Annotated in this window: 203 protein-coding genes, 6 tRNA genes and 3 pseudogenes (2 of these 212 cut by a window edge); 70 read left to right on the top strand and 142 right to left on the bottom strand. The window is 70.6% G+C overall.

Annotated features, from left to right (window positions below; genetic code table 11):
- The 4 genes in view from BJP65_RS02170 to BJP65_RS02155 are tightly spaced (at most 41 nt apart) and all read right to left on the bottom strand, a layout consistent with a single transcriptional unit that may run on beyond the window.
- A protein-coding gene (locus BJP65_RS02170) for a polysaccharide deacetylase family protein (RefSeq protein WP_070408071.1) crosses the window boundary here: on the bottom strand, positions 1-1,356 show its 5' portion. 105 nt of this gene lie to the left of the window's left edge; the window shows 1,356 of its 1,461 coding nt (coding positions 1-1,356); its start codon is at positions 1,354-1,356; its stop codon lies beyond the left edge, outside the window.
- Between the two features lie 41 nt (positions 1,357-1,397).
- Positions 1,398-3,200 carry a glutamine--fructose-6-phosphate transaminase (isomerizing) gene (gene glmS / locus BJP65_RS02165; protein ID WP_070408070.1) on the bottom strand — a complete coding sequence of 601 codons (1,803 nt, stop codon included), beginning with the start codon at positions 3,198-3,200 and terminating at the stop codon, positions 1,398-1,400.
- On the bottom strand, positions 3,200-4,222 hold the full coding sequence (locus BJP65_RS02160; RefSeq protein WP_070408069.1) for an NAD(P)-dependent oxidoreductase: 1,023 nt from the start codon (positions 4,220-4,222) through the stop codon (positions 3,200-3,202). Before BJP65_RS02160 ends, glmS begins: the two co-directional genes overlap by 1 nt.
- A 38-nt stretch (positions 4,223-4,260) precedes the next feature.
- Complete coding sequence (locus tag BJP65_RS02155; protein ID WP_083285661.1) at positions 4,261-5,595, bottom strand: nucleotide sugar dehydrogenase; 1,335 nt, start codon at positions 5,593-5,595, stop codon at positions 4,261-4,263.
- 269 nt (positions 5,596-5,864) lie between these two features.
- Here BJP65_RS02155 and BJP65_RS02150 point away from each other — a divergent pair, with 269 nt between their 5' ends.
- Positions 5,865-7,184 carry a glycosyltransferase family 2 protein gene (locus tag BJP65_RS02150; protein WP_070408068.1) on the top strand — a complete coding sequence of 440 codons (1,320 nt, stop codon included), beginning with the start codon at positions 5,865-5,867 and terminating at the stop codon, positions 7,182-7,184.
- Here BJP65_RS02150 and BJP65_RS02145 read toward each other — a convergent pair.
- From BJP65_RS02145 to tkt, 7 genes are all read right to left on the bottom strand, one after another.
- Complete coding sequence (locus BJP65_RS02145) at positions 7,137-9,665, bottom strand: LuxR family transcriptional regulator (RefSeq protein ID WP_070408067.1); 2,529 nt, start codon at positions 9,663-9,665, stop codon at positions 7,137-7,139. The genes BJP65_RS02150 and BJP65_RS02145 overlap by 48 nt on opposite strands.
- A gap of 168 nt (positions 9,666-9,833) precedes the next feature.
- Positions 9,834-10,625: a 6-phosphogluconolactonase gene (pgl, locus tag BJP65_RS02140; RefSeq protein ID WP_055940072.1), complete on the bottom strand. Its 792-nt coding sequence runs from the start codon at positions 10,623-10,625 to the stop codon at positions 9,834-9,836.
- On the bottom strand, positions 10,622-11,569 hold the full coding sequence (locus tag BJP65_RS02135) for a glucose-6-phosphate dehydrogenase assembly protein OpcA (RefSeq protein WP_055837723.1): 948 nt from the start codon (positions 11,567-11,569) through the stop codon (positions 10,622-10,624). The genes pgl and BJP65_RS02135 overlap by 4 nt, the downstream gene beginning before the upstream one ends.
- A complete protein-coding gene (gene zwf, locus BJP65_RS02130; RefSeq protein WP_055837719.1) occupies positions 11,566-13,116 on the bottom strand; it encodes a glucose-6-phosphate dehydrogenase in 1,551 nt (516 codons plus the stop codon). The genes BJP65_RS02135 and zwf overlap by 4 nt, the downstream gene beginning before the upstream one ends.
- Positions 13,117-13,118: 2 nt before the next feature.
- Positions 13,119-14,744 carry a glucose-6-phosphate isomerase gene (locus tag BJP65_RS02125; protein WP_070408066.1) on the bottom strand — a complete coding sequence of 542 codons (1,626 nt, stop codon included), beginning with the start codon at positions 14,742-14,744 and terminating at the stop codon, positions 13,119-13,121.
- Entirely contained in the window at positions 14,741-15,862 is a 1,122-nt protein-coding gene (gene tal, locus BJP65_RS02120; protein ID WP_070408065.1) for a transaldolase, read from the bottom strand. Before tal ends, BJP65_RS02125 begins: the two co-directional genes overlap by 4 nt.
- 17 nt (positions 15,863-15,879) lie before the next feature.
- On the bottom strand, positions 15,880-17,979 hold the full coding sequence (tkt, locus tag BJP65_RS02115) for a transketolase (RefSeq protein ID WP_055940078.1): 2,100 nt from the start codon (positions 17,977-17,979) through the stop codon (positions 15,880-15,882).
- 229 nt (positions 17,980-18,208) lie between these two features.
- On the opposite strand from tkt, the gene BJP65_RS02110 reads away from it, so the two are divergent.
- Positions 18,209-19,135, top strand: a complete 927-nt coding sequence (locus BJP65_RS02110) for a heme o synthase (RefSeq protein ID WP_070408064.1) — start codon at positions 18,209-18,211, stop codon at positions 19,133-19,135.
- A 345-nt stretch (positions 19,136-19,480) separates the two neighbouring features.
- Here the strand turns inward: BJP65_RS02110 and BJP65_RS02105 are convergent, their stop codons facing one another.
- Positions 19,481-19,963, bottom strand: coding sequence for a hypothetical protein (locus tag BJP65_RS02105; RefSeq protein WP_055837703.1), 483 nt, complete (start codon positions 19,961-19,963; stop codon positions 19,481-19,483).
- 259 nt (positions 19,964-20,222) lie between these two features.
- Complete coding sequence (locus tag BJP65_RS02100; RefSeq protein ID WP_083285660.1) at positions 20,223-21,209, bottom strand: heme A synthase; 987 nt, start codon at positions 21,207-21,209, stop codon at positions 20,223-20,225.
- Positions 21,210-21,456: 247 nt separating this feature from the next.
- Between BJP65_RS02100 and sufB the strand changes: the two genes are divergently transcribed.
- The 6 genes from sufB to BJP65_RS02070 all read left to right on the top strand — a co-directional run bounded on the left by sufB (position 21,457) and on the right by BJP65_RS02070 (position 26,877).
- Entirely contained in the window at positions 21,457-22,875 is a 1,419-nt protein-coding gene (sufB, locus tag BJP65_RS02095) for a Fe-S cluster assembly protein SufB (RefSeq protein WP_055837990.1), read from the top strand.
- A gap of 64 nt (positions 22,876-22,939) precedes the next feature.
- Complete coding sequence (sufD, locus tag BJP65_RS02090; RefSeq protein WP_055837697.1) at positions 22,940-24,133, top strand: Fe-S cluster assembly protein SufD; 1,194 nt, start codon at positions 22,940-22,942, stop codon at positions 24,131-24,133.
- Positions 24,130-24,459 carry a non-heme iron oxygenase ferredoxin subunit gene (locus tag BJP65_RS02085; RefSeq protein ID WP_055837695.1) on the top strand — a complete coding sequence of 110 codons (330 nt, stop codon included), beginning with the start codon at positions 24,130-24,132 and terminating at the stop codon, positions 24,457-24,459. Before sufD ends, BJP65_RS02085 begins: the two co-directional genes overlap by 4 nt.
- A 37-nt stretch (positions 24,460-24,496) precedes the next feature.
- Positions 24,497-25,267, top strand: coding sequence for a Fe-S cluster assembly ATPase SufC (sufC, locus tag BJP65_RS02080; RefSeq protein ID WP_055837692.1), 771 nt, complete (start codon positions 24,497-24,499; stop codon positions 25,265-25,267).
- Between the two features lie 9 nt (positions 25,268-25,276).
- Positions 25,277-25,606 carry a metal-sulfur cluster assembly factor gene (locus BJP65_RS02075; RefSeq protein ID WP_055837689.1) on the top strand — a complete coding sequence of 110 codons (330 nt, stop codon included), beginning with the start codon at positions 25,277-25,279 and terminating at the stop codon, positions 25,604-25,606.
- A 107-nt stretch (positions 25,607-25,713) separates the two neighbouring features.
- Complete coding sequence (locus BJP65_RS02070; protein WP_070408063.1) at positions 25,714-26,877, top strand: MalY/PatB family protein; 1,164 nt, start codon at positions 25,714-25,716, stop codon at positions 26,875-26,877.
- Between the two features lie 97 nt (positions 26,878-26,974).
- Here BJP65_RS02070 and BJP65_RS02065 read toward each other — a convergent pair whose 3' ends face one another.
- The 5 genes from BJP65_RS02065 to BJP65_RS02045 are packed head-to-tail and all read right to left on the bottom strand — an operon-like array spanning position 26,975 to position 31,996.
- A complete protein-coding gene (locus BJP65_RS02065; protein WP_070408062.1) occupies positions 26,975-27,883 on the bottom strand; it encodes a siderophore-interacting protein in 909 nt (302 codons plus the stop codon).
- Complete coding sequence (locus tag BJP65_RS02060; protein WP_070408061.1) at positions 27,867-28,721, bottom strand: ABC transporter ATP-binding protein; 855 nt, start codon at positions 28,719-28,721, stop codon at positions 27,867-27,869. The genes BJP65_RS02065 and BJP65_RS02060 overlap by 17 nt, the downstream gene beginning before the upstream one ends.
- A gap of 52 nt (positions 28,722-28,773) precedes the next feature.
- Positions 28,774-29,898 (bottom strand): iron ABC transporter permease, encoded by a 1,125-nt coding sequence (locus BJP65_RS02055; protein ID WP_258027514.1) that lies wholly within the window; start codon positions 29,896-29,898, stop codon positions 28,774-28,776.
- On the bottom strand, positions 29,895-30,941 hold the full coding sequence (locus tag BJP65_RS02050) for an iron ABC transporter permease (RefSeq protein WP_235560613.1): 1,047 nt from the start codon (positions 30,939-30,941) through the stop codon (positions 29,895-29,897). Before BJP65_RS02050 ends, BJP65_RS02055 begins: the two co-directional genes overlap by 4 nt.
- Before the next feature lie 32 nt (positions 30,942-30,973).
- Complete coding sequence (locus BJP65_RS02045; RefSeq protein WP_070408060.1) at positions 30,974-31,996, bottom strand: iron-siderophore ABC transporter substrate-binding protein; 1,023 nt, start codon at positions 31,994-31,996, stop codon at positions 30,974-30,976.
- Between the two features lie 268 nt (positions 31,997-32,264).
- Here BJP65_RS02045 and BJP65_RS02040 point away from each other — a divergent pair, with 268 nt between their 5' ends.
- Positions 32,265-33,863: an ABC-F family ATP-binding cassette domain-containing protein gene (locus tag BJP65_RS02040; RefSeq protein ID WP_055837672.1), complete on the top strand. Its 1,599-nt coding sequence runs from the start codon at positions 32,265-32,267 to the stop codon at positions 33,861-33,863.
- Positions 33,864-33,991: 128 nt separating this feature from the next.
- On the opposite strand, the gene BJP65_RS02035 is transcribed toward BJP65_RS02040, so the two are convergent.
- The 4 genes from BJP65_RS02035 to BJP65_RS02020 form a co-directional block, all read right to left on the bottom strand.
- Positions 33,992-34,846 (bottom strand): SURF1 family protein, encoded by an 855-nt coding sequence (locus tag BJP65_RS02035; RefSeq protein ID WP_070409806.1) that lies wholly within the window; start codon positions 34,844-34,846, stop codon positions 33,992-33,994.
- Between the two features lie 132 nt (positions 34,847-34,978).
- On the bottom strand, positions 34,979-35,185 hold the full coding sequence (locus BJP65_RS02030; protein ID WP_070408059.1) for a hypothetical protein: 207 nt from the start codon (positions 35,183-35,185) through the stop codon (positions 34,979-34,981).
- Complete coding sequence (locus BJP65_RS02025) at positions 35,182-35,556, bottom strand: DUF3099 domain-containing protein (RefSeq protein WP_083285659.1); 375 nt, start codon at positions 35,554-35,556, stop codon at positions 35,182-35,184. The genes BJP65_RS02030 and BJP65_RS02025 overlap by 4 nt, the downstream gene beginning before the upstream one ends.
- Before the next feature lie 119 nt (positions 35,557-35,675).
- Positions 35,676-36,392 carry a DUF4190 domain-containing protein gene (locus tag BJP65_RS02020; RefSeq protein WP_258027513.1) on the bottom strand — a complete coding sequence of 239 codons (717 nt, stop codon included), beginning with the start codon at positions 36,390-36,392 and terminating at the stop codon, positions 35,676-35,678.
- Positions 36,393-36,802: 410 nt separating this feature from the next.
- Here BJP65_RS02020 and fabG point away from each other — a divergent pair, with 410 nt between their 5' ends.
- Positions 36,803-37,513 (top strand): 3-oxoacyl-ACP reductase FabG, encoded by a 711-nt coding sequence (gene fabG / locus BJP65_RS02015; protein ID WP_070408058.1) that lies wholly within the window; start codon positions 36,803-36,805, stop codon positions 37,511-37,513.
- A gap of 61 nt (positions 37,514-37,574) precedes the next feature.
- On the opposite strand, the gene BJP65_RS02010 is transcribed toward fabG, so the two are convergent.
- Positions 37,575-38,267: an alpha/beta fold hydrolase gene (locus tag BJP65_RS02010; RefSeq protein WP_070408057.1), complete on the bottom strand. Its 693-nt coding sequence runs from the start codon at positions 38,265-38,267 to the stop codon at positions 37,575-37,577.
- Positions 38,268-38,416: 149 nt separating this feature from the next.
- Complete coding sequence (gene serB, locus BJP65_RS02005) at positions 38,417-39,058, bottom strand: phosphoserine phosphatase SerB (RefSeq protein WP_070408056.1); 642 nt, start codon at positions 39,056-39,058, stop codon at positions 38,417-38,419.
- Between the two features lie 121 nt (positions 39,059-39,179).
- On the opposite strand from serB, the gene BJP65_RS02000 reads away from it, so the two are divergent.
- The gene (locus tag BJP65_RS02000; protein ID WP_070408055.1) at positions 39,180-39,653 is read left to right on the top strand and encodes an S-ribosylhomocysteine lyase; all 474 of its coding nucleotides are present in this window, start codon (positions 39,180-39,182) and stop codon (positions 39,651-39,653) included.
- Between the two features lie 154 nt (positions 39,654-39,807).
- Here the strand turns inward: BJP65_RS02000 and glgC are convergent, their stop codons facing one another.
- Positions 39,808-41,052: a glucose-1-phosphate adenylyltransferase gene (gene glgC, locus BJP65_RS01995; protein ID WP_055837638.1), complete on the bottom strand. Its 1,245-nt coding sequence runs from the start codon at positions 41,050-41,052 to the stop codon at positions 39,808-39,810.
- Between the two features lie 76 nt (positions 41,053-41,128).
- Here glgC and glgA point away from each other — a divergent pair, with 76 nt between their 5' ends.
- The 4 genes from glgA (at position 41,129) to BJP65_RS16435 (ending at position 44,159) form a co-directional block, all read left to right on the top strand.
- Entirely contained in the window at positions 41,129-42,319 is a 1,191-nt protein-coding gene (glgA, locus tag BJP65_RS01990) for a glycogen synthase (RefSeq protein WP_055837635.1), read from the top strand.
- A 122-nt stretch (positions 42,320-42,441) separates the two neighbouring features.
- Positions 42,442-43,224 carry an ABC transporter ATP-binding protein gene (locus BJP65_RS01985; protein ID WP_055940109.1) on the top strand — a complete coding sequence of 261 codons (783 nt, stop codon included), beginning with the start codon at positions 42,442-42,444 and terminating at the stop codon, positions 43,222-43,224.
- A 111-nt stretch (positions 43,225-43,335) separates the two neighbouring features.
- Positions 43,336-43,587, top strand: coding sequence for a type B 50S ribosomal protein L31 (locus tag BJP65_RS01980; RefSeq protein ID WP_055837630.1), 252 nt, complete (start codon positions 43,336-43,338; stop codon positions 43,585-43,587).
- 218 nt (positions 43,588-43,805) lie between these two features.
- The gene (locus BJP65_RS16435) at positions 43,806-44,159 is read left to right on the top strand and encodes a hypothetical protein (protein ID WP_156784786.1); all 354 of its coding nucleotides are present in this window, start codon (positions 43,806-43,808) and stop codon (positions 44,157-44,159) included.
- A 219-nt stretch (positions 44,160-44,378) separates the two neighbouring features.
- Here the strand turns inward: BJP65_RS16435 and BJP65_RS01975 are convergent, their stop codons facing one another.
- From BJP65_RS01975 to BJP65_RS01965, 3 genes are all read right to left on the bottom strand, one after another.
- Entirely contained in the window at positions 44,379-45,185 is an 807-nt protein-coding gene (locus BJP65_RS01975; protein WP_083285657.1) for a carbon-nitrogen hydrolase family protein, read from the bottom strand.
- Between the two features lie 283 nt (positions 45,186-45,468).
- Positions 45,469-47,019 (bottom strand): HNH endonuclease signature motif containing protein, encoded by a 1,551-nt coding sequence (locus tag BJP65_RS01970; RefSeq protein WP_083285656.1) that lies wholly within the window; start codon positions 47,017-47,019, stop codon positions 45,469-45,471.
- Positions 47,020-47,540: 521 nt separating this feature from the next.
- Positions 47,541-48,275 (bottom strand): exonuclease domain-containing protein, encoded by a 735-nt coding sequence (locus BJP65_RS01965; RefSeq protein ID WP_055940114.1) that lies wholly within the window; start codon positions 48,273-48,275, stop codon positions 47,541-47,543.
- A 141-nt stretch (positions 48,276-48,416) separates the two neighbouring features.
- On the opposite strand from BJP65_RS01965, the gene BJP65_RS01960 reads away from it, so the two are divergent.
- Positions 48,417-49,289, top strand: a complete 873-nt coding sequence (locus tag BJP65_RS01960; RefSeq protein ID WP_070408053.1) for an alpha/beta fold hydrolase — start codon at positions 48,417-48,419, stop codon at positions 49,287-49,289.
- Positions 49,290-49,405: 116 nt separating this feature from the next.
- Here the strand turns inward: BJP65_RS01960 and BJP65_RS01955 are convergent, their stop codons facing one another.
- Complete coding sequence (locus BJP65_RS01955) at positions 49,406-49,966, bottom strand: CGNR zinc finger domain-containing protein (protein WP_070408052.1); 561 nt, start codon at positions 49,964-49,966, stop codon at positions 49,406-49,408.
- A gap of 72 nt (positions 49,967-50,038) precedes the next feature.
- On the opposite strand from BJP65_RS01955, the gene BJP65_RS01950 reads away from it, so the two are divergent.
- Positions 50,039-51,031 (top strand): DMT family transporter, encoded by a 993-nt coding sequence (locus BJP65_RS01950; protein ID WP_070408051.1) that lies wholly within the window; start codon positions 50,039-50,041, stop codon positions 51,029-51,031.
- 58 nt (positions 51,032-51,089) lie between these two features.
- Here BJP65_RS01950 and BJP65_RS01945 read toward each other — a convergent pair whose 3' ends face one another.
- Positions 51,090-51,563 carry an Lrp/AsnC family transcriptional regulator gene (locus tag BJP65_RS01945; RefSeq protein ID WP_055837611.1) on the bottom strand — a complete coding sequence of 158 codons (474 nt, stop codon included), beginning with the start codon at positions 51,561-51,563 and terminating at the stop codon, positions 51,090-51,092.
- Positions 51,564-51,738: 175 nt separating this feature from the next.
- On the opposite strand from BJP65_RS01945, the gene pdhA reads away from it, so the two are divergent.
- The 3 genes from pdhA to BJP65_RS01930 are packed head-to-tail and all read left to right on the top strand — an operon-like array spanning position 51,739 to position 55,309.
- On the top strand, positions 51,739-52,866 hold the full coding sequence (gene pdhA / locus BJP65_RS01940; RefSeq protein WP_070409803.1) for a pyruvate dehydrogenase (acetyl-transferring) E1 component subunit alpha: 1,128 nt from the start codon (positions 51,739-51,741) through the stop codon (positions 52,864-52,866).
- Positions 52,863-53,909 (top strand): alpha-ketoacid dehydrogenase subunit beta, encoded by a 1,047-nt coding sequence (locus BJP65_RS01935; RefSeq protein WP_070408050.1) that lies wholly within the window; start codon positions 52,863-52,865, stop codon positions 53,907-53,909. Before pdhA ends, BJP65_RS01935 begins: the two co-directional genes overlap by 4 nt.
- Complete coding sequence (locus BJP65_RS01930; protein WP_070408049.1) at positions 53,906-55,309, top strand: dihydrolipoamide acetyltransferase family protein; 1,404 nt, start codon at positions 53,906-53,908, stop codon at positions 55,307-55,309. Before BJP65_RS01935 ends, BJP65_RS01930 begins: the two co-directional genes overlap by 4 nt.
- 487 nt (positions 55,310-55,796) lie before the next feature.
- Here BJP65_RS01930 and BJP65_RS16185 read toward each other — a convergent pair whose 3' ends face one another.
- Positions 55,797-56,624, bottom strand: coding sequence for a TetR/AcrR family transcriptional regulator (locus BJP65_RS16185; RefSeq protein ID WP_083285915.1), 828 nt, complete (start codon positions 56,622-56,624; stop codon positions 55,797-55,799).
- Positions 56,625-56,749: 125 nt separating this feature from the next.
- Between BJP65_RS16185 and BJP65_RS01920 the strand changes: the two genes are divergently transcribed.
- Genes BJP65_RS01920 through BJP65_RS01900 form a run of 5 tightly spaced genes read left to right on the top strand, consistent with a single transcriptional unit; the run spans position 56,750 to position 63,116 of the window.
- Positions 56,750-58,357: a carboxyl transferase domain-containing protein gene (locus tag BJP65_RS01920; protein ID WP_083285655.1), complete on the top strand. Its 1,608-nt coding sequence runs from the start codon at positions 56,750-56,752 to the stop codon at positions 58,355-58,357.
- A gap of 5 nt (positions 58,358-58,362) precedes the next feature.
- The gene (locus tag BJP65_RS01915; protein ID WP_258027512.1) at positions 58,363-60,624 is read left to right on the top strand and encodes a biotin carboxylase N-terminal domain-containing protein; all 2,262 of its coding nucleotides are present in this window, start codon (positions 58,363-58,365) and stop codon (positions 60,622-60,624) included.
- 50 nt (positions 60,625-60,674) lie between these two features.
- Positions 60,675-61,796 carry an acyl-CoA dehydrogenase family protein gene (locus tag BJP65_RS01910; protein ID WP_070409801.1) on the top strand — a complete coding sequence of 374 codons (1,122 nt, stop codon included), beginning with the start codon at positions 60,675-60,677 and terminating at the stop codon, positions 61,794-61,796.
- Positions 61,793-62,260 carry a MaoC family dehydratase gene (locus BJP65_RS01905; RefSeq protein WP_070408047.1) on the top strand — a complete coding sequence of 156 codons (468 nt, stop codon included), beginning with the start codon at positions 61,793-61,795 and terminating at the stop codon, positions 62,258-62,260. Before BJP65_RS01910 ends, BJP65_RS01905 begins: the two co-directional genes overlap by 4 nt.
- 43 nt (positions 62,261-62,303) lie before the next feature.
- Positions 62,304-63,116 (top strand): CoA ester lyase, encoded by an 813-nt coding sequence (locus BJP65_RS01900; RefSeq protein WP_070408046.1) that lies wholly within the window; start codon positions 62,304-62,306, stop codon positions 63,114-63,116.
- A 39-nt stretch (positions 63,117-63,155) separates the two neighbouring features.
- Here BJP65_RS01900 and BJP65_RS01895 read toward each other — a convergent pair whose 3' ends face one another.
- From BJP65_RS01895 to BJP65_RS16430, 3 genes are all read right to left on the bottom strand, one after another.
- On the bottom strand, positions 63,156-63,743 hold the full coding sequence (locus tag BJP65_RS01895) for a histidine phosphatase family protein (protein WP_070408045.1): 588 nt from the start codon (positions 63,741-63,743) through the stop codon (positions 63,156-63,158).
- Positions 63,744-64,025: 282 nt separating this feature from the next.
- Positions 64,026-64,874, bottom strand: a complete 849-nt coding sequence (locus BJP65_RS01890; RefSeq protein ID WP_055837586.1) for a Sir2 family NAD-dependent protein deacetylase — start codon at positions 64,872-64,874, stop codon at positions 64,026-64,028.
- Positions 64,875-64,960: 86 nt separating this feature from the next.
- Complete coding sequence (locus BJP65_RS16430) at positions 64,961-65,131, bottom strand: hypothetical protein (RefSeq protein WP_156458872.1); 171 nt, start codon at positions 65,129-65,131, stop codon at positions 64,961-64,963.
- 96 nt (positions 65,132-65,227) lie between these two features.
- Here BJP65_RS16430 and BJP65_RS01885 point away from each other — a divergent pair, with 96 nt between their 5' ends.
- The gene (locus BJP65_RS01885; protein WP_070408044.1) at positions 65,228-66,430 is read left to right on the top strand and encodes an amidohydrolase family protein; all 1,203 of its coding nucleotides are present in this window, start codon (positions 65,228-65,230) and stop codon (positions 66,428-66,430) included.
- A 707-nt stretch (positions 66,431-67,137) separates the two neighbouring features.
- Positions 67,138-67,944 (top strand): RNA methyltransferase, encoded by an 807-nt coding sequence (locus BJP65_RS01880; protein WP_070408043.1) that lies wholly within the window; start codon positions 67,138-67,140, stop codon positions 67,942-67,944.
- Here the strand turns inward: BJP65_RS01880 and BJP65_RS01875 are convergent.
- From BJP65_RS01875 to BJP65_RS01865, 3 genes are all read right to left on the bottom strand, one after another.
- Positions 67,941-68,243 (bottom strand): putative quinol monooxygenase, encoded by a 303-nt coding sequence (locus BJP65_RS01875; RefSeq protein ID WP_070408042.1) that lies wholly within the window; start codon positions 68,241-68,243, stop codon positions 67,941-67,943. The two genes, BJP65_RS01880 and BJP65_RS01875, sit on opposite strands and share 4 nt — an antisense overlap.
- Before the next feature lie 73 nt (positions 68,244-68,316).
- Positions 68,317-69,000: a hypothetical protein gene (locus BJP65_RS01870; protein ID WP_156784785.1), complete on the bottom strand. Its 684-nt coding sequence runs from the start codon at positions 68,998-69,000 to the stop codon at positions 68,317-68,319.
- Between the two features lie 5 nt (positions 69,001-69,005).
- The gene (locus tag BJP65_RS01865; protein WP_055837571.1) at positions 69,006-69,866 is read right to left on the bottom strand and encodes an SGNH/GDSL hydrolase family protein; all 861 of its coding nucleotides are present in this window, start codon (positions 69,864-69,866) and stop codon (positions 69,006-69,008) included.
- Between the two features lie 705 nt (positions 69,867-70,571).
- Here BJP65_RS01865 and BJP65_RS01860 point away from each other — a divergent pair.
- On the top strand, positions 70,572-72,443 hold the full coding sequence (locus BJP65_RS01860) for a DEAD/DEAH box helicase (RefSeq protein WP_070409800.1): 1,872 nt from the start codon (positions 70,572-70,574) through the stop codon (positions 72,441-72,443).
- Between the two features lie 234 nt (positions 72,444-72,677).
- Positions 72,678-73,799, top strand: coding sequence for a VIT1/CCC1 family protein (locus tag BJP65_RS01855; protein ID WP_194716881.1), 1,122 nt, complete (start codon positions 72,678-72,680; stop codon positions 73,797-73,799).
- A gap of 145 nt (positions 73,800-73,944) precedes the next feature.
- Here BJP65_RS01855 and BJP65_RS01850 read toward each other — a convergent pair whose 3' ends face one another.
- On the bottom strand, positions 73,945-74,988 hold the full coding sequence (locus tag BJP65_RS01850; protein ID WP_070408039.1) for an isopenicillin N synthase family oxygenase: 1,044 nt from the start codon (positions 74,986-74,988) through the stop codon (positions 73,945-73,947).
- A gap of 157 nt (positions 74,989-75,145) precedes the next feature.
- A tRNA-Leu gene (locus tag BJP65_RS01845) sits at positions 75,146-75,231 on the bottom strand.
- 140 nt (positions 75,232-75,371) lie between these two features.
- On the opposite strand from BJP65_RS01845, the gene BJP65_RS01840 reads away from it, so the two are divergent.
- Together BJP65_RS01840 and BJP65_RS01835 are read left to right on the top strand one after the other, a co-directional pair.
- Positions 75,372-76,673, top strand: a complete 1,302-nt coding sequence (locus BJP65_RS01840; protein ID WP_070408038.1) for a M20/M25/M40 family metallo-hydrolase — start codon at positions 75,372-75,374, stop codon at positions 76,671-76,673.
- 8 nt (positions 76,674-76,681) lie between these two features.
- Positions 76,682-77,527, top strand: coding sequence for an undecaprenyl-diphosphate phosphatase (locus BJP65_RS01835; RefSeq protein ID WP_055837560.1), 846 nt, complete (start codon positions 76,682-76,684; stop codon positions 77,525-77,527).
- 71 nt (positions 77,528-77,598) lie between these two features.
- Here the strand turns inward: BJP65_RS01835 and BJP65_RS01830 are convergent, their stop codons facing one another.
- Complete coding sequence (locus BJP65_RS01830) at positions 77,599-78,465, bottom strand: PAC2 family protein (RefSeq protein ID WP_055837557.1); 867 nt, start codon at positions 78,463-78,465, stop codon at positions 77,599-77,601.
- A 108-nt stretch (positions 78,466-78,573) separates the two neighbouring features.
- On the opposite strand from BJP65_RS01830, the gene BJP65_RS01825 reads away from it, so the two are divergent.
- The 9 genes from BJP65_RS01825 to lnt all read left to right on the top strand — a co-directional run bounded on the left by BJP65_RS01825 (position 78,574) and on the right by lnt (position 88,545).
- Positions 78,574-79,269 carry an HAD family phosphatase gene (locus tag BJP65_RS01825; RefSeq protein WP_070408037.1) on the top strand — a complete coding sequence of 232 codons (696 nt, stop codon included), beginning with the start codon at positions 78,574-78,576 and terminating at the stop codon, positions 79,267-79,269.
- On the top strand, positions 79,266-80,282 hold the full coding sequence (locus tag BJP65_RS01820) for a tRNA (adenine-N1)-methyltransferase (protein WP_070408036.1): 1,017 nt from the start codon (positions 79,266-79,268) through the stop codon (positions 80,280-80,282). The genes BJP65_RS01825 and BJP65_RS01820 overlap by 4 nt, the downstream gene beginning before the upstream one ends.
- 9 nt (positions 80,283-80,291) lie before the next feature.
- On the top strand, positions 80,292-81,239 hold the full coding sequence (locus tag BJP65_RS01815) for an FKBP-type peptidyl-prolyl cis-trans isomerase (RefSeq protein ID WP_055837548.1): 948 nt from the start codon (positions 80,292-80,294) through the stop codon (positions 81,237-81,239).
- Positions 81,240-81,265: 26 nt separating this feature from the next.
- Positions 81,266-82,258, top strand: a complete 993-nt coding sequence (locus BJP65_RS01810; protein ID WP_055837545.1) for a YafY family protein — start codon at positions 81,266-81,268, stop codon at positions 82,256-82,258.
- Positions 82,255-83,229, top strand: coding sequence for a YafY family protein (locus tag BJP65_RS01805; RefSeq protein ID WP_055837542.1), 975 nt, complete (start codon positions 82,255-82,257; stop codon positions 83,227-83,229). The genes BJP65_RS01810 and BJP65_RS01805 overlap by 4 nt, the downstream gene beginning before the upstream one ends.
- A gap of 164 nt (positions 83,230-83,393) precedes the next feature.
- Positions 83,394-83,648 carry a Sec-independent protein translocase subunit TatA gene (tatA, locus tag BJP65_RS01800; protein ID WP_070408035.1) on the top strand — a complete coding sequence of 85 codons (255 nt, stop codon included), beginning with the start codon at positions 83,394-83,396 and terminating at the stop codon, positions 83,646-83,648.
- Positions 83,649-83,711: 63 nt separating this feature from the next.
- Positions 83,712-84,473, top strand: coding sequence for a twin-arginine translocase subunit TatC (gene tatC, locus BJP65_RS01795; protein WP_055837953.1), 762 nt, complete (start codon positions 83,712-83,714; stop codon positions 84,471-84,473).
- Complete coding sequence (locus BJP65_RS01790) at positions 84,470-86,953, top strand: RNA helicase (RefSeq protein ID WP_055940146.1); 2,484 nt, start codon at positions 84,470-84,472, stop codon at positions 86,951-86,953. Before tatC ends, BJP65_RS01790 begins: the two co-directional genes overlap by 4 nt.
- Before the next feature lie 5 nt (positions 86,954-86,958).
- Positions 86,959-88,545 (top strand): apolipoprotein N-acyltransferase, encoded by a 1,587-nt coding sequence (gene lnt / locus BJP65_RS01785; protein WP_374754280.1) that lies wholly within the window; start codon positions 86,959-86,961, stop codon positions 88,543-88,545.
- 15 nt (positions 88,546-88,560) lie between these two features.
- Here the strand turns inward: lnt and BJP65_RS01780 are convergent, their stop codons facing one another.
- Positions 88,561-88,932, bottom strand: coding sequence for an RNA polymerase-binding protein RbpA (locus BJP65_RS01780; protein WP_055837532.1), 372 nt, complete (start codon positions 88,930-88,932; stop codon positions 88,561-88,563).
- Between the two features lie 108 nt (positions 88,933-89,040).
- Positions 89,041-89,838, bottom strand: coding sequence for a glycerophosphodiester phosphodiesterase family protein (locus BJP65_RS01775; protein WP_070408034.1), 798 nt, complete (start codon positions 89,836-89,838; stop codon positions 89,041-89,043).
- Between the two features lie 220 nt (positions 89,839-90,058).
- On the opposite strand from BJP65_RS01775, the gene BJP65_RS01770 reads away from it, so the two are divergent.
- Positions 90,059-90,823 carry an SDR family oxidoreductase gene (locus BJP65_RS01770; RefSeq protein WP_055837526.1) on the top strand — a complete coding sequence of 255 codons (765 nt, stop codon included), beginning with the start codon at positions 90,059-90,061 and terminating at the stop codon, positions 90,821-90,823.
- A gap of 2 nt (positions 90,824-90,825) precedes the next feature.
- On the top strand, positions 90,826-92,799 hold the full coding sequence (locus tag BJP65_RS01765; protein ID WP_070408033.1) for a S9 family peptidase: 1,974 nt from the start codon (positions 90,826-90,828) through the stop codon (positions 92,797-92,799).
- A 51-nt stretch (positions 92,800-92,850) separates the two neighbouring features.
- On the opposite strand, the gene BJP65_RS01760 is transcribed toward BJP65_RS01765, so the two are convergent.
- The 10 genes from BJP65_RS01760 to BJP65_RS16735 all read right to left on the bottom strand — a co-directional run bounded on the left by BJP65_RS01760 (position 92,851) and on the right by BJP65_RS16735 (position 100,352).
- The gene (locus tag BJP65_RS01760) at positions 92,851-93,402 is read right to left on the bottom strand and encodes an HdeD family acid-resistance protein (protein WP_055837520.1); all 552 of its coding nucleotides are present in this window, start codon (positions 93,400-93,402) and stop codon (positions 92,851-92,853) included.
- A 520-nt stretch (positions 93,403-93,922) separates the two neighbouring features.
- Complete coding sequence (locus BJP65_RS01755; RefSeq protein ID WP_070408032.1) at positions 93,923-94,210, bottom strand: WXG100 family type VII secretion target; 288 nt, start codon at positions 94,208-94,210, stop codon at positions 93,923-93,925.
- Positions 94,211-94,222: 12 nt separating this feature from the next.
- Entirely contained in the window at positions 94,223-94,726 is a 504-nt protein-coding gene (locus tag BJP65_RS01750; RefSeq protein ID WP_156459432.1) for a hypothetical protein, read from the bottom strand.
- Positions 94,723-96,480, bottom strand: a complete 1,758-nt coding sequence (locus tag BJP65_RS01745) for a putative T7SS-secreted protein (protein ID WP_070408030.1) — start codon at positions 96,478-96,480, stop codon at positions 94,723-94,725. The genes BJP65_RS01750 and BJP65_RS01745 overlap by 4 nt, the downstream gene beginning before the upstream one ends.
- On the bottom strand, positions 96,473-96,742 hold the full coding sequence (locus BJP65_RS01740) for a hypothetical protein (RefSeq protein WP_070408029.1): 270 nt from the start codon (positions 96,740-96,742) through the stop codon (positions 96,473-96,475). The genes BJP65_RS01745 and BJP65_RS01740 overlap by 8 nt, the downstream gene beginning before the upstream one ends.
- A 122-nt stretch (positions 96,743-96,864) precedes the next feature.
- Positions 96,865-97,782: an AEC family transporter gene (locus BJP65_RS01735; protein WP_070408028.1), complete on the bottom strand. Its 918-nt coding sequence runs from the start codon at positions 97,780-97,782 to the stop codon at positions 96,865-96,867.
- A 172-nt stretch (positions 97,783-97,954) separates the two neighbouring features.
- Positions 97,955-98,602 (bottom strand): thioredoxin domain-containing protein, encoded by a 648-nt coding sequence (locus tag BJP65_RS01730; protein ID WP_070408027.1) that lies wholly within the window; start codon positions 98,600-98,602, stop codon positions 97,955-97,957.
- Between the two features lie 3 nt (positions 98,603-98,605).
- On the bottom strand, positions 98,606-99,301 hold the full coding sequence (locus BJP65_RS01725; protein ID WP_070409798.1) for a cation diffusion facilitator family transporter: 696 nt from the start codon (positions 99,299-99,301) through the stop codon (positions 98,606-98,608).
- Complete coding sequence (locus BJP65_RS01720) at positions 99,298-99,642, bottom strand: helix-turn-helix transcriptional regulator (RefSeq protein WP_055837498.1); 345 nt, start codon at positions 99,640-99,642, stop codon at positions 99,298-99,300. The genes BJP65_RS01725 and BJP65_RS01720 overlap by 4 nt, the downstream gene beginning before the upstream one ends.
- A gap of 338 nt (positions 99,643-99,980) precedes the next feature.
- The gene (locus tag BJP65_RS16735; protein WP_181015964.1) at positions 99,981-100,352 is read right to left on the bottom strand and encodes a hypothetical protein; all 372 of its coding nucleotides are present in this window, start codon (positions 100,350-100,352) and stop codon (positions 99,981-99,983) included.
- A gap of 45 nt (positions 100,353-100,397) precedes the next feature.
- Here BJP65_RS16735 and BJP65_RS01710 point away from each other — a divergent pair, with 45 nt between their 5' ends.
- Positions 100,398-101,339 carry a linear amide C-N hydrolase gene (locus BJP65_RS01710; protein WP_070408025.1) on the top strand — a complete coding sequence of 314 codons (942 nt, stop codon included), beginning with the start codon at positions 100,398-100,400 and terminating at the stop codon, positions 101,337-101,339.
- 45 nt (positions 101,340-101,384) lie between these two features.
- Here the strand turns inward: BJP65_RS01710 and BJP65_RS01705 are convergent, their stop codons facing one another.
- The 7 genes from BJP65_RS01705 to polA all read right to left on the bottom strand — a co-directional run bounded on the left by BJP65_RS01705 (position 101,385) and on the right by polA (position 110,968).
- Positions 101,385-102,188: an SDR family NAD(P)-dependent oxidoreductase gene (locus tag BJP65_RS01705; RefSeq protein ID WP_070409797.1), complete on the bottom strand. Its 804-nt coding sequence runs from the start codon at positions 102,186-102,188 to the stop codon at positions 101,385-101,387.
- A gap of 175 nt (positions 102,189-102,363) precedes the next feature.
- A complete protein-coding gene (locus BJP65_RS01700; protein WP_070408024.1) occupies positions 102,364-102,873 on the bottom strand; it encodes a hypothetical protein in 510 nt (169 codons plus the stop codon).
- Positions 102,874-102,944: 71 nt separating this feature from the next.
- Positions 102,945-103,709 (bottom strand): SGNH/GDSL hydrolase family protein, encoded by a 765-nt coding sequence (locus BJP65_RS01695; RefSeq protein WP_070408023.1) that lies wholly within the window; start codon positions 103,707-103,709, stop codon positions 102,945-102,947.
- 227 nt (positions 103,710-103,936) lie between these two features.
- A complete protein-coding gene (locus tag BJP65_RS01690) occupies positions 103,937-105,271 on the bottom strand; it encodes an MFS transporter (protein ID WP_055837478.1) in 1,335 nt (444 codons plus the stop codon).
- A complete protein-coding gene (locus BJP65_RS01685; protein WP_070408022.1) occupies positions 105,268-106,344 on the bottom strand; it encodes an LLM class flavin-dependent oxidoreductase in 1,077 nt (358 codons plus the stop codon). Before BJP65_RS01685 ends, BJP65_RS01690 begins: the two co-directional genes overlap by 4 nt.
- Positions 106,345-106,442: 98 nt before the next feature.
- Positions 106,443-108,119: a DUF885 domain-containing protein gene (locus BJP65_RS01680; protein WP_070408021.1), complete on the bottom strand. Its 1,677-nt coding sequence runs from the start codon at positions 108,117-108,119 to the stop codon at positions 106,443-106,445.
- A 209-nt stretch (positions 108,120-108,328) separates the two neighbouring features.
- Positions 108,329-110,968, bottom strand: a complete 2,640-nt coding sequence (polA, locus tag BJP65_RS01675) for a DNA polymerase I (protein ID WP_070408020.1) — start codon at positions 110,966-110,968, stop codon at positions 108,329-108,331.
- A 59-nt stretch (positions 110,969-111,027) separates the two neighbouring features.
- On the opposite strand from polA, the gene BJP65_RS01670 reads away from it, so the two are divergent.
- Positions 111,028-111,459 (top strand): hotdog fold thioesterase, encoded by a 432-nt coding sequence (locus tag BJP65_RS01670; protein ID WP_055837944.1) that lies wholly within the window; start codon positions 111,028-111,030, stop codon positions 111,457-111,459.
- A 121-nt stretch (positions 111,460-111,580) separates the two neighbouring features.
- On the opposite strand, the gene BJP65_RS01665 is transcribed toward BJP65_RS01670, so the two are convergent.
- The 35 genes and pseudogenes from BJP65_RS01665 to BJP65_RS01495 all read right to left on the bottom strand — a co-directional run bounded on the left by BJP65_RS01665 (position 111,581) and on the right by BJP65_RS01495 (position 152,597).
- A complete protein-coding gene (locus BJP65_RS01665; protein ID WP_055940193.1) occupies positions 111,581-112,201 on the bottom strand; it encodes an ANTAR domain-containing response regulator in 621 nt (206 codons plus the stop codon).
- 73 nt (positions 112,202-112,274) lie between these two features.
- Positions 112,275-112,355, bottom strand: a tRNA-Leu gene (locus BJP65_RS01660).
- A gap of 77 nt (positions 112,356-112,432) precedes the next feature.
- On the bottom strand, positions 112,433-113,878 hold the full coding sequence (gene pyk / locus BJP65_RS01655) for a pyruvate kinase (protein WP_055837460.1): 1,446 nt from the start codon (positions 113,876-113,878) through the stop codon (positions 112,433-112,435).
- Positions 113,879-113,932: 54 nt separating this feature from the next.
- The gene (locus tag BJP65_RS01650; protein WP_055837457.1) at positions 113,933-115,399 is read right to left on the bottom strand and encodes a glutamate synthase subunit beta; all 1,467 of its coding nucleotides are present in this window, start codon (positions 115,397-115,399) and stop codon (positions 113,933-113,935) included.
- Positions 115,392-119,969 carry a glutamate synthase large subunit gene (gltB, locus tag BJP65_RS01645; RefSeq protein ID WP_070408019.1) on the bottom strand — a complete coding sequence of 1,526 codons (4,578 nt, stop codon included), beginning with the start codon at positions 119,967-119,969 and terminating at the stop codon, positions 115,392-115,394. Before gltB ends, BJP65_RS01650 begins: the two co-directional genes overlap by 8 nt.
- 52 nt (positions 119,970-120,021) lie before the next feature.
- Positions 120,022-121,026: a prolipoprotein diacylglyceryl transferase gene (lgt, locus tag BJP65_RS01640; protein ID WP_070408018.1), complete on the bottom strand. Its 1,005-nt coding sequence runs from the start codon at positions 121,024-121,026 to the stop codon at positions 120,022-120,024.
- A 10-nt stretch (positions 121,027-121,036) separates the two neighbouring features.
- On the bottom strand, positions 121,037-121,828 hold the full coding sequence (trpA, locus tag BJP65_RS01635) for a tryptophan synthase subunit alpha (protein ID WP_070408017.1): 792 nt from the start codon (positions 121,826-121,828) through the stop codon (positions 121,037-121,039).
- Positions 121,825-123,168: a tryptophan synthase subunit beta gene (gene trpB / locus BJP65_RS01630; RefSeq protein WP_070408016.1), complete on the bottom strand. Its 1,344-nt coding sequence runs from the start codon at positions 123,166-123,168 to the stop codon at positions 121,825-121,827. Before trpB ends, trpA begins: the two co-directional genes overlap by 4 nt.
- Complete coding sequence (trpC, locus tag BJP65_RS01625; protein ID WP_070408015.1) at positions 123,165-123,941, bottom strand: indole-3-glycerol phosphate synthase TrpC; 777 nt, start codon at positions 123,939-123,941, stop codon at positions 123,165-123,167. The genes trpB and trpC overlap by 4 nt, the downstream gene beginning before the upstream one ends.
- 2 nt (positions 123,942-123,943) lie before the next feature.
- Positions 123,944-124,174: a DUF6704 family protein gene (locus BJP65_RS01620; RefSeq protein WP_055837438.1), complete on the bottom strand. Its 231-nt coding sequence runs from the start codon at positions 124,172-124,174 to the stop codon at positions 123,944-123,946.
- 129 nt (positions 124,175-124,303) lie between these two features.
- The gene (locus BJP65_RS01615) at positions 124,304-124,891 is read right to left on the bottom strand and encodes a Trp biosynthesis-associated membrane protein (protein ID WP_070408014.1); all 588 of its coding nucleotides are present in this window, start codon (positions 124,889-124,891) and stop codon (positions 124,304-124,306) included.
- Positions 124,891-125,229 (bottom strand): phosphoribosyl-AMP cyclohydrolase, encoded by a 339-nt coding sequence (gene hisI / locus BJP65_RS01610; RefSeq protein WP_055837432.1) that lies wholly within the window; start codon positions 125,227-125,229, stop codon positions 124,891-124,893. The genes BJP65_RS01615 and hisI overlap by 1 nt, the downstream gene beginning before the upstream one ends.
- Complete coding sequence (gene hisF, locus BJP65_RS01605; protein WP_055940204.1) at positions 125,226-125,990, bottom strand: imidazole glycerol phosphate synthase subunit HisF; 765 nt, start codon at positions 125,988-125,990, stop codon at positions 125,226-125,228. The genes hisI and hisF overlap by 4 nt, the downstream gene beginning before the upstream one ends.
- The gene (hisG, locus tag BJP65_RS01600) at positions 125,990-126,832 is read right to left on the bottom strand and encodes an ATP phosphoribosyltransferase (RefSeq protein ID WP_070408013.1); all 843 of its coding nucleotides are present in this window, start codon (positions 126,830-126,832) and stop codon (positions 125,990-125,992) included. Before hisG ends, hisF begins: the two co-directional genes overlap by 1 nt.
- Positions 126,833-126,878: 46 nt before the next feature.
- The gene (locus BJP65_RS01595) at positions 126,879-127,142 is read right to left on the bottom strand and encodes a phosphoribosyl-ATP diphosphatase (RefSeq protein ID WP_055837422.1); all 264 of its coding nucleotides are present in this window, start codon (positions 127,140-127,142) and stop codon (positions 126,879-126,881) included.
- Between the two features lie 323 nt (positions 127,143-127,465).
- On the bottom strand, positions 127,466-128,080 hold the full coding sequence (rpe, locus tag BJP65_RS01590) for a ribulose-phosphate 3-epimerase (RefSeq protein ID WP_194716893.1): 615 nt from the start codon (positions 128,078-128,080) through the stop codon (positions 127,466-127,468).
- A 179-nt stretch (positions 128,081-128,259) separates the two neighbouring features.
- Positions 128,260-129,630 (bottom strand): RsmB/NOP family class I SAM-dependent RNA methyltransferase, encoded by a 1,371-nt coding sequence (locus BJP65_RS01585; protein ID WP_070408012.1) that lies wholly within the window; start codon positions 129,628-129,630, stop codon positions 128,260-128,262.
- Positions 129,627-130,544, bottom strand: a complete 918-nt coding sequence (gene fmt / locus BJP65_RS01580) for a methionyl-tRNA formyltransferase (RefSeq protein ID WP_070408011.1) — start codon at positions 130,542-130,544, stop codon at positions 129,627-129,629. Before fmt ends, BJP65_RS01585 begins: the two co-directional genes overlap by 4 nt.
- Positions 130,545-130,605: 61 nt before the next feature.
- Positions 130,606-132,588 carry a hypothetical protein gene (locus BJP65_RS01575; RefSeq protein ID WP_070408010.1) on the bottom strand — a complete coding sequence of 661 codons (1,983 nt, stop codon included), beginning with the start codon at positions 132,586-132,588 and terminating at the stop codon, positions 130,606-130,608.
- Positions 132,589-132,817: 229 nt separating this feature from the next.
- Positions 132,818-134,011, bottom strand: a complete 1,194-nt coding sequence (gene metK / locus BJP65_RS01570) for a methionine adenosyltransferase (RefSeq protein ID WP_070408009.1) — start codon at positions 134,009-134,011, stop codon at positions 132,818-132,820.
- 121 nt (positions 134,012-134,132) lie between these two features.
- The gene (gene rpoZ, locus BJP65_RS01565; RefSeq protein WP_055837405.1) at positions 134,133-134,387 is read right to left on the bottom strand and encodes a DNA-directed RNA polymerase subunit omega; all 255 of its coding nucleotides are present in this window, start codon (positions 134,385-134,387) and stop codon (positions 134,133-134,135) included.
- 416 nt (positions 134,388-134,803) lie between these two features.
- Positions 134,804-135,709 carry a guanylate kinase gene (gmk, locus tag BJP65_RS01560; RefSeq protein ID WP_055940218.1) on the bottom strand — a complete coding sequence of 302 codons (906 nt, stop codon included), beginning with the start codon at positions 135,707-135,709 and terminating at the stop codon, positions 134,804-134,806.
- The gene (pyrF, locus tag BJP65_RS01555; RefSeq protein ID WP_055940220.1) at positions 135,702-136,562 is read right to left on the bottom strand and encodes an orotidine-5'-phosphate decarboxylase; all 861 of its coding nucleotides are present in this window, start codon (positions 136,560-136,562) and stop codon (positions 135,702-135,704) included. The genes gmk and pyrF overlap by 8 nt, the downstream gene beginning before the upstream one ends.
- Entirely contained in the window at positions 136,559-139,846 is a 3,288-nt protein-coding gene (gene carB / locus BJP65_RS01550) for a carbamoyl-phosphate synthase large subunit (protein ID WP_070408008.1), read from the bottom strand. The genes pyrF and carB overlap by 4 nt, the downstream gene beginning before the upstream one ends.
- Positions 139,839-141,008, bottom strand: coding sequence for a glutamine-hydrolyzing carbamoyl-phosphate synthase small subunit (gene carA, locus BJP65_RS01545; RefSeq protein WP_055837389.1), 1,170 nt, complete (start codon positions 141,006-141,008; stop codon positions 139,839-139,841). Before carA ends, carB begins: the two co-directional genes overlap by 8 nt.
- Positions 141,005-141,508 (bottom strand): hypothetical protein, encoded by a 504-nt coding sequence (locus tag BJP65_RS01540; protein WP_070408007.1) that lies wholly within the window; start codon positions 141,506-141,508, stop codon positions 141,005-141,007. Before BJP65_RS01540 ends, carA begins: the two co-directional genes overlap by 4 nt.
- Entirely contained in the window at positions 141,505-142,827 is a 1,323-nt protein-coding gene (locus tag BJP65_RS01535; protein WP_055940223.1) for a dihydroorotase, read from the bottom strand. Before BJP65_RS01535 ends, BJP65_RS01540 begins: the two co-directional genes overlap by 4 nt.
- Positions 142,824-143,791 (bottom strand): annotated as a pseudogene (locus tag BJP65_RS01530) (aspartate carbamoyltransferase catalytic subunit). Before BJP65_RS01530 ends, BJP65_RS01535 begins: the two are co-directional and overlap by 4 nt.
- On the bottom strand, positions 143,788-144,318 hold the full coding sequence (pyrR, locus tag BJP65_RS01525; protein ID WP_055837376.1) for a bifunctional pyr operon transcriptional regulator/uracil phosphoribosyltransferase PyrR: 531 nt from the start codon (positions 144,316-144,318) through the stop codon (positions 143,788-143,790). Before pyrR ends, BJP65_RS01530 begins: the two are co-directional and overlap by 4 nt.
- A gap of 127 nt (positions 144,319-144,445) precedes the next feature.
- The gene (locus tag BJP65_RS01520) at positions 144,446-146,008 is read right to left on the bottom strand and encodes a Rieske 2Fe-2S domain-containing protein (RefSeq protein ID WP_070408006.1); all 1,563 of its coding nucleotides are present in this window, start codon (positions 146,006-146,008) and stop codon (positions 144,446-144,448) included.
- 120 nt (positions 146,009-146,128) lie between these two features.
- Positions 146,129-149,077 carry a DEAD/DEAH box helicase gene (locus BJP65_RS01515; RefSeq protein WP_070408005.1) on the bottom strand — a complete coding sequence of 983 codons (2,949 nt, stop codon included), beginning with the start codon at positions 149,075-149,077 and terminating at the stop codon, positions 146,129-146,131.
- Positions 149,078-149,219: 142 nt separating this feature from the next.
- Positions 149,220-149,630: a transcription antitermination factor NusB gene (gene nusB / locus BJP65_RS01510; protein WP_055837367.1), complete on the bottom strand. Its 411-nt coding sequence runs from the start codon at positions 149,628-149,630 to the stop codon at positions 149,220-149,222.
- 2 nt (positions 149,631-149,632) lie between these two features.
- Positions 149,633-150,193 (bottom strand): elongation factor P, encoded by a 561-nt coding sequence (efp, locus tag BJP65_RS01505; protein WP_055837365.1) that lies wholly within the window; start codon positions 150,191-150,193, stop codon positions 149,633-149,635.
- Positions 150,194-150,304: 111 nt separating this feature from the next.
- Positions 150,305-150,763: a type II 3-dehydroquinate dehydratase gene (locus BJP65_RS01500; RefSeq protein WP_070408004.1), complete on the bottom strand. Its 459-nt coding sequence runs from the start codon at positions 150,761-150,763 to the stop codon at positions 150,305-150,307.
- 13 nt (positions 150,764-150,776) lie between these two features.
- Positions 150,777-152,597, bottom strand: a complete 1,821-nt coding sequence (locus BJP65_RS01495) for a bifunctional sugar phosphate isomerase/epimerase/4-hydroxyphenylpyruvate dioxygenase family protein (RefSeq protein ID WP_070408003.1) — start codon at positions 152,595-152,597, stop codon at positions 150,777-150,779.
- Between the two features lie 50 nt (positions 152,598-152,647).
- Here BJP65_RS01495 and BJP65_RS01490 point away from each other — a divergent pair, with 50 nt between their 5' ends.
- The 3 genes from BJP65_RS01490 to BJP65_RS01480 all read left to right on the top strand — a co-directional run bounded on the left by BJP65_RS01490 (position 152,648) and on the right by BJP65_RS01480 (position 156,161).
- Positions 152,648-153,280, top strand: coding sequence for a TetR/AcrR family transcriptional regulator (locus BJP65_RS01490; protein WP_055837357.1), 633 nt, complete (start codon positions 152,648-152,650; stop codon positions 153,278-153,280).
- A gap of 642 nt (positions 153,281-153,922) precedes the next feature.
- Positions 153,923-154,828: a shikimate dehydrogenase gene (locus BJP65_RS01485; RefSeq protein ID WP_070408002.1), complete on the top strand. Its 906-nt coding sequence runs from the start codon at positions 153,923-153,925 to the stop codon at positions 154,826-154,828.
- Between the two features lie 13 nt (positions 154,829-154,841).
- On the top strand, positions 154,842-156,161 hold the full coding sequence (locus BJP65_RS01480; RefSeq protein ID WP_055837349.1) for an MFS transporter: 1,320 nt from the start codon (positions 154,842-154,844) through the stop codon (positions 156,159-156,161).
- Between the two features lie 106 nt (positions 156,162-156,267).
- Here the strand turns inward: BJP65_RS01480 and BJP65_RS01475 are convergent, their stop codons facing one another.
- The 11 genes from BJP65_RS01475 to BJP65_RS01425 form a co-directional block, all read right to left on the bottom strand.
- Positions 156,268-156,798: a GNAT family N-acetyltransferase gene (locus BJP65_RS01475; protein WP_070408001.1), complete on the bottom strand. Its 531-nt coding sequence runs from the start codon at positions 156,796-156,798 to the stop codon at positions 156,268-156,270.
- The gene (aroB, locus tag BJP65_RS01470) at positions 156,795-157,871 is read right to left on the bottom strand and encodes a 3-dehydroquinate synthase (RefSeq protein ID WP_070408000.1); all 1,077 of its coding nucleotides are present in this window, start codon (positions 157,869-157,871) and stop codon (positions 156,795-156,797) included. The genes BJP65_RS01475 and aroB overlap by 4 nt, the downstream gene beginning before the upstream one ends.
- Positions 157,868-158,356 carry a shikimate kinase gene (locus BJP65_RS01465; protein WP_055837939.1) on the bottom strand — a complete coding sequence of 163 codons (489 nt, stop codon included), beginning with the start codon at positions 158,354-158,356 and terminating at the stop codon, positions 157,868-157,870. The genes aroB and BJP65_RS01465 overlap by 4 nt, the downstream gene beginning before the upstream one ends.
- A 79-nt stretch (positions 158,357-158,435) precedes the next feature.
- The gene (gene aroC, locus BJP65_RS01460; RefSeq protein ID WP_070407999.1) at positions 158,436-159,662 is read right to left on the bottom strand and encodes a chorismate synthase; all 1,227 of its coding nucleotides are present in this window, start codon (positions 159,660-159,662) and stop codon (positions 158,436-158,438) included.
- A gap of 4 nt (positions 159,663-159,666) precedes the next feature.
- On the bottom strand, positions 159,667-160,509 hold the full coding sequence (locus BJP65_RS01455; RefSeq protein WP_070409794.1) for a shikimate dehydrogenase: 843 nt from the start codon (positions 160,507-160,509) through the stop codon (positions 159,667-159,669).
- Positions 160,503-162,353 (bottom strand): endolytic transglycosylase MltG, encoded by a 1,851-nt coding sequence (mltG, locus tag BJP65_RS16180; RefSeq protein ID WP_083285651.1) that lies wholly within the window; start codon positions 162,351-162,353, stop codon positions 160,503-160,505. The genes BJP65_RS01455 and mltG overlap by 7 nt, the downstream gene beginning before the upstream one ends.
- 1 nt (position 162,354) lies before the next feature.
- Positions 162,355-162,828, bottom strand: coding sequence for a Holliday junction resolvase RuvX (gene ruvX / locus BJP65_RS01445; RefSeq protein WP_070407998.1), 474 nt, complete (start codon positions 162,826-162,828; stop codon positions 162,355-162,357).
- Entirely contained in the window at positions 162,825-165,494 is a 2,670-nt protein-coding gene (gene alaS, locus BJP65_RS01440) for an alanine--tRNA ligase (protein WP_055837329.1), read from the bottom strand. Before alaS ends, ruvX begins: the two co-directional genes overlap by 4 nt.
- A gap of 62 nt (positions 165,495-165,556) precedes the next feature.
- Positions 165,557-165,838, bottom strand: a complete 282-nt coding sequence (locus BJP65_RS01435; protein WP_258027510.1) for an ATPase — start codon at positions 165,836-165,838, stop codon at positions 165,557-165,559.
- A gap of 189 nt (positions 165,839-166,027) precedes the next feature.
- Entirely contained in the window at positions 166,028-166,657 is a 630-nt protein-coding gene (gene rpsD, locus BJP65_RS01430; RefSeq protein WP_055837326.1) for a 30S ribosomal protein S4, read from the bottom strand.
- 187 nt (positions 166,658-166,844) lie between these two features.
- Positions 166,845-168,278: a replication-associated recombination protein A gene (locus BJP65_RS01425; protein ID WP_156784784.1), complete on the bottom strand. Its 1,434-nt coding sequence runs from the start codon at positions 168,276-168,278 to the stop codon at positions 166,845-166,847.
- Positions 168,279-168,421: 143 nt separating this feature from the next.
- Here BJP65_RS01425 and BJP65_RS01420 point away from each other — a divergent pair, with 143 nt between their 5' ends.
- The 3 genes from BJP65_RS01420 (at position 168,422) to BJP65_RS01410 (ending at position 171,239) form a co-directional block, all read left to right on the top strand.
- A complete protein-coding gene (locus BJP65_RS01420; protein ID WP_070409792.1) occupies positions 168,422-168,700 on the top strand; it encodes a dioxygenase in 279 nt (92 codons plus the stop codon).
- 504 nt (positions 168,701-169,204) lie between these two features.
- Positions 169,205-170,497: a DUF349 domain-containing protein gene (locus BJP65_RS01415; RefSeq protein WP_082516590.1), complete on the top strand. Its 1,293-nt coding sequence runs from the start codon at positions 169,205-169,207 to the stop codon at positions 170,495-170,497.
- Positions 170,498-170,561: 64 nt separating this feature from the next.
- Positions 170,562-171,239: a hypothetical protein gene (locus BJP65_RS01410; RefSeq protein ID WP_070407996.1), complete on the top strand. Its 678-nt coding sequence runs from the start codon at positions 170,562-170,564 to the stop codon at positions 171,237-171,239.
- Here the strand turns inward: BJP65_RS01410 and BJP65_RS01405 are convergent.
- From BJP65_RS01405 to pdxS, 11 genes are all read right to left on the bottom strand, one after another.
- The gene (locus BJP65_RS01405; RefSeq protein ID WP_070407995.1) at positions 171,218-173,467 is read right to left on the bottom strand and encodes a bifunctional (p)ppGpp synthetase/guanosine-3',5'-bis(diphosphate) 3'-pyrophosphohydrolase; all 2,250 of its coding nucleotides are present in this window, start codon (positions 173,465-173,467) and stop codon (positions 171,218-171,220) included. The genes BJP65_RS01410 and BJP65_RS01405 overlap by 22 nt on opposite strands.
- Positions 173,468-173,528: 61 nt before the next feature.
- The gene (gene secF, locus BJP65_RS01400) at positions 173,529-174,515 is read right to left on the bottom strand and encodes a protein translocase subunit SecF (RefSeq protein ID WP_070407994.1); all 987 of its coding nucleotides are present in this window, start codon (positions 174,513-174,515) and stop codon (positions 173,529-173,531) included.
- A complete protein-coding gene (gene secD, locus BJP65_RS01395) occupies positions 174,515-176,221 on the bottom strand; it encodes a protein translocase subunit SecD (RefSeq protein ID WP_070407993.1) in 1,707 nt (568 codons plus the stop codon). Before secD ends, secF begins: the two co-directional genes overlap by 1 nt.
- Positions 176,222-176,271: 50 nt before the next feature.
- Entirely contained in the window at positions 176,272-176,748 is a 477-nt protein-coding gene (yajC, locus tag BJP65_RS01390; protein WP_070407992.1) for a preprotein translocase subunit YajC, read from the bottom strand.
- Positions 176,749-176,828: 80 nt separating this feature from the next.
- Positions 176,829-177,875, bottom strand: a complete 1,047-nt coding sequence (gene ruvB / locus BJP65_RS01385) for a Holliday junction branch migration DNA helicase RuvB (protein ID WP_055837305.1) — start codon at positions 177,873-177,875, stop codon at positions 176,829-176,831.
- Entirely contained in the window at positions 177,868-178,488 is a 621-nt protein-coding gene (ruvA, locus tag BJP65_RS01380) for a Holliday junction branch migration protein RuvA (protein ID WP_055837302.1), read from the bottom strand. Before ruvA ends, ruvB begins: the two co-directional genes overlap by 8 nt.
- 9 nt (positions 178,489-178,497) lie before the next feature.
- Positions 178,498-179,100 (bottom strand): crossover junction endodeoxyribonuclease RuvC, encoded by a 603-nt coding sequence (gene ruvC, locus BJP65_RS01375; RefSeq protein ID WP_055940465.1) that lies wholly within the window; start codon positions 179,098-179,100, stop codon positions 178,498-178,500.
- Positions 179,101-179,148: 48 nt separating this feature from the next.
- Positions 179,149-179,907: a YebC/PmpR family DNA-binding transcriptional regulator gene (locus tag BJP65_RS01370; RefSeq protein WP_055837296.1), complete on the bottom strand. Its 759-nt coding sequence runs from the start codon at positions 179,905-179,907 to the stop codon at positions 179,149-179,151.
- Between the two features lie 222 nt (positions 179,908-180,129).
- Positions 180,130-180,543 (bottom strand): hypothetical protein, encoded by a 414-nt coding sequence (locus BJP65_RS16425; RefSeq protein ID WP_156784783.1) that lies wholly within the window; start codon positions 180,541-180,543, stop codon positions 180,130-180,132.
- A 109-nt stretch (positions 180,544-180,652) separates the two neighbouring features.
- Complete coding sequence (gene pdxT / locus BJP65_RS01360; protein WP_070407991.1) at positions 180,653-181,270, bottom strand: pyridoxal 5'-phosphate synthase glutaminase subunit PdxT; 618 nt, start codon at positions 181,268-181,270, stop codon at positions 180,653-180,655.
- The gene (pdxS, locus tag BJP65_RS01355; RefSeq protein ID WP_055837293.1) at positions 181,260-182,144 is read right to left on the bottom strand and encodes a pyridoxal 5'-phosphate synthase lyase subunit PdxS; all 885 of its coding nucleotides are present in this window, start codon (positions 182,142-182,144) and stop codon (positions 181,260-181,262) included. The genes pdxT and pdxS overlap by 11 nt, the downstream gene beginning before the upstream one ends.
- Before the next feature lie 96 nt (positions 182,145-182,240).
- Between pdxS and BJP65_RS01350 the strand changes: the two genes are divergently transcribed.
- Together BJP65_RS01350 and pdxY are read left to right on the top strand one after the other, a co-directional pair.
- Positions 182,241-183,596 (top strand): aminotransferase class I/II-fold pyridoxal phosphate-dependent enzyme, encoded by a 1,356-nt coding sequence (locus BJP65_RS01350; protein WP_070407990.1) that lies wholly within the window; start codon positions 182,241-182,243, stop codon positions 183,594-183,596.
- Positions 183,593-184,447 (top strand): pyridoxal kinase PdxY, encoded by an 855-nt coding sequence (pdxY, locus tag BJP65_RS01345; protein WP_055837287.1) that lies wholly within the window; start codon positions 183,593-183,595, stop codon positions 184,445-184,447. Before BJP65_RS01350 ends, pdxY begins: the two co-directional genes overlap by 4 nt.
- A 68-nt stretch (positions 184,448-184,515) precedes the next feature.
- Here pdxY and BJP65_RS01340 read toward each other — a convergent pair whose 3' ends face one another.
- From BJP65_RS01340 to thrS, 3 genes are read right to left on the bottom strand one after another with little or no spacing between them, the layout of a single operon-like run.
- Entirely contained in the window at positions 184,516-185,127 is a 612-nt protein-coding gene (locus tag BJP65_RS01340) for a hypothetical protein (protein ID WP_070407989.1), read from the bottom strand.
- Positions 185,128-185,183: 56 nt separating this feature from the next.
- A complete protein-coding gene (locus tag BJP65_RS01335; RefSeq protein ID WP_070407988.1) occupies positions 185,184-185,750 on the bottom strand; it encodes an HIT domain-containing protein in 567 nt (188 codons plus the stop codon).
- On the bottom strand, positions 185,747-187,732 hold the full coding sequence (thrS, locus tag BJP65_RS01330; protein ID WP_070407987.1) for a threonine--tRNA ligase: 1,986 nt from the start codon (positions 187,730-187,732) through the stop codon (positions 185,747-185,749). The genes BJP65_RS01335 and thrS overlap by 4 nt, the downstream gene beginning before the upstream one ends.
- Positions 187,733-187,814: 82 nt before the next feature.
- On the opposite strand from thrS, the gene BJP65_RS01325 reads away from it, so the two are divergent.
- The gene (locus BJP65_RS01325; protein ID WP_083285649.1) at positions 187,815-188,966 is read left to right on the top strand and encodes an SLC13 family permease; all 1,152 of its coding nucleotides are present in this window, start codon (positions 187,815-187,817) and stop codon (positions 188,964-188,966) included.
- A 3-nt stretch (positions 188,967-188,969) separates the two neighbouring features.
- On the opposite strand, the gene BJP65_RS01320 is transcribed toward BJP65_RS01325, so the two are convergent.
- The 3 genes from BJP65_RS01320 to BJP65_RS01310 form a co-directional block, all read right to left on the bottom strand.
- Entirely contained in the window at positions 188,970-189,362 is a 393-nt protein-coding gene (locus BJP65_RS01320; RefSeq protein WP_070407986.1) for a TIGR03618 family F420-dependent PPOX class oxidoreductase, read from the bottom strand.
- A gap of 39 nt (positions 189,363-189,401) precedes the next feature.
- A complete protein-coding gene (locus BJP65_RS01315; protein WP_055940258.1) occupies positions 189,402-189,785 on the bottom strand; it encodes a hypothetical protein in 384 nt (127 codons plus the stop codon).
- 198 nt (positions 189,786-189,983) lie between these two features.
- Entirely contained in the window at positions 189,984-190,391 is a 408-nt protein-coding gene (locus tag BJP65_RS01310) for a PPOX class F420-dependent oxidoreductase (RefSeq protein WP_070409789.1), read from the bottom strand.
- 150 nt (positions 190,392-190,541) lie between these two features.
- Between BJP65_RS01310 and BJP65_RS16420 the strand changes: the two genes are divergently transcribed.
- Positions 190,542-190,724, top strand: coding sequence for a hypothetical protein (locus BJP65_RS16420; RefSeq protein ID WP_156458880.1), 183 nt, complete (start codon positions 190,542-190,544; stop codon positions 190,722-190,724).
- A 448-nt stretch (positions 190,725-191,172) separates the two neighbouring features.
- Complete coding sequence (locus BJP65_RS01305) at positions 191,173-191,382, top strand: hypothetical protein (protein ID WP_055940262.1); 210 nt, start codon at positions 191,173-191,175, stop codon at positions 191,380-191,382.
- A gap of 150 nt (positions 191,383-191,532) precedes the next feature.
- Here BJP65_RS01305 and BJP65_RS01300 read toward each other — a convergent pair.
- From BJP65_RS01300 to BJP65_RS01290, 3 genes are all read right to left on the bottom strand, one after another.
- Positions 191,533-191,604: transfer RNA gene (locus BJP65_RS01300), tRNA-Val, on the bottom strand.
- Between the two features lie 26 nt (positions 191,605-191,630).
- Positions 191,631-191,701: transfer RNA gene (locus BJP65_RS01295), tRNA-Cys, on the bottom strand.
- Positions 191,702-191,766: 65 nt separating this feature from the next.
- Positions 191,767-191,838, bottom strand: a tRNA-Gly gene (locus BJP65_RS01290).
- Between the two features lie 163 nt (positions 191,839-192,001).
- Between BJP65_RS01290 and BJP65_RS01285 the strand changes: the two genes are divergently transcribed.
- Both BJP65_RS01285 and BJP65_RS01280 read left to right on the top strand, forming a co-directional pair.
- Positions 192,002-192,074 (top strand) — tRNA-Val (locus BJP65_RS01285).
- 266 nt (positions 192,075-192,340) lie between these two features.
- Complete coding sequence (locus BJP65_RS01280; RefSeq protein ID WP_181015962.1) at positions 192,341-194,422, top strand: acyltransferase family protein; 2,082 nt, start codon at positions 192,341-192,343, stop codon at positions 194,420-194,422.
- Between the two features lie 3 nt (positions 194,423-194,425).
- Here BJP65_RS01280 and BJP65_RS01275 read toward each other — a convergent pair whose 3' ends face one another.
- From BJP65_RS01275 to zapE, 3 genes are all read right to left on the bottom strand, one after another.
- Positions 194,426-194,944 (bottom strand): type II toxin-antitoxin system PemK/MazF family toxin, encoded by a 519-nt coding sequence (locus BJP65_RS01275; RefSeq protein ID WP_083285646.1) that lies wholly within the window; start codon positions 194,942-194,944, stop codon positions 194,426-194,428.
- Between the two features lie 72 nt (positions 194,945-195,016).
- Positions 195,017-196,291, bottom strand: a complete 1,275-nt coding sequence (locus tag BJP65_RS01270; protein WP_055837263.1) for an ammonium transporter — start codon at positions 196,289-196,291, stop codon at positions 195,017-195,019.
- 166 nt (positions 196,292-196,457) lie between these two features.
- Complete coding sequence (zapE, locus tag BJP65_RS01265) at positions 196,458-197,495, bottom strand: cell division protein ZapE (protein WP_055837261.1); 1,038 nt, start codon at positions 197,493-197,495, stop codon at positions 196,458-196,460.
- Between the two features lie 120 nt (positions 197,496-197,615).
- On the opposite strand from zapE, the gene BJP65_RS01260 reads away from it, so the two are divergent.
- Both BJP65_RS01260 and BJP65_RS01255 read left to right on the top strand, forming a co-directional pair.
- The gene (locus tag BJP65_RS01260; RefSeq protein ID WP_070407984.1) at positions 197,616-198,518 is read left to right on the top strand and encodes a sulfurtransferase; all 903 of its coding nucleotides are present in this window, start codon (positions 197,616-197,618) and stop codon (positions 198,516-198,518) included.
- Between the two features lie 34 nt (positions 198,519-198,552).
- Positions 198,553-198,993: a SufE family protein gene (locus tag BJP65_RS01255; RefSeq protein ID WP_181015961.1), complete on the top strand. Its 441-nt coding sequence runs from the start codon at positions 198,553-198,555 to the stop codon at positions 198,991-198,993.
- A 43-nt stretch (positions 198,994-199,036) separates the two neighbouring features.
- On the opposite strand, the gene BJP65_RS01250 is transcribed toward BJP65_RS01255, so the two are convergent.
- Positions 199,037-200,254 carry a S9 family peptidase gene (locus BJP65_RS01250; protein ID WP_055940271.1) on the bottom strand — a complete coding sequence of 406 codons (1,218 nt, stop codon included), beginning with the start codon at positions 200,252-200,254 and terminating at the stop codon, positions 199,037-199,039.
- Positions 200,255-200,279: 25 nt separating this feature from the next.
- Between BJP65_RS01250 and BJP65_RS01245 the strand changes: the two genes are divergently transcribed.
- The 4 genes from BJP65_RS01245 to BJP65_RS01230 all read left to right on the top strand — a co-directional run bounded on the left by BJP65_RS01245 (position 200,280) and on the right by BJP65_RS01230 (position 205,475).
- Complete coding sequence (locus BJP65_RS01245; protein WP_055837908.1) at positions 200,280-200,870, top strand: DUF3000 domain-containing protein; 591 nt, start codon at positions 200,280-200,282, stop codon at positions 200,868-200,870.
- Positions 200,863-202,059, top strand: coding sequence for an HRDC domain-containing protein (locus BJP65_RS01240; protein WP_070407983.1), 1,197 nt, complete (start codon positions 200,863-200,865; stop codon positions 202,057-202,059). Before BJP65_RS01245 ends, BJP65_RS01240 begins: the two co-directional genes overlap by 8 nt.
- 72 nt (positions 202,060-202,131) lie before the next feature.
- Positions 202,132-203,340, top strand: a complete 1,209-nt coding sequence (locus BJP65_RS01235; protein WP_070407982.1) for a thiolase family protein — start codon at positions 202,132-202,134, stop codon at positions 203,338-203,340.
- Positions 203,337-205,475 carry a 3-hydroxyacyl-CoA dehydrogenase NAD-binding domain-containing protein gene (locus BJP65_RS01230; protein WP_070407981.1) on the top strand — a complete coding sequence of 713 codons (2,139 nt, stop codon included), beginning with the start codon at positions 203,337-203,339 and terminating at the stop codon, positions 205,473-205,475. Before BJP65_RS01235 ends, BJP65_RS01230 begins: the two co-directional genes overlap by 4 nt.
- 162 nt (positions 205,476-205,637) lie before the next feature.
- Here the strand turns inward: BJP65_RS01230 and dxs are convergent, their stop codons facing one another.
- From dxs to dut, 5 genes are all read right to left on the bottom strand, one after another.
- Positions 205,638-207,584: a 1-deoxy-D-xylulose-5-phosphate synthase gene (gene dxs, locus BJP65_RS01225; protein ID WP_070407980.1), complete on the bottom strand. Its 1,947-nt coding sequence runs from the start codon at positions 207,582-207,584 to the stop codon at positions 205,638-205,640.
- Between the two features lie 166 nt (positions 207,585-207,750).
- On the bottom strand, positions 207,751-210,591 hold the full coding sequence (locus BJP65_RS01220) for an aconitate hydratase (protein WP_055837237.1): 2,841 nt from the start codon (positions 210,589-210,591) through the stop codon (positions 207,751-207,753).
- A gap of 133 nt (positions 210,592-210,724) precedes the next feature.
- On the bottom strand, positions 210,725-211,480 hold the full coding sequence (locus BJP65_RS01215) for a DUF3159 domain-containing protein (RefSeq protein WP_070407979.1): 756 nt from the start codon (positions 211,478-211,480) through the stop codon (positions 210,725-210,727).
- A complete protein-coding gene (locus BJP65_RS01210; protein ID WP_055940281.1) occupies positions 211,477-212,100 on the bottom strand; it encodes a DUF3710 domain-containing protein in 624 nt (207 codons plus the stop codon). Before BJP65_RS01210 ends, BJP65_RS01215 begins: the two co-directional genes overlap by 4 nt.
- A complete protein-coding gene (gene dut, locus BJP65_RS01205) occupies positions 212,097-212,552 on the bottom strand; it encodes a dUTP diphosphatase (RefSeq protein ID WP_055837227.1) in 456 nt (151 codons plus the stop codon). The genes BJP65_RS01210 and dut overlap by 4 nt, the downstream gene beginning before the upstream one ends.
- A gap of 12 nt (positions 212,553-212,564) precedes the next feature.
- On the opposite strand from dut, the gene BJP65_RS01200 reads away from it, so the two are divergent.
- Positions 212,565-213,056, top strand: coding sequence for a DUF3093 domain-containing protein (locus BJP65_RS01200; RefSeq protein WP_055837225.1), 492 nt, complete (start codon positions 212,565-212,567; stop codon positions 213,054-213,056).
- Here the strand turns inward: BJP65_RS01200 and BJP65_RS01195 are convergent.
- Complete coding sequence (locus BJP65_RS01195) at positions 213,031-213,324, bottom strand: DUF4193 domain-containing protein (RefSeq protein ID WP_055837222.1); 294 nt, start codon at positions 213,322-213,324, stop codon at positions 213,031-213,033. The genes BJP65_RS01200 and BJP65_RS01195 overlap by 26 nt on opposite strands.
- Positions 213,325-213,546: 222 nt before the next feature.
- On the opposite strand from BJP65_RS01195, the gene sepH reads away from it, so the two are divergent.
- Entirely contained in the window at positions 213,547-214,584 is a 1,038-nt protein-coding gene (sepH, locus tag BJP65_RS01190) for a septation protein SepH (protein ID WP_055837214.1), read from the top strand.
- Positions 214,585-214,654: 70 nt separating this feature from the next.
- Here the strand turns inward: sepH and BJP65_RS01185 are convergent, their stop codons facing one another.
- Positions 214,655-215,782 (bottom strand): alkaline phosphatase family protein, encoded by a 1,128-nt coding sequence (locus BJP65_RS01185; RefSeq protein ID WP_070407978.1) that lies wholly within the window; start codon positions 215,780-215,782, stop codon positions 214,655-214,657.
- A gap of 70 nt (positions 215,783-215,852) precedes the next feature.
- Between BJP65_RS01185 and BJP65_RS01180 the strand changes: the two are divergent.
- Positions 215,853-218,310 (top strand): annotated as a pseudogene (locus BJP65_RS01180) (DNA topoisomerase (ATP-hydrolyzing) subunit A).
- 75 nt (positions 218,311-218,385) lie between these two features.
- Here BJP65_RS01180 and BJP65_RS01175 read toward each other — a convergent pair.
- Positions 218,386-220,457: pseudogene (locus BJP65_RS01175) on the bottom strand (type IIA DNA topoisomerase subunit B).
- Between the two features lie 161 nt (positions 220,458-220,618).
- Between BJP65_RS01175 and BJP65_RS01170 the strand changes: the two are divergent.
- Positions 220,619-220,840 (top strand): hypothetical protein, encoded by a 222-nt coding sequence (locus BJP65_RS01170; RefSeq protein ID WP_055837203.1) that lies wholly within the window; start codon positions 220,619-220,621, stop codon positions 220,838-220,840.
- A 90-nt stretch (positions 220,841-220,930) separates the two neighbouring features.
- On the opposite strand, the gene BJP65_RS01165 is transcribed toward BJP65_RS01170, so the two are convergent.
- On the bottom strand, positions 220,931-221,974 hold the full coding sequence (locus BJP65_RS01165) for an alanine racemase (RefSeq protein WP_070407977.1): 1,044 nt from the start codon (positions 221,972-221,974) through the stop codon (positions 220,931-220,933).
- On the bottom strand, positions 221,971-222,621 hold the full coding sequence (locus BJP65_RS01160) for an alanine racemase C-terminal domain-containing protein (protein WP_070407976.1): 651 nt from the start codon (positions 222,619-222,621) through the stop codon (positions 221,971-221,973). Before BJP65_RS01160 ends, BJP65_RS01165 begins: the two co-directional genes overlap by 4 nt.
- Positions 222,622-222,666: 45 nt before the next feature.
- Here BJP65_RS01160 and BJP65_RS01155 point away from each other — a divergent pair, with 45 nt between their 5' ends.
- The gene (locus BJP65_RS01155; protein ID WP_055940292.1) at positions 222,667-223,689 is read left to right on the top strand and encodes a sugar-transfer associated ATP-grasp domain-containing protein; all 1,023 of its coding nucleotides are present in this window, start codon (positions 222,667-222,669) and stop codon (positions 223,687-223,689) included.
- A gap of 138 nt (positions 223,690-223,827) precedes the next feature.
- Here the strand turns inward: BJP65_RS01155 and BJP65_RS01150 are convergent, their stop codons facing one another.
- The 3 genes from BJP65_RS01150 to BJP65_RS01140 form a co-directional block, all read right to left on the bottom strand.
- The gene (locus tag BJP65_RS01150) at positions 223,828-224,526 is read right to left on the bottom strand and encodes a coenzyme F420-0:L-glutamate ligase (RefSeq protein ID WP_070407975.1); all 699 of its coding nucleotides are present in this window, start codon (positions 224,524-224,526) and stop codon (positions 223,828-223,830) included.
- Positions 224,523-225,851 (bottom strand): RNA polymerase sigma factor, encoded by a 1,329-nt coding sequence (locus BJP65_RS01145; RefSeq protein WP_070407974.1) that lies wholly within the window; start codon positions 225,849-225,851, stop codon positions 224,523-224,525. The genes BJP65_RS01150 and BJP65_RS01145 overlap by 4 nt, the downstream gene beginning before the upstream one ends.
- 319 nt (positions 225,852-226,170) lie before the next feature.
- Positions 226,171-227,097 carry a PAC2 family protein gene (locus BJP65_RS01140; RefSeq protein ID WP_070407973.1) on the bottom strand — a complete coding sequence of 309 codons (927 nt, stop codon included), beginning with the start codon at positions 227,095-227,097 and terminating at the stop codon, positions 226,171-226,173.
- Between the two features lie 86 nt (positions 227,098-227,183).
- Here BJP65_RS01140 and BJP65_RS01135 point away from each other — a divergent pair, with 86 nt between their 5' ends.
- Positions 227,184-228,650 (top strand): leucyl aminopeptidase, encoded by a 1,467-nt coding sequence (locus BJP65_RS01135; RefSeq protein WP_070407972.1) that lies wholly within the window; start codon positions 227,184-227,186, stop codon positions 228,648-228,650.
- Positions 228,647-229,332, top strand: the start of a protein-coding gene (gene lpdA, locus BJP65_RS01130) for a dihydrolipoyl dehydrogenase (RefSeq protein WP_070407971.1). The gene runs 688 nt beyond the window's last position; 686 of the gene's 1,374 nt are visible here — the first part of the coding sequence; its start codon is at positions 228,647-228,649; its stop codon lies beyond the right edge, outside the window. Before BJP65_RS01135 ends, lpdA begins: the two co-directional genes overlap by 4 nt.

Below are 229,332 nucleotides of genomic sequence, written 5' to 3'. Positions count from 1 at the left end.
GGCCGGCGGGGGCGCCCCGGCGCTGTCGTACAGAGACAGATCGTCGGTGCGGAGCAGGCCGTTGCCGAACACCGTCAGCGCGAAGCTGATGCCGGTGTATCCGGCCGGAATCGTCGGCGCGGTCCAGGTGGCCTCGGTCCAGGTCGAGGTCGCGGCGAACCACGGGCTGGACGTCCAGTAACTCCACGCCCCGGTACTGGAGCGCAGGTAGACGGCGAACTGCGTGACCACCGTGGCCCGGTACCAACTGCGGAGGGAGTAGGAGCGTCCGGGGGTGACCGTGGGAGAGCACTGACCGAGATCGAACTGGGGCAAGAGCTTGGCGTCGCCCGAGGAGTAGCCGGTCATCGAGATCGCACTGGCGACGGCACCCGCGTGAGCCGGGGTGCCCGACGTGAACGTCGGAGAGTTCGTGCCCCAGCCGCCGCGCATCCAACAGGCTGGCCCGCCTCCCGCGGCCGCCGTCTCCAGGCCGGCGTTGACCACCCCGTTGGTCGTCCCGGTGGGGGCGGGGACCACGGGACCGTTGACGACGGGACGAGCGGACCCCCCGACGACGTCACCGACTGTCTTGACGACCGTGCCTCGGGATTGGCGTGCCGCGAGCCACGTGAGGAACTGCGCGAAGGTGGAGGGCGAGACGGCGATCGTACTGCAGGCATTCGCGCAGACGTCATGGAAGGTGTATTGCACCCATCCGCCGCCCGCGTTCTCGGCATTGAGCACGCCCTGCTGCAAATCGGCGAGCGTCCATGTCGTCTCGACCTGATCCAGAGCGCGCAGAGCGAAGGGTGTCGCCGACGGGATCGACTCCGCGTAGGCGCAGGTCGGGCAGCCGAACCGGCTGCGGATGTCGCCGAGCGATCGCGCGCTCCGGTAGCCGCAGTCGGACGCGGCCTGTTCGACAGCGGATGTGCTCGAGGCGAACGGATAGGCGAAGCTCCGGACGGTGAAGCCCCAGGTGGTGAGCGTCTTGCGATCGGTGCAGATCTGCCGGCGCGCCTCGTCGATGCCGATGGCGGCCAGATCGGGATGGTTGACGGTGTGGCCGCCGATCTCGTGTCCCGCGGTCTTGAGCGTGTTCAGATTCGCCCTGGTCATGTATCCCGCTGCGCCCACGTAGCCCGACGGGACGTAGAAGGTGGCTTTCATCCCATTGGTCTTCAGCGCCGGGAGCGCGTCGAGCTGATTGGAGTTCGCGTCGTCGAACGTCAGGCTCACGATCGTGGAGGTGGCGGCGTGCACAGGAGTCGGAACGGCGACGAGTGCGCCGAGCACGAACGATACGACGGCCAGAGCGGCCAGGAGACGTGAACGGCGTGCGGGCGGAAGGAGCACCATCGACTGCGTGGGCATCGGCAGGACCTTTCGAGACGGGGTCGCACGGGGCGCGATCCTCATTGGACGGTCACGGACTTGGCGAGGTTGCGGGGCCGATCCACGTTGTGCCCGAGGTGGAGAGCAAGCGCTCGAGCGAACATCTGCAGGGGGACGACGGCATCCAGGGGACCCCACGCGGGAAGCAGGAGGGCGTCGGAAGTGCTCGGACGAGAGGGCGACGTCTGCGGCCCCGGCCCGGACACCCGCACGACATGGCCGCCGCGGGCCTCCACCTCCGCGATGCTGACATCGAGCCGAGGGTCCCCGTCATCGACGACGAACACCGGTGTGCCCTGGCCGACGAGCGCGAGCGGACCGTGCTTGAGCTCGCCGGCGGGCTGATGCTCGGCCCACCGATAGGTCAGCTCCTTGAGTTTCAGAGCGCCCTCGGCCGCATAGACGACGCCGCCCCCGCGTCCGAGGAAGAGGAAGCCCGGCGCCTCGGCGAACCGGTTCGTCAGGCCGGGGACGATGTCGCCCCAGACCCGCAGTGCCCGCTCGATGGCCGCGGGCGCATGATGCAGTGCGCGCTGCTGTGCGGCGAAGACGCGCGGGGCGAGCCGGGGCGAGGTCGAAAGGCCGGACAGCGCCACGCAGACGCCCGTCAGCACCTGGGCGAGGAAGGTCTTCGTCGCCGCCACGCCGATCTCCGGACCGGCGAGGCAGTCGATCACCGCATCGGCACGACGCGCGAGCGTAGACATCGGATTGTTGGTGAGCGCGAGCACCGTGATGCCGGTACGCGGCAGTGCCTCGAATGCGCGCAGCACATCTGCGGTCTCGCCCGATTGGCTGAGGGCGATCACGAGGGTGCGCGGTTCCCACACGGCATCCGCGCACTCGCTGGCCACGAGGGCTCGGCTCGGGAGGCGTCCGAGCTTCGAGAACACACCGCCCACCGCGCGTCCGGCGTGCAAAGACGTTCCACAACCGAGGATCACCACCCGCTCGAACGTCTCGATCGGAGGCAGCGCCAGGTCGTTCCACAGCGCTCCCTCGGCGATGCGCGGTGCCAGCGAGTTGACGATGGACCGGGCTACGGCGGGCTGCTCGTCGATCTCGTTGCCCATGTGATCGGAGTGACGCCCCGCGACGGGGGAGCGGTGCGAGCGTGGCACGGTACGCGCCGCCGGTGTCGGTGCGCTCTGCCCGGCGCCCCACCATCGGATGCCGGCGGAATCGAGCACCACGACATCGTCGTCGTCGATCACACGGAACTCGGTGACCCGGTCGGTCACTGCGCCCACATCGCTCGCGACGTACACGCCGTCGGCAGCTTCTGCGGCGATCAACGGCGAGCCGTGCGCCGTGGCGGCGATCTCTCCGGTGAGGGTGTCGAGTGCGACCACGGCCCAGCTGCCTCGAAGTCGTTCTGCCGCCGCGAAGAGAGCGGCAGCGAGGGAGACGGCAGTGATCAGCGCGTCTTCGAGCAGGTGCACGATGACCTCCGAGTCGACATCGCTGGTCAGCCGGTGCCCCGCAGCGACGAGCTCGGTTCGCAGAATGTCGGCGTTTTCGATGATGCCGTTGTGGGCGATGAACAGGCGACCGGTGCAGTCGCGCAGCGGGTGGGCGTTGCGCTCCGTCACACCGCCGTGGGTCGCCCATCTCGTGTGCCCGATGGCCGCGGTGGTCGGATCATCCGGGGCCGTGCCCAGGGATGCCACGCCCCCCACGGTCCGCGCGTAGGCGACGCCACCGTCAGCCGAGCGCGCGGCGATGCCGGCGGAATCGTAGCCGCGATACTCCAGACGCTCGAGGGCGGCCTTCACCCGAGAGGCCGCGCCGTGGCGACCGACCGAGGCGGCGATGCCGCACATCAGTTCACTCCGCGGACGGCGCCGGTGCGTGCCAGGGGCATGGCATCGGATCCGAGACGTTCACGCGCGAGCAGGTCGTCGGCGACGCGGACGATCGTCGTCGACAGCGATGTCCGGGGCTCGTACCCCACGAGATCGTGGGCTTTGGTGTTGTCGGGCACACGGCGCCGCATGTCCTCGAACCCGGCCGCGTACGCCTGCGCATACGGCACCATCTCGACGGCGCTGGGGCTGTTCAAGGTGGTGATGATCTCGCTTGCCAGCTCGAGGATCGAGATCTCGCGCGCTCCGCCGAGGTTGTACGCCTCGCCGAGGGCGCGCGGGTCGCGCTCGATGAGCTCGAGGGCCGGCACCACATCTTCGACAGCCGAGAAGCATCGGGTCTGGAGCCCGTCGCCGAACACCGTCAGCGGTTCGCCGCGCAGCGCCTGCCCGACGAGATTCGGCAGGACCATGCCGTAGCGTCCGGTCTGACGCGGACCGACCGTGTTGAACAATCGCACGATGGCGACGTCGAGTCCCTCCTCGTCGCAATAGGCTTTCGCGAACGCCTCGTCGATGCCTTTGGCCCCGGCGTAGGTCCAGCGCGACAGGAGCGGATCCCCCAGGATGCGGTCGGAATCCTCGCGGAGCTTGTCGGCCGTGTTCTTTCCGTACACCTCGCTGGTGGAGAGCATCAGCACCGAGGCCCGCGCCTCAATCGCCGCGGTCAGCACGTTCTCGGTGCCGTGGATGTTGATGCGTAGCCCTCGTAGCGGCTGCTCGACGATGAGTTTGACCCCCACCGCCGCGGCGAGGTGGAACACCCGGTCGCACGACTGCATCGCCGTACGCACGGTCTGTGTGTTCAGGATCGAGCCGTGGACCATCTCGAGACGAGGGTTCTCGGCGGCGGCGGCGAGGTTGCGGGCGGAGCCGGTCGACAGGTCGTCGAGGACCACGACCTCGTCGCCGAGCCGGAGGAGGTGGTCGACGAGGTGGCTGCCGACGAAGCCGGCCCCTCCGGTCACAAGGGTCTTCATGGGGATCTCCTGGATGCGCGCGGAATGGTCGGTGGATGTCACAGCAGCACGCGACCGGCGATGTCGTCGCTTCGGTACGTGCCGTCGAGGACGAGTGCATCGGGGGCGAGCCACTCGAGGTCGGTGTCGCGGTGACGCGTGTGCACGAGCACGAGGTCGGGAGCGAACGTCGCGGGATCGGCGAGCGACTCGCGCGTGCGTCCGGAGTGCAGGCGCACGCTCGGCGCGTGCGGGTCGATGTACTGCACCTCCGCGCCGAGGTCGAGGAGCCCGTCCATGATCTCCAGCGCCGGCGACTCGCGGAGGTCTGCCACGTCAGGCTTGTAGGCGACGCCGACCACGAGCACCCGCGCGTGGAGCGTTCCCTTCCCCGCGCGTCCGAGTTCGTCGCGCACACGCTGAACGACGCGGGCCGGACGTGCGGAGATCCGGGTCATGGCCTCTGTGATGATGCCCGCGTCGAAGCGGAGGGCCTTCAGCTGCCACAGCAGATAATGCGGGTCGCACGGGATGCAGTGCCCTCCGACGCCCGGACCCGGGTAGAACGCCATGAAACCGTAGGGTTTGGTGCTCGCCGCCTCGATCACCTCGGTGATCGGAACCTCCAGCGCACCGCAGATGTCGGCGAACTCGTTGGCGAGGGCGATGTTCACCGCGCGAAACGTGTTCTCGAGCAGCTTGGTCATCTCCGCCGTCGCCAGGCTGGAGACCCGATGCACGCGTGCGGCGTACCGGGCGAGCAGTCGGGCTCCCTCTTCTTCGCACTCCTGAGTGGCCCCGCCGATCACTCGGGGAACGACCTCCTGCGCGAAACCGACGTTGCCGGGGTCGATGCGTTCGGCGCTGAAAGCCACGAACGCATCGCGCCCGATCGAGAAGCCCCTGTCTCGCAACGGCTGCTCCACGAGATCGTGCGTGCATCCCACGTAGGTGGTCGACGTCAACATGACGAGCTGACCGGTACGGACGGCGGCGACGACGGTGGCGCACGCCGCCCGCAGCGGAGCGAGATCGGGCACCTGCTGGTGATCGACGGGCGTGGGGACGCAGACGACGATCGCCGCGGCGTTCGAGAGCTCTGCCGCGTCGCCGGTCAGGCGAAAGGCGGCGGAGTCGGGGAGGGCCGCGCTCAGCCGCTGGCGATCGGAGTCGATGAGATCTGCCTTGCCCGAGGCGATGGCTCGAAGGCGCGTCCGTGAGACATCGAGCGCCAGGACGCGGGAGCCGCTCGCGTGGTAGGCCAACGCGGTCGGAAGACCCACGTAGCCCAGACCCACGATGGCGACGTCGTAGGCGAAGGACGCGGAGGTCCGCTCGGTCGGCGGCGGCGTCGGCATCGCCGTCGTGGACGTGGGCACGTCGAGAGTCGTCATGGGGTCCTCCAAATGGGGGTCCGAGGGGATGGGGGCGTCCCCTCGGACGGTCCGGGTGATTCGGCCGGATCGAGTCGACTTCGGCGTCGATCCGCGGCCCACATTGGTCCCGCCGGCCGGTGGGGGTCAAGCAACGGGACGCCATCGTGCGGTGTACCGAAAACCGCAACGACGCGTGTGTAAGACCGCAATCCACCTTGCGGTGGCCGGCCCGCGCGGACCGCGTACGGTCGGGAGCACGCGGCCCTGTCCGCCGGGGAGAGGATGCCATGACCGTCGCACTGGCCGTGCTCGTCGCCGTCTGCACCGTGGGGGTCTCCACCGCGGTGTGGGGGGTGGTGGGAGCACTCCGCATCGCTCGCGCCCACCGTCGCGATCCCCGTCTGCTGGTGCCCTCGATGTACTTTCGATCCGACGACGTCGCTGTGCTGATCGCTGCTCACAATGAGGAACTCGTCATCGCCGACGCGGTGGCCGCCGCCCGGGCGCTCGTTCCAGGACGCAATGTCTTCGTGGTGTCGGATGGTTCCACCGATGCGACCGTCGCGCGTGCGAGGGAGGCCGGGGCGACGGCTCTCGAGGTGTCACCCAACCGCGGCAAGGCCGGGGCCATACGGGCCGGGCTCGGGCGGTTCCGGATCGCTGAGCGCTTTCCGCTGCTGCTGCTCCTCGACGCCGATTCCCGGCCGCGCACCGACTATCTGCGCACCGGGCTTCCTCTCTTCACCACCCCCGATGTCGTGGCGGTGGCGGGACGTGCGACGACCGCCCACGACACGCCGGACACCCGGATGGGTCGATTCCTGACCGCGTATCGCGAGCGCACGTACGTGTGTACGCAGTACCTGCACAAATTCGGCCAGGCTGCGCCCGCTGCCGACGCGGTGGCGATCGTGCCGGGTTTCGCCAGCCTCTACCGAACCGACGTGCTCGGTCGTATCGACATCGACGCCCCCGGCTTGTCGATCGAGGATTTCAACATGACATTCGAGGTGCACGCGAAGGCCCTCGGTCGCATCGCGTTCCATCCCGAGTGCGCCATCGCCGAGACGCAGGATCCGGCGCTCTTCGGCGACTACGTGCGGCAGGTCGGGCGGTGGAACCTCGGATTCTGGCAGACGGTCCGGCGTCACGGCATCCATCTCGGGGTGTTCTGGGCGGCACTGGCGGTCTTCATCGCGGAGACGATCCTGTCGAGTCTCGTCCTCGCGTTGACCCTGCCGGTGCTCCTGGTCGCCACGGCGGCGACGGTGGTCGCACTGGTCGTACCGGGCGGTGATGGCGAGCTGGCACGACAGGTGATGACGGTGCTGCCGGTCGTTCCGCTCCTGCTCGCCTTCGTGGCGGCGGATCTCGTTTCGACGCTGTTCGCCTGCGCGCTCTCGGGCACCCGGCCGCGATTGACGGTGCTGCTGTACCCCCTCATGCGTGTGCTCGATGCCCTGCTGTGCCTCCGAGCCCTCGCGACGGCCTTCGGTCGTGCTTCGGACGGTCGCTGGAAGAGTCCCGACCGTCGCGCGACCGGGCCCACGGATGCTTCCTCAGCCGGCGGAACCGCTGCGCGGCGGAGCGACGAGGTGCATGCGTGAACTGATGCCGAGTTTGCGGTAGACGTTGGTCAGCCGGAGCTCGACGGTTCTCAGCGAGACGAAGAGGGATGCCGCGATCTCCCGGTTCCGAAGCCCTTGCTGGACCAGGGCGACCACTTCCCGCTCGTGTTCCGTCAACCCCGTGCCGGGGACCGCGATGTCCCCGACGCGGGGTGCCCGAGTCTCGGGGACGCTGTGCGGCAGCGTGCGCCGCCGAGCCTCCCGCAGTCGATGATGTTCGTCGGGCGCGTCGTCGGGACGGTAGACGGCTTCGGCCTCGCGGAAGGCCGAAATGCCGAGATGCTCGGAGCGGCAGACGGCACGCGCCCGCGCGACGGCCAGGATCGACCATCGCCGTGCCCGTTTCGTCGCGGCACGCTCGAACTGATCGAGCACGGAGCGGGCCTCGGTGCGCCGACCGCTCAACCACAGTGCCTCGACGAGATCGGCGTGCGCACGCAGCACCGCGGGATCCGTCCCGATGCGTGTGTCGGTGGCCGACCGCAGCGACACGACCGCATCGTCGTAGCGTCCCTCGGCGAGGGCACGCCCCCCGTCGACGACGTCGAACCAGGGCAACAGCGCCGCGATTCCCTCTCGTCGGCACAGAACCCGACCACGTCGGAGGAGCTCATCGACGTCGTCGCCTGTGCCGAGAGCGGCGGCCGAGGCGAGGATCAGCACGCAGCCGGCATCCGGCGTACGGCCGGGGGGCCATTCGCGCCGCCAGGCCACCACCGCATCGTGGGTGGTCGACGCGTCGCCGCCGCGGACCTCTGCCGCCACGACGAGTCGCAGCACCCGTTCTCTCCAGAGGGGCTCGATGCGCGGCCTTCGATCGAGCAGCGAAGTACAGAGTCGTAGCGCCATGCGGTACTCCTCGCGCAGCACGTGGACGGCGATCGCCAGGGTCGACTCGTCGAGCGACAGGGCCGCCTCCGGACGGGCGAGATCGGTCGTGACAGGCGAATCCTCCCCGCTGCCGGCGTGGCCCGATTCGCGAACGATGCGGTCCAGGAGCTCGATTTCGACCGACGCGACGCCCAAGGACCGAGCCTCGGCGATGCGAACGGCGGCGTGCTCGATCTCACCCCGTGCGATCCGCAGACGGGCCACCTCTACGAGGAGGCGGACGGCGTCTTCCGGCGCACAACGGCGCACCGCCTCATCGACGAGAGCGTCGTCGATCGCGTGGTCGGCGACGTCAGTCGTGCGAACCTGTGCCCGGACGGCTCGCGCATTGGTTGCCGAGTCCAGGATGCCGTCGATGCGGTGGAGGTAATGCTGACCCAGCACGGCGTGTCCGTGCAGGATCAGCGCCTCCGCGAGCGAGACGAGGAGGGGGTTGCGCTCGCCATCGGCATCGGCTCCTCGCATCCCACGTTCGGCGAACTCCACCGCGGCGGTGTGGTCGCCCGCCGAAGCGAGGTGCACCGCCATCCGCAGGAGCTCCGTAGCGTCCGCGGCGGAGCCATCCGCGAAACTCGCGTGCCAACGATGCACGGCGGGGTGACTGTCGCGATGGGCCTGGGCAGCGTGGGCGTGCAGTCGACGACGCGCGTCGGCCGGGAGCGCGGCGTGAATGCTCAGACGCCGCGCGGGATCGGAGATGCGGGCGAAGCCGTCGTGCGTCGCAATGAGACCGGATTCCACCATCTCGTCGACGTCGCCCCCGAGCTCGACGGCCTCCGCCCGCAGAAGGTCGTGCGCGAAGAACGGTCCGACCGCGAGGAGATCCATGAGGTCACTGACGGCGGGGGTGCCGCGTCGAGGTGCGAGCCTGTGGAGACTGATCTCCTCGTCGGCGAGGCGTAGCGGCTGGGGGAGCGGGGCGTCGCCCGCGGCTTCCTCCGGCGTGAGTCGCACGCGCGAGATCACCGAGGGATTGCCGTTCGTGGACGACACCACGATGTGCAGGACGGCGAGGGCCGTCTCTGACCCCAGGAAGAGCTGCGAGAGATCGACGGCCTCACCGAACGAGAGGTCGTCGATCCTCGTTTGGGGCAGCCCGGCGAACGCGTGCTGTGGACCCATCGGACCCACGGTGGCGAGCACGCTCACGCCCGTCCCGCGAAGTCGTCCGCAGACGTACGCCCACACCGTCTTGCTCGAGGCGTCCATCAGGTCGAGGTCGTCGATCACGAGAACGACCGGTTCGTCCCGCACCAGGCGGAGTACACGGCTGAGCTCTTCGGCGAGCATCTGCTCGGGCCAGTCGCGACCGCGCGAGAGCACGCCGTCAACAGCTTCCGCGCGGAGCCCGCTCAAACCCGACGCGACGACCGAGAGACCCGAGTACGGCCACATGCGCTCGCTCTGGCGGACGACCGCGACGGCGGTTCCGTTGTGGCGGGCGAGCTCGGACGCGAGGGCCGACTTGCCGGTGCCACGGTCACCTACGAACAGGCCCGCCGACTCGACTCTCGAGTGGACGATTCTCTCTGCAAACCACTTCTCTCGTTCTCGACCGAAATAAGGCATCCGGACGCTCCCAACTGCGTCGGCCGCCACGCGAGATCAAGATCTCGATGTGACGGTGCCCCCAACCGCAACCTAGACCGCGCCCACAGACAACGCAAGGCCGTGACTTTCGGGATCCGACCTGGGAATATCGTTGGTCCTTCTTCGCAGGAGCGTGCGTCCTCGCGCTCAGTACTCGCGTTCGATGAGCTGCGGCGGCACCTGATCGGCTGCCGCCTCGTCGACGAAGAACGCGGTGCGACGACGGCCCTTCGCCCCGGCGGCGGGCACGCTCTGGTAGCTGGCTCCCGCGAGGGCGAGTCCGAGGGCTGCGGCCTTGTCGGCGCCGGCGATCACCATCCACACGCGCTTCGACGAGTTGATCACCGGGCGCGTCAGCGAAACGCGATCACTCGGCGGCTTCGGCGATTCGCGCACCGGAACCGTGGCACGGTCGGTCACCGAGATCTCGGGACGATCGGGGAAGAGCGACGCGATGTGCGCATCGGGACCGACGCCCAGGAAGCAGATGTCGAACGACGGCCACGGCCCCGTCTCACTGCGGTCCGACGGCGCGAACTGCGCGAGCTCGTCGGCGTAGGCGATCGCTGCGGCATCCAGATCGAGGCCCTCGTCGCTCGAGGCGACGGTGTGGATGTTCTCGGCCGGGATGTCGAGATGGTCGAGGAAGGCCTCGCGCGCCTGCTTCTCGTTGCGGTCGTCGGAATCACGGGGGACGAATCGCTCGTCGCCGAACCAGAAGTGCACGAGCGACCAGTCGACCCGCGCCGCACGCTCGTCGCGCGCCGCGGTCCGCAGGACCGCTCCGCCCATCGTGCCGCCGGTGAGGCAGATGTGCATGCGCTTGCCCTCGGCCACGCGCTTCACGATGCGGTTCATGAAGCGCGTCGCGACGTACTCGGCGAGCGTGTCGGTGTCGTGCTTGATGATGACGTTCTTGGTCGCTCCGGTGTCGGTCATGAGGCGTTCCGTTCGCTCGCGGCCAGCAGCATCTCCTGGCCCTCGGTGATGACGCGGCCGTATAGCACATCGGGGTCGAGGCGGCGCAGCTCTTCGGCCAGGCACTCGCGGAGCGTGCGCCGGGGGAAGGCCAGGTCGTGGGTCGGCTGACCCGGCTGCGTGAGCACCGCGACGCTCGCCTCGGGGCGCTCGAGCAGCGTGTCGCCGCTCGCGCGGGTGAGCCGCACCGACTTGATTCCGCTGGACCATTCGTCGGCGGGCAGGTAGGCGTAGTCGACGGGGGCGTCGAGCTTCATGCCCAACCACGCTGCCAGCAGCGCCGTGGAGGGGGAGTCGGCGGCGCCGCGCACCTCGATCGCGGTGACGGGCTCGTAGGGCGGCTGATCGAGCACGGCCGCGAGCTGTTCGCGCCAGCGGGTGACGCGCGTCCACGCGAAGTCGGTGTCGCCGGGGGAGTAGTGCTCACCGAGGTGGGCCACCCACGCGGCGGGGTCGGACTGCGACGAGGCGTCGGTGATGCGGCGCTGCGCGATGCGACCGATGGGGGAGTGCGCGGGGTCGGCGGGCGCCTCGGCCGGCCACCAGGCCACGACGGGGGCGTCGGGCAGCAGCAGGCCCGTGACCAGGCTCTCGGCGTTGGAGCCGGCGGCGCCGTGCGCGCGCAGCACGACGACCTCGCTCGCGCCGGCGTCGCCGCCCACGCGGATCTGGGCGTCGAGCCGCGGCTCTTCGTCCTCATCGCCGAACAGCACGGCGATGACCCGCATGGGGTGCTCTCGGGAGGCGTCGTTGGCGGCCTCGATGACCTTCTCTTCGGCCCCGTGGTGGGTCACGATGATGAGCGTGAGCACGCGGCCGAGGGCGACGGCGCCGCCCTCTTCGCGCACGCTGACGAGCTTCTTCGAGATCGCGCTGACGGTGGTGTCGGGCAGATCGATGATCACGGGCGTCTCCAGGTGCGGCCGTCACGGGCGAGGAGTTCGTCGGCGGATGCCGGTCCCCACGACCCGGGCGAATACTGTTCGAGCGGACCGCTCTGGGCGGCCCAGAACTCCTCGATCGGGTCGAGGATCTTCCAGCTGAGCTCCACCTCTTCGTGACGCGGGAACAGCGGCGGGTCGCCGAGCAGCACGTCGAGGATGAGGCGTTCGTAGGCCTCGGGGCTGGCTTCGGTGAACGCGTGGCCGTAGCCGAAGTCCATGGTGACGTCGCGCACCTGCGTGCCGTCGCCGGGGACCTTGGAGCCGAAGCGGATCGTCACGCCCTCGTCGGGCTGCACGCGGATGACCAGCGCGTTCTGACCGAGCTCCTGCGTCTGGCTGCGCGAGAAGAGCTGCTGCGGGGCGCGCTTGAACACGACGGCCACCTCGGTGACGCGACGGCCCAGCCGCTTTCCGCTGCGCACGTAGAACGGCACGCCCGACCAGCGGCGGGTGTTGATCTCGAGCTTGATGGCCGCGTAGGTCTCGGTGACGGACTCGGGGGCCATGCCGTCTTCTTCGAGGAAGCCGAGGACCTCCTCGCCGCCCTGCCATCCGCCGGCGTACTGGCCGCGGGCCGTCGCCTCGGCGAGGTTCTCGGGCAGGTGCACCGCCGCGAGGACCTTCTCTTTCTCGGCGCGCAGATCGGAGGCGTTGAAGCTGATGGGTTCTTCCATCGCGGTGAGCGCGAGCAGCTGCAACAGGTGGTTCTGGATGACGTCGCGCGCGGCGCCGATCCCGTCGTAGTAGCCGGCACGGCCGCCCACTCCGATGTCCTCGGCCATCGTGATCTGAACGTGGTCGACGTAGTTGCGGTTCCAGAGGGGCTCGTACAGCTCGTTGGCGAAGCGCAGCGCCAGGATGTTCTGCACCGTCTCTTTGCCGAGGTAGTGGTCGATGCGGAAGATCGAGTCGGCGGGGAAAGCGCTCTCGACGACCTCGTTCAGCTCTCGCGCCGAGGCGAGGTCGTGGCCGAAGGGCTTCTCGATGACGACGCGGCGCCACCCGGTGGTGTCGTCAGCGGATTCTCCGACCAGCCCCGACGCCTTGAGCTGCGTCGTCACCAGGGGGAACGCCTTGGGCGGGATCGACAGGTAGTACGCGTGGTTGCCCATGGTGCCGCGCTCGGTGTCGAGCTTGTCGACCGTGCTCTTCAGCCGCTGGAACGCCTCGGGGTCGTCGAACTCGCCCTGGACGAAACGGATGCCCTCGAGCAGTTCCTTCCACGTCTCTTCGCGGAACTCGGTGCGCGCGTACTTCTTGACGGACTCGTAGACGACCTCGGCGAAGTCCTGGTCTTCCCAGTCGCGTCGCGCGAAGCCGACCAGCGCGAAGCCGGGGGGCAGCAGCCCCCGGTTCGCCAGGTCGTAGACCGCGGGCATGAGCTTCTTGCGCGAGAGGTCGCCGGTGACGCCGAAGATGACGAGGGCGCTGGGCCCCGCGATCCGGCTCAGTCGGCGGTCCTCGGGGTCCCGGAGGGGGTTGTGACCCGGTGTGATCTCTACGACCATGCTTATTGTGCCGCCTCGAAGAGTGAGAGCACCTCGACCTGCGGGTCGGTCAGCGTCAGCGTGACGACGGGACGGCCGTGGCCCTCCGCCAACACGCTCGCGTCTCCCGCGGCCTGTGCCTGGATGAGTTGTCCGAAGGTGAACGGCCGACCGGGGATCTCGAGATCGAGGTCGGTGCGTTCGAGGATCTGCAGGAAGACGCCGTTGGCGGGTCCGCCCTTGTGGTACTGACCGGTCGAGTGCAGGAAACGCGGACCCCAGCCGAACGTCGTGGGGCGACCGGAGTCGGCCGCGACGAGCTCGCGGAGCCCGGCCAGCTGCGACAGGTCGAGACGGTTCACGTACGCCTGGATGCTGACGTAGCCGTCGGCGGGAACCGTCTGCCACAGCGCCGCCAGCACGCCGGCGACCGTGCCGCTGGAGGCCAGGGCCGGGTCGGAGACGCGCACCTCGACGCCGTCGACGACGAAGGCCGGCGCGGTCGGTTCGGGGCGGGCGTCGAGCAGGCCGCGGGTGGCGACCTTCGCCGACTCGACGTCGGGCTGGTCGAAGGGGTCGATGCCGATCATGCGGCCGGCGATCGCGGTGGCGTACTCCCACACGACGAACTGCGCCCCGAGCGAGCCGCTGACGAGCACCTCACCGGTGTGCCGCTCGAAGAGGTGGAAGGCGTGGGCGTCGTCGACGAAGCGCACGACCTGGAGGTCGGCGGGCTTCGCGTCGAGCTCGGGCGAGACGGGCAGCAGCACGACGGGCAGGATGCCGGTTCCCTGCTTGCCGGTCGACTCGGCGACGAGCTGCTCGACCCAGTCGGGCAGGCCGATGAGGTGGCTGCCGTCGGTGATCAGCCCGAGCTTGTCGCGCCGCGCGACGCCGCCACCGGCGATCGCCGCGGCGAGCACGAGGGCGGGGTTGTCGGGCGAGTCGATCGCGACCTCGAGCAGAGTGGCATCCGCCTCGTCGAGGAGGTCGCCGATGTCGACGCCGGCCAGTCCCGCGGGCACGAGGCCGAAGGCGGTGAGGGCGGAGTACCGGCCGCCGACGGTGGGGTCGGCCGTGAAGACGCGGTAGCCGTCGGCGCGGGCCGATTCCTCGAGCGGGGAGCCCGGGTCGGTGACGACGACGATGCGTCCGGCGGGGTCGATGCCCAGATCGCGGAAAGCGGCTTCGAACGCGCGCTTGGCCGAGTCGGTCTCGATGGTGGAGCCGGACTTGCTCGAGACGACGAGCACCGTCTGGGCGAGCCCGCCGGACTCGGCGTCGCCGTCGATGGCGGCGAGCACCTGTCCGGGCGAGGTCGAATCGAGGATGACCAGCGGAACGCCGGCCGACTGCGCGATGACCTCGGGGGCGAGCGAGGATCCGCCCATGCCCGCGAGCACGACGCGGGTCACGCCCTGCGCGACGAGTTCGTCGCGCAGGGCGGTGACCTCGGCCACGAGCGGGCGCGAGACGGAGACCGCTCGCACCCACCCGAGGCGACGTGAGGCCTCGTCTTCCGCGGCGGCGCCCCAGAGGCTGGCGTCGCCCGCGGTGATCCCCGACGCGATGAGTGAACCGGTCAGGCCCGGCAGCTCCGCGTCGACGACCGACTTGACGTGGCCCGTGACCTTGACCGCGAAGCTCACTGGGCGGCCTGGGCGCTTCCGGCGTCGAGAGCGGTCTTGACCGTGTCCTGCAGCTCGTGCCACGAGGCGATGAACTTCTCGACACCCTCGTCCTCGAGCGTCTGCGTCGCGTCGGTGACGTCGACGCCGGCGGCGGCGAGGCGGTCGAAGACGTCGTGCGCCTCGGCGTAGCCGCCGGTCACGGTGTCACCGGTGATGACGCCGTGGTCGAAGGTCGCCTCGAGCGTCTTCTCGGGCATCGTGTTGACGGTGCCGGGGGCGACGAGCTCGGTGACGTAGAGCGTGTCGGGCAGGGCGGGGTCCTTGACGCCGGTCGACGCCCACAGCGGACGCTGCACCGTGGCGCCGGCCTCGAGCAGCTTCTTCGCGCGGTCCTCGCCGAACTTCTGCTCGTAGAGTTCGTAGGCCAGGCGGGCGTTGGCGATGCCGGCCTTGCCCTTGAGGGCTGCGGCCTCGTCGGTGCCGATCGCGGCCAGACGCTTGTCGATCTCGGTGTCGACGCGCGACACGAAGAACGAGGCCACGGACTGCAGGTTCGCAATGTCGTGACCGGCGGCCTGCGCCTTCTCGACACCCGCGAGGTACGCGTCGATGACCTCGGCGTAACGCTCGAGGCTGAAGATCAGCGTGACGTTGACCGAGATGCCCGCGCCGATGACCTCGGTGATGGCCGGGAGGCCGGCCTTGGTCGCGGGGATCTTGATGAGGACGTTCTTGCGGTCCACGCGGGCCGAGAGGTCCTTGGCCTGGGCAATCGTGCCCTCGGTGTCGTGCGCCAGATCGGGGGAGACCTCGATCGACACGCGGCCGTCGACGCCGTTCGTGGCGTCGAAGACGGGGAGGAAGATGTCGCACGCGTCGCGCACGTCGTCGGTGGTGATAGAGAAGATCGCCTCGTCGACGCCGGCGTCGGCCGCGGCGAGCTCCTTCACCTGGCCCTCGTAGGCCTCGCCCTTGGACAGGGCGCCGGCGAAGATCGTCGGGTTGGTGGTGACGCCGACGACGTTGCGCTGCTCGATGAGCTCAGCGAGGTTGCCGGACTGGATGCGCTGGCGCGAGAGGTCGTCGAGCCAGATGCTGACGCCGGCGGCCGAGAGGTTCTCAGTGGGAGTGCTCATGGTCGTTATCTCCTCGATTACTTCTTCGCCGCAGCGAGCGACTCGCGTGCGGCCTCGACGACGGCCTCAGCCGTGATGCCGAACTTCTGGAACAGGGTCTTGTAGTCGGCCGACGCACCGAAGTGGTCGATCGCGACCGAGCGGCCGGCGTCGCCGACGATGCCCTGCCAGCTGAGGGCGGATCCGGCCTCGACCGAGACGCGGGCCTTCACCGATGCGGGCAGCACCGACTCGCGGTACGCCTCGTCCTGCTCGGCGAACCACTCCAGCGAGGGAGCCGACACGACGCGGGCGTGGACGCCCTCGGCGGCCAGCGTCTCGCGCGCCTCGACGGCGAGCTGCACCTCGGAGCCCGTCGCGATGAGGATGACGTCGGGCTCGCCGTTCGCGGCCTCGGCCAGCACGTACGCGCCCTTGACGGCACCGGCGGCCGAGGCGAACTCGTCACCGGATGCCGCACCCTCGCCGCGGGCGAACACGGGGATGTTCTGGCGGGTCAGGGCGATACCGGCGGGTCCGGCCGTGCGGCGCAGCATCTCGAGCCACACGACGCTCGTCTCGTTGGCATCCGCGGGACGCACGAGGGCGAAGTTCGGGATGGCGCGGAGGGTCGCGATCTGCTCGATCGGCTGGTGGGTCGGTCCGTCCTCGCCGAGCGCGACGGAGTCGTGCGTCCAGACGAAGATGGTCGGGATGTTCATCAGCGCGGCCAGGCGCACCGGGGGGCGCATGTAGTCGCTGAAGATCAGGAACGTGCCGCCGAAGGGGCGCGTGGGCCCGTGCAGCACGATGCCGTTGAGGATCGCGCCCATGGCGTGCTCGCGGATGCCGAAGTGCAGCACGCGGCCGTAGGGGTCGCCCGACCACTCGTGGGTCGACCACTCCGACGGGATGAACGACTTGGCGTCCTTGATCGTGGTGAGGTTCGACTCGGCGAGGTCGGCCGAGCCGCCCCAGAGCTCGGGGAGCTCGGCGGCGAGGGCGTTGATGACGGTGCCGGAGGCGGCACGGGTCGACACGTCCTTGCCGGCTTCGAAGGCGGGGAGCGCGTCGGCGATGTCGGCGGGGAGCTCGCGCGCCTGCAGACGATCCCAGAGCTGCTTGCGCTCGGGGTGAGCCGCGGCCCACTCGTCGAACTTCTGCTGCCAGGCGGCCTTCTCGGCCTCGCCGCGCTCGACGAGCGCACGGGTGTGCTCGAGCACGTCGTCGGCGACGGCGAAGTGCTGCTCGGGGTCGAAGCCGAGCACCTCTTTCGTGGCCTTGAGCTCGTCGGCACCGAGGGCCGAGCCGTGGATCTTGCCGGAGTTCTGCTTGCCGGGCGAGGGCCAGCCGATGATCGTCTTGAGCACGATGAGCGAAGGCTTGCTCGTCTCGCCCTGGGCGGCCTCGATCGCGGCGTGCAGCTCGGCGACGTCTTCGACGTACTGACCGGTCTTCTTCCAGTCGACCGTCTGGACGTGCCAGCCGTACGACTCGTAGCGCTTCTGGACGTCTTCGGTGAAGGCGACGTTGGTGTCGTCTTCGATCGAGATCTGGTTGGAGTCGTAGATCGCGATGAGGTTGCCGAGTTCCTGGTGGCCGGCGAGCGACGACGCCTCGCTGGTCACTCCCTCTTGCAGGTCGCCGTCACCGGCGATCACGTACACGAAGTGGTCGAACGGGCTCTCGCCGGCGGGCGACTCGGGGTCGAACAGGCCGCGCTCGTAGCGGGCGGCGTAGGCGAAGCCGACGGAGGAGGCCAGGCCCTGGCCGAGGGGGCCGGTCGTGATCTCGACGCCGTCGGTGTGGCCGTACTCGGGGTGGCCGGGGGTCAGCGAACCCCAGGTGCGCAGCGCCTCGAGGTCCTTCTTCTCGAGACCGAAGCCGCCGAGGTAGAGCTGCACGTACTGCGTGAGCGAGGAGTGACCGACCGACAGGATGAAGCGGTCGCGGCCCGGCCAATGGGTGTCGGCGGGGTCGTGGCGCATGACGCGCTGGTAGAGCAGGTACGCGGCGGGTGCGAGCGACATCGCGGTTCCGGGGTGGCCGTTGCCCACCTTCTCGACGGCATCCGCCGCGAGGATGCGGGCGGTGTCCACCGCGCGCCGATCGATGTCATCCCATTCGAAGTCCGACAACAGGGTCGCCTTTCTCGATACTGAGCGCCCGGTTTCACTTCCGACGCCGCACTCACCACCGTAGGAGTGGGAGTGGGGTGGGGTGTCGGCGCGGGGCGCGCGTTCTTCGCCAGCATAGCGAGAACGACCGGCACCGTTGCCTCTCGTGACGGGGGTCGACAGGCGGCCGGTCGTGTGGTGGACATGGCATAGAATCGTGGAGGTTCTATACGCGCTACCCCGGGGGACGATGGACATCTCGACGACGTCGCACGTCACTGCGACGACCGATCGCCGCTCCGTCGGACGCACCCTTCGGGCGTACATCGCCCTCACGAAGCCGCGCGTCCTCGAGCTGCTGCTGGTGACGACCGTGCCGGTCATGATCCTGGCGCAGAACGGTCTGCCCCACCTGGGGCTGGTGTTCGCGACCGTCATCGGCGGCTCGCTGAGCGCGGGCTCGGCGGCGGCGTTCAACATGTACCTCGACCGCGACATCGACGCGCACATGCAGCGCACCGAGAAGCGCCCCCTCGTCACCGGCGAGGTCTCTCCGCGCGGTGCCCTGGTGTTCGCCTGGTCGCTCGCGGCGGTCTCGACCGTGTGGCTGTGGGTCTTCACCAACCCGCTCGCGGCGGGACTGTCGGCCGCGGCCATCTTCTTCTACGTCGTGATCTACACGATGATCCTCAAGCGCCGCACCGAGCAGAACATCGTGTGGGGCGGCATCGCCGGCTGCTTCCCCGTGCTCATCGGCTGGTCGGCGGTCACCGGATCGCTGTCGTGGGCGCCGGTCATCCTGTTCGTGCTCGTCTTCCTGTGGACGCCGCCGCACTACTGGCCGCTGTCGATGAAGTACGCGGACCAGTACGACGAGGTCGACGTGCCCATGCTCGGCGCGACCCGCAGTGGTTCGCAGGTCGGCCTGCAGGTCATCCTGTACGCGTGGGCCACGGTGGCCTGCTCGCTGCTGCTCATCCCCGTGGCATCCATGGGCCTGGTGTACTCCGTGTCGGCGCTGGTGTTCGGCGGGTGGTTCATCTACGAGTCGCACCGTCTCTACGCGCGTGCCGTGCGCGGTGGTGAGCCGCGGCCGATGCGCGTGTTCCACGCGTCGATCACGTACTTGACGCTGCTCTTCGTCGCGATCGCCGTCGACCCGCTGCTGCCGTTCTGACGGCGGCCCCGCACGCCGCGAAAGCGCCCACCCCGACGTGAGGGGGTGGGCGCTTTTTCGTGGGGGAGCGGGTCGGGATCGTCGGCCGACCGCGTCCGGCGTCGGGGGCGCGGAGTCCGCAACATCGAGAGCGCGGAGCGGGCCTGGGCGGGGTGCGGATGCCGCGAGCCGGGCGCCGCGGACGGGCTGCCACCTCCGTGCAGGCGGTGGCCGGGCGGCGGGGGTGCGCGCGAGCGCATCGGCGAACGAGACGCTCGTCGTCACGGCATCCGGTCGGGGCGACGAGGGGCGCACACGAGAAAGCGCCCGCCCCGGGGATCGGGGCGGGCGCTTCGTATCGCGGTGTCAGCGACGGCTGGGATCGTCGTTCGCGTCCTGCTGCGCGGCGGCGGCGGCGGCCGGCGGAGCGGGGGTGTTCGACGACGTCTCGACGTCGGCGTCTTCGACCGCCAGGGGCGCCGCGGTCGCGGCGGGGGCGGTGTACGACGGGGTCGACGACACGTGCGGCTCGGCCGAGGTCTCGTCGTCGCTCGTCCAGTCGATGGTCTCGATCGCGACGTCGGCGCGGGCACGCGTGGTCACCACGGCGGCCACGGCCAGGGCGGAAGCGATGCCGATGGCACCGGCGGCGAGGACGGCGGCGCCCACCGAAACCCACGCCTGTGCGACGTAGACGGTCACGACCGTCGCGTTGGGGTCGTTGACGAGGGCTTGGATCTCGTCGACCTGACGGAAGACGAGGACGAGTCCGCCGATCACTGCGGCGAGCGACGCGACCACGAGCACCCAGAACGGGATGCTGGTCACCAGGCGGGGACGGGTCTGCATGGGATGAACTCCTTGTCGTACCGTGCTCCGGGGATGCACGACGGCTGTTTCCGGTACCGGGGCACCGGGAGGGGATCCGGGCCTCTCAGGGCACCGGAAGTCCCACAGTGTCGCACGGGTCGGGGTGTCGGCTAGGGGACGCCGATGAATCGCCTATGAGGGTATAAGGGCCGCGGGCTGCCGGGGCGACCGCGCGGACGAGGGTGGCCTCCCCGCGGAAACGCGCGAGAAGTGCCGCCCCGAAGCGATTCTTCCGGCCTCAGCCGCGTGCGGCCGCCGTCTGGCGCGGGGGCGCGGGGCGTTCGGTGACCGCGGGCTCCTTGAGGCGCAGCACGACCACCGTCATGGTGGCCGCGGCGAGGGCGGCGAGCACCATGTGCGTGCCGACCGCGATCTCGGGCAGGCCGTTGCGGGCCTGGTACAGGCCCACCGCGATCTGCACGAGCTCGACCGCGAGCAGCGCCGTCGCCCAGCGTCGAACGCCCAGGCGCAGGCGCCACGCGAGCACCACGACGATGAGCGTGAGGAAGAACAGCGCGTAGCCCGGCCACGCGTGCACGTGTTCGAGCACCTGGGCGTCGAAGCCGTTGCGCACCGAGGCCGCATCGCCCGAGTGCGGCCCCGCTCCGGTGGTGAGCACGCCGAACACGATCGTGAGGGCGAGGACGGCGGTCGTCGTGTGCACGAGACCGGCGAACCAGTGGGGCACCGCGAGCGTACGCGGGCCGGCGGGTGCGTTCATCAGCACCAGGAAGGCGGCGCACACCGCCACCAACGACACCGAGGCGACGTAGTGGAATCCGACGATGAAGGGGTTCAAGCCGGTCAGCACGGTCACGCCGCCGACGAGCGCCTGAGCGACGACGCCGCCGAGCACGATGAGCGACAGGACGAAGAGGGCGCGACGCTCGCGACGCAGGCGCCAGACCAGCACGACGACCACGATCGCCAGGATGCCGACGAGCCCCGTCAGCGTGCGGTTGCCGAACTCGATGATGCCGTGGATGCCCATCTCGGGCGTGTTCACGATCGAGTCGGCGGTGCAGCGCGGCCAGGTGGGGCATCCGAGGCCCGAGCCGGTCAGGCGCACCGCACCGCCCGTGCCGATGATGAGCACCTCGGCGAGGAACGACAGCCAGGCGAAGACGCGCACGCGCCGATCGACGTCGGTGGGAAGCCACGCGAGGAAGCGACCGGGGATCGTGGCGGCGCGGGACGAGGGGGGCGTGGTCGAGGCGGGGGACATGCGCTGGCTTCCTGGCATCGGTCCGCTCGGGCTGCGGGAACAGCGGACCTGCCGTGCCGGGAGCGGGTGTTGCCTGTAGAATCAAAGGGTCCGGGTGCAGCGCTCACGCGATCCGCACCGGAGACAGTCTAGGCGCGCAGCCAGCGCCTTCGAACGGGCCCACCAGCGACATTCCTGGGACTTCGACCGGAGTCCGGAATGCCGGGGCGGATGACACCGTTGAGGCCCGAGAAGGAGAGTGATCACCATGTCCGATGTACTCATCGACCGACCCGAGCTCGAAAGCCTGGGGCAATACGAGTTCGGCTGGCACGACACCGACGCCGCCGGTGCGCTCGCGCAGCGCGGCATCAACGAGGACGTCGTGCGCGGGATCTCCGCTCTGAAGTCCGAGCCCGAGTGGATGCTGAAGACGCGCCTCAAGGGCTACCAGCTCTTCGGTCGCAAGCCCATGCCCACGTGGGGTGCCGACCTGTCGGACATCGACTTCGACAACATCAAGTACTTCGTGCGCTCCACCGAGAAGCAGGCGCAGACCTGGGAAGACCTTCCGGAAGAGATCCGCAACACGTACGAGAAGCTCGGAATCCCCGAGGCTGAGCGTCAGCGCCTGGTCGCCGGCGTCGCCGCGCAGTACGAGTCCGAGGTCGTCTACCACCAGATCCGCGAGGACCTGGAGCAGCAGGGCGTCATCTTCATGGACACCGACACGGCTCTGCGCGAGCACCCCGAGTTCTTCGAGGAGTACTTCGGCACCGTCATCCCCGCCGGTGACAACAAGTTCGCCGCGCTCAACACCGCCGTGTGGTCGGGCGGATCGTTCGTGTACGTGCCGAAGGGCGTGCACGTGGAGATCCCGCTGCAGGCGTACTTCCGCATCAACACCGAGAACATGGGCCAGTTCGAGCGGACCCTGATCATCGCCGACGAAGACAGCTACGTGCACTACATCGAAGGCTGCACGGCGCCGATCTATAAGAGCGACTCGCTGCACTCGGCCGTCGTCGAGATCATCGTGAAGAAGAACGCGCGCGTTCGCTACACGACGATCCAGAACTGGTCGAACAACGTGTACAACCTGGTCACCAAGCGGGCCGTGGCCCACGAGGGCGCGACCATGGAATGGGTCGACGGCAACATCGGCTCCAAGGTGACGATGAAGTACCCCTCCATCTACCTCATGGGCGAGCACGCCAAGGGCGAGACCCTGTCGGTCGCCTTCGCCGGTCCCGGACAGCACCAGGACGCCGGCGCCAAGATGGTGCACATGGCGCCCTACACGCAGTCGTCGATCGTGTCGAAGTCCATCGCGCGCGGCGGCGGTCGCGCGGGCTACCGCGGCGAAGTGCGCGTGGATGCCAACGCGCACCACTCCGCGAACACCGTGCGCTGCGACGCGCTGCTGGTGGACACCATCTCGCGCAGCGACACGTACCCCGCGATCGACATCCGCGTCGACGACGTGCAGCTCGGACACGAGGCGACCGTCTCGAAGGTCAGCGAAGAGCAGCTCTTCTACCTGCAGTCGCGCGGCATGCCCGAAGACGAGGCCATGGCCATGATCGTGCGCGGGTTCATCGAGCCCATCGCGCGCGAACTCCCCATGGAGTACGCCCTCGAACTCAACAAGCTCATCGAGATGGGCATGGAGGGCAGCGTCGGATGATCTCTTCGGCGACATCCGCGCCTCCCGTGTTCTCCCCTCTCGCGCCGAACGGAGTATCAGCTCAGTGACCACAGCGACCACGACCCCCGCGGATTCCGCGGCGGGTCACATCGACCCGGCCGCCCTCGTGGCATCCATCGTTCCGGTGCAGACGCGCTCGGAGCGGGCGACCTCGTTCGATCCGGCCGACTTCGGCACGCCGACAGGCCGCGAGGTGAACTGGAAGCTCAGCCCGATCGACCGGCTCGCGCCGCTGTTCGTCGACCAGGCCGGTCCCACGGGCGTCATGCAGGTCGAGGTGCACGCCCCGGCCGAGCTCGAGCAGCTGCGTCTCGGTCACGGTGACGCGCCCCGCGGCGAGCACTTCCGCCCCGAAGACCTGCCCAGCGCCATCGCCTGGTCGCAGGAGGCCGAGGCACCGCTGCTGCGCATTCCCGCCGATGTCGAGCTGACCGAGCCGGTCGTCGTCCGCCTGACCGGCACGGGCGGCCTCGCTCACGCCCACGTGGTCATCGAGGCGCAGCCGCACTCGCGCGGCACCGTCGTGCTGCGCCACGAGGGCACGGCCCAGCACGCGCAGAACGTCGAGATCATCGTGCGCGACGGCGCCGACCTCACGGTCGTGTCGGTGCAGAACTGGGACGACGACGCGATCCACGCCTCGGCGCACCAGGCGCGCGTCGACCGCGACGCGAAGTTCACGCACATCGTCGTCAGCTTCGGCGGCGGCGTCGTGCGCGTGAACCCGTCGCTGGAGCTCTCGGGCGCCGGCGCCGAGGGGCGCATGTACGGTCTGTCGTTCTCGGACGCCGGCCAGCACCTCGAGTCGCAGGTGTACCTGCACCACAAGGGCCCGCACACCGTCGGCGACGTGCTCTACAAGGGAGCCCTCCAGGGACAGGGCGCTCGGAGCGTCTGGATCGGCGACGTGCTCATCGGACCGGATGCCACGGGCACCGACTCGTACGAGGCCAACCGCAACCTCGTGCTCACCGACGGCGCGCGCGCCGACTCGATCCCGAACCTCGAGATCGAGACCGGTGACATCCAGGGCGCCGGCCACGCGAGCGCGACCGGTCGTTTCGACGACGAGCAGCTGTTCTACCTGCAGGCGCGCGGCATCGACGAGTACGAAGCCCGCCGTCTGGTGGTGCTCGGGTTCCTGAGCGAGATCGTGCAGCGCATCGGCATCCCGGAGCTCGAGACCGAGCTCACCGCGGCCATCGAGCGCGAATTGGCCGACGGAGCCGCAGCGTGAGCGCCGCGCGCGCCTGCGCCCTCAGCGACCTCACGCAAGACGAGGCGCACCGCGTCGAGCTCGACGGCGTCGCGATCGCGGTCGTGCTCGACGGCAACGGCGAGGTGCACGCCATCGGCGACGTCTGCACGCACGGCGACATCTCGCTGTCGGACGGCTTCGTCGAGGGCGAGACGCTCGAATGCTGGGCCCACGGCTCGGCGTTCTCGCTGCGCACCGGCCGCCCCCTCAACCTGCCGGCCTTCGAGCCGGTCCCCGTGTACGAGGTCGTGATCGACGGAGACGACGTGCTCATCGACACCTCCGTCACCAAGGCGACGGCCTGAGCCGCGCCCACGAACCCAGATTTACGTAAGGAACCCCATGTCTGTCCTCGAGATCCGCGACCTCCACGTGACGGTCGAGACGGAGAACGGTACGACCCCCATCCTCAACGGCGTGACGCTGACCATGCGCACCGGTGAGACCCACGCCATCATGGGCCCCAACGGCTCCGGCAAGTCGACCCTGGCCTACACGATCGCCGGTCACCCCAAGTACACGGTGACGAGCGGTTCCATCACGCTCGACGGCGAAGACGTGCTCGCGATGACCGTCGACGAGCGCGCGCGCGCCGGCCTCTTCCTCGCCATGCAGTACCCGGTCGAGATCCCGGGCGTCACGGTCACCAACTTCCTGCGCACGGCCAAGACGGCCATCGACGGCGAGGCGCCGGCGATCCGCACGTGGACCAAGGACGTCAAGCAGGCCATGGGCAACCTGCGCATGGACCCCAAGTTCGCCTCGCGCAACGTCAACGAGGGATTCTCGGGCGGCGAGAAGAAGCGCCACGAGATCCTGCAGCTCGAGCTCCTCAAGCCGAAGATCGCCGTGCTCGACGAGACCGACTCCGGCCTCGACGTCGACGCGCTGAAGATCGTCTCCGAGGGCGTGAACCGCGCCAAGGAGCAGACCGGTCTCGGCGTGCTGCTCATCACGCACTACACGCGCATCCTGCGTTACATCCGCCCCGATTTCGTGCACGTGGTCGTTCAGGGCCGCATCGTCGAAGAGGGTGGATCCGAACTCGCCGACCGACTCGAGGAAGAGGGTTACGACCGTTTCCTCGAGGCCGGTACGCCGATCGACGCGTAGGATCGTTACATGACCGCAACGCTCGCTCCCGAGAAGTACGACGAGGTCACCGAGGCCTTGAAAGACGTCATGGACCCCGAACTGGGGATCAACGTCGTCGACCTGGGACTCATCTACGACCTCGCGTGGGACGACGAGAACGACGCGCTCGTCATCCACATGACCCTGACGTCGGCCGGCTGCCCGCTGACCGATGTGCTCGAAGAACAGACGGCGCAGTCGCTCGACAACGTCGTGGACCGTTTCCGCATCAACTGGGTGTGGATGCCGCCGTGGGGTCCCGAGCGGATCACCGACGACGGCCGCGACATGATGCGCGCCCTCGGCTTCGCGATCTGAGATCGCCCGACGAAACGCCCGCTCCGGTCCGGCGGGGCGGGCGTTTCGTGTGTCGCCGTCTGACGCCGACCCCCGCGTGGCGCGAGCGTGCTCGTTAGGCTTTCGGGATGAGCGTTCCCCCCTTGAAGGCCCTGCCGCTCGAGCTCCTCCGTCAGCGCAGCAGTACCAAGTGGCGCTCGTACGGGGATGACGTCATCCCCATGTTCGTCGCCGAGACCGACTTCGCCCTCGCCCCCGCGATCACCGCGGCGCTCACCCGCGCCGTCGAGATCGGCGACACCGGTTACACCCCGCCGCGTCCGGGCATCGACCTCGACTTCGCCGCGTACGCCGAGCGGCAGTGGGGGTGGCGACCCGATCCGGCGCGCATCCGGTGGACGGGTGACGTGATGATGGGCGTGGTCGAGGTGCTGCGCGCGGTCACCCGGCCGGGCGACCGTGTGATCGTCACGCCGCCGGTGTACCCGCCCTTCTACGACACCGTCGAAGAGGCCGGTGCGGTCGTCGAGCGCGTGCCCCTCGTCGACGACGGCGAGCGGTGGTCGCTCGATCTCGACGGCATCGAGCGCGCCCTCGCGGCCGGCGCCCGCTCGGTGCTGCTGTGCAACCCGCACAATCCCACCGGCACCGTGCACACCCGTGCGTCGCTCGCGGCGCTCGCGCGCCTCGTGCACCGGTACGGCGCCACCGTGGTGAGCGATGAGATCCACGCCCCGTTGACGCACGCTCCGATGACCTTCACCCCCTTCTTGGATGCCGGCCCCGAGGCCGCCCTCGTCGGCTACACCGTCACGAGCGCGAGCAAGACCTACAACCTCGCGGGTCTGAAGTGCGCGGTCATCGTGACCGGCGACGAGTCGACCGCTGAGGTGGTGCGCGGGCTGCCCTGGGAGGTCGAGTGGCGCGCCGGTTTGTTCGGGGTGATCGCCAACCGGGCGGCGTTCTCGGCCGAGAGTGACGAGTGGCTCGAGGGGTTGCTGGCCGCCCTAGACGAGAACCGCCACCTGCTCGCCGACCTGCTGGCCGAGCACCTGCCGCTCGCGCGGTACCGGCCGCCCGAGGCCGGCTTTCTCGCCTGGGTCGACGTCTCGGCCTACGGCTGGGGCGACAACCCGGCACCGTACCTCCGCCGCGAAGCGGGGGTGGCCCTGCACCACGGCCCGCTCTTCGGCGAGCAGGGCGTGGGGCACGTGCGCATCAACGTCGGGTGTGCGCCCGAGGTCTTGCGCGAGGCGATCGAACGCATCGGCGCGCTGGCCCGCCGCGCCTGACGCGGGTGGGTCCGCGCGCCTGACGCGGGTGCATCGGCGCTCCGCGCCCGACGGGGATGCATCGGCGCTCCGCGCCCGACGCGGGCGGGTCGTCGCGTCAGTACTCGGCGCGACCCGTGCGCCAGTAGCCCATGAACGCCACGGCGCGGCGGTCGACGCCGCGCTCGGTGACGAGGTGCCGGCGCAGCGCCTTGATCGCCGACGCCTCGCCCGCGAGCCAGGCGTACAGCGGGGCCTTCTTCAGCGCCGCGCCGCCCTTGGCCGTGCGGGGAACCTCCCAGAGCATGTCCTCGTCGATGTCGATCTCTTCGACCTCGTCGCCGTGGCCCTCGGGGGTGAGGGCGAAGGCCGCGTCGCGCGTCGCCGTGACCAGGTGCGCGTGGCGGTCGCCGCCCGCGCGGGCAGCGACGCGGAACGAGAAGCCCGGGTGCCGCGGGAGATACGCGCAGTCCTCGGGCGTGGGCACTTCGAGCACGACCGTGCCGGTGGCATCCGGGGGCAGCTGCTCGAGGATGACGGCGATGGCGGGAGCTGCCGTCTCGTCGCCGGCGAGCAGGTACTCTCCGGTCTGCGCGGGCGGAACGAAGTCGACGCCGAAACTCACGTCGGAGAGGGCGATGGTGGGGGCGAAGATGAGCACCTCATCGCCGGGGCGCGCGTTCTCGATCCACGCCGACGCCGGTCCGATCACCTCGTGCGCGACCATGTCGATGTCGACCTCACGGTCGCCGCGTCGCACCGCCCGCGTCGTGTAGGTGCGGAAGGGCAGGCGGCGCTCGTCGGGCAGGGCGCGCCAGTCGGTCCACCAGTCCGCGCCCGTGGGCATGGCATCCAGCCCCAGGTCGTCGGTGGGGAAGACCACCTTGATGCGCTGGTCGAAGCCGGGGTCGCCGTACTCGTGCAGGTCGTCGCCGGTGAAGGTGAACCGACGGAAGCTGGGGGTGAGGTCGGTGATGCGGGCGACGCGGACGCGGAAGAACCGCGCGGTGTCAGGGGTGGAGGGCATCGAGGGTCTCCGGCGAGGCGTCGGGGGCGGGAACGCGGGCGCTCACGTGGTGGCGACCGCGGGGGAGGACGAGGGGCGTGCCCGAGACGGGGTCGGGGACGACAAGGGCATCGAGGCCGAAGACGTCGGCGATGAGCTCGGAGGTCATGACCGCGCTCGGGTCTCCGGCGGCGACGATGCGGCCGTCGCGCAGGGCCACCAGGTGGTCGGCGTAGCGCGCGGCCATGTTCATGTCGTGCAGCACCATCACGGTGGTGGTGCCGCGGTCGCGGTTGAGGTCGGTCAGCAGGTCGAGCACCTCGACCTGGTGGGCCACGTCGAGGAAGGTCGTCGGCTCGTCGAGCAGCAGGATGTCGGTCTCTTGCGCGAGAGCCATCGCGATCCACACCCGCTGGCGCTGGCCGCCGGACAACTCGTCGATGGAGCGGTCGGCCAGGTCGCTGATGCCGGTGGCCGCGAGAGCCTCGGCGACGACCTCGTAGTCGCGCGCGCTCCACCGAGCCAGAGCGCGCTGGTGGGGGTGGCGTCCCCGGCCGACGAGGTCGGCGACGGCGATGCCCTCGGGGGCGATCGGGCTCTGGGGGAGCAGGCCCAGGATGCGGGCGATCTCTTTGGAGGGGCGTTCGTGCAGCGCCTTCCCATCGAGGATGACGCGCCCGGTCTTGGGGGGCAGCAGGCGCGCGAGGGCGCGCAGCAGCGTGGACTTGCCGCACCCGTTCGCACCGACGATGGCGGTGATCCGCCCGGCGGGCAGCTCGAGGTCGAGCTCGTCGATGATCGTGCGGTCGCCGTACGAGAGGGTGAGCTTCTCGGCCGAGAGCGTGCGGTTCGCGGTCACGAGAGGCCTCCCCGGTCGGCGTGGGTCGGCGGGACGGTGCTTCGGGTCGCGATCACAGCGAGCCTCCGGAACGGTTCGTTCTGATGAGCAGGTAGATGAGGTAGGGGGCACCGAGCACGCCGGTGATGACGCCGACGGGGTAGCGGTTGTCGAAGGCGAACTGGCCGATCAGGTCGGAGACCATCACGAGCAGCGCCCCGACGAGTCCCGCGGGCAGAAGCAGCGAACCGCCCGGGCCGATGAGTCGCGCGGCGATGGGGCCGGCCATGAAGGCCACGAAGGCGATGGGACCGCTCGCGGCGGTGGCGACGGCCAGCAGCACGACGGCGCCGACGATGAGCAGCAGACGCGTGCGCTCGACGCGTACGCCCAGCCCCGCCGCGGAGTCGTCGCCGAGGCGCAGCACGGCCAGACCACGGGTGTTCGCGACCATGAGCGGCACGATGACGACGACGGCGATCGCGAGGGGGAGCAGGCGCCCCCACGAGGCGTTGTTCAGGCTGCCGGTCAGCCACTGCATCGCGGTCTGCAGGTCCCAGTTGGCGGCGCGGGTGAGCATCCAGGTCGTGACGCTGTCGAGCATCGCGGCGACGCCGATCCCGATGAGCACGAGCCGGGTGCCCGTGAAGGCTCCGCGGCGCGAGAGCAGATAGATCGCTCCCGCGGTGCCCAGGGCGCCGACGAGCGCGAAGGCCGAGACCGCGGCATCCGAGAGCGAGAAGCCGACGATGGCGACGACGGCGAAGGCGCTCGCCCCCGACGAGATGCCGATGATGTCGGGGGAGGCCAGGGGGTTTCGCAGCATGGTCTGGAACGTCACGCCCGCTATGCCGAAGGCGAGGCCCGCGAGAAGACCGAGGCTCGCGCGGGGGAGGCGCAGCTCGCCGATGGTGAAGGACGCGCCGGGCACGGTCTGCCCGAGGAGCACCCGCACGACCTGGTCGGGCGTGTAGAAGGTGTTGCCGACCATCAGGGTGATGACGAAGGTGGCGACCACGGCGGCGACCAGGATGCCGGTGACCGTGGTGCGTCGACGGGCGCGGCTGCGTCGGCCGCGTACGAGGGCGGCGACATCGGGTGCGGCGGCTCCGGACGCGGCCGCGGCGGGCGTGGCGACCCGGGGAGTGAGGGGGGTGCGCACGGTGGTCCGGCCGTCGCGGGTGTCGTGGGCGCTCACAGCTCGCGTACTTTCTGCCGACGCACGATCCAGATGAAGAACGGCGCTCCGATGAGGGCGGTGAGGATGCCGACCTCGATCTCGGTCGGACGAGCGACGAGGCGCCCGATGACGTCGGCGCCGACGAGCAGCACCGCCCCGCCCAGGGCCGAGAAGGGGACGAGCCAGCGATGGTCGGTGCCGATCAGCAGTCGGCAGACGTGCGGCACGACCAGGCCCACGAAGGCGATCGGGCCGGCGACAGCGGTCGCCGCCCCCACGAGCACGACGGCGCCGGCCGAGGCGACCAGACGGGTGCGCCCGACGTGCTCGCCGAGGCCCGTCGCGACGTCGTCGCCGAGCGCGAGGGAGTTCATACCGCGCGAGCACAGGACGCAGACGAGCGCGCCGGCGGCCAGCACGGGGATCACAACCTGCACGCGGTCCCACGTGGCGCCGCCGATACCGCCGATCTGCCAGAACCTGAACGTCTCGAGCAGATCCACCCGGGGGAGCAGGATCGCACTCGAGAGCGATCCGAACGCGGCCGTGGTCGCCGCTCCCGCGAGGGCGAGCTTGAGCGGGGTCGCGCCTCCGCGTCCGAGCGAGCCCACGGTGTAGACGAACACCGCGGCGACCGCCGAGCCCACGATCGCGAAACCCAGGTAGCCGAACGAGCTCGACAGGCCGAAGAAGGCGATGCCGGTGACGACCGCGAGCGAGGCTCCGGCGGACACACCGAGGATGCCGGGGTCGGCGAGCGGGTTGCGGGTCACGGCCTGCATCGTGAGACCGGCCATGGCCAGGGCCGCGCCGACGAGCAGGCCTAGGACGGTGCGCGGGATGCGCGTCGTCACCGCGGCTTCGCCGACCCCGGTGCCGCCGGTGAAGGCCGAGACGATCTCGGTGATCGACACGTCGCGCGTGCCGAAGGCGACGGATGCCACCGACACCACGACCACGCCCACCGTGAGCACCAGCAGCCAGAGGAGCCGTCGGCTCGCCGGGCGCCGCAGGGAAGCGGCATCCGGGAGCACGTCGACGACGGTGGAGCGGGAGGTCACGATGGGCGCGGTCCGGTGTGCGGGGTGGGGGATCAGCCGACGGCGGCGGTGAGCAGGTCGAGGTACCGGCTGAAGCCCCAGCTGATCGACAGCGGCGAGGGGTTCGCCGAGGCCGCGAGGGGCGTGCCGTCTTCGAGGACCGCGATGTGGCCGGCGGCGATGGCGGGGATCTTCGACAGCAGCGGGTCGGCCTGCAGCTGAGCGACGGTCGAGCCGTCGGTGTTGCCGTAGGTGATCCACAGGCCCACGTCGCTGAACGTATCGGCCTCTTCAGCGCTGATCTCGCTGTAGAACGCGTCGATCTCAGTCGAGGTCTTGCTCACCTGTGCGGGCACGGGCATGCCGAGCTGGTGCAGGTAGCCCGCGCGCGGGTCGTGCGAGGTGTAGTAGGTGATCTTGCTCATGTTGGTCGGGTCGGTGAACGCGAACAACGGCGCGACGTCGGCGAGGGCGGGATGGGCGTCGAACCCCTCCTGCGACTCGGTCTTGATCTGGTCGATGAGGGCGTCGCCCTCGCTCTCGAGCCCGAGGGCCTTCGAGTTGAGCTGGATCATCTGGTCGAGCGTGGTTCCCCAGGCGGCGTCGGGGTAGGCGACGACGGGGGCGATCTTCGACAGGGTGTCGTAGTCCTCCTGCGTCAGGCCGGAGTACGCGGCGAGGATCACGTCGGGCTGCGTGTCGGCCACGGCCTCGAAGTCGATGCCGTCGGTCTCGTCGAAGAGCACGGGGGTCTCACCTCCCAGCTCGGTCAGCTTGTCTTCGACCCAGGGGAGGATGCCGTCGCCGTCATCGTCGCCCCAGGTGGCCTTGGCCATGCCCACGGGCACGATGCCGAGAGCGAGGGGGACCTCCTGGTTCGACCACGCGACAGTGGCCACGCGCTCGGGCTTCTTCTCGATCACGGCCTGGCCGAGGGCGCTGTCGACCGTGACGGGGAACACGCTGTCGGACTCCTGCGCCGCCCCGCCTTCCGACGTTGCGGGCGAGCCGGCGCAGCCGGCGAGAACGAGGGCGGAACCGGCGGCGAGAGCAGCCAGGGCGCGGAATCGGGACACAGAGAGCCTCCTGTGATCTAAGTAAGGACAGGCTTAGCTTATGTCCTCGATCGGGTGAGAACGCAAACCCGCGGGCCCGCTCCCGCGCCGATCGTCTCGACACCGAGGTATCGACGGCGACCACCCCGCGCGCGGATCGGGTGCGCGTCCACGACCGCCGGGACGGGGCTGTCGGGACGCTGTCGGAATGCGTGCAGGAAGCCGCCGTATACTGGGTGGCTGGCCTTCTGTGCCACCCACCCCCAACCCCGAAGAACGGACGTTCGCTGTGCTCGCCGTGCACGACCTCGAGATCCGCGTGGGTGCCCGCGTGCTCATGTCCGACGTGGCGTTCCGCGTCTCCGACGGCGACAAGATCGGCCTCGTCGGGCGCAACGGCGCGGGGAAGACGACCCTGACCAAGGTGCTCGCGGGCGACCTGCTCCCCGCGAACGGCGGCGTCGACCGCGTGGGCGAACTGGGCTACCTGCCGCAGGACCCCCGCTCGGGCGACCCCGAGATGCTGGCCCGTACGCGCATCCTCGACGCCCGCGGCCTCGGCTCACTGGCGCTCGGCATGCACGAGGCCTCGATGGCGATGGGCGACGACGACCCCGCCGTGGCCGCGAAGGCCATGAAGAAGTACGGCACCCTCACCGAGCAGTTCGAGGCGCAGGGCGGGTACGCGGCCGAGGCCGAGGCGGCATCCATCGCCCACAACCTCTCGCTTCCCGACCGCATCCTCGAGCAGCCGCTGAAGACCCTCTCGGGAGGACAGCGTCGCCGCATCGAACTCGCGCGCATCCTGTTCTCGGACGCCCAGACGATGATCCTCGACGAGCCGACCAACCACCTCGACGCCGACAGCGTCGTGTGGCTGCGCGAGTTCCTCAAGGGGTACAAGGGCGGGCTCATCGTGATCTCGCACGACGTGGAGCTGGTCGGCGAGACGGTCAACCGCGTGTTCTACCTCGACGCGAACCGTCAGGTCATCGACGTCTACAACATGAACTGGAAGAACTACCTGCGCCAGCGGGTGGCCGACGAGGAGCGCCGCAAGAAGGAGCGCGTCAACGTCGAGAAGAAGGCCACCGCTCTGCAGCTGCAGGCGGCTCGCTTCGGCGCGAAGGCCTCGAAGGCCGCGGCCGCGCACCAGATGGTCGCGCGCGCCGAGAAGATGCTGTCGGGACTCGACGAGGTGCGCGCCGAAGAGCGCGTGGCGAAGCTCCGCTTCCCCAAGCCCGCGCCGTGCGGAAAGACCCCGCTCATGGCATCCGGACTGTCGAAGTCGTACGGCTCGCTCGAGATCTTCACCGACGTCGACCTCGCGATCGACCGCGGCTCCCGCGTGGTGATCCTGGGCTTGAACGGTGCGGGGAAGACGACGCTGCTGCGTATCCTCGCCGGCGTCGACCAGCCCGACACCGGTCAGCTCGAGCCCGGGCACGGCCTGAAGGTCGGCTATTACGCCCAGGAGCACGAGAACCTCGACGTGAATCGTTCGGTGCTCGAGAACATGATGTCGTCGGCGCCGCACATCACCGCCACCGAGGCCCGCAAGGTGCTGGGTTCGTTCCTGTTCGTCGGCGACGACGTGCTGAAGCCCGCCGGGGTGCTCTCGGGCGGCGAGAAGACCCGTCTGTCGCTCGCGACCCTCGTGGTGTCGTCGGCGAACATGCTGCTGCTTGACGAGCCCACGAACAACCTCGACCCGGCCTCGCGCGAAGAAATTCTCGGGGCGCTCTCGCACTACGAGGGTGCCGTCGTGCTCGTCTCGCACGACGAGGGGGCCGTCGAGGCGCTGAACCCCGAGCGCGTGCTGATCCTGCCCGACGGCGTCGAGGACATCTGGGGTCGCGACTACGCGGATTTGATCACGCTGGCCTGATCACGCTGGCCTGATCACGCTGGCCTGAGCGCGCTGACCTGAGCGCGGTCATCACGAACGCGCCCGTTGCTGACGGCGTCCTCGATTGCGGAGCTGACTGCGCGCGGCGGCGATCGAGGCCGTCGCGCTCACCTCGCGTCGAGCAGGGCGTCCTCGTCGTCGGCATCGCGGTCGCGGGGGAGCTTGCGCGAGCGGTGCAGGGCGATCGGGTCGACGCGGCGGCGGCCCTCGTCGGCGCGCACGGGCGCGGCGGCGGGAACGATGTCGTCATCGTCGTCTTCGGCGTCCTCGCGGCGCAGGCGCCGTTCGCTCACGATCACGTAGGTGATGAACCCGAAGCCCATGAGGGCGAAGAGGATCCACTGGATCGCGTACGACAGGTAGGGGCCGGGATCGTTGCTCGGGGGGTCGACCGTCAGCGGCGCGGTGGCCGGGGCGGGGGTCTCGGACATCAGCAGTCCGTACGCGCCGGGCTCGAGGGGGCCCGTCTGCTCGGCCACGAGACCGAGGTTGATGGTGGGAACCTGGCCGGCTTCCGCGGTGCGGCCCGACGTGGGGGCGGCCTCGCCCGGACGGAGGCGGACCTCGACGGTCACCTCGCCGGACGGCGGGTCGGGGATGTCGTCGGGGAGCGACTGGCTGTTGCCGGGCGGGAGCCATCCGCGGTCGACGAGCAGCGTGCGTCCGTCGTCGAGGCGGAAGGGCACGAGCTGCTCGTAGGCGGCGGAGCCGCCGTGGGCGCGGTTGCGCACGAGGAGCTGTTCGTCGGCGAGGTACCGGCCCTCGAGGCGCACGGGCCGCCACTCGTCGGAGGGGGTGAGCTCCGCGCCGGGCGCGAGCAGATCGCCCAGGGCGACCGGGGTGGCGTCGTAGTTGTTCGCCACGAGTTCTAGCTGTTCGCTGCGCTCGGCATTGCGCGAGAACTGCCAGTTCGACAGGAAGGCGCACGCGATCGCGAACAGGATCGCCACGCCCACGTACATGGCCCAGCGCGCGGCGGCGGGGGTCTCGCGGGCGCTCACGCCGCACCGTCCCTCTGCCGCGTCTCGCGCGCGCTCACCTGCAAGATTTCGGCCACGCCTTCCAGCGTACGTCGATCGGCGGCGTGCGCGAGTTCATCCCGCGTCTCGCGCGAGGGCGGCGACGTCGACGGGAAAGTCCCGGGCGTGGAGGAACTCGCGGAGGTAGGCCACGTGGGCGTCGCAGGCGACCCAGGTCTTCCTGCGGTCAGCGGCGTGGATGCGGGGATTGCGCCAGCCGATGACCCAGACGGCGGTGTCACGGCATCCGGCCCGCGAGCACTCAGCGGCGGCCTCGGTCACGACCGGTCGTCGCGCGGCGGGGCGAGACGCGGGCTCTCGGCGATGCGGATGACGAGCGGCTCGTCGGCGGCGGGAGCCGGCGTCGGCGCCGCCGCCCGCGGTGCGTCGATTGCGCGTTCGGGGTTGATCGCGGTGCTCGGTGCTGCGTCCTGGCCGACGTTCGCCACGATCACGGCGAGGTAGGGCAGGAAGATCGCCCCCGCGGCGAACACGAAGGTGTACCAGCCGTAGGGAGTGATGACCGCCATCGCGATGAAGCAGGCGATACGGATCCCCATCATCACCATGTACTTGGTGAAACGGGAGTCGGCGTCGTCCCGGGGTGCCTTCGGGAGCGACGTCGCGGATTGGGCACGGGACGGTGTCTTCACAGTGAGACCACAGTACGCCCGTCGCGACGGCACGGGGTGAGGGGATGCCACGTCTGTTCGACGTCGTGACAAGCGCGTCGCCCCCTCCCCGTGCGGTCGGCGCGGAAGGTGCCGCGGCCTCAGGAGTATCGCGACCCGGGTGCGCTCGCGAGCGCTCCGATGAAGATCGCGAACGCGATGATGGCCAGCACGCCGAGGGCGAGCGTGGCGTAACCGATGATCACGCCGGCAAGGGCGAGGCCGCGGCCCTTCTCTCCCCGGGACTTGATCTGCGAGAGCGAGATGTGTCCCATCACCACCCCGGCGATCTGGCCGATGACCGGCAGCACGAACACCCCGGCCAATGACGCGATGAACGAGACGATCGCGAGGGTGTTCGTGCGCGCTGCGGCGTAGCCGTAGCCGTAGGCGGGCGCGCCGTAGGCCGCGGTCGCCTGGTCGTACGCGGGTGCACCGGAGGGGGAGTCGTACGCCGGGGCTCCGTACGCGGGGGCGCCGTAGGCGGGTGCGCCGTAGGTGGATGCCGCGTCGCCCGCCACGTCGTAGGGCGGGGTGGCGGGAGCGCCGTACGCCGGGGCGGCCGGGGCGGAACCGTACGGCGCGTCGGGAGCGGCACCGGGGGCCGGAGCCGGGGTTGCCGGGGCCTCGGAGGCCGAACCGGATGCCGACGGGGCGCCGTCGCTCGGCGCGGCGTTGCCGCCGTCGAACGGGCTCGCACCGGGAGAGGGGTCGCCCGTCGGGGGAGCGTACGGCGATACCGGCACCCCGGAGGCGTCGGCGCTGGCGTCGGACGAACCGGCGGGCTGGTTCGGGTCGGTCGTGCGGTCGTCGCTCACGGGGTCCCTTTCATCGTGCGTCGCTCCAGAGTTCCAGCGCCGCTCGGGCCGTGTCAAACCTCGGGCCTCGCGGGAAGCGGGCTGTGGTGTGGTGAGGGCGCGCGGAGAGGTGGCGTCGGGTTCCCCCGCGCCCGTCGTCGTGGGGGCCGTGCTCCGTGCCGGTGCTCCGCGGCCGCGCCTCGAACCTGCACCCCGAGCCCGAGCCCGAGTCCGAGCCCGAGTCCGACCCCGGGCCCGACCCCGACCCCGACCCCGGGCCCGACCCCGACCCCGCGCCCGGCACCCGCGCTCCGCGCCTCACGCCTGCGCCCTGCGCCTCACGCCCGCACCCACCCCCGCGCTCCGCGGCCCGGACGTCGGCTCGGTAGGCTGAGTCGGTTCCGTCCCTCGCAAACGCAGGAGTCTCACCCATGTCTCAGGACCGCGTCGTCGTCGTCACCGGTGGAAACCGGGGCATCGGTCGTGCCATCGCCGAGCGGTTCGTCGCGGAGGGCTGGCGCGTCGCCGTCACCGCCCGCTCGGGCGAGGGCCCCGAGGGCACTCTCACGGTGCGCGCCGACGTCACCGACGCCGCCGCCGTGGACGCCGCCTTCTCGCAGGTGGAGGCCGAGCTCGGACCGATCGCCGTGGTCGTGGCCAACGCCGGCGTCACCAAGGACACTCTGCTGCTGCGCATGACCGAGGACGATTTCGACAGCGTCGTGAACACGAACCTCGGGGGAGCGTTCCGCGTGGTCAAGCGTGCCTCGAAGGGCATGCTGAAGGCACGGTGGGGCCGCGTCATCCTCATCTCCAGCGTCGTGGGACTGTACGGTTCGGCGGGTCAGATCAACTACGCGGCGTCGAAGAGTGCCCTCGTCGGCTTCGCTCGTTCGCTCACGCGCGAGCTCGGGGCGCGCGGCATCACCGCGAACGTCGTCGCTCCGGGCTTCATCGAGACCGACATGACGGCCGAGCTTCCGGCCGACACGCAGGCCGACTACAAGAAGAGCATCCCCGCGGGGCGCTTCGCCTCTCCCGACGAGGTCGCCGGTGTCGTCACCTGGCTCGCCGGCGATGACGCCGCCTACATCTCGGGCGCCGTGATCCCGGTCGACGGTGGCCTCGGCATGGGGCACTGACGAGGCAGGACCCCCGTCGCGCGACGATCGACCCCGTCCCGCGTCGGTATCGGCCGGCCCCTCAGCGGATCGCCGCGTCGATCGCGCTCGCCAGCGCATGCGGCTGAGCGAACTGCGGCCAGTGACCGCCGGGCAACTCGACGATCTCGAGGTCGTCGATCGCGTTCATCTCGGCTGCCCACGGAGGTGACCCGGCGAGCGTCGCGCGCAGGTCATCGGCCGAGAGGGTGCACGTCACGACGGTGACCGGGATGCCGTGACGGCGGTCGTCGTGGAGCGAGATCGGGTCGGTGGGGATACGCGCCGGAACGGAAAGCATCTCGTCGTCGGCTCGCCGGCGCGCGTCGACGTCGAGGTCGGCGATCTCGACCTCGTCGAACGAGGCCCAGCCGGGGAAGGGCACGACGCCGTCGACGACCGCGAACTCCCAGATCCCTGCGCCGTCGGTGGGAGCGAACGTGTCGACGAGGATGACGCGTGCGACGCGCTCGGGGCGTGCGTCGGCCGCGCCCCAGACGACGTTGCCTCCTCCGGAGTGCCCGACGATTACGACCGGCTCGTCGCCCTGATCGATCACGCGGGTGACGTCGGCGATCCAGTCGGCGATACCGAAGTGCGCGGAACCGCTCGCGGCGATGCCCACGCCCGGCAGGGTGAGAGCTCGCGGACGGTGACCGGAGCGGGTGAGGTCGTCGGCGACCGTGTCCCACGACGACGCGGTCAGCCAGAGCCCGGGAACGAGGACGATCTCCATGCCTCGAGGGTAGGACGCCCCACCGACATCGGCCAGGGGCGCCCGGACGCGGGGCGCGGTGTGCCGGAGCCCGGTGCCGTCGACGGGCTCGCCCACCTCGTCGCTCGCCCGCACGCGGGATCACGCGGGCGTGTGTGAGCCCCGTTACGTCAGCGCGGCAGCAGCGTGATGACCTGGGCCAGGTCGACGTCGCCGATCACGAGGTCGGCGCGCTCGCGCACGGCGGGCTTGGCGTTGAACGCCAGCCCCAGGCCCGCGGTCGCCATCATCTCGAGGTCGTTCGCGCCGTCGCCGATCGCGAAGGTGAGCGAGAGGGGCACGCCGTGTTCCGCCGCCCAGGCGCGCAGCGTCTCGGCCTTCGCCGTGGCATCCACGATCGCGCCGTCGACCTCGCCGGTGAGCGCGCCGTCGGCGGTGACGAGCCGGTTGGCACGCCAGACGTCGACTCCCAGGTCGGGGGCGACGGTGTCGAGCACCTCGTGGAACCCGCCCGACACGACGCCGACGACCCCACCGCGCTCGTGCACGGCGGCGATGAGTTCGCGCACGCCGGGCGTGGGTTCGATGCGGGCGATCGCCCGGGCGAAGGCCTCGGTCGGCACGCCCGTGAGGGCGGTGACCCGCGAGCGCAGGCTCGTGGCGAAGTCGACCTCGCCGCGCATCGCGGCCTCGGTCGCCGCGGCCACCTCGGTACCTCGGCCGGCTTCGTCGGCGAGGAGTTCGATGACCTCGTTGCGGATCAGGGTGGAGTCGGCATCGAGCACGACGAGGAATCGGGCGGGCGCAGGCACGCGCTCGACCCTAGCGGGTCGGACCCCGGGTCCCGCGTCGCGCGGCGTCACGCGCGGTGCCGTCACCGGCATCGCCGCGTAGGCTTTCGCGGTACCCCGAACCCCTCAGAAGGGACCCTCCATGGCCGATGTCGAGAGCTTCACCCTGGATCACACCGCCGTGCTGGCGCCCTACGTGCGCCTGATCGGCACGGAGTCGGGCCCGCGTGGCGACGTCATCTCCAACTTCGACCTGCGCCTCGTGCAGCCGAACGAGCAGGAGATCCCCACGGCCGGGCTCCACACGATCGAGCACCTGCTCGCGAGCCTCGTTCGCGACCGCATCGAGGGTCTCATCGACATCTCGCCGTTCGGATGCCGCACCGGCTTCCACGTCATCATGTGGGGCGAGCCGGCGGTCGCCGACCTCGTCGACGCCATCACGGGCTCGCTGCGCGCGATCGCCGACGACGTGCAGTGGGACGACGTGCCCGGAACCGACGCGTTCAGCTGCGGCAACTACCGCGATCACAGCCTGCACAGCGCCCGCGAGTGGTCGAAGGTCGTGCTCGAGAAGGGCATCAGCCGCGACGCGTTCGCGCGCGTGGGCGTCTGATCTGACGTCGGTGCGGAGGCGGTGATCAGCCGCGACGCGTTCGCGCGCGTGGGCGTCTGAGCGTCGCCCCATAAGAACGCGGAAGGGCGGTGACCATCGCGGTCACCGCCCCTTCCGGCATCCAGGATCCCGGCATCCGGGGTCTGGATCACGCTCACGCGTGGACGTGCACGTCCTTGCCGACGACGGTGATGCCCGTCTCGGTGACGGTGAAGCCGCGCGCCAGGTCGCGTTCGCGGTCGACACCGATGGTGGCGCCCGGTTCGAGCACGACGTTCTTGTCGAGGATCGCGCGGTGGATGCGGGCTCCCGCGCCGACCTGCACGCTGTCGAACAGCACCGAGTCGGTGATGGTCGAGCCGCCACCCGCCAGGGCCCAGGGGCCGACGACGCTGCGCTCGAGGTGGGTGCCCGAGAGCACCGAACCGAGCGAGACGATCGAGTCGATCGCGTTGCCGATGCGTCCGACCGAGTCGCGCACGAACTTCGCCGGCGGGGCGTTGAACGTCTGGGAGTAGATCGGCCAGTCGGTGTTGTACAGGTTGAAGATCGGCAGGGTCGAGATCAGGTCCATGTGGGCGTCGTAGAACGACTCGATCGTGCCCACGTCGCGCCAGTACGAGCGGTCGCGCGGCGTGGAGCCCGGAACGTCGTTGCGCTGGAAGTCGTAGACGGCCGCTTCGCCGCGGTCGACGAACCAGGGCACGATGTCGCCGCCCATGTCGTGCGCCGAGGTCGGCAGCTCACCGTCGTGCGTGACGGCTTCGACGAGCGCATCGGCGTCGAAGATGTAGTTGCCCATCGACGCGAGCACCTCGTGCGGGGCGTCGGCGAGACCGGTGGGGTTCTGCGGCTTCTCGAGGAACGCGCGGATCTTCGTGGGGTCGGTCGGATCGGTGTCGATCACGCCGAACTGGTTCGCGAGCCCGATGGGCTGACGGATGCCGGCCACCGTGGCGCGCGCGTCGGAGGCGATGTGCGCGTCGAGCATCTGCTTGAAGTCCATGCGGTACACGTGGTCGGCACCGATGACGGCCACGATGTCGGGCTTCTCGTCGCGGATGAGGTTCATCGACTGCAGGATCGCGTCGGCCGAACCCGAGAACCATCGCTTGCCGAGACGCTGCTGCGCCGGCACCGACGCCACGTAGGCGTTCAGCATCGGTGACATGCGCCAGGTCTGCGAGATGTGGCGGTCGAGGCTGTGCGACTTGTACTGCGTGAGCACGACCAGCTGACGCAACCCCGAGTTGATGAGGTTGGAGATGGCGAAGTCGATCAGGCGGTACTGACCACCGAACGGCACGGCGGGTTTCGCGCGGTCGGCCGTGAGGGGCATGAGACGCTTTCCCTCGCCGCCGGCGAGGATGATTCCGAAGACCTTCGGCGCTGCAGGCATGGCACCACACTAGGGGTCGAAAACTCCCGCGACTACACGCGGCGCGTCGCTTGACGGGTGTACTACCGTTCGTGTCATGCGCGTCGACATCGTGACCAAGGAATACCCGCCGGAGATCTACGGCGGTGCGGGTGTCCACGCCACCGAACTGGTGCGCGCGCTGCGTGCCGAGGGCACCGAGGTGCAGGTCCGCGCCTTCGGTGCGGCGCGCGACGAGGACGACACGACGTCGTACGGCGTCCCGGCGGAGCTCTCCTCCGCGAACGGCGCGATCCAGACGCTCGGCACCGACCTCGAGATCGTCTCCGACATCGCCGGCGCTGACGTCGTGCACTCCCACACCTGGTACGCGAACTTCGCCGGGCACCTCGCGTCGCTGTTGCACGGCATCCCGCACATCGTCACCGCGCACAGCCTCGAGCCGCTGCGCCCGTGGAAGGCCGAGCAGCTCGGCGGCGGCTACGCCGTGTCGAGCTACATCGAGAAGACCGCGTACGAGGGAGCCGCCGCGGTCGTCGCGGTGAGCTCGGGCATGCGCGACGACATCCTTCGCAGCTACCCCGCTCTCGACCCCGCCAAGGTGCGCGTGATCTACAACGGCATCGACACCGAGTCGTGGCATCCGGTGTCGGACGACGCGTTCCTGTCGTCGGTCGGTATCGACCCCGCGCGGCCCTCGGTCGTGTTCGTCGGGCGCATCACCCGTCAGAAGGGGCTGCCCTACCTGCTGCGCGCGGCGGAGCAGCTGCCCCCCGAGGTGCAGCTGGTGCTGTGCGCGGGGGCGCCCGACACCCCGCAGATCATGGCCGAGGTGCAGGAGCTCGTGCGTGGACTGCAGGCCACGCGCGACGGGGTCGTCTGGATCGACCGACTGCTGCCGCGGGGCGAGCTGTGCGCGATCCTCACCTCGGCGACGACGTTCGTATGCCCCTCGGTCTACGAGCCGCTGGGCATCGTCAACCTCGAGGCCATGGCGTGCGGTGCCGCGGTCGTCGGCACGGCGACCGGGGGGATCCCCGAGGTCGTCGTCGACGGCGTCACCGGCCGTCTCGTGCCGATCGAGCAGGTGCAGGACGGCACGGGCACTCCCGTCGACCCCGAGCGCTTCGTCGACGACCTGGCCCGCGTGCTCACCGAGGTGGTGACGGATGCCGAGACCGCCCGCGCCTACGGACAGGCCGGTCGCCAGCGCGCCATCGACGACTTCAGCTGGGCGGCGATCGCCGAGACCACGGCGGCGCTGTACGCGGAGGTGGCGGGGAAGTAGCGGATCGGCGCCGGCGGGTGCGCGCGGTACGCCGAGGTCTCGGGCCTCGCGGTGCCGCGGCGCCTCACCGCGCGAGCCGCGTCGCACCCGGCCCGGCGGGTCGGGGCCAGTAGGCTAACCCCATGCCGCAGGTGCTCGAATTCTCCGATGTCGTCGTCCGCCGCAACGGTCGGGACATCGTGTCCCACCTCGACTGGACGGTCTCGGATGACGAGCGCTGGGTCGTCCTCGGACCGAACGGCGCCGGCAAGACCACGGTGCTGCAGCTCGCCGACACGCTCCTGCATCCCACCTCGGGCTCCGTCACGATCCTCGGCGAGCAGCTCGGGCGCACCGACGTGTTCGAGTTGCGTCCGCGCATCGGTTTCGCCTCGTCGGCGATGGCCCGCCGCGTTCCGCCCGAGGAGAGCGTGCTCGACGTGGTGCTCACCGCCGCGTTCTCAGTCGTGGGGCGCTGGCGTGAGGACTACGACGACATCGACGAGCGACGCGCGCTGCGGGTGCTCGCCGAGTGGAAGCTCGACCACCTCGCCGACCGCACGTTCGGCACGCTCAGCGACGGCGAGCAGAAGCGCGTGCAGATCGCCCGAGCCGTCATGACCGACCCCGAACTGCTGCTGCTCGACGAGCCCACGGCCAGCCTCGACCTCGGCGCGCGCGAGGAACTGCTCGCGCTGCTGTCCGGATACGCGCAGGCCCCTACGACGCCCGCGATGGTGATGGTGACGCACCACGTCGAGGAGATCCCCGTCGGCTTCACGCACGTGCTGCTGTTGCGCGACGGCGAGGTCGTGGCATCCGGACCCCTCGATGAGGCCCTCACCGCCGAGAACCTCTCGTCGACGTTCGGGCTGAACATCACGCTGACGCACGAAGCCGGCCGCTACGCGGCGCGCGCGGTCTGAGCGCGACGGCGTTCGCGCGCGGGCCTGGTAGACTCTTCCGTTGGTGCCTACGGCGCCGCCGACTTTGACGTCCTGGCAGAATCCAGGGCACCACTTCTCAAAGGACCTCCCATGCAGACTGACATCCACCCCACGTACAAGGCCGTCGTCTTCCGCGACCTCGGTTCGGGCGACACCTTCCTGACCCGTTCGACGGTCTCGAGCGACAAGACGATCGAGCTCGACGGCGTGGAGTACCCCGTCATCGACGTGGAAATCTCGTCGGCCTCGCACCCCTTCTACACGGGTAAGCAGCGCATCATGGACTCGGCCGGTCGCGTCGAGAAGTTCAACCAGCGCTTCAAGAACTTCGGCGGTCGTTGATCCCCACGGATCCGTCGCGAAAGCCCCTCGTCCTTCGGGACGGGGGGCTTTTTTCGTTCCGTCAGCGCGGTGCGGCGGGGAGGTGTGCTGTGGGAGCGAGGGGGCGTGTGGTGCGAGCGTGGATCCGTTGGGTGCGAGCGAGGAGTCCCGCGGTGCGAGCTCGGGCTTGTCCGACCGTGCTCTAGCGTTGAGGTGTGGCTGGTGTAGGAGAGGTGGCGGTGGAAGAGCTGCCCGGGTTCGTGGCCCTCGAGTGGCGCGAGTTTCGCTACGTGCAGGTTGCCGAAGCAGCGGCGTCTTCGCGGGGATGGTTCCATGACCTCCTCGATGTCGCTGAGACTCTGCCACTGCCCGCCGAAGGTGGTTGCGTCGAGGAGCGGGTACTCGTTCGCACTCCGGATGGCTTGGTGTTCGCCGGACTCTCTTATCGGGGCGACATCGAAGGGTGGCGGCGGTACGTTGAGGCGATCGCGCGTCATCGGCACTGTGTGATTGCCTTGATCGAAGGCAACGAGTTGGCCTGTAGTGACGGTCGTCGGTATCGACTCGCGGACTGTATCCGGTGGTTTGCATAGTCGCCAGCGCCGGTCTGCCGGGGCTGTTGCGGCGTTCGCTTCGGTCTACTGGACTCCGGTCAGATGGTTGGTCCAGGCGATGACTGCGTTGAGGACGGCGACGGAGCGCGCGGGCCACGCGAAGCTGCTGCATCAGTGGCAGGAACATTGCCATCCGGTGACGCCAGGTCCACGCCGTCTGCCAGGGTCCAGACGCCCCGAACCTTCGTCAGACATGCCCTAGCCGCGCGGCACGAGCGAGCCAGACCGTTCGTACGCTCCCAGGTCGGCGCGCCGGTCGGTCCACATCCGCTGGTCGCTGCGGACGGCATCCACGAGGGCGGGATCGATGTCGGCGATGGCCACCCCCTCGCGTTCGGTGACGTCGGCGATGCGGCGGCCGAGGGGGTCGAAGATCGCCGAGCCGCCGATGAAGTCGCTCGGGGCTCCGACGAGACCGCTGTAGACGACGTAGATGCCGTTGTCGAGCGCGCGTGCGGCCAGGTGCAGGTCGCGACGGCGTTCGCCACCGGGGAAGTACGCTCCGCTGTTGAGGTAGACGGTGGCCCCTGCGGCGGCCGCGGCGGCAGCGTGCTCGGGGAAGTTCGCGTCGTAGCAGACCGACAGGGCGAGCTCGACGCCGCCGACGTCGAAGGAGTATCCATGTGTTCCCGGGGTGAAGATCGCCCTCTCGGGTGCGTGCAGGTGCTGCTTGGCGTAGGCGGGGTGAGGGGCCCGACCGGGGGCGATCAGCAGGTCGGTGAGAGTGCGGTGCTCGCCGGACTGGAGCGCGGTGTTCACGACGGCGATGACGCCGGTCCCGTTGACGGCGCTCTGCAGCGGGTGTAGCCAGGCGAGGTCGTCGAGGTGCGGCAGGGCGCCCGCGAAGACGGTCTCGTCGTATCCGGTGAGGAACGCCTCGGGGAAGACGACGACGTCGGCTCCTTGAGCAGAGCCCTCGGCGACGAAGCGGGCGGCACGAGCGACGTTGCGCTCGAGCGCGCCGGGAACGGCCTCAGCCTGGACGGTGGCGATGCGGCAGGTCACGGGGACAGTCTGGCAGGGAGGTGCGGGGGACTCGCGGCTATACAGGCGGGGCGGGGGTGGTGTGCGTGACTGGCGGCCTTGCGGGCGGGGCTGGGGTGGTGTGGGGGACTGGCGGCCGTGCGGGCGGGGCGGAGGTGGTGTGTGCGACTGGCGGCCTCGCGGGCGGGTCGGGGGTGATGCGCGTGACTCACGGTTTCGCGGGAGGGCGGGGGTGGTGTGCGCGACTCGCAGCCTCGGGGGCGGGGTCGGCGGGGTCGGGGGTGATACGCGATGGCCGCCGTTCCTAGAACGGTGGGGGATCGGTGCCGTAGGTGCCGCCGAGGGGAGACGTCCAGGCCGTGGGGCCGCCGGTCGTGTGCGCGATGTCCCATCGCGACTCGTGGCGTAGGCGATGGTGATGTCGGCACTTCGGGTCGAGGTTGTCGTCGTCGGTGGTTCCGCCGTCGGCCCAGGCGGTGAGATGGTCGATGTCGCAGTCTCGGGCCGCTCGGCCGCAGCCGGGGAAGACGCAGGTGGGCGAGGTGACGCCGAGCCACCGCCGCAGCGCGGCGGGAACGCGATAGGTCTTGCGGTCGAGAACCAGCGGCGCCCCGGTGACGGGGTGGGTGAGGAGACGGATCCACGACGTGGCGGTGCCGGCGAGCCGCCGGGCCGTGTCGAGGTCGATGGGGCCGTAGCCCTCCAACGTCGCGGGCTCGGTGTCGGCGCCGAGAAGGGTGAGAGCGGGAATGGTGACGACGACGGTCGCCGGGGGAGCCGCGCGGAAAGTGCGCGGTGCTGTCCCTGACGTCGGCGCGCCGGCCGGGCGCGCCTCGGTGGCCGTCGTCGCACCCTCAGCCGGAACGGGCGCCTCATCGCTCGTCATCGTGACGAGGTCGGCGAACGCATCCGCTCGCAACTGCGCCAGCGTGCGGTCTTCGTCGTCGCGCGAGCGGAGGTGACGGGCCGCCTGATCGAGCGTGGACATCACGGCTCTCGCCCGATCGGCGGGCAGGAGCGCGTGCAGCGTGGCCATGCCGTCGAGCTCGGGGGTCATCCATACGGCACGGTCGTCTGCGGCGCGACGATGCCGGGTTTCGAGGGACTCGGCGTGGACGCGCTCGCGCACCGCCCTCGCCGCGACGAAGAACTTCGCGGGCGGGAGGATCAGCGCCCGGGCGCACGCCTCATCGTCGAAGCGGTGGAAGGCCGCCGTATCGCCCGCGGGGAGCGTCGACGCCAGGCGAGCCGCGTCGACGGCGTGCTTCTCGGATATGCGACCGTCGCCGAACGCCGCCCAGAGCTGCGGACAACCGCCGACAAGCGTGCGTGCGTGGGCGGCGCGCGTTCGCACGGTCTGCTCCGAGAGGTGCAGCCGCACCGCGATCTCGGCGACGGCGGCGCGTTCCGCGAGGTCGACGCGGTCGCGCCGCACGGCCCGGGGCGTCCGCCCGCGGGCGTCGATCCAGGCGCGGTCGAGCGTGGGGTCGGGCCCGACCCAGGGCGCCGGGTCGAACGCCGCGTCGTCGAGGACCGTGAGAATCAGCCGGTACTCCTCGGCGGTCGCCCGCTGGCGCTCGCTCACGACGGTCTCGAGATGCCCCAGCCGCGCGTCGAGGTCGGAGGCCGCATCGGCCGCGCCGTGACCCCGATCGTGCGGGCTGTGGATCTCGAGGGGCGCGTCTTCATCGGTGGGTTCTGGCGCGGCATCCGTCCACCACTCGACGTCGCCGCACTCGCGCAGCGCTGCCCACTCGGCATCCAGGTCGAGGTCGTCGTCGGTCGGCCACGGCACCCCGTCGCACGCCCGGAACACCGGCGTCGGCCGGTGAGCGGGACGTGCGGTTCGGGTCATGGGAGAACGGTATCGGGGACCTCCGACATTGGCTGGCGGAGGGATGTCGCGGCGCGGGGATCGATGCGGGAGGACCGTTCGCGTGGTCCGGCGGAGCCAGGGCGATGCCGGGGAGCGGGCAGAAGTCGGCTCAGGCGGCGCGGCGAGCGGGATGGATGCCGGAAGGCCCCGGAGTAGCCAGGCTCGAGGTCACAGGATCAGCCAGGCCCATCGAGCGGAGCAGCCGCAGATCAGCGGACCGGCCGTGCCCCGCCGCTCGGCGCAGCTGCAGATCTACGGATCGGCCATGCCCCGTCGCGAAGAGAGCCGCACACCAACGGATCGGCCCGGCCCCACCGAGCGGAGCAGCCGCAGATCAGCGGATCGGCTGTGCCGCGTCGTGAAGAAAGCCATACCCCCGCGGACCGGCCCGGCCCAACCGAGCGGGGCAGGCGCAGATCAGCGGACCGGCCGTGCCCCGTCGCTCAGCGCAGCTGCAGATCTACGGATCGGCCGGGCCCCGTCGCGAAGAGAACCTCACCTCAGCGGATCGGCCACGCCCCGTCGAGCGGCGCAGCCGTGGCATCCAGCCGGCCGATCTTCACGAAGTACTCGCTGAGGCTCGCCGCTTGCGCGCGGGCCCAGGCGATCTGGCGGGTGTGCAGTTCGTCGAGGGTGGGTGGCATCCAGGGGCCGAACTTCTCGGCGAGGGCCAGGGCGAGACGGCCCGCGGCGACCGCGTCGGCGCAGGCCTCGTGGGCGGATTCGAGCGGAACGGCGTAGTGCTCGGCGACGACCGACAGCGTGCGCTTGCCGCGCCGGTACCGGTCGTACGTCTTGTCGACGACGAGCGGGTCGATCACGGGCGCGGGGGAGTGGATGGGCTCGACACCGTGGCGCAGGGCCTCGTACTTGAGCATCGAGAAATCGAACGGGGCGTTGTAGGCGACGACGGGGATGCCGGCGGCGAACAGCGCGCCGAGCGCTTCGACGACCTCGGCCACCACGCGCGGGGCGGGGTCTCCCTCGGCGCGCGCGTGCGCGGTGGTCACGCCGTGGATCGCGGCCGCACCCGCGGGGATCTCGATGCCGGGATCGGCCAGCCAATCGCGGGCGTCGACCACCTGTCCGTCGGCGTCGAGCACGCCGACGTGCGCGGTGACGATGCGGTCGTTCACGACGTCGACACCGGTGGTCTCGAGGTCGAAGACGCCGACGACACGCGTCCACTCGGGAGTCTGGAAGAGCGGGAGCGGCTCGGCCTGCCACAGGGTCATGCGCCCACGGTAGAGCGGGGCTCCGACATGGCCGCCGAGGCGCGCAGGCCCGAAAGCGAAGAGGCCGGGGTCACGGGGTCCGGCGCCCGAGCCCGCTCCGCCCGGCACGGCGATGTCGGACCCTGCTCGTAGACTTCACGGATGCCGAACCCCTATGCCGCGCAGCTCGCCGAGATCCCCGTCGTGCGGCGCGAGGTCGCCCTGCTCGGTGGAACCACGGCGTACTGGGTCTACGGCGACGACACCGCGACGACGACGATCGTGGCGGTGCACGGGTTCCGCGGCGAGCATCACGGGCTCGATCCGGTCGTGGCGCATCTTCCCGGCATCCGGGTCATCTCGCCCGATCTCCCCGGCTTCGGTGAGACCGCCCCTCTCGTCGGGCACGCGCACGACCTCGACACGTACGCCGAGTGGCTGCGGCAGTTCGTCGAATCCGTCGCTCCGGATGCCGTCGTGCTCGGCCACTCGTTCGGATCCATCGTGGCGTCGGCCGCGGTCGCCGGTGGGCTCTCCACCCCGAAACTGATCCTGGTGAACCCGATCGGGGCGCCCGCGCTCGAGGGGCCGCGGGGGATCCTCACGCGTCTCGCCGTCTTCTACTACCTCGCCGGGGCGAAGCTGCCGCGCCCGGTGGGCGAGGGGCTGCTGCGCAACGGGATCATCGTGCGCGTGATGAGCAACGCCATGGCGAAGACGCGCGACCCCGCGCTGCGCCGCTTCGTGCACGAGCAGCACGACGAGTACTTCTCGCGGTTCGCCGACCGCGACGTGCTGCACGAGGCGTTCGTGACGAGCGTGTCGCACGACGTGCGCGCCTTCGCGCCGCGCATCGCCCAGCCGACTCTGCTCATCGCCGCCGAGAAGGACGACATCACGCCGATCGAGGCCGAGCGGCACCTCGCGACGCTCTTCCCGAACGCCGAGCTGGTCGAGATCCCCGAGGTCGGGCACCTCATCCACTACGAGACGCCCCGGGCGGCGGCATCCGCGATTCGGGAGTTCCTCGCCTAGGCGCAGAGGTGTCGCGGTCCGGCGGGCACTTTGTCGACGGGGCCGCGCGCGGTGTCAGGCCGGCGGGTCGGCCCTGCGCGTCGGTGGGCATCTCGTCGACGGGGCCGCGCGGTGTGTCAGACCGGCGCGTCGGCCTTGCGCTTGCGGTACGCGTTGACGTTCATGCGGTTGCCGCAGTTGCCCGCGTCGCAATAGCGCTTCGATCCGTTCTTCGAGAAGTCGACGTACACGCCGTTGCAGTCGTCGGCGTCGCACACCCGCACGCGCCCGTACTCATCCGCGCGGATCACATCGACGAACGCGAGCGCCGTCTCGACGAGGATGCGCGTGGCCAGCGGATCGGCCGGGTCGCTCGCGTGGATGTGCCAATCGAGCCCGTCGTGCCGAACGAGCTGAGGAAGGGCACGGCCGTCGGCGAGCATCGCGTTCACGAGGGGCACCGCTCCGTCGCGGTCGACGCTCCAGAGGGGCAGCAGGCGTCCCCGGATGCCGCGGACGGCGGCGAGCTCGCCCGCGTCGCGGGTGCGGGATCCGGTGTACCCGTGCCGCTCGATGAAGGCCTCGAGGTCGGACACGTCGGTGAGCGTGTCGGCACCGCTGGTGTCGGTCTGCGGCAGGGTGTTGACGAGTTCCACGGCGGCGCGCAGCACGAGCTCCGTGTCACGAATGAAGATCATGTTGACTCCTGACATATCGAGGTCGTACTGTCACGAGTGTAAACCTTCTTCACTCCTGACAGCAGGCATCGCATGACCACGTCGTCCGTCACCCTCCCGCGCCCCACGCATCGCGGATCCAGCGCCGTCACCGGCCTCGCGATCGCGGTCGCCTCGGCCCTCGCCTTCTCCTCCAGCGGCCCGTTCGTCAAACCGCTGCTCGACGGCGGGTGGTCGCTCGGCGCGGTGCTGCTCGTGCGCATGGGCGTCGCCGCCCTGCTGCTCTCGCCGGCGCTCCTGCTCGCGATCCGACGGCAGCGCGGGTTCCTACGCCGTCACGGTTTGCTGATCGTCTCGTTCGGTCTCACCGCCGTCGCCGGGTGCCAGCTGTTCTACTTCGCCGCCATGCAGCGCATGCCCGTCGCCGTGGCGCTGCTCATCCAGTACATCGCCCCCGTGCTGATCGTCATCGCCGTCTGGGTACGCACGCGCCGTGCGCCGTCGAGAGCGGTACTGATCGGCTCGGTCGTCGCGATGGCCGGCCTCGTGCTCGTCGTCGACATCAGCGGAGCCCGGTTCGACCTGCTCGGCACGATCTTCGCGCTGTGCGCGGCCGTCTGCGCGGCGGCGTACTTCGTCATCGCCGGACGCGCGGGCGACGACCTCCCCCCGCTCGCCCTCGCCGCGGGCGGCCTGCTCACCGGCACGCTGCTCATGGGCGTGCTCGTCGGCACCGGGGTGCTGCCGTTCGCCGCGCCCTCGATCACGGTGACGCTGGCGGGGCTGGAGCTCCCCGGCATCCTGCCCCTGCTGTGGGTCGGCGCGGTCGCCACGACCGTGGGGTACGCGCTCGGGGTGATCGCGGTGCCGCTCATCGGGTCGAGGCTGGCGTCGTTCGTCGGGCTCAGCGAGGTGCTCTTCGCCCTGGGCTTCGCGTGGCTGCTGCTCGGTGAGACGCCCGCCCCGATCCAGTTCGTCGGCGGAGCGTTGATCCTGGTCGGGGTCGTGCTCGTGCGATTGGATGCCGCGAGTCCGGCCGAGCGGAGCGCCGAGACGGCGAGCATCCCGGTGGTGCCGTCGCCGTAGGGCGGTGCGGCGGTGTGGGGCCGGTGCGTGAGCGCAGCCTGACCCGCCCGCCCCCGACCTAGATGTCCTCGCGCGCCAGCTGCATGAGCGGACCCACGCGGTAGCCGATGACCTCGCCCATCACGAGCGAGGTCTCGGTGCGCTCGACGCCCTCGATCGCGAGGATGCGCGCGTCGGTGTCGAAGAGGTGCTGCGTGTCGCGGCAGGCGACGCGCACGAGAAGGTCGACCTGGCCGCTGAGGCCGTGAGCCTGCAGCACCTCGGGCACCTTCGCGAGCTCCGCGCGGATCGCCGGCAACTCGGCCTGGCGCACGGTCACCTGCAGGAACGCCTCGATCGGGAAGCCCAGGGCCTCGGCCGACAGCGTGCGCTCGTACGACAGGAACACCCCGCCGCGTTCGAGGCGGCTCATGCGCGCCTGCACGGTGTTGCGCGAGAGGCCGAGCTTCTCGGCGAGTGCCACGACGGTGGCCCGCGGATCGGCGGCGAGGGCGCGGAGGAGGTCGAGGTCGACCGCGTCGAGCTTGCTCATGCTGCGAAACATTAGCAGCGGCGCGACCGTTCGCAATGGGCAGTGTGCTCAATATGACGGCGAGGTCTTGAGCGGGGTGCATTCCGCGCGTACGGTCGGCCTCGTCGGCGACGCTGCCGGCACCCGGACCGCCGACGCTCCCACGAGGGGCCTGGCCGCACCTGGAGGGATGACGATGACGTACACCCAGACGCAGGATTCTTCGATCGGAAGAGCGCGCCACCACGACGATGAGGACGCCCTGCGGCTCCTGGAATCGGATGGGACCCGCGTCGCCGAGCCGACGCTCGATCCCTGGGTGAGCGACCTGTCTCCGCACGAGCTGCGGGCCCTCCACCGCGACATGGTCCTCACCCGCCGCCTCGATGCCGAGGGCGTCGCCCTGCAACGCCAGGGGCAGCTGGCGCTCTGGGCCCCGTGTCGCGGACAGGAGGCCACGCAGGTCGGAACCGCGCACGCTCTCGCCCCGGGCGACTTCGTCTTCCCGAGCTACCGCGAGCACGGTGTGCTCCTCGGCCGCGGCGCCCAGCCCGCCGACTACGTGCTCGCCTGGCGCGGCGAGGAGCACTCGGCCTACGACCACACGACCATCAACGCCGCCCCGCCCCAGATCATCATCGGAGCCCAGTCGCTGCACGCGACCGGGTGGGCGATGGGTGCGCAGCGCGACGGCTCCACCGACGTCGCCGTCGCGTATTACGGCGACGGGGCCACGAGCCAGGGCGACGTGAACGAGGCCATGGTGTTCGCCTCGTCGTTCCGCGCCCCCGTGGTGTTCGTCTGCTCGAACAACCAATGGGCGATCTCCGAGCCCGTCACCGTGCAGTCCGAGTTCCCCCTCGCGGGCCGGGCGCCGGGGTTCGGCATCCCGAGCCTGCGGATCGACGGCAACGACGCGCTCGCCTGCGTCGCGGCGATGCGGTGGGCGCTCGACCGCGCGCGCCGCGGGGAGGGACCCTCGTTCATCGAAGCCGTGACCTACCGCATGGGCCCGCACACCACCAGCGACGACCCCACCCGGTACCGGGAACCGGGCGAGGTCGAGGCTTGGGCGGAGCGCGACCCTATCGCCCGGCTCGAGGCGTACCTGCGCGCCGAGGGGATGCTCGACGACGGCGGCCTCGCCGAGGTCGCCCGTGCCGCCGACGCCCTCGCCGCCGAGGTGCGCGCCGCGTGCATCGGAGCCACCACCCGGGCACCCGAGACGATCTTCGACCACGTCTACGCCGAGCCGCACGCGGGGCTCGCGCAACAGAAGGCCGACTACGCGCAGTACCTCGCCGGATTCGAGGTGTCGCGATGACCGCCCTCACCCTCGGTGCCGCCATCAACGCCGGCCTGTCCGAAGCTCTCGAGAGCGATGACAAGGTGCTGCTCATGGGCGAGGACATCGGCAAGCTCGGCGGGGTCTTCCGCGTGACCGACGGCCTGCAGAAGCGTTTCGGCGCGCAGCGCGTCGTCGACACCCCGCTGGCCGAAGCGGGCATCGTCGGTACCGCCGTCGGACTCGCCCTACGCGGCTACCGGCCCGTCGTCGAGATCCAGTTCGACGGTTTCGTCTACCCCGCGTTCGACCAGATCGTCTGCCAGGTCGCCAAGCTGCACTACCGCAGCAACGGGCGGATCCGGATGCCGCTCGTCATCCGCATCCCGTGGGCAGGCGGCGTGGGCGCCGCCGAGCACCACTCCGAGTCTCCCGAGGCGTACTTCGTGCACACCGCGGGGCTTCGCGTCGTGGCCGCCAGCAACCCGCAGGACGCCTACGTGATGCTGCAGCAGGCCGTGGCATCCGATGATCCGGTCATCTTCTTCGAACCCAAGCGCCTCTACCACTCCAAGGGCGAGGTCGACCTGGACGCCGACCTCTCGGACGCCCCGCCCATGCACCTCGCCCGCATCGCCCGCGAGGGCACCGACGCGACGATCGTCACCTACGGCGCGCAGGTGCGGACGGCACTCGATGCCGCGCTCGCCGCGGAAGACGAGGGGATCTCGCTCGAGGTCGTCGACCTGCGTTCCCTGTCGCCCCTCGATCTGAACACGATCGCGGCGTCGGTGCGCAAGACCGGCCGGGTCGTCGTCACCCACGAAGCCGCCCGCGAGGCAGGTCTCGGCGCGGAGCTGGTGGCGAGCATCACCGAGCAGTGCTTCGAGTACCTCGAGGCGCCGCCGATGCGGGTCACGGGCCACGACATCCCCTACCCGCCGTCGAAGCTCGAGAAGCACCACGTGCCCGACCTGGATCGCATCCTGCACGCGGTGGACCGGGTGCTCGATCGCGGAGCGGGTGCGGTCACAGCTGCCGCGACCCCCGCCGGAGTCCGCATCGACGGGGGTGTCCGATGATCGCCGAGTTCCTGCTGCCCGACCTCGGTGAGGGACTGCCCGAGGCCGAGATCGTGCAGTGGCACGTGGCGGAGGGCGACGACGTCACCCTCAACCAGACCATCGCCGAGGTCGAGACGGCGAAGGCCATCGTCGAGATCCCCTCGCCGTACGCGGGCACCGTGCAGGGACTGCACGCCGCCGCCGGCGACGTCGTGGCCGTGGGGGCGCCGCTGGTGTCCTTCGCCGTGACGGGGGCCGACGATGAGCCCGACGCCCCCGCGGCCGCTGCGGGACGGGCCGTCGAGACCGTCGTCGAGGCGCCCGTCGAGGCTCCCGCCGACGACATCGCCGCCCGCGCGACCCCGAACCTGGTGGGCTACGGCGCGGCTCCGTCGTCGGGCGGTCGCCCCCGGCGGCGAGCGCGCGGCGTCACCGCGACCCTCGACGCCGACGCCGCCGTCGACACCGCGGTGCGCGAAGCCGCCCCGCACGACGTGCTGCGCACGGGCCCCATCGATCTGCCGATGGAGCGTCCGCGCTCGACACCGCCCGTGCGCAAGCTCGCGAAAGACCTGGGCGTCGATCTCGTGCTCGTCGCCGCCGCCCACCCCGGTGAAGCGGTCACGCGCACGCACGTCGAGGAGTACGCCGCGCGCGCGGACTCCTCCCTCGCCTCCACTCCCACGTCGACGGTCCCCCCGGCCTCGTCTCCCGGCGCGCGCGAGACCCGCACGCCGATCCGCGGAGTGCGCAAGCACACCGCCGCGGCGATGGTGCGCAGCGCCTTCACCGCACCGCACGCGACGACCTTCCTCACGGTCGACGTCACCGCGACGACCGAGTTGCTGGCATCCCTGAAGCACGATCGCGCCCTCGACGGTCACCGCATCGGAGTGCTCGCGATCGTCGCGAAGGCCGTGTGCCTCGCCCTCGGGCGTACGCCGGCGCTGAACGCGCGATGGGACGAGGCGGCGGGTGAGATCGTCGAGCACCACTACGTCGGCCTCGGCATCGCCGCGGCGACCGAGCGCGGGCTGGTGGTGCCGGTGATCCCGGATGCCGACGGCCTCGACCTCGTCGACCTCGCCGACGCGATCGCGGAACTCGCCGCCACCGCGCGGGCCGGGCGCACCTCGCCGGCGGCGATGACGGGAGGCACGTTCTCGATCACCAACGTGGGCGTGTTCGGCGTGGATGCCGGCACCCCGATCCTCAACCCGGGGGAGGCCGGCATCCTCGCCGTCGGGGCCGTTCGCCGCACGCCGTGGGAGCACCACGGCGAGATCGCGCTGCGCGACGTGCTGACGCTCAGCCTGTCGTTCGACCACCGTCTCGTCGACGGCGCCGAGGCGGCCCGGTTCCTCACCGACGTCGCCGGCGTGCTGCGCGAACCCGGGAGGGCGATGCTGCTGCGGTGAGCCCGAGCTGAGCGCTGGGGTGGCGGGCGCGTCGAGTGTCCAGGACACGCCGGGGAGGGGCTCCGGCCTGCGGCGTGTCCTGGACACTCGTGCGCGGGTGTGGTTCGGATTCGCGGCCGTGCGGCGTCGTGAGGCGGGTCGAGTGACCCGGGCAGGCGGCGCAGGGTTCGACGCCGAGTGGCGTCGTGACACAGGTTGAGTGTCCAGGACATGCCGCGAGTGGGCTCCGGCGTGCGGCGTGTCTTGGACACTCGACAGGGGGCGGGGCGAATGAGGCGGGTTCGACGCCGGGCGGCGTCGTGACACGCGTTGAGTGTCCAGGACATGCCGTGTGAGGGCTCCGGCGTGCGGCGTGTCTTGGACACTCAACAGGGTGGAGGCGGCGGGCGGGTGACGAGGCGCGGGGCGACGCGCGGCACCGCGCGAGGGCGCGCCAGGTCGCCAACGCCGCGAGGGCGCGTCAGGCCGTCAACGCCGCGAGCGGGCGTCAGGCCGTCAACGCCGCGAGGGCCATGCGCGTCAGCGTGGGGCGCACGCGAGCGGCCGCCACCCCGCGCACGCTGTGCGGGGTCGAGTTGATCAGACCGAAGCAGGCCAGGGCGCGGACGCGACGTTCGGCGGGGGTCTCGGCATCCGGGTCCGCGTCGGCGAGAGCCGCGGTCCACACCGAGACGTACGCGTTCTGCAGGTCGCGGACCGTACGGCGGTCGGCGGGTGAGAGGCGGTCGAGGTCGCGGTCCTGCACGCGGATCACGTCGGCCTCGGCGAGCGCGAACGCGACGTGGAAGTCGACGAGGGCGCGGAGCAGCGGTGCGCCCGGATTCCGCTCGGACGGGGAGTCCCCGGATGCCGAGCGTGCACGGCTGCGGGGATCCTCGGCGACACGCCGGTCGAGGGAGCCGTCGCCCGATGTGTCGTGAGGGGTCTCCGCCGTTGTGCTCGGGGTCGCGGGGTCCGACACCGCCGCGGTGACGGCACGCCCGCCGTGGAGGAGCCGCTCGCTGACGTCCACGAGGATCGCACCGAGCAGCGCCTGCTTGCCGGAGACGTGGCGGTACACCGCGGGGCCGCTGACCCCGACGGCGGCGCCGATGTCTTCGAGGGTCACGCCGTCGAAGCCGCGCTCGGCGAAGAGACGGGCGGCGGCCGCGAGCAGCGCCGCTCGGCGATCGGCCTTGGCGCGGTCGCGCGCGGTGCCCGGGCGCGCTTCGCCGACGTCGGCCGAGGGCTCGTCGCGCGCTTCGTCGGCGCGGGCGGAGGGCTCGTCGCGCGCCTCGCCGGCGTCGGCCGGCGGCTTCCCGTTCGCTCTTGTCATCGGCATCCCATCGGGCTAGCCTGAAATCTCAGTTAGCCAACATTAACTGAAACCCTTCCCCGGGGAACGACCCCCCGCCGGGAACGACGATGCCGTCGACGATGCGGCATCGAGACGGAGCCGCCATGAGCACAGCACCGGTTATCGATTCACACTCGCCCGAGGCGACGAGCGACGCCGCGCCCACGCAGCGCTCCCTGGCCGCCGAGCTCCGCGACACCCTCGCCCGGGCCGCGCGCGGGGGATCGGATGCCGCCCGCGAACGCCACACCGCGCGGGGCAAGCTCCTCGCCCGGGACCGCATCGACCGCCTGCTCGACGAGGGCAGCCCCTTCCTCGAGGTCGCGCCTCTGGCCGCCCACGGGCTCTACGACGGCGGCGCCCCCGGGGCGGGCATGGTGGCGGGGATCGGTCTCGTGCACGGGCGCCACGTGATGGTGCTGGCCAACGACGCCACCGTGAAGGGCGGCGCCTACTTCCCCCTCACGGTCAAGAAGCACCTGCGCGCCCAGGAGATCGCGCGCGACAACCGTCTGCCCTGCATCGCCCTCGTGGACTCGGGCGGGGCGTTCCTGCCGATGCAGGACGAGGTCTTCCCCGATCGTGAACACTTCGGTCGCATCTTCCGCAATCAGGCGCAGCTCTCGGCCCTCGGCATCCCGCAGATCGCCGCTGTGCTGGGCTCGTGCACCGCGGGAGGCGCGTACGTGCCCGCGATGAGCGACGAGAGCGTGATCGTGCGCAACCAGGGCACGGTGTTCCTCGGCGGACCGCCCCTGGTGAAGGCCGCCATCGGTGAAGACGTCACCGCCGAGCAGCTCGGCGGGGGAGAGCTGCACGCGCGCCGCTCCGGAGTGGTCGACCACCTCGCCGACGACGACGCGCACGCGCTCGAGATCGTGCGCGACATCATCGCCACCCTGCCGCCGACTCCCGCGCCGGTGTGGGAGGTGCTGCCCGCGGTCGCACCCCGACGCCCGGCGGAAGACCTGTACGACCTCGTCCCCGTCGACGTGTCGCACCCCGTCGACATGCGCGCGATCATCGACACCCTCGTCGACGCGGACTCCCTGCACGAGTTCAAGGCGCTCTACGGCGAGACCGTCATCACCGCCTTCGCGCGCCTGCACGGCCACCCGGTCGGCATCATCGCGAACGACGGGGTGCTGTTCAGTGAATCCGCGCTGAAAGCCGCGCACTTCATCGAGCTCGCCGACCAGCGCGGCATCCCCCTGCTGTTCCTGCAGAACATCACCGGGTTCATGGTGGGCCGCGACGCCGAGGCCGGCGGCATCGCCAAAGACGGCGCCAAGATGGTCACCGCCGTCGCCACTACGCGGGTGCCCAAGCTCACCGTGCTCGTGGGCGGCTCGTACGGCGCGGGCAACTACGCGATGTGCGGGCGCGCGTACGATCCGCGGTTCCTCTGGACCTGGCCCGCGAGCCGCATCTCGGTCATGGGCGGCGCGCAAGCGGCATCCGTGCTCTCGACCGTCACGCGCGATCAGCGCGCCGCCCGCGGCGAGGAGTGGACGGATGCCGACGACCAGGCGTTCCAGAAGCCGATCCGCGAGCGCTACGACGAACAGGGCAGCCCGTATTACGCCACCGCCCGCCTCTGGGACGACGGCGTGATCGACCCCGCCGACACCCGCACGATGCTCGGGCTCGCGCTCGACGTCGTCAGCCGGGTGCCGCTGGCCGACCGGGGCTTCGGCCTCTTCCGGATGTGATCCCCGTGCCCACGATCCCCGTCGCCGACCCGCGCCCGTTCTCCTCGGTGCTCGTCGCCAACCGGGGAGAGATCGCACGCCGGGTGTTCCGCACGCTCCGGCGTCTCGGCATCCGCTCCGTCGCCGTGTACACCGACGCGGACGCCGACGCCCCCCACGCCCGCGAGGCGGACCACGCCGTGCGCGTGCCCTCGTATCTCGACGTCGACGCGGTGGTCGGCGCGGCCGTCGCCGGTGGCGCCGAGGCCGTGCACCCGGGCTACGGCTTCCTCAGCGAGAACGCCGGTTTCGCTCGCGCGTGCGCCGCGGCCGGGGTCGTCTTCGTCGGCCCGGCCGTCGAGGCGCTCGAGGTCATGGGCGACAAGATCCGCGCGAAGGAGCACGTCGCCGCCCACGGGGTGCCGACCGTGCCGGGGTTCTCGGCGACCGGGCTCACCGACGCCGAGATCGCCGTCGAGGCCGACCGTGCCGGGTACCCCCTGCTGGTGAAGCCCTCCGCCGGCGGGGGAGGCAAGGGGATGACGGTGGCCACCCGCCCCGACGACCTCGTCGACGCCCTCGCCACGGCCCGCCGGGTGGCGGCATCGGCCTTCGGCGACGACACCCTGCTCCTCGAACGCCTCCTCGAACGCCCCCGGCACATCGAAGTGCAGGTGCTCGCCGACCGGCACGGCACGACGCTGTCGCTCGGCGAGCGCGAGTGCACCCTGCAGCGCCGGCACCAGAAGGTCATCGAGGAGGCACCCTCGCCGGTCGTCGACACCGAGACCCGCCGGCGTCTGGGCGAGGCAGCCGTGGCCGCTGCCCGCAGCGTCGGATACCTCGGCGCCGGCACCGTGGAGTTCCTCGTCTCGGGTGACCGGCTCGACGAGCCGTTCTTCATCGAGATGAACACGCGTCTGCAGGTCGAGCACCCCGTCACCGAGCTCGTCACCGGCATCGACCTCGTCGAGCAGCAGCTGCGGGTCGCGGCGGGGTTCGCGCTCGATCTGCCCGAGGTGCGCCTCGACGGGCACGCGATCGAAGCCCGCATCTATGCCGAGACGCCTTCTCGCGGATACCTTCCCGCCACCGGCACCGTCACCCACTGGCACGCCGGAGACGCGCGCGTCGACAGTGCCGTCGAGACCGGATCGGTCATCAGCGCGCTCTACGACCCCATGATCGCGAAGGTCATCGCGCACGGCCCCGACCGCGCCACCGCGCTCGCCCGCCTCGACGCCGCCCTCGCCGACACCGTCGTGCTCGGCGTCGACACGAACATCGCCGATCTGCGAGGGCTGCTGGCCGATCCCGCGGTGCGGGCCGGTGAGCTCGATACCGGTCTGCTGGATCGGCGCGGAACGCCCGAGGCTCCCCACCCCTCGGCCGCCGCGCTCGCCGCGGTCGCCGACCGCGTCGCGAATGAACAGGGCCCGGATGCCGGCACCCCGACCCTCGGCTCCGTGTGGCGCCGCGTCGGACCGTGGCGCGCCGGGGGAGCGGCCGCCCCGCGGATCATCCACCTCGAGGACGACGCCGGTCGCGTGCACGACGTCGCCCCCGGGGTCATCCACCTCGGCGACGACCTGGAGCGCGCGCACGATGTGGCTCCCGGCCCGGTTCAGGCCGCCGTCGTGACCGGTGGGCCCACCGAGTACTGGGTGCACGCCGACGGCGGGGCGCACCGGCTGCGTGTCGTCTCGCGGCAGGCGGCCGCCGAACGGCGCCGGGCGGCCGCGGGTCGGCCGCCGGGAACGATCGACCCCGACCTCGTCGCCCCGCTTCCGGGCACCGTCGTCGCCGTACACACCGCCGACGGCGACGCGGTCGCGGCGGGCGACCGGCTCGTCACCATCGAGGCGATGAAGATGGAGCACACAGTGACCGCTCCCCACGCCGGCACCGTGCGGCTGCGCACGTCCGCGGGCGCCCAGGTCGCCCGCGATGCGGTGGTCGCGACCGTGACGCCGGCTGCCCCCGCGGGAGAGGCGTCGACCGGCTCACCGACCGGAGTTGATCAGGTCGCTGAGCCCATCGACGCCCCCGCGGGGCGCGAATCCTCGCGCACAACCTCGGCGATGCGCACAACCGCTGTCGCCGATGCGGCGAGTGCGGCGGAGGATGCGCGAATCGCGGAGGATGCGCACGCCGACGCCGACGCCGACGCCGACGCCGACGCCGACGCCGCGTCCGCACTGGCGGAACCCCGCGATCCCGCCGCCACCGTGGCATCCTCTCTCCCCGCTTCGTCCATCCCCGCTTCCCACAAGGAGACCCTCCCGTGAGCATCGACAGCCAGCAGGCCTTCACCGACGACGAGCGCGACCTCAGCGCCATGGTGCGCGAGTTCGCCGACGAGGTGATCGCGCCCCGCTCGTACGGGGCCGACCGTGCGCACGAACTGCCCCTCGACCTGGTCGCGCAAATGGGCGAGCTCGGCCTGTTCGGACTGCCGTTCCCCGAGGAGGTCGGCGGGCAGGGCGGCGACTACGCGAGCCTGTGCGTCGCGATCGAGGCGATCGCGCGCGTCGACCAGTCCATGGCGATCACCCTCGAAGCGGGAGTGGGGCTCGGCGCCATGCCGATCTACCGCTACGGCACCGAGGCGCAGAAGGCCGAGTACCTCCCCGACCTCGTCGCCGGTCGCGCGCTCGCCGGCTTCGGGTTGACCGAAGCCGAAGCGGGGAGCGACGCCGGCGCCACCCGCACCACCGCCCGGCTCGAGGGCGACGAGTGGGTGATCGACGGGTCGAAGCAGTTCATCACCAACTCGGGCACCGACATCACCCGGTTCGTGACCGTCACCGCGGTGACCGGTCGCACGGGCGATCGCCCCGAGATCTCGACGATCATCGTGCCGAACGGCACCCCCGGCTTCACCGTGGGCCCGGCCTACGACAAGGTCGGCTGGAACGCCTCCGACACCCACCCGCTGCACTTCGACGGCGTGCGCGTGCCCGCGGCCAACCTGCTGGGCGAGCGCGGACAGGGGTTCAAGAACTTCCTCCGCACGCTCGACGAGGGCCGCGTGGCGATCGCCGCCCTCGCGACCGGAGCCGCCGAGGGCTGCCTCGAAGCGGCGGTCGACTACGCCCGCACCCGCACCGTGTTCGGTGAGACGCTGTCGACGCGTCAGAGCATGCAGTTCCTGCTCGCGCGCATGCACGCCCGCGTGCACACCGCCCGGCTGGCCTGGGTGCACGCAGCGCGGCTGTGCGACGCCGGAAAGCCGTTCTCGGTCGACGCCGCGGTCGCCAAGATCACCGCGAGCGATGCAGCGATGGCGAACGCGCGCGATGCGACGCAGGTGTTCGGCGGCAACGGGTTCATCAACGAGTACGCCGTCGCGCGGCACTACCGCGACTCGAAGATCCTCGAGATCGGCGAGGGCACGACCGAGGTGCAGCTCATGGTGATCTCGCGCGCGCTGGGACTCACCGGTACCGTGGCGGCATGATCGAGCAGCGCGGCCTGTATCTGGAGGAGTTCGTCGTCGGCGAGAGGTACGCGCACCGCCCCGGTCGCACGGTCACCGACGCCGACAACGTGCTGTTCACCACCCTCACGATGAACACGCAGGCCCTGCATCTGGATGCCGCCTACGCGGCGACCCAGCCCTTCGGTCGGCCGCTCGTGAACTCGATGTGGACGCTGTCGACACTCGTGGGGCTGTCGGTCGCGCAGTTGACGCAGGGCACTCTCGTCGCCCAACTGGGGCTGACCGACGTGAGCTTTCCCGCCCCGCTGTTCGTCGGCGACACCCTCGGCGCCGAGACCGAGGTCGTGTCGGTGCGCGCCTCGAGCTCACGCCCCGGTCAGGGGATCGTGGTGATGGCGCACACCGGTCGATCGCAGAACGACGAGGTGGTCGTCACGGCGACGCGGACCGTGCTGGTGTGGGCGCAGGAGGGGCGGGCGTGAGCGGCTCGGCGCTGCTCGGCGTGCCCCCGCAGGGGCGTCTCGCGTGAACGGATCGTTCGAGCTCGGCCCGGCGCTGCTCTTCGTTCCCGGAGACCGGCCCGAGCGGCTCGCAAAAGCCCTCGAACGGGCGGATGCCGCGATCCTCGACCTCGAAGACGCCGTGGCCCCGGATGCCAAGGCCGCCGCCCGCGAAGCACTGATCGCCGCCGATCCCGATCCTGACCGGGTCGTGGTGCGGGTGAACGCTCCCGTGACCGCCGACTTCGTGCTCGACCTCGCCGCGCTGGCGCAGACCCGCGTGCGCACGGTGATGGTCGCCAAGGCCGAGGACCCGGCATCCCTCGATCCTCTGGTGTCGTACGAGGTCATCGCCCTCTGCGAGACGGCGCGCGGCGTCGTCGCGGCGGAACAGCTCGCCGCATGCGCGCAGGTGGTGGCGTTGATGTGGGGCGCGGAAGACCTCGTCGCGAGCCTCGGCGGTACCTCCAGCCGCGGGGACGGCGGCCGGTATCGCGACGTCGCCCGTCTCGCGCGCGCCCGGGTGCTTCTCGCCGCGGGAGCGTTCGGCAAGCGGGCGATCGACGCCGTGCACGTCGACATCGCCGACCTCGAGGGTCTCTCGGTCGAGGCGCGGGATGCCGCGGCATCCGGGTTCGCGGCCACCGCGTGCATCCATCCGGGGCAGGTCGCGGCGATCCGCGAGGCCTACGCCCCCCGCCCGGAGCAGGTGGAGTGGGCGCGCGCCGTGCTCGCGGCCGCCGAGGGCGAGCGCGGGGTGTTCCGGTTCGAGGGGCGCATGATCGACGAGCCGATCCTGCGGCACGCGCGATCGCTCGTGCAGCGCGCGAGGCGCTGAGGCGGGGAGTCCGGTCTCAGCGACCCCGGCCCGGGCGTCTCAGCTCGCGACGCCGGCGTACGCCAGCATCTCCCACGAGTCGCCGTCGAGTCGGAACGTCGTCGCCGAGCAGTTCGGCAGTCGCTCGCCCTCGCGGGGGAACGCGCCGTCGGTGGCGTAGAGGATGACTTCGCGGATGAGCGCGCCGTGCGCGACGGCGATGACGTCCGCGCCCTCGGGAGCGACGGCCAGGGCCTCGGCGAGCGCGGCGAGCGCGCGCTCGCGCACCACCGGCCAGGTCTCGGCGCCGGGGACGTCGGCCGCGTGCCACGCGCCATAGGCCCGGGCGAACGACGGGGCGTCCATCCCCTCGGCCTCTCCGTACGACCGCTCCTGCAGGCCGGGGAGTCGCAGCGCCACGGTGGTGCCGAGTGCTGCGGCGATGACGTCGGCGGTCTCGGCCGCGCGGGACAGGTCGCTCGAGACCACCACCGCGTCGCGCCCGGCGTACTCGGCGGCGAGACGCTCGGCGAGCTCGCGCGCCTGGGCGCGACCGGTGTCGTTCAGGGCGATGTCGGTCGAGCCCTGGATGCGGCCCCCGGAGTTCCAGTCGGTCTCACCGTGTCGCACGAGGGTCAGGATCGTCACCGTTCGAGCCTAACCGAGCGCGGCATCCGCCGGTCCGGCCCTCCGGGCGGCAGGTTGCGCAGCTCGCGCGGCTCGCGCGGGTGGCGCGGGTGGGTCGCGCGGGGTGGTGCGGAGCGGAGGACGTGGGGGGAGGGGAGGATGCCGGGGCGGATTGCGGTCCTCCGCTCGTCCCAGATCCTCCGCCCGCCACACTTCACCGCGCGACGGACCGCGCATCGCTCCTCACGGCGCCCGCCGCGGGTGATCTCGACCGCGGTGCGTGGGTCGTTGCCTCGACAGGTGTTAGAGAAGCGCGGGCAGCCGCTCGGCGAGTGCGCGCAGCACGTGGGTGGTGCTCCCGTCGATCTTCACCGCGGCGCGCTGGTCGGCACGGGTCTCGCCGCGGTTGACGATCACGACCGGCAGGCGCTTGCGTCGCGCCCGCTCGACCAGACGGATGCCGGAGTTGACCACCAGCGACGAGCCGGCGATCACCAGGGCCCCGCTGGTGTGCACGAGCTGCTCCGCCTCGCGGAACCTCTCGACCGGGATGTACTCGCCGAAGAACACCACGTCGGGCTTGAGCGTGCCACCGCACACCGAGCACACCGGCACCACGAACCCGTCGGCCGAAGCGGGGGTGACGTCGCCGTCGGGGCCGAGCTCGACGTTCTCGGGCAGGCTGATCCACGGGTTGTCGGCTTCGACGCGCTCGGCGAGGTCGCGACGGTCGAACACCTGACCGCAGTGCAGGCAGCCGACCCGGCGCATCGTGCCGTGCAGTTCGACGACGCGTCCACTGCCCGCGCGCACGTGCAGCCCGTCGACGTTCTGCGTCACGACGCCGTTCGCCACTCCCGCACGTTCGAGGTCGGCGAGCGCGCGGTGCCCGTCATTGGGTTCGGCCGCGGCGAAGACCTTCCAGCCCAGGTGACTGCCCACCCAGTACCGGCGTCGCGCCTCGGCGTTCGAGAGGAACTGTTGCGCCGTCATGGGCGTCCGCGTCGGAGCCCCCTTGCCGCGGTAGTCGGGAATCCCCGAGTCCGTCGACACGCCGGCACCGGTCAACACCGCGATGCGGCGGCCCGCGAGCACCTCGACGGCTCGATCGATGGATGCCAGGAACTCGGCATCCTCCGTCGTGTCGGTCATGCGCACCTCCGTCATACCGAGTCTAGGACGGGCACCGACATCGGACGCGCGCGGGCGGCGGCGCAGGCGGCCGGCGCGGGAGGCCCCTACTTGCGCCGCTGCCAGGGGTAGGGCTTCTTCGGCTCCGTGCGCGCGATGCGCGCTTGCAGCAGGGCCGGCCCGAAGATGACGGCGAGCACGACGGCGAGAACGATCAGGCCGATGAGGCCGAGGACACCGTACGACCACACGTCGGCGAGAAAGCTCTGCAGATCCATACGGTGATCGTCGCACAGCCCCGGCCAGCGGGGCGCGCGAGCGGTCGCCGCGCGCGGCGCCGCCGACGGGGCCGAGGCGCTGGGGATACTGGGACCATGACCCCCCTTCCCCCTCCGGCCATGCTCGACATCACCTCGCTCCGGCGCGTCCGGCCCTGGGGCGGTGACCTCGTCGACATCGCGATGGCCGACGGGAAGATCACCGGCATCACTCCGGCGGGCACGGCCCCCATCGGCGTGCGGGAGTTCGACGGACGCGGTCTCCTCGCCCTCCCCGGCATCGTGAACGCGCACGCGCACGTCGACAAGTCGTGGTGGGGGCTTCCCTGGCAGTCCTACGGCGGCGAGGCGTCCACCGAGGGGCGCATCCGCCACGAACGCTCCGAGCGCGACCGCCTCGGCATCCCGTCGCTCGAGCGCTCCGCCCACGTGCTGCGCGAATTCGTGCGCCACGGCACCACCGCGATCCGCACCCACGTCGACGTCGACGGCGGAGTCGGCCTGCGCGGAATCGAGGCCGTGGAAGAAGCGGCCGCGGCGTACGAAGGCGCGCTCGACGTGCGGATCGTCGCCTTCCCCCAAGACGGGGTCCTGCGCCGCCCCGGGGTCCTCGACCTGCTGCGCGAGGCCGCCGCCCGACCCGGCGTGGAGGGGATCGGCGGACTCGACCCGGCGACCATCGACCGCGACCCCGTCGGGCAGATCGACGCGATCACCGCGCTCGCCGCCGACACCGGCGTCGGCATCGACATCCACCTGCACGACCCCGCCGACCTCGGCGCCTTCCAGATCGAACTGCTCGTCGACCGTGCCGCCCGGCTCGGGCTGCAGGGGCGGGTGAACATCGCCCACGGGTTCGCCGTCGCGCAGATCGAGCCCGCGCGCCGCCGCGACCTGCTCGCCGCGATGGCCGAGGTCGGTGTCACCATGACCACGGTCGCCCCGCTCCGCCTGCCGCAGCTGCCGCTCGCCGAGCTCGACGAGGCCGGGGTGCGCTTCGCGTTCGGCACCGACGGCATCCGTGATCTGTGGAGCCCCTACGGCACCGGCGACACCCTCGGGATCGCCTGGCAGTACGCCCGCGCGTCGGGCCTCGTGCGCGACGACGATCTGCTGCGCGTCGTGCAGCTCGCCACGACCGACGCGGCCTGGTCGGTCGGCCGGGAGACCCACGATCTCATCGAGGGTGCCCGCGCCGACATCGTGCTGCTCGATGCCGAGAACCCCCTCGATGCGCTGGTGCGCCTGCCCGAGCGGATGCTCGTCGTCGGCGGCGGGCGGGTGCTGCACGTGGCGTGACAGCGCGCGGCGCCTGGTGCTGGTCCCGGTTCGCGCCGCCCGCCGCCCGGCCCCGGCTCGCGCCTCGCGCCTCGTCCCGGCTCGCGCCCGGCCCGGCCCCGGCTCGTGACCGGCTCGGTCCCGGCCCGGCCCCGGCTCGTGACCGGCTCGGTCCCGGCCCTCACGCTCACGCTGAAGCCGTTGAGTGTCCAAGACGCGCCGTGCCAGCGGGCAGGGACGCGGCGTGTGTTGGACACTCGACGTGCTCCGGCCCTCACGGGGCGCCGGCGAGGCGCGAGCCCGGGCATGGGCGCGGCCTAGTCCCGGGCATGGGCGCGGCCTAGTCCCGGGCCCGGGCCCGGGCCTGAGCATGGGCGTGGGCGCAGGCGCAGGCGTGGACCCGGGCGCGAACGCCGGTGCGAACTGCGGGAGTGACGCGCGGGGCCGAAGCTGCTGAGTGTCCAAGACGCGCCGTGCCAGCGGGCCCGGACGCGGCGTGTTCCGGACACTCGACGTGCTCCGGGGGCGCACGGGGCGCGGCCTGGGCGTAAGCGCGGGTGCGGAGCGTGGGCTTGGGCGCAAGCGTGGGTGCGGAGCGTGGGCGCGGCGTGGGCCTGGGCGTGGACGTGGGGGCGGATGCGGCCTGGGCGTGGGCGGCCTGGGCGTTGACGTGGGACCGGGCGTGGGCGTGGGCGCAGCTCGCGGCACGCGGCTGGCACGATGGGACGATGCCCGTCATCCCGCTCGACTCCGCCGACGACCCCCGACTCGCCGACTACCGCGATCTCACCGACGTGTCGCTGCGCCGGGTGTCGGAGCCCGCGGGAGGGCTCTACATCGCCGAGTCGTCGAAGGTGCTCGACCGCGCCCTCCGCGCCGGGCACCGCCCCCGCTCGGTCCTGGTACAGCAGAAGTTCCTCGCCGACGCCCTCGCCCTCGTCGGTGAGGATGCCGAGGTGTACGTCGTCACGGCCGAGACCGCCGAGCAGATCACGGGGTACGCCGTGCACCGGGGGTTGCTGGCATCCATGCACCGCCCGATGCCGGCATCGGTCGCCGACGTCGTCCGGGATGCGCGGCTCGTCGTCGTGCTCGAGGACATCGTCGACCACACCAACATCGGTGCCGCGTTCCGCTCGGCGGCGGCCCTGGGCGCGGATGCCGTGCTGGTGACTCCGCGGTGCGCCGACCCGCTGTACCGACGCAGCGTGCGCGTGAGCATGGGCACGGTGTTCCAGGTGCCGTGGACCCGCCTGCCCGAGTGGTCGGAGGCGACACCGCTGCTGCACGACGCGGGGCTCCACCTCGCCGCCCTCGCGCTGTCGGACGACGCCGTCAGCCTCGACACCTTCTCGGCCGCGGGACACGAACGCGTCGCGCTGCTGCTCGGCGCCGAGGGCGACGGTCTGAGTCGTACCGCGCTCGCCGCGGCCGACACGGTCGTGACGATCCCGATGGCCGGGGGAGTGGACTCCCTCAACGTCGCCGCGGCGAGCGCCGTCGCGCTGTGGGAACTGGGGCGCGGGCGGCGCTAGTCGCGCAGAGGCGACCCCGACACCTCGAACCGGAAGCCGCCGAACTCCCCGTTCAACAGCGGCCTGGCCTCGGCGATCGCGGCAACGACGTCGGGGTGCCGCAGCGAGGCCTTATGCGCCTCGGTGTCGCGCCACACCTCGACGACGAACACGGTGTCGGGCTCGTCGTCGGTCGTGCCCACCTCGTACAGCTCGCAGCCCAGCTCGCGCAGCGCGTCGTTGCGACGAGTCAGGATGCCGACGAGCTCATCGCGTCGGCCGGGTTCGGTGCCGAGCGTGCCGGCGTTCACGAAGGTCATGCCTGAAGGCTAGCGAGGGGCTCGGACATCGCCGCGGCGCCGGGGCGCGCAGAAGGGTCAGAGCCCCGGCGGGTCAGAGCCCCGGCGGCTGCTCGCCGAGCGAGCGCTCGCGGATCCACCGCTCCGACTCGGCCGCGGCGCGCACGCGCGGGTCGGGGTCGGCTTCGAGGGCCGTGAGCACGTCGTCGGGGAGGTCATCCTCGCCCGTGAGGTACCAGCGATCGATGACGGAGCCCTCGCGCAGCACGCGCCGCGCGCGGTCGTCATCGCGCGGCAGGCCGTCCGACGGAGTGTCGGCGCGTTCGATCGCGAGGTGCAGGTGGGTGGGGAGCGTGTCCCGACCCGCCGGCGTCTCACCCGCGGTGAAGAGGGTGACGACGACGTCGGCTCCCGTCCACTCCAGCGCGTCGACGGACTCGGCGTCCCATCGCTCGTCGTCTACCGACCACGTCGACCAGTCCGGCCCCTCGGAGTCGAACACCCAGCGGTGCGGCACGGCCTTCATTGCCGACGCGACCGCGAGCGCGGCACCCCTCACCCGGCTCACCTCGCCGTCGAGGAACACCGACACGTGGGGCGCCCGGGCCGAAGACAGCACGTCCCAGCCGTCGGCGCCGAAGCGCCCGCTCTCGACCTCGGGTGTCCAGCCGGCCTCGACGAGCCCCGCGGCCAGCGACTCGGCATCGCGCAGCAGCACGTCGGCGTCGGCGGCGTCGAGCAGCGCGGAGACGGCGTCGGGCAGGTCGTCGTGTTCCACGCCGCTCACACCTGCGTCCCGCGTGGGCCCGCGGCATCCGGACCCGGCGCGAGGGTCACGACGGGCAGCGGCTCCGGACGCTTGGCGTGCACGTCGTCGCCCGACGACTGGTGCCGCAGGCGCCGCAGGACCCACGGCATGAGGTACGACCGCGCCCAGACCAGGTCGCGCTCGCGCGCGGCGCGCCACGTGCGCACCGGAAGCGTCTCGGGCTGCATCGGCTGCAGATCGTTGGGAACGTTGAGCGCCCGCAGCACCATGCGCGCCACCTCGTGATGGCCGAGCGCGTTGTAGTGCAGGCGGTCGTCGTCGAAGAAGCGCATGTCCTGCACCCCCTTGAGCCCCCACTGGTCGGCGACGACGCAGTCGTGGGCGTCGGCGATCGCGCGGATGTTCTCGTTGTAGATCGCGACCTTGCCCCGGATGCCGCGGAACACGGGCGTGAACTCGGTGTCGATCGCCGTGAACACCACGACGGTGGCGCCGTCGCGGCGCAGGCGCCTGACGGCGTCTTCGAACTGGCGCGAGACGGCGTCGGGATCGGTTCCGGGGCGGATGACGTCGTTGCCGCCGGCCGAGAAGGTGATGAGATCGGGCTTGAGGGCGAGGGCCGGCTCGATCTGGTCGGCGACGATCTGCGCGATGAGCTTTCCGCGCACGGCGAGGTTGGCGTAGGCGAAGTCGTCGACCTGCGAGGCCAGCACGGCCGCGACGCGGTCGGCCCAGCCGCGGTGATCGCCGTCGGGGAGCGGGTCGCCGATCCCCTCGGTGAACGAGTCGCCCAGGGCGACGTAGCGGCGCCACGGGTGGGGGCCGGGGTTGTCGGATGCGGACGGGATGCGGGGCGAGTGCGGATCTGTCGTCATCGGTACCTCCTCGGTCCAGGCTAACCCCGACCCCCGACACGGCGGGAGGTGCCGGACGGCCGGGGCGGCGCACCCGGCAGCGGGTCGATCCTCGCCCGCCGCGACGCCCGCTGCACCGCCCTCCGCGCCCTCCGCGCCGCCCGCCCCGCCGCGCCGCGCCCTCCGCGCTGCCCGCCGCGCCGCGACGCCCCGCCGCGCAGACGGCCGTGTGGACGCGCGCAGCCGCACGACACGCTCCGGCCCGACGTCCGCTCGGATGGGGCGCGGTGAGAGCCCGGCGAAGGCGGGATCTGTCCACAGTCCGGTGCGACACCGCGCGGAGGTGACCTATCGTTGATGTTCGCGCTCGCGAGGGATGGAGGTTCGATGCTGGAAGAAGAAGCCCGCCCCCCGCACCCCCCTCACGCAGACTCCTCCTCGGTGGGCGCCAGCACGATCCGCATCGCGAGCCCCGGCCCCGTCGCGAACACGGTGCGCATCGCCAGCCCGGGCCCGATCGCCAGCCCGGGCCGCTCCCCGCTCGACGATCCCCCCGCGCCGCCTCGCGAGGCGGCGACGCCGCTCGCTCCCGCCGACGCCCCGCGCACCACCAAGCCCCACCCGGCCTCCGCCCCCGCCGGCCCGGCCCACGCCCCCGCCGACCCGGCCCACGCCCCCACCCCCGTCGACCCGGCCTACGCCACCGCTCCCGTCGTCGACCACCCCGTGCCCGGCGACGCCCCCCTCTCCGTCGACGAGTCCCCCGACGGCACCGAGCCGCACTTCGGCTCCTTCGCGGCCGAGCACCTCTCGCCGGCGTTCCCGCAGCGCGCGCCGTGGGGAACCGCCCAGCGCCTGCGTGCGTGGCAGGCTGAGGCGCTCGATCTCTACTTCGGCCTCGACGGACCCGACGGCGAGGGCAAGGGGCCCCGCGACTTCCTCGCCGCCGCCACCCCCGGCGCCGGAAAGACCACGTTCGCCCTGCGCCTGGCCAGTGAGCTCATGCGCCGCCGCGTCATCGACCGCATCGTCGTGGTGGCCCCCACCGAGCACCTCAAGACCCAGTGGGCCGAGGCGGCCGCGCGGGTCGGCATCCGTCTCGATCCGTTCTTCTCGAACCGCCACGCCACGCCCTCGCGGCAGTACCACGGCGTCGCCGTGACCTACGCGCAGGTCGCGGTCAAGGCCGAGGTGCATCACCGCCTGACGATGGACGCCCGCACCCTCGTCGTGCTCGACGAGGTGCACCACGGTGGCGACGCCCTCAGCTGGGGCGACGCGCTGCGCGAGGCCTACAGTCGCGCCACCCGTCGTCTGCTGCTGTCGGGGACGCCGTTCCGCAGCGACACCGCGCCCATCCCGTTCGTGGAGTACCACCCGAACGCCAAGGGGATCCGCCTCTCGCGCACCGACTACGCCTACGGCTACCGACGTGCGCTCGACGACGGGGTCGTCCGCCCCGTCTTCTTCCTCGTGTACGCCGGTCAGATGCGCTGGCGCACCAAGGCCGGCGAAGAGATGGAAGCCCAGCTCGGGCAGGACAACACCAAAGACATCACCTCGCAGGCCTGGCGCACCGCTCTCGATCCGAACGGCGACTGGATCCCCGCGGTCCTCCGCTCCGCCGACCGCCGCCTCACCGAGGTGCGCGAGACGGTCCCGGATGCCGGAGGCCTGGTCATCGCGACCGATCAGACCGCGGCGCGCGCCTACGCCGCCATCCTCGAGGACATCAGCGGCGAGAAGGTCACCGTCGTGCTGTCCGACGAGGCCGAGGCCTCGGGTCGCATCGAGACGTTCTCGAAGGGCACGAGCCGGTGGATGGTCGCCGTGCGCATGGTGTCGGAGGGTGTCGACGTGCCGCGTCTCGCGGTCGGCGTGTACGCCACGAGCGCCTCGACCCCGCTGTTCTTCGCCCAGGCCATCGGCCGTTTCGTGCGCGCCCGCCGGCGGGGCGAGACCGCGAGCGTCTTCTTGCCGAACGTGCCGCAGCTGCTCGCCCTCGCCGGTGAGATGGAGGCGCAGCGCGACCACGCCCTCGACCGCGACAGCGACGCGGAAGACCAGTGGAACGCCGAAGAAGACATGATGGACGCCGCCGAGCGCGAGGACAAAGCGTCCGACGCGCTCGAGCAGGAGTTCGAATACCAGGCACTCGGCTCCCTCGCCCACTTCGACCGGGTGCTGTTCGACGGGCAGGAGTTCGGTCAGCTCGCGGTTCCCGGAACCGTCGAAGAAGAGGAGTTCCTCGGCATCCCGGGTCTGCTCGAGCCCGAGCAGGTGCACGAGGTGCTGATGTCGCGCGCGACCCGGCAGTCGCGCCACCGCTCCACTCGCGAGGCGAGCGAGAAAGAGAACGGCGTCGAGCCGCCGTCGGTCGACGAGGGCGGCCTGCCCGCCCCGCTGCACCGCACGCTGAAAGAGCAGCGCCAGCTGCTGAACACCATGGTGGGTCTGTACGCGCGCCAGAGCGGCGAGGCCCACGGCCTCGTGCACGCCGAGCTCCGGCGCATCTGCGGCGGTCCCGCCGTCTCGCACGCGACCGTCGCGCAGCTGCAGGCGCGCATCGACGTGCTGCGCAGGCGCGTGCATTCCTGAACCGCGCTGGGTGACCTCGCCCCCGCGGACGTGGTCCATCTGCATGACAGGTGGGTCAGGAGTTCATGGTCGGCGCCACCTCGGCCTCTCACCGCGCGGTCGGTCATGCAGATGTGCCGTCACCTCGCGTTTCGCGACCCCGAAATGCTGGCACCGTCGCCGTGGCATCCGCGTGTTCCCGGGCTTCGGAGGCCCGAAATGCTGTCAGTGTCAGCCGACGCGCCCGGGGGAGTGATGGGCGCTCATTACGGTGGTGGGCGACCCGAAGGAGCCCGAGTGACGACCCTCGCCACCCCGACCGCCCGTGATCGCCGCCGCTGGGCGCGCTATCTCGTCGACGAACGCGCCGAGGCGCGCGTCTACCGCGAGCTCGCCTCGCGGCGCACCGGCGAGGAACGCGACATCCTGCTCGCCCTCGCCGAGGCCGAGGGGCGCCACGAGCAGCACTGGCTCGACCTGCTGGGCGAGACTCCGCCGCGCCTGCCGCGGCCCGGGATCGGTACCCGGTCGCTCTCGTGGATGGCCCGCCGCTTCGGCTCGATCTTCGTGCTCGCCCTCGCCCAGAACGCCGAGGCCCGCTCGCCGTACTCCGACGAGCCGTACGCGACCCCCGCGATGGCCGCCGACGAGCGCGTGCACCACGAGGTCGTGCGCGGTCTCGCCGCCCGTGGCCGCCGCCGTCTGTCGGGAACCTTCCGCGCTGCCGTGTTCGGGGCCAACGACGGCCTCGTCTCGAACCTGGCCCTCGTGATGGGCGTGGGGGCCACCGGCGTCGCCCCGAGCTTCGTGCTGTTCAGCGGCATCGCGGGTCTGCTCGCCGGGGCGCTGTCGATGGGCGCGGGGGAGTTCGTCTCGGTGCGTTCGCAGCGCGAGCTGCTGGAAGCCACCGAAGAGAGCGACTTCGCCGACTCCGCGCTTCCCCACCTCGACCTGGATGCCAACGAGCTCGCCCTCGTGTACCGCACGCGCGGCATGGACCCCGAGGCCGCCCTCGACAAGGCCCGCGAGGCCGTGACCGCCGCGCGAGCGGGAACGGCGCCCGCCGCCGCGGCTCCGGGGGAGTCCGCGCACGACGTCGTCGGCAGCGCCTGGGGTGCCTCGATCTCGAGCTTCCTGTTCTTCGCCTCGGGCGCGATCATCCCGGTGCTGCCGTGGATCCTCGGCATGACGGGTCTCGGTGCCGTCCTCCTCGCCCTCGCCCTCGTGGGCATCGCGCTCATGGCGACCGGGGCGATGGTGGGGCTTTTGTCGGGGGCGTCGCCGCTGAAGCGGGGCCTGCGCCAGCTGGCGATCGGCTTCGGCGCCGCCGCCGTGACCTACGTGCTGGGTCTGGTGTTCGGCGTCTCCGCGGCGTGACGCCGAGGGCTCTGGAGACGCCGCGCGAGACACACCGATTCGCGCGAGACACGACGCGACACCGCGTGTCTCGCGAGAGCGAGCGTTTCTCGGCCGCGATGCCCGGGCGGCTGGGGGCGGCGCCGCAGGCCGGGGCGACGCCGCGTCAGCCGCGACTCGCCGCCACGCGCGCGGCCTCGCGGACCGCCGTCACGTTGCGCCGGCCCGCCCGCGAACCGGCGAGCTTGGCGGCGATGTGCTCGCGCACCGTCACGGGGTCGTAGAGCGCGGGCGCGTCGGGCGAGACGAAGTGCGGCAGGGGAGCGATCACCGCGTCGGCGTTGCCGTCGTGGAAGAACGCCGCCGATCGTCGGCGTTCGATCGTCCCGTCGATGACGGGCGGCTTCACCCGGTGCAGCGTCGACATCCACCGGTCGTTGGTGAGCCGTGCCGCCACGTCGCCCAGGTTGACCAGCAGCGCGCCGTCGGCGGGCGAGACGTCGTTCCACGACCCGTCCGACCCCAGCACTTGCAACCCCTTCACCTGATCGGCCCAGAGCACGGTCACGAGTCCGAAGTCGGTGTGCTCGCCCATGCCCGTGAGCTCGCCGTCGAGTTCGATCGTGCCGGGCGGCAGGGCGTAGTTGTTCATGCGCAGCACGTCGATCGAGTGGCCGGTGAGGTCGTCGAAGAAGTCCTCCGGCACCCTCAGTGCCGCGGCGAACACGCGCGTGAGCGTGTGGGCGACCCGGCGTGCCTCGTCGTAATAGGTGCGGACCGCGGGCTCGAAGACGGTCGTGTCGGTGGGCCAGGTGTTCGCGGCGTAGTCCTCGGGGGTCGCCGTCGACCCCGGATACTCGGCGGCCGACGTTCCCACGTTGAACGCCTCAAAGAAGTCGTTCATGCGCGTGACCGGGTCGACGCCGAGGCTGTAGCTCAGCGACTCGCTCTTCGGCGGGCTGTACCCCCGGTTCTCGCTCGCCGGTCGCACGTACGTCTTCTTCGTCTCGAGAGGCAGGGCGAAGAATTCGTCGAGTCCGTCGGCGAGGTCTGCGACCGCGGCATCCGGGATGCCGTGCCCCACGATCTGCATGAACCCGACGGTGCGGCACGCGTGATCGACGGCGGCGACCACCGCCGCCCGGGCATCGGGTGAGCCGCGGCCCACCCAGGCGGAGATGTCGATCGTCGGCACGCGGAACGGGGGCATGCCTCGACGCTAAGCGGGCCGTGTCACGCCGGTGTTTCTGGGGCGTCACGTTCGCGCGGAACAGGCGCGGCGGGGGAGGGTTCCGAGGACACCGACGCCGGGCCGCGAGGGGAACAGAAAAGGCCCCGGGGATGAACCCGGGGCCTTCGTCGTTCTGTGCGCGAGGGGGGACTTGAACCCCCACGCCCGTTAAAGGGCACTAGCACCTCAAGCTAGCGCGTCTACCTATTCCGCCACCCGCGCATTGGGTGTTTCGTCGCTTTCGCAACGAGGAACGACATTACCATGCTCCCGACCCCGCCTCGAACCGGGGCGACGCCCCGGGCGCGTCTCACGATGACACGCGACGGGAGGGGTCGCGCTCCCCGGGTACCGTAGAGCGCATGTCCGAGCTCGAAACCGACGTGCCCGAGGTCGCCCGCATCGCGTCCGACCTGATCCGGTTCGACACCTCGAACTACGGCGGGGGTCGCGCCGAGGGGGAGCGCGAGGCCGCCGAGTACGTGGGCGCCTACCTCGAAGCGCTGGGTCTCGACGTCGAGTACTACGAGCCGGTCGAGCGCCGCACCAACGTCTGCGCGCGCATCCCGGGCCGCAACCGCGACAAGCCCGCCCTGATCCTCCACGGCCACCTCGACGTCGTGCCCGCCGTCGCCGCCGACTGGAGCGTCGACCCGTTCGCGGGCGAGATCCGCGACGGGGTGCTCTGGGGCCGCGGCGCCGTCGACATGAAGGACATGGATGCCATGATCCTCACCGCCGTCGCCGACGTGCTGCGCGCGGGGGACCAGCCCGAGCGCGACATCATCGTGACGTTCTTCGCCGACGAGGAGAACGGGGGCGTCGAGGGCTCGGCGCGCGTGGTGAAGGACCGCCCCGAGTGGTTCGCCGGCGCGACCGAGGCCATCAGCGAGGTCGGCGGCTACTCGATCGCCGTCGGCGACCGCCGGGCGTACCTGTTGCAGGTGGGCGAGAAGGGCCTCATCTGGATCAAGCTCGTCGCCCGCGGCCGCGCCGGCCACGGCAGCGGTCTGCATCCCGACAACGCCGTGACGGCCCTCGCCGAGGCCGTGGCGGCCCTCGGGCGCACGCAATGGCCCATCCGGCTCACCGACACCACCACGCAGCTGCTCGCGGGACTCGCCGAGATCACGGGTGACGACGCGGGCGATCCCGATGCTCTCGCCCTGCGCACCGGCGCCGCATCCAGCTTCATCCGCTCCACGCTGCGCACCACCACGAACCCCACGGGTCTCACCGCCGGGTACAAGCACAACGTGATCCCCGACCGCGCCGAGGCCCTCATCGACGTCCGCGTGCTGCCGGGCACCGAAGAGGCCGCCCTCGCCGACATCCGCCGCATCGTCGGCCCGCACGTCGACATCGAGATCGTGCACCAGGACATCGGCCTCGAGGTGCCGTTCTCGGGCGACCTCGTCGACGCCATGATCGAACAGCTCGGTCGTCACGACCCGGGCGTACCGGTCATTCCCTACCTGATGGGCGGAGGCACCGACAACAAGGCGCTGTCGACCCTCGGCATCGCCGGCTACGGATTCGCACCGCTGCGACTCCCCGCCGATCTCGACTTCACCGGGATGTTCCACGGTGTCGACGAGCGCGTCCCCGTCGACGCGCTCGAGTTCGGTCGACGAGTTCTCGCCGACCTCCTCCGGACGTACTGAAGGACCGCATGCATATTCTCGAGGTCATCATCCTCGGGCTCGTTCAGGGCCTGACCGAGTTCCTCCCCATCTCCTCCAGCGCGCACCTGCGCATCGTGGGCGAGTTCCTGCCGTCGCGCGTCGACCCGGGCGCGACCTTCACCGCGATCACGCAGATCGGCACCGAGCTCGCCGTCCTGATCTACTTCCGCAAGAAGATCGGTCGGGTCCTCTCGCGCTGGTTCGGCTCGCTGACCGGCCGGGTTCCGCGCAGCGACCCCGACGCCCGCATGGGCTGGCTCGTGATCATCGGCACCATCCCGATCGCGGCGGCGGGCTTCCTGCTGCAGAGCCTCATCCGCGACAACTTCCGGAGCCTGTGGATCACCGCGATCGTGCTGATCGTGTTCGGCGTCCTGCTCGGTCTCGCCGACCACTACGGCAAGCGCCGCCGCGAGCTCGACGATCTGACCTATCCGCACGGCATCGCGTACGGCTTCGCGCAGGCGCTCGCGCTCGTCCCGGGCGTCTCGCGCTCGGGCGCGACCACGACGCTCGGTCGCGCCCTCGGCTACAAGCGCACCGCCGTGGCCGAGTACTCGTTCCTGCTCGCCGTGCCCGCGGTCTTCGCCAGTGGCTTCTACGAGCTGTACAAGAGCTTCGACGAGGGCACCGGTCCCTACAGCCTCGGTGAGACGGCCCTGGCCACGGTCATCGCGTTCGTCGTCGGCTACGTCGTGATCGCGTTCCTCATGCGCTACCTGCAGCGCGGCAGTTTCCTGCCCTTCGTGATCTACCGGGTCGCCCTCGGCATCCTGGTCATGGTGCTGCTGGCGCTCGGCGTGCTGCCGGCGTACTCGGCGATCACCGGCTGACGGGCCGCGCCCCGACGGGCCGGAACGACGGAAGGCGCGGTCCCCTCGGGGGCGGCGCCTTCGTTCTGTGTTCAGCGACGCGGCGGGTCGTCTCGACCGGGCTTCGTGGGACCGTCGCCGCCATGGCGGAGGTAGCGCTCGAACTCCTGCGCGATCGCGTCGCCCGACGCCTCGGGGGAGTCCCACGTGTCGCGGGTCTGCTCGAGCTGGCGGATGTAGTCGCTCATCTCATCGTCGTCGGCGGCGGCCGCGTCGATCGAGGCGACCCAGGCGCGCGCCTCGGTCTCGAGGTCGCCGCGGGGCACCGCGATGCCGCTGATGGTCTCGAGGCGTTCGAGCAGCGCCAGCGTGGCCTTAGGCGAGGGGGTGTGCCCGGCGACGTAGTGGGGGACGCTCGCCCAGAGGCTCGCGGTGGGGATGCCGACGGCCTCGGCGGCGTGGCCGATCGCGCTCAGGATGCCGACCGGCCCCTCGTACAGGCTCTTCTCGAGGCCGAGCGACTGGCGGACGTTGTCGTTGTCGCTGCCGGCGAACACCGAGATGGGCCGCGTGTGGGGCACGTCCGACATCATCGAGCCGAGGGCCACGAAGCCGGTGACGTCCTCGCGCAGGGCGACGTCGATGAACTCGGCCGCGAAGGCCTGCCACGCGCGGGCGGGCTCGACGCCGACGAGCAGCCAGATCTCGGCCTCGTCGGAGCGCTCGACGGGCCGCAGCAGCGTCGCCTCGGGCCAGGTGAGCGTGCGCCGCCCCTCGGCATCCAATCCGATCTGCGGTCGCGTGTACTGGTAGTCGAAGTACAGCTCCGGGTCGACCGTGTGCACGACCTCGTACTCGACGTCGGCGCGCAGCATGGCGGCCGCCGCCGACGCGGCTTCTCCGGCGTCGTTCCAGCCGTCGAATGCGGCGACGATGATCCGGCGACCCAGTGCGTCCACACAACCTCCTCTGCCCCGTCGGGGCTGGGTTCCAGGATAGGCGCACGCGCGCGGCGACGGCCGGACGTGCGGCGCGGGGCCGCGCGGGGCGCTGGATACGATGGAACGATGACTTCCCCCGCGCGTCCCGCGCCGTCCGCGGTCCTCTGGGACATGGACGGCACCCTCGTCGACACCGAGCCATACTGGATGGCCGCCGAGACCCCGCTCGTGGAGCGCTTCGGCGGCACGTGGTCGCACGAGCAGGCGCTGGGCATGGTCGGCCTCGCGCTCGAGGACTCCGCCCGTCTTCTTCAGAACGCCGGCGTGCTGTGGGGCGTCGACGAGATCATCTCGTACCTCACCGACGAGGTGCTGCGGCAGCTCGCCGTCACGGGGGTGCCGTTCCGCCCGGGCGCGCGCGAGCTGCTCGCCGATCTTCGCGCCGAGGGCGTCCAGACGGCGCTCGTGACGATGTCGATGCGGCGCATGGCGCTCTCGGTCGTCGATCTGATCGACTTCCCCGCCTTCGACATCGTCGTCGCCGGCGACGACGTCGAGCGCCCCAAGCCCCACCCCGACCCGTACCTGCAGGCCGCCGCAGCGCTCGGCGTCGACATCGTCGACACCGTCGCCATCGAAGACTCCCCGAACGGCCTGCGCTCGGCCATCGCCAGCGGCGCCGTGTCGCTCGGCGTCCCTCTTATGGTGCCGCTCGAGGGCGTCGGAGCGCACGCGCTCTGGCCGAGCCTCGAGGGCCGCACCACCGCCCACCTGCGCGCGCTCCACGCCGCGCACGCCCCGACCCGCCAGGAGAACCGATGAGCGAGACCCCCCACCTGAGCGGTCCGTTCCGCATCGGCGATCGTGTGCAGTTGACCGGCCCGAAGGGCCGCATGCACACGATCACGCTGCGCGAGGCGGGCGAGCTGCACACCCACAACGGCGTGCTCAAGCACGAGCTGCTCGTCGGTCAGCCCGACGGCAGCGTGGTCACCAACAGCTCCGACCACGACTACCTGGCCGTGCGCCCGCTGCTGCGCGACTTCGTGATGTCGATGCCGCGTGGCGCGGCGATCGTCTACCCGAAGGACGCGGCGCAGATCCTCGCGCAGGCCGATATCTTCCCCGGCGCCACCGTCGTCGAGGCCGGCGTCGGCTCCGGCGCCCTGTCGCTGTGGCTGCTGCGCGCGATCGGGCCCGCGGGTCGGCTGCTGTCGTTCGAGCGTCGTGAGGAGTTCGCCGACGTCGCCCGCGCGAACGTGGCGACCTTCCACGGCGAGCTCCCCCCGACGTGGGACGTCATCGTCGGGGACCTCGTCGAGAGCCTTCCGGATGCCGTGGCCCCGGCATCCGTCGACCGCATCGTGCTCGACATGCTCGCGCCCTGGGAGTGCATCGACGCCGCCGCCGACGCCCTCACCCCCGGCGGTGTGGTGCTGTGCTACATCGCCACCGCGACGCAGCTGAGCCGTGTTGCCGAGTACATCCGTGCCACGGGTCTGTTCACCGAACCGGATGCCAGCGAGACGATGGTGCGCGGGTGGCACGTCGAGGGACTCGCCGTGCGCCCCGATCACCGCATGATCGCGCATACGGGGTTCCTCATCACGGCCCGCCGTCTCGCGCCGGGCGCCGTCCCGCCCGAGGTCAAGCGCCGCGCGTCGAAGTCGAGCTACGGCGATGAAGACGTGGAGCTGTGGACCCCGGGAGCCGTCGGCGACCGCGAGATCACCGACAAGAATCTGCGCAAGCGCGTGCGCGAAGCGCAGAAGTCCGCCGAGGGTGTGCGGCAGTCCGTCGCGGGCGCGGCGGAGGAGTCGGGCCCGAGCGCCTAAACTGATCCGGTGCGCAGACTTCCCGCTCTCGTGGCCGTGACCGCTCTGGCCGGATTCGGCCTCGTCGGATGCTCGGCGACCGCCGCGTCCTCCTGCCCGACCCCCACCGACAGCTCGATCGCCTCGGTGGTCGAGGCGACCGGTGACTTCGGTACGACGCCCACGGTGACCGTGCGATCGCCGTTCATCCCGTCGCAGGCGGGCACGCAGACGCTCATCGAGGGGAACGGCACGCGCATCACGACCGACGATCAGCTCTCGCTGATCGACGTCACCGTGCTCGACGCCGCCACCGGCGAGCAGGTGGGTGCGACGAAGTACAGCTCCGACCTCACCACCGCCACCCCGATCACGCGCCTCACGCAGGCGGTGCCCGCCGTCGCCCCGCTGCTGAAGTGCGTGACCGAGGGCTCGCGCGTCGCGGTCGCCCTCCCGGGCGATCAGGTCGGTGCGCAGGGCGCCCAGGGCTTCGGTCTGGGCGAGGGCGACGGCGCGATCTTCGTGTTCGACGTGCGCAAGGTGTTCCTCCCCGCCGCAGACGGCGCCGACCAGTACAACGCCGAGTCCGGCATGCCCTCGGTCGTGCGCGCGCCCGACGGGCAGCCCGGCATCGTGACCCCCGCGGGCGACGCCCCCACCGAGGTGCGTTCGCAGACCATCATGAAGGGCGACGGCGACGCGCTGACCGCCGACTCCTCGGTGGTCATCCACGTGCAGGGCGTGGCGTGGGGCGCCAAGACGACGTTCGCCTCCACCTGGAAGAACGGCGCGCCCGGCCAGGCCAAGGTGTCGGCTCTGCCGCCGGCTCTCGCCTCGGCCCTCGAGGGGCAGACCGTCGGTTCGCAGGTTCTCGTCGTCGTCCCCGCCGACCAGACCGAGCAGGACCAGCAGATCCTCCAGGCCCCCGCCGACACCGCCCTGGTGTACGTCGTGGACATCCTCGGCACCGTCGGCTGACCCGCCCCGACGCCTAGGATGGGCGGGTGCCCGCCACCCCGTCCAGAAGTGCTCCCGAGGAGCGCCTGGTGAACCTCGTCGTCGCCCTCATGGCGACCGAGCAGGGGCTGACCAAAGACACCATCCTCTCCTCGGTCGCGGGCTACCGCGAGCAGCTCGAGGCAGGCGCGTCGAAGGACGCGCTCGAGAAGATGTTCGAACGCGACAAAGAGAACCTGCGCGGGCTCGGTGTGCCGATCGAGACGATCGGCAACCGCTCCGACCCCGACGATCTGCGCGAGGCGCGCTATCGCGTGCCGACCGCCGAGTACGAGCTGCCCGACGACATCTCGTTCAGCCCGGCCGAGGTGGCGCTGTTGAACATCGCCGGAGGCGTGTGGGGGAGCGAGTCGCTCTCGGTCGACGCCCGCAGCGGTCTGCGCAAGATCCGCGCGCTCGGCATCGCCGTCGACGAGCCGATCATCGGGTACGCGCCCCGCATCCGGGTGCGCGACGCCTCGTTCGCGACCCTGCAGCGGGCGATCGAGCAGTCGCGGGTCGTGACGTTCACCTACCTGCGTCCGGGCGAGGCGCGTCCGCGCGAGCGGCGCATCCGTCCGTTCGCCCTCGTCGAGTACGAGGCGCGGTGGCACGTCTACGGGTTCGACCAGAACGTGCAGGCCGACCGCACGTTCCTCTTGGCCCGCATCGTCGGCGACGTCACCGTCGCGCGCGAGAAGTTCCCGGCTGACCTGCGAGACGGCGCCGGAGAACGGGCGCTGGCGGGCCTGCGGGCTGTCGCCGCGCGTCAGCGGGCGCTGCTCGAGGTGCACCCAGGAACCGAAGCCGCCCTGCGGCTGGCGCGCCGCGCCGATGCGGCGCCGCAGGGCATCCTCGTGCCGTACGTCGACCTGCACGTGTTCGCCGACGAGCTCGCCTCGTACGGTCCCGAGGTGCGCGTCGTCGCCCCCGACGACCTGCGCGTCGAGGTCATCCGTCGCCTCGAGGCGACGCTGGCCCTGCACGGAGGTGCCGCGTGAGCACCGATCGGCCCATCGCCGCCCTCGACCGTGCGGCCCTGCTGCTGCAGCTGGTGCCCTACCTGCTCGGCAAGGGCGAGGTCTCGGTGGCCGAGGCCGCAGCCGACTTCGACGTCGCCCCCGGGCAGATGCGCGCGATGGTGGAGCGCCTCACTGTCATCGGCCTTCCCGGCGAGCAGGGGTACTGGCAGTTGCCGCACGACCTCTTCGACATCGACTGGGACCTGCTCGACCGCGAAGACGTGATCGCGATCACCAACACCGTGGGATTGGAACGCTCGCCCCGGCTGACCGCACGCGAGGCCGCGGCTCTGCTGGCGGGTCTGCAACTCGCGCGGAGTCTGCCGGGCGTCGGCGACAACGACCTCGTCTCGGGGCTGCTCTCCAAGCTCGCTCGCGGTGCCGCGGCTGCGCCGCCCGCCGTCATCGTCGCGCCCGGGCCCGTCGACGGGGTGCGCGATGTCGTCGACGAGGCGCTCCGCGCCCGCGTGGCGGTCACGTTCACGTACCGCGCGCCCGGCGCCGGTCCCACCACGCGCACCGTCGACCCCATCAAGGTGCACATCGCCAACGACCAGTGGTACCTGCAGGGCTGGTGCCACCTGCGCCAAGCCGTGCGCACGTTCCACCTCGACCGCGTGAGCGATCCCACCCTCACCGACATTCCGGCCGTGCACGGCGGCGATCCGGTTCCCGACCTGTTCGCCCCGGCCGACGACGAGGTGGTGGCCCGGTTCCGCTTTCCCCGCGCGGTGGCGCCGTTGCTGGCCGACTACCTCGAGCGCGCCGACATCGACGACTCCGACGGGGTCACCTCGGTGGCCTCGCTCCATCTCGCCGACGAGCAGAGCCTGAAGCGCCTCGCAGCCCGGCGCGGCGGCGAGGTCGAGCTGCTCGAACCGGCCGGCGCCCGCCACGCGGCGGCGGCGTGGGCGGCGGCGGGGTTGGCGCAGTATCGCGCGGAGCCCTGAGCGTCCTCCCGCTCGGCCCTCCGCGACGACGAGGAGCCGCTGGCCGACCCGATCGCCGCGCCTGAGCGTCCGCACCCAGTAGTCGCACCCGTGGGCCCGTCTGGTCCGCGGCCGAAACCGCGGGTTAGACTGATGTCCACGCCCGAACAAGACGAGGAGTCCTCATGTTTCAGGGATTGACCGGATGGCACCTGCTGATCGTCTTGGCCGTCATCCTTCTGCTGTTCGGCGCCGCCAAGCTCCCCGCCCTCGCGAAGAGCGTCGGCCAGTCAGCTCGCGTGTTCAAGAGCGAGATGAAAGAGATGAAGCGCGACGACGAGGTCGTGGCTCCCACGCCCGAGACGCCGCGCGCCACCGAGACCGGCACCGCTTCGACCGCCGCCCCCGAGCCGCGCAGGTCGAACGACCCCACGATCTAAGTCGTGGTGACGGCAGGCCCGCCGCGCATCGACCTCCCCGAGGGGCCGCGGCGCGATAAGCGCATGTCCATCGGCGCGCATCTCGTGGAGCTGCGCAAGCGTCTGATGATCGCGGCTGCCGCCCTCGTGGTGGGCATGGTGGTCGCGTTCATCATCACCGACCCGATCATCCACCTGATCACCGAGCCGATCCGTGCGATCGCGGAGCGCCGCGGCGACGACTTCTCGGCGCTGAACTTCACCTCGGTGACCTCGGCGTTCGACCTGCGCATGCGCATCGCGTTCTCGATCGGCATCTTCCTGTCGGCACCGGTGTGGCTGTGGCAGATCTGGGCGTTCATCATGCCCGGACTCACGCGCAAAGAGGTGCGCTACACGGTCGGGTTCGTGGCATCCGCGGTCCCGCTGTTCTTCGTGGGCTGCTGGGTGGGGCTGCTGATCGTCCCGCACGTGATCGAGCTCATGTGGGGCTTCACGCCCGAGGGCGGCGTCAACTTCTACAACGCCACCGACTACTACGACTTCGTGTTCAAGCTCATGATCGTGGTGGGCGTGGCGTTCGTGCTGCCGGTGTTCCTGGTCGCGCTGAACGTCGCCGGCATCATGAGCGGCAAGGCGATCCTGAAGGGCTGGCGGGTCGCGATCCTCATCGCCACCCTGTTCTCGGCCCTCGCCACCCCGGCGGCCGACATCATCAGCATGCTCATGCTGGCCGCCATCCTCACCGTGCTGTTCTTCGCCGCCGCCGGGGTGTCGATGCTGTTCGACCGCCGCAAGGCGCGTCGCGCCGCCGCGGCCGCAACGCCGTCGGGGCCCATCGCGTGAGCGCGCCGAGTCCGGCCGAGCGTTTCGCGCGCGCCAGCGCCCGTTCGACGCACCCGCACACGGCCGACTTCGCCGAGATGCAGCGGTTCGAGCTCGACGACTTCCAGATCGCCGGATGCCACGCGCTCGAAGACGGGCGGAGCGTGCTGGTGGCGGCCCCCACCGGCGCCGGAAAGACCATCGTCGGCGAGTTCGCCATCCACCTCGCGATGTCGGAGCCCGGGGACAAGGCGTTCTACACCACGCCGATCAAGGCGTTGTCGAACCAGAAGTTCCACGAGCTGCAAGAGATCTACGGCGACGACGAGGTGGGCCTGCTCACCGGCGACACGAACATCAACTCCTCGGCGCGCATCGTCGTGATGACGACCGAGGTGCTGCGCAACATGCTGTACGCCGATTCGCCGGCCCTGCGTGGCCTGCGCTTCGTCGTCATGGACGAGGTGCACTACCTCGCCGACCGCTTCCGTGGCGCGGTGTGGGAAGAAGTCATCATCCACCTGCCGTCGTCGGTCAAACTCGTGTCGCTGTCGGCGACCGTGTCGAATGCCGAGGAGTTCGGCGACTGGCTCGACACCGTGCGCGGCGACACCGAGGTGATCGTGTCGGAGACCCGGCCCGTGCCCCTCGAGCAGCACGTGCTCGTGCGCGGCGATCTGCTGCCGCTGTTCGACGACCGGGCGGGGGTCGCCACCGCCCAGGTGAACCAGGAGCTGCTGCGCATTCGCGGGGGCAACTCCGGGGGATACGAGAACAACCGGCGCGCGCAGGAGTACCGCTCGGCCCGCCACGCCGGAGGTCCGCGCCACGCGGGCCAGCGCCGTGCCGGGCACAAGCCGACCCGTGCGGCGCAGGGGCCCCGCATCGAGCGCATCGACCGTCCCGAGGTCGTGGAGCTGCTGCAGCGCAACCACCTGCTGCCTGCGATCTTCTTCATCTTCAGCCGCGCCGGCTGCGACGCCGCCGTGCAGCAGCTGCGGCGCGCGAACGTGCGGCTGACCTCGGCCGAGGAGCGCGTCGAGATCCGCCAGATCGTCGACGAGCTGACTTTCACACTGAAGGACGAGGACCTCGCCGTCCTGCACTTCTGGGAGTGGCGCGACAACCTCGAGCGCGGCATGGCCTCGCACCACGCGGGCCTGCTGCCGGCGTTCAAAGAGGTCGTCGAGGAGCTGTTCCGTCGCAAGCTCGTCAAGGTCGTCTTCGCGACCGAGACACTGGCGCTCGGCATCAACATGCCGGCACGCACGGTCGTGCTCGAGAAGCTCGAGAAGTTCAACGGCGAAGCTCGCGTGGCCATCACGTCGGGGGAGTACACGCAGCTGACCGGTCGCGCCGGCCGCCGCGGCATCGACGTCGAGGGCCACGCGGTGGTGCAGTTCACCGAGGGCCTCGACCCGCAGTCGGTCGCGGCGCTGGCCTCGCGCCGCACCTATCCGCTGAACTCGAGCTTCCGGCCCACGTACAACATGGCCGTCAACCTCATTGACCAGTTCGGTCGGGCCCGGGCCCGCGAGGTGCTCGAGTCGTCGTTCGCGCAGTTCCAGGCCGACCGCTCGGTCGTCGGTCTCGCGCGTCAGGTGAAGGATGCCGAGGAGTCGCTCTCGGGCTACGAGCAGGCGATGACGTGCGACCGCGGGGACTTCCGCGAGTACTCCACGATCCGCCGCGAACTCAGCGATCTCGAGAAGATCAACCGGCGCGACGCCACGGCGCCCCGTCGCCTGCGCGACGAGCGGCAGGAGCAGATCCAGTCGCTGCGCCGGCGCATGCAGCGGCACCCCTGCCAGTCGTGCCCCGATCGCGAGGCCCACGCCCGCTGGGCGGAGCGGTATTGGAAGCTCAAGCGCACCACCGACAAGACCCGGCAGCAGATCGATCAGCGCACCGGTAACGTCGCGCGCGTCTTCGACCGGGTCGTCGAGGTGCTCGCCGCCCTGGAGTACGTCGCGATCGAAGACGACGGTGCCACGGTGCTGACCCCCGCGGGTCGCACGATGCGCCGCATCTACGGTGAGCGCGACCTGCTCGTGGCCGAGTCGCTGCGCCAGCGCCTGTGGGACGGACTCGATGCCCCGTCCCTTGCCGCCCTCGCCTGCTGCCTCGTGTACGAACCGCGCCGCGACGAGGCCGGGCCGGGCGAGCGGGGTCTGCCGCGCGGCGCGTTCCGCGGGGCGCTCGATGCCACGCAGACCCTCTGGCAGGAGCTCGACGACCTCGAGCGCGACCACCGCCTGCCGGGCTCGGCGGAACCCGCCTCCGGCCTGGCCCCCGCCATGCACGCGTGGGCGAAGGGTCTGCCCCTCGACAGCGTGCTCACCCTCGCGGACATGGCCGCGGGGGACTTCGTCCGCTGGGTCAAGCAGACGATCGACCTGCTCGACCAGATCTCGCTCGTCGCCGAACCGAAGCTCGCGTCGACCGCGCGCACGGCGTTGGATTCCGTGCGGCGCGGCATCGTCGCGTACACGTCCGCGTGAGCGCCGTGTCGACGCGCCGTCCGCGCGCGCGCCTCGCCGAGCCCGCCCCGTCGGTGCTGCGTCTGGCGTTCGCGGCGCCGCTCTCGGTCGTGGCGGGTCTGCTGCTGGTCACCGCGTTCCCCGCGTTGGCGTGGTGGCCGATGGCACTGCCCGCCGTGGTGCTCGCGCTCGTCGTCCTCGCCGGTCGGGGCATCTGGTCGTCGCTGCTCGTGGGGTTCCTGTTCGGGGCGGCCTTCTTCTCGGTCAACCTGCTCTTCACGGCGCGCTACCTGGGACCCATCCCGTGGATCGCGCTGTCGGTGCTCGAAGCGCTGCTCACCGCGGTGTTCGCCATCCCCATCGCGCTGGCCTACCGATGGATGCCGCGGCTGGCGCCGGGAACGCTCGGACGGCTCGTGCTGCTGCCGGCCCTCGTCGCGGGGCTGTGGACGTTGCGCGAGCAGGTCGTCGGCTCGTGGCCGTACGGCGGCTTCCCCTGGGGACGTATCGGCGTCTCGCAGGTGAACGGGCCCTTCGCCGAGGTGGCGTCGTGGGTCGGCATGTCGGGGCTGACGTTCCTCGTCGTGCTGCTGTGCGCCATGGCGATCGAGTTCGTGCGCACCGGGCGGTTCCGCCGTCTCGCGCGTGCCGTGCCGGCCGCACTCGTGCTGGTCGTGCTCGTGGCGCTGCCGCAGTTCCCGACCACCGACGCGGGCTCGCTGCGCGTGGGCGCGGCGCAGGGCAACGGTCCCGCCGGCTACTTCGACCAGCGCTCCCGCAACGCCGTGCTGAACGCGCAGCTGGCGGCATCCGCTCCGCTTCTCGGGCAGGACATGGACGTGCTGCTCTGGCCCGAGGGTGGCGTCGACTCCGACCCGACCGCCTCGCGACCGACCGCCGCCGTGCTCGACGAGCTGTCGCGCCGGGTCGACGCGCCGCTGCTCGTGTCAGCGGTGACCGAGCGCGGGCCCGACCTGTTCAACTCCGCGCTGCTGTGGACCCCCGACGGCGGGGCGATCGCCACGTACGACAAACGGCATCCGGTGCCGTTCGGCGAGTACGTGCCCGACCGGGCGTTCTGGGAGCCGTTCGCTCCCGACCTGATCGGTCTGATCGGGCGCGAGTACACCCCCGGAACGGCGAGCCCGCTCTTCGACCTGAACGGTGTCGGCATGGGCCTTGCCATCTGCTTCGACGTGATCTACGACGACGTGGTGTGGGACGGCGCGGCCGCGGGGGCGCAGATCTACATGTTCCAGACCAACAACGCCGACTTTCGCGGCACCGACGAGAACCTGCAGCAGCTCGCCTTCGCGCGCATGCGGGCGATCGAGACCGGTCGTTCGGTGGTGAACCTCTCGACCGTGGGCACGAGCCAGGTCATCGCACCCGACGGGGCCACCCTCGACGAGCTGCCCGTCGACGTCGCGGGGCACATGCTCACCGACGTGCCGCTGCGCACCGGTCTCACCCCCGCGACGGTCATCGGACCCGCGGTCAAGATCGTGGTGGGCGGGGGGAGCCTCGTCGCTCTGCTGGCGGCCGGTGTGCTCGTCGCGGTGCGGTCCCGCGCCACGAAGAAGACGCCGACCCCCGAAGGGGCCGGCGTCTGAATCCGTTTCTCAGCGTCAGGCGCTGAGCTTCTCGTTCCCGGCGCCACGGCGGGCGCGCACGAAGGCGAGACGCTCTTCGAGCAGCTCTTCGAGCTCGGGGAGGGTGCGACGCTCCAGGAGCATGTCCCAGTGCGTACGGGCGGCCTTGTCGCCGCTGTGGTCGACGGTCGCGATGCCGTCACCGATGCGCAGCAGCGCTTCGGCGCCGCACGTGCGGCACTCCCAGGACTCCGGAACCTCGGCGTCTGCAGCGAACGTCAGGACGGTGTCGCGTCCGCAGGTGCTGCAGTTGTACGTGTGTTGTGCACGGTCGTGAAACACGACGCCGTCTTCGCTCTGGAGGCTTTGGGCGCCGAGTCGGATGCCGCGGAGACTGCGGTCTGCCATTGTGTGGTCCTCTCGTCGGTCCCCATGTATAACGCTCGCACCTGTGCGCTTTATTCGAACGGCGGGCCCGCGGCCGGGTTTCACAGAGAATGCTCAGTCAGCTGGCGTTCACCGTTCGTTCACCACGGCCAGAGCCAGGTCGGCGCGGTCGGTGACCAGCCCGTCGACGCCCAGGTCGAGCAGGCGGTGCATGTCGGCGGATTCGTTGACCGTCCACACGTGCACCTCGACGCCGGCGGCGTGCGCGTCGCGGACGAAGCCCGGGGTCACGACCGGGATCACCCCGTGCCGCTCGGGCACCTGCAGCGCATCGAGGTCGGCGAGCAGCTCCCGCACACGCCGGCGCTGGCCCAGCACGCGCGCCGCCAGCAGGCGGGCGATGGTCGCCGATCCGGGGGAGGTGGCCGGGCGGCGGGTCGCCCCCGCGCGGCGGGCCGCCTCGAGGGCGGTGCGACGGCGATCGTCGGAGAAGCTCGTGACGAGCACCCGCTCGGCGTGCGGCGCGATGAGCCGCCCGACCGGTTCGGCCGCGGCGGTGGCCTTGACGTCGAGGTTGAAGCGCACGTCGGGGAAGGCGTCGAGCGCCTGGGCGAGGGTGATGAGGCCGCCGCGGTCCGACATGAGCTCCGCCAGCTCGTGCACGCGGACATCGGCGATCGCCCGAGGGTCTTCGGCGACGCGTCGCAGGTCGTCGTCGTGGAACAGCACGACGGTGCCGTCGGCGGTGAGGTGGCAGTCCGATTCGACATAGACGGCGCCGGCGGCGTGCGCCGCGGCCACCGCGGCGAACGAGTTGTCGACCAGCCCGTTCGCGACGGCATCCGGGGTGACGAGCCCCCGGTGCGCCAGCACACGCGGTCCCTCCGGTGAGAGGTAGGGATGCCGGGCGGCGGGCGATGCGGTCATGTCAGGGCCTCCGGGCCAGAACGTAGCACGCGCGTACGACACGCCCGTGCCCGTGGACAGGGGCTGTTCGCGGCGTCGTGGAGGCGTCCGTGGTCGTCGCGGGGAGCGGCGCGGCTGCGGCCCGGCGCCGGTGGCGGTGGGCGGGGGATCGGTAGGCTGGGAGGGGCTCCGAGTGTCCCCCCGCTCGCGGTCCCCCTTTTTCGAATCGTCAGGAGAATCCGTGTCTCAGACCCTTCCGTCCGGCTCCCTGAGCGGCAAGACCGCGCTCGTCACCGGCTCGTCGCGCGGCATCGGCGCCGACACCGTGAAGTACTTCGCCGAGGCCGGCGCGAATGTCGTCATCAACTTCCGCAACAAGGCGCCGCGCGCCGAGAAGCTCGCGTCGCAGCTGCGTGAGCTGGGCGTCGAGGCGCTCGTCGTGGGCGCCGACCTCACCGACCCCGCGTCGGTGAAGGCGATGTTCGATGAGGTCGAGCGCACGTTCGGAGGCCTCGACGTGCTCGTGCTCAACGCCTCGGGCGGCATGGAGTCCGGCATGGCCGAGGACTACGCGCTGCTGCTCAACCGCGACGCGCAGGTCTCCGTGCTCGAAACCGCGCTGCCGTTGCTCAAGGCCGACGCGCGCGTGGTGTTCGTGACCAGTCACCAGGCGCACTTCATCCGCACCACCCCGACCATGCCCGAGTACGAGCCGGTCGCGCTGTCGAAGCGGGCCGGCGAAGACGCGCTGCGTGAGAAGATCCCCGCTCTCGAGGAGCGCGGCATCGGCTTCACCGTCGTCTCGGGCGACATGATCGAAGGCACCATCACGGCCACCCTGCTCGAGCGCGCCAACCCCGGCGCGATCGCCGCCCGCCGTGACGACGCCGGCAAGCTGTACAACGTGTCGGAGTTCGCGGCCGAGGTCGCCCGCGCGGCCCTCGACCCGGTTCCCGCCGACAACACCCGTCTCGTGGGCGACACGGGTTCGTTCGGAGGCGAGTGACCATGCGCTCCGTCGACATCGAGGCGCTCGTCTCCGTGGGGCGCCCCGCGCTCTCGTCCGACGGCGACGTCGCCGTCTTCGCCACCTCGCGCCCCGATCTCGTCGCTGACCGCGGAGTGGGCCAGCTCTGGCGGGTCGACCTGCCCGACGGCGCGCCGCGCCGCCTGACCCGCGGTGTCGCCGACAAGGCGCCGCGCCTCTCGCCCGACGACGCCACCGTCGCGTTCCTCCGCGCCGATGAGCGCGGCCGCGCGCAGGTGTTCGTCGTCTCGGTCCTCGGTGGCGAGCCGGTCCAGGTGACCGACCAGCCCGGGGGAGTGACCGACGTCGCCTGGTCGCCCGACGGCACGCGTCTGGCGTTCTCGGCGCGCGTGCCCGAGCCCGGTCGGTACGGCACCGTCGAGGGGCGCGATGCCGCCGCCGAACCGCCGCGTCGGATCACCGGCATCCGGTGGCACTCGAACGGCGCCGGCTACCTGGACCGCCCGAGCCATCTCTTCGTGGTGGACGCGCCCTCGACCGATGCGGAGCCCTTCTACACGCCCGCTCCGGCGCTCGAAGCGCCCGAGAAGCGCGTGATACCCGCCGAGCCCACGCGGCTGACCGAGGGTGACACCAGTTGGAGCGGCGTCGTCTGGACGCACGACGGCAGCGAGCTGCTGAGCGTTCCCGACGTGATCGAGACCGACCGCCGCGACCTGCGCGACCGCATCGTGGCCGTCGCGGTCGAGGGTGGGGCCGAGCGCGAGGTGCTCTCGACCTCAGCCGACCTGTCGGTCGCCGAGGTCGCCGTGGCGCCCGACGGGGCGATCTTCGCGCTTGCGAACGACGTGGGTCCGGAGGGCGTGGACTTCGTCGCCCCCGGCGTCTCGCTGTTCCTGCTGGAGGCCGAGGGTCCGCGCCGGCTCACCGACGCCGAGACGATCGATCTCGGCGAGGTCGGCAGTCACCTGTCGTTCGACGACGGCGACGTGCTCGTGCAGGACCGCACCCGCGGGCGCCTGCGCCTGCTGCGCGTCACGCGCGGAGCAGACGTGTCCGAGGTCCTCGGCGGGGACCTCGAGGTCAACGGCCACGCCGTCGCGAACGGCCGGGTCGTGGCATCCGTCGCCGCGCCCGAATCGTTCGGTGAGCTGGTGCTCGTCGACCCCGTCGCGGGCGTTCGCGCCGTCACCGACTTCGGCGCCGCCGTGCGCGAGCGGGGTGTCGTCGTGCCGGTCGAGCACGAGATCGCCGGCCGCGACGGCTACCCGGTGCACGGGTGGGTCGCCACGCCCGAGGGCGAGGGGCCGTTCCCGGTCATCCTGCAGATCCACGGCGGGCCGTACGCGTCATACGGGGTGCACGTCTTCGACGAGACCCAGGTGCTCGTCGACGCCGGGTACGCCGTCGTCTACAGCAACCCCCGCGGGAGCGCCGGATACGGTCGCGCCCACGGCCGGTCGATCCGACAGAAGATGGGCACCCTCGACTTCTTCGACGTGCTCGACTTCTTCGACGGCGTCGTGGCGGCAGATCCTCGCCTCGACGGCGACCGCGTCGGCGTGATGGGCGGGTCCTACGGCGGATACATGACCGCATGGATCATCGCGCATGACCACCGCTTCGCCGGCGCGATCGTGGAGCGCGGGTTCCTCGACCCGACCGCGTTCCCGGGCTCGAGCGACATCGGCTCGTTCTTCGGTCAGGAGTACGTCGGGACCGACCCCGAGCAGATGGCCGCGCAGAGCCCCATGGCCGTCGTCGACCGGGTGCGCACCCCCACGCTGGTGCTCCACTCCGAGCTGGACTTCCGCTGCCCGCTCGAACAGGCCACGCGTTACTACGCGGCGCTGAAGCGCCAGGGCACCGAGGCCGAGATGCTCGTCTTCCCCGGCGAAGACCACGAGCTCACCCGCGCGGGTCGGCCGCAGCACCGGGTGCAGCGCTTCGACGCGGTCCTCGAATGGTGGGCGCGGTACCTGCCGGTCGTGTGAATCGGAAAGGGCCCGGATGCCATGGCATCCGGGCCCTTTCGCGTACCCGAGTTACGCGGCCTTGCCGAACTGGATCGCTCGCACGATCTGGAAGATGCCGAGGATGACGAGCGAGATGCCGATGAGCAGGAACAGCGTCACCGCGCCCAGGAGCGGCGAGAAGAGCAGCACGACGCCGGCGAGGATGCTGACGATCGCGAAGAAGATCGTCCAGGCCCGTGCCTTCGAGCCGTGGCCGACGGTGGTGAGCGAGACGACGCCCTCGATGATCCACAGGATGCCGACGAGGGTGCCGATGAAGACGCCGAACCACGCGGTCGTGGCCGAGAGGTTGGCGAACGAGAAGATGCCCGCGACGATGAACAGCACGCCGAGCACGATGTAGCCGATGCGAGCCCAGCCGGAGCGCCAGAACAGGCCGATGCCGATGTTCACCAGTCCGGCGATGATGACGTAGACCGAGATGATGCCGACGGCGATCTCGGCGGTGCGGCCGGGCCACACCAGGATGAGCAGGCCGATGACGAGCGACAGCGCGCCGCTGACGCCGAGCGCGGTGCGGACGGCGCTGAGAGCGGGGCTGGTCGTGGACGAGGGCGACATTGCGTGCCTTTCTGGATGAACGCTGTGAACAGTGCTCACCTTAGACCGCACGACGAAACCGGCGCGACGCGGGCGTGCGCGCCGCGTGGAGCGGCGTCATAAGGGGCCGTTGGGTGGCGGCGCCGGCCGCGCCGGGATCGGGGTTGCGCCGGTCGTGCGGGGTCCGGGGGCCGCGCGGGGATCGGGGGTTGCGCCGGTCGTGCGGGGTCCGGGGGTTGCGCCGTTGTGCGGGGATCGGGGCCGGCGCCGATCGTTGAGTGTCCAGGACATGCCGCGCCCGCCCGGCCACGCCCGGCGTGTCGTGGACACTCAACCCTTCTGCGGTCCTCGCTGCGTCGCGCGCGCTGTTGAGTGTCCCGGACACGCCGCCCCCGCACCGCCGTGCGCGGCGTTTCGTGGACACTCAACTCCTCTGCGGGTCGCGCGGGGGCCGACCCGCATGTGCGACGCCGCCTCGGTCGTGCCGGGACCGCTGCGTTGGTGGGCGGCAGCGCTGGGGATTGCGAGGTGGCGCGGCCGCTCACCGGCGCCACAGGGCGCGGACCGCGCGCTCGGTCGCGACGAATCGTTCCGCCGTCGCTGAGGCGAAGTCGCGGGCACCCCGCAGCCCGCGCTCCAGCTCCTCGAGCAACGCCGCCCCCGCGGTGTGGGTCCGGTCGTAGGCTTCGCGCGCCGAGCCGTGCCAGTCCCCGCGAAGGCGACTGGCCTCCCGGTCGAGCAGGTCGATCTCCATCGCGATGCCGGAGAGCGCGTGGTCGAGGTGCGCGACGAGCTCGCCGTGGCGCGCGCTGTCGAACCGGATGTACACGGTGCAGTCCCGTCAGTAGGTGTCGCGCGGGTGGAGGCCGTCGGCCAGGCGGAAGCAGGGGGAGAAGGAGAGGATCTCGATGCGCGTGCGGTCGACGCTGAGCGCCATGGAGTAGCTCGATCCGTGCGGACCTCGGACCCGCACTCGAGGCACACCGTCGCGGGTCGTGTCCCGTTCGGTCCAGAAACCTGGCTCCTCGGAGTAGTGAGCGGCGACCTCGTCGACAAGAGGCTCCGTATCGATGTCCGTTACGAGATCCATGTAGAGGTGTCCAGTCCACCGGAAGGAGCGGTCACCTTCGCAGGAGAGCAGGACGCCCGAATCGATCTGTTCCACAGACGACGTTGCCTCCTTGGGCACGAACGCCGACAGCGCTCGTTCCATGCGTTGTGCGATGTCTTTCGCTCCGTACACGTCCAGACTGTCGTCCGTGATTCTGTGTCCGGGCGCGGAGCAACCCGTCAGCGAACCGGCGACGACAACAAGAATCGCTCCCCACAGCAGTGATCTCTTCATTCGCGGACCCTTCTTCGGATGTCTTCGAGCACGTTGAGGTTGGCAAGTTCGTCGCTCGCGATGAGTTGGTGATTCTCGAGCGCGCGAAACGACACCCGGAAGCTGGGCGTGGGCTGCGGCTCGATCCCGGGTAGGCCGATCGCCGGGGGAGCGGGGAGCGGGATGTCGACGTCTCCGTCTCGCGCGTAGACGTGGCTCTCGAAGGCCGGCTCGTGAGCGGGGACGCGTCCTTCCCAGACGACTCCCGTCTCCTGCGCCATGGTGAGCACGTCGGTGTACGCCCAGTGGGCGTACGTCGTTCCCGGATCGGGTGCCCACCCCTCCGGCATCCCGGCCCCCGCCAGCGAGTGAACCTGGTCGTACTGAGCACCGGCGACCTCCGAGGCGGTGAGGGGTGCGAGACCCCAGGAATGCCCCATCGCCACGCTCTCGCTGTCGGTGACGGCGTCGCTCGCGCCGCGGATCTCGGCAGCGAAGTCGGCGAGACGGTCTCCCATGGCGCGCGCGAGATACGGATCGTTCGCCTGCGACAGCCCCGTCGCCAGCGGGAGCTCCGCGAGGGCGAACGAAGGCGGGGCCCCGGCCTCATCGCCCGGGAACACCCCGTCTTTCCAGACGAAGCCGAGCACACCGGCATCCTGCTGGTTCATCCACTCCACGACCTCTTGCGGACCCCCTCCGTAGAAGCTCTGCATGCTGGTGAAGGTGCCCGGCACGTAGGTGACGGTCGTCGTCGTGGACGTCGAGGGCGTCCCGATCATCTCGACGATGCGATGCGCGGGGGCGTCGTACAGGTAGAGCTGGACGTCGCCGTCGACCGCGCGCTGCAGGTACTGCTTCTCTGCCGTGATCGCCGCGCGCTCCTCGGGGGCGAGGTGGGGGTCGTCGAGGGAACGCTGAAGTGCTGCCACGCGATCCGCGGCGTTCTCGCGGTTGGCGGCCACCCGAACGAGCGGGGGCAGCCCACCGAGGGTGCCCAGGACGGCCGGGATCGCGGCGAGCAGGGCGGAGCGGACCGCCGGGTCGTCGATGCCGTCCCACCACGCCCGGACCTGGTCGTCGTCGGGTGGGAATTGCTCGAGAAGCGTCATCCAGTCGGGGTGGAGGGCGAGCAGCTCGCTGATCTGCTGCTCCGCGTCGGCCCGAGACAGGCGCTCCAGGATCGAGATCCCCAGGCGGCGGGTCGCCGCCCGCGGGGCGAGCGCGTCGATCGACGGTGCGGGGGCGAAGAGCAGAGCGGCGCTCCATCGCCCGTTCTCGCTCATCCCGCGGGCGGCGGCCTCGATCGCCGCCGCGCACTCCTCGCCGCGGGTGCGCACGACCTCGCGGGCCTCGGACAGCAGCTCCTCGGCACGGACGCGGAGGGCCGCTCCGGTATCGGCGGCGCCCTGGGCAGGGTTCTGAGCAGCCGTCTCGAGCGTTTCGGTGAGACCCCGTCGATGCAGGTCGACGGCATCCACGGCCCGGCCCTGCGCCCAGGCGAGGGTCTCGGCGTACCGGTGCAGGCTGGCCGCGCACTCGACCAGCACTCGGGCGACGACCGACCAGTCGTCGGCGGCGGAGGTACGGCGGAGCGAGAAATCGTCTGCGGCCTCACCCTGCCAGGCGTCGTGCACGGAGACGGCGAACAGCCGGTCGGCGAGCCCCACCGCCGCGTCGGACAGCTGGGTCCAGGCGCGGGAGGCGGAGAAGATCTGGTCGGGGCGACCGGGGATCAGGACGAGGGGGTCGGCGACGGAGGCGAGATCACCCATGCGCTGCTGCCGCCGCCTCGTCGGCCTCGTCGTAGGCGTCCGCGGAAGCACGCAGGCGCACGGCGATCTGCTCCGTCTCGACGAGGCGGCTCCGCCACGCACGCAGAAGAAGCACAGAGAACGATGCGGTCGCCGCGGCCAGCCCGCCGTGACCGAACTCGACGCGGGGGAGTGGGGCGGCGAGAGGCGCCTCGTCGCGTATGCCCTGCACCCGGGCGGCGATCTCGCGCACCGCCTCGGTGTCGATGGAGAACGACGTCATGAGGGCTCCCGCGGTGGATCGGCGAAGGGGACGCGAGCATCGTAGGCTCACCGCGACCGGCCGCCGTCAGAACTCTCCACAGGGTGAAGAGGGGGTGATGCCGTCGACGTGTGGGGGTGAGGTCACCCGAGCAGCAGGGCCACCGCGAACAGCACGGGAAGGCACCCGACGGTGGAGAGGAACACCACATCGCGCGACAGGATCTCGCCGACGCCGTACCGCTGTGCAAAATTGAACACGTTCTGCGCCGTCGGGAGCGCGGCGAGGACGACGACCACGAACACCTGATCGTCGGGCAGACCGAACCACAGGGCGACGAGCCACGCCAGCGCGGGCATGGCCACGAGCTTCAAGACCGACGCGATGACGACGTCGATGCGACGCCCGGGTTCGGTCAGCACCCGCTGGCCGTACAACGACATGCCGTACGACATCAGAAGAACCGGCACGCACGCCCCCGCGATGAGGTGCAGCGGATCGAAGACGATCGGCGGCAGGTCGACACCGAGCACAGCGACGAGCACACCCAGCGCCGAGCCGATGAGCATCGGGTTCTTGGCCGTCTGCGTCACGATCCGCCCGACGGAGCGGGAGCCCGAGGTGACGGCATCCAGGATCGACAGCGCGATCGGCATGAGCACGAGGAGCTGGAACAGGATGACGGGAGCCGAGAACGCCGCGTTGCCGAGCATGTAGAGCGAGATCGGGATGCCGATGTTGTTGCTGTTGACCTGGCCCGCCGACAACGCGCCGATGACCGTCTCGCCGACCGGGCGACGCAGTATCAGCGCCGAGACGAGGGTGTACAGGCCGATGATCACGGCCGCGGTGATCATCGACACCGGCAGGAGCGCCGAGAACAGCGTGGCCACGTCGGCGCGGGCGAGCACCGTGAACAGCAGGAAGGGCGAGAGCACGTAGAACGTCAGGCGACTCAGCACGTGGCGCGCGTGCGGCCCGAGCAGATCGATGCGGGCGATCACGTAGCCCACCACCACGGCGAGGCCCACGACCGCGAAGCCGGTGAGGACGCCGGTCACGCGACGACCCGGCGGGGCAGAGGAGCGGGGGTGAGAGGCATCGATTCGAGCGTAACGGGGGCGGAGACGGTCGCGATGCACGGTCGGCTCTTGCAGCGAGGAGGCAGACGAGGCTTGAGGGGGTGGCGCCTCGGAGGGCTTCACCCTCGACGATCGCCGACGGCTGAGCGGATCAGCGCTCGGTGGCCGCCTTCACCGCGTTCTCGAGGTCGTTCACGCTCTGGAGGACGAGCGGGGCCCCGTCGACGAAGAACGTGGGAGTGCTGCGCACGCCGAGCGCGCGGGCATCGTCGAGGTCCGATTTCACCCGGGCGGCGGTCGCCGGGTCTGCGACCGCCGCGTCGTACGCCGCCATGTCGAGTCCCATCTCGGCGGCGTAACGGCGGAAGGTCTCGGCCTGTGACTCCTGCGCCTCGCCCCAGCTGCTCTGCGTCTGGAAGAGACGGTGGTACATGTCCTCGAACCGGTCCTGCTGGGCGGCGGCCTCGGCCGCGACGGCCGCGGTGGTGGAGTTCGCGTGGCCCGGGAGGGGGAAGTAGCGGACGGCGTACGTGATGCGCCCCGCGTACTTCTCACGCAGCTCCTCGACCACGGGGTACGTCGCGCTGCACGCTTCGCATTCGAAATCCAGGAACTCCACGACCGTCACCGCGTCTTGGCCGCCGTCGTCCAAGACCTGGGTGTCGTCTCGAATGATCGCGGGGTTCGCTGACGGGCCGGGGGACTGGGCTCGGTCGACGAGGAAGGCGACCAGCCCGGCGACGATGAGGATCGCGAGCGCCGCGGCGGTCACGGTGAAGGGCGTGAAGAGGGATTTCATGGCTCAGTGATGGTCCTCGTGCGCGTGGCCGTGCGCGGTGGTGTGGTGGTCGGCGGGGTCATGGTCGGCCTCGAGGATCATCCCGACGGAGGTGGCGCAGGCGTCGCCGCGCCAGGCTTCCCGCCCTTCGCGCAGGGCGAAAGCGGCGATGACGAGGCCCGCGACGGCGTCGGCCCACCACCAGCCGAACACCCCGTTCAGGACGAGGCCGGTGAGCACCGCAGCCGACAGGTAGGTGCAGATCAGCGTCTGCTTCGAGTCGGCGACGGCGGTCGCCGACCCGAGCTCGCGGCCCGCGCGCCGCTCGGCCAGCGAGAGGAAGGGCATGATGACGACGCTGAGCGCCGTGAGGGCGATGCCGACGGGGGAGTGCTCGACCTCGACCCGGCCCACGAGGGCGAGACCGGAACTCACCGTGACGTAGGCGGCGAGGGCGAAGAACGCGACCGCGATGACGCGAAGAGTGCCCTTCTCCCATCGCTCGGGTTCGCGTCGAGTGAACTGCCACGCGACGGCGGCCGCCGAAAGCACCTCGATGGTCGAGTCCAGGCCGAAACCGATGAGGGCCGACGATGAGGCGATCGTTCCCGCCGTGAGGGCGATGACGGCCTCGACGACGTTGTAGACGATCGTGGCGGCGACGATCCACCGGATACGGCGCTGCAGGACCCGCCGCCTGTCGGTCGCGGCATCGCTCACGCGCAGGTGCACGTCTCACCCGCGCAGCAGTCGGGCTCGACGTGGAGGACGACGCGCAGCAGCTCATCCAGCGCCGGCGCGAGGTGCGCGTCGGCGAGCCGGTACCAGGTGCGGCGCCCGTCCGGCACGGCCTCGACGAGCCCGCAACCGCGCAGACACGCCAGCTGATTCGACATCACCTGACGCGACACCCCGAGCGTGTCCGCCAGGTCGGACGGATACGCCGGAGCTTCCCGCAGAGCGAGGAGCACCCCCGCGCGCGTTCCGTCGGACAGAGCGTGCCCCAGGCGTGCCAGTGCGGCGGTGTGGGTCGCGGTGGCGCTCGGTGCGATCGTCGACATGCGGCCAGGATACAGAAAATCGTGAATTAAGCACACCGTGTATCAAGACGTTCTCCGTCGCGAGCGCGTTTCCGGCAACGGCACCTGGCCGCGGGTGAGGCCGTCGACGTGCGAGGCGCCGGCCGTGGGTGCTCGCGAGGTCAGCACGCCGTGCGCGGATGCGGATCTCGTCAGAGCGCACGTGCTCGGCATTTGCTGCGTGCTCTGCAGCGCGTCGGGGGTTCTTTCGCTCGATGCAGCCCAACCAGGACGTTCGCCGATAATGCACATTATGTCAGCTTGAAGAGGAAAGACCCTTCCCCGGCACCCACACGGCCGGCGGCGATCCCTCGACCCGATCAGGTCAAGAACACGTCCGACACGACTCCGGCGGCGATGGCACCCGCCGCGAGCAGCAGAAGAATTGCGAGCGCGATGCGCGCCCCGACGCCCCGCCCCGCCCGCTGGCGCGATCGCGCGCCGCTCAGGAGCGCGACGCTGCCCGCGACGAGGCTCCCGCAGGCGAAGACACCGAGACCCAGAAGAAGGCCCGCGCCGATCTCGGGCGTGTGCAGGTAGCCGAGCAGCAGTGCCCCCGCGTAGACGATCGCCGCCGTGACGACACCCGCCAGAACTCGTGCGCCGATATCGCGCCAGAACTTCTCTTCGCGGACCCACACTCCGACCCAGCCCCAGGGGCCGGTCGACGGGGTGTCACTTTCCACAGGCACGTGTGCACCCTAGCGTCCCCGCCGCGAAGGGATACGCTGCACCTCGTGTGCACGCGAATCTTCTGGAACACCAACGACGTCGCCAAGACCGTCAGCCGCTGCATGGATTGGGCCGTCAGCGACGAACCCGAGCTGTGGTTCCTCCCCCGCGGCACGGCCCGCGACGGCCGGGCCGACGACCATTCGCTGACCTGGACGTCTGCCTATGCGAGCGTCGTGACCAGCATGTGGGGCATGGGGACCGTCGACGGCCTCAACGAAAAGGGGCTCGGCGCCCACGCCCTGTACCTCGACCCCACCGACGTCGAGTTTCCCGAGCCCGACGGGCGGCCGTCGGTCGCCAACGCCCTGTGGGTGCAGTACCTGCTCGACAACTTCGCCACCGTGGCCGACGCCGTCGCCCACATCGACCGCGTGCGCATCACCTCGCCGTTGTTCCGCGGCATCCAGCTCGGGGTGCACATCGCCCTCGAAGACGCCTCCGGAGACTCCGCGATCATCGAGCCTCTGGGGGGCGAGCTGGTCGTGCACCACGGCTCCGAGTACACGGTGATGGCCAACTCCCCCACGCTCGACAAGCAGCTCGAGAATCGCGCCCGGTACCGGCCCTTCGGCGGTGAGCTTCCCCCGCCCGGTGACATCACGTCGGCCGACCGGTTCGTGCGCTCGGCGTACTTCCTGCACTACCTGCCCGAGCCCGAGAACACCGAAGAGGCCGTGGCGGGAGTGTTCCAGCTCATCGCCAACGTCTCGGTCCCCTACGGCGCGCCGTACTCGACCGGCGACGTGTACCCCACCTGGTGGCGCGCTGGAGCTGACCTCACCAACCGGGTCTACTACTTCGGCTCGACGCGGAGCCCCAACATCTTCTGGGTCACCCTCGACGACCTGGCCGACACCACCGAGGTGCGAAAGATCGACCCGCGGGAGCTCACGCTCGTCGGGGATCAGACCGCCCATCTCGAGCCTGCGGCGCTGCTGTACTGAGCAACACGCTCCGCTGCCGAGACCGCCGGGCGCCCTGGGCGCGGGTCAGCGCACCCAGCTCGACGTCACGTCGAGCACGCGCGCGCCCGACAGGTCGCTGATCGACAGACCGGCGAAGCGCACGGCGGCCTCCGACGTCTGCCAGCGGAAGCGCGGGTCATCGGTGAGCGCCGCTTCGATCACGGTCTCGGCGGCCTCGTCGGCGGGCTGCGCGTTCGCGAAAGACGTCGCGGCCCGGTCGAGGTAGGCCTGCTGCTGGGCGGCGTACGGGCCCGGCGCCGCGCGGTGCACCGAGTCGACGAACGACGAGGTGACGGCGGCGGGCTCGACGATCGACACGTCGATGCCGAAGGGGGCGACGACCGGCGCGAGCGACTGCATGAGGCCCTCCACGGCGAACTTCGCCGCGCAGTACGCGTCGGAGAACGGCTGACCCACCACTCCCCCGACGCTCGTCACCGTGACGATGCGGCCGCTCCCCTGGTCGCGCATACCGGGGAGCACGAGACGCGTCAGTCGCGCAACCGAGAGGTAGTTCGTCTCCAGCTGCTCCTGCAGCTGCGCGTCGGTGAGCTGCTCGAGCGTGCCGACGGCGCCGCGCCCGGCGTTGTTGACGAGGATGTCCACCGGGCCGACCGCGTCGACGAGGGCCTGGGCGGCCGCGGCATCCGTCACATCCAGCGCGCGGATGTCGAGCTCGACACCGGCGTCGGATGCCGCGGCGCGCAGCGCGTCGGCGCGCCCGGTGTCGCGCACGGTGGCGACGACCTGGGCGCCGCGCTGAGCGAGGCCGATGGCCGTGTGCAGGCCGATTCCGCTGGTGGTTCCGGTGACGATCGCGAGAGTCATGAGGACATCGTCGCGCATGAATCCATGGACCGGGTGTGCGGTATCGCTTTCTCCGTTCTCGCCCATCTACGACGCACGCATTCGCGCGACGAAGTCGATCGCCCCCATCGTGGACGCGGCCGCGGCCCGAAGCGGCGGACCGCCGGACACCCCGACGACCCTCCCCCGCAGCCGCCTACACCCGAGCCTTCACCCGAATGAGGAACGCCCCCGGCGCGCGGTCGCTGTCGAGCTCGACGAGCAGACCACGCTCGGGCAGATCGATCTGCACCTGCGTCGAGGCCTGGCAGGGCAGCAGCAGCGGCTCGCCGATGGCCGTCCCCGCCGAGGTCGAGATGCGCCCGGTCACCGTCTCGGGTCCGGCGCAGTCGATCGTGACCGCGTATGCGCCGGGGTCGATCGTCTGGTTGTCGCTGCGGAACGGAGCGACGCCGCCCGGGTCGCCGAACGTGCCCCAGGACTGCCAGAGGAAGTCACCGGGTGCGGCGGCGGCCACCTCATCGTCGAAGTACCCCGCCCACGGGTCGGGGGTCACGGACGGCGACGCGGAGGGCGACGACGTCGTCTCGCTCGCGACGGCGCCGGGTGAGGGCGCCGCGTCGTCGTCTCCGGTGCATCCGGTGAGTGCGATGGCCGCTGCGGCGACGGTCGCGAGGGCGCAGATCGTCCTGGTCGAGAGGGACATCCGGCGATCCTAGGCGCCCGCGGCCGCCCGGGCCAGGGTGTGGACGATTCCGGATGCCGAGCCCCGGCCCGTCATCCGCGCGGCGTCAGCTCCACCCACTGCCCGCCGAACTTCGGCGCGCGGCCGTCGCCCGACGAGGTGCCGGACAGGCGACGTCGCACCCACGGTGCGACGTGCTCGCGGTAGTAGGCCGAGCCTTTCAGCCGCTCGATCTCGGGGATCTCGCGCAGGCGCCACCACTCCTCCGGTGCCGCCAGACCGACCGACTTGAGCACGCGCGCGGCGACGCGGTGATGCCCGCGGGTGTTCATGTGCAGTCGGTCGATCGACCAGAACTCCCCGCCGGCGAGCTCGCGGTCGAACCAGTTGTACGCCGTGATGACGTCGGCGCGCGACGCGAGGCGTTCCTCGACGGCTTTCGACAGCCGGTCGCCGCGCACCTGCAGCACGCGCCCGAGGGGAAGCCCCGCCGAGGGGTTGGCCCCCGAGAGCACGATCAGCTGCACCCCCTCGTCGTCGCACCGGCGCAGCACATGTTTGAACAGGCCGACGATGCGCTCGAGGTCGGCGCGCGGACGCAGCATGTCGTTGCCCCCGCCGTTGAACGACAGGTGCGTCGGCTTCAGCGCCAGCGCCGGTTCGAGCTGCTGTTCGACGATCGGCTCGATGAGCTTGCCGCGGATCGCGAGGTTCGTGTACTCGATCGGTTCGCCGGTGGCATCCGCCCATCCCTGAGCGGCGAGGTCGGCCCACCCCCGCACGGTTCCGTCGGGCAGTTCGTCGCCGACTCCTTCGGTGAACGAGTCGCCGATCGCGACGTAGCGGACGGATGCCATGGGTCGAGCCTACGCGCGGGGCCCACCCCTTCGAGTGTCCACGACACGCCGCGTCCGTCGGGGCGAGCACGGCGTGTCCTGGACACTCGACGGTGTGTGGCGACGGTTCACGCCAGCGCGCGTCCCCGCTGCTCGCGCAAGAACAGCGCGGCGACCGCGGCGACGGGTCACGCCAGCGCGCGTCCCCGCTGCTCGCGCAAGAACGGCGCGGCGAGCACGTCGACGGGTCACGCCAACGCGCGTCCCCGCTGCTCGCGCAAGAACAGGGCCGCGACCACGGCGACGGCGAAGAACGCCGCGAAGACGATGAACAGCACCGGGGCGCCGCCCAGGGCGAGCAGCGGCGGCACCGCCAGCGGGGCGAGGATCGAGGCGATCCGTCCCACACCGGCCGCCCACCCGGCACCCGTTGCGCGCAGCGCCGTCGGGTACGTCTCGGGCGTGGCGGCGTACAGGGCGCCCCAGGCGCCCAGGTTGAAGAACGACAGCATCATGCCCGTGGCGATCAGCGACACCTCGCCCGACGCGGTGCCGAACAGCACCGCGGCGACGGCCGAACCCGCGAGGAAGGTGGCGAGCGTCGCGCGCCGGCCCCAGGCCTCGATGAGCCACGCGGCGACCGCGTACCCGGGCAGCTGCGCGAGAGTGATGATGAGCGTGAAGCCGAACGAGCGCACGAGGTCGTAGCCCTGGGCGACAAGGATCGTCGGGATCCAGATGAAGGCGCCGTAGTACGAGAAGTTGACGCAGAACCACAGCACCCACAGGCTCGCCGTGCGCGCGCGGAGCGACCGCGACCACAGGGCGCCCACGCGTGCGCGCGGGGCGGGAGCGGATGCCGCGACTCCCTCGGACGAGGGCTCGAGCGAGATGCGCCCGGCGGCGGCCTCGAGATCGCGCACGATCGCGACCGCCTCGCTGTTGCGGCCGCGCGAGGCCAACCAGCGCGGCGACTCGGGGAGCCCCCACCGCACGATCAGGGCGTACACGGCGGGGATCGCGCCGAGCGCGAACGCCCACCGCCACCCGTCGGCCGACGCGGGGACGACGAAGTACCCGATGAGTGCGGCGGCGGTCCACCCGACGGCCCAGAACGCTTCGAGGAACACGATCAGGCGCCCGCGGATACGCGCCGGCGCGAACTCGCTCACGTAGGTCGAGGCCACGGGCAGCTCCGCACCGAGGCCCAGCCCCACCACGAAGCGCAACACCAGCAGGGCCCCGAGGCCCCCGACCAGGGCGCTCGCGCCGGTTGCCACGCCGTAGACCAGCAGCGTCAGGGCGAACACCTGGCGCCGACCGAAACGGTCGGCCAGCAGCCCGCCGAGGCTCGCCCCGATCGCCATCCCGGCGAAGCCCGCCGAGGCGATCCACGACGCCTGCGTGGGCGCGAGCTGCCATTGCACCGCCAGTGCGGCGATGACGAACGAGATGAGCCCGACGTCCATGGCATCCAGAGCCCAGCCCAGACCCGACCCCGTGAGGATCTTGCCGTGACGGCGGGTGAACGGCAGCGCGTCGAGGCGTTCGGACACCCGCACGGTGTCGGTCGTGGTGGTCACCGGATGCCGGGCAGGTCGGCGTCGACGGAGAGATCGGTGTCGGCGAGCATCTCGCGCACCAGCGGAAGCACGCGGGTGCCGTACAGCTCGATGCCCGACATGAGCCGGTCGTGCGAGATGGAACCGCTGGCGAACTTCATCTGGAAGCGCGAGGCGCCGAGCACCTTCACGGTGGCGGCGATCTTGGTGGCCACGGTCTCGGGCGAACCGATGTACATCGAGCCCTCGGGGCCGACGTCCTGCTGGAAGCGCAGGCGGTTGTAAGCGGGCCAGCCGCGTTCGCGACCGATCGTCGTGTTCAGCTCGGCGACGCCCTCGTACGCTTCGTCCCACGCCTGCTGGTCGGTCTCGGCGACGTGGCCGGGCGAGTGCACCGAGATCGGCATGGCGGGCTTGCCGAGCTCCTGCAGCGAGCGGCGGTACAGGTCGGCGAAGGGGCGGAACCGGGCCGACGATCCGCCGATGATGGCGAGCACGAGGCCGTAGCCGTAGCGTGCGGCGCGCACGACCGATTCCGGCGACCCGCCGACGCCGACCCACGCCTTCAGACCGTTCTCGGTCTTGGGGTACACGTCGGCATCCTGGAGTCCGGCCCGCGTGCGTCCCGACCAGGTGACGGGCTTCTCGTCGAGAAGCAGCGAGAACAGCTCGAGCTTCTCTTCGAACAGCTGTTCGTAGTCGCTGAGGTCGTAGCCGAAGAGCGGGAACGACTCGATGAACGACCCGCGCCCGAGGATGACCTCGGCGCGACCGTTCGAGACGGCGTCGAGCGTGGCGAATCGCTCGTACACGCGCACCGGGTCGTCGGACGACAGCACGGTCACCGCGGTGCCGAGATGGATGTTCGAGGTGCGGGCAGCGGCGGCGGCGAGCACGATCTCGGGGCTGGTGACCGCGAAGTCCTTGCGGTGGTGCTCCCCCACGCCGAAGAACGACAGGCCCACCTGATCGGCGAGCACGGCCTGCTCGACGACGTTGCGGATGGTCTGTGCGTCGGACTGGAGCGACCCGTCGGGGCCGCGCGAGATGTCTCCGAAGGTATCGAGGCCGAGCTCGACGGGGGTGGCGTCCATGGGGTCTCCTTGCATTCGGATGAATGAACTTTACGCGAGGACGAAACATTCCCCGCATCGGCGGAGGGGCGCCGCGATCGCGACGCCCCTCCCCTTGCTCAGCCGGAGGCCAGAGCCGCCCGCAGTGTGTCGAGACCGACGCCGCCGATGTCGAGCGCACGCGTGTGGAACTGCTTCATCGAGAAGTCGGCGCCGCGGCGCTCCTGCTCCTCGTCGCGCACCTGCTCCCAGATGCGCTGGCCGACCTTGTAGGCCGGCGCCTGCCCGGGCCAGCCGAGGTAGCGGTTGACCTCGAAACGCACGAACTCCTCGCTCATGTTGACGTTCTTCAGCATGAACGCGAGGGCGTAGTCGTGGTCCCACGTGCCGGTTCCGTCGAGGCGCGGCTTGCCGAGGTGCACACCGATGTCGAGCACCACGCGCGCCGCGCGCATGCGTTGACCGTCGAGCATGCCGAGGCGGTCGGCCGGGTCGTCGAGGTAGCCCAGCTGCTCCATCAGACGCTCGGCGTACAGCGCCCAGCCCTCGGCGTGACCGCTCGTGCCGGCCAGCAGTCGCCGCCACGAGTTGAGCTCGGCGCGGTTGTAGACGGCCTGCGCGATCTGCAGGTGGTGCCCCGGAATGCCCTCGTGGTAGACCGTGGTCAGCTCGCGCCAGGTGTCGAAGGTGTCGACGCCCTCGGGCACCGACCACCACATGCGCCCCGGGCGCGAGAAGTCGTCGGTCGGACCGGTGTAGTAGATGCCGCCCTCGTTGGTGGGGGCGATCATGCACTCGAGCGTGCGGATGGGCTCCGCGATGTCGAAGTGGGTGCGACCGAGCTCGGCGACGGCGTGGTCGCTCGTGCGCTGCATCCATTCCTGCAGGGCCTTCGTGCCGTGCAGCTTGCGCGACTCGTCCTTCTCGAGGAAGGCCACGGCCTCTTCGACGCTCGCACCGGGGAGGATCTCGTTCGCGATGGCCTCTTGCTCGGCGACCATGCGGGCGAGCTCTTCGACGCCCCAGTCGTAGGTCTCGTCGAGGTCGATCTCGGCGCCGAGGAACTGTCGGGAGTGCAGCGCGTACATCTCGCGGCCCACACCGTCGACGTCCCCCGCGACCGGGGCGAGCTCCGACGACAGGAACGAGGCCAACGCGTCGTACGCCACGCGCGCGGCTCCCGCGTTCTGGTCGAGATCGCGGGCGAGCGAGGCGGGGAGCTGTCCCTCGGCCGGAGCGGCGTTGCCGACGAACTCGGCGAAGAAGCCCGTGTCGGCGGTGTAGCGGCCGATCTGCGTCACCACCTCGGTCACCTGCCGGCGCGCGGGGACGACGCCCTCGGCGATGCCCCGACGCAGGGTCTCGACGTAGCCGTCGATCGCGGCGGGCAGGGCGCGCAGGCGCTGCGAGATCGTCGCCCAGTCGTCGGTGGTGGCGGTGGGCATGAGGTCGAAGGTCGCGCGGATGTCCTGCGCGGGCGAGGCGATGACGTTCAGGTCGCGCAGGTGCGTGCGCGCCGCGTGCTGCTCGATCATCAGATCGAGTTCGCGCACGAGGTCCATCTGCGTGACGGTGTCGATCGCGTCGACGGGCTGGGCCGCCTCGAGGGCGGCCTTCGCCGTACGCGCCTCGGCCACGAGGGCATCGGTGCCCTCGGGGCTGTAGTCGCCGAAGCAGCCGTTGTGCTCGTCGCGTCCGATGTACGTCGCCAGGGTGGGTACGCGCTCGGCCAGGGTGTCGACCCACGCGTCGGCGATCGTGTCGATCGGCGTGGGGGTGCGTTGTGCGTCAGTCATCTTTCGAGCCTAGGCAAGCCGGGGCGCAGATGCACCTCGGCCCCGGATCGCGCCGGATGCCGATACGGCAGATGACGCACGGTCGAGGGCGCCCGGGTGTGCGAACGCGCCGGAGCAAGCGGCCCGCGGCGCCGGTGCGGCAGCGTCGTCCGTGCGCCGAGGCGTGCGGCCCCCTACCCCGGCGCGGAAGCGCAGCCCGTGCCCCCGCGTCAGTGCCCGGCTTCGTCCCAGTCCGCCCCGCGACCGATCTGCACGTCGAGCGGCACGGTGAGCTGGGCGGCGTCGGCCATGCGCGCACGCACGATCTGCTCCACGGCATCCCACTCCCCCGTCGCCACCTCGACGACGAGCTCGTCGTGGATCTGCAGCAGCACACGCGAGCGCAGACCCGCGGATGCCAGCTCGTCGCTGATGCGGAACAGCGCGACCTTCATGATGTCGGCGGCGCTGCCCTGGATGGGGGCGTTGAGGGCTGCGCGCTCGGCGTTCTCGCGCAGCACGCGGTTCATGCTGGTGAGGTCGGGGAACGGGCGGCGGCGGCCGAAGATCGTCTCGGTGTAGCCGTCTTGGCGGGCCTGCTCCACCGACCCCCGCAGGTAGTCGCGGACGGCGCCGAAGCGGGCGAAGTACTCGAGCATGAGCTTCTTCGCCTCGGACTGCTCGATGCGCAGCTGCTTCGACAGCCCGAACGCCGACAGGCCGTACACGAGGCCGTACGACATGGCCTTGACCTTGGTGCGCATGGCCGGGGTGACCTCGGCGGGCTCGACGCCGAAGACGCGCGCGCCGACGAAGCGGTGCAGGTCTTCGCCCGAGTTGAACGCCTCGATCAGCCCGGGGTCGCCCGACAGGTGCGCCATGATGCGCATCTCGATCTGTGAGTAGTCGGCGGTGAGCAGGGTCTCGTACCCCTCGCCGACCTCGAAGGCCGCACGGATGCGGCGGCTCTCTTCGGTACGGATCGGGATGTTCTGCAGGTTGGGGTCGGTGCTCGACAGGCGCCCCGTCTGGCTGCCGGTCTGCACGTAGGTCGTGTGGATGCGCCCGTCGGCGCCGGTGGCCGCGTCGAGGGCGTCGATGATCTGCTTGAGCTTGGTCGCCTCGCGGTGCTTGAGCAGCAGGTCGAGGAACGGGTGCGGCGCGCTCTCTTGCAGGTCGGCCAGGGCGGCGGCGTCGGTGGTGTAGCCGCTCTTCGTCTTGCGCGTCTTCGGCAGCTGCAGCTCGTCGAACAGCACCTCTTGCAGCTGCTTGGGGGAACCGAGGTTCACCTCGTGGCCGATCGCCGCGTAGGCGTCACGGGCGAGCGCGTCGGCTCGCGCGCCGAGCTCGGCCGAGAAGCTCGACAGCTTCTCGTGCGAGACCGCGACGCCGGCGAGCTCCATGTCGGCCAGGGCGGTGAGCGAGGGCAGCTCGATGTCGTCGAGCACCTCGGCGACGCGCGCGGGCATGTCGGCGCGCTGCGCCTCGGCCACGCGGCGGATGAACCACGCGAGCTGGCCGGGCGTGGCGCCCTCGGTCTCAGGGACGAGCTGCGTGGGGTCGGCCTCGGGGAGCTTCTCGTCGAGGAAGCGCTCGACGAGGTCGCCCAGCGTCTTGTCGGGGAAGCTGGGGCGCACGAGCCAGCCGGCCAGGATGACGTCGGAGGCGATGCCGCGCAGGGTCACGTCTTCGCGGGCGAGCGCCTTGATCTGGGGCTTGGCATCGGCCAGGACCTTGGGCGCATCGGAGGCCAACCACTCGGCGAGGGAGTCACGGACCGCGGGGGTCCACGCGGCCTCGGCCGCGGCGTCGGCGGTCGCCAGGCCGAGGTGCGCGGGTCGGCCGCCCTCGAGGGTGAGGGACAGTCCCACGGGGCCCGTGGCGCCCGTCGCCCACTCGACGAGAGCCGTGGCGTCGAGGGTGGCGGGAGTGGGCGCGGTCGCCGTGGGCCGAGCCTCGTCGACGGCATCGCCCGGGTCGCCACCGAGGGCGTCGAACACGCGCGGCAGAAGCGTGCGGAATTCGAGACGCGCGAAGATGTCGCGCACGGCCTGCGCGTCGAGCGGCTGCATCGCGAGGTCGCCGGGGGCCTTGTCGAGCTCGACGTCGCGCAGCAGACGGTTGAGGGTGCGGTTGCGCCGCACGCCGTCGATGTGCTCGCGCAGGTTGCCGCCGACGACGCCGGTGATCTTGTCGGCGTTGTCGAGCAGGGCATCGAGCGAGCCCCACTGGGTCAGCCACTTCACGGCCGTCTTCTCGCCGACCTTGGGCACACCCGGCAGGTTGTCGCTGGTCTCACCGACCAGGGCGGCGATCTCGGGGTACTGCGCCGGCGGCAGGCCGTACTTCTCGATGACGGCGGCGGTGTCGTAGCGCTTCAGCTGCGACACGCCCTGCACGTTCGGATACAGCAGCGTGACGTCGTCGGTGACGAGCTGGATGGTGTCGCGGTCGCCCGAGCACACGAGCACGGTGAAACCCTCGGCCTCACCCTGCGTGGCGAGGGTGGCGAGGATGTCGTCGGCCTCGAAGTCCTCTTTCGCGAGCACGGGGACGCCCATCGCCCGCAGGCAGTCCTGCAGCAGCGGGATCTGGCCCTTGAACTCGGCGGGAGACTCGCTGCGGTTCGCCTTGTACTCGGCGTACTCGCGCGTGCGGAACGACTGCCGCGAGGTGTCGAACGCCACGGCCAGGTGCGTCGGCTTCTCGGCCTTCACGAGGTTGACGAACATCGACAGGAAGCCGTAGATGCCGTTGGTGTGCTGTCCGTCCTTCGTGGAGAAGTTGTCGACGGGCAGCGCGTAGAACGCGCGGTAGGCCAGCGAGTGGCCGTCGACGACGAGGAGAGTAGGCTTTTCGGCATCCGTCACTCCTCCAGCGTAACGAGTGCCACGGACACTCCCCCGGTCCCGGCCCGACGAAGGCGATGATGACGTCCACACCCTCCGACTCCGTGTCCGGCCTCGACTGGGCGAAGCTGCGCGGAATGGGCGCCCTCGCCGAGAAGATGGGCCTTGAGTGGGTGGAGTTCACCGTCGACCGGTGCGTGGCCACCATGCCCGTCGAGGGCAACACCCAGCCGGTCGGCCTGCTGCACGGGGGCGCCTACGTCGTGCTCGGCGAGTCGCTGGGATCGATGGCCGCCAACCTGCACGCGGGTCCGGGGCGTCTGGCCGTCGGCATCGACATCAACGCCACGCACACGCGCTCCGCCACCTCGGGCCATGTCACCGGCGTCTGCACACCGATCCACCTGGGCCGTTCGCTGACGGTGCACGAGATCGCGATCTCCGACGAGCAGGGCCGCCGTTGCTCGACGGTGCGCATCACGAACATGATCAAGGACGCCCCCGCGCGCTGATCGTGGTCGCGCGCGCGGCCCTTGCCGTCGCGCTGACAGGCTCGGCCCCTCCACCGACCCCCTCCCCCGGGAACGAAAAATGGATGCCACCGAAGTGGCATCCATTTCGCGAGAGGTCTCGTCAGCCCTTCTTGGGGGCCAGCTGCTCGATGATCGCCTTGGCGACGTCCTGCATGGTGAGGCGGCGGTCCATCGACGCCTTCTGGATCCAGCGGAAGGCCTCGGGCTCGCTGAGGCCCATCTTCTCGTTGAGCAGGCCCTTGGCCCGGTCGACGAGCTTGCGGGTCTCGAAGCGCTCGACCATGTCGGCGACCTCGGCCTCGAGCGTGATGATCTGCTCGTAGCGGGCGAGGGCGATCTCGATCGCGGGAAGCAGGTCGTTCGGCGTGAAGGGCTTCACGACGTACGCCAGGGCGCCGGCTTCGCTGGCACGCTCGACGAGCTCCTTCTGGCTGAAGGCGGTGAGCAGCACCACGGGGGCGATGTGGTTCTTGCTGAGCTTCTCGGCGGCGCTGATGCCGTCGAGCTGCGGCATCTTGACATCCATGATCACGAGATCGGGACGCAGCTCGGTGGCGAGCTGCACGGCGGTCTCGCCGTCGCCCGCTTCGCCCACGACGTCATAGCCGTTGTCGCGCAGGATCTCGACGATGTCGAGGCGGATGAGCGACTCGTCTTCGGCCACGACGACGCGTCGAGGTGCGTTCGGAGCGCTGGCCGGAACGGCTTCTTGATCAGTCACGGAACCATCCTAAGTCTGGGAGGGGACAATCCCCCGGATCGCAGCCCCCGATCGCACGGGATGCTGTCGCGGGTACCGGTGGTGGGACTCGAACCCACACGTCTTTCGACAGAGCATTTTGAGTGCCCCGCGTCTGCCATTCCGCCACACCGGCAGGTGTTGCGTTCCCAATCTACCGGGCGGGAACGAAGGCGACGCGCGCCGGAATGAACCGGCGCGCGTCGTCGGGACTCAGACGTCCTGGTAACCGGGAGCCGCACCGTGCACGGCGTCCCCGACGCGGTGCACGCGCAGGTCGTTGGTCGAGCCCGCGATTCCGGGAGGGGAACCCGAGATGACCACGACCTTGTCGCCGACCTTGGCCAGGTCGTTCGACAGCAGGTAGTCGTCGACCTGCAGGAACATCTTGTCGGTGTGCGACACGTGCTCCACCAGCGTGGAGCGCACGCCCCACGTCAGCGCCAGGCGGCGGCGGATGCCGGGCTCGGGCGTGAACGCGATCATGGGGATGGTCGCACGCAGGCGCGACATGCGACGCGCCGAGTCACCGGACTCGGTGAAGACGCAGAGGTACTTCGCCTCGACGAAGTCGGCGACCTCGACGGCGGCGAGGGTGATCGCACCGCCCTGGGTGCGCGGCTTGTTGGTCAGCGGCGCGATGCGATCGAGGCCGTGCTCTTCGGTGGACTCCACGATGCGCGCCATGGTCTCGACGACCACGACCGGGTAGTCGCCGACGCTGGTCTCGCCCGAGAGCATGACAGCGTCCGCACCGTCAAGGACGGCGTTGGCGACGTCGCTGGTCTCGGCGCGGGTGGGCACCGGGCTGGTGATCATCGATTCGAGCATCTGCGTCGCGACGATGACGGGCTTCGCCATGCGGCGGGCCAGCTCGACGGCGCGCTTCTGCACGATCGGCACGGCCTCGAGCGGCAGCTCGACGCCCAGGTCGCCACGGGCGACCATGATGCCGTCGAACGCGTCGATGATCTCTTCGAGGTTGTCGACCGCCTGCGGCTTCTCGATCTTGGCGATGACGGGGACGTAGCGTCCCTCTTCGGCCATGATCTCGTGCACGCGGGTGATGTCGCTGGCGTCGCGGACGAACGACAGCGCGATCAGATCGGCGCCGGCGTTGAGGCCCCAGCGCAGATCGGCTTCGTCCTTCTCGCTCAGCGCGGGCACGTTGACGGCCACGCCGGGCAGGTTGATGCCCTTGTTGTTCGAGACCGGACCGCCGACGATGACCTTGGTGGTCACGACGGTGCCGTCGGTCTCGACGACCTCGACGCGGACCTTGCCGTCGTCGATCAGCAGGAAGTCGCCGGGGCGGACGTCCTGCGGAAGGCCCTTGAACGTGGTGCCGACGATCTCTTTGGTGCCGAGGATGTCTTCGATGGTGATCTTGAAGATGTCACCGGGCAGCAGGTCGTGGGGGCCGTTCTCGAACTTGCCGAGGCGGATCTTCGGACCCTGGAGGTCGACGAGGGCGGCGACCGGGCGACCGGCGTCTTCTGCCGCCTTGCGCACGTTGGCGAAGTTGGCATCGTGCACGGAGTAATCTCCGTGGCTCAGGTTGAGGCGGGCGACATCCACACCGGCGTCGATGATGGCGCGAACCATCTCATACGACGACGTGGCGGGCCCGAGTGTTGCGACGATCTTGGCGCGTCTCATCCGGTTTCAAGCTCCGTGAAATTTTCGGGAAGTGGCCGATCGGCCCTTGCCAGCTTAGGTGGGCAGAAGGCCGATGGCGACATCGGTCGGGCGCACCGGTGCGGGCAGCACCGTCTCGCCCATGAGGAACGTGTCGACCTCGGCGGCGGCCGCACGGCCCTCGGCGATGGCCCACACGATGAGGGACTGGCCACGACCCGCATCGCCGGCGACGAACACGCCCGGCGTCGAGGTCGCGTACGTGGCATCGCGTTCGACGTTGCCGCGATCGGTGAACCGCGTGCCCAGCTGGTCGCTGAGGTGCGCGCTCTCGGGGCCGGTGAAGCCCATGGCGATCAGCACGAGGTCGGCGGGGATCTCGCGCTCGGTGCCGCTCTTGGGCACACGGCGGCCGTCGAGGTACTCGGTCTCGGCGACCCGCAGGGCCCGGACCTCGCCCGCGGCGTTGCCGAGGAACTCGACGGTCGACGCGAGGAAGGAGCGCTCCCCGCCCTCTTCGTGGGCCGAGGCCATCTCGAAGAGGTTCGGCATCATCGGCCACGGCTGGTTCTCCGGGCGCTCCGACGGCGGCTGCTTGCCGATGGCGAGGTTCGTCACGCTCAGCGCGCCCTGACGGTGCGCGGTGCCGATGCAGTCGGCGCCCGTGTCGCCACCGCCGATGACGACGACGTGCTTGCCCTCGGCCGAGATCTGCTGCGGCACCTGGTCGCCGGCGACGGCCTTGTTGCCCTCGATGAGGTACTCCATGGCGTAGTGCACGCCGTCGAGGTCGCGGCCAGGGATCGCCAGGTCGCGCGGCAGGGTCGAACCGGTGGCCACCACGACGGCGTCGTAGCGCGCCCGCAGGTCGCTCCACGAGATGTCCTTGCCGATCTCGACGCCCGCGCGGAAACGCGTGCCCTCGGCCTGCATCTGCCGCAGTCGCAGCTCGAGGTGGCGCTTCTCCATCTTGAAGTCGGGAATGCCGTAGCGCATGAGGCCGCCGATGCGGTCGTCGCGCTCGAACACGGCGACCGTGTGACCCGCACGCGTCAGCTGCTGTGCCGCGGCGAGGCCGGCGGGACCGGAGCCCACGACGGCGACGGTCTTGCCGGTGAGGCGCTCGGGCGGCTCGGGCTCGACCCAGCCGTTCGAGAAGGCCTCGTCGATGATCGAGACCTCGACCTGCTTGATCGTGACGGCGGGCTGGTTGATGCCCAGCACGCACGAGCTCTCGCAGGGCGCCGGGCAGAGCCGACCGGTGAACTCGGGGAAGTTGTTCGTCGCGTGCAGGCGCTCGATGGCGGCACGGCCCTCGCCCCGCCACGTGAGGTCGTTCCACTCGGGGATCAGGTTGCCGAGCGGGCAGCCCTTGTGGCAGAACGGGATGCCGCAGTCCATGCAGCGCCCGGCCTGGCGTTTGATGACGGCCGAATCCCCCGGCTCGTACACCTCTTTCCAGTCCATGATGCGCACGGGCACCGGTCGACGCTTGGGGAGCTCGCGCTCCGTCGTCTTGAGAAAGCCCTTCGGGTCAGCCACCCGTCACCTCCAGAATGCGCTTCCAGACGACGTCGCCGTCGGGGTCGAGCCCCTCGGCAACCGCCTCCTGGCGGGTCTGCAGCACGGCGGCGTAGTCGCGTGGCAGCACCCGGACGAAATTGTCCACCTCGGTCTCGAAGTCGTCGAGCAGACGACGGGCGAGGGTGGAATCGGTCTCTGCGACGTGCTTCTCGAGCAGGTCGCGCAGGATCTCGGCATCCCCGGATCCGAGGGCGCCCAGAACGAGCTCGCCGGATGCCAGGGCCTCGCGGTTCACGAGGTCGCTGTCGAGTCGGTAGACGTAGGCCTGGCCGCCCGACATACCCGCGCCGAGGTTGCGGCCCGTGGCGCCGAGGATGACCGCGAGTCCACCGGTCATGTACTCGAGCGCGTGGTCGCCCACGCCCTCGACGACCGCCGTCGCGCCGGAGTTGCGCACGAGGAACCGCTCGCCGACGACGCCGTTGAGGAACATCTGCCCCTGCGTGGCGCCGTAGCCGATGACGTTTCCGGCGATGACGTTCTCGGAGGCCGCGAACGACGAGCCGCGCGGCGGCCGCACGACGATCGTCCCGCCCGACAGGCCCTTGCCGACGTAGTCGTTGGAGTCGCCCTCGAGGCGCAGCGTGATGCCGGCGGGCATGAACGCACCGAACGACTGTCCGGCCGAGCCGGTCAGACGCACGTCGATCGAGTTCTCGGGCAGACCGTGCTCGCCGCGCGCCTTGGTGACGTGGTGGCCGAGCATGGTCCCGACCGCGCGGGCCGTGTTGCGGATGGGCAGGTCGATCGTGAGCTGACCGCCGTGCGCGATGACGTCCTGCGCGCGCTCGATGAGCTGCACGTCGAAGTGCTCCTCGAGCTCGTGGTTCTGGTTGCGCGCGTGTCGACGCGGTTCGTCGTCGGCGAAGCGGGGTCCCTCGAGGATCGGCGCGAGGTTGAGCCCGCGCGCCTTCCAGTGCTGGATCGCCTCGTTCACGTCGAGCAGGTCGGTGCGCCCGACGATCTCGTCGATCGAGCGGTAGCCGAGGGCGGCGAGGTACTCCCGCACCTCCTGGGCGATGAACTCCATGAAGGTGACGATGTACTCGGCCTTGCCGGTGAAGCGCGAGCGCAGCACGGGGTTCTGCGTCGCGACACCCACGGGGCAGGTGTCGAGGTGGCAGACGCGCATCATGATGCAGCCCGAGACGACGAGGGGGGCGGTCGCGAAACCGAACTCCTCGGCGCCCAGCAGCGCGCCGATCACGACGTCGCGGCCGGTCTTCATCTGCCCGTCGACCTGCACGACCACGCGGTCGCGCATGCCGTTGAGCATGAGCGTCTGCTGCGTCTCGGCCAGGCCGAGCTCCCAGGGCGTGCCCGCGTGCTTGAGCGAGTTCATGGGGCTCGCACCCGTGCCGCCGTCCTGGCCCGAGACCAGGATGACGTCGCTGAGCGCCTTGGCGACGCCGGCGGCGACCGCACCGATGCCCGACTGGCTCACGAGCTTGGTGTGGATGCGGGCCGAGGGGTTGGCGCGCTTGAGGTCGAAGATCAGCTGCTTGAGGTCTTCGATCGAGTAGATGTCGTGGTGCGGCGGGGGCGAGATGAGGCCCACGCCCGCGGTCGCGTGACGCGTCCGCGCCACCCACGGGTACACCTTGGTCGGAGGCAGCTGACCGCCCTCGCCGGGCTTCGCGCCCTGGGCGAGCTTGATCTGGATGTCCTCGGCCTGGGTGAGGTACAGGCTCGTCACACCGAACCGACCGGATGCCACCTGCTTGATGGCGCTGCGACGCTCGGGGTCGAGCAGGCGGTCGACGTCTTCTCCGCCCTCGCCGGTGTTCGACTTGCCGCCGATCCGGTTCATGGCGACCGCCAGGACCTCGTGCGCCTCTTTCGAGATCGAGCCGTAGCTCATCGCACCGGTCGAGAAGCGCTTCACGATCGCCGAGACCGGTTCGACCTCGTCGATCGGCACGGGCGGACGCACGTCGGTGCGCAACGAGAACAGGCCGCGGAGCGTCTTGAGCTCGTGCGCCTGGTCGTCGATGAGATGCGTGTACTCGCGGAAGATGTCGTAGCGGCGCTCGCGCGTGGCGTGCTGCAGGCGGAACACCGTGTCGGGGTTGAACAGGTGCGGGGCACCGTCGCGACGCCACTGGTACTCGCCGCCGGTCCACAGGCGCTCGTGCGCGCGCGCCGCGGCGTCTTGGGGGTAGGCGTACTCGTGGCGCGAGGCGTTCTCGGCGGCGATGACGTCGAGTCCGACACCACCGAGCTTGGACTCGGTGCCGGTGAAGTACGCGTCGACGAAGTCGCGCGACAGGCCCACGGCCTCGAAGACCTGGGCGCCGGCGTACGACGACACCGTCGAGATGCCCATCTTCGACATGATCTTCAGCACGCCCTTGCCGAGCGCGTAGATCAGGTTCTTGACGGCCTTCTGCGGCGTGACGCCGGTGATGAAGCCCGCCCGCACGAGGTACTCGACAGTCTCCATCGCCAGGTAGGGGTTCACCGCCGATGCGCCGTACCCGATGAGGGTCGCCACGTGGTGCACCTCGCGCACGTCGCCGGCCTCGACGACCAGCCCCACCTTCATGCGCGTCTCTTTGCGGATGAGGTGGTGGTGCACGGCGGCCAGCATGAGCAGTGACGGGATCGGAGCGAGGTCCTTGTTCGAGTCGCGGTCGCTGAGCACGATGAACTCGGCACCGTCTTCGATCGCCTGGTCGACCTCGCTGCACATCTGCGTCAGACGCTTCTGCAGCCCCTTGTGACCGGCCTCGACGCGGTACAGACCGCGGATCGTCACCGACGACCGTCCGCGCAGGGCGGTGTCGATGTGCTGGATCTTGGCGAGCTCGTCGTTGTCGATCACGGGGAAGTCGAGCGTGACCGTGCGGGTGTGGTCGGGTCCCCAGTCGAGCAGGTTGCGCTCCGGACCGAGACCCAGCGACAGCGAGGTGACGACTTCTTCGCGGATCGAGTCGAGCGGCGGGTTGGTGACCTGCGCGAACTGCTGCGAGAAGTAGTCGAACAGCATGCGCGGACGGTCGCTCAGCACGGCGACGGGCGCGTCGCTGCCCATGGCGCCGAGGGGCTCGGCGCCACCCTGACCCATGGGGGTGAGCAGGATGCGCACCTCTTCTTCGGTGTAGCCGAAGGTGCGCTGGCGGCGGGTGATCGAGGCGATCGGGTGCACGATGTGCTCGCGCTCGGGCAGCTCGCTGAGCTTGACGCGGCCCTTGTCGACCCACTCGCCCCACGGCTGCAGGCTCGCGAGCTCGGCCTTGATCTCTTCGTCTTCGACGATGCGGCGCTGGGCCGTGTCGACGAGGAACATGCGACCGGGCTGCAGCCGGCCGCGACGCTTGATGCGCTCGGGCGCGAAATCGAGCACGCCGGTCTCGGAACCGATCACGACGAGGCCGTCGGTGGTCTCGGTCCAGCGACCCGGGCGAAGGCCGTTGCGGTCGAGCGTGGCGCCGACGACCGTGCCGTCGGTGAAGATGAGGGCGGCGGGGCCGTCCCAGGGCTCCATCTGCATGGAGTGGTAGTCGTAGAAGGCGCGCAGATCGGGGTCGATCGTGGCCTGCTTCTCGTACGCCTCGGGGACCATCATCATGATCGCGTGCGGGAGGCTGCGCCCGGTGAGCGTGAGCAGCTCGAGCACCTCGTCGAACGAGGCCGAGTCGCTGGCACCCTCGGTGCAGATCGGCAGCAGCGGACGCACGTCGCCGATGAGCTCGGACTCGAGCTGCGACTGGCGCGCGCGCATCCAGTTGCGGTTGCCCTTGACCGTGTTGATCTCGCCGTTGTGCGCGAGCATGCGCAGCGGCTGCGCGAGCGGCCACGACGGGAACGTGTTGGTGGAGTACCGCGAGTGCACGACGGCGAGCTCCGAGACGAAGCGCTCGTCCGACAGGTCGGGGTAGAACGGCTCGAGCTGCAGGGTCGTGACCATGCCCTTGTAGCCGAGCGTGCGGCTCGACAGCGACACGAAGTACGCGTCGATCTCGTGGCGTGCGCGCTTGCGCAGGCGGTACACGCGGCGGTCGAGCTCGATCCCCGAGAGGGCGGGCTGATCGCCGACGGCCGGGCGCGCGATGAACAGCTGCTCGAAGGCGGGCCGGGCCTCGTAGGCGAGCTTGCCGAGGTTCTCGTGCTCGACGGGGACCTCACGCCAGCCGAGGACCTCGAGGTTCTCGTGGCGGGCGATCTCTTCGATCCCCGCCTTCATCGCCGCGCGCTCGTCGTGGCCGAGCGGCAGGAAGACCATGCCGGCGGCGTACTCCCCCACCGGCGGCAGGTCGAAGTCGACGACGGCGCGCAGGAAGGCGTCGGGCATCTGGGTGAGGATGCCGGCACCGTCGCCCGTGCCCGCGTCGGAGCCGATGGCCCCACGGTGCTCGAGGTTGCGCAGCGCCGTCAGCGCCAGATCGATGATGTCGTGGCCGGCCACGCCGCGGAGAGTCGCGACCATGGCGAGGCCACAGGCGTCTTTCTCGAACGACGGGTCGTACATTCCCTGGCGGACCGGGAACGTTCCTCCGACGGTGTCGGAACGCAGGCTGGAAGCCATATCAACCGTCCTCACGTTGATGCTTCGAATGGGACGACGTCGGCCCGGAGAATTAGTTCGTGGCGGGGCTGCTTGTGGCGCTGGTGCCGACGGTGTCGCTCGTCGCGGGCGGCTCGCTCACGTCGACGAAGTCAGAAGGGTCGCCTGAGTCTACAGCCCCGGGAGCCTTGCTCTCGCGACCGGGGACGTAGGGCGACGGCTCCAGACCGAGGTGACGACGCGACTGCACGGCGAAGATCACGATGCCCAGGACGACGCCGAAGATGGCCGCCCAGACGTTCGTGCGCAGGCCCAGGATGATCTCGCTGGGGTCGATTCGGATGGATTCCCAGACGATGCGGCCCGCGGAGTACCAGACGAGGTAGATCGCGAACTGCTTGCCCCACTGCAGGGTGAAGCGCTTTCCCGCCCACAGGATGACGGCGGCGCCGAGCAGGTTCCAGATGACTTCGTAGAGGAAGGTCGGCTGGAAAAGCGTGCCGGTTGGCAGTCCGACGGGGATGGCCGGGTTGCCCGCGGCGATTTCGAGGCCCCAGGGAAGGTCGGTGGGCTGACCGAAGAGCTCCTGGTTGAACCAGTTGCCGAAGCGGCCCATGGCCTGGGCGATGATGAGCCCGGGAGCGAGTGCGTCGGCGAAGGTCCAGAACCGGATGCCGGTCCACTTGCAGCCGAGGAACGCGCCGATGGCGCCACCGATCAGTGCGCCGTAGATGGCGATGCCGCCCTCCCAGATGGCCCACACGGAGCCCGGCTCGGTGATGTTCCACGGGTTGGATCCCGGACCGAAGTAGAAGCCCGGGTGCGTGACGACGTGGTAGATGCGTGCGACCACGATCGCGAGCGGGACCGCCAGCAGGCAGATGTCGATGACGACCCACTTCTCGGCGCCACGACGCGTCAGACGCGCGTTCGTGAGGAAGATCGCGACGATGATTCCCGCGACGATGCACAGGGCATAGAAGTGGATGCGGAGCGGACCCAGGTCGACGTAGGAGATCGTCGGGCTCGGGATGCTGGCGAGCACGCCGGAGGCGGCGCTCGAGAGGGCGAACGTCATGCTGACGAGTCTAAGCGCGCTGCACGGCACCCGCGGACAGCTCGCGAGCAAGGGTGGACAACCCTTCGACGCCGCCGTCGCGGAGCGCCTTGACCAGGGCCGTGCCCACGATCGCGCCATCGGCGTACTCGACCACGCCCGCCACCTGGGCGGCGTTGGAGATGCCGATGCCGACGCACGCGTGCGTGGCGCCGAACGCGCGGAGCCGCGCGACCAGGTCACGTGCCGCGGCGTCGAGCTGGGTGCGCTCGCCCGTGATCCCCATGGTCGAGACGGTGTAGACGAAGCCGGTGGAGGCCTCGACGATCATTCTCAGGCGGTCGTCGGACGACGTCGGTGCGGCGAGGAACACCCGGTCGAGGCCGGTGCGCTCGCTCGCGGCGATCCACTCGGCCGCGGCATCCGGGGTGATGTCGGGGGTGATGAGCCCCGCTCCCCCGGCGCCGACGAGGTCGTCGGCGTAGCGGTCGACGCCGTACTGCTCGACGAGGTTCCAGTACGTCATGACGAGCACCGGCACGTCGGTGCGCGCGGTGACCTCGCGGATGATCGTGAACAGGTCGCGCATGCGGAACCCGTTCGCCAGCGCCGTCTGGGTGGCCTCCTGGATGACGAGGCCGTCCATGACGGGATCGCTGTAGGGCGGGCCGAGCTCGATGACGTCGGCGCCGGCATCGGCCAGCGCCACAGCGGCCTCGATGCTCGTGGCGACGTCGGGGAAGCCCGCGGGCAGGTAGCCGACGAAGGCGCCCCGGCCCTCGGCGTGGGCGGCCTCGATGGCTGCGGCGACGCGAGAGGTCACAGCTCCACTCCCGCACCGCTGGCGGCATCCGGAGCCGGCGTGACCTCGACGGGCGAACCCGGGGCCGCGGCCACGGTCTCTGCGGCGTGCGTCTGCGCGCCGCCCTCGGGGCCCTCGGTCGCGTGCTCGGCGTCGTACAGGTCGAAGTAGCGCGCGGCGGTGTCCATGTCTTTGTCGCCGCGCCCCGAGAGGTTGATCGCGATGATGGCGTCGGGGCCCAGCTCGCGCCCCACGCGCAGCGCTCCGGCGAGGGCGTGCGCCGACTCGATGGCGGGGATGATGCCCTCGGTGCGCGACAGCAGGCGCAGGGCCTGCATGGCCTCGTCGTCGGTGGCGGGGATGTACTGCGCCCGGCCGATGTCGGCGAGCCACGCGTGCTCGGGGCCGACGCCCGGGTAGTCGAGACCCGCCGAGATCGAGTGCGACTCGGTGGTCTGCCCGTCTTCGTCCTGCAGCACGTAGGTGCGCGCGCCGTGCAGCACGCCGGGGCGCCCCCGGCCGATGGATGCCGCGTGCTTGGGCGTGTCGACGCCGTCACCGGCGGCTTCGACGCCGTAGAGCGCGACGCCCTCGTCGTCGAGGAACGCGTCGAACATGCCGATCGCGTTGGATCCGCCGCCGACGCAGGCGAAGACGGCGTCGGGGAGGCGGCCGAGGCGCTCGAGGAATTCCGCGCGCGTCTCTTCGCCGATGATCTTCTGGAAGTCGCGCACCATTGCGGGGAACGGGTGCGGGCCCGCGGCGGTGCCGAAGATGTAGTTGGTCGTCTCGACCGAGGCCACCCAGTCGCGGTACGCCTCGTTGATGGCGTCCTTCAGCGTGCGCGAGCCGGTCGTGACGGGCACGACCTCGGCGCCGAGCAGTCGCATGCGGGCGACGTTCAAGGCCTGACGCTCGGTGTCGACTTCGCCCATGTACACGACGCACTCGAGGCCGAACAGGGCCGCGGCGGTCGCGGTGGCGACGCCGTGCTGGCCGGCGCCGGTCTCGGCGATCACGCGCGTCTTGCCCAGGCGCTTGGTGAGCAGAGCCTGGCCGAGCACGTTGTTGATCTTGTGCGAGCCGGTGTGGTTGAGGTCTTCGCGCTTGAGGAAGATCCGCGCGCCGCCGGCGTGCTCGGCGAAGCGCGGCACCTCGGTGAGGACCGAGGGGCGGCCCGCGTAATCGTGCAGCAGCGCGGTCAGCTCGGTGTGGAAGGCCGGGTCGGCCATCGCCGACTCGTAGACCGCGGTGAGCTCGTCGATTGCGGCGATGAGCGATTCGGGCATGTAGCGGCCGCCGAAGTCGCCGAAGAACGGCCCCTTCTGACCGCGCAGCTTCTGATCGCGCACGGTGGTCATGAGGTCTCCTGGAGGAACGCGCGGAGCGTGGCGACGGGGTCGCCGGTGACGAGGGCCTCGCCCACGAGCACGACGTCCGCACCCGCAGTGCGGTAGTGAGCCACATCGGCGGGGGTGAGCACGGCCGATTCGGCGATCTTGGTCGCGTCGGCCGGGAAGCGATCGGCGAGGGAGCCGAACAGGTCGCGGTCGAGCTCGAAGGTCGAGAGGTTGCGGGCGTTGACGCCGATGAGCCTGGCTCCGATGTCGGCGGCGCGCTCCAGCTCGTCGGCCGAGTGCGTCTCGACGAGGGCGGTCATCCCGAGCTCGTTCGTGAGCGTGTACAGCTCACCCAGCGTCTTCTGGTCGAGCGCGGCGACGATCAGCAGCACCAGGTCGGCGCCCGATGCGCGGGCCTCGAGCACCTGGTACGGCGTGGCGATGAAGTCCTTGCGCAGGACCGGCACGTCGACCGCCGCGCGGACGGCTTCGAGATCGGCGAGGCTTCCCTTGAACTTGCGGCCCTCGGTGAGCACCGAGATCGCCGAGGCGCCGCCCTGCTCGTACAGCCGGGCCTGGAGCGCGGGGTCGGGGATGTCGGCGAGATCGCCGCGCGAGGGGCTCGCGCGCTTGACCTCGGCGATGATCTTCACCCGGTCGGCGGGGGCGAGCAGCGCCAGAGCGTCACGCGCCGGCGTCTGTGCGAGCGCGTCGCGCTCGACCGACGCCATAGAGCGCGTGCTTTCGCGCTTCTGCGCGTCTTCGACTGCCCCGGCCGTGAGATCGGCCAGCACGGTCAGTGCGCCTTCGGGTTGGACTTCGCGCCGTTCGCGCCGTAGCCGGCCTTGGACATGGCCCAGCCCACGATGGCGCCGACGACGAGCAGACCCACCGAGGCCCACACGAGCACGGGCAAGTCGAGCCAGAAGAACAGCGTGCCGAACGCGAAGGCGGCGAGCATGATGATCACGGCCGTCCAGGCGGCGGGCGAGTGTCCGTGGCCGGGATCGCCGATGGGGTTGCTCATGGGGCTCCTTACAGTCGCGCGCGGGCGCGGGGGAAAGCGTGGACCAAGTCTATCGAAGCGCGAGCGTCTCCCCGGTCCCGACGTCTCGATGTCGCGAGGTCGGTCTCGACCCGGCCGCCGCGCGACGGATCAGGCCGTGGGGTCGTCGCCGCGCGACAGATCGTCCCACGAGTCGATCGCGTCGTGGGGGCGGCCGGTGTCGGCCCCCGCCTCGGTCGCGGTGCGGTACTTACGGCTCGCGCCCGACGTCCAGCCGCGCGCGGTGACGAGGGTGAAGACGGCGGCAGCGGCCAGCACGACCTGTGCGAGCAGCGTCACCGCGGGCCACGGGGTGAGCGACAGGTTCGACACGAGCGCGGCCACGGCATCCGTTCCCGAGATGCCGGTGGCGTCGGTGACCGTGGCGGCGGTCGCCGAGACGGGCGTGGCCACGAGCATCTGAACGGTGCCGAACCCGACGAGCGCGGCGATCGCGAGACCCAGGGCACCGAAGACATAGCGCAGGACGGGGCCGACGATCGAGAGAGCCGCTCCCAACGCGAGGGCGGCGAGGCTCAGCGGGGTGAGCACCGGGAGCGCCTCGGCGCCGGGCACCGCGAGCGTCTGCTGCGCGCCGTCGTCGAGGGTGACATCGATCCACGTCTGCGTCGACGAGATGACGCCGATGGCTCCGGCCAGCAGCATCGCGAGGACCGACATCGATCGGGCGCGACGCATCACCGCTCCCCCACGACCGGCTGCAGGTCGTCGGCGTCGAAGCAGGTGTGGTCGCCCGTGTGGCACGCGGCGCCGATCTGGTCGACCTCGATGAGCAGGGTGTCGCCGTCGCAGTCGAGGCGCGCGCCCTTCACGAGCTGGATGTGGCCGGACGTGTCGCCCTTGCGCCAATACTCCTGACGCGAGCGAGACCAGAAGGTCACCCGGCCGGTGGTCAGCGTACGGCTGAGGGCCTCGGCATCCATCCATCCGACCATCAAGACCTCGCGCGAGTCGAACTGCTGGATGACGGCGGCGACGAGACCGTCGGCGTCGTACTTCACGCGGTCGACGCTCACCGGCGCACCTCGATCCCCTCGGACGCCATCGCGTCTTTGACCTGACCCACGGTCAGCTGACCGGAGTGGAAGACGGATGCCGCGAGCACGGCGTCTGCGCCGGCCTGCACCGCCGGGGCGAAGTGCTCCAGTGCTCCCGCGCCGCCCGAGGCGATGACGGGCACGGCCGCCACCTGACGCATCAGGCGGACGAGTTCGAGGTCGAAGCCCTGCTTCGTGCCGTCGGCATCGATCGAGTTGACCAACAGCTCGCCGGCCCCGCGTTCGACGGCCTCACGCGCCCACTCGAGGGCGTCGAGAGTGGTCTCGGTGCGGCCGCCGTGCGTGGTCACCACGAAACCCGAGGGGGTGGATGCCGCCCGCTTGACGTCGAGCGAGAGCACGATCACCTGCGCGCCGAAGCGGTCGGCGATCTCGTCGATGAGGGCGGGGCGGGCGATCGCAGCGGAGTTCACGCCGATCTTGTCGGCGCCGACCGACAGCAGTCGGGCGACATCGTCGGCCGAGCGCACTCCCCCGCCGACGGTGAGGGGGATGAACACCTGCTCGGCGGTGCGGCGGACGACGTCGTAGGTCGTCGAGCGCTCATCGACCGTGGCGGTGACGTCGAGGAACGTGACCTCGTCGGCGCCCTGGTCGAAGTAGAGCTTCGCGAGCTCGACGGGGTCGCCCATGTCGCGCAGGTCGAGGAAGTTGACGCCCTTCACGACGCGGCCGCCCGCGACGTCGAGGCACGGGATGACGCGACGCGCGAGGGTCATCAGAGCCTCGCGGCGAGGATCTCGGTGACGAGGATCGCGCGAGCGCCGATCGCGTACAGCGCGTCCATGACCTGGTTCACGTCGCGGCGCGGGCTCATCACCCGCACCGCCACCCACTCGGGGTCGCGCAGCGGCGAGATCGTCGGCGACTCCAGGCCCGGGGCCACGGCGACAGCCTGCTCGACGAGCGCCGCCGGCAGGTCGTAGTCGATCAGCACGTACTTGCGGGCCGCGAGCACGCCGCGCAGGCGCCGCAGCAGCGTCTCGGTGCCGGGGGCCTCTTCGGGGCCGGCGATCAGCACAGCGTCGGACTGCAACAGCACGGGCCCGAAGATCTCGAGCCCCGCCTGACGGAGCGTCGTGCCGGTGGAGACGACGTCGGCCACGGCATCCGCCACTCCGAGCTGCACGGCGGACTCGACCGCGCCGTCGAGCGGCACGATGTCGACGGCGATGCCGCGCTCGTCGAGGAACGCATCGACGAGGCCCGGGTAGGCGGTGGCGACGCGGAGCCCCTCGATGTCGGCGATCTCGGTGAAACGTCCGGGGCGACCGGCGAAACGGAACGTGGAACCGGCGAAGCCGAGCGACTCGACCTCGCGGGCGCCGGGCATGCGCGCATCGAGCAGAAGATCGCGGCCGGTGATGCCGACGTCGAGCGCGCCGGAGCCGACGTAGGTCGCGATGTCACGGGGGCGGAGGTAGAAGAACTCGACCTCGTTGACCGGGTCGACGGTGTAGAGGTCTTTGGAATCGCGTCGTCCGGTGTACCCGGCCTCCGAGAGCATCTCGGCGGCGGTTTCGGCGAGCGACCCCTTGTTCGGCACGGCGATTCGCAGCATGACGGGGGCTTTCGTGTGGGGTGAGCTGTGGGAGGAGGAGCGGGGCTCAGAGATGTCGGTAGACGTCCTCAAGCGACAATCCCTTGGCCAGCATGAGCGTCTGCAGGTGGTAGAGCAGCTGCGAGATCTCTTCGGCGGCGGCGGCGTCGGACTCGTACTCGGCGGCCATCCATACCTCGGCGGCCTCTTCGACGATCTTCTTGCCGATGGCGTGCACGCCCGCGTCGAGCTGAGCGACGGTGCCGGACCCCTCGGGTCGCTCGACGGCCTTGGCGCTGAGTTCCGCGAACAGGTCGTCGAAGGTCTTCACGGTTCCAGGGTATCGGGTCGGCGGGGGTGGGGATGCCCGCGGGGGGTGCGCGGCGGGGGCGGCGCGGTCGGCGGGCGGCGGCGGCGGTGCCGGCTGCGGGTGCGGCGGGCGGGGCGACGCACGGCCGAGCGGCCGTCAGCGCCCCTGCCGGCCCGGTGACGGCATCCGGGTGCCCCCATCACCTCGCATAAACGCTGATCCTGCGCGTAAACGGTACGGCGGCGCGTTTAGGCGCAGGAAGAGCGTTTATGCGTGAGGGCGACACGCGATGGGGCGACACGCGATGGGCCGAGACGCGGCGCCGGGCGTGGCGCGGGCGCGGCTCAGTGGTGGTGGCGGGCGGCGGAGGCGCGGAGGGACTGGATGGCGCGGTCGGGGTCGTCGGCGCCGAAGACGGCGGATCCGGCGACGAAGGTGTCGGCCCCGGCCTCGGCGGCCTGGGCGATCGTCGATTCGCCGATGCCGCCGTCGACCTGCAGCCAGACGGCCGAGCCGCGGCGCTTCGCCTCGTCGGCGAGCGAGCGGAGCTTGGGCATCGTCTCGGGCATGAACGACTGGCCCCCGAAACCCGGTTCGACGGTCATCACGAGGATCTGGTCGAACTCGTTCAGCACGTCGAACAGGTTCTCGACGGGGGTGCCGGGCTTGACCGCCACTCCGGCGCGCGCGCCCATCGCGCGCAACTGCCGGGCCAGGGCCACGGGTGACGCCGCGGCCTCGAGGTGGAAGGTGACCGACGCCGCACCCAACTCGGCGTAGGCGGGAGCCCAGCGGTCGGGGTCGTCGATCATCAGGTGCACGTCGAGCGGCACCGGGCTCGTCTGCTGGATGCGGCCCACCATCTGCGGCCCGAACGTGAGGTTCGGCACGAAGTGGTTGTCCATCACGTCGACGTGCACGAAGTCGGCGCCCGCGATGCGTGCGAGCTCGGCCTCCATGTTCACGAAGTCGGCGGCGAGGATGCTCGGGTTGATGCGCGGGGCGTCGGTAGGCACTCGACCATTATGGGCGCGTCGGTCGGCGGACCCCGGTGCAAGGATGCGTGAGGTGCAACGATTTGTCGCCGCAGGCGGCGCGGGAGCGACAAATCGTGGCGACTCACGCGGTGGTGAGCGTCTCAGCGCTTGCGCAGGAGGGCAATCGACATGGCATCCGTGCCGTGGCGGTGGGGCCACAGCTGGGCGCGGAGCGAACCGTCGGCCTGGTCGGGCAGATCGATGGGCTCACCGACGATGTCGCGCACGACGGCGCGGGCATCGAGCTCCTCCACCGCATCGCCCAGGGCACGCTTGACCTCGGCCACGACGCCCGCGGTCTCGGCGAGATGCGGCGAGCACGTGACGTAGGCGACGACTCCCCCGGGCTTCAGCGCCTCGAAGGCCGCGAGCACGAGGTCCTGCTGCAGAGCGGTGAGGTCGGGAACGTCGCTCGGAGTCTTGCGCCACCGCGCCTCGGGACGGCGTCGCAACGCCCCGATCCCCGTGCACGGGGCATCGACGAGGATGCGGTCGTACTCCCCCGGCGTGCGGGTCGCGCGTTCGCGACCGTCTTCTTCGCTCACCTCGATGTCGAGGGGGACGGATGCCACGGCCTGGCGAACGAGACCCGCGCGCGCCGGTGCGATCTCGTTGGCGTCGAGGTGCGCACCGTGGGCGAGGGCCTCGGCGCCCAGCAGCGCGGTCTTGCCGCCGGGACCCGCACACAGGTCGAGCCAGCGCTCTCCCTCGCGCACGGGGAACGCGCGGCTCAGGGCGAGGGCCGCGAGCTGGGATCCCTCGTCTTGCACGCGGATGCGGCCACCGGAAGAACGGATGAGCGCCTCGGGGTCTCCGCCGCGCGTGAGGAACGCCGTCGGGGCGTACGGCGTGGGGCTGGCGTCGTCGGGAACCTCGGCGAGGCCGGGGAGGGCGACCATCGCGACCCGCGGGGCGACGTTGTCGGCCGCGAGCAGTGCGTCGAGCTCGTCGGCCCGGCCCTCGGCGGTCAGGGCGCGGCGGAGCGCCCGCACGATCCACACCGGGTGTGAGGTCGTCAGCCCGAGGCGCTCGTCGTCGCTGCGGGCGTCGGCGGCGATGCGGTCCATCCACTGGCCGGGGGTGTCGCGCGAGACTCGACGCAGCACCGCGTTCGCGAAGCCCGCGGCGCCCTTGCCGCCGCCGTGGCGACGCGCCAGCTCGACGGACTCGTTGACCGCGGCGTGCGAGGCCACGCGGGTCGACAGCAACTGGTGCACGCCGAGCCGCAGGGCGTCGAGCACCGCCGGGTCGATGCGGTCGATCGTCCGGTCGGCGGCGGCGGCGATGATCGCGTCGTACGTGCCGCGACGGCGCAGGGTGCCGTAGGTGAGTTCGGTGGCCAGACCGGCGTCTTTCGCGTCGAGTTTCGCCCGCACGATCGCGTGCGGGAGCAGCAGGTTGGCGTAGGCCTCGTCACCCGAGACCGCACGCAGGACGTCGTACGCGACCGAACGCGCTCCCTGCACGATCATGCGCCCAGCACCGGGTCGCTCGTGCGCAGACCACGGAACCAGTCCCCCGCGTCCATGGCGCCCTTACCGGCGGGTTGCACGCTCTCGAGGCGCAGGGGCGTCGTGCCGGTGCCGACGATGACGTCTCTTCCGGATGCCGCGACCCTCCCGGGCGGCAGCGGCGGTGCATCGGCGGGGGTCGCCCGCAGCACCTTGAACCGGGCGCCGTCGAGCGTGGTGTGGGCGCCGGGCTCGGGCGTGACCCCGGCGATCTGGTGCAGGAGGTCCTCGGCGTCGCGGGTGAGATCGAGCGCACCGTCGGCGAGCACGAGTTTGGGCGCGACGGTCGCTTCGCCCGCCTGCGGGGTGGCGACGGCCGTTCCGGCGGCGATGTCGTCGACCACGCGGGCCAGCAGGGGCGAGCCGAGCTCGGCGAGGGCGTCGAGCACCTCGGACGACGTCGCACCGGAGGGAACGGCGTAGCGCTCCTCGGCGAACACATCGCCCGCGTCGAGAGCGGCGACCAGCTGGAAGACGCTGGCCCCGGTCACCGCGTCGCCCGCGATGAGCGCCCGCTGCACGGGGGCGGCGCCGCGCCAGCGCGGCAGCAGGGAGAAGTGCAGGTTGATCCACCCGTGCGCGGGCGTCGACAGCAGCGGTTCGCGCACGAGTCCGCCGTAGGCGACGATCACGCCGAGCTGCGGCTCGAGCGCGGCGATGCGGGCGGTGACGTCGGCGTCGAGGCGATCGGCCTTGATCACCGGCAGGCCCAGCTCGTCGGCGGCCTGCGCCACCGGCGAGGGCGTGAGTACGCGCTTGCGGCCCTGGAGCGCATCGCTGCGCGTGACGACGGCGGCGATCTCGTGCGGACCGGATGCCAGGGCACGGAGCGAGGGGACGGCGACGGCGGGGGTGCCGGCGAAGACGAGGCGCATGGTTCTCCTCAGACGGTTCGAAGCGGGCTGTGCGGAGCGGGTGGTCGGGATCGCCGCACGCTCACAGATCGGGCTCGGGGATGTCGAGACGAACTCTGAGCGTACTGCGCGGCTGGGGACCGCGATTCTTCCGCGACTTGCGCGCGCGCAGAGCATCGGCGATCACTCCGGCCCGCAGGGCCTCGGCCACCGCGCGTCCCTGTGCGTAGTCGAAGCGCACCAGCGCCCGGGAGGTGGCGACGTCGGGGGTCTCGGAGGTGTCGACCGGGCCCAGGACGGCGAGCGGGTCGAGCTCGGGCACCGTCTCGCGCAGTGACGCCAGCAGCGCGTCGACGCTGCGGGTGTGCCCGTCGACGCTGGCCACCCGCACGGCGGGCGGCATGCGCAGCGGTGCACGCTCGATGAGCTCGCCGCGCGCATAGGCCGGCTGAGTCCAGGTCGCCAGCGCGCGGGCGACGGGACCGGCGACCCCGACCAGATGCACCGGAGCGCCCGGGGCGGCGAGGGCGGCGGCGTTCGACCACCAGCGCAGGCAGTTCTCGGCGATGCGCAGGGCCTCGCTCTGCAGCATGCGGTCACCGTCGAGCAGGATGACGGCACGGTAGCCCTTACGTGCCAGGGGCTCGGCCCCGCGAGTGGCGATGATCAGGGCGGGCTGGTCGTCGACCTCGGCCACCGGATGCGCACCGTCGGCGACGATCACCCGCGTGTTCGGGAACGCACGACCGAGCTCGTCGGCGGTGCGTTCGCTGCCCGACGACGCCATGCGCAGCTTGGCCGACCCGCAGTGCCCGCACGTCCAGGCGTGGGCACTGCGCCCGCACCAGGAGCACACCGGGGTCGCCCCCGGCCGCGCGGCACGCAAGGGCCCCGCGCAGTGCGCGCAGCGGGCCGGGCGACGGCAGTCGGCGCAGACGAGCGACGGCGCGTACCCGGGACGCGCGACCTGCACGAGCACGGGACCGCTCTTCAGCGCCTCACGGGCCGCCGCGAACGCCGACGACGGGACGCGCGACATGCGCTGCTCGCCCTCGCGGGTGGCACTGAGCACGATGCGCGGGCTGGGGCGACGGGTCTGCACGATCTCGCGGACGTACCCCACCTCGACCAGGCGCTGCACGTCGGTCGTACGGGTGTGCCCGGCGAACAGCAGGGCGGAGCCCTCGAGCTCCTGCCGCACCAGGGCGGCGTCGCGCGCGTGCACCCCCGGGGCCAGCGGCTCGGCGAGCAGGGAGTCACCGTCGTCCCAGATGGCCACGAGACCCGTGTCGTGCGCCGGGGCGTACACACCCGATCGACGACCCACCACGATGCACGGCACCGGGGCGAGGGCACGCAGATACTGCGCGTAGCGGGCGGGGCCGGACTGATCGGAATCGTCGCGCACGATGGCATCCGGGCTCACCAGCTCGGCCAATGCCGCCAGCAGCTGCGCCTGATCGCGGTAGTCGGGAACGACGAGCACGGCGCTGCGTCCCCGCGCCAGCGTGTGCACGGCGGCGGCGGCCAGAAGATCGGCCCACGCGCCGCGCGGCAGGTCGCCGCTCGGATGCGGAGGGGCATCGACGGCGATGCGCTCGCCGCCGTCGATCGCCGCGGCGAGGTCGGCATAGGGGGCGAGCAGCTCGTGGGCGCGCTCGAGGGCGGCGGGAACGACCTCGGGCGGTTCGGGGGCGGGGGCGGCCGCCCAGGCCTTCTCGGCGCGCACCATGCGCTTGGGGACGGCCAGGCGCAGCACGTCGCTCACCGACCCCGCCGCGCGGTCGGCGACCCGCCGAGCCAGCGTGTACAGCCGCTCGGGCAGCACCGGCATCGGCGAGACGACCGTCTCGATCGACGACAGGGGGCGCTCGCTGCCGTCATCGGCCACGACCTCGACGACGAAGGCGTCCATCATGCGACCCGCCGAGCGCAACGGCACCTTCACCCGCACTCCCGGTGCGACGTCGCCGACGAGCGGGTGCGGCACGGCGTAGTCGAACAGGCGATCGAGCTGCGGTACGGGCGACTCGAGCTGCACGCGCGCCACGCGACGCTCGCTCACGAGCCATCTCCGCGGGCGTGATTATGCGCGGTGCCCAGGCCCGCGGTGCTGAGGCCCGCGGCGCCGACGCGCGTGCTGCCGAGACCTGCAGCGCTGACGCCCGGGGCGCCGACCATGCTGGCGCCCGCCTCGCCGACTCGCGCGCCGCCAAGACCCGCGACACCGATGCCCGCAACCCCGAGACGCGCAACGCCGACGGAGCCGCGTGGCCCGCGGCCGTGCTGCACGCTCAGATCCCGGAGGCGGCGCGCAGCTCGTCGACGCGGTCGGTGCGCTCCCAGGTGAAGTCGGGCAGTTCGCGGCCGAAGTGGCCGTAGGTCGCGGTCTGCGCGTAGATCGGGCGCAGCAGATCGAGCTGGTCGACGATGGCCTTGGGGCGCAGGTCGAACACCTCGCGGATCGCGCGCACGATCACGTCGTCGGCCACGTGCGCCGTTCCGAACGACTCCACGTACAACCCGACGGGGTTGGCCTTGCCGATGGCGTAGGCCACCTGCACCTCGAGGCGGTCGGCGAGGCCCGCGGCGACGGCGTTCTTCGCCACCCACCGCATGGCGTAGGCGGCCGAGCGGTCGACCTTCGACGGGTCTTTTCCGCTGAAAGCGCCGCCGCCGTGACGGGAGGCCCCGCCGTAGGTGTCGATGATGATCTTGCGACCGGTGAGACCGGCATCGCCCTTGGGGCCGCCGATGACGAACGGGCCGGCCGGGTTGATGTAGTACTTGACGTCGGGCAGCTCGAGACCCGTCTCGGCCAGCACGGGGTCGATGACAGTGGCCTGGACCTCGGCGCGCAGGTCTTCTTGCGAGATGTCGGGGTGGTGCTGTGTCGACAGCACGACGGAGTCGACGGTGCGTGGAACGAGGCCCTCGTAGCCGAGGGTGACCTGCGTCTTGCCGTCGGGGCGCAGGAACGGGAGCGTGCCGTCTTTGCGGACGGATGCCAGGCGCTCGGCGATGCGATGGGCGGTCCAGATCGCCATCGGCATGAGCTGCGGGGTCTCGTTCGTCGCGAAGCCGAACATGATGCCCTGGTCGCCCGCGCCCTGCAGATCGCGGGGATCGACCGAGCCCCGCTCGCGCTGCTCGAACGCCTTGTTGACGCCCGCGGCGATGTCGGACGACTGTGCGCCGATCGAGATCGAGACGCCGCACGATTCGCCGTCGAAGCCCGTGTCGCTGGAGGTGTAGCCGATGCGGTTGACCACGTCGCGCACGATCGCCGGGATCTCGACGTAGGCGCTGGTCGACACCTCGCCGGCCACGTGCACGAGACCGGTCGTGACGAGGGTCTCGACGGCGACGCGACCGGTGGGGTCATCGGTGAGGATGGCGTCGAGGATGCTGTCGGAGATCTGGTCGCAGATCTTGTCGGGGTGTCCTTCGGTGACGGACTCGGACGTGAACAGGCGCAGGTCGGTCAAGGCGACTCCGGGAGGGTAGCGAGGTGGGGACGGGCACAAGTATGCCCCGGGCGGCGCACGGCCGTCCGGGGCATCGTCACATCTGTGAACAGTTCACGTGTGAGCGGGTCTCGCCGGGAGATTACTCCGCAGCGCGCAGACGCAGCTTGTCTTCGTGGATCTCGTGCAGCGCGATCGTCAGCGGCTTGTCTTCGACGGTCGAGTCGACGAGCGGCCCGACGTTGTCGAAGAGGTTGCCCTCGTGAAGGTCGGAGTAGTAGTCGTTGATCTGACGCGCACGCTTGGACGCGTAGATGACCAGCTGGTACTTCGAGTCGACCTTGTCGAGCAGTGCGTCGATGGGCGGGTCGATGATGCCCTTGTCACGTCCGGCCATGGGGAACCTCCTGGTTCGGCGGGATGGGGTGGATGCGGCGCCGGAAGCGCCGAAGCATCCTCGTATTCTAGCCGACGCGGGCTCGGACTGTGCCGAGGGCCCGCCGCGGCGTGTGCCGCGACGCCCGGCGGGGCAGCCACGGCAGTGTCGGCCACGCCGAAGGCGCGACATCGGGGCGTGTTCGGTGCACCGGGGCGCACCGTGTCCGCCCCGTTGCACCATTCGCGCCCCGAACGGGCCCGTGCGCCGAGCCGGCCCGCGCGCCGAGCCGGCCCGCGCCCCGAGCCGGCCCGCGCGCCAAACCGGCCCGCGCGCCAAACCGGCCCGCGCGCCAAACCGGCCCGCGCGCCGAGCCGACCCGCGCGCCGAGCCAACCCGAGCCCGGCCGAACCACGCCGCAACGGGTCGGCGACGCGTCAGTGCTGCGCGGCGGCCAGGGCGACGACGTCGGCGGCGGCCGACGCCACGTCTTCGTTCACGACGCGGTAGTCGAACTCGTTCTGGGCCGCGAGTTCCACGCGGGCGGTGCGCAGGCGTCGGGCGCGCTCCTCGGCGTCTTCGGTTCCGCGTCCGACCAGGCGCTGGACGAGTTCGTCCCAGCTGGGCGGGAGCAGGAAGACCAGGGTCGCCGAGGGATCGGCCGCCCGCACCTGGCGCGCGCCCTGCAGGTCGATCTCGAGCAGGGCGGTGCCGCCGTCGGCGAGCACCCGCTCGATGGGCTCGCGGGGCGTGCCGTACCGGTTCTTGTTGTGCACGACCGCCCACTCCAGCAGCGCACCGGTGGCGACCAGACGGTCGAACTCGGCGTCGTCGACGAAGTAGTAGTGCTCGCCCTCGACCTCGCCGGGACGGGGCGCGCGCGTCGTCGCCGAGACCGAGAGGTGGATCTCGGGGTAGTGCTCCTTGATGTGCGCCGCCACCGTTCCCTTGCCGACCGCGGTGGGACCGGCCAGCACGATGAGGCGGCTGCGTCCGTCACGCGGCCCGGGCTCGGGCCACCGGCCGTCGAGGAAGGCGCGCAATGCGTCGCGCTGACGGGTGCCGAGGCCCCCCAGGCGCTTGACCGGCGAGATGCCGAGCGAGGCGAGGATGCGGTCGCGCTTGCTCTCGCCGATCGCGGGGATCGCGGTGAGGAACTCGGTGACGCGCATGGCCCCGGCCGCCGACAGCGGGTCGGCGAGTCCCCGCCGAAGGAGCTCCTGCGGCGAGATCACGCGCGTCGACACGTCGCGCTTGAGCGCGGCGCGCTCGCGACGCGCCTCGACGGCGCGGCGCGAGGCGGCGGCGCGGTCGACCTCGGGCGGGCGACGGGTCTCAGCCATGCAGGGTCTCCCGGTAGAGCGCGGCGCGCTGATCGATGCGGGCGGCCAGACGATCGGGTCCGACCGCGAGGATGCTCCGGCTCTCGTTGGCCACGACCGCCTTCGCGACGTAGCCGAAGAGGCGGCCCAGGTCGGCGGGCTCGGCACCCTGCGCGCCGAAGCCGGGAGCCAGGATCGGCATGCCCGCCAGCGCGACGTCGCCGAGGCCGAAGGCGGCGCGGTCGACCGTGGCGCCCACCACCACGCCGATCGGGCCCAGGGCTCCGGGCGCTCCGAGGTTGGCCTCGTTGATGTCGTGCGCGACGCGCGCGGCGACGTGCTCGTGATCGCCGACGGCGAGGGCGTCGTCGACGATCGCGCTCTGCACGGCCCGTGCCTCGGGGTTGCTCGTCGCGGTGAGGACGAAGGCGCCCTTGCGGTGATGCACCGCGAGCGAGAGCGTGGCGCGCAGCGAATCGGCGCCCAGATACGGCGTCAGGGTCACGGCGTCGGCTTCGAGCGGCGAACCGGGCTCGAGCCAGGCGTGGGCGTAGCCCTCCATCGTCGTGCCGATGTCGCCGCGCTTGGCGTCGGCGATCACCAGCAGACCCGCCGCGCGGGCCTCGGCCATCACGTCTTCGAGCGCGGCGAAGCCCTTCGAGCCGTACCGCTCGAAGAACGCCACCTGCGGCTTGACCACCCCGACCCGGCCGACGGCGGCCTCGACCACCCGCAGACCGAACTCCCGGGCGCCCTGGGCCGTGGCATCCAGCCCCCACGCCGACAGGAGTGCGGCGTGGGGGTCGATGCCGACGCACAGGGCGCCGTGGGTGTCGAGGGCGGCGCTGAGCCGCTGGCCGAACGTTTCGCTCACAGACGCCCCGCGCGATCGATGGCGTACTCCTGCAGGCTCCGCACCTCGAAGCCGTCCTTCATGGCGCCGAGGGCGCTCACGGCGGCACCCAGGACGGCCATCGTGGTGAACAGTGCCTTGTCGGCGGCCACGGCCGCCGCGCGGATCTCGTACCCGTCGGCGCGGGCCGTGCCGCCGCTGGGCGTGTTGACGATCATGTCGATCTCGCCCGCGTTGATGAGGTCGACGACGTTCTGCTGACCCGACCCCTGCGTCTCGGAGTACTTCTCGACGACCTGCACCTTGATGCCGTTGCGGGCCAGGATCTCGGCCGTGCCCTCGGTGGCCATCAGCTCGAAGCCGAGCTCCTGCAGACGGTGGGCCGGCAGGATGACGGCGCGCTTGTCGGCGTCGGCGACCGAGATGAACACGGTACCCGAGGTGGGCATGCCGCCGTAGGCGGCCTCCTGCGACTTCGCGAACGCCGTCGGGAAGTCGCGGTCGATGCCCATGACCTCACCGGTCGAGCGCATCTCGGGTCCGAGCACCGAGTCGACGGTGTGACCGTCGGCGGTGCGGAACCGCTTGAACGGCAGCACGGCCTCTTTCACGGCGACGGGTGCGTCGAGCGGCACGCGGGAACCGTCGCCCTCGGGCAGCAGCCCCTCGGCGATGAGCTCGGCGATGGTGTCACCGACCATGATGCGGCTGGCGGCCTTCGCGAGCGGAATACCGAGGGCCTTCGACACGAACGGCACCGTGCGGCTGGCGCGGGGGTTGGCCTCGATCACGTAGAGCACGCCGGCCGAGATCGCGAACTGCACGTTGAGCAGCCCCCGCACGCCGACGCCCTTCGCGATCGCGAGGGTGGCCTCGCGCACACGGTCGACCTCGGTGCGACCGAGGCTCACCGGCGGAAGGGTGCACGAGGAGTCACCGGAGTGGATGCCGGCTTCTTCGAGGTGCTCCATGACGCCGCCGATGTACAGGTCGGTGCCGTCGTAGAGTGCGTCGACGTCGAGCTCGATCGCGTCGTCGAGGAAGCGGTCGACCAGCAGCGGCAGGCCGGGTCCGATGATCGCCTGGTCGGCGACGCGCACGAAGTAGTCGCGCAGGGCGTCGGTCGAGTAGACGATCTCCATGCCGCGGCCGCCGAGCACGAAGCTGGGGCGCACGAGCACGGGGTAGCCGATCTCCTCGGCGATCGCCACGGCGCCGTCGACGTCGATCGCTGTGCCGCTGCGGGGGGCCACGAGACCCGCCTCGTCGAGCAGACGCGAGAACAGCTCGCGCTCCTCGGCGAGGTCGATCGCCTCGGGGCTGGTGCCCAGGATCGTGTAACCGGCGGCCTCGATGCCCTTCGCCAGGCCCAGCGGCGTCTGGCCGCCCAGCTGGCAGACGACACCGAGGATCGTGCCCGACTGCGCCTCGGCGTGCAGCACCTCGAGCACGTCCTCGAGCGTCAGCGGCTCGAAGTACAGGCGGTCGCTGGTGTCGTAGTCGGTCGAGACGGTCTCGGGGTTGCAGTTGACCATGACGGTCTCGTACCCGGCATCCGACAGCGCGAACGACGCGTGCACGCACGAGTAGTCGAACTCGACGCCCTGGCCGATGCGGTTCGGGCCCGAGCCGATGATGACGACCTTCGTGCGGTCCGAGGGCGTGACCTCGGTCTCGACGTCGTAGCTGGAGTAGTGGTACGGCGTGAGCGCCGGGAACTCCCCCGCGCAGGTGTCGACCGTCTTGTAGACCGGGCGCACGTCGAGGGAGTACCGGATGCCGCGCACCTCGGCCTCGTCGAGACCGCGGATCTGGGCGATCTGCACGTCGCTGAAGCCGTGGTCCTTCGCGAGACGGAGGGTGTCGGCGTCGAGGGTCTCGGCCTGTGCGATGAAGCCGGCGACCTCGTTGATGAGCACGATCTGGTCGATGAACCACGGGTCGATCGCCGTCGCGTCGAACGCCTGCTGGGGGGTCGCGCCCAGGCGCAGCGCCTGCTGCAGCACGACGATGCGGCCGTCGGTCGGCTTCTTCGACACCTCGAGCAGCTCGTCGACAGAACGCGACTCCTCGCCCCAGTGGAAGCTGGATCCGCGCTTCTCGAGCGAGCGGAGCGCCTTCTGCAGGGCGGTCGTGTAGTTGCGGCCGATGGCCATGGCCTCGCCGACCGACTTCATGGTCGTGGTGAGCGTGGTGTCGGCGGCGGGGAACTTCTCGAAGTTGAACCGCGGCACCTTGACCACGACGTAGTCGAGCGTGGGCTCGAAGCTCGCCGGGGTCACCTTGGTGATGTCGTTGGGGATCTCGTCGAGGCGGTAGCCGATCGCGAGCTTGGCGGCGATCTTGGCGATCGGGAAGCCCGTGGCCTTGGACGCCAGGGCCGAGGATCGCGAGACGCGCGGGTTCATCTCGATGACGATGATGCGGCCGGTCGCGGGGTCGACCGCGAACTGGATGTTGCAGCCGCCGGTGTCGACGCCCACGGCGCGGATGATGTCGATGCCGATGTCGCGGAGCTTCTGGTACTCGCGGTCGGTGAGCGTCAGCGCCGGGGCCACGGTGATCGAGTCCCCCGTGTGCACGCCGACCGGGTCGACGTTCTCGATCGAGCAGACGACCACCGTGTTGTCGGCGGTGTCGCGCATGAGCTCGAGCTCGTACTCCTTCCACCCGAGGATCGACTCCTCGAGCAGCACCTCGCTGGTGGGCGAGTCGTGCAGGCCCGCGCCGCCGATGCGGCGGAGGTCGTTCTCGTCGTAGGCGAAGCCCGAGCCGAGGCCGCCCATGGTGAAGCTGGGTCGGACCACCAGCGGGTACCCGAGCTTCTCGGCGCCGGCGATCAGTTCGTCCATCGAGTGGCAGATGACGGATGCCGCGACATCGGCGCCCGCCTCGAGCACGAGCTCCTTGAAGATCTGACGGTCCTCGCCCTTGTTGATCGCCTCGAAGTCGGCGCCGATGAGCTCGACGTCGTACTTCTCGAGGATGCCGAGCTTGTGCAGCGCGATCGCCGCGTTCAGCGCCGTCTGTCCACCGAGCGTGGGGAGGATGGCATCCGGCTTCTCTTTGGCGATGATCGTCTCGATCACCTCGGGGGTGATCGGCTCGATGTAGGTCGCGTCGGCGAAGTCGGGGTCGGTCATGATCGTCGCCGGGTTGGAGTTGACGAGGATGACGCGCACCCCCTCTTCGCGGAGCACGCGGCACGCCTGGGTGCCGGAGTAGTCGAACTCGCAGGCCTGACCGATGACGATCGGGCCGGAGCCGATGACGAGGACGGAGTGGATGTCGTCGCGCTTAGGCATTCTTCTTCTCCTGGGTGGCGATAACCATGTCGCGGAAGCGGTCGAACAGGTAGTTGGCGTCGTGCGGGCCGGCGGCGGCCTCGGGGTGGTACTGCACGCTGAACGCGGGGATGTCGAGGGCGCGGAGGCCCTCGACCACGTTGTCGTTGAGACCGATGTGGCTCACCTCGACGCGGCCGAAGCCGGCGGGGCTGTCGACCACGGCGTCCAGCGGAGCGTCGACCGCGAAGCCGTGGTTCTGCGAGGTGATCTCGACGCGCCCGGTGGTCTTGTCGAGCACGGGCTGGTTGATGCCGCGGTGGCCGAAGGGCAGCTTGTAGGTGCCGAAGCCCAGGGCGCGCCCCAGCAGCTGGTTGCCGAAGCAGATGCCGAAGAACGGCAGTCCGTCGCCGAGGACGGCGCGCAGCAGCTCGACGTGCTGGTCGGAGGCCGCGGGGTCGCCGGGGCCGTTGGAGTAGAACGCGGCGACCGGCTCGATGGCGCGGATCTCGTCGATCGTCGCGGACTGCGGGAAGACGTGCACGTCGAAGCCGCGGGCGGCGAGGTTGTCGATCGTCGAGGTCTTCACGCCCAGGTCGAGCACGGCGAGGTTGCCGATGCGCTCCGCGGTGGCGGCGGTCACCTCGACCTCGGTGACGGACACCTCGGCGCTCAGGTTGCGCCCGGCCATGCCGGGAGCCTCGCGGACGCGGCGCAGCTGCTCGTCGGCATCGAGGTTCGCGAGCTCGCCCGAGAAGACGCCGCCGCGCATGCTGCCCGAGGAGCGGATGCGACGGGTGACGGCGCGGGTGTCGATACCCGAGATGCCGACGATGCCGTCTTCGACGAGCGCGTCGTCGAGCGAGCGGTCGGCGCGCCAGTTCGACACCATGCGCGAGGGGTCGCGCACGACGTAGCCGGCGACCCAGATGCGGCGCGATTCGGGGTCCTCGTCGTTCACCCCGGTGTTGCCGATGTGCGGGGCGGTCTGCAGCACGATCTGGCCCGCGTACGAGGGGTCGGTGATCGTCTCCTGGTAGCCGGTCATGCCGGTGGCGAAGACGACCTCGCCGAGGGTCTCGCCGCGCTGGCCGTACGCGCGGCCGGTGTAGCGGGTGCCGTCTTCGAGGACCAGGACGGCGGGGTCTCGCGAGATGAGTGAGGAAAGGGTCACGGCGGTCATGCGTCGCTTCCTGTCGTGAGGATGAGGGGACGGATGGCGTCGGCGAGAGCTTTCGCCGAGGCATCCTGGGGTCGGAGGTAGGTGTCGACGACGGTGTTGTCGTCGATGCGCCAGCTGATGCGCGTCAGGCCGTCGCGCTCGACCACGCGGTCGATGGCGACGGTGGCCTGAGCGGCATCCACCAGGCGGTCGCGGGTGAGCGCGATGCGGGGCTGGCCGGGCAGGTCGAGGGCGACACCGAGGGTCGTGACCGTGATGTCGACGCGGGAGCGGAAACCGAGACCCTTGATGGCGAGGCGCTCGAGCGGCTCGTCGTGACGGGTCGTGGCGACGTAGAGCCCCGGGAACATCGCCGTTTCGACGGCGTTCTCGGGCAGCTCCCCCACCGGGACCGTGTAGCGCGCATCGCGCCGCGTTCGTCGCACCCAGGCCCAGGCCAGCAGCGCCAGCAGCACGACGGCGACGCCGGCCATGACCAGCAGGGCTCCTTCGCGGCTCACGCGAGCACCCCGGGGGCGTCGAGCAGGGCGCCGTCGACGACCGTGGGGATGCCACGACGCACGGTCCAGCGCACCTCGCCCGGCAGCTCGCGGCCGAGGTACGGCGAGTTCTTGCTGCGGCCGCGCAGGTCGCCCACCCCGAAGGGGCGCGAGGGGCGCGGGTCGTACAGCGTGAACGACGCGGCCTGTCCCGCGGTCAGCGGGGTGCCGTGCCCGTCGAGACGGCCGATGCGCGCGGGGGCGGCCGACATGACCCGGGCGACGTCGGCCCAGTCGAGCAGGCCCGTGTCGACCATGGCCAGCTGCACGACGCGCAGCGCGCTCTCGAGGCCGACCATGCCGTTCGCCGCGGCGGCCCACTCGCAGGCCTTCGCCTCGGCGGGGTGCGGGGCGTGGTCGGTGGCGACGATGTCGATCGTGCCGTCGGCCAGGCCCTCGCGCACGGCCAGGACGTCTTCTTCGCGGCGCAGCGGCGGGTTGACCTTGAACCGCGCGTCGTAGTCGCGCACGAGTTCGTCGGTCAGCAGCAGGTGGTGCGGGGTGACCTCGGCGGTCACGTTCACGCCGCGCTTCTTGGCCCAGCGGATGATGTCGACCGACCCCGCGGTGCTGAGGTGGCAGACGTGCAGGCGCGAGCCCACATGTTCGGCCAGCAGCACGTCGCGGGCGATGATCGATTCTTCGGCGACGGCCGGCCAGCCGGTCAGGCCCAGTTCGGCCGAGACGGCGCCCTCGTTCATCTGCGCGCCCTCGGTGAGCCGCGGGTCTTGCGCGTGCTGGGCGACGACGCCGTCGAACGCCTTCACGTACTCGAGCGCTCGGCGCATGATGAGCGGGTCGAACACGCAGAAGCCGTCGTCGCTGAAGACCCGGACGCGCGCGCGGGAGTCCGCCATCGCGCCGAGCTCGGCGAGCCGCTCGCCCTTCTGGCCGACCGTGACCGCACCGATGGGCTGCACGTGCACGTACCCGGCCGCCTCGCCCAGCGCGAGCTCCTGCTCGACGACTCCGGCGGTGTCGGCGGTGGGCGAAGTATTGGGCATGGCGAAGACGGTGGTGAATCCGCCGGCCGCGGCGGCTCGCGATCCGGTGAGGACGGTCTCGGATGCCTCGAACCCGGGCTCGCGCAGGTGCACGTGCAGGTCGACCAGGCCGGGGAGGGCGATCAGTCCGTCGGCGTCGACGACGGTGGCACCCGCGTGCGACAGACCCGAGCCGGTCTCGACGATGACCCCGTCGCGCACCAGGAGGTCGGTGGCATCCCGTCCCTCGACGCGCGCGCCGCGGACCAGAAGCGTCTGGGAGGGGGCGTGGCTCATCGAAGGTCCTCTTTCTCGGTGTCGGGCCGCTCGCCCGCCAGCAGCAGGTACAGCACGGCCATTCGCACGGAGACGCCGTTCGTGACCTGCTCGAGCACCGTCGAGCGGGGGAATCGGCGGCTTCGGCGGAGATCTCCAGACCCCGGTTCATGGGGCCGGGGTGCAGAACGATGCTACCGCCCGGCAGGGCCTCCAAACGCCGCGCGTCGAGACCGTAGCGTCGTGAATACTCCCGTTCAGTCGGGAAATACGCGGCGTTCATGCGTTCCAGCTGGATGCGGAGCATCATGAGCGCGTCGGGCTCTTGCGCGATGGCGTGGTCGAGGTCGTAGTCGATCTCGACCGGCCAGCCGCGCACGTCCTGGGGAACGAGCGTGGGGGGTGCGACGAGGGTCACGTGCGCGCCGAGGGTGTGCAGCAGCCAGACGTTCGACCGCGCCACGCGCGAGTGCAGCACGTCGCCGACGATCGTGACCCGGATGCCGGCCAGGTCGCGCCCGCGGCTGTCGTCGCCGAACAGACGCTTGCGGATCGTGAACGCGTCGAGCAGCGCCTGGGTGGGGTGCTCGTGCGTACCGTCGCCGGCGTTCACGACCCCGGCGGTGATCCATCCGCTGGTCGCAAGCGTCCGCGGGGCGCCGGACGCGCCGTGGCGGATCACCACGGCATCCGCCCCCATCGCCTGGAGCGTCTGGGCGGTGTCCTGCAGGGACTCGCCCTTGCTGACGCTGGAGCCCTTCGCCGAGAAGTTGATGACGTCTGCGCTCAGGCGCTTCGCCGCCGCCTCGAACGAGATGCGGGTGCGCGTGGAGTCCTCGAAGAAGAGGTTGACCACGGTCTTGCCCCGCAGCGTGGGGAGCTTCTTGTTCTCGCGGCGCTGGGTGTCGGCCATGTCCTCGGCGACGTCGAGGATCGACAGGGCCGCGGTGCGCGAGAGGTGCTGGGTGTCGAGGAGGTGCCTCATGATCCGATCGTCACCTCTTCGATGCCGTCGATCTCGGCGAGGCGCACGTTGACGCGTTCGTCGCGGGCGCTGGGGAGGTTCTTGCCCACGAAGTCGGGGCGGATCGGCAGCTCGCGGTGCCCCCGGTCGATCAGGGTCGCGAGGCGCACGGCCGCGGGGCGGCCGATGTCCTGCAGCGCGTCGAGCGCGGCGCGGATGCTGCGGCCCGAGAACAGCACGTCGTCGATGAGCACGACGACCCGGCCGTCGATGCCGCCGGCGGGGATCTCGGTCTTGCGCGGCGCCCGGGTGGGGTTGCGGTGCAGATCGTCGCGGTACATCGTCACGTCGAGCGAGCCGACCGGGACCGGCGCTCCCCCGAATTCGCTGACGAGCGGCCCGATGCGGTTCGCGAGCGTGACGCCGCGGGTCGGGATGCCGAGGAGGACGAGTCCCTCCGGTCCCTTGTTGGACTCCAGGATCTCGTGCGAGATGCGCGTCAAAGCGCGGGCGATGTCGGCATCGTGCATAACGGTGCGCGTACTCATCCGTCGCTCCCTTCTCCGCCTCACGGGACGGGGTTAAAGGTTGCTGTGGTTCGTGGTCGAGTCTAGCGGGTGGATGCCGTGACGGCAGGTCCGGGACGGTGGCGCCGTGGCGCCCGCGGCCGCGGGCTCAGCCCGCGGCGACCTCGGCCGTCTCGGCGGCGCGCGTCGAGCGGATCGGGTGACCCGTCGTCGTCAGGCAGCGGCCCGTCGCCAGGTCCCACTTCCAGTCGTGCAGCGAACAGGTCAGCACGCCGTCCTCGATCTTGCCGGTCTTGGTCAGGTCGGCGCGCAGGTGCGGGCACCGACGCTGCACGGTCCAGCCGTCGATCTCGGCATCCTCGGTCTGATCCGACTGCTCGGCGTACCAGTTCTCGACGTATTCGATGCGGTCGCGCGACAGGCACTTGAGGAACGTGGTGAGGAACTCGTTGAACTTGCCCGAGCGACCGACCTCGAACTGCATCGACAGGAAGATCGAGTTCGACCAGTCGATCTCGTGGTCGCGGATGTTCGTCGACACCAGGTCGGCGGGGATCGTGTACCAGTAGATGCAGTCCTCGCCGGCGTACTCGCGCACCTTCGCCTTGGGGAAGTCCACGACCATGTCGAGCTCGCCGATGCGGAAGCGCACCGCTCCCCCGACGCCGTTGCGGATCGTGCGCGCGCGGCGCAGCAGCGGCTCCCACCACTCCTTGATCGCGGCCAGCATCTCGGCGGGCGGCAGGATCTCGGCGCGCGACGCCACCTCCGCGGCGACCTCGCTCTGGCGCGCGTCGCGCTGCTCGGCGAGGTAGTTCCACTTGTCGCCGAAGACCCGGTCGATCTCGGCGTCGGTGTAGAGCGTCTGCGTCACGGTGACGTCGGACCCCCGCACCTCGACCTCGGCGCCGGGGAGGAACAGGTAGCCCTTCTGATCGGGGCGCTGCTGCTTCATGTGCGCGAGGAACTCCCGCTGATCCGTGAAGATCGAGTCGTTCTCGAGGCCGGTGCCGTTGTAGCGGAAGAGCTCTTCGCGCAGGAACATCGGCGGTCCCGCCATGGGGAAGACGTGCTCGGCATCCACCTTCTCGATGTAGTACATCGCGCGCTTGTTCTGCGCGTCGCGCTTGAGCTGCGCGAAGTTCTCTTTCGCATCGAGCGGCAGGTCGTAGACCATGGGCCACCAGATGGCGCCCGACACCTGCGTGAAGTAGGCGTCGGGCTTGCCGAAGTCCATGAGCTTCTCGAGGTCGAGGGGATGCGAGTCGTTCTGGTTGAGGATCGACGCGGTTCCGTCGTCGACCGACAGCGACGAGTCGCCGATGGGGCCGTCGGAGGGGGCGCGCAGCGGCGTGATCATGAGCTTCAGATCCCCGTACTGCAGGGGGACGCCCGCTTCGGTGCGCACCAGGTTCGTGTACCCGAGGGCCACCAGGTCGCGCTCGAGGTCGTCGGTGGGGTACTCCGGCAGCAGCACGCGGATGTCCTTCGACACGTACCGCTCGAGCACCGCCGGGTCGAAGTGATCGCGGTGGCGGTGCGAGATGTAGAGGAAGTCCGCCGCGCCGTACCGCTCCCAGTCGAGCTGGCGGTTGTCGGGGAACGGGAACCACGAGCCGAAGAAGCTCGGACCGATGACCGGGTCGCAGAGGATGCTGCCACCCGCGGTCTCGATGAACATGCCCGCGTGGCCGAGGCCGGTGATTCTCATGTCGCTCCTGTGTCGTTGGCGAACCTGACGAGTCTACGCGGGGGTGGCTGAACGGGTTCGGGGAGCCACGGCGGGTCGCTCGCGAGAACGGATGCCGGGGTGCCCGCGCTGCGCCCCGCGTCAGGGCCCCAGCAGCCCCCGGATGTCGTCGGCGTCGAGCGAGGCCGCGAAGGCGTCGTCGTCGTCGATCACGGCGTCGAACAGCGCCGCCTTGCGGTGCTGCAATGCCCGCACCTTCTCTTCGACCGTGCCCGCGGCGATGAGCCGGTAGACGAACACGCTCCGGGTCTGGCCGATGCGGTGGGCGCGGTCGATGGCCTGCGACTCCGCGGCGGGGTTCCACCAGGGGTCGAGAACGAACACGTACTCGGCCTCGGTGAGGGTCAGCCCGAAACCCCCGGCCTTGAGGCTGATGAGGAACACCGGGGCGTCTCCCCCGCGGAAGCCCTCGATCACCTCGCCGCGGCGAGCCGTGCTGCCGTCGAGATGGGCGTAGGCCAGGCCCGCGGCATCCAATCGCGCGGCGGCCAGGTCGAGGAACGAGGTGAACTGGCTGAAGACCAGCGCGCGATGCCCCTCGGCGGCGACCTCGACGAGACGCTCCAGCAGCACGTCGAGCTTGGCCGAGCCCAGGTGCGCGTCGTGCTCGTCGACGAGGCCCGGGGCCAGCGCCAGCATGCGCAGCAGCGTCAGCGAGCGGAAGACGATGAAGCGCTGCCGGTCGAGGTCGTCGAGCAGCCCGAGCACCTTCTGCCGCTCACGCTGCAGCACCCGGTCGTAGAGCTCCTGGTGCGCGGGCCCCAGGGCGACCGCGATCTCCTGCTCCTGCTTGGGCGGGAGATCGGAGGCCACGACGTCTTTCGTGCGGCGCAGGAGGAAGGGCCGCACGCGGCGGCGGAGACGGTCCAGCGTCTTCTCGCGGTGCGCGCCGGCCGCGGCGGCCGACAGCGCGGTGGGCGCGTCGGCGGGAAGTTGCTCGATCGCGCGCGTGTAGTCCTCGCGGAACTGCCGGATCGACGGGAACAGTCCGGGCGCGGTCAGCGCGAGCAGGGCCCACAGATCGTCGAGGCCGTTCTCGATGGGGGTGCCGGTCGCCGCGAACACCGCGTCGGTGCGCAGCGCCGCGATCGCGCGATGGATGCGGGTCGCCGGGTTCTTCACGAACTGCGCCTCGTCGAGCACGACCCCCGCCCAGTGCGGGCCGGCGAACTCGTCGGCATCGGCGCGCACGACCCCGTACGGGGCGACCACGATGTCGACGTCGGCGGCGACCTCGGCGATGGTGCGGTCGCGACGGACGGCGGTGGCTTCGACGACGGCGACCCGCAGGCCGGGAGCGAACCGCGCGGCCTCGTCGCGCCACGTCGGCAGCACCGAGGTCGGGGCGACCACCAGCCACGGCCGCTCGTCGCCGAGGTTTCTCGCGTGGGCGATGAGGGCGAGCAGCTGCAGGGTCTTGCCGAGCCCCATGTCGTCGGCCAGGATTCCCCCCAGTCGATGCCGGTGCAGCAGGGCCAGCCACGACAGGCCCTCGCGCTGGTACGGGCGCAGCTCGGCGCGGAATCCGGGGGGCGTCGGCACTCGCGGCACGTCGGCGACGTCGCGCAGGGCGCGGGCGAGCCGGCGCCACTCGACCGCCGCCTCGGACTGGTCGGCGACGTCTTCGAACTCCGCCCACAGCGACAGATGGGTGCGCGGCAGGCGCGGCCCGGCCTCCCACTCGTCGAGGGCCGCCGCCTCGTCGAGCAGATCGCGGAGCCGCTGCAGAGCGGGGTGCGCGAGCGAGAACCACGCGCCGTCGGAGAGCTTGATGCGCGTGCGCCCGCGGGAGAGAGCCGAGAACAGGGTGGCGAACGGGATCGTCCGACCCTCGATCGTCACCACGATCCCCAGGTCGAACCAGTCGCGGTCGACGGACTCCACCGCCGTGATGCGCAGCGAGGGGTCGCCCCGGAGCTCGCGGAACGACGGTGCCGTGCCGGTCGCGCGCACCCGCACCTCGTCGAGCAGGTCGACGGCGGGGAGCACGCGCGAGACGAACACCGCCGCGTCGGCGTCGCGCAGCGTGGCGCGCGCCGTCACCGGCAGGTCGGATGCCGCCAGCCACGCCGTCTCGAATCGTTCGCCGATCTGCGCTTCGGCGCGGGGGTCGCGCTCGGGGTCGTCGGCCGTGGCGTCGTAGGCGACGCGGTGCGTGCCGGGGTACGCCCAGGTGAGGACGAAGGCCACGTCGTCGTCGGCGTACGTCACGGCGACTTCGAGGGTCGGCCGCGGCGGCGGTGGGGCCGGAACCCCCGCCCCCACCGACAGCGGAGCGCGCCGGGCGAGGCGGGGGTACATCTCGGCCAGGAACTCCGCCGCATCGGCCGACGAGACCTCGACGACCCCGCCGCTGAGAAGGGCCGGCAGGGGCGCCGGCAGCTCGACGGCGGCGAGCACGATCGGCACCGGGTCGCGGTCGAGTTCGTAGGCGAACAGCCCCGCGGCGCCGAGGGCGCGCGCGTGGGCGGCGTCGACGCGCCGCTCGTCGATCTCGAGGTCGGCCGAGACGCGCAGCGCTCCCCCGCCCACCGCGTCGAGCGCCACGCGCGCGGTGGCGGTGCGCGCGAGGCGGACGCTCTGCTGCGCATGCATCGGCACGATCCGGATGCCGAGCACCTCGCCGCTGCGCAGGAGCGGCCACAGCAGGGGCGAGTCGGCGGCGTCGAGGGCGACCGTATCGCCGGACGGCGCGAAGGGGCCGGTGGTGCGCAGCGCCTGGGCCAGCGCGTGCAGTTCGGCGAACCAGCGCACGTGCGCGGGGTCGAAGCGACCCGACGATCGGCGCACGGCATCCCAGGTGGCATCGGCGCGGATCCAGGCGTCGCGGGCTCCGCGCACGAGCGGACGTGCGACCAACTGCAGGTCGTCTTGGCGCTGGGCGAGCGAGCGCGGGGTCACCGGCACGACCGCGCGGGCCTCCCACCGCGCCGGGTCGTACGCCTCGCGCTGGCGCAGCTCGACGCCCAGGGCGAGCGGCTCGAAAGCGGTCGTCTCGCCCGCGGGGACGAGGTCGCGCCACGAGGTCACGGGAGCATCCTGCCGGGAGCCTCCGACATCGGCGCGGGTGCGGGCGCCGGACGCGCGGACGCCCGGGTCTCGGCATCCGCGAAACGACGCGACGCGACCGCCGACACCGGGTCGGGGCCGCGTCGGAACACGTCGAGAGGGGTCAGGACGAACGCGCGATGCGCGCCAGCACGCCGTGCACGAACGAGCCGGAGTCGTCGGTCGAGAACTCCTTGGCCAGCTCCACGGCCTCGTCGATGGCGACGGCCACGGGAACCTCGTCGTTGTAGAGGATCTCCCACGCGGCCATCCGCAGCAGGGCACGGTCGACGGCCGGCATGCGCTGGAGCGACCAGTCCTTCGAGAACGTGGTGATCTGCTCGTCGATGGCGTCGCGGTTGTCGATCACGCCGTCGACGATGTCGCGGGCGTACAGCCACGAGGCTTCACGCGCGGGCTCGGATGCCGCGCGCTTGGCCTCGGCGGCCAGCATGATCGCGAGCTCTTCGCCGCGCACGTCGGCCTGGAAAAGAATGTCGAGGGCGCGCTTGCGCGCCTTGGTACGGGCGCTCAACGTCAGCTGATGCGACCGAGGTAGTCACCCGTGCGGGTGTCGACCTTGATCTTCGTGCCGGTCTCGAGGAACAGCGGAACCTGCATCTCGTAACCGGTCTCGACGGTGGCGGGCTTGGTGCCGGCCGACGAGCGGTCGCCCTGCAGGCCCGGCTCGGTGTAGGTGACCTCGAGGATGACCGACGGCGGCATCTCGACGTAGAGCGGGTTGCCGTTGTTCAGCGCGATCTGCACCTGCTGGTTCTCGAGCAGGAAGTTGGCCGCGTCGCCGACGGTGGCGGCTCCCACGGTGATCTGGTCGTAGTCGAGCACGTCCATGAAGACGAAGCCGTCACCGTCGTTGTAGAGGTAGGTGAAGTCGCGGCGGTCGACGTTCTCGGTCTCGATCTTCGCGCCGGCGTTGAACGTCTTGTCGACGACCTTGCCGCTCATGACGTTCTTGAGCTTGGTGCGGACGAACGCGCCGCCCTTGCCGGGCTTGACGTGCTGGAACTCCACGACGCTCCAGAGCTGACCGTCGATGTTCAGGACGACGCCGTTCTTGATGTCTGCGGTGGATGCCATGAGGTCGCTGTTCCGTTTCGTGTGAGGAGGGTCCGCGCTGTGGCGCGCACCCGGCGACCGAGTCTACGCGATGCCCCGACGCCGGTGCGATCCGCGCCCGGGCGCGGCGCGTCAGCCCTCGGCGCGTCCGGCGATGACGGGGATCAGCAGGTCGACCGCGCGCGCGTAGCCCGGGACGCCCTCGCCGATGACGTGCACGACGGCGACGTCTTCGATGTAGGAGAAGTGCCGGAACGCCTCTCGCTCTTTGATGTTCGAGATGTGCACCTCGGCGACGGGGAGGGCGACGGATGCCAGGGCGTCGCGCAGGGCGATGGAGGTGTGCGTGAGTCCTCCGGCGTTGATCACAATGCCGGCGCAGTCGAGGCGCGCGTCGTGGATCGCGTCGATCAGCACGCCCTCGTGATTGCTCTGCACGGCGCGCACCTCGAGCCCGTGACGCGCGGCGGCCTCGTCGACGACGCGTTCGACGTCGGCGAGCGTGTCACGACCGTAGATCTCGGGCTGCCGCGTGCCGAGCAGATTGAGGTTGGGGCCGTTGACGAGCAGCAGGCGGCGGGGCGTGGTCATGTCGGGCACGCTATCAGCGCCGCCCCTGCGCGGTGAGGCGCACCGGGGCGGTCCCGGCGCCATAGCCGGCGTAGGCGTCGACGCGCTCCACGAACTCGAAGAAGACCTCGCCGATCGTGCGCGTGTAGAAGTGCAGGTACTCGCCCGCATCGTCGCGGTCGTAGCCGAGGTGCAGGTCGCGCAGCTCGTCGACGGCGGCCTCCGACAGATCGAAGCGGGCGGCGATGTCGTCGTAGTAGTTGGCCGGCATCTCGAGCGGCGCGAAGCCGCGTTCGCGCGCCGCGCGGGCGACGTGGCGCACGTCGTCGCAGACGAAGGCGACGTGCTGCGGGAGTGCGGCTCCCGCGCGTTGCGAGGCCAGGATGGGCGGGGCGACGTTCAGGGGAAGGCGCACCGTGCTGCCCGGCGCGACGAGCACGCGGCTGGCGACGAGACCGCGGGGCCCCGGCACGTCGGTGCTGCTGTCGACGCGCAGCGCGAAACCCGCGGTGTAGAACAGCGTCGCCTCCTCGATCGCGTCCCAGGGCTGGCTGAGGCTGACGTGATCGACACCCGTGATGGCCGTCTCTCGCGCGGCCTCGCCGTGCTCGAACTCGCCCACCCACGCCGGGTCGCCCTCGTCGGCCGCTTGCGCCCAGTACACCTCGGTGCCGTCGGGGGCGATGGCGCCGTCGAGGCGCTCCTCGGTGGCGTAGGTGCGGCGGTAGGCCCGCGGTACGCGCAGCTCGTCCATGCGCAGGTCGACCGCCTCGGCGTCGTCGACCTCGAGCCCGACGGCCGCGAGCCGGGGCTCCCAGCCCCGGGCGTGCTGCTCGTTGAGCACCACCCGCGCGTCGCCGGCGGTCCACAGGGTCACGGGCTTCGTGCGGTGGCGTCCGCGCGAGGTGAAGCCGAGCTGGCCGAGCAGCTCCTCGATCGCGGAGGTGTCCTCGGCCTTGACCTCGACGAAGTCGACGCCCGACGGGGCCGCCGAGTCGGGCAGCATCGACAGATCGCCGCGGTGGGTCGTGGCATCCGGGATCTCGCGGGCCACCGCGTCTTCGAGCCAGCGCAGCGACCGGCGGGCGTGCAGCGCCGTGCGGCGCGGGTCGGTCTGGCGGAACGTGTCGTTGAACACCTCGAGCGACCAGGGTCCGGTGTAGCCGGCCTCGACGATGCGCGCGGTGAAGTCAGCGAGGTCGAACTCGCCCTCGCCGGGGAACAGGCGGTGGTGGCGGCTCCACGAGAGCACGTCCATGCTCAGGCGCGGGGCGTCGGCGAGCTGGACGAAGAAGATCTTGTCGCCGGGGATCGCGGCGATCCCGGCGGGGTCGTGCCCGCGCGAGAGGATGTGGAACGAGTCGAGGCAGACGCCCACCGCGGGGTGGTCGGCCTGCTCGACGATGCGCCAGGCGCGCCGGTAGTCGTCGACGTAGCGGCCCCAGGCGAGGGCTTCGAACGCGATCCGGATGCCGTATCCCGCGGCCAGGTCGCCGAGGCGTCGCAGCTGGTCGGCGGAGACGGCGTCGTCGTCGATCGTGGCGGTGCCGACGTTGCTGCAGCAGAGCACGAGGTCCATACCGAGGCGGCGCATGAGCTGGAACTTGGCCTCGGCGCGGCGGAGCACCGCGGCGAACGCGGCCTCGTCGACGCCCTCCACGTCGCGCATCGGCTGGTAGAGGTCGAGGCTGAGGCCCAGGCGTCCGGCCAGTGCCGCGATCTCTTCGGGGCTCTCGGGGGCGGCGAGCAGGTCGGGTTCGAAGATCTCCACCCCGTCGAAACCGGCGTCGGCGCAGGCGTGCAGTTTGTCGGCGAGCGTTCCGCTGATGCAGACGGTCGCGATGGAGGTCCTCATGGCGGCCGAATGTACCATCTGGTACAAAGCGGGTCCACTAGTCTGACCGAATGGCCGAGGCACGTCGAGACGCCGAGCGCACCCGCGCCGAACTCCTCGCGGTGGCCACCGAGGTCTTCGCCGAAGACGGCTTCTCGGGAGCGCGGGTCGACGAGATCGCCGCACGCACGCGCACCACGAAGCGCATGATCTACTACTACTTCGGCGGCAAAGAGGGCCTGTACCGGGCCGTGCTCGAAGAGGCGTACCGCGGCATCCGCGAGGCGGAGCGGGCGATCGACGTCGATCACGCCGACCCCGTGGATGCCATCCGCTCGCTCGCCGAGCTGACCTTCGACCACCACGTCGGGCACGACGCCTTCATCCGTCTCGTCGCGATCGAGAACATCCACCGCGGCGAGTTCATCCGCCAGATCGAGGGGCTCCGCACCCTGTCGCAGCCGGCGAAGGGCCTGCTCGACGAGATCCTCGAGCGCGGGCGCACCGCGGGGGTCTTCCGCTCCGACGTCGACGCGATCGACGTGCACCTCGTCATCAGCTCGTACTGCGTGTTCCAGGTCGCCAACCGCTACACGTTCGGCCACCTCTTCGACGTCGATCTCACCTCGCCCGACCGGCGCTCGCACCTGCGCGCGGTCATCGGCGACGTGGTCGTCGGTTGGCTGACGGCCCCCGCGCGCTGACCGCGCCCGGCCCCCTCGGCCCCGTGCGCTGACCGCGCCCCCGCTCGGCTCCCGCGCGCTGCCCACGCGCGGCCCCCTCCGCGGCCCACACCCACGTTGAGTGTCCACGACATGCCGTGTCGGCCCGGCGGCGTGCGGCGTGTCTTGGACACTCGACTATCCGGGCGGGCCCCGCGTGCTGACCGCGCGCCGGGTGGGTCCCGCGCGCTGAGCGTGCGCCGGGCGGGCCCCGCGCCCCTCCCCTCGGCCACCTCCCCGGCCCAGACCCCCGTTGAGTGTCCACGACATGCCGTGTCGGCCCGGCGGCGTGCGGCGTGTGTTGGACACTCGACTATCCGGGCGGGCCGCGCGTGCTGACCGCGCGCCGGGTGGGCCCCGTGCGCTGAGCGTGCGCCGGGCGGCCCAGCGCCCCTCCCCTCGGCCCCCTCCCCGGCCCAGACCACCGTTGAGTGTCCACGACATGCCGTGTCGGCCCGGCGGCGTGCGGCGTGTCTTGGACACTCGACCATCCGGGCGCGCCCGGGCGTCCGGGTCCCGGCCGCGGCGCCGTATCGAAGTCGTCGTTGACACGATGCGCTCGGCGTGGTTTCCTCTGAACGTACCGGTTAGTACATAACCGGCTCGCGGAAACGAAGGAGTACCGTGATCGACGCGCACCCGTATCTCGTCGGCCTCATCGGCACGGGGGTCCTCCCCTCGTTGACGCCGCCGATGCACATGGCCGAGGCGCGCGCTCTCGGACTCACTTACGTCTACCGTCCGCTCGACCTCACCGCCCTCGGCATCGATCCCGAGCGCATCGGCGATGTGCTGGCGTGGGCTGAACGGCTTGGCTACGACGCCGTCAACGTCACCCACCCGTGCAAGCAGAGCGTGCTCGCGCACCTCGATCGCATCGACCCCGTCGCCGCCGCCCTCGGCGCGGTCAACACCGTGCTGTTCACCCCCACCGGACGCGTCGGATACAACACCGACACGACGGGTTTCGCCGCCGCCTTCACCGACGGACTCCCGGATGCCGCGATCGACCACGTCGTGCAGCTCGGCGCCGGCGGGGCCGGGTCGGCCGTCGCCGACGCCCTGCTGCGACTCGGGACGCGCCGGCTCACCGTCGTCGACCTCGACCCTGCCCGCGCCGCGGCCCTCGCCGACGACCTGGCGTCACGGCATCCGCTCGCCGTCGTCGACACCGCCGCGCCCGACCGGCTCGCCGACGTGCTCGCCGGCGCCGACGGCCTCGTGCACTGCACCCCCGTCGGAATGGCCGAGCACCCGGGGCTCCCCCTCGACGCCGCGCTCCTCCGCCCCGAGCTGTGGGTCGCCGACATCGTCTACCGCCCGCTCGACACCGAACTCCTCGTCACCGCGCGCGAGCGCGGCTGCCGCACACTCAGCGGCGGACGTATGGCGGTCCACCAGGCCGTCGACGCGTTCGCCCTCATCACGGGGACGCGACCCGACCCCGACCGCATGACCGCCCACTTCCTCGACCTCGTCACCACCGACAGCATCCCCGACACGACCGCCGACCCGGCCGTCGCCCGATAAGGAGCACACTCGCATGACCACCCCCGCAACGACGCGGAAGACTCCCGTGAAGGCGGCCACCGCCAGCTTCATGGGCAGCGCCGTCGAGTACTACGACTTCTTCCTGTTCGGCTCCGCCGCCGCCCTGATCTTCCCGACGGTCTTCTTCCCGTCGGGCGATCAGGCGGCGCTCGTGATGTCGTTCGCGACCTTCGGGTTCGCCTACATCGCGCGCCCCTTCGGCGCCGTCATCCTCGGCCACTTCGGCGACCGCATCGGGCGCCAGAAGGTGCTGATGTTCACCCTGCTGCTGATGGGCCTGTCGACCTTCATCATCGGCTGCCTCCCGGGCTTCGCCCAGATCGGGTGGTTCGCGCCCGCGCTGCTGGTGCTGTGCCGTCTCGCCCAGGGGCTGTCGGCCGCCGGCGAGCAGGCGGGGGCCTCGTCGCTCACGCTGGAGCACGCCCCCGACTCGCGCCGGTCGTTCTTCACGTCGTGGACGCTCACCGGCACCCAGGGCGGGCAGATCCTCGCCGCCCTCATCTTCATCCCGGTGGTCGCCCTGCCCGACGACATCAAGTTCTCGTGGGGCTGGCGCATCCCGTTCTGGCTGAGCGCGGTGGTCGTGGTCGTGGCGTTCTTCATCCGCCGGAGCCTGCATGAGACGCCCGAGTTCGAGCAGGCCAAGGCCGACGGGAAGATCGCGCGGATGCCGCTGGTGCCCCTGCTGAAGAACCACTGGCGCGACGTGCTCCGCGTGATCTTCTGCGCCTTCATCGCCGCGGTGTCCACCGTGTTCGGCACGCTCGCGATCGCCTACGGCAAAGAGGTCGGTCTCGCCGCCAGCGTGACGCTGTGGCTCGTCGTCGTCGCCAACGTCGTCGCGCTGTTCACTCAGCCGCTGTTCGGCAAGCTCGCCGACCGCATCGGCCGCAAGCCCGTCTTCATCTACGGCGCGCTGTCGTCGGCGGCGTTCATGCCGTTCTACATGCTGTCGATGGGCGCCGGGAACGACCTGCTCACCTTCGGCCTGGCGATCCTGACGTTCTCGTGCGGGTATGCCGCGGCCAACGCCGTGTGGCCGTCGTTCTACGGCGAGATGTTCAGCACCCGGGTGCGTTTCTCGGGCATGGCGATCGGTACGCAGCTCGGCTTCCTGATGGCCGGCTTCGCGCCGAGCATCGTCGCCGCCCTCGGTGGTGGCGGTGCGGGCGGCTGGGTCGTCATCAGCATCTTCACCGCGGTCATCGCGATCATCGCCTCGGTCAGCGCCCTGACCGCTCGAGAGACGAAGGACGTCCCCACCGACCAGCTGGGTCTGTCGTCGCGCGAGCGCGCGACCGTCTCGGTCTGACGCCCGACCTCGGCCCCGCCTCCCCCGGGAGGCGGGGCCTTCGTCGTTCCCGCGCGCGGTCGTGGGTGCGGGGCCGCGACGGATGAGCCGGGCGCCGGCGGCCGTGTCAGCGCAGCGAGCGGGTCATGGCGAGCTCGCGGCCGATCGACGTGGTGAACTCCTCGCCCGTGGCGACGAATCCCGCGCGACGATATGCGGCCTGGGCGCGCCCGTTGTCGACGTGCACGTCGAGCGACAGCGTCTCGAATCCGAGCGCGCGGGCCCAGTCCGCGGCAGCGTCGAGCAGGGCGTCGATGGCCCCGGATCCGCGGTGCGCCGGGTCGACGAAGACGCCGACGATCCCGGCGTGCGCCTCGGTCCGCCGACGGCCCGTGTGGTCGACGTCGCCGGCCCGGCGCACGAGCACCGTCGCCGATCCCGCCCACTCGCCCTGGGTCTCGACCACGAACATCGCGCCCGCGTCGCCGCTCGCGCCGCTCGCCGCGCGGGCATCCCAGAACGCGGGATCGCGCGCGATCTCCTGCTCGTAGGTGGTCAGGAACGCCAGGGCGGCGTTCGGATCACGCACGGCACGCAGCCGCAGTTCCCGGACGCGCGCGCCCTCGTCCGCGCGCACACGGCGCGCGGCGGGGGTCACGCACCGACCTCCTGGTAGGCCGCGAAGAGCAGTGACTCGTCGGGGGCCTGCAGCACGGTGGGCCGAGCGAGGTCGTCGAGCACGATGAAGCGCAGCATGCCGCCGCGGCTCTTCTTGTCGCGCTGCATCGTCGCCTTGAGCGTCTGGAAGGCGCCCGCACGGTACGACGTGGGAAGACCCAACGACTCCAGCACCGTGCGGTGACGCTGCGCCACCTCGTCGGGAAGACGGCCGGCCAGACGCGACAACTCGGCGGCGAACACCATGCCGACCGAGATCGCGGCACCGTGGCGCCAGCGGTAGCGCTCGGCGTGCTCGATGGCGTGGCCCAGGGTGTGACCGTAGTTCAAGACCTCGCGCAGACCCGCCTCGCGCAGGTCTTCGCCGACGACGCGCGCCTTCATGTCGATCGCGAGTTCGATGCAGCGGCGGAATCCGTCGCCCCGGGGATCGACGATGTTCTCGGGGTCGGCCTCGATGAGGTCGAGGATCTCGGGATGCCAGATGAAACCGGCCTTGACCACCTCGGCGAACCCGGCGGCCGCCTCGTTGCGTGACAGGGTCTCGAGCAGGTCGAGGTCGCAGACGACCGCGACGGGCGGCCAGAAGGCACCGACGAGGTTCTTGCCCTCGGCGGTGTTGATCCCGGTCTTGCCGCCCACGGCGGCGTCGACCATGCCGAGCACGGTGGTGGGTACCTGCACCAGCGCGACGCCGCGCAGCCAGGTCGCGGCGACAAAGCCCGCGAGGTCGGTCACCGCTCCCCCGCCGAAGCCGATGACCGCGTCCGTGCGGGTGAAGTCCGCCTGCCCCATCACCTGCCAGCAGAAGGCGGCCACTTCCACGCGCTTGCCCGCCTCGGCATCCGGGATCTCGGCGAGCAGCACCTCGCGGTCGCCCACGAGCTGCGCGCGCAGTGCCTCGGCCTGAGCCGCGAGCGTCGGCGGGTGCACGATGAGCACCTTGCGGGCCGCCGGCGGCAGCTTCTCGCCGAGCGAGGCCAGCAGGCCGCGTCCGACGGTGATGTCGTAGCCGGAGTCGCCGGCGACGCTGATGGTGGTGGTGTCGGTCATGCCGTCTCTCCGGCCGGCACACGGCGTGCCCAGGCCACGATGTCGTCGACGACCCGCGCGAGCGGGCCCGACGAGGTGTCGAACACGATGTCGGCGGCCTCTTCGTACACGGGCCGTCGTTCATCGAAGATGCGCTGCCACCGGGCCACGGGGTCTTCGCCGCCCAGCAGGGGTCGCTCGTCGCCGTGGATCCGCGACGCCACGACGTGCATCGCGACGGTGAGGAGCACGACGCGGTGCGCGTGGAGCCGCTCGCGGGTCACGGGGTCGAGCACCGCTCCCCCACCCAGCGCCACGACGCCGCCGCGGGCCAGGGCCTCGGCCACGGCGTCGCGCTCGAGCGCGCGGAAGTGGGCCTCTCCGTGCGCGAGGAACAGATCGCGGATCGGCCCGTGGTCGCGTACGACGATCTTGTCGGTGTCGGCGAAGGGCTCGCCGAGCGCGCGCGCCACGCGGCGCCCCACGCTCGTCTTGCCCGCTCCCATGGGGCCGATGAGCACGACGGCGGGGCCGTTCGCGTCGGCGCCGGTCGAGAGGCCGCCCGTCGCGTGCTCGGGCGCGACCTCAGGCGAGGTCATGCGCGAGCAGCGCGGCGTCGGACGCGTCGGTGGTGCGCAGCGTCTCGGGCAGGTGGGCCAGGTACGTCTCGAGGTTGCGTCGCGTCTCGGCGATATTGTCGCCGCCGAACTTCTCGAGCACCGAGTCCGCGAGGGTGATCGCCACCATCGCCTCGGCCACGACACCCGATGCGGGCACGGCACAGACGTCGGAACGCTGGTGGTGGGCGGCGGCGGTGTCACCGGTGGCCACGTCGACCGTGCGCAGGGCCTTGGGGATGGTCGCGATCGGCTTCATGCCGGCGCGCACGCGCAGCACGGTGCCGGTCGACATGCCGCCCTCGGTGCCGCCCGCGCGGTCCGACGAGCGCGTGATGCCCTCGCCGGTGGCGAACAGCTCGTCGTGTGCCTGCGAGCCGCGGCGCGTGGTCGTGAGGAACCCGTCGCCGACCTCGACACCCTTGATCGCCTGGATGCTCATGATCGCCTGGGCGAGCTTGGCATCGAGGCGTCGGTCCCACTGCACGTGCGAGCCGAGTCCCGGGGGCAGGCCGTAGGCGAGCACCTCGACGACGCCGCCGAGCGTGTCGCCGTCCTTCTTCGCGGCGTCGACCTCGGCGACCATGGCGGCGCTCGTGTCGGCGTGGAAGCAACGCAGCGGATCGGCGTCGAGCAGGTCGACGTCGTCGGGGGTCGGCAGCGCGGCGCCGTCGGGAACGCGCACGGGGCCGATCGAGAGGGTGTGGCTGACGAGGCGGATGCCGAGCTCGCCGAGGAACGAGCGCGCGATCGCGCCGAGCGCCACGCGGGCGGCGGTCTCACGGGCCGACGCGCGCTCGAGGATCGGACGGGCCTCGTCGAAGCCGTACTTCTGCATGCCCACCAGGTCGGCGTGGCCCGGGCGCGGGCGCGTGAGGGCGGCACCGCGTCCGCGCGAGCGGTCCGACAGCTCGACGGGCTCGGGGCTCATCACCTCGGTCCACTTCGGCCACTCGGTGTTGCCGATGCGGAGCGCGATGGGGCTGCCGATGGTGAAACCGTGCACGATGCCCGTCGACAGCGACAGTTCGTCTTCTTCGAACTTCATGCGCGAGCCGCGGCCGTAGCCCAGTCGGCGTCGCGCCAGTTCGGCGCGGATCTGCGCGGACGAGACGGGAACGCCGGCGGGCATCCCCTCCATGAGGGCGATCAGTTCGGGGCCGTGGGATTCGCCGGCCGTGAGAACGCGAAGCATGGACCTAGTCTCCCATGAGCGCGGTGCGCATCGCGGCCAGGACGGCGTCCTCGCGATCCACGGGGAGCGAGGGGTCGCCCCCGACGAAGACGCGCACCTGCAGCAGTGCTTGGTGCAGCAGCATCGTCAGGCCGTCGTGGGCGGGTCGACCGGCGCGGTCCCACGCCTGTGCGAGCGGGGTGGGCCAGCCGCCGTAGACGACGTCGACGAGGGGTCCCGACGTGGATGCCAGGGCCTCGGCGAGGGGTCCGAGATCGGTGCCGCCGGGAAGAGCCGCGATCGTGGCATCCACGGGCTCCCCATCTGAGGCGGCGTCGGCGAGGGCACGGACGCGCACGTCGATCCCCAGCTCCGGCCCGAGCGCGCGGAGCGAGGCGGCCGCCTCGACGCGCCGGGCGCGCACCTCGACGACGCCGGCGCCCGCTCGCGCCGCGGCGACGACGGCCGAGGTGGCGGTCGCTCCCGCACCGAGCACGCGGATCACGCCCGGCGCGCGAACCCCGAACTCGTCGAGCGCGCGCGCGAGCCCGCCCACGTCGGTGTTGTAGCCGCGCGGACCATCGGCGTCGAGCAGGTAGGTGTTCACCGCCCCGGTCCGTCGGGCGTCGTCGTCGAGCGAGACGGCACTGCGGGCGGCGACGTGCTTCAACGGCATCGTGAGCGAGAGGCCGCGCCATTCGGCATCCAGCCCGCTCAGCGCAGCCGGGAAGCCCGCCTCGTCGACCCGTTCGCGGCCGTAGTGCCAGTCGAGCCCGAGCACCTCGTAGGCCGCCGCGTGCAGGCGGGGCGACCGCGAATGCGCGATCGGGTCGCCCCAGACGGCGAGGCGCGTGCGATCGGTCAGCATCCGCCGTCGGGGTTCGCCGCGCACCACGCCTGCCACTGGGCGACGGCCTTCTCGTGCTCGCTGTAGGTCGAGGTGAAGACCGTCTCACCGGTGTCGAGGTTGACGGTCACGAAGTACAGCCACGGACCGTCGGCGGGCTTCATGGCCGCGTCGATCGCGAGGTCGCCGGGGTTCGCGATCGGACCGACGGGCAGGCCCGGGTACATGTACGTGTTCCACGGGTTGTCGGAGTTGCGCGCCTCGGTCGAGGTGCTCACCGAGCCACTACCCATCTCGCCCGCACCGTACTGCACGGTGGAGTCCATCTCGAGCTTGCCGAACGTCTCTTGGTTCGTCGGCTGCAGACGGTTCTCGATCACGCGCGAGACCTTGTAGAAGTCCTCGCTGCTGCGCGCCTCGCGCTCGATGATCGAGGCGACGGTGAGGATGCGCTCCCGATCGGCCTCAGGCACCCCGGCGGCGTCGAGCGATTGGATCGTGCGCTGCACCATGCGCGTGATGACGTCTTTCGCGGTGACGCCCTCGTCGAAGTCGTACGTGGCGGGGAAGATCCAGCCCTCGAGGGTGCCGGCGGGAACGCCGTACTGCGAGGGATCGGCGGCCGCGGCGGTGAGCTCCTCGCGCGGGATGCCGATCTGCTCCGAGATCAGGTCGAGCGACTGGTTGAGGGTGAGCCCCTCGCGCAGCTGCACGGAGTTGTCGAGACGGTTCGCCGGGTCGCGGAGCGCCGTGAGCACGGCCTCGGACGTCATCTGCTGCTGGAGCTGGTAGATGCCCGGCTGGAACGTGAAGACGACGGAGTTGTCGAGCATGTACTTGTACAGCGAGTTCGAGGCCTTGGTGATCCCCGCGTCGAAGAGCTTCGGCGAGACCGACTCGCCGGTGTCACCCGCGACGATCGTGATGCGGGCTTCGCCCGTCGCCTGACCGGCGTCGAACTCGATCGGCTCGCTCGTGCCGAAGAACGCCTGCACGCGCGTGCCGTAGGTGTTCCACAGCGCGAAACCTCCACCGACGATGCCGGCGAGGAGGAGAAGGACCACGCCGAGGGCGATCCAGCCGCCGATGCGACGGCGCTTCTTCGGCGGACGCGGCGGCGGGGAGCCGATGTCGTGCGTGGTGGTCTCGCCGGTGAAGAGCTCCTCGAGCGATCCGGATGCCACCGGACCCCGCGACGCGGACGTGGCCGACGCACCGACGCCGGCGCCGACGAGAGCGGGCTCGCGGTCGCGCGACGGCTCGGTCGTCCGGGGCGTCTCGGCACGGCGAGCGGCGTCGGGACGCCGGGCGGCGGGGACGTCGGTCGACGCGCGGCGCGGCGACTCGGCGGAACGCGGGGGGGCGGCGGGGGCATCGGCGCGTCGGGCGGCGTCGAAGCGCCGTGTGACGGGGGGCTCGGCCGCTGCGGTCGGGCGGGGAGCCTCGGCGCGCGGCGCGGAGACGTCATCGCGCGCAGCGGCCACGGCCGGCCGGGGCGCCGGAGCGTCGCCGGTGGCCGCACGGGGCGCGGGGGCGTCGACGACGGATCGCGGGGCGTCCACGGGGCGCGGGGCGGCGTCGGGAGCGCCCGCGGCGGGCGCGGGGGACGACGGCGCGGCGGTGTCACCGACGGTCGAATCGCCCTGCGCGGGGGCTTCCGACGCGTTCGAGTCCGCCGCCGAGGTGGCGGTGGGACCGGTCGCGGCGCGGCGGGCCTCGCGGGCGGCGCGGCGCGGCGAGAGAGTCTCGCCCTCGGCACCGTCCGGCGTCGAGGCGGCAGACGGGCGTGCGCCCGTGCGCGGGTCGGGAAGGCGCCCGTACAGATCAGCGAACGGATCGTTCTCGGGAGGCTGGTTCTCGGGCATGTCAGGCGGGCTCCTGTCCCGGTGAGACGGTGGGTCCGGCCGGCTCGCCGGAATGTCGCTCCACGTCGAGCGCCTGCTGCAGCAGCACCACGGCGGCGACTTGATCCACAATGCTACGAGACGCTCGCTGGGAACGGCCTGCCTCTCGCAGGACGCCGTGCGCCGACACCGTGCTCAGACGCTCGTCGACCAGGCGCACCGGCATCGGCAACGCCTCGGCGAGGGCGCCGGCAAACGCGCGGGCGTCGGTCGTCGACGGGGTGTCGTCGCCGCGGAGGTTCAGCGGCAGGCCGACCAGCACCTCGAACGCCTCGTACTCCGCCGCGAGCTCGACGATCCGCCGCACCGGCTCACCCTTTCGCGGCACGGTCTCGACGGGCACGGCGAGCACGCCGTCGGGGTCCGAGCGGGCCACGCCCACCCGGGCGCGCCCGACATCGATTCCCAGGCGGATACCGCGCCGGAATCCCGTCACGCGGCGGTCGCCCGCACGTCGGTGACGATGCCCTCGAGCGCCGTCGGCAAGGCCGCGGCATCCGTTCCGCCGCCCTGGGCGACGTCGGGGCGTCCGCCACCCCCACCGCCGAGCACGCCCGCGGCGTTCTTGGCGAGGGCACCCGCGGCCAGGCCGCGCTCGCGCGCGCCCTCGTTGGTCACGACGACCACCGTGGCGCGCCCGCCGGCGACCGAGGCGAGAGCCACGACGGCGGGGTCGGACCCGAGTCGGTCGCGCACCTGCAGGGCGAGCGAGCGCACATCGTCGGCCGACGCTCCCTCGCCGAGGCTCTGGGCGACGACCCGCACGGCGCCGACCGCGACGGCCGACTCGACGAGCTGCGGCAGACGACCGCTCAGGGCCTGCGCCTCGAACGCGGCGATCTTCTTCTCGGCGGCCTTGAGGCTGGCCGCGAGGTCGGCGATGCGGGTGGTGAGCTGTTCGCGCGGCGTCTTCAGGCTCGAGCTCAGCTGCGACACGATCGCCCGCTCGGCGGCGAGATCGCGGAACGCGTCGAGCCCGACGAGCGCCTCGACGCGGCGGTTGGAGGCACCGACGGACTGCTCCCCCACCAGGTTGACCAGGCCGATCTCGGAGCTGCGGGCGACGTGCGTGCCACCGCAGAGCTCGCGCGACCACGGTCCGCCGACGTCGACCATGCGCACCGTGTCGCCGTACTTCTCACCGAACAGCGCCATGGCACCCGCGGCCTTCGCCTCGTCGAGCGACATCACGCGCGTGGTGACCTCGAGGTTGTCGCGGACGGCGTTGTTGGCGATGTCCTCGATCTCGGTGCGCGTCTCGGGAGACAGTGCGGCGCCCCAGCTGAAGTCGAAGCGCATGTAGCCCGCGCGGTTGAGCGAACCGGTCTGCGTGGCGCTCTTGCCCAGCGTGTCGCGGATCGCGGCGTGCACCAGGTGGGTGGCGGTGTGCGCCTGCTGCGCCGAGTGGCGGTTGAGGGCGTCGACGACGGTCGTGGCGCGGGCGCCCACCGACACCTCGCCGGTGCTGACCTCGACGGTGTGGCTGACGAGGCCCGGAACGGGACGCTGCACGTCGAGCACCTCGAGCTCGTATCCGGGGCCGACGATCACACCCTTGTCGGCGACCTGGCCACCCGACTCGGCGTACAGCGCGGTCTCGGCGGTGATGATCTCGGCGATCTGTCCCTCGGCGGCGCGGTCGGTGCCGCGGCCGTCGATCAGGATGCCGAGCACCGTCGACTCCGTCTGCAGCTCGGTGTAGCCGGTGAACACCGTCTCGCCGAGCGCGCGGAACTCGCGGTAGGCGCTCTGGTCGGCGATGGTGCCCTTGCGGGCACGGGCATCGGCCTTGGCGCGGGTGCGCTGCTCGAGCATGAGCTCGTCGAAAGCGGCGCGGTCGACGGACAGGCCGGCTTCTTCGGCGATCTCGAGCGTCAGGTCGATCGGGAAGCCGTAGGTGTCGTGCAGCAGGAAGGCCTCCGAGCCCGACAGCGTCGTGCCCCCGTCGTTCTTCGCCTCGACGACGGACTGATCGAGGATGGCCGAACCCGCGGCCAGCGTGCGCAGGAAGGTCTGCTCCTCGGCGATCGCGTAGGCCGAGAGGCGCGCGTAATCGGTGCCGACCTCGGGGTAGGACTCCTTCATCGCATCGCGCGAGGCGGCGAACAGCTCGGGGAAGGTCGCACCCTCGACGCCCAGCAGGCGCATCGAGCGGATGGCGCGGCGCATGATGCGGCGCAGGATGTACCCGCGGCCCTCGTTCGAGGGCGTGACACCGTCGGCGAGCAGCATGAGCGAGGAACGCACGTGGTCGGCGACGATGCGCAGGCGCACGTCGTCTTCGTGCGACTCGTGGCCATAGGCCTTGCCGGCCAGCTTCGCCGCCAGGTCGAGCACGGGGCGCACCTGGTCGGTCTCGTACATGTTGTCGACGCCCTGCTTGAGGAACGCGATGCGCTCGAGGCCCATGCCGGTGTCGATGTTCTTGGCGGGGAGCTCGCCGACGATGTCGAAGTCGTACTTCGAGCGCACGTTGGTGATCTCGTACTGCATGAACACGAGGTTCCAGATCTCGACGTAGCGGTCGTCGTCGGTGGCGGGGCCGCCGTCGATGCCGTACGCGGGTCCACGGTCGAAGAAGATCTCGGAGCAGGGACCGGCGGGACCGGGAAGACCGGTCGACCAGTAGTTCGTGTCCTTGCCCAGGCGCTGGATGCGCTCCTCGGGCAGGTCGGTGAGCGAGCGCCACAGATCGTGCGCCTCGTCGTCCTCTTCGTAGACCGTGACCCACAGGTCCTTCGCGTCGAAGGCGAGGCCGCCCTCGGACTCGGGCGAGGTCAGCAGTTCCCAGGCGAAGCGGATCGCGTCTTCTTTGAAATAGTCGCCGAACGACCAGTTGCCGAGCATCTGGAAGAACGTCCCGTGGCGGGGGGTCTTGCCGACCTCTTCGATGTCGTTGGTGCGGATGCACTTCTGCACGTCGGCGGCCCGGGGGTACGGCGGCGGAACGACACCGCTGAGGTACGGGATGAACGGCACCATGCCCGCCACGGTGAAGAGCAGGGCCGGGTCGTCGGTGACGAGCGAGGCCGACGGGACGATCGTGTGATTCTTCTTCTCGAAGAAGTCGAGGAAGCGCTGGGCGATCTCGGCGGTTTTCATGGCGGGTCTTTCCGTGCGCGTGAGGTATCGGCCCCGCCACGCGGAACCCGATGCCGGGGAGGTCAGTCGGAGGGCGAAGCGGCTTTCTTGGCGGCCGCTGCGGCGTCGTCGACGGCGTCCGCTGTCTTGTCGACCGCCGAGGAGGCCACGCTCTTGACGTCGTCGATGATCTCCGACAGACGCGTCTCCTGCTGGCGGTACGCGTCGCTCATGTGATCGGTGAACTCGCCGATGCGCGAGTCGAGCTGGGCGAGGACTTCCTGCCCGCGGGGGTCCTTGTTGACCATGTGGGCGGCGACGAATCCGCCGACGATGCCCAGGGCGAACCAGACGAGGCTTCTCACGATCACCACTTCTTCCTCGATACGACGCCGCGGTCGCGGCATCCCTCATCGTAGGCGACCACCCCTCTCCGCCGCGAAAGAGGGATCGAGGGATGCCGCGCCCTCCGGCATCCAAGGGCGATCGCGGCGAGTGCGGTCGGAACGAAAGAAGGGCGCCGGGAGAACCCGGCGCCCTTCAGCTCGCTGAGATCAGCGGGCGGCGTAGTACTCGACGACGAGCTGCACGTCACACGTGACGGGCACCTCGGCGCGCTTGGGGCGACGGAGCAGGCGAGCCTGCAGCGTCGCCAGGTCGACCTCGATGTAGCCCGGAACGGGGGGCAGCACTTCGGCGTGCCCACCGGCGGCGGCGACCTGGAAGGGCTCGAGGCCCTCGCTCTTGGTCTTGACGTGGATCATCTGGTTCGGCTTGACGCGGAACGACGGGCGGTCCACGAGCTGGCCATCGACCATGATGTGGCGGTGCACGACGAGCTGGCGAGCCTGCGCGGTGGTGCGGGCGAAGCCCGCGCGCACGACGAGGGCGTCCAGACGCATTTCGAGCAGCTCGACCAGGTTCTCACCGGTCAGGCCGTCGGTGCGACGGGCCTCGTTGAACGCGATGCGCAGCTGCTTCTCGCGGATGCCGTACTGCTCGCGCAGACGCTGCTTCTCGCGCAGACGAACGGCGTAGTCGCTGTCGGCCTTGCGCTTGGTGCGACCGTGCTCACCCGGAGCGTAGGGACGCTTCTCGAGGTAGCGGGCGGCCTTGGGGGTGAGCGCGATGCCGAGGGCTCGCGACAGACGCACCTTACGGCGGTCCTGAGACTTCGTGGTCACGAAGTGCTCCTTCCGATGACGCGGCCGCGCCTTTCGCGGCTCGCGGGCGTATCGCCCCCTTCCGCCCGATCCGAAGCGCACGCCGGGGCGCACCGGAAGGTGATCACTGGAAGGAGGGGATGCCCGAAAACCCTGTTTCGAGCCGGTTCATGCTATCAGAGCACTCGGCGAGACCCCTGCGCGGGTGTCACTGCCCGTCGAGGATGCGGCGGATCTTCTCGAGCCGTGCCGAGACGTCGCGCTCGGTGCCGTGGTTCGTGGGCTCGTAGTAGCGCTTGCCCCGCAGCTCGTCGGGAAGGTACTGCTGCGTCACGATGCCGATCTCGCTGTCGTGGGCGTACTTGTAGCCCTTGCCGTGGCCCAGGCGCTTGGCGCCCGGGTAGTGGGCGTCGCGCAGGTGCATCGGGACGCGTCCGAAACCGCCGGCGCGCACATCGGCGATCGCCGCATTGATGGCGTTGTACGCGGCGTTGGACTTGGCCGTGGTCGCGAGGTACACGGTCGCCTCGGCGAGTGGGATGCGCCCTTCGGGCATGCCGATGAACGCCACGGCGTCGGCCGCGGCGACGGCGATCTGCAGGGCCTGCGGGTCGGCCATGCCGATGTCTTCGGCGGCCGAGATGACGAGGCGTCGGGCGATGAAGCGCGGGTCCTCCCCCGCTTCGATCATGCGGGCGAGGTAGTGGATCGCGGCGTCGGGGTCGGAGCCGCGCACCGACTTGATGAACGCGCTGATCACGTCGTAGTGCTCGTCGCCCTGACGGTCGTATCTCAGCAGAGCGCGGTCGACGGCCTGGGCGATGTGGTCGGCGGTGATGACCGGCAGATCGTCGGCGGGACGCGAGGGGTCGTCTGTCCCGGCATCCGATTCGTCGTCGTCGTCGTCGTCATCGTCATCGCGGTCGGCGGCACGGGTGGCCACCGGCGCGGCGACGCCGCCGTCGTCACCGGCGACCGCGGCGGCGGCCTCGAGGGCGGTCAACGCGCGACGGGCGTCGCCCGATGCCAGCCGCACCAGCGTGGCGCGGGCCTCGTCGTCGAGCACGACGCGCCCCGCGAGCCCGCGCGGGTCGGTCACCGCCCGATCGACGAGGGCGCCGAGGTCGTCGTCGCCCAGGGGGCGCAGCGTCAGCAGCAGGGAGCGCGAGAGCAGCGGGGAGATCACCGAGAACGAGGGGTTCTCGGTCGTCGCGGCGATGAGCACGACCCACCCGTTCTCGACTCCCGGGAGCAGGGCGTCCTGCTGGGCCTTCGTGAACCGGTGGATCTCGTCGAGGAAGAGGATGGTCGACTGTCCGTACAGGTCGCGCTGCGTCAGCGCCTCTTGCATGACCTCCCGAACGTCCTTCACTCCCGCGGTGATCGCCGACAGCTCGACGAAACGACGCCCCGACGAGCGCGCGATGGCCTGCGCCAGCGTGGTCTTGCCCGTTCCGGGAGGACCCCAGAGGATGACCGACACCGCCGAGACGGATGCCGAGGAGTCGGTGGTCGCGAGGGTGACCAGCGGAGAGCCGGGGCGCAGGAGGTGACCCTGGCCGGCGACCTCGTCGAGGCTGACGGGTCGCATTCGCACCGCGAGCGGGGTTGAGCCCTGGAAGAGGGCGGAGGCACGGGTCACTGCTCCAGGCTAACCGGGGCCTCCGACACCGGAGCGAGCAGCGGTCCCCGCCGCTCTCGTCGGAGGCCGCCGGACGACCGCCGGCACCTCGGTCCGTGGGGCCCGTGCGTAGGATCGAGGCGTCCGAGCGCGAGGAGGTCGATGTGGCGACGCGGGGGAAAGACCGTCAGACACGGGAGCAGCGCGAGCGCGCGCGGGTCTACCAGGCGCGCCTCGAGCTGCACGAACGCCAGGGGCGTCGGCGTCGCCGCGACACCGTGATCGGCGTCGTCGTCGGGCTTGCGGTCATCCTCGGTGCCGGGGCCGCTCAGACGTTCTACTTCGTCGCGGGTCCGGGCGCACCCGTGCCCGCCGTCACCGATGCGCCGACCCCGGCGCCGACGGCCGTTCCCGAGACGCCCGCACCGGTGCCGACGGAGTGAGCCGGGGCGGCATCCTGTTCCGTGGGTGCGGCCCGTACTAGGCTCGGAGAGTCCTACTCCCCCAGGCGGTTCTGCCGCGATGAGGTGCTACCCGTGACTTCCGCTCCCACCCCCGAGACCTCCGACCCGCGCGACGGCGCGAGTGATGCCGAGGTCGAACCCACCGCCGCGCCCGAGGGCGCGACGGCCGCCGAGGCCGATTCCGCGCCCGGCCTCGACTCGCCCGTCGCCTCCGACGACCACGGCGCCGACTCCGTCCCCGACGTGGACCCGTCCGCGGCATCCGATGACACGGACGACGCAGCCCCCGACGCCGACGCGGTCGACGCCGCGTTCGGCACCCCCGCCGCGACCGATGCCGATGAGCCCAGTGCCGATGAGCCCGGTGCCGATGAGCCCAGTGCCGATGAGCCCAGTGCCGACGAGCCTGCCACCGCCGAACAGTCGGAGGAGCCCGCCGCGCCTCGCACGCCGGCGCCGTCGCCGCGTCCCGCCGCCACCCCCATGGCTCGTCCGCGCCCGGGTGCCCCCGTTCCCTCGAAGCCCGCCGGCGCTCCCGCGTCGAGCGCGCCCACCGAGCCGTGGGGCCGCGTCGACGACGACGGCACCGTCTCGGTGCGCGAGGGTGACGACTGGCGCGCCGTGGGACAGTACCCCGACGGCACGCCCGCCGAAGCACTCGCCTACTTCGAGCGCAAGTACTCCGACCTCGCGAGCGAGGTGACCCTGCTCGAGGTGCGCCACCGCCGCGGCGGTGCGTCGGCCGGCGATCTGCGCTCGACGGCCAAGACGGTGCGCGGCAAGCTCGACGGCGCCGCCGCCGTCGGCGACCTCGCCGCCCTGGTCGCGCGCCTCGACGCCCTCACGTCGCAGCTCGCCGAAGCCAGCGAGACCGAGGCGGCCGCCGCGAAGGAAGCCGTCGACGAAGCCGTGCGCGAGCGCACGGCCATCGTCGAGCAGGCCGAGGCCCTGGCCGCCCGCGACCCGCAGACCGTGCAGTGGAAGCAGATGACCGCCGACATGGCGGCGCTCTTCGATCGCTGGCAGGCCCACCAGCAGAACGGGCCCCGCCTGTCGAAGTCGACCGCGCAGCAGCTGTGGCGCCGGTTCCGCGACGCCCGCGCGACGGTCGACCGTCACCGCCGCGAGTACTTCTCGCAGCTCGACGACACCCACAAGGTCGCGCGCGACGCCAAGACGCGTCTCGTCGAGCGCGCCGAGGCCCTGGCCCCGCGCGGCGAGGACGGCATCGGCGCCTACCGCGACCTGCTCGACGCCTGGAAGGCTTCGGGCCGCGCCGGCCGCAAGGTCGACGATGCTCTGTGGGCACGTTTCAAAGCCGCCGGTGACGCCCTGTACGGCGCTCGCATCGAGCGGGAGTCCGCCGAGACCGAGGCCTCGAAAGAGAAGATCGAGCAGAAGAAGGTGCTCCTCGCCGAGGCGGCTCCGCTCGTCGACGAGAAGAACCTCGCCACCGCTCGACAGAAGCTCACCGCCATCCAGCGCCAGTGGGACGAGATCGGTCGCGTGTTCCCGCGCGACAAGGAGCGCGCCCTCGACGACGACCTGCGCAAGATCGAGCAGAGCGTGCGCACCCGCGAAGACGCCGACTGGAAGCGCAACGATCCCGAGCAGAAGGCGCGTGCCAACGACATGACGCGCCAGCTGTCCGACGCGATCGACAAGCTCGAGGCCGAGCTCGCAGACGCCACCGCGCGCGGTGACAAGCGCGCGGCGGCTCAGGCGTCCGAGGCCCTCGAAGCGCGACGGACCTGGCTGCGCGCCCTCGGCGGCTGAGCGGGTTCTCCACAGATCGACACGGTCAACAGAAAGGGCGACACCCTCGCGTCACACTGACGGGATGGTGTCGCCCTTCCTGTTCTTCGCCGACGAGCGCATGGCCCTGGCCGAGCTCACGGCCGCGTGCCTCGACGGCATCCTGGTCGCCCTGGGCGAGGGGTTCATGCCCGCCGATGCCGTCGAGAGCCCGTGGATGCGTGCGCGAAGCCTCCGTCCGCTCCTCGGAGATCGTTGGGCGGCGGTACGCGCGAGCGCGGCGTGGATCCACGGTGGACAGACCGTCGAGCCGACCCGCCACCACGCGCAACGTGTGAGCGCGATACGCCACATCGTGCGGGGAACTGCCCGCGCGCAGTATCACGAGGTGCGTCTCGGGGCGGCCGACGTCGTCACCGTCGCGGGGGTGCACGTCACCACGCCGGCGCGCACCCTGATCGATCTCGCTCGCTCCGGCGACGCCGCCGAGCGAGCCGTGGCCTGCGCGTGGGCCGCCGAGGAGCCGAGGATCGCCGCCGCAGCGACGCTCTGGCTGCGGGCGCACCCGCGCTTCCCCTACGGTCGGCGAGCCGTCGACGCGCTGCGGTGCGCACACGGATCCGCAGAGCCTGGCGACGCCGCGCAGCACGAGGCACGGAGCAGCGACATGTCCCACGGTCACCCGGGATCACCGGGTACGGCCATCGCCCGTGCCGGCGCGGACGAGGACCGCGTCGCCCCTCAGGAAGAGGTGACGCGGTAGACGTCGTACACCGCGTCGATGCGACGCACGGCGTTCAGCACCCGATCCAGATGCACGGTGTCGCCCATCTCGAACACGAACTTGCTGAGCGCGAGTCGGTCGTTCGTCGTCGACACGGTGGCCGAGAGGATGTTGACGTGGTGCTCGCTGAGCACCCGCGTGACGTCGCTGAGCAGGCCCGAGCGATCGAGGGCCTCGACCTGGATCTGCACGAGGAACACGCTCTTCGAGGTCGGCGCCCACTCGACCTCGATGAGTCGATCGGGCTCTTCCTTGAGCGACTTCACGTTCGTGCAGTCGCCTCGGTGCACCGAGACGCCGCTGCCGCGCGTCACGAAGCCGACGATCTGATCGCCCGGCACGGGGGTGCAGCACTTGGCCAACTTGACCAGGATGTCGGGCGCGCCGCGCACGAGCACTCCCGAGTCGCCACCGCGCGGGGCCCGGCTGCGTCCGACGGGGATGTCGATGGGGCCGGTGTTCGACTCCTCGACGTTGACCAGAGCCGTGACCTTCTCGATCACCGACTGGGTCGAGACGTGACCCTCGCCGACCGCGGCGTACAGCGCCGAGACGTCTTCGTAGTGGAAGAGCCGCGCGACCTCGGTGAACGAGTCCTGGCTCATCAGACGCTGCAGGGGAAGGTTCTGCCGGCGCATGGCGCGGGCGATGGAGTCCTTGCCCTGCTCGATGGCCTCTTCGCGACGTTCCTTCGTGAACCACCCGCGGATCTTGTTGCGCGCGCGGGTGCTCTTGACGAAGCCGAGCCAGTCCTGGCTGGGACCGGCGTCGGGGTTCTTCGACGTGAAGACCTCGACCACATCGCCGCTCTGCAGGGCCGACTCGAGGGGCACCAGGCGACCGTTGACCTTCGCCCCCATGGTGCGGTGGCCGATCTCGGTGTGCACGGCGTACGCGAAGTCGACGGGCGTCGCCCCCGTGGGCAGACCCACGACGCGCCCCTTCGGCGTGAAGACGTAGACCTCTTTCGCGCCGATCTCGAACCGCAGCGAGTCGAGGAACTCCCCCGGGTCGGCGGTCTCTGCCTGCCAGTCCGAGATGTGCGCGATCCAGGCCATGTCGGCGTCGACGGCCTTGGCATCCGTCTTGCCGCCGGCCATGCGCTCTTTGTACTTCCAGTGGGCCGCGACACCGAACTCGGCCTGCTGGTGCATCTCGTGCGTGCGGATCTGGATCTCGACCGTGCGGCCACCCGGGCCGAGCACCGTCGTGTGCAGCGACTGGTACAGGTTGAACTTGGGAGTGGCGATGTAGTCCTTGAAGCGCCCCGGCAGCGGCGTCCACCGCGCGTGGATCGCACCGAGCACGGCGTAGCAGTCGCGCACCGTGCCGACGAGGATGCGGATGCCGATGAGGTCGTAGATGTCGTCGAACTCGCGCCCGCGCACGACCATCTTCTGGTACACCGAGTAGAGCTGTTTGGGTCGCCCCATGACCCGGCCGCGTACCCGCAGTTCGCGCAGGTCGGCGTCGACGGAGTCGATGACGTTCTGCACGTACTGCTCGCGCTGCGGAGTGCGCTGCCTCACCAGGCTCTCGATCTCGGCGTAGAGCTTCGGGTGCATCACCGCGAACGAGAGGTCTTCGAGCTCGCTCTTGATGGCCTGGATGCCGAGACGATGCGCCAGCGGGGCGTAGATCTCGAGCGTCTCGGTCGCCTTCTTCGCGGCCTTGTGCGGGGGGACGAAGCCCCAGGTGCGCGCGTTGTGCAGGCGGTCGGCGAGCTTGATGAGCAGTACGCGGATGTCTTTCGACATCGCGACGATCATCTTGCGCACCGTCTCGGCCTGGGCACTGTCGCCGTACTTGACCTTGTCGAGCTTGGTGACGCCGTCGACGAGCATGGCCACCTCGTCGCCGAAGTCGGCGGCGAGTTCGTCGAGGGGGTAGCCGGTGTCTTCGACGGTGTCGTGCAGAAGCGCCGCCGCGATCGCCTTGGGCCCCAGACCCAGCTCGGCGAGGATCTGCGCCACCGCCAACGGGTGGGTGATGTACGGCTCACCGCTCTGGCGCTTCTGTCCGTCGTGTGCCTTGTCGGCGACCGCGTAGGCCCGTTCGACGATCGCGAGATCGCCCTTGGGGTGGTGCGTGCGGACGGTGCGGAGCAGCTTGTCGACGTCGTCGCGGCGGGCAGCACGTGAGAAGATGCGCGGCACCAGGCGACGCAGTGACGACGGGGGCGGCGTGGACGACGTGGTCTCGGTCATCGCCACCTCTTCCTCACGGCCAGTCGATCAAGTCTACGCCCCGCGGGGCGGGGCCCCGGCGTCAGGCCGGGACGCCCGCCTTCTCGCGTGCGGCCACGACGCGGGCGTCGCGATCGGCGATCGGCTTCTCTTTCTCACGCAGGAGGGCGTACATCGGGACGGCGACGAACAGCGTCGAGTACGCCGCGACGATCGTGCCGACGAAGATCGACAGCGAGATGTCGCTCAGGGTGCGCGCGCCCAGCGGCACTCCGATGAAGAGGATGGCGCCGACGGGGAGGATGGCGACCACCGTGGTGTTGATCGATCGGATCAACGTCTGGTTCGCGGCGAGGTTGACCGACTCCGCGAACGTGCGGCCGGAGATCTCGCCGTCATCCCGGGTGTTCTCTCTCACCTTGTCGAAGACGACGGTGGTGTCGTACAGCGCGTACGAGAGGATCGTCAGGAAGCCGATGACGGCGGCCGGCGAGATCTCGAAGCCGAAGAGCGCGTACACGCCGATCGTGATGACGAGCACGTCGACGAGGCCGATGATCGCGGCGACCGACATCTTCCACGTGCGGAAGTACAGCGCGAGGATCAGGAAGGTCAGCGCGAGGAAGATCGACAGACCCCACAGCGACTGGCGCGTGACGTCGTTGCCCCAGGTGGGTCCGATGAACGAGTTCGTGATCTCGGACGCATCGACGCCGTAGGCGGACGCCAGGGCGGCGGCCACCGCCTGGGTCTCGTCGTTGTCCATCTGGTCGGTCTGCACGCGCACGGCCTGGTCGCTGATGGTGCTGACGCGCGTACTCGCACCGGGCACGACCGAGGTCACGGCGTCGGTGGCGAGCGACTGGTCGAACGAGGCCGGGTTCGACACCGTGAACTGCGAGCCGCCGGTGAACTCGATCGAGAACTGCACCGGGCGGATGAGCGGCACCAGGGCCGCGCCGATCACCAGAACGGCGGCGATGATGAACCAGAGGCGACGGCGCTGAACGAACGGGAACGAGGTCTTCCCGGAGTAGAGGTCGTTGCCGAGCTGCGTCATGGAGCGCATCAGACGTCTCCCTCTTTCGTCGAGCGGCTATCGCTGCGCGCGGCGGCGAGCTCGGCCTGCTTGCGTTCGGCGATCGTCTGGCGGCGCTGGGCCTCACCGCGCGAGCGCTTCGCACGGCCGGCGTCGGCGACGGGAGCACGGAACTCGGCGCGGCCGCGGTAGACGGCGCCCAGCGCGTGCGGATCCATTCCCGACAGGGGGTGTCCCGACCCGAAGAACCGGGTACGTGCCAACAACTGCATCACGGGGTGGGTGAACAGGATGAAGATCAGGATGTCGATCGCGGTGGTGAGCCCCAGCGTGAACGCGAAGCCCTTCACCGTGGAGTCGGCCAGGATGTACAGCACGACGGCGGCGAGGATGTTGATCGACTTCGAGATGTAGATGGTGCGCTTGGCGCGCGACCATCCGTCTTCGACGGCGGCCGTGATCGACTTTCCGTCGCGCAACTCGTCGCGGATGCGTTCGAAGTAGACGATGAACGAGTCGGCCGTGAAGCCGATCGTCACGATCAGACCGGCCACACCGGCGAGCGACAGGCGGAAGCCGGCCCGCCACGCCAGGATGCACAGGGCGAGATAGGTCAGCACCGCCATCACGCCCAGCGAGGCGATGATCACCGTGCCGAGGGCCCGGTACACGATCAGGGAGTAGATCGCGACGAGCCCCAGACCGATCAGACCGGCGATGAAGCCCACCTGGAGCTGCTGCGAACCCAGGGTCGCCGACACCGTGTCGGAGCTGACCACCTGGAAGCTCAGGGGCAGGGCGCCGTACTTGAGCTGGTCGGCGAGGGCCTTCGACGACTCCTGCGTGAAGCTTCCCGTGATGCTCGGGCGGCCGTCGACGATGATGCCGTTCATCGACGGCGCCGACAGCACGCTGCCGTCGAGCACGAAGGCGAACTGGTTGAGCGGGGCCTGAGCGCCGTAGAGGCGCTGGCTGATCTCGGCGAAGGTCTGCGTGCCCTGGTCGTTGAAGACGAGGTTCACGGCCCACTGGCCGGTGTTCTGCTCCTGGCCGTTCGTGGCGTTCGAGATGTCGGTGCCGTCGAGCTCGACGGGACCGAGGATGTACTTGGTCGAGTCGCCCTGGCCGCACGTGATCATGGGCTGATCGGCGGGAGCCTGCGCGGGGTTGCTCGGCGGGTTCGCGCAGTCGTACGAGAGGAACTGCGCCTGCAGCGCCGGGGTGATCCACGCGGGATCGCTGCCGTTGGTGGGCGACGCGGTCGGGGTCGCGGGCAGCGACGGGTCGGGCGTCGGGTACGGCGTGGCGTTGCCGTCCTGGCCGACGAACGTCGTAGCCGGCGAGCCGGTGAACAGCACCGGGCGCAGCTGCAGCTGAGCCGAGCTCTGGATCCGTTCGCGGGTGGCCTCATCGGCCTCGCCCGGGATCTGCACGACGATGTTGCGGCCGCCCTCGGTGGCCACGTCGGCCTCACTCACGCCCGAGGCGTCGACGCGCTGGCGGATGATCGAGACGGCCTGCTGCAGCTGTTCGCTGTCGGGGTTGGCCCCGTCGGTGGTCTGGGCCTGCAGGATGATCTGCGTGCCGCCCTGGAGGTCGAGCGCGAGCTCGGGGGTCCAGGAACTTGCGGAGAAGGCGTACACGCCCAGCGCGTTGATGCCGAAGAGCACGCCGGTGATGGCGAGCAATCCGGTCAACACGCGCCAGGCATGACGGACAGGAGTCGAGGGCGCCACGGAGTCGGCTTTCTGTGCGGCGGTGAACGAGGAAGGGGCCGGTGAGGGCGTCAGACCTGCGGGCGGTCCTTGTCGGCGCGCTCGGCGTCGGTGAGGCCGGCCTCGGTGTGCTCGTCGTGACGCGCGGCGCGGCGGTCGTCGCTGATCGAGGTGATGTCGCCGTCGGCGACCCCGGCGACGTACTCGGCCTCGGCCTCTTCGGCCTCGATGAAGTCGTCTTCGGTCACGAAGCCCTCGGCCGGGTTGACGATGCGGAGCACGGCCTGGCTGTGCACCTTGATCACGACGCCGGGAGCGATCTCGACGTGCGCGGGCTTGTCGAGGTCTTCACCGTCGTACTCGACGATGGTGCCGTACAGGCCGCCCTGCAGAAGGACCTCGGCGCCGGGAACGGTCTCGCGCGCCTTCTGCTCGATGTCGGCCTTCTGCTTCTTCATCCGACGGCGCGAGCTGTAGAACATGAAGACCAGCAGGCCGATGAGCAGGATGATGATGCCGTAATCGGCGAAGAACCGGGCGATATCCATCGAGGCGGTGCACCTTTCAATTCAGGCGCGCCGTGCGGCACTGCCTAGCGGGGGTCGGGGAATCCCTCGCCGAGTATAGGTCATGACCCCTGGCTGAACCGGAGGACGCCGTCGGGGTGGGGAGCGCCGAGGTGGTCGTACGCCTCGGGGGTGGCCACGCGTCCGCGGGGCGTGCGCCCCATGAAACCGATGCGCACGAGGTACGGCTCGACCACCGACTCGATGGTTTCGGGCTCCTCGCCGACGGCGACGGCGAGGGTGCTCAGCCCCACCGGTCCCCCGCGGAAGCGGCGGACGAGCGCGTCGAGCACCGCGCGGTCCAGGCGGTCGAGTCCGATGGCATCCACGTCGTACAGGTCGAGGGCGGCGCCCACCGTCCGCACGTCGGCGTCTCCCTCGGCGGCGCCGTCGGAGGGGCCGTACACGACGAGGTAGTCCCGCACGCGGCGCAGAAGGCGGTTGGCGATGCGGGGCGTCCCGCGCGAGCGTCGCGCGATCTCGGACCGAGAGGTGCCGGGCAGGCCCACGTCGAGCATGGATGCCGATCGGGACACGACCCGCTCGAGCTCCTCGGGTTCGTAGTACTCCAGGTGCGCGGTGAAACCGAAGCGGTCGCGGAGGGGGTTGGGGAGGAGCCCCGCGCGTGTCGTCGCCCCGACGAGGGTGAAGGGGGCGAGATCGAGCGGGATGCTCGTCGCGCCCGCGCCCTTGCCGACCATGATGTCGATGCGGAAGTCCTCCATCGCGAGGTACAGCATCTCTTCGGCCGAGCGCGCCATGCGATGGATCTCGTCGATGAAGAGCACTTCGCCGGGGGTGAGCGACGACAGCAGGGCCGCCAGGTCTCCCGCGTGCTGGATCGCCGGTCCGCTCGACAGACGCAGCGGGCGTCCGCTCTCGTGCGCGACGATCATGGCGAGCGTCGTCTTGCCGAGACCCGGTGGGCCCGACAGCAGGATGTGGTCGGGCGAGCGCTGCTGGATGCGGGCGGCGTCGAGCAGCAACTGCAGCTGCCCGCGCACCTTCTGCTGGCCGACGAACTCGGCGAGCGAGGTGGGGCGCAGGGCGCCCTCGATCGCGAGCTCGATCTCGTCGTCGGGCGTGCCGGCGTCGCGCACGTCAGCCACTCACCGGCTCCTTGCGCGCGGGGCCGAGCAGGGCGAGGGTGAGGCGCAACAGCGCCTGCACCGACGCGCGGTCGGCCTCGGAGGCGTTCTCGGCGACGGATGCCACGGCTTCGGCGGCGGTCCGCTCCGTCCAGCCCAGACCGATGAGCGCCTGCGTCACCTGCGCGGGCACGGCGCCGCGGACCGAGGCGACCGCGGGGGCGGCGGCGGCGACCACGGCGAGCTTGCCGGCGAGCTGCACGACGATGAGCTTCGCGGTCTTCGGGCCGATGCCCGACACGCGACGGAACGGGGCGTCGTCGTCGTCGGCGACCGCCTGCGCGATCTGCGGCACGGTGAGCGACGACAGTACGCCGAGCGCCGACTTGGGACCCACCCCGGTGACGCCGATCAGCTGGGTGAACACCGTCAGCTCCTCGCGGGACTCGAAGCCGAACAGCGAGAGCGCGTCTTCACGCACGATGAGGTTCGTGTGCAGGTGCACGTCGTCGCCGATGTGCACGGTGCGGGCGAGCTGGGAGGTCACGGCCACCGAGAAGCCGACGCCGCCGACCACGATGACCAGTGAATCGTCGGCGACGTGGGCCGCCGAACCGTGCAGCGAGGAGATCATCCTCCGAGCCTAGGGCGCGGTTCGTACATGTGTTCGAGCGACACGCGTGGGGGGCGTGCGTCGCTTCTCGGCGTCGCGCCAGGCGCGCTGCGCGGGGGTGAGTGCCGAGTCGTCCGAGGGGGATGCCGCTCCCCCGCGCCACGCGTGGCAGAGGGCGATCGCCAGGGCGTCGGCGGCATCGGCGGGCTGTGGCAGGGCGTCCAGGCGCAGCACGCGGGCGACCATCGTCTGCACCTGCAGCTTGTCTGCGGCGCCGTACCCCGTGACCGCGGCCTTCACCTCGCTGGGGGTGTGGGTGGCTGCCGGGATGCCGTGTTCGGCGGCCAGCAGCAGGGCGATGCCGCTGGCCTGGGCGGTGCCCATGACCGAGTGGCGGTTGTTCTGTGCGAAGACGCGCTCGACGGCGACGACGTGAGGATCGTGCGCGTGCAGCACCTCGCGAATCCCCGCGGCGATGGCTGCCAGGCGCTTCTCGATCGGATCGGTCGGCGCGGACCGCACGACGCCCACATGCACGAGCGACGCCGTGCGGGTGGGCGAGACGTCGACGACGCCGATGCCGCAGCGGGTCAGGCCGGGGTCGATGCCGAGGACGCGGAGGGAACGGGACACGGCCCCCACGCTAAGCGCAGGAGCCGTGTCGCAAACGAGGGCGCGCCCTTACTCGTCGTTCTCGAGCTCGGCCTGCACCTCGGCGCTGAGGTCGAAGTTCGTGTAGACGTTCTGCACGTCGTCGCTGTCTTCGAGCGCGTCGATGAGGCGGAACACCTTGCGGGCGGTGTCGGCGTCGACCTCGACCTTGAGCGAGGGGACGAACTCGACGTCGGCCGAGTCGTACTCGATCCCGGCGTCCTGCAGGGCGCTTCGTACCGACACGAGGTCGCTCGCCTCGGTGATGACGCCGAAGCCTTCGCCGTGGGGCTCGACCTCTTCGGCGCCGGCCTCGAGCACGGCGAGCATGACGTCGTCTTCGCTGGTGCCCTCGGAGGGAACGACGATGACGCCCTTACGAGCGAAGTTGTAGGCGACGCTGCCCGGGTCGGCGAGGGTACCGCCGTTACGGCTGAGGGCGGTGCGCACCTCGGCCGCGGCGCGGTTCTTGTTGTCGGTCAGACACTCGATGAGGAACGCCACGCCGTTGGGCCCGTAGCCTTCGTACAGGATCGAGGCGTACTCGACGGCCTCGCCGCCGATCCCGGCGCCGCGCTTGATCGCACGGTCGATGTTGTCTTTGGGGACCGAGGTCTTCTTGGCCTTCAGCACCGCGTCGAACAGCGTCGGGTTGCCCTGCATGTCGGCCCCACCGAGCTTCGCCGCGACCTCGATGTTCTTGATGAGCTTGGCCCACGACTTGGCGCGGCGGGAGTCGATGACCGCCTTCTTGTGCTTGGTCGTGGCCCATTTGGAGTGTCCGGACATAGCTCAACGATATCCTGGGTTACGAATGGCCCGCGGCTACCAAGCCGCGGGCCTCTTGTGTTTCCGGGATTAGGCCCCGGGCTCGGCGTCGTCCTCCCACGGCGGATGATTGTCCAGCGAGGGACATGGCGCTGCCCGGCAAGTCGCGTCGGGTCGCCGGGGTCAGACCGTAATTCGAGACGTCGAAGCGTGGTCTAGCTGCTGCGGTGAGTCTGCGGGTCGTCAAATCTGGCGGAATGCAAAAACGTTCGCTGAAATCTCAGTTCCGCCCTCGGGCGCCGGATCCCCGTCCGGTTGGAACCTGAAGCGCCCAACCTCCGTTCCATCCACCTCGCCCTCACTCCCACAGCCGATCAGCCAGCTCTCGTCATCGGGGTAAGCCAACAGACAGACAGTCGAGGTGTCCTTGCCCTCGCCGAGCCACAGCTTGGTGCCATCGTGCTCACCGACATAACGAGCCGTAGAGAGGTCCATGTTCTCGCTTGCGTAGTCCGGCAGCGACGCGGGGGTGTCATCACTCGGTTGTGGTGCACGGTCCAAAATCGCATAGCTTGCCGCGCCAGCCGAACAGCCAGTCAGCGCAATGGTGGCTATAGAAACCACGACAGCAGCTCGCGCGAAACGGGGTGACTTCATACTTGGAGTGTGTCGCATCCCGCTCGGCACGTCACGGTTGCAGTCACGGTCCGCCTTCGTCCATGTCCCGTGTCCCCCGTATGTGGAGTGTCCGGACATGCGTTCCCGTCTAGAGCGCGGGCGCGCCCGCACCGCGTCGGGCGCGAACGCGATCCAGGAAGCGACGGTGGAAGCGCAGCTCCCCGGTCGACTCCGGGTGAAAGGCGGTGCCCAGGAGCGCGCCCTGTTCGATCGCGACGACGCGTCCGTCGGGAAGCGAGGCGAGGGGCTCGGCATCCGGACCCCACTCGACGACCGCGGGGGCGCGGATGAAGACGGCGTGCACGGGAGGGGCTCCGAGGGCGGGGACCTCGAGGTCGGTCTCGAACGAGGCGGTCTGGCTGCCGAAGACGTTGCGCGCGACGCGGGCGTCGAGGCCGCCGAAGGTCTGCTGGCCCTCGATCGCGCCGTCGAGGCGATCGGCGAGCAGGATGAGGCCCGCGCACGTGCCGTACATCGGCATGCCGTTGGAGATCGCCGCGCGGATCGGCGCCTGCATCCCGAACGCGCGGGCCAGCTTGTCGATGACGCTGGACTCGCCGCCGGGAAGGACGAGTCCCTCCACTGCGGCGAGCTCCTCGGGCCGACGCACCGGACGGGCGTCGGCGCCGAGGGCCGTCAGCGCGGCGAGGTGCTCCCGCACGTCGCCTTGCAGGGCGAGGACGCCGACGCGGGGACTACCAGCCACGCTCGGAGAGTCGGTGCGGGGCGGCCAGATCCGACACGTTGATGCCGACCATCGCCTCGCCGAGCCCGCGCGACGCCTCGGCGACGATCTTGGGGTCGTCGTGGAAGGTGGTGGCCTTGACGATGGCCGCGGCGCGCTGGGCGGGGTTGCCCGACTTGAAGATGCCGGAGCCCACGAAGACGCCGTCGGCGCCGAGCTGCATCATCATGGCGGCGTCGGCCGGGGTGGCCACTCCCCCGGCGGTGAAGAGCACGACGGGCAGCTTTCCGGTCTCGGCGATCTCGGCGACGAGGTCGTAGGGGGCCTGCAGCTCCTTGGCGGCGACGTACAGCTCGTCCTTGGTCTTGGCGCGCAGGGCGTTGATCTCGCCGCGGATGGTGCGGATGTGCTTGGTCGCCTCCGAGACGTCGCCGGTGCCGGCCTCGCCCTTCGAGCGGATCATCGCGGCACCCTCGGTGATGCGGCGGAGCGCCTCGCCCAGGTTGGTGGCGCCGCAGACGAACGGCACGGTGAAGTCGTACTTGTCGATGTGGTTCACGTAGTCGGCGGGCGAGAGCACCTCGGACTCGTCGATGTAGTCGACCCCGAGCTCCTGCAGGATCTGCGCCTCGACGAAGTGGCCGATGCGGGCCTTGGCCATGACGGGGATCGACACCGACGCGATGATGTCGTCGATCAGGTCGGGATCGCTCATGCGCGCCACGCCGCCCTGGGCCCGGATGTCGGCGGGCACGCGCTCGAGCGCCATGACGGCGACGGCGCCGGCGTCTTCGGCGATGCGGGCCTGGTCGGCCGTGACGACGTCCATGATGACGCCGCCCTTGAGCATCTCGGCGAGACCGCGCTTGACGCGGGAGGTTCCGGTGTCGGTCATGTCCACTCCGTTCCGCGCTTCGGGGCGCGTTCATTGACTTAGGCCAAAACGTAGCATGGCTCAGGACATAGGCTGGACGCCGACCCAGGGGGGCGTATGACCATCGACATGACCGGCCGGTCGGCATCCGGAATCGCCGCGGACCTGCGCACGCGCATCGAGCGCGGGGAGCTCGCCCCCGGCACCCTGCTGCCATCGGTGCGGGCCGTGGCCGCCGACCTCGGGGTCAACCGCAACACCGTCGTCGCCGCCTACCGTCAGCTCGCGCAAGCCGGCCTCGTCGAGGCGCGTGGCCGCGGCGGCACGCGTGTCGCCGACCGCGCCGCCGTCGCTCAAGAGGGGTACGCGCCCGACACCGTGCTGCGCGACGTCGGCACGGGGAACCCCGACCCCGGGCGCATCCCCGACCCCACCGCGGCCCTCGCGCGCTCGACCCGACCCGTGCTGTACGGCGAACCGGTCATCGACCCGGGCCTCGAGGCCTGGGCGCGAGAGTGGATGGCCGATCAGCTCCCCCACGACGAACTGCGCATCACCGTCACCAGCGGTGCGAGCGACGCGATCGAACGCCTGCTGGCCCAGTCCCTGCAGCGCGACGACGCCGTCGCCCTCGAAGACCCCTGTTTCCTGTCGGCGTTGCACACCGTGCGCACCGGCGGGTATCGCGCGGTTCCCGTGGCGGTGGATGCCGAGGGCATGACCGTGGAGGGGCTCCGCGTCGCACTCCAGGCGGGGGTGCGCGCGGTCATCTGCACGCCCCGCGCGCACAACCCCACGGGGGCCAGCCTCACCGCGGAGCGCGCGGCGGCGCTCCGCGCGGTGCTCGCCGAGCATCCGTACGTGCTCGTCATCGAGGACGACCACTTCTCGCTGCTGTCGCGGGCGGCACTGCATTCGGTGATCGGCCCGGGTCAGCGCCGGTGGGCGCGTATCCGGTCGATGTCGAAGTTCCTCGGACCCGACACGTGCCTGGCGGTCACGGCATCCGACGTCGACACCGCCGACGGCCTCGCCGTGCGCCTGACCCCCGGCACCACCTGGGTCAGCCACCTGCTGCAGCGCATGACCCTCGCGCTCGTCACCGACGACGCGGTGCGCGCCGGCATCGAACGGGCGGCGGCGCACTATGCGCACCGCAACGCGGCCTTCGCCGAGGCGCTGAGTGCGCGCGGGCTGCCGGTGACCCCGGGCGACGGCCTGAACCTCTGGGTTCCGCTCCCCGTTCCCGCAGCCGCCGTGCGCGAGGAGCTCATGCGGCGCGGCTGGCTCGTGCGCGAGGGCGATCCGTTCTTCCTCGCGCCCGAGCACGCGGGATCGTTCCTGCGTCTGACCGTGCACGACCTCGACGCGGACTCGGCCGACTCCCTCGCCGACGACATCGCGATCGCCGCGGGCACACTGTCGGCGGGCGTGCTCCCCGCGCGGGCGCGAAGTGGGAGGATCGAGGCATGAAGGTGCTTTCGATCCAGTCGGCCGTCGCGTACGGGCACGTCGGCAACTCCGCAGCCGTCTTCCCGCTGCAGCGCATCGGCGTCGAGGTCCTGCCGGTCTACACGGTCAACTTCTCGAACCACACCGGATACGGCGCGTGGCGCGGACCCCTCATCGCGCCCGACGACGTAGCCGCGGTGATCGCCGGCATCGAGGACCGCGGGGTGTTCCCCGAGATCGACGTGGTGCTCTCGGGTTACCAGGGCGGCGAGGGCATCGCCGACGTCATCATCGACACCGTCGCGCGGGTCAAGCGGGCGAATCCGGATGCCGTGTACGCCTGCGACCCCGTCATGGGCAACGCCAAGTCGGGCTGCTTCGTGGCACCGGCCATCCCCGAGCTGCTGCGCGAGCGCGTGGTGCCCGTCGCCGACATCCTCACCCCCAATCAGTTCGAGCTCGGTTTCCTCACCGGCACCGAGCCCGGCAGCATCGACTCGACGCTGGACTCGGCCGACGCACTGCGCGACCGCGGTCCGCGCACGATCCTCGTCACCAGCGTCGAGCGCCCCGACCGCGAAGCCGACACGATCGAGATGATGGTCGTCGACGACAACGGCGCGTGGATCGTGCAGACCCCGCTCATCCCGATGAAGGCCAACGGCTCGGGCGACGTCACGGCCGCCCTCTTCACCGCGCATTACCGCCGCAGCGGCGGCGACGCGGCCGACGCGCTCGCGCGCACGGCGTCGAGCGTCTTCGACCTGCTCACCAACACCTACGAGTCGGGCTCGCGCGAGCTGCGTCTCATCGAGTCGCAGGAGGCGTACGCGCACCCGCGCCTGCAGTTCTCGGTGCGCCAGGTGCGCTGAGCGGCCGTCGCACCGCGATCGCCCGCGCGGCGCGGTCCGATCGGTCGCTTCGGCGTCGGCGGGAGGCGTCAGCCTCCGTAGACCTCGAGGTACGCCGCCTGCCACGCGGGGGCGTCGTCGGGGCAGAGGAACGACGTTCCGAAGATCATCACGCTGGCGACGTTGCGCTCGCCCGCGGCCCGCGTCGCGGCGTCCGTGTCTTTCGGCAGGATCGCGGCGAACAGCGGAGACGTGTCGACGTGGGTCTGCAGCGTGGTCGCATCGACCTCGTGCGCGCTGAGGATGGCGGTCTCGCACGCGTCGGCCGCCAGGGCGAGCGTGATGCTCTCGTCTTGCGCCGACCAGGACGCCCCCTGCCCCTCGACGTACGCGCGCTGCTCGGCGATGAACTGCTTCTGTGCGGGCGTCACCGCGACCAGGGGCGTACCGTCCATCGGCAGTTGCTGGGCGCGGAAGAACTCCTCGCGTTCGGCGAACGCGTCGCCCAGCTCGTCGGCGTCGGTGTCGTCGTCGGGTGCCGCGGACGACGACCCATCGGTCGGCGACTCCTCGGTGGTCGGCCCGGGAGTGGCGACGCTCTCGGCATCTCGCGGGCTCGGGAGCGGGATGCAGGCGGTCGCGCCCAGCAGCACTCCGACGAGCGTCAACGAGAGAACGAGAGGGCGGAGGCGAAGGTCCATCCGCTCACGCTAGTCACTGCGCGACGTGTGCGCGGAGGGGGTGTGGATGAACCCGCTCAGCTGTTCCAGGCCTCGGCCACCGTGCGGCGCACGTCTCCCAGAAGCTGCGGGAGCGCCTTCGTCTTGGCGATGATCGGGAAGAAGTTCGCGTCGGATGCCCAGCGCGGAACGATGTGCTGGTGCAGGTGCCCGTCGACTCCGGCGCCGGCGATCGCGCCCTGATTCATGCCCAGGTTGAAGCCGTCGCAGTTCGACACCGCGCGCAGCACGCGCATGCCCCGCTGGGTGAGCGCGCCGATCTCGGCGACCTCTTCGTCGGTCGCCTGGTCGTACGTGGCGATGTGACGGTACGGGCACACCAGCAGGTGGCCCGAGTTGTACGGGAAGAGGTTGAGCAGCACGTACGCGGTCGTGCCGCGCGCGACGATCAGCCCGTCCTCGTCGGACTTCTCGGGCGCCGCGCAGAACGGGCAGTTCTTCTCCATGGGCTCGCGGCCCGCCGAGATGTACGCCATGCGGTGCGGCGTCCACAGTCGCTGGAACTCGTCGGGCACGCCCGCGAGATCGGCGGCGTCGACGATCGACGGCTCGGCCGCCGCCCCGGCATCCGGATCGTGCGTCACGCCAGATCCTCGGCGGTGTTCACGAGCGTGCGGCCCGCGATCGCGCCGGTGATGCGGGCGACGGCCTCGGCGACGGGAACACCGTTGAGCTGGGTGCCGTCACGGAAGCGGAACGAGACGGTGCCGGCGGCGCGGTCCTGCTCGCCGGCGATCAGCATGAGCGGCACCTTGTGGGTGGTGTGCGTGCGGATCTTCTTCTGCATGCGGTCGTCGCTGTGGTCGGCCTCGGCGCGAACGCCCTTCGACTTCAGATCGGCGACGATCTCGGCCAGGTAGTCGCCGTACTCGGCCGCGACGGGAACCGCCACGACCTGCACCGGTGCGAGCCACACCGGGAACGCGCCCGCGTAGTGCTCGAGCAGGATCGCGAAGAAGCGCTCGACCGAGCCGAAGAGGGCGCGGTGGATCATCACGGGGCGGTGCTTCTCGCCGTCGGGACCGGTGTACTCGAGCTCGAAGCGCTCGGGCTGGTTGAAGTCGAGCTGGATCGTCGACATCTGCCAGGTGCGACCGATGGCATCGCGCGCCTGCACCGAGATCTTGGGCCCGTAGAACGCCGCCCCGCCCGGGTCGGGCATGAGCTCGAGTCCCGAGGCCTCGGCGACCTCGCGCAGCGTCTCGGTCGCCTCGACCCAGAGCGCGTCGTCACCGATGAACTTCGGGTTGCCGTCTTCTTTCGTCGAGAGCTCGAGGTAGAAGTCGTTGAGGCCGTAGTCGCGCAGGGTCTGCAGCACGAAGTCGAGGCTGTGGGTCAGCTCGCCCTTCACCTGGTCGGCGGTGACGTAGATGTGCGTGTCGTCCTGGGTCATGCCGCGCACGCGCGTGAGGCCCGCGAGGGTGCCGCTCTTCTCGTAGCGGTAGACCGATCCGAACTCGCTCAGGCGCAGCGGCAGCTCGCGGTAGCTGCGGCCGCGCGAGCGGAAGATGAGGTTGTGGAACGGGCAGTTCATGGGCTTGAGGTAGTACGCCTGACCCTCGCGCGAGACGTGACCGTCGGCATCCACCACCTCGTCGAGCACCATCGGGGGGTACATGCCGTCGGCGTACCACTGCAGGTGACCGCTCGTCATGAACAGGTCGCCCTTGGTGATGTGCGGGGTGTTCACGACGTCGTAGCCGTTGGCGAGCAGGCGCTCGCGCATGTAGCGCTCGATCTCGTAGCGGATGATGCCGCCCTTGGGGTGGAACACCGCCAGCCCCGGGCCGATCTCGTCGGGGAACGAGAACAGGTCGAGCTCCTTGCCGAGCTTGCGGTGGTCGCGCTTGGCGGCCTCTTCGAGGCGGTGCTGGTACGCGCGCAGCTCGTCTTTCGTGGGCCACGCGGTGCCGTAGATGCGCTGCAGCTGCGGGTTCTTCTCGCTGCCGCGCCAGTACGCGCCGGCGATGCGGGTGAGGTCCCAGCCGTTGCCGATCAGGCGGGTACCGGGAACGTGGGGTCCGCGGCACAGGTCTTTCCACGCGGTCTCGCCGTCGCGGGTGACGTTGTCGTAGATCGTCAGCTCGCCCGCGCCGACCTCGACCGAGGCTCCTTCTGCGGCTTCGGCGGAACCGCCCTTGAGCCCGATGAGCTCGAGCTTGAACGGCTCGTCAGCGAGTTCGGCCCGCGCCTCGTCGTCGGTGACGACGCGGCGCACGAACCGCTGGTTCTCGCGGACGATGCGCTCCATCTCTTTCTTGACGACCTTGAGGTCCTCGGGAGTGAAGGGCTCGTCGACCTGGAAGTCGTAATAGAAGCCGTCGGTGACCGGGGGGCCGATACCGAGGTTGGCCTGGGGCTTGACGCGCTGGACCGCCTGCGCGAGCACATGCGCGGTGGAGTGGCGCAGGATCGAGAGTCCGTCGGGGCTGTCGATCGTGACAGGCTCCACCTGGTCGTCGGCCGTCACGGTCGTGGCCAGGTCTTTCAGTTCCCCGTTGACGCGCAGAGCGACGACCGAACGGTCGGGGAAGAGGGCGAAGCCATCGGCGGGGAAATCAGTCACAGAACATCTCCTGAAGGGGTCGTTTCCAGGCTACCCGGCGGGCGTGGTCTCGACCGCACCCGACGTGCCCCATAGTGGAGCGGTGACTCTGGCCATCATCGGCGGCGTGCTGTGGATCCTCGGGATCATCGCGCTGCTCACCGGCATCTTCCCTGCTGACGACGCCCTCGCCGTCGCCGATCGCGTGTGGCCGATCCTGCTGTTCGTCGTCGCGGTCACCGTCGTCGCCGAACTGGCGTCGAAGGCCGGCCTGTTCGACGTCGTCGCCGCGCGCCTGGCCCGGATCGCCCGGGGACGGACGGCGCTGCTGTGGGTGCTGGTCGTGGCCCTCGCGACGGTGGCGACGGCCTTCCTGTCGCTGGACACCACCGCGGTGCTGTTGACGCCGGTCGTGGTGTCGATGGCGGTCGCGCGCAAGCTCGATCCGCTGCCGTTCGCGTTCGTGACCGTGGTGCTGGCCAACACCGCCTCGCTGGTGCTGCCGGTGTCGAACCTCACCAACCTGCTGGCATCCGAAGCTCTCGGCGGCGGGCACGACCCGGTCGCGTTCCTCGCTCTGCTCGGACCCTCGGCATTCATCGCGATCGCGGTGTCGGTCGTGGTGCTGACGCTGGTGTTCCTGCGTCGCCTGCCCAAGACCTACCCGGATGCCGCCTCCCCCACCGTCTCGGAGCCCGTGCTGCTGCGCGTGTCGGGGGTGGTGACCCTCGCCCTGCTGCCGCTGCTCGTGATCGGTCTCGAGCCGTGGATGCCGGCCGTCGGCGCTGCCGTCGTGCTCATCGCGGTGTTCGCGTGGCGGGCGCCCCGGACTCTCGGCATCCGGCTGGTGCCGTGGTCGCTGCTCGTGTTCGCGGGCGGTCTGTTCCTGGCGGTGGGCGCGCTGGAAGCCCTGGGGATCGGGCGGATCACCTCGGTGCTCGCCGGAACGGGCGACGACCTCGTCTCGCTCTGGCAGCTCGCCGGGGTGGGGGCGCTGGCGGCGAACGGCATCAACAACCTGCCGGGCTACTTGGCGCTCGAGTCGGTCGCCGGGTCTCCCGTGCGGTTGGCGGCCCTGCTCGTGGGTGTCAACGCGGGACCGATCGTCACGCCGTGGGCGTCGCTGGCGACCCTTCTCTGGCACGACCGGTTGGTCGCGGCGGGCGTCGAGGTGCGCTGGAGTCGCTTCGTGCTCCTCGGCGCGGTGATCGCGCCGATCATCCTCGTCCTCGGCGTGCTGCCGCTGGCGTTCTGAACGTCAGCTCTCGTACGCGCGCGCCCACGACTTGCGGGGCTCGATGAACCACACCGCGAGTCCCTCGCGCATCTCATACGGTGCGCCCGTGTACAGGGTGGAGATGCGGTCGACGTACGGCAGGGCTGCGTCGCCGTCGATGCGTCCCCCCGCTTCGCCGCGCACGAACGCCATCGCGTAGGCGTTGTCGGCGCCCGTGACCGAGATCGCCACGCGGGGGTCGCGGAGCAGGTTGCGGTCCTTCAGCGTGTCCACCTCGGTGAAGATCATGAGGCGATCGCCGTCGACGCCCACCCACAGCGGGACGGAGTGCGGGGACCCGTCGCGCATGAGGGTTGCGAGGTGTGCGATCGCGTCGGTTTCGAAGTAGGGCTTGGCTTCGGTCCAGTCGCTCATGCCCGTCTCAACCGTCGCCGTCGGGTGGGCTATTCCCGTTCAAGGTTTCGTGAACGCGGGATGCTGGTCGTTCGGCACCTCGCGGAAGACCATCTCATCGCGCGGAGCGCTGTCGCGCGGCGTGAACTCGTCGGGTTCGGGGATGACGTAGAGGCCGCGGCCGGAGTTGGCGTTGTGGGTCAGCGCGTGCAGCCAGGCCGAGCTCAGCTGCGGAGTGCGGCTGCCGTGATACTTGAACACCAGCGAGACATTCGGGTGGATGTAGACCGTCGTCCGCCCGCCCCCGGTGCTGATGTCGTCCTTCCAGGTGAACGGAAAGCTCTCCCCGCGACGTACTTTGGCCATGATCACGGCCTGCAAGTGGGCGAGGAGGCGGTCCTCGAAATCGACCTTGATGTTGCTGTCGTAAATGAACTTGCCCATGATGCCCTCGAGGATCGAAGCCCGGGGCCGCGCATTCCTCGGCGAGAATGTCGAACGCGGTGGCCGGGGGGTGTCGACCGGTTCTTCACCACTAACGTCTCGCGAATGCCCGGGAGCCGAAAACCCCCTTGCGTCGTCGTGCGGTTTCCGGCTAGGCCGTGACGTTGCGCGGCCTTCTCGCCGATCCGCGCTCCGTGCTCAGCGCGAGATGCGGATGATGACGCGGTCGCCGGGCTTGCGCTGGACCCGGCGCACGAGGGCTTCGAATCCGAGGATCAGCCGGTACTGCAGACGATACTTGCGGCGCAGGGCCGCGTCGGCGTGCGCGTCGTCGGTCGCGGCCGCAGCGATGCGGCCGTGCGCCTCGACCGTGATGGCATCCGGCTCCACCGCTCCCATCCGACTGCAGGGGCGCAGGGTCACCCGCTGGTCGTTGCGCAGGCGCTTCACCTTGCCCGTGTTGCGCTCGCTCGTCACGACGAGCTCGTCGCCGTCGCGGGCGACCCACACCGGAACCGCGACGAGGGCGCCGTTCTTGCGATAGGTGCCGAGGGAGACGAACGGGGATGCCGCGATCTCGCGCCAGAGGGTGTCGGGAACGGTCATGTCGCCCACGGTACTGCGCGGTCCCCGCGCACTCACCGGGGTTGCGCTCGTCGATGAGTGTTCCCGGACCGATCGCGCGCGCCCTGTGCACTTCGCGCACATGTCGTGGGAGCGCTTCCATGGTACAGATGAACACTCTACGGTGAGGACATGGGGAGCTATGTGGTGCCGCGCGTGGGGGCTGTCGTGGTGTCGTTGCACACCCACGAGTTCGGGCTGTCGAACGACTCCGTGACGCTGCTGACGGCTGTGCGGCGCCCCGGCGGCCAATCGGTCGACACCGTCGCGCACGAACGCGTCGCGCAGTACCTGGAGAGCATCGGGGTGCTCTGATCCCGACGTCGAGCGACCGGGACGTGCAACCTCAAGGTCGACTGAAGAGAACCTCAAGGTGGGCGCAAGTCTGCCCGCTACCCGTCCCCCACTTGGGGGACATGCCCTAGCGTCAGAACGTTCCCGCCGTCAGGCACTTCACCAGCCCCCCTTACTGGCGGCGGGAACGATTCCCCCCTCACCCAGATCCGCCGTGCGCCCCGCGCACCGTGTGTCATCGTGCGCCCCGCGCGCCGTGTGTCATCGCGCGACACGCAGCGACGGAGGAGAGGGGTCCGTGTCCCCCATTTGGGGGACAATCGTGTAGCCTCGTCAAGGCTCCCGCCCCGCCCCCTCGGCACCCCCCTGCCTGGGGCGGGAGTCTCCACCTCGGATTCCCGGGTGCGCCGGTGGGATATCCCCCTCCCGGCGGAGGTCGCCGTCGATGGTCCTGCCTATCGTGGGGCTCATGACGGACAAGAAGGACACTCCCCCGCAGATCGCCGGGTGGCTCTTCCTCGCGGCGATCCTCGCCTTCGCCTCGTCGTCTCTCTTCGACGGGGAGGGGCTGTGGCGGTGGAACGTGGTGGTGCTCGGTTTCGCGTTCATCATCATCGGTTGCGTGCGCCTCGGCGTCGAGCTGGGCGCCCGTCGTCGGCGCAAGCCGCCGGAGGCGTGAAACCGGCTCGAAGCGGGTCGCTCCCCCACGGCACGGTGCCGGCACTCGTCGACGGGATGCCGATCTCCGGCGAATCGCGATCGTCGAGGGCGCCGTGTCGCAACGCAAAAAACCCCCGGAAGTCCGGGGGTTTTCGACGATACTGAGCTGTGCGCGATACTGGGATCGAACCAGTGACCTCTTCCGTGTCAGGGAAGCGCGCTACCGCTGCGCCAATCGCGCCTATACAGGCTGTTCTGTTATGAGCGAGGTGGCGACGGGATTCGAACCCGTGTAAACGGCTTTGCAGGCCGGTGCCTAGCCGCTCGGCCACGCCACCGTGTGTGGTTCGACCCACGTGTCGTGATCTTCCGTCGGTTTCCCTGACGAAGATCTCTTCACTCGAGCGGATGACGAGATTCGAACTCGCGACCCTCACCTTGGCAAGGTGATGCGCTACCACTGCGCTACATCCGCATTTCGTTCCCGGGGCTTGCCCCGAGCACTCGTAAGACATTACCTGATCTGAGCGCCGGCGCAAAACGGGGCGCGCCCCGCGCGTGTCTCGATCGGCCGCGCGGCCCGTGGTTCGGAGCACTCCTCGGCATCCGGTACGATCGATGAGTCCCGTACGAGATGCGGGCGATTGGCGCAGTTGGTAGCGCGCTTCCTTCACACGGAAGAGGTCGTCGGTTCGAGTCCGGCATCGCCCACCGAAAAGCCCCCGGTCCGCCGGGGGCTTCTTCATTTTCGCCGCACATTGTCGTCGACCCGAGAAGTCCGACGTACGGCGAACGCCCCTGCGATGGGCGAGGCGGTGGGTGAACCGCCGATCTATCCGGAGCATGGCCTCGCCGCCGCCAGCGGGTGACCTGCCGGGCCCACCGGCACAGAGGAGAAACGTCGACGCGTCCCTCATCCGTGCTTCTCGGCTTGTTCGAGAGCCGAGAGCAGCGCTCCCGCTTCTTACGCTGTGCGGGTGTCTTCCGCCATACCGCGCGCCGTCGATCCTTCCGGGCCGGCAACCTCGACGTTCCTCCCCCACGTGCAGGGCCTTCGCGCCATTGCCGTGCTGGCCGTGGTGGTGTTCCACGTGTGGCCGACGGCCCTCCCGGGCGGCTTCGCAGGAGTCGACGTTTTCTTCGTCATCTCGGGCTTCCTCATCACCGCGCACCTGGCTCGGGAGATCGCGGGCACCGGAACCGTGCGCCTCGCGCGGTTCTGGGCGCGACGCGCACGAAGACTCCTGCCCGCCGCCCTGACCGTCCTGGTGTTCTGCGCCGTCGTCGTCTCGTCGCCCTGGTTCGTCCCGGTCGCAGCGATGCCTTCCCGGCTGAAGGAGATCCTCGCCTCGACGTTCTACGTCGAGAACTGGTATCTCGTCGCCACCTCGGCCAACTACCTCGGACACTCGGGGGATCCGACCCTCGCGCAGCATTACTGGTCGCTGTCGGTCGAGGAACAGTTCTATTTCGTCTGGCCGCTGCTGCTGGTGGGAGCGGCGCTGCTCACTCGGCGGGCTGGCCGTGCGGGGCGCGGGGTCCTCCTCGCAACTGTCGGGACTGTCACGGTCGTCGGGTTCATCGCGTGCGTGTGGTTCACCGCCGTCGATCCGGCGGCGGCGTACTTCGCGACCTTCACCCGGGTATGGGAGTTCGGAGTCGGCGGTCTCCTGGCCCTGTTCCCGGGCCTGCGCGCCGTACATCCCGTCGTCCGCTTCACGATCGGTTGGGGCGGGGTGGCCGCTCTCGTGGCCTCGTTCACACTCTTGAACGGTCAGATGGATTTCCCCGGATATCTGGCGCTCGTCCCGGTCGTCGGGGCCGCGCTGGTCATCGCCGCCTCCCCCGCGGGGCGGCCGTGGTTCGCGACCCGCGTGATCGCGCTCCCGCCCTTCTCGTTCCTGGGCGCCATTTCCTACAGCCTGTACCTCTGGCACTGGCCCCTCATCCTCGTCGCTCCCGCTCTGCCCTTCTGGACGGGCGACCTCGTCCAGCGTCTGGGGCTGTTGATCGTCACAGGGAGTGTGGCCTGGGTGACGCAGCGCTTCGTAGAGGAGCCGATCCGCGCCCTCCCCGCCCTCGTCTCCGCCCGTCCGCGCCGGACGCTCTGGATGACCGCCGGTGCGATGGCGGGCGTCGCGGTCCTTACCGTGGGGCTGGCTGCGGTGGCGATGCCGCGCTACGACGCCGCACGCCAGGAAATCATGGCCGCCCGCGCCGCCCCCACGGACTGCTTCGGCGCAGCCGCCGTGCTCGACTCATCGTGCGCGTCGGCCGGTTTCGAGACCTACACGCCCTCCGCCTCGGCCATGGGTATGGACGCTCCCTCAGCCGGCGAATGTCTCGTGCAGTTCGACGGCGACGACGCCCGCACCTGCACGCGGGGATCCGAAGCGCCCGGCGCCCCGGAGGTGCTCCTGATCGGCGACAGCCACGCGTTCCAGTATGTCGACGCGCTGGCGGACATCGCGGAGCGCGAGGGATGGCGGCTGACCACACTCTTGAAGGGTGGTTGCCCGTGGAGCACGACCCCGCTCGCCGACGACGGCCCGTTCGGCTCCGCCTGTGACACGTGGCGAGCACAGGTCGCCGACACGCTGATGCGCCGCGAACCGGCAATGATTGTCACCACGGCCTTCTCGGGCACCTCCTATGCCACGGCGGGGTTCTCTGAGGCACAGGATGCCGCCGTGCGCGGCTTCCGAGCGGCCTGGGCGCCGGCAGCGACCCGAGGCATCCCGATCGTCGCCCTCGTAGACAACCCCGCTCTCGAGACGAATCCCGCCGTATGCCTCCTCAACCGTGCGCCGAGCGACTGCTCGACCGAACGGCGCACCGCGCTCCCCGAAGACGAGCCGTTCGCGCGCGCGGCGAGGGGATTGCCATCCGTCCGCGTGCTCGATTTCACCGACGTCTACTGCGATGCGACGACGTGTTCGCCCGTGATCGGTGGCGCCGGGGCCTATCGCGACGCCGACCACCTCACGGCGAGTTTCGTCGACTCGCTCGCCCCGTGGCTGGGCGCCTCCCTGGTCTCGACGCTCGACCGTCGGGAATGAAGTTCACTCCCGACGCCACCCGTGTCGGGCGGCCAGGGCGGAAGCGATGGCGTTGAACCGCTTTCGGTCGAGGGCGGCGGCTTCGCGCCGCATGCCGACGTCGTAGACGAGGTACAGCTGCTCGATGTCCACCCATGAGGGTCGCCCCTGCGGGTCCCATTCCCCCGTACCGAGTGCGAGGTACTGCCGGTCGCCCTCGTGCGATTTGCTCGTCAGACGCACGGCATACGCGCTGCGGGCATCCGCTCGGCTGATGATGAGGACCGGCCGATCCTTGCCCCGGCCGTCACGCTCTTCGAAGGGCACCCAGGTCCAGACGATTTCGCCCCCGTCGGGCGCCTTGTCGCGTTCGGGAGCATACGACAGGGTGAGGCGCCGTGGCGGGTCGATCTCGATGGTCCGAGCGCCCGCGGGAGAGGGCGTCGGCGGCACCGGGTCGGGGCGCGGTCCCCGAGGTGGTGCGGCGGTGGATGGCCGCAACATCCCGAGCAGCGCCGACACGAGACGAGACGTGGTTCCCATACCCACACCCTAGGCACGCAGAACGGGGCGCCACCGACGAATCGGTGACGCCCCGTTCGGGGTGAGGCGGTATCAGCCGCGCACGTCCGAGAGCACGTAGCCCTCTTCGCCGTGCACGACGGTGTCGATGCCGGCGATCTCGTCTTCGTTCTTCACGCGGAAGCCGATCGTCTTCTCGATCGCGAGACCGATGACGAAGGCGAGCACGAAGGAGTACACCAGCACCGCAAGGGCGGCGATCGCCTGAACGACCAGCTGGTTGAACGAGCCGCTGTAGATGAGGCCGGTGTTGTTGGCGAAGATGCCGAGGTACAGCGTTCCAATCAGACCACCGACGAGGTGGATGCCGACCACATCGAGCGAGTCGTCGAAGCCGAGCTTGAACTTCAGCTCGATCGCCAGGGCGCAGACGGCACCGGCGACAAGGCCGAGCACGATGGCCCAGACGGGCGTCAACGCGGCACACGCCGGGGTGATGGCGACGAGACCCGCGACGGCACCCGAGGCGGCGCCGACCGAGGTGGGCTTGCCGTCCTTGATCTTCTCGACGATCAGCCAGGCGAGAAGAGCGGCGGCAGGGGCGGCGATCGTGTTGACGAAGGCCAGAGCCGCGGTGCCGTCAGCGGCGAGCTCGGAGCCCGCGTTGAAGCCGAACCAGCCGAACCACAGCAGACCCGCGCCCAGCAGCACGAACGGCGGGTTGTGGGGGACGTGGGCGCCCTTCTGGAAGCCGACGCGCTTGCCGAGCACGATCGCCAGGGCGAGGGCTGCGGCACCGGCGTTGATGTGCACCGCGGTTCCACCGGCGAAGTCGATCGCCCCGACGCCGAACACGTCCTGAAGGCCCTTGGTGATCCAGCCGCCGTACGAGAACGAGCCGTCCTCGGCCAGGCCGAAGTTGAAGACCCAGCTGGCGACGGGGAAGTAGACGACCGTGGCCCAGATGCCGGCGAAGATCATCCACGCACCGAACTTGGCACGGTCGGCGATGGCGCCCGACACGAGCGCGACGGTGATGATCGCGAAGGTCGCCTGGAAGGCGACGAAGGCGAGCGGCGGGTAAGCGGCGCCCTCGGGGGTCTCGAGCACGCCCGTGAGGCCGAGTTCGTTGAAGTCGAGCATCCAGGGGAAGTTGGTGACCCCGGAGTCGGTTGCGGGGAACGCGATGGCGTATCCGTAGAGGACCCAGAGGACCCCCATCAGACCCATTGCGCCGAAGCTCATCATCATCATGCTGATGACGCTCTTGGCCTTGACGAGGCCGCCGTAGAAGAACGCGAGTCCTGGCGTCATCAGCAGCACGAGGGCGGCTGCTATCAGGATGAATGCGGTGTTGCCTTGATCCATCTCGGAGGGAACCTCTCTGCAGGGACGCAGGTAAAGCGTCGGGTCCCCTCAGTGTCGTCAGCCCGGGTTACCGTCGTCGTTCGCCTCGTGTTACCGGCGGGTTACAGCAGGCCCGCCCCGGTAAACATCACGTTTCGTCGGGCTGAGAGGCGGTGATGAGAGAGCCTCAGGAGTGCGTGAGCGCGACCAGGCGCGAGACGGCGCGCAGGTACTTCTTGCGATAGCCGCCCCCGAGCATCTCTTCGCCGAACACCGTGTTCAGCGGCACGCCGGTGGCCCGGATCGGGATCTGCGCGTCGTACGCGCGGTCGATGAAGGCGACCAGTCGCAGCGCGGCCGACTGATCGTGCAGCACCTCGACGTCCCGCAGGCCGATGGTGTCGACACCGTCGATGAGGCGGATGAAGCGCGAGGGGTGCACGCGGGCGAGGTGGGCGACGAGGTCTGAGAACGCGTCGTCGGATGCCACTCCCCCGGCCGCCGCGGCATCGATCGCCGCACGGTAGTCGTCGTCCGACAGCACCTTGGCGGAGCCGTCGATGGCGCGCTGGCGGAAGTCGGTGCCGTCGATGCGGATCGTGCGGAAGCTGTCGGACATCGACTGGATCTCGCGCAAGAAGTCCTGGGCGGCGAACCGTCCCTCGCCCAGGGCGTTGGGCGGGGTGTTCGAGGTGGCGGCCAACCGGGTGCCGGATGCCACGAGCTCGCCGAGAAGTCGCGTCATCACCATCGTGTCGCCCGGGTCGTCGAGCTCGAACTCGTCGATGCACAGCAGGTCGGATCCGCGGAACAGCTCGACGGCCTTGGCGTAGCCGAGCACGCCGACGAGGGCGGTGTACTCGATGAAGGAGCCGAAGTACTTCCGGCGCGCGGGCATGGCGTGGTAGATCGATGCGAGCAGGTGCGTCTTTCCGACGCCGAAGCCGCCGTCGAGATAGACGCCGGGTTTGACGGCCGGAGCCTTCTCGGCCCGGCGGAAGAATCCGCCCTTCTTCGCCGGAGCCGACTGCTTGCCGGCGAACGCCTGCAGCAGTTCCTTCGACTCCTGCTGCGACGGGTACGCGTCGTCTGCCCGGTACGACTCGAAGGTCGCGCCGTCGAACTGCGGGGGCGGTACCAGGGCGTTCACCATCTCGGCACCCGTGACCGCGGGCTCGCGGTCGCCGAGGTGGATGAGGCCGGTCGTCGCGGGCGTAGAAGTCATGGTCGTCCTGTGTCCGAGTCTTACGAGAGGGGTGCTGGCCCCGACACAGCCGATCTAGGGTCGGAGGTGCGGTGTCCACCCTATGCCGCCGCATCCGACACCCCGACCGAGGAGACACCTGTGACCGTCGAGTTCGACACCACCTCCCCCAAATTCGCCGACTACGCCGAGCCCGGTCGGCTCGTCACCGGCGATTGGCTTCAGGAACGCCTCGGTCAGCCGGGCCTGGTCGTCGTCGAATCCGATGAAGACGTGCTCCTCTACGAGGTCGGTCACATCCCGGGCGCGGTCAAGGTCGACTGGCACACCGAGCTGAACGACCCGGTCGTGCGCGACTACGTCGACGGAGAGGGCTTCGCGGAGCTGCTGAGCCGCAAGGGCATCTCGCGCGACGACACCGTCGTCATCTACGGCGACAAGAACAACTGGTGGGCCGCGTACGCCCTGTGGGTGTTCTCGCTCTTCGGCCATGAAGACGTGCGCCTGCTCGACGGCGGACGTGACAAGTGGATCGGCGAGGGGCGTCCGGTCACGACCGACAAGACGGTCGTCGAGCCCACCGACTACCCCGTGGTCGAGCGCGACGACTCCCTCCTGCGCGCATACAAAGATGACGTGCTCGCGCACCTCGGCAACCCGCTCATCGATGTGCGCTCCCCCGAGGAGTACTCCGGCGAGCGCACCACCGCGCCCGCCTATCCCGAAGAGGGCGCGCTCCGCGCGGGCCACATCCCGAGCGCCCAGAGCGTGCCGTGGGGCAAGGCGGTCGCCGAGGACGGCGGGTTCAAGTCGCGCGCGGAGCTGGATGCCATCTACCGCGACGGAGCCGGACTGGCCGACGGCGACAAGATCGTGGCGTACTGCCGCATCGGCGAGCGCTCGAGCCACACCTGGTTCGTGCTGAAGCACCTGCTCGGCTTCGAGGACGTGCGCAACTACGACGGGTCGTGGACCGAGTGGGGCAGTGCCGTGCGCGTGCCGATCGTCGCGGGGTCGGAGCCGGGCGAGGTGCTCGCGCGCTGACCGCGGTCGTCGCGGGCGTGGGAAGATGACGGAGATGTCCGACAACGCCCTCCCCGCCCGCCTCGCCGAGATCCGCGAGGAGTTCCTCGAGCTCGACGAGCCCGACCGGTTGCAGTTGCTGCTGGAGTTCTCGCAGGAGCTGCCGGCGGTGCCGGCCGAGTACGCCGACCACCCCGAGATGCGTGAACGCGTCGTCGAGTGCCAGTCGCCGGTGTACATCATCGTCACGGTCGACGCCGAGGATCGCGTCGCGATGCACGCGACCGCTCCCGCCGAGGCGCCGACCACGCGCGGGTTCGCGAGCATCCTGTCGCAGGGGCTCACCGGGCTGAGCGCCGACGAGATGCTGGCCGTGCCCGACGACTTCCCGCAGAGCATCGGGTTGACGCGCGCGGTGAGTCCGCTGCGCATCGCGGGGATGACGGGCATGCTCATGCGCGCGAAGCGTCAGGTGCGCGCGAAGCGCGCCGGCTGAGACCCGCCGAACGCGTGCGCTCGGCGAGCGCACGGGGAGGTGTTCAGTCCTCGGGATCGCCGACCGCGAGGCCCTGGGCGCGCACCCACGAGCGGATGGCATCCGTCCACCGCATCTCGTCGTAGTTCCACAGCTTCGTGTGGCGTGCCACCTCGAAGGTCTCCATGGTGACGAGGTCGGGCCGCGCGGCCGCCAGGGCGTGCGAGGCGTCGGCGGGGACGAATCCGTCGTCGTCGCTGTGCAGCAGGAGCACCGGGTGCCGCAACTCGGCCGCCCGCGCGACTCCATCGAGGCGGTCGAGCGGGATCGGTTCGCCGCTGCCGAGCAGGGCGGCGCCCCAGGTCGACCCGATGAGGTGCTGGGCGAGGCCGAACACCGGTGCGGGCAGGCGCATCAGGCGCCCCTGATAGGCGAGGACGGTGCGCCAGTCGACGACGGGCGAGTCGAGCACGAGACCGGCGATGATGTCGCCGTGCGGCGAGTCGAACGCCGCCTGGAGGGCCAGGGCTCCGCCCATCGACCAGCCCATCACGATGACGCGGCGCGCGCCGTGCGCGCGGGCGTACCCGATCGCGGCATCCAGGTCGTGCCATTCGGTCGCCCCCAGCGCGTACGTGCCGGTGGCGCTCGGCGCGGCCTCGCCGTCGTTGCGGTACGACACGACCAGGCTCGTGATGCCGAGGTCGTGGAAGACGGGGACGGCCCGCAGCGTCTCGGCGCGCGTCGTGCCGCGCCCGTGCACCTGGATGACCCACACGTCGGTGTCGGCGGGCGCCGGGAACTCCCAGGCGGGGCAGGCGCCGACCAGGGTGTCGATCGTCACCGAACGCACGGGGAGGTGAAGGTCTTCCGGCTGGTCGTAGTACCAGCCGCTGAACGCGGCCTCGGGCGCCAGGTCGCCGTCGGCGGGCACGTGCGTCAGCAGCTTGCGGGTGACGGTCGTCGCGTCGCTGCCGACGATGGACCCCACCCGCAGGTAGTCGACGCTCCCCACGGTGAAGAGGCCGTACCGGCCGGGCAACTCGGTGTCGGGGGTGCGGTCGAGGGTGATCGTCTGCGCCGCCGCATCGACCGAGGCGATGCGCACGTTCGGAACCCGACCGGCGGGCGTGACCACGGTGCGGGCGACGCGCAACGACACCGCGGCGAGGGCCGCGGAGGACACCCCGAGAGCGAGGGAGAGGGAGGACAGGGCGAGGCGCACACCGGCGACCGTGCGCCGCGATGCGCGCGGACCCGCGGCGCGCCTGGGAGCGTTCATCGTGGCCTCACTCTAGTCTGTGGCCGTGACTGACCAGCGCCCCGGGGACGCCGCCAGCCCCTTCGTGCGCGCGGGCGACGAGGTGCGCGCGACGATGTTCCGCGACGATCTGGTCGTGCGCGAGATCGCCTCCCCCGCGGGACTGGCGCCCTTCTCACTCGCGCTGGCCGGCGATGTGCGGCCCGAGGAGCACGCGACGGATTCGCCCTTCGGCACCGGGCGTTTCATCCTGTTGCACGACCCCGAGGAGCCCGAGCCGTGGGGTGGGGCGTGGCGCATCGTCTGCTTCGCGCAGGCACCGCTCGAGCCCGAGATCGGCATCGACCCGCTGCTCGCCGACGTCGCGTGGTCGTGGCTCATCGACGCCCTCGACTCGCGCGGCGCGGAGCGCCACTCGGAGTCGGGCACCGCTACCAAGACCCTCTCGACCGGCTTCGGCGCCCTCGCCGCGCAGGGCGAGGGGTCGCAGATCGAACTTCGCGCGTCATGGACGCCGCGCGGTCCCTTCCGCCCGCACCTCGAGGCGTGGGCGGAGCTTGTGTGCATGCTCGCCGGCCTCCCCCCGGGGTCGGAGGGTGTTGCCGTGTTCGGAGCCCGGAGGCCCACGCGTGGTTGAGTACATCGTCATCGAGGATGCCGCGGGGCTGAGCTCCGCGTGCGAGAGTCTGGCGGCGGGCACGGGTCCCGTGGCCGTCGACGTCGAACGGGCGTCGGGTTTCCGCTACTCGCAGCGGGCCTACCTGATCCAGGTGTTCCGCCGCGGCGCCGGAGTGTTCCTCTTCGACCCGTCCACCATCGACGACTTCGCGCCCCTGCAAGCGGCGATCGGCGATGCGGAGTGGGTGTTCCACGCGGCGAGCCAGGATCTCCCGTCGCTGCGGGAACGGGGTCTCGAGCCCCCGCACATCTTCGACACCGAGTTGGGCTCGCGCCTGTTGGGTCACGAGCGCGTCGGCCTCGGGGCCGTGGTGGAGCACACGCTCGGCATCACGCTGGCCAAGGCGCACTCGGCCGCCGACTGGTCGACGCGTCCGCTTCCGGCATCCTGGCTCGAGTACGCCGCTCTCGACGTCGAGCACCTGATCGACGTGCGCGACGTGCTGGTCGCCGAGCTCGAGGAGCAGCAGAAGACCGAGTTCGCCCGCCAGGAGTTCCAGGCGGTGCTCGAGCGTCTGCCCAAGCCCGCGCGTGAAGACCCGTGGCGCCGCCTCAGCGGCCTGCACTCGGTGCGCGGTCGACGATCGCTCGCCATCGCCCGCTCGCTCTGGCAGGCGCGCGAAGACTTCGCGCGGGAGCAGGACATCGCCCCCGGGCGACTCGTACCCGATCGCGCTCTGGTCGCCGCCGTGATGGCCGACCCGGCGACCAAGCAGGCCCTCGCGGGCATCAAGGAGTTCAACGGCCGAGCGAGCCGGACGCAGCTCGACCGGTGGTGGAACGCCATCGTCGCCGGGCGTGAGGCGACCGAGCTGCCCGCCGACCGGGTGCCGAGCGATACGCTTCCCCCTCCCCGCGCGTGGGTCGATCGCAACCCCGATGCCGACCGCCGTCTGAAGGCGGCGCGTCCCGCCGTCGAGGAGCGCGCCGAAGCGCTGCACATGCCGACCGAGAACCTGCTCACCCCCGAGACGTTGCGCCGCGTGGCGTGGACTCCCCCCGCCGAGCTCACGGCCGACGCCGTCGGCGCGGCGCTGGCGGAGTGGGGTGCTCGACCCTGGCAGATTGATCAGACCGCACAGGTGATCGCCGATAGCTTTGTAGCTTCCCTCAACACGGAAGACGACGTCCCCGTCGCGGATTCGTAGGTTCGGACAACCGATTCTCGGGCGCCGAACCGCCTTCCTAGGCTGGGGGTCATCCCAAACAATGGAGGCAGAGTGGCCGAGATGACGGACGTCTTCTTCGTCGACGGAATGCGTACCCCCTTCGGGCGCGCCGGCGAAAAAGGCATGTACTGGAACACGCGTGCCGACGATCTGGTGGTCAAGGCCATCATCGGGTTGATGGAGCGCAACGGCGACGTGCCGAAGGACCGGATCGACGACGTGGCCATCGCCGCCACCTCGCAGACCGGTGACCAGGGGCTGACCCTGGGACGCACGGCGGCGATCCTCGCGGGTCTGCCGATGACGGTGCCCGGCTTCGCGGTCGAGCGCATGTGTGCGGGGGCCATGACGAGCGTCACCACCATGGGTGCCTCGATCGGCGTCGGCATGTACGACCTCGCCCTCGCGGGCGGCGTCGAGCACATGGGCCGCCACCCCATCGGCGGCAACGTCGACCCCAACCCCCGCTTCGTCGCCGAGAAGCTCGTCGACCCGGGCGCGCTCAACATGGGCGTGACGGCCGAGCGCATCCACGACCGCTTCCCCCACCTGACCAAGGACCGCGCCGACCGCTTCGGCGTCGCCAGCCAGCACAAGGTGCAGGCCGCCTACGAGGCCGGCAAGATCCAGCCCGACCTCGTCTCTGTCGCGGTGAAGAACGCCGAGGGCGCGTGGGGACTCGCGACCGAAGACGAGGGGCGCCGACCCGAGACGACCCTCGAGGGACTCGCGACGCTCAAGACACCGTTCCGCCCGCACGGACGGGTCACCGCGGCCACGTCGTCGCCGCTGACCGATGGCGCGACCATCAGCCTGCTCGCCGGTTCCGGTGCCGTGAAAGAACTCGGCCTCGCTCCGAAGATGCGCATGGTCTCGTTCGCCTTCGCCGGCGTCGAGCCCGAGATCATGGGCATCGGACCCATCCCCTCGACCGAGAAGGCACTGAAGAAGGCCGGACTCATGATCGACGACATCGGTCTGTTCGAGCTCAACGAAGCCTTCGCCATCCAGGTGATCTCGCTGCTCGATCACTTCGGCATCGCCGACGACGACCCACGCGTGAACCCGTGGGGCGGCGCCATCGCCCTGGGCCACCCGCTCGCGGCATCCGGAGTCCGTCTCATGATCCAGCTGGCCGCTCAGTTCGCCGAGCGTCCGGACGTGCGCTACGGCCTCACCGCCATGTGCGTGGGACTCGGTCAGGGTGGCTCGGTCATCTGGGAGAACCCGTTCTTCGACGGAAAGAAGAAGCGCAAGTGACCGACTACGCCGCCATCGACTTCTCGCCGCTCGACGCCCTCACCGGCGACGAGGTCGTGACCCACTCCCCCGTCCGTGACGTGCGCCTGCCCTCGGGTAACGTGCTCGCCCTGGTCACGCTCGACAACGGTCGCGACCACACCCGCCCCAACACCCTGGGGCCGGCGACGCTCGCCGAGCTCGGGCGCACGCTCGAGACTCTGAAGAGCCGGGCCGCGGCCGGCGAGATCCACGCCGTCGCCATCACGGGCAAGCAGTACATCCTCGCGGCCGGCGCCGACCTGTCCGACGTGGCGAAGCTGCCCTCGAAAGACGTCGCCCGCCTGATCGCCCAGCGCGGACATCAGGTGATCGGCTCGCTCTCCGAGCTGGGCGTGCCCTCGTTCGCCTTCGTGAACGGCCTCGCTCTGGGCGGCGGTCTCGAGATCGCGCTGAACTCGACGTATCGCACGGTCGACGCCTCGGCCGCGGCGGTGGCCCTTCCCGAGGTGTTCCTCGGCATCATCCCCGGCTGGGGCGGCGCCTACCTGCTGCCGAACCTGATCGGCATCGAGAACGCGCTCGAGGTCGTCATCTCGAACCCGCTCAAGCAGAACCGCATGCTCAAGCCGCAGCAGGCTTTCGACCTCGGGATCATGGATGCCATCTTCCCGGCGGCCTCGTACCTCGAGGACTCGCTGCGGTGGGCCGACGGCGTGCTCACGGGCCGGGTGAAGGTCGAGCGCAAGAACGAGCCGGGCAAGCTCGAGCGCCTGACCAAGTGGCCCATCGCGATCAAGATGGCCCGCGGCATGCTCGAGTCCAAGATCGGCACCGTGCCCCGCTCCCCCTACGTCGCGCTCGACTTGCTCGACAAGGCCAAGAGCGGCACGAGGGCCGAGGGCTTCGCCCGCGAAGACGAAGCTCTCGCCGACCTCATCACGGGCGACCAGTTCGCGGCATCCATGTACGCCTTCGACCTCGTGCAGAAGCGCGCGAAGCGTCCGGTCGGGGCCCCCGACAAGGCGCTCGCGAAGAAGGTCACCCAGGTCGGCGTCATCGGCGCCGGTCTCATGGCGTCGCAGTTCGCGCTGCTGTTCGTGCGCAAGCTCCGGGTTCCCGTGATCATCACCGACCTCGACCAGGGGCGCGTCGACAAGGGCGTGGCATCCATCCGCGAAGAGATCGGCAAGCTCGAAGCCAAGGGCCGCCTCGACGGCGACACCGCCAACCAGCTGCGCGCCCTCGTGCACGGCACGACCGACCGCTCGGAGTTCGCCGACTGCGACTTCGTCATCGAGGCGGTGTTCGAAGAGGTCGGGGTCAAGCAGGAGGTTTTCTCCGCGATCGAGAAGATCGTCGCCGACGACGCGATCCTCGCCACGAACACCTCGTCGCTCTCGGTGGCCGAGATCGGTTCGGTGCTGCAGAACCCCGAGCGTCTCGTCGGTTTCCACTTCTTCAACCCCGTCGCGGTGATGCCGCTCATCGAGGTTGTGAAGACGGATGCCACGAGCGACGCCGCCCTGTCGACGGCGTTCGTCGTCGCGAAGGGCCTGGGCAAGAACGCGGTGCTCACCGCCGATGCGCCCGGCTTCGTCGTGAACCGTCTGCTGGCGAAGGTCATGGGCGAGGCCGCACGCGCGGTCTACGAGGGCACCCCGATCACGACGGTCGAGAAGGCGTTCGCACCTCTCGGCCTGCCGATGGGGCCGTTCCAGCTCATCGACCTCGTGGGATGGAAGGTCGCCGCCCACGTGCAGGACACGATGGCGCACGCATTCCCCGACCGCTTCTTCTCGTCGGAGAACTTCCACGAGCTCGCCGCGCTCCCCGAGGTCGTCGAGAAGGACAAGGGCGGTCGGGTGACCGGCTGGACGAAGGCCGCGCAGAAGGTGCTCGTCACCGGGAAGACGCCGGTCGCGCCCGAGACGATCCTCGCCCGCGTGCAGGACGGCCTCGCACAGGAGATCAAGATCATGCTCGACGAGGGCGTGGTGCCCGAGGTCGAAGACATCGACCTGTGCCTCATCCTCGGCGCCGGATGGCCCTTCATCGACGGCGGCGCCTCGCCGTACCTCGATCGCGAGGGAGCGTCGGATCGCGCCTTCGGCGACACGTTCCACCACCCGCCCATTCGCGGCATCGGAGCCTGACGCACCACAGCGGCGCCGTCCCCGAGGGGGCGGCGCCGCTGTCGTACCCGCGGAGCGGGGCGCTGTGTCGGGGCGTGCAGCGTCGTCGGAACGACCCGCACAACGAGATCAGGCCGGAACCCGTGCGGTCCGGCCTGATCTTCGCGCGTCAGGGCGCGGACGTCACGGGCGCGACTTCTCCCAGTCGAACGTGGGGATCGACCCGGTGGGCGTCTGCCGGGCCATGGGGATGCGGGTGCCGAGCACCTGGGCCACCACGTCGTGGGCGATCTTCGACGCCGTGAGCCCGGCATCCTCGAGGATCTGCTCGCGCGTCGCGTGGTCGATGAAGGCGTCGGGGATGCCGAGTTCGTCGACCGCCGTGTCGACGCCGGCCTCGCGGAGCACCTGACGCACACGGGTGCCGACTCCGCCGACACGGATGCCGTCCTCGATCGTGATCACCAGACGGTGCGTACGGGCGAGTTCGACGATCGAGGGCTGCACCGGGATGGCCCAGCGGGGATCGATCACCGTCGCGCCGATGCCCTGCGCGCGAAGCCGCTCGGCGACCTCCATCGCCAAGTGCACCATCGGGCCGATGCCGACGAGCAGCACATCTTCTGACGAGCCGCGCGCGAGCACGTCGACGCCGTCGGAAAGACGCTCGATCGCATCGAGGTCGTCGGGGATCTTGCCCTTCGGGTACCGCACGACGGTGGGGGCGTCTTCGACGGCGGTCGCCTCGCGGAACTCCTCGCGCAGACGGCTCGCGTCGCGCGGCGCGGCGATGCGGATGCCCGGGACGAGCTGCAGCATCGCGAGATCCCAGATGCCGTGGTGGCTGGGGCCGTCGGGACCCGTCACGCCGGCACGGTCGAGAACGAACGTCACCCCCGCCTTGTGCAGGGCGACGTCCATCATGACCTGGTCGAACGCACGGTTCATGAAGGTGGCGTAGATCGCCACGACGGGGTGCAGGCCGCCGAAGGCGAGGCCGGCGGCCGAGGCGACGGCGTGCTGTTCGGCGATGCCGACGTCGTAGACGCGCTCGGGGAACCGCTCGGCGAACTGCTGCAGCCCGGTCGGCCGCAGCATCGCGGCCGTCATGGCGATGACGTCGTCGCGCTCGGCACCGACGGCCACGAGTTCCTCGGCGAAGACGTCGGTCCACTGCGGGCCGCCGCCCGAGCCGACGGCCTCGCCGGTGATCGGGTCGATCTTGCCCACCGCGTGGAACTGGTCGGCGGTGTCGCTGAGTGCCGGGGCGTATCCGCTGCCCTTGTCGGTGATCGCGTGGACGATGACGGGAGCGCCGTACGACTTGGCCAGCTCGAGCGTCTCGATCAGCACGTCGAAGTCGTGCCCGTCGACCGGGCCCAGGTACTTGATGTCGAGGTTGCTGTACAGCGCCTCGTTGTTCGTGAAGCGCGAGAGGAACCCGTGCGTGCCGCCGCGGACGCCGCGGTACACGGCGCGAGCCGCGGGGCCTAAGCGCCGGAACAGCGTGTCGGAGCCGCGGTGCAGTGTGCGGTAGGCGTCGTTCGTACGGACACGGTTGAGGTAGCGCGCCATGCCGCCGATGGTCGGGGCGTACGAGCGCCCGTTGTCGTTGACGACGATGACGAGGTTGCGGTCGTTGTCGTCGCTGATGTTGTTCAGCGCCTCCCACGTCATGCCGCCCGTGAGCGCGCCGTCTCCGACGACGGCGACCACGTGACGATCGGTGCGTCCGGTGCGCGAGAACGCGCGCGAGACCCCGTCTGCCCAGCTCAGCGAGCTCGACGCGTGCGAGGACTCGACGACGTCGTGCTCGCTCTCGGAGCGCTGCGGATACCCTGCCAATCCCCCGCGCGAGCGGAGGTTGGCGAAGTCCTGACGCCCGGTGAGCATCTTGTGGACGTACGACTGATGACCGGTGTCGAAGATGATGGGATCGGCGGGCGAGTCGAACACCTTGTGCAGGGCGATCGTCAGTTCGACGACGCCCAGGTTCGGACCGAGGTGGCCGCCGGTGCGCGAGACGTTCTCGACGAGGAACGACCGGACCTCAGCGGCCAGCTGACGCAGCTGCGCGGGGCCCAGGTCGTCGAGGTCACGGGGACCGTGAATGCCGGGTAGGAGAGCCATGCGACTCCTCTCGTGCGGTAGACGCAGTGGTGCGAATACCTGTCGATTCTAGTCTCGGGGGGCCGGTCGGGCCCGGCAACGCCTTGCGATCACGGTCGTTTCGTGGTCTCCGCAAACGCCGCGTGCCCCGGGAGCGAGGCTCCCGGGGCACGACGGTGCGGGTGTGTCAGACCAGCGAACGCAGCACGTACTGCAGGATGCCGCCGTTGCGGTAGTAGTCGGCCTCACCGGGGGTGTCGATGCGCACGACCGCGTCGAACTCGATCGGCTGCTTGCCCTCGGGAGAGAACTCGCTCGGGGTCGCGATGACCTTGACCGTCTTGGGCGTGACGCCCTCGTTGAGCTGCTCGAGGCCCTCGATCGAGACGATCTCGGTGCCGTCGAGACCCAGGGTCTTCCAGCTCTCGCCGGCGGGGAACTGCAGCGGGACGACGCCCATGCCGATGAGGTTCGAGCGGTGGATGCGCTCGAAGCTCTCGGTGATGACGGCCTTCACGCCGAGGAGGTTCGTGCCCTTGGCCGCCCAGTCACGCGACGAGCCGGAGCCGTACTCCTTGCCACCGAAGATGACGAGCGGGGTGCCCTGCTCCTGGTAGTTCATGCAGGCGTCGTAGATGAACGTCTGCGGGCCACCGGCCTGGGTGAAGTCGCGCGTGTAGCTGCCCTCGATGATCTGACCGTCGTTGACGGCGGCGACCAGTTCGTTCTTCAGGCGGATGTTCGCGAACGTGCCACGGATCATGATCTCGTGGTTGCCGCGGCGCGAGCCGTAGGAGTTGAAGTCCTTCTGCGCGACACCGTGGTCCATCAGATACTGCGCGGCGGGCGTGCCCGCCTTGATGTTGCCGGCCGGGCTGATGTGGTCGGTGGTGACCGAGTCGCCGAGCGTCGCCATGACGCGCGCGCCACTGATGTCGCGCACGGCGTCGGGCTCCATGGTCATGCCCTCGAAATACGGAGCCTTGCGCACGTAGGTCGAGTCGGCGTCCCACTCGAAGGTCGGGCCGGTCGGGGTGGGCAGGTTCTTCCAGCGCTCGTCACCCTCGAAGACGGTGGCGTACTGGGTGATGAACTGCTCACGCGAGATCGACGCGTCGATGATCGACTGCACCTGGTCGGGGGCCGGCCAGATGTCCTTCAGGAAGACGTCTTCGCCGTTCTGGTCGGTGCCGAGCGCGTCGGTCTCGAAGTCGAAGTTCATCGAGCCGGCCAGCGCGTAGGCGACCACCAGCGGCGGCGAGGCCAGGTAGTTCATCTTCACGTCGGGGCTGATGCGACCCTCGAAGTTGCGGTTGCCCGAGAGCACCGCGGTGACCGCCAGGTCGTGCTCGTTGACGGCCGTGGAGACCTCTTCGATGAGCGGACCCGAGTTGCCGATGCAGATCGTGCAGCCGTAGCCGACGGTGTAGAAGCCGAGGCCCTCGAGCGACTTGTCGAGGCCCGACTTCTCGTAGTAGTCGGTGACGACCTTCGAGCCCGGTCCGAGCGTCGTCTTGACCCACGGCTTGCGCTTCAGGCCCTTGTCGACGGCGTTCTTGGCGAGCAGGCCCGCCGCGATCATGACCGAGGGGTTCGAGGTGTTGGTGCACGACGTGATGGCGGCCAGGGTGACGGCGCCGTTGTCGAGCAGGTACGACTGCCCGTCGGGCGTCGTCACGCGCACCGGGTTCGAGGCGTTGACGGGGTGCCCCGACGAGATGAGCACCTCGCTGTCGGTGACGTCTTCCTCTTCTTCGCCGGGGACCGAACCGGGGTCGGAGGCGGGGAAGGTGCCGTCGACCTCGAGGTCGACGATCGAGTCCGAGACCGACGCGTCGGCGTAGTTCAGGATGTCCTTCTCGAACTGCGACTTCGCCTCGGACAGCAGGATGCGGTCCTGCGGGCGCTTCGGGCCCGCGATCGAGGGGACGACGGTCGAGAGGTCGAGCTCGATGAACTCGCTGAACGACAGTTCGCGCGACGGGTCGTGCCACAGCTTCTGCTCTTTGGCGTACGCCTCGACCAGGTCGACGGTCTGCTCGTCGCGGCCGGTGAGGCGCAGGTACTCGAGGGTGACGTCGTCGATGGGGAACATGGCGGCCGTCGAGCCGAACTCGGGGCTCATGTTGCCGATGGTGGCGCGGTTGGCCAGCGGCACCGAGGCGACGCCCTCGCCGTAGAACTCGACGAACTTGCCGACGACGCCGTGCTTGCGCAGCATGTCGGTGATGGTGAGCACGACGTCGGTCGCGGTGACCCCGGCGGGGATCTCACCGGTGAGCTTGAAGCCGACGACGCGCGGGATGAGCATCGACACGGGCTGGCCGAGCATGGCCGCCTCGGCCTCGATGCCGCCGACGCCCCAGCCGAGCACGCCCAGGCCGTTGACCATCGTGGTGTGCGAGTCGGTGCCGACGCAGGTGTCGGGGTACGCGCGCAGCACGCCGTCGACGGTGCGGTCGTAGACGACCTTGGCCAGGTGCTCGATGTTGACCTGGTGCACGATGCCGGTTCCCGGGGGGACGACCTTGAAGTCGTCGAAGGCCGTCTGGCCCCAGCGGAGGAACTGGTACCGCTCGCCGTTGCGCTCGTACTCGATCTCGACGTTGCGCTCGAGGGCGTTCTCGCTGCCGAACAGGTCGGCGATGACCGAGTGGTCGATGACCATCTCGGCGGGCGAGAGCGGGTTGATCTTGTTGGGGTCGCCGCCCAGGGCGGTGACGGCCTCGCGCATGGTGGCGAGGTCGACGATGCAGGGCACACCGGTGAAGTCCTGCATGACCACGCGTGCCGGCGTGAACTGGATCTCGGTGTCGGGGTCGGCCGTGGGGACCCACGAACCGAGCGCCTGGATCTGCTCCTTGGTGACGTTCGCGCCATCCTCGGTGCGGAGCAGGTTCTCGAGCAGCACTTTGAGGCTGAACGGGAGCTTCTCGTAACCGGCGACCGTGTCGATGCGGAAGATCTCGTAGTCGGTGCTGCCGACCGTCAGGGTGCTCTTGGCACCGAAGCTGTCAACCGTGGACACGATCGTCTCCTTCGTCGGCGAATGCGCAGGTGTAGACCCGCAGTTTCCCATCTTCCCCGCGCGGAGACGTCGATGCCAGGAAGGTCGACCTAACCGTCTGGGGCGACGGATTTATCTTGATGTCAAGATATTATCAGGACTCTCGGCGAGGAGTGAGAGCGCGCACCACGAGCCACGTCACGGCGAGCATCGGGGCGAACAGCGGCAGGCCCATGACGATCTTCAGCGTGCCGAGCGCGGTCACATCGCCCGCGGAGTACAGCGGAAGCTGCACGATCAGGCGCGCCGCGAACAGCGCCGCCCAGGCGATCGAGAGCCAGGTGTAGGCCCGACGCTTGCGGCGGTCCGCCCGCCAGGCCGTGCCCTCGCCCAGCAGGTAGCCCGCCGCGAGGCCGATGAGCGGCCAGCCGATGAGGGCCGAGACCAGGAAGGCCGTGCCGTACGCGCCGTTCGTGAAGAACCCGAGCACGAAATTGTCCTGACCGCGGCCCGTCACCAGGGCCAGGATCGCGGCGCCCGCGGTGGCGAGCAGACCCCCGATGGCGGCGCTGGGCGGAGACTTCGCGATGAGGCGCGCCAGCGTGAAGACCACGGCGAGACCCACCGACACCCCGAGGCTCACCCAGAGGTTGCCCTGGCGCGTCTCGGGATCGATCGTGACCGTGAACAGCACGACGAACGCCAGCGACGGCAGCACCGATTCCAGGATGCCGCGCCACCCGCCCATCGCCGACCACACGGCAGCGCCGGTGGAGCTGTGCTTCGCGGGGTCGAGGCCCGCGCGACGCGCGGCGTTCCCCAGCGCGGCTCCGACGCTGTCTGCGGCCGAAGGCGGCTCGAGGGGGACGCGGGCGTCGTCGTGCGCCGGGCGCGGCGAGTCGTCGCTCATGCGGTGCCGGGGGTCGCCGGCATCCGGAGGGGGATCAGATCGCGCGGCGGCATGGGCGAGGTGCCCCGCACCACGACGATCGAGCGGAAGAGGTCTTCGACGGCGGCGGCGGCCGCGACGTCGGAGGTCGCGGCTCCCCCGATCACCCCGCGCAGGAACCAGCGCGGGCCGTCGACGCCCACGAAGCGGGCCAGACGCTTGGCCGAGCCGTCGGCGCCGGCCATGACCGGCACCTCGGCGAGCAGCTCGGGACCCAGCGGGCCCTCGCGCTCCTCGACGCGGCCGCCCTGCTGCTTGACCTGCTGTCGGATCTGCTCGCGCGTCTCTTCCCACAGGCCGCTGGTGCGCGGGGCCGCGAAGGGCTGCACCTGCAGGGTGGACTCGGAGTAGTCGAGACCCACGGCCACGATGCGCTTGGTCTGCTCCTCGACCTCGAGGCGCAGGTTGAGTCCTTCGCGCGGGAGGATCTTGATGCCGCCCAGGTCGATGTAGGGGCGTACCGGGTTCGCTTCGGATTCGTCGAAGGGGCCGGCGCTGTCGCGATCGGCCGGGGCGCTCTTGGCCGCCGTGACGACCTCGGTTCCGGGCTGGTCTGTGCCGGGCTGGTCGTTGTCGGTCATCGTGTGCTCCCTTGAAGGCTCTGGTATCCGCTCGATCCGAAACCGCCGTCGCCGCGCACGCTGTCGGGAAGTTCGTCGACGGGGACGAAGCGCACGGGCGGGACGGGCATCACGATGAGCTGGGCGATGCGGTCTCCGACCGCGATGTCATAGGCCTCGTCGAGGTCGGTGTTCAGCAGGGCCACCTTGATCTCGCCGCGGTACCCGGCGTCGATCGTGCCCGGGGAGTTGAGGACGGTGATGCCGTGCTTCGCAGCGAGCCCGCTGCGGGGCACCACGAAGGCCGCGTGGCCCTCGGGGAGGGCGATGCGCACGCCGGTGGACACCAGCGCACGGCGCCCGGGTTGCAGGCGCACGGCCTCGGCGGCGATCAGGTCGGCACCGGCGTCGCCGGGGTGGGCGAAGACCGGGGGCTCGGATGCGACAATTGGGACGTCCACCGTTTCGGTCACCCCACGAGGGTAATGCAGAAGAGGGGGTGCGGCATCCGCACCGCAGCCGACTATCGAGAGCGTCTGAGCCCGTCGCTCTGGGCGCTCGTCGCCGCCGCCGTGTGCGGCCCCATGGCCGCCCTGGTGTTCTCGCCGCTCGACACCACGCTGGCCCTGTTCATCGGGCTCCTGGTGTCGGTGGCGATCGTGGTGGGTCTCGTCGCCATCTCCCCCGTCGTCGAGATCCGCGACGGCGAGTTGCGCGCAGGTCGCGGCCACATCCCGGTGGAGTTCTTGGGGACCCCCGTCGGCGTGGCCGCCGAAGAGGCGCGCACGGCCCGCGGGAGTGGTCTCGACCACCGGGCCTGGCACGTCATCCGGGGTGGTGTCGACGGTGTCGTCACGATTCCCGTGACCGACCCCGACGATCCGACCCCGTCGTGGGTGGTGTCCACCCGCACGCCGGATCGCCTGGTGGCGGCGATCCAGCGTGCTCAGGTCAGGCTGCGCACTCCAGGCAGATGAAGCCGGGGCCGCTCTCTTCTGCGATCTGGGAGCGGTGCTTCACGAGGAAGCAGTTCATGCAGGTGAACTCGTCTTCCTGAGCGGGGAGAACGACGACATCGAGCTCGATGTCGGAGAGGTCGGCGCCGGGCAGTTCGAAGCCCGAAGGGTTGTCGGCGTCCTCGTTGTCGATCGACCCCGACGCCTTGTCGGGCACGCGCTCCTTGAGGGCCTCGATCGACTCGCTGTCGTCCTCGGTCTTGCGCGGTGCGTCGTAATCCGTTGCCATGCGTGCAGGTCTCTACTTCCAGTGTTTTGTGGTGCTGTGCCCCATCGGGTGCCCGATCGGGCGGCCATAGTTTGCATGACCCGACCTCGATAAGCAAATGCTCGGGGGACGGGTTGCGTATTGGGCGAGGCGTGAAACTCGCGGCGCGCCCGCGATATTCCCGGAACCACGCGGCGAGCGTGTCAGCATGGGCCTCGACCGCAGATCGGAGGGGTGTTTCGCATGGAACAGCTCAAAGTCATCGGCACCGAGGACGACGTCCTCGTCGTCGCGACTCAGGCGGGCGAGCGCTTCGCGCTGCCGCTCGACGACGTGCTGCGCGCCGAGGCGCGCCGCGCCCGTCGTGATCGCAGCGACGACGACCGTGCCCCGCGCCCCAGCCCCCGCGAGATCCAGGCGCACATCCGCGCCGGGATGTCGGCCCGCGAGGTGGCGACCCTGCTGAACGCCCGCGTCGAAGACGTCGAGCGTTTCGAGCGCCCGGTCCTCGCCGAGCGCGAGCACGTCGTCGGTCAGGCCCTGGCCGTCCCGGTGCTGCTCGGCGGTGCCCTCGAGCACGACGCCCCCATCACTTTCGGTGCGGCCGTGCGCGCCAAGCTCGGTGAGGCCGGTGCCTCAGCCGAGCGCTGGACCAGCTGGAAAGAGGGTTCGAGCTGGCTGGTGAAGCTCGAATTCACGGCCAACGGCATCGACCACGACGCGCGGTGGGGCTTCGACCCGCGCCGCAGCAGCCTGTCGCCGCAGAACGCCGACGCCATCCAGCTCTCACGGCAGGGGTCGCTCCCCGAGGGGCTCATCCCGCGCCTCCGCGCCCTCGACACCGTCTCGAAGGACGACTCGCGTTTCGACAGCGGGTCGTTCGGTCCCCGTCGCCTCGACATCGAGGACGAGCCGGGAGTCGAAGGCACCGGCCCCATCGCCCCCGCCGTGCAGGCCGCGGCCATCAATCGCGCTCCCGACGCCCCGGTCGCCTCGTCGGAGACGGCCGACCTGCTCGAGGCCCTGCGCCGTCGTCGTGGGCAGCGGGAACCGCTCCCCGGCATGACCGAGAGCGAGCCGTCTCCCGAGCGGCGTCCGTCGGGCCCCCCGGTGTCGCTGTTCGACGCGGTCGAGCCGACGCCGTCCACTGACGCGGACTCCCCCGCCGACCCGGATCGTTCGTCTTCGTCGTCGGCGGATTCCGCGCGGCGCACCAAGGGGCGCCCGTCGATGCCGTCGTGGGACGAGATCGTGTTCGGGGCGCGCACCGACGAGAGCTGACGCTCTCTCCCCGGTCCCGCACGCGGATGGTGCGCGGGCGGATGCCGGGACCCCGCCCGCGCGAGACGGCTCAGGCGAAGGCGCCGAGGCGCAGCAGCGGCACCGTGCGTTCCTCTTCGGTCAGCGAGCCGTGCTGGCCGATCATGCGCTGGGGTCGCTTGTCGGCCTCGCGGTCGTCGTAGTAGGCGAAGCGCCCGCGCGCCGCGACGACGACGTCGCCGATCCGCTCCCGTACCTCGTCGTCGACCCGACCGAACAGGCCCGCCGCGATCGCCTCGTCGCGGGTCAGCACCCAGGCGCGCGACGCCTCGCGGGCCTTCCAGGCCGCAGCCACGGCATCCGCTCGCCCCTCGTCGGCGTAGAGGTGCAGCATGCGGGGTTCACCCCCGAGCAGGTCGACGCCGTCGAGCAGCTCGTCGCCGTCGCGCAGCAGCACGTGCTTGTGCGCAGGGACGTCCACCATGCCGTGGTCGGCGGTCACGAGCACGCCGGTGCCCGCGTCGATCGACTCGCCGAGGCGGCGGGCGGCGGCATCCACCGTCTCGAGCGCGTCGGTCCAGCGATCCGACTCCCAGCCGTCGCGGTGGCCCGCCGTGTCGAGTTCCGGGGCGTAGAGGTACACCAGGGCTCCGGCATGCCGGGCCGCCAGGTCGGCCGCGAGGCGCACGCGTTCGTCGATGTCGTTCGACGAGACGAGCTCGGCGCCACGGAGCGTCGCTTCGGTGAAGCCGGTTCCGGCGTAGGCCGGGCGCGAAACGACGAAGCACGGGTGCCCCGCGTCGACGCGCTGCTCGAGCAGGGGCCGGCTGCGCTGCCACGTGTGCGGATCGAGGCCGTCGGTCTCCCAGCCGTGCAACTGGTTGGGGGCGGTGCGTGTGCCCGGGACGCGGGCGCGGTAGCCCACGATGCCGTGCACACCGGGGTCGGTGCCGGTCAGCAGACTCGTCAGGGCGGCGGCGGTGGTCGAGGGGAACACCGTGCGCGCGACGTCGCGACGCCCGCCCGCCGACGACAGGAAGCGCGCGTGTCCGCGACGCGCGGCGAGGTTGTGGCTGCCCAGGCCGTCGACGACGAACACGATCGCGCTGCGCGCGGGGGCGAGCCAGTCGGACTCCCCCGACAACGCGGCGATGGTCTGCGTCACCACACCGGTGAGGCTCCGGGAGCGCGGCGGGTCCGCCGGTAGGCTGAGTGACATCGGAGCAAGTCTTCCACACGGCTCCGATCCCCGTCCGATCCGGACGCCCGCCCGACCCGAGGCCTCCTCTATGCCCGATTCCCGTTCCTCCGCCCCCGTGACCGAGCGCATCGAAGACGTCGATGTCTCCACCGAGATGCAGGGGTCCTTCCTCGAGTACGCCTACTCGGTCATCTACTCGCGTGCCCTTCCCGACGCGCGTGACGGGTTGAAGCCCGTGCAGCGGCGCATCCTGTACCAGATGGCCGAGATGGGGCTCCGGCCCGACCGCGGGCACGTGAAGAGCGCCCGTGTCGTGGGCGAGGTGATGGGAAAGCTGCACCCCCACGGCGACGCCCCGATCTACGACGCGCTCGTGCGCCTTGCGCAGGCGTTCTCGCTGCGCGTGCCGCTGGTCGACGGTCACGGCAATTTCGGTTCGCTCGACGACGGCCCCGCAGCTCCCCGTTACACCGAGGCCCGTCTGGCCGCGGCCGCCCTGGCGCTGACCGAGAACCTCGACGAGGACGTCGTCGATTTCATCCCCAACTACGACGGCCAGTTCCAGCAGCCCGAGGTGCTGCCCGCCGCCTTCCCGAACCTGCTCGTGAACGGCGCGACCGGCATCGCGGTCGGCATGGCGACCAACATGGCGCCCCACAACCTCATCGAGGTCGTGGGGGCGGCCACGCACCTGCTGCAGAATCCGGATGCCACGGTCGAGGAGCTCATGGAGTTCGTCCCGGGCCCCGATCTCCCCTCGGGGGGATCATCGTGGGCTTGGACGGCATCAAGGACGCCTACACGAACGGCCGCGGCAGCTTCCGCACCCGGGCGAAGGCGTCGATCGAGTCGCTCGGCCCCCGGCGTACGGGCATCGTCTTCACCGAGCTGCCCTACCTGGTCGGACCCGAGCGGGTCATCGAGAAGATCAAAGACGCCGTGCAGGCGAAGAAGCTCACCGGCATCGCCGATGTGACCGACCTCACCGACCGCAACCACGGTCTGCGCCTGGTGGTGGGCATCAAGACCGGTTTCGACCCGAAGGCCGTGCTCGAGCAGCTCTACCGGTTGACCCCCCTCGAGGACTCGTTCGGCATCAACAACGTCGCCCTCGTCGACGGTCAGCCGCAGACGCTCGGGCTGCGCGACATGCTGCGCGTGTACATCGAGCACCGCATCCGGGTGGTCACGCGCCGCAGCGAGTACCGCCTGGCGCGCAAGCGCGAACGCCTGCACCTGGTCGAGGGCCTGCTGATCGCGATCCTCGACATCGACGAGGTCATCCAGGTCATCCGCTCCTCGGACGACGGCGACCAGGCTCGAACCAAGCTGCGGGAGGTCTTCGACCTCTCACATCTGCAGGCCGAGTACATCCTCGAGCTGCGCCTGCGGCGCCTGACGAAGTTCTCGCGCATCGAGCTCGAGGCCGAGCGCGATCAGTTGCACGCCGAGATCGCCGCGCTGGTCGAACTGCTCGGCAGCGAGACGCTCCTGCGACAGTTGGTCGCGACCGAACTCGATGCCGCCGCCGAGGCGTACGGCACGCCCCGGCGCACGATGCTGCTCAACGGCGGGCCGGTGCAACCCCGGTCGGCCCGTGCTGCTGCCGCCGCCGCCGCCGACCTGCAGATCGCCGACGCCCCGTGCCGCGTCTACCTCTCGTCGACCGGTCGCATGGTGCGCGCCGAGCTCATCGCCGACGCGCCCGCCGGCGGGGTGGTGCCCCCGGCTCGTCGGTCCAAGCACGACGCGATCCGCTCGTCGGTCGACACGACCACGCGTGGCGACATCGGTGCCGTGACCTCGGCGGGGCGCCTGGTGCGTTTCTCTCCCGTCGACCTTCCCTCGGTCCCGGCCAACGCCGTGCAGGTGGCCGCCGGCACGAAGGTGGAGCAGTACCTCACCCTCGCCAAGGGCGAGACGGTGGTCGCACTCGTCCCCCTCGTCGGGGGCCCCATGATCGCACTGGGCACCGCGCAGGGCGTGGTCAAGCGCGTCGCCGCGAGCGAGCTGGGCACCAAGCCCGACATCGAGATCATCTCGCTGCGCGACGGCGACCGCGTCGTCGGCGCCGCACCCGCGGGAGACAACGCCGAGCTCGTCTTCGTCGCGAGCGACGCGCAGTTGCTGCGTTTCGAAGCCTCGTCGGTGCGCCCCCAGGGCCGTTCCGCGGGGGCATGGCCGGCATCCGGCTCGCGGACGGCGCCCACGTCATCGCCTTCGCGGTCGTGGGGGCGTCGGCGTTCGACGCGGTCGTGGTCACCGTCGCGGGTTCTTCGGCCGCCCTTCCCGGCACCGATGCGGGCAGCGCGAAGGTCTCGGCGTTCACCGAGTATCCGGCGAAGGGCCGTGCCACCGGTGGCGTGCGCGCGCAGCGCCTGCTGCGCGGCGAAGACGCCCTCGTTCTGGCCTGGGTCGGTACCGATCCCCGCGCCGTCGGCGCCGATGGTGCCGTGCGGGCTCTGCCCGAGGCGGGCGCGAAGCGCGACGCGTCGGGTCAGCCGCTCGACGCCGTCATCGGTGCGATCGGCACCGCCATCCGCTGACGCGCGCCGACGGCGCCGCGCCGCACGGCGCGCGCCGTCTGGTCCACGACGGGCCGACGAGGCGTCGTCCGACACTCAGACGTCGATGCGCTCCCGTGCCAGGCGGTCGCTCGACTCGATGATGAACTCCCGGCGCGGAGCGACGTCGCTGCCCATGAGCAGGTCGAAGACCTCGGCTGCCTGCTCGATGTGCTCGGCGTGAACACGGCGCAGCATGCGGCCCGCCCGGTCCATGGTCGTGGTCGCGAGCTGGTCGGCATCCATCTCGCCGAGGCCCTTGTACCGCTGCACGGGCTCCTGCCAGCGCTTGTTGCTGCGCTTGAGCTTCGTCAGCAGGGCGTGGAGCTCCTGCTCGCTGTAGGTGTAGATCGTCTCGTTGGGCTTGGTACCCGGATTCATGACGACGACGCGGTGCAGGGGCGGCACCGCGGCGTAGACGCGGCCCTCTTCGACGAGCGGTCGCATGTACCGGAAGAAGAGCGTCAGCAGCAGGGTGCGGATGTGCGCCCCGTCGACGTCGGCGTCGCTCATGAGGATGATCTTGCCGTAGCGCGCGGCGCTCAGGTCGAACGATCGCCCGGAGCCCGCGCCGATCACCTGGATGATCGAGGCGCACTCGGCATTCGACAGCATGTCGCTGATCGATGCCTTCTGCGTGTTCAGGATCTTGCCGCGGATCGGCAGCAGCGCCTGGTATTCGCTGTTGCGGGCGAGCTTTGCCGTTCCCAGGGCCGAGTCGCCCTCGACGATGAACAGCTCGGAATCGTTGACGTCGTTCGACCGGCAGTCGACGAGTTTCGCGGGCAGCGACGACGATTCGAGGGCGTTCTTGCGGCGCTGGGTCTCTTTGTGCGTGCGCGCGGAGATGCGCGCCTTCATCTCGGAGACGATCTTCTCGAGCAGCTGGGCCGTCTGCGCCTTGTCGTCGCGCTTGGGCGAGGCGAAGAGTGCCGTGAGCTCCTGGGTGACGACGGATGCCACGATCTGTCGCACCGCGGGGGTGCCGAGCACCTCCTTGGTCTGGCCCTCGAACTGCGGCTCGGGCAGGCGCACCGTGAGCACGGCCGTGAGACCGGCGAGCAGGTCGTCTTTCTCGACCTTGTCGTTGCCCACCTTGAGCTTGCGCGCATTCTGTTCCACCTGTGCGCGCAGCACCTTCATCAGGCCCTGCTCGAAGCCCTGCTGGTGCGTGCCGCCCTTGGGCGTCGAGATGATGTTCACGAAGGACCGGCTGGTGGTGTCGTAACCGGTGCCCCAGCGCACGGCGATGTCGACCTCGCACGCGCGCTCGACCTCGGTGGGCACCATGGAGCCGCCGGGCTGCAGCACGGGGACGGTCTCGGTGAACGACCCGGTCCCCGTCAGCCGCCAGATGTCGGTGACCGCGGCGTCGGGGGCGAGGAACTCGGCGAACTCCGAGATGCCGCCGTCGAAGCGGTAACTGGTCTCGACGCGTTCTTCGGCACGATCGTCGAGCACCACGATCTCGAGGCCCGGCACGAGGAAGGCCGTCTGGCGCACGCGCTGCACGAGATCATCGAGGCCGAAGGCCGCGTCTTTGGTGAAGATCTGCCGATCCGCCCAGTACCGGATGCGGGTTCCGGTCACCCCGCGCGGGGCTTTGCCGATGACCCTCAGCTCGCTGCTGCGCTCGAACGGAGTGAAGGCCGAGTCGGGAGTGTCGCCCGCGAACCGGCCCGGTTCGCCGCGGTGGAACGACATCGCGTAGGTCTTGCCGGCGCGGTCGACCTCGACGTCGAGTCGTTCCGACAGCGCGTTCACGACCGAGGCGCCGACGCCGTGGAGTCCCCCGAGGCCGCGTACGAGCCGCCGCCGAACTTTCCTCCGGCGTGCAGTTTGGTGAAGACGACCTCGACGCCCGTGAGACCGGTGCGCGGTTCGACGTCGACGGGGATGCCACGGGCCCGGTCGCGCACCTCGACGCTGCCGTCGGCGTGCAGCACGATGTCGATGCGCGTGCCGTGGCCGGCGAGGGCTTCGTCGACGGAGTTGTCGATGATCTCCCACAGGCAGTGCATGAGGCCCCGGGAGTCGGTCGAGCCGATGTACATACCCGGGCGCTTGCGCACGGCTTCGAGGCCCTCGAGGACCTGCAGATGATGGGCGGAGTACTCGGACGTCACGATCTCCCAGCGTAATCGGGGCCGCCGACATCGCTTGCAGACACACAGCGAGGTCGGGTCGTCGTACGCGCACAGCGAAATGTGATCACGCCGCGGCATAGGGGAAACATCCGCGTGGTTGTATATGGGGACTCGCCCAACGACCACTGAGGAGGGCACCCGAGATGACCACTACGACTGCACCCGAAGCGTCAGCCGTCCTCGACCACCGCCTGACGGCGGCTGATCGCTGCGACTCGTGCGGAGCGCAGGCCTACATCGCCGCCGAGGTGAACGGCAGCGAGCTGCTGTTCTGCGCGCACCACGGCCGCAAGTACGAAGAGAAGCTCCGCAGCATCGCCACCTCGTGGCACGACGAGACCGCGCGTCTCACCGCCGCCGACTGAGCCGGTACGTCGAAACGGGCCCCGCACCACTCCTCCGGGAGTGGGACGGGGCCCGTTTCGCGTTCGCGGTCCCTGGCGTCGGTCGCGAGTTCAGCGCCCGTCGGCGTCGTAGACCCGGGGAAGGCTCGGCGAGACGCGGAGGGCGATCTCTTCGCCGATCGTGTCGATGAGCTCGGCGAGGTCGGTCGCGCTGCTGCGGGCTCCCCGACCGAAGATCGCGATCTCGTCGCCGGGCGCCGCGTCATCCCACGGCGCGAGGACGGTCTCGGTCGCGCGGATCGCCTCGACCCGGCGGGGGCCCCCGGGAGTGTCGACGTCGAAGCGGGCGGCCAGGGTGCAGGGAAGGCCGTGCAGGCTGCCGACGTCGAGGTGGACGCCCGCCGTGTCGACGGTCGTCACCGTCGCCGTGAGACGGGCGATGGGCTCGATACCGAGGTCCGTCTCGCTCGGGCCGCCGGCGGGACGGATGCCGTACGAGAACGCCCCTACCCGCACGAGGTCTTCGCGGAACTCCCCGCGTGCGAATCCGGCCGCGCTGGCGGCGAGGTGCGAGAAGCGCGGGTCGAGGCCGGCGGAGCGCGCCTGATCGCGCGCGGCGAGGAACAGGGCACGGGCGTCGTCGTCGTCGGTATCCGAGGCCTCGGAGATGTGCGACCAGATCCCCTCGAGCACGGCGCGTCCGGAATCGACCAGCGCGGCGGTGCGCGCGAGGGCTCCCTGCCACCGCTCGGGTCGGATGCCGTTGCGATGCAGTCCCGTGTCGATCTTGAGGTGCACACGCGCCGGGCGGTCCGCCGCAAGACGCGCGAGGTCGTCGAGCAAGGCCTCGTCGCCGAGGCCGAGGTCGAGGTCGGCCGCGATGCCCGCGGCCAGGTCGTCGGCTCCCCCGATGAGCCAGACGAAGATGCGCGCGTCCGGGCCGGCGATCGCGCGCACCGCGGCGCCGGTGACGACGTCGAACGCACCGAACCAGCGGACGCCCTCCTCGCCCGCGCGCCGCACGATCCGCTCGAGCCCGTGGGCGTAGGCATCGTCCTTCACGACGAGCATGGGGACGGCGGGGGCGACGGCCTCGCGCACGCGGCGCAGGTTGCGGGCGAAGGCGTCGAGGTCGACGCGGTAGACGGCACTCACGCGGCCACCCTGCGGTCTGCCCGGGCGCCGACGATCGCAACGATCTCCGCGGCGGTGAGACCGGTGGCATCCGTCCACTCCTCGAGCGACGGGTGGCCGTCGGCCGGGTCGCCGAAGAAGACCACCTCGGCCCCCCGGGCGACGGGGGCGTCTTCGACGTCGACGACGCAGACGTCCATGGCCACGCGGCCGACGATGCGGTGACGGCGCCCGTCGATGGCGACGGTCACCGCGTTGCCGAGCGAGCGCACGACGCCCTGGGCATAGCCGCCGGTGACCAGAGCGATGGTCGTGTCGTGGGGGGCGCGGTGCGTGTACCCGTACGAGACGCCCTCCCCGCGCAACAGGGGCTTGGAGCCGAGGGATCGTCCGCGCAGCGACAGCACCGGGCGCGCGTGCGAGCCGGGTAGGCCGAACAGGATTGCGGCGTCGAGGGCGGCGGCATCCATGTCGAGATCGGACAGCACGGAGGCCACCCATGCCGCGCCGTGCCCCCAGCCGTCGGCCGTGAAGACGTCGTCGGCGCCGGAAGCCGCACCGGCCGCGAGGGCGAGGGGCGCGTTGGCGCGCAGAGCGGACTCCGATACGAGGGCCACGGGCGCGACTCCCCCGGCCGCGGGCGTGCGGGCAGGGAGCGTGGAGGTCACACATCTAGACTAACGGGGTCCTTCTCCCCCGATCCCGGAGCGTGCATGCCTACCCAGGGCTTCTCCCCCGTCACCCGCCTCCGCTACCTTGCCGGACGCGCCCGCCGCATCGACGTCGGCTCGGTGGTCGAGCGTGCCAAAGAAGCCGCGGAGCAGCACGGCAAGTCGCTGCCGCTCGTGGTCGCCGACATGCTCTTCCAGGCCGGTGTGAAGAACGTCGGCTTCCAGGACTACATCGATTACGACTTCGCGATCCTGACGCCCGCCGAGCGCGAGACGTACATGACGCACCCCGTGTCGAATCAGATCTCGCAGAAATACGACCACCCCGACTACCGCGGGATCTTCCAGGACAAGGTCGAGTTCGACCGTCGGTTCAGCGATTTCCTGCGCCGTGAATGGATGGTCGTGGATGCCGACAACGCCGACGCCCTGAAGTCGTTCACCGAGCGTCTAGGCACCATCGTCACCAAGGAGCCGGTCGGCCAGGCCGGGACCGGCGTGCACCGCTATCACGCGGCCGAGGTCGAGGACTGGAGTGCCTTCCACCGGGGCCTGCTCGAGCGCGGGGAGATCCTCGTCGAAGAGGTCATCCGCCAGCACGACGATCTCGCCGCGGTCTGCCCCGGCACGGTGAACACCACGCGCGTCACGGCGTTCTTCGACGGCTCGACCACGCACATCCTCGCGATGGCGCAGAAGTTCGGCCGGGGAGCCGTGAGCGACCAGATGACCTTCGGCGGCTTCTACACGATGCTGGATGAGAACGGCCACGCGCTCGGCGCCGGCTACGACTCGCACGGGCACGTGCACGAACTGCACCCCGACTCGGGAGCCCGCATCGCCGACTTCCAGCTGCCGATGATCGACGAGGTGAAGGCGTTCGTCGACCAGGTCGCACGTGTCGTGCCGCAGGTGCAGTACGTGGGCTGGGACATCGTCGTCGGTCCCGACGGCCCCGTGCTCGTCGAGGGTAACTGGGGTGCCGGCGTGTACGAGAACAAGCCGAGCGTCACCGGGATCCGCACCGGTCACAAGCCGCGCTACCGCGCCGCGATCGGTTTCTGACGCCGGACGTCGAGAAGGCCCGCTCCCGTGAGGGGGCGGGCCTTCGGTTTCTGATCGCGCGCCGGTGACGCAGGAGTTGTGCCGCACGGACGACGAAAAGCCCGCTCCGAGACCGGAGCGGGCTTTCGACGGGTGGTGTCAGCTGTGGCGCACGATGCCCAGCGGGGTGGACTCGTGTCCCTGGCCCAGCGGGTTGTCCTTGAGGATCGCGACGAGACGCTTCTCGCCGGCCTTGTCCATCGTCGAGCCGAGGATGTTGCCCCCCAGGTCGTTGATGTCGACCACGGCGACCTGCAGGTCGACGCCGAGCAGCGACTTCAGGTGAGCGGCGACCTCGCGCGGGCGCTCCGGACCGAGCACCACGGTCTGGTTGTACGGCGGGATCGTTCCCTTGGTGGGGCCGTCGATCGCGCGGGCCTTGTCGCCGGCGATGCGGTAGAAGTCGCCCTTCCGGCCGAACGCCTTGGTCACGGCCGAGACGGCCGCGGCGAACAGGATGCGCGGGGTACCGCACTCGCGCAGCGCCATCTCCATGGTCTCGGGCATGCCGAGACCGATGCCGTAGGGCGTGCGGGTGACGTACTTCGACAGGAACAGCGCGAGCTTGCGCGGCGTGATCGTGTCGAGCTTGTACGACCGGCCCTGCGTGATCGCGACGATCTTCTCGGTGACGAACAGCAGGTCGCCCGGCTGCACGGCATCCTTCGCGTACTCCAGGACGAAAGCGTCGAGGTCGTCTCCCGGCATGACGACCCGCGTGCGGATCGGGATGCGGGCGTACGAGGTGCCCTCGACGGTAACGGTGAGCGCCTTGCCGGCGTTGGCCTCGCCGCTCATTCGAGGTAGTCCCGAAGCGACTGCGAGCGGCTCGGGTGACGCAGCTTGGCCATCGTCTTCGACTCGATCTGGCGGATGCGCTCGCGCGTGACGCCGAACGTGTCGCCGATCTGGTCGAGCGTCTTGGGCTGACCGTCGCCGAGGCCGAAGCGCATGCGGATGACACCCGCTTCACGCTCGCTGAGCGAGTCGAGGAGGGACTCGAGCTGACGCTGCAGCATCGTGAAGCCCACGGCGTCGGCGGGGACGACGGCCTCGGTGTCCTCGATGAGGTCACCGAACTCGCTGTCGCCGTCTTCACCGAGGGGCGTGTGCAACGAGATCGGCTCGCGGCCGTACTTCTGCACCTCGATGACCTTCTCGGGGGTCATGTCGAGCTCACGGCTGAGTTCTTCGGGCGTGGGTTCGCGACCGAGGTCCTGCAGCATCTGACGCTGGACACGCGCGAGCTTGTTGATGACCTCGACCATGTGCACCGGGATGCGGATGGTGCGGGCCTGGTCGGCCATGGCGCGCGTGATGGCCTGACGGATCCACCAGGTGGCGTAGGTCGAGAACTTGAAGCCCTTGGTGTAGTCGAACTTCTCGACCGCACGGATCAGGCCCAGGTTGCCCTCCTGGATGAGGTCGAGGAACTGCATGCCGCGACCGGTGTAGCGCTTCGCGAGCGACACCACCAGGCGCAGGTTGGCGCCCAGCAGGTGGCTCTTGGCGCGCTGACCGTCACGAGCGACCCACTGCAGGTCGAGTCCGACCTGGTTGGTCTTCTCGGCGGCCGACATGTTCGACAGCTTCTCTTCGGCGAAGAGACCCGCCTCGATGCGCATCGCGAGCTCGACCTCTTCGGCCGCGTTCAGCAGTGGGACTTTACCGATCTGCTTCAGGTAGTCCTTGACGGGGTCGGCGGTGGCGCCGGTGATCTGCGCGGAGTAGACGGGGACGTCGTCTTCGTCGCTCGACGAGATGACGATGGCGCCGGTCGGCAGCGCTTCGGCGGGAGCCTTCGGGCTCTCGTCGTCGTCGTCGGTGTCGTCGTCGGACTTCTTCGTCGCGGTCTTGGCCGCGTCGGTGTCGGTGTCGTCGCTGTCGTCGACCTCGACCTCGACATCGACCTCGTCTTCGACCTCTTCGTCTTCTTCGAGGTCGTCGTCTTTCTTCGCCTTGGTCTTGGCCTTCGCGGGCGTCGCCTTGGCCTTGGCGGGGGCCTTCTTGGCGGGAGCCTTCTTCGCGGTCGTCGTCGTCGACGCCGTCACGGTCTCCTCGGAGTTCGCGAGCTCGGCGTCCTTCACACTCTTGGAGCGGGTCTTGGTCGTCGTGACTGCCACGTTTCGCCTTTCACCGGGAACGTACGCTGCACGGCCGCCGGTCGTTCTCGGACACTAGTAAGACCCTTGTCAAGTCCCGAACCGAGGAGCGGGGGCTCCTGGTCCGGTTGACAACGGGTCAGGTTCTTCATTGTCTCACATCCCCCGCCCGGGACTTGACGTGGGCCGGGGATCTATGCGTAGACAACGCCACGCACGCGGCGATCATTCCCCGGGGGGCCAATCGTCGGCGCGTACGGTCCGGCGATGCGTCGACCGTCGGGGAACCCGACCGCAGGCCGGGCGGGTGCGGCGCCGCCTGGACGACGGCGTCGGCGGGTCAGCCCAGGCGACCGCGGCGGTCGTCGTCTCCGGGGCGGGTGGCCAGGAATCTCTCGAGCTCGGCCGCCAACTCGTCGGCGCTCGGCAGATCGCCGGTGTGGATGATCGGCGTGGCCGACGTCGATCCGGCCATGTAGGCGTCGTAGCGCTCTTCGAGGTTCTCGAGCATGCGGGTGAGCTCGTCGCTCCCCTCGACCTGTTCGGAGACCTTGCCGAGGAACTCGCGGTTCTCTTCGCGCAGCACCTCTCCCGAGAAGACGAGCCCGGTCGCGACCGTCAGGCTGTCGAGGGCCGCGAGGGCTGCCGCGGGGTACTCGGTGTCACCGAGATAGTGCGGAACCAGAAGGGCGAAGCCGGCGACCTTGGCGCCGGCCTCGGCGAAGCGGAATTCGAGCAGGTGACCGACGGTCGAGGGAACCTGGGTGTGCGGACGCCAGACCGAGTGCGCCTCGGCCAGGTCTGAGCGCGTGCCGCTGACCGTCGTGCCGATCGGGCGCGTGTGCGGAACCGGCATGGGGATGGCGTGCACCCAGGTGATCGACGAGACCTGCAGCCCGGCGGAGAGCTCGAGGACCGTCTCGGAGAACGACTCCCAGAGGAAGTCGGGCTCGTATCCGGCCAGCAGCAGGAACGGGTGCCCCAGCGAGTCGTGGGCCAGCGACAACTCGAGCTTCGACGGGCGGTAGTCGGTCAGGTGGTCCTCGACGAAGGTGATGAGGGGGCGCCGCGCACGGTAATCGAGCAGCATGTCGTTGTCGAAGACGTAGAGCGGGTTGGGCTCGAGGTCGGCGCGGAAGTACTCGACGAGTCGGGTCACGGCCCCGCCGGCGTCGGTGAAGCCGGTCAGGGCGATCACCAGCGGCAGGCCCGACGGCACGGGCGGCGCGGCGGGGGCGCGGTCGTACAGCGGGGCGATGTGGGGCATGGATCCACTCTACGAGCCGTCTCGGATGCGCCGGGCGACGGAGCGTCCCGCTGCTAGCGAACACGCGCGAACCTAGGATGGAGCCCATGCCCTTTCCCTCCGTGGCGCATACCGACGCCCCCGTCCGTGACATCCCCTCCGACGCGATTCTGCTGATCGCCGCCACCGTTTCGGAGGGATCCCCCGATCCCGACGGGTGGGACGGCCTCGGTGCCGCTCTCTCGGCCGTGGGTTTCACCGGCGCCGTCGGATCGTTCCAGCGCGTGCACGTCCCCGGTGTGACAACGCCGATCGCGGTCGTCGGCGCCGGTGCCACGCCGGATGCCGCTGCGCTCCGCGACGCGGCCGGCACGGGCCTTCGTCAGCTCACGGGCTTCGAACACGTCGCGGTCGCCTCGCTGGTGCCCGCGCCCTGGCGGGCCCTCGCCGAGGGTGCGGCGCTCGGCGGTTACCGGTTCGCCGCGTACAAGAAGAAGGCGCCGAAGCCGCGCGCCTCGCGCGTGACGGTCTCGACGGCCGAGGCTCCCTCCGAGGCCGACACGGCCGCGGTGTCCGCCATCTCCGGCGCCGTGGCGCTGGTCAAAGACCTGGTCACCACGCCCGCCGAATGGCTCGGGCCCGCCGACTTCGCGGACGCCGCCGTCGAGGCCGTCGCCGGCCTCCCAGTCGAGGTCGAGGTGCTCGACGAGGTGGCCCTGCGCGAGGGCGGCTTCGGCGGCATCCTGGGCGTCGGCCAGGGTTCCGACCGGCCGCCCCGCATGGTGCGCCTCGATTACTCCCCCGCCGGCGCCGAGCGTCATGTCGCGCTCGTCGGCAAGGGGATCACCTTCGACACCGGTGGACTGTCGCTGAAGCCTCCGGCATCGATGGTGGGCATGAAGTACGACATGTGCGGAGCCGCGACCGTTCTGGCCGTCCTCAAGGCCGCGGCCGAGATGCAGCTGCCCGTCCGCGTGAGTGCGTGGTTGTGCATCGCCGACAACATGCCGTCGGGTCGCGCGATCCGCCCCGGTGACGTGCTGCGCACTCTCGACGGCACGACGGTCGAGGTGCTGAACACCGACGCCGAGGGCCGTCTGGTCCTCGCCGACGGTCTGGCTGCTGCCAGCCGCGAGAACCCCGATCTCATCGTCGACGTCGCGACCCTGACGGGGGCCATCACCGTGGCCCTCGGCAACCGGCACACCGGCGTGATGGGCGACGACGAGGCCGTGGCCACGTACCTCGCCGCCGCGGGCCGCGTGGCCGAGCTCGCGTGGCAGCTTCCGCTGCCCGACCACATGGTCGACGACCTGGACTCCCCCATCGCCGATCTGCAGAACGCGAAGATCGGCGATCCCGCCGGTGGGTCGCTATTCGCCGGCCTCTTCTTGCGCCACTTCGTCGGTCGCGTCTCGGACGCCGCCGACGCCGCCCGCATCCCCTGGGTGCACCTCGACATCGCCGGTGTGGGCATGAACAAGTCGGCGCCGTTCGGGTTCACCGACAAGGGCGTCACGGGCGCCACGGTCCGTTCGCTGGTCGAGATGCTCGCCTCGGACGCCGCACGATGACCGAGGTCACCGCCGACGTCGTCGTGCTGGGTGGAGGCAGTGGCGGTTACGCCGCGGCCCTGCGCCTCGCCGAGCTCGGCAAGGACGTTGTGCTCGTCGAGAAGGACAAGCTCGGCGGAACGTGCCTGCACCGCGGGTGCATTCCGACGAAGGCGCTCCTGCACGCCGCGGAGGTCGCTGACGCGGCGCGCGGCGCGGCATCCATCGGTGTCGAGGTCACCCTCGCGGGCATCGATCCGCTGCGCGTGCGCGCCTATCGCGAGGGCATCGTCGCGAAGAAGTTCAAGGGCCTCGAGGGGCTCATCTCGGCGCGCGGGATCCGGGTCGTCCACGGCGAGGGCACGCTCGTCGAGGGTCCGGCCGTCCGCGTCGGCGACGACGTGTACCGCGGAACCGACGTCATTCTCGCGACGGGCTCGTACAGCCGAAGCCTGCCGGGGCTCGAGATCGGCGGACGCGTGCTCACGAGCGAGCAGGCTCTCGACCTCGACGTGATCCCCGAGCGGGTCGTCGTGCTCGGCGGGGGCGTCATCGGCGTCGAGTTCGCGAGCGTGTGGCGCTCGTTCGGCGTCGAGGTGACGATCGTCGAGGCGCTCGATCACCTGCTCCCCGCTGAAGACGTGGCCTCGAGCAAAGCCCTGGAGCGCGCGTTCCGCAAACGCGGCATCGCCTTCCAGCTCGG

It is taken from the genome of Microbacterium sp. BH-3-3-3 (assembly GCF_001792815.1).
GTDB lineage: Bacteria > Actinomycetota > Actinomycetes > Actinomycetales > Microbacteriaceae > Microbacterium.
This window is presented reverse-complemented; position numbering and strand designations above follow the sequence as displayed.

What these genes read in the sequence shown, in the direction of transcription:
- glmS (WP_070408070.1), bottom strand. Translation starts at nt 3,200, where the DNA reads ATGTGCGGCATCGCCGCCTCGGTCGGTCGCCACGGCGCGGCCTCTCGG.
- BJP65_RS02160 (WP_070408069.1), bottom strand. Translation starts at nt 4,222, where the DNA reads ATGAAGACCCTTGTGACCGGAGGGGCCGGCTTCGTCGGCAGCCACCTC.
- BJP65_RS02155 (WP_083285661.1), bottom strand. Translation starts at nt 5,595, where the DNA reads ATGACGACTCTCGACGTGCCCACGTCCACGACGGCGATGCCGACGCCG.
- BJP65_RS02150 (WP_070408068.1), top strand. Translation starts at nt 5,865, where the DNA reads ATGACCGTCGCACTGGCCGTGCTCGTCGCCGTCTGCACCGTGGGGGTC.
- BJP65_RS02145 (WP_070408067.1), bottom strand. Translation starts at nt 9,665, where the DNA reads ATGCCTTATTTCGGTCGAGAACGAGAGAAGTGGTTTGCAGAGAGAATC.
- pgl (WP_055940072.1), bottom strand. Translation starts at nt 10,625, where the DNA reads ATGACCGACACCGGAGCGACCAAGAACGTCATCATCAAGCACGACACC.
- zwf (WP_055837719.1), bottom strand. Translation starts at nt 13,116, where the DNA reads ATGGTCGTAGAGATCACACCGGGTCACAACCCCCTCCGGGACCCCGAG.
- tal (WP_070408065.1), bottom strand. Translation starts at nt 15,862, where the DNA reads ATGAGCACTCCCACTGAGAACCTCTCGGCCGCCGGCGTCAGCATCTGG.
- BJP65_RS02110 (WP_070408064.1), top strand. Translation starts at nt 18,209, where the DNA reads ATGGACATCTCGACGACGTCGCACGTCACTGCGACGACCGATCGCCGC.
- BJP65_RS02105 (WP_055837703.1), bottom strand. Translation starts at nt 19,963, where the DNA reads ATGCAGACCCGTCCCCGCCTGGTGACCAGCATCCCGTTCTGGGTGCTC.
- BJP65_RS02100 (WP_083285660.1), bottom strand. Translation starts at nt 21,209, where the DNA reads ATGTCCCCCGCCTCGACCACGCCCCCCTCGTCCCGCGCCGCCACGATC.
- sufB (WP_055837990.1), top strand. Translation starts at nt 21,457, where the DNA reads ATGTCCGATGTACTCATCGACCGACCCGAGCTCGAAAGCCTGGGGCAA.
- sufC (WP_055837692.1), top strand. Translation starts at nt 24,497, where the DNA reads ATGTCTGTCCTCGAGATCCGCGACCTCCACGTGACGGTCGAGACGGAG.
- BJP65_RS02075 (WP_055837689.1), top strand. Translation starts at nt 25,277, where the DNA reads ATGACCGCAACGCTCGCTCCCGAGAAGTACGACGAGGTCACCGAGGCC.
- BJP65_RS02070 (WP_070408063.1), top strand. Translation starts at nt 25,714, where the DNA reads ATGAGCGTTCCCCCCTTGAAGGCCCTGCCGCTCGAGCTCCTCCGTCAG.
- BJP65_RS02065 (WP_070408062.1), bottom strand. Translation starts at nt 27,883, where the DNA reads ATGCCCTCCACCCCTGACACCGCGCGGTTCTTCCGCGTCCGCGTCGCC.
- BJP65_RS02035 (WP_070409806.1), bottom strand. Translation starts at nt 34,846, where the DNA reads ATGTACGTGGGCGTGGCGATCCTGTTCGCGATCGCGTGCGCCTTCCTG.
- fabG (WP_070408058.1), top strand. Translation starts at nt 36,803, where the DNA reads ATGTCTCAGGACCGCGTCGTCGTCGTCACCGGTGGAAACCGGGGCATC.
- BJP65_RS02010 (WP_070408057.1), bottom strand. Translation starts at nt 38,267, where the DNA reads ATGGAGATCGTCCTCGTTCCCGGGCTCTGGCTGACCGCGTCGTCGTGG.
- BJP65_RS02000 (WP_070408055.1), top strand. Translation starts at nt 39,180, where the DNA reads ATGGCCGATGTCGAGAGCTTCACCCTGGATCACACCGCCGTGCTGGCG.
- glgC (WP_055837638.1), bottom strand. Translation starts at nt 41,052, where the DNA reads ATGCCTGCAGCGCCGAAGGTCTTCGGAATCATCCTCGCCGGCGGCGAG.
- glgA (WP_055837635.1), top strand. Translation starts at nt 41,129, where the DNA reads ATGCGCGTCGACATCGTGACCAAGGAATACCCGCCGGAGATCTACGGC.
- BJP65_RS01985 (WP_055940109.1), top strand. Translation starts at nt 42,442, where the DNA reads ATGCCGCAGGTGCTCGAATTCTCCGATGTCGTCGTCCGCCGCAACGGT.
- BJP65_RS01980 (WP_055837630.1), top strand. Translation starts at nt 43,336, where the DNA reads ATGCAGACTGACATCCACCCCACGTACAAGGCCGTCGTCTTCCGCGAC.
- BJP65_RS01970 (WP_083285656.1), bottom strand. Translation starts at nt 47,019, where the DNA reads ATGACCCGAACCGCACGTCCCGCTCACCGGCCGACGCCGGTGTTCCGG.
- BJP65_RS01965 (WP_055940114.1), bottom strand. Translation starts at nt 48,275, where the DNA reads ATGACCCTGTGGCAGGCCGAGCCGCTCCCGCTCTTCCAGACTCCCGAG.
- BJP65_RS01960 (WP_070408053.1), top strand. Translation starts at nt 48,417, where the DNA reads ATGCCGAACCCCTATGCCGCGCAGCTCGCCGAGATCCCCGTCGTGCGG.
- BJP65_RS01955 (WP_070408052.1), bottom strand. Translation starts at nt 49,966, where the DNA reads ATGATCTTCATTCGTGACACGGAGCTCGTGCTGCGCGCCGCCGTGGAA.
- BJP65_RS01950 (WP_070408051.1), top strand. Translation starts at nt 50,039, where the DNA reads ATGACCACGTCGTCCGTCACCCTCCCGCGCCCCACGCATCGCGGATCC.
- BJP65_RS01945 (WP_055837611.1), bottom strand. Translation starts at nt 51,563, where the DNA reads ATGAGCAAGCTCGACGCGGTCGACCTCGACCTCCTCCGCGCCCTCGCC.
- pdhA (WP_070409803.1), top strand. Translation starts at nt 51,739, where the DNA reads ATGACGTACACCCAGACGCAGGATTCTTCGATCGGAAGAGCGCGCCAC.
- BJP65_RS01935 (WP_070408050.1), top strand. Translation starts at nt 52,863, where the DNA reads ATGACCGCCCTCACCCTCGGTGCCGCCATCAACGCCGGCCTGTCCGAA.
- BJP65_RS01930 (WP_070408049.1), top strand. Translation starts at nt 53,906, where the DNA reads ATGATCGCCGAGTTCCTGCTGCCCGACCTCGGTGAGGGACTGCCCGAG.
- BJP65_RS16185 (WP_083285915.1), bottom strand. Translation starts at nt 56,624, where the DNA reads ATGACAAGAGCGAACGGGAAGCCGCCGGCCGACGCCGGCGAGGCGCGC.
- BJP65_RS01920 (WP_083285655.1), top strand. Translation starts at nt 56,750, where the DNA reads ATGAGCACAGCACCGGTTATCGATTCACACTCGCCCGAGGCGACGAGC.
- BJP65_RS01910 (WP_070409801.1), top strand. Translation starts at nt 60,675, where the DNA reads ATGGTGCGCGAGTTCGCCGACGAGGTGATCGCGCCCCGCTCGTACGGG.
- BJP65_RS01905 (WP_070408047.1), top strand. Translation starts at nt 61,793, where the DNA reads ATGATCGAGCAGCGCGGCCTGTATCTGGAGGAGTTCGTCGTCGGCGAG.
- BJP65_RS01890 (WP_055837586.1), bottom strand. Translation starts at nt 64,874, where the DNA reads ATGACCGACACGACGGAGGATGCCGAGTTCCTGGCATCCATCGATCGA.
- BJP65_RS16430 (WP_156458872.1), bottom strand. Translation starts at nt 65,131, where the DNA reads ATGGATCTGCAGAGCTTTCTCGCCGACGTGTGGTCGTACGGTGTCCTC.
- BJP65_RS01885 (WP_070408044.1), top strand. Translation starts at nt 65,228, where the DNA reads ATGACCCCCCTTCCCCCTCCGGCCATGCTCGACATCACCTCGCTCCGG.
- BJP65_RS01880 (WP_070408043.1), top strand. Translation starts at nt 67,138, where the DNA reads ATGCCCGTCATCCCGCTCGACTCCGCCGACGACCCCCGACTCGCCGAC.
- BJP65_RS01875 (WP_070408042.1), bottom strand. Translation starts at nt 68,243, where the DNA reads ATGACCTTCGTGAACGCCGGCACGCTCGGCACCGAACCCGGCCGACGC.
- BJP65_RS01865 (WP_055837571.1), bottom strand. Translation starts at nt 69,866, where the DNA reads ATGACGACAGATCCGCACTCGCCCCGCATCCCGTCCGCATCCGACAAC.
- BJP65_RS01855 (WP_194716881.1), top strand. Translation starts at nt 72,678, where the DNA reads ATGGGCGCTCATTACGGTGGTGGGCGACCCGAAGGAGCCCGAGTGACG.
- BJP65_RS01850 (WP_070408039.1), bottom strand. Translation starts at nt 74,988, where the DNA reads ATGCCCCCGTTCCGCGTGCCGACGATCGACATCTCCGCCTGGGTGGGC.
- BJP65_RS01840 (WP_070408038.1), top strand. Translation starts at nt 75,372, where the DNA reads ATGTCCGAGCTCGAAACCGACGTGCCCGAGGTCGCCCGCATCGCGTCC.
- BJP65_RS01835 (WP_055837560.1), top strand. Translation starts at nt 76,682, where the DNA reads ATGCATATTCTCGAGGTCATCATCCTCGGGCTCGTTCAGGGCCTGACC.
- BJP65_RS01825 (WP_070408037.1), top strand. Translation starts at nt 78,574, where the DNA reads ATGACTTCCCCCGCGCGTCCCGCGCCGTCCGCGGTCCTCTGGGACATG.
- BJP65_RS01820 (WP_070408036.1), top strand. Translation starts at nt 79,266, where the DNA reads ATGAGCGAGACCCCCCACCTGAGCGGTCCGTTCCGCATCGGCGATCGT.
- tatA (WP_070408035.1), top strand. Translation starts at nt 83,394, where the DNA reads ATGTTTCAGGGATTGACCGGATGGCACCTGCTGATCGTCTTGGCCGTC.
- tatC (WP_055837953.1), top strand. Translation starts at nt 83,712, where the DNA reads ATGTCCATCGGCGCGCATCTCGTGGAGCTGCGCAAGCGTCTGATGATC.
- BJP65_RS01780 (WP_055837532.1), bottom strand. Translation starts at nt 88,932, where the DNA reads ATGGCAGACCGCAGTCTCCGCGGCATCCGACTCGGCGCCCAAAGCCTC.
- BJP65_RS01775 (WP_070408034.1), bottom strand. Translation starts at nt 89,838, where the DNA reads ATGACCGCATCGCCCGCCGCCCGGCATCCCTACCTCTCACCGGAGGGA.
- BJP65_RS01765 (WP_070408033.1), top strand. Translation starts at nt 90,826, where the DNA reads ATGCGCTCCGTCGACATCGAGGCGCTCGTCTCCGTGGGGCGCCCCGCG.
- BJP65_RS01760 (WP_055837520.1), bottom strand. Translation starts at nt 93,402, where the DNA reads ATGTCGCCCTCGTCCACGACCAGCCCCGCTCTCAGCGCCGTCCGCACC.
- BJP65_RS01750 (WP_156459432.1), bottom strand. Translation starts at nt 94,726, where the DNA reads ATGAAGAGATCACTGCTGTGGGGAGCGATTCTTGTTGTCGTCGCCGGT.
- BJP65_RS01745 (WP_070408030.1), bottom strand. Translation starts at nt 96,480, where the DNA reads ATGGGTGATCTCGCCTCCGTCGCCGACCCCCTCGTCCTGATCCCCGGT.
- BJP65_RS01740 (WP_070408029.1), bottom strand. Translation starts at nt 96,742, where the DNA reads ATGACGTCGTTCTCCATCGACACCGAGGCGGTGCGCGAGATCGCCGCC.
- BJP65_RS01730 (WP_070408027.1), bottom strand. Translation starts at nt 98,602, where the DNA reads ATGAAATCCCTCTTCACGCCCTTCACCGTGACCGCCGCGGCGCTCGCG.
- BJP65_RS01720 (WP_055837498.1), bottom strand. Translation starts at nt 99,642, where the DNA reads ATGTCGACGATCGCACCGAGCGCCACCGCGACCCACACCGCCGCACTG.
- BJP65_RS01705 (WP_070409797.1), bottom strand. Translation starts at nt 102,188, where the DNA reads ATGACTCTCGCGATCGTCACCGGAACCACCAGCGGAATCGGCCTGCAC.
- BJP65_RS01700 (WP_070408024.1), bottom strand. Translation starts at nt 102,873, where the DNA reads ATGTCCCTCTCGACCAGGACGATCTGCGCCCTCGCGACCGTCGCCGCA.
- BJP65_RS01695 (WP_070408023.1), bottom strand. Translation starts at nt 103,709, where the DNA reads ATGGCATCCGTCCGCTACGTCGCGATCGGCGACTCGTTCACCGAAGGA.
- BJP65_RS01685 (WP_070408022.1), bottom strand. Translation starts at nt 106,344, where the DNA reads ATGGACGCCACCCCCGTCGAGCTCGGCCTCGATACCTTCGGAGACATC.
- BJP65_RS01680 (WP_070408021.1), bottom strand. Translation starts at nt 108,119, where the DNA reads ATGACTGACGCACAACGCACCCCCACGCCGATCGACACGATCGCCGAC.
- BJP65_RS01670 (WP_055837944.1), top strand. Translation starts at nt 111,028, where the DNA reads ATGACGTCCACACCCTCCGACTCCGTGTCCGGCCTCGACTGGGCGAAG.
- pyk (WP_055837460.1), bottom strand. Translation starts at nt 113,878, where the DNA reads ATGAGACGCGCCAAGATCGTCGCAACACTCGGGCCCGCCACGTCGTCG.
- gltB (WP_070408019.1), bottom strand. Translation starts at nt 119,969, where the DNA reads ATGGCTTCCAGCCTGCGTTCCGACACCGTCGGAGGAACGTTCCCGGTC.
- lgt (WP_070408018.1), bottom strand. Translation starts at nt 121,026, where the DNA reads ATGACGTTCGCCCTCTCGAGCGCCGCCTCCGGCGTGCTCGCCAGCATC.
- trpB (WP_070408016.1), bottom strand. Translation starts at nt 123,168, where the DNA reads ATGACCACCGTGCGCGATCAGAAGCTGCGCGGTCAGAAGGGGCCGTTC.
- BJP65_RS01620 (WP_055837438.1), bottom strand. Translation starts at nt 124,174, where the DNA reads ATGAGCAACCCCATCGGCGATCCCGGCCACGGACACTCGCCCGCCGCC.
- BJP65_RS01615 (WP_070408014.1), bottom strand. Translation starts at nt 124,891, where the DNA reads ATGCGTCGCGCCCGATCGATGTCGGTCCTCGCGATGCTGCTGGCCGGA.
- hisF (WP_055940204.1), bottom strand. Translation starts at nt 125,990, where the DNA reads ATGACCCTCGCGCGTCGCGTCATCCCGTGCCTCGACGTCGCGGGCGGC.
- hisG (WP_070408013.1), bottom strand. Translation starts at nt 126,832, where the DNA reads ATGCTGCGAATCGCCGTGCCGAACAAGGGGTCGCTCGCCGAAACCGCC.
- rpe (WP_194716893.1), bottom strand. Translation starts at nt 128,080, where the DNA reads ATGGAGGCCGAGCTCGCACGCATCGCGGGCGCCGACTTCGTGCACGTC.
- BJP65_RS01585 (WP_070408012.1), bottom strand. Translation starts at nt 129,630, where the DNA reads ATGATCGTGCAGGGAGCGCGTTCGGTCGCGTACGACGTCCTGCGTGCG.
- fmt (WP_070408011.1), bottom strand. Translation starts at nt 130,544, where the DNA reads ATGCGCCTCGTCTTCGCCGGCACCCCCGCCGTCGCCGTCCCCTCGCTC.
- rpoZ (WP_055837405.1), bottom strand. Translation starts at nt 134,387, where the DNA reads ATGGCCGGACGTGACAAGGGCATCATCGACCCGCCCATCGACGCACTG.
- gmk (WP_055940218.1), bottom strand. Translation starts at nt 135,709, where the DNA reads ATGGCTGAGACCCGTCGCCCGCCCGAGGTCGACCGCGCCGCCGCCTCG.
- carB (WP_070408008.1), bottom strand. Translation starts at nt 139,846, where the DNA reads ATGCCTAAGCGCGACGACATCCACTCCGTCCTCGTCATCGGCTCCGGC.
- carA (WP_055837389.1), bottom strand. Translation starts at nt 141,008, where the DNA reads ATGACCGCCGTGACCCTTTCCTCACTCATCTCGCGAGACCCCGCCGTC.
- BJP65_RS01535 (WP_055940223.1), bottom strand. Translation starts at nt 142,827, where the DNA reads ATGAGCCACGCCCCCTCCCAGACGCTTCTGGTCCGCGGCGCGCGCGTC.
- pyrR (WP_055837376.1), bottom strand. Translation starts at nt 144,318, where the DNA reads ATGAGTACGCGCACCGTTATGCACGATGCCGACATCGCCCGCGCTTTG.
- BJP65_RS01520 (WP_070408006.1), bottom strand. Translation starts at nt 146,008, where the DNA reads ATGAGAATCACCGGCCTCGGCCACGCGGGCATGTTCATCGAGACCGCG.
- efp (WP_055837365.1), bottom strand. Translation starts at nt 150,193, where the DNA reads ATGGCATCCACCGCAGACATCAAGAACGGCGTCGTCCTGAACATCGAC.
- BJP65_RS01500 (WP_070408004.1), bottom strand. Translation starts at nt 150,763, where the DNA reads ATGACCACGCCCCGCCGCCTGCTGCTCGTCAACGGCCCCAACCTCAAT.
- BJP65_RS01495 (WP_070408003.1), bottom strand. Translation starts at nt 152,597, where the DNA reads ATGAGGACCTCCATCGCGACCGTCTGCATCAGCGGAACGCTCGCCGAC.
- BJP65_RS01490 (WP_055837357.1), top strand. Translation starts at nt 152,648, where the DNA reads ATGGCCGAGGCACGTCGAGACGCCGAGCGCACCCGCGCCGAACTCCTC.
- BJP65_RS01480 (WP_055837349.1), top strand. Translation starts at nt 154,842, where the DNA reads ATGACCACCCCCGCAACGACGCGGAAGACTCCCGTGAAGGCGGCCACC.
- aroB (WP_070408000.1), bottom strand. Translation starts at nt 157,871, where the DNA reads ATGACCGACACCACCACCATCAGCGTCGCCGGCGACTCCGGCTACGAC.
- BJP65_RS01465 (WP_055837939.1), bottom strand. Translation starts at nt 158,356, where the DNA reads ATGGGAGCGGGCAAGACGAGCGTGGGGCGCCGCGTGGCGCGCGCGCTC.
- aroC (WP_070407999.1), bottom strand. Translation starts at nt 159,662, where the DNA reads ATGCTTCGCGTTCTCACGGCCGGCGAATCCCACGGCCCCGAACTGATC.
- BJP65_RS01455 (WP_070409794.1), bottom strand. Translation starts at nt 160,509, where the DNA reads ATGCTGACCGATCGCACGCGCCTCGCCGTCTGGGGCGACCCGATCGCG.
- mltG (WP_083285651.1), bottom strand. Translation starts at nt 162,353, where the DNA reads ATGCCCGAGAACCAGCCTCCCGAGAACGATCCGTTCGCTGATCTGTAC.
- alaS (WP_055837329.1), bottom strand. Translation starts at nt 165,494, where the DNA reads ATGAAAACCGCCGAGATCGCCCAGCGCTTCCTCGACTTCTTCGAGAAG.
- BJP65_RS01415 (WP_082516590.1), top strand. Translation starts at nt 169,205, where the DNA reads ATGGCTCGTCCGCGCCCGGGTGCCCCCGTTCCCTCGAAGCCCGCCGGC.
- BJP65_RS01410 (WP_070407996.1), top strand. Translation starts at nt 170,562, where the DNA reads ATGGTGTCGCCCTTCCTGTTCTTCGCCGACGAGCGCATGGCCCTGGCC.
- BJP65_RS01405 (WP_070407995.1), bottom strand. Translation starts at nt 173,467, where the DNA reads ATGACCGAGACCACGTCGTCCACGCCGCCCCCGTCGTCACTGCGTCGC.
- secF (WP_070407994.1), bottom strand. Translation starts at nt 174,515, where the DNA reads ATGCGCTCCATGACGCAGCTCGGCAACGACCTCTACTCCGGGAAGACC.
- yajC (WP_070407992.1), bottom strand. Translation starts at nt 176,748, where the DNA reads ATGGATATCGCCCGGTTCTTCGCCGATTACGGCATCATCATCCTGCTC.
- ruvA (WP_055837302.1), bottom strand. Translation starts at nt 178,488, where the DNA reads ATGATCTCCTCGCTGCACGGTTCGGCGGCCCACGTCGCCGACGATTCA.
- BJP65_RS01370 (WP_055837296.1), bottom strand. Translation starts at nt 179,907, where the DNA reads ATGTCCGGACACTCCAAATGGGCCACGACCAAGCACAAGAAGGCGGTC.
- BJP65_RS16425 (WP_156784783.1), bottom strand. Translation starts at nt 180,543, where the DNA reads ATGAAGTCACCCCGTTTCGCGCGAGCTGCTGTCGTGGTTTCTATAGCC.
- pdxS (WP_055837293.1), bottom strand. Translation starts at nt 182,144, where the DNA reads ATGACCGACACCGGAACCTCCCGCGTCAAGCGCGGTCTCGCCGAGATG.
- BJP65_RS01350 (WP_070407990.1), top strand. Translation starts at nt 182,241, where the DNA reads ATGACCATCGACATGACCGGCCGGTCGGCATCCGGAATCGCCGCGGAC.
- pdxY (WP_055837287.1), top strand. Translation starts at nt 183,593, where the DNA reads ATGAAGGTGCTTTCGATCCAGTCGGCCGTCGCGTACGGGCACGTCGGC.
- BJP65_RS01340 (WP_070407989.1), bottom strand. Translation starts at nt 185,127, where the DNA reads ATGGACCTTCGCCTCCGCCCTCTCGTTCTCTCGTTGACGCTCGTCGGA.
- BJP65_RS01320 (WP_070407986.1), bottom strand. Translation starts at nt 189,362, where the DNA reads ATGAGCGACTGGACCGAAGCCAAGCCCTACTTCGAAACCGACGCGATC.
- BJP65_RS01315 (WP_055940258.1), bottom strand. Translation starts at nt 189,785, where the DNA reads ATGGGCAAGTTCATTTACGACAGCAACATCAAGGTCGATTTCGAGGAC.
- BJP65_RS01310 (WP_070409789.1), bottom strand. Translation starts at nt 190,391, where the DNA reads ATGACCGTTCCCGACACCCTCTGGCGCGAGATCGCGGCATCCCCGTTC.
- BJP65_RS16420 (WP_156458880.1), top strand. Translation starts at nt 190,542, where the DNA reads ATGGGGAGCTATGTGGTGCCGCGCGTGGGGGCTGTCGTGGTGTCGTTG.
- BJP65_RS01305 (WP_055940262.1), top strand. Translation starts at nt 191,173, where the DNA reads ATGACGGACAAGAAGGACACTCCCCCGCAGATCGCCGGGTGGCTCTTC.
- BJP65_RS01275 (WP_083285646.1), bottom strand. Translation starts at nt 194,944, where the DNA reads ATGGGAACCACGTCTCGTCTCGTGTCGGCGCTGCTCGGGATGTTGCGG.
- BJP65_RS01270 (WP_055837263.1), bottom strand. Translation starts at nt 196,291, where the DNA reads ATGGATCAAGGCAACACCGCATTCATCCTGATAGCAGCCGCCCTCGTG.
- zapE (WP_055837261.1), bottom strand. Translation starts at nt 197,495, where the DNA reads ATGACTTCTACGCCCGCGACGACCGGCCTCATCCACCTCGGCGACCGC.
- BJP65_RS01255 (WP_181015961.1), top strand. Translation starts at nt 198,553, where the DNA reads ATGTCCGACAACGCCCTCCCCGCCCGCCTCGCCGAGATCCGCGAGGAG.
- BJP65_RS01250 (WP_055940271.1), bottom strand. Translation starts at nt 200,254, where the DNA reads ATGAACGCTCCCAGGCGCGCCGCGGGTCCGCGCGCATCGCGGCGCACG.
- dxs (WP_070407980.1), bottom strand. Translation starts at nt 207,584, where the DNA reads ATGGCTCTCCTACCCGGCATTCACGGTCCCCGTGACCTCGACGACCTG.
- BJP65_RS01215 (WP_070407979.1), bottom strand. Translation starts at nt 211,480, where the DNA reads ATGAGCGACGACTCGCCGCGCCCGGCGCACGACGACGCCCGCGTCCCC.
- BJP65_RS01210 (WP_055940281.1), bottom strand. Translation starts at nt 212,100, where the DNA reads ATGACCGACAACGACCAGCCCGGCACAGACCAGCCCGGAACCGAGGTC.
- BJP65_RS01200 (WP_055837225.1), top strand. Translation starts at nt 212,565, where the DNA reads ATGCAGAAGAGGGGGTGCGGCATCCGCACCGCAGCCGACTATCGAGAG.
- BJP65_RS01195 (WP_055837222.1), bottom strand. Translation starts at nt 213,324, where the DNA reads ATGGCAACGGATTACGACGCACCGCGCAAGACCGAGGACGACAGCGAG.
- sepH (WP_055837214.1), top strand. Translation starts at nt 213,547, where the DNA reads ATGGAACAGCTCAAAGTCATCGGCACCGAGGACGACGTCCTCGTCGTC.
- BJP65_RS01185 (WP_070407978.1), bottom strand. Translation starts at nt 215,782, where the DNA reads ATGTCACTCAGCCTACCGGCGGACCCGCCGCGCTCCCGGAGCCTCACC.
- BJP65_RS01170 (WP_055837203.1), top strand. Translation starts at nt 220,619, where the DNA reads ATGACCACTACGACTGCACCCGAAGCGTCAGCCGTCCTCGACCACCGC.
- BJP65_RS01155 (WP_055940292.1), top strand. Translation starts at nt 222,667, where the DNA reads ATGCCTACCCAGGGCTTCTCCCCCGTCACCCGCCTCCGCTACCTTGCC.
- BJP65_RS01150 (WP_070407975.1), bottom strand. Translation starts at nt 224,526, where the DNA reads ATGAGCGGCGAGGCCAACGCCGGCAAGGCGCTCACCGTTACCGTCGAG.
- BJP65_RS01140 (WP_070407973.1), bottom strand. Translation starts at nt 227,097, where the DNA reads ATGCCCCACATCGCCCCGCTGTACGACCGCGCCCCCGCCGCGCCGCCC.
- BJP65_RS01135 (WP_070407972.1), top strand. Translation starts at nt 227,184, where the DNA reads ATGCCCTTTCCCTCCGTGGCGCATACCGACGCCCCCGTCCGTGACATC.